The following is a 198,429-nucleotide window of genomic DNA, read 5'->3' on the forward strand; positions in this document are numbered from 1 at the left end:
CCGGGCACGATCAGCGCCGCACCGAGCCCCTCCACCAGCCGGGCCGCAACCAGGAAGGGGGTGCTCGGCGCGAGCGCGCACGCGGCCGAGGACACAGTGAACACCGCCACGCCCGAGCAGAAGACCCGGCGGTTGCCCAGCCGGTCGCCCAGCGCGCCACCGGTCAGCAGGAACCCGGCGAAGACCAGGGTGTACCCATCGGTGATCCACTGGATGCCAGTGAGCGAGGCCGACAGCTCCCGGCCGATCACCGGCACGGCGACGTTGATGACCGTCACATCCAGAATCACCATGAAATACCCGGTGCACACCGCCAGTAGCGGTGCCCAGGACCGTCGCCCGGGCCCCGGGGCCGACGCGGGAGAGGACGTGGACTCACCGCCATCGGCCGACTCCGCGAACGCCACGGCCCCAACTCCCTCCCGTCCGCGAAGGCCCCGCACCAAAAGCTACGATAAGGGATGAATCCGCCACACTGATGGAGCCGGGTCGGCTGCGATGGTGTCCGGGATCGCCAAAGCCGGGCGGTGAGTCGACGCCGAGGTGCCCGGTACGTGTCGGCGATGCCCGGGTTCCAGGGGGTGCGAGGCCCTGGATGACGGAGTACGTCGCTGCGCGGGTTGCGGGCGCCCTGCGGCAGGATTCTGCTCAACGTCCGCATCCCGCCCGCCGCGCACACCGCCCTTGTCGTGGTTGTTCTGAAGCTTCCCCTTGACCACGGACACCTGGAGACTGGGATCTGAGAGGTTCCAGAGGAAGTAGTGCCAGGTGGGAAGCAAGTACACGAAGCGGTACTCGGATGAGTACAAGCGGGACGCGATCGAGCTCGTGCGCTCGTCGGGACGGACGGTGACCGACGTCGCCCGCGAGCTCGGCATCAGCTCCGAGAGCCTGCGCGGCTGGGTCAAGAAGGCCAAGGCCGCCGAGGCCGGCGGGGACACCGCGTCGGCCCGCGGGAGCACGGACGCGCGCGGGCGCGAGGTCTCACCGGCGGAGTCGGGCCTGTTGGGTCCAACGGGCCTAGGGCGTGTTGTGAAAGTGCTGGTCACAGCTACTCGTTGAGGACTGTGACCAGCACGGTCGCCTCTGGGGCGGCAAGTGGCCGGTCAGTGCACCAGCAGGTCGATCACGCCCGTCAGGTCCTCCTCCCCGTTGCCCTCGGCCAGGCGGCGGCGCATCAGCTCGAAGTACGGGCTGAGCAGTTCCGGGCTGACACCCTGCTGCTCGGCGGTGCTCAGGAAGGTCGGCGTGCCTGCCACCTGCATGGCGAGGTCGGAGACGACACCCTTGGTGTAGTCGCCGCTGCGCAGCTGGTCGGCGGTCTGGTGAACCGCCGGGGCCATCGCGACGAGCCAGTCGGCGAGCAGCGGGGCGAGCGCCGCGGGGTCGATGTCCTCCTTGCGGATCAGGGCGAAGGCGTGCGCGGCACCGGCGAACATCCCGTACATGGCGCTGAGCAGGGCCACGTCGTGCAGGGCCGCGAAGCCCGCGTCCTCGCCGACGTAGGTAGTGCCGGCCGGGACGCCCAGGGTCTGCTGGTGCCGCTCGAACAGCTCCCACGAGCCGCTGTAGAAGACGTAGCCGCCGGCTTCTGGGGCGCCGATCATCGGAGGGACGGCCATGATCCCGCCGTCCAGGTAGCGGACGCCGCGCTCGCGGGCCCACTCGGCGCGGGCGCGGGCCTGGGCGGGGGTGCTGGTGGTCAGGTTGACCAGGTCCCGGTCGGCCAGGTCGGTGCCGGCCAGCACCTCGTCGACCGAGGTGTCGTCCAACAGGCAAACGACGACCAGGGTGTTCGCTGCGACCGCCTCAGCGGCGCTGTCCGCGACCCTTGCACCCTCGGCGGCGAGCGCCGCGGCGCGGGCCGGGGTGCGGTTCCAGACGGTGAGCGGGTGGCCGGCGGCAAGCCAGGTACGGGCCAGCGCGGTGCCCATCGCGCCGAGGCCCAGCAGCGTGACGGAAGTCTTCTCAACAGTGTTCTGTGCCATGCCGATTAGGCTGGTCGCAGGCCCGGAGGTGATCAAGTACGCACTTGGTAGTGGGTGGTTACCCCGGGGTGAGCGAGCACGTCGAAAGGGTGGGGCATGACGACGCTGAACCGGCCGGGCGCACCAGACGGACACGTCTGCGGGATCGACACCGCGATGGAGGTGATCGGCGGCAAGTGGAAGGTGCTGATCCTCTGGGCGCTCCATGAGCACCCCTACCGCCGCTTCGGCGAGCTGCGTCGGCTGCTTCCGGGGATCACCGAGAAGGTGCTGGCCTCTCACCTGCGTGAGATGGAGGCGGACGGCGTCGTGCACCGCGTCTCCTACGACGAGGTGCCGCCCCGCGTCGAGTACTCGCTGACCGAGGACGGCATGCGACTCAACGACGCACTCCAGCCGCTGGCCGCCTGGGGACGGCGGTGTCATAGCCTCGAAGCAACAGTGCAGGTGAGAAGGGTTGCTCGTGGCAGTGCGGAGACCGTTGACGCTCGAGGAGCGTGAGGAGATCGCGGTCGGCCGCGCCCAGGACAAAGGGGTGCGGGAGATTGCGCGGCGGATCGGCCGGGACCCGTCGGTGGTCAGCCGGGAGATACGCCGGAACAGTTCGCGGCGCGGTTACCGGTCCTCCCCGAGCTCCACCGGGCAGACCTCTGCCGCGAGCCAGGCGGCCAGCCGCTCCTCATCGGCCCGGGTCGCGGGGCAAAAGCCCAGCGCCTCGCGGATCTGCGTCCGGTGCCCCTTCGCCGAGCGCGAAGTCAGGTCGTACTTCGCCAAGCCGTTGGCCGCACCTTGACCACGTCGGCCACGTAGTCGACCGCGGCCTGCGGGAACTCCTCGATGAGCCGGGGGAAGCGGCCCTCCGACTCGAAGAACTTCAGCATCAGCGCGAAGCCGGGCCGGGCCGGGTCGGACTTGTTCGCGATCAGGTCCCAGTCACTGCCCACCAAGGTCCAGCACGCCACCACGTCCTCGGGCGACCACTCCCTGCGCATGAACGCTTCCACTCCTCCGCCGTCCACTCGCTCGGAGCAGCGAAGCGGCAGGGCGCCAGGCAACGGGGTGCCGATCAGGCACGGGCGCTACTTTGCACCGTGGGTCAGGGATAGGAGACCGGGGCCCTGATGCGGCACTGGTCAGCACCGGTGGCTTCCAGCCAACTTCGGTTGGGCCAGCGGCCGATCGGTGCGCTCGGGTGGCGCCGGCGCCGAAGATTCCCGTCAACCCATTACCAAGCGTTTACTGAGCAGATACCTTTCTCCTTGCCGGTGGCAGGAGCGGGCAGAGCGATCCGGCTATTCCTGCCTGCCCGGAGTACCGCTGCACGTCGTTCGGCCTGTTTTCGGTTTTACGCTCATTCCTCATGGACCGCCGGAAGGAAGCGTTTTGAACGCTCGGAACCGCCGCACCACGGTAGCCGCCGTATCCGTCGCAGGGCTCATAGCGCCGCTGCTGCTGATCGGATCGAGCACCGCCTCCGCCCACAGCGACCCTGCCAAGGAGGCTGCCAAGCTCGCAAAGAAGCTCGTCAAGAAGAGCGACGCCAAGGATGCCTACGAGCATCTGAAGCAGTTCCAGCGGATCGCTGACAAGAACGGGAACACCCGGGTGGCCGGGTCGAAGGGGCACCGGCAGTCGGCCGAGTACGTCGAAGGCCTGCTGCGGAAGGCCGGGTACTCGGTGACCCGGAACGAGTTCGACTTCCCGTTCACCCAGACGCTGGCGCAGAGCCTGCGGGTGGTGTCGCCGCAGCAGCAGGACGTCCCGGTGACCGCCATGACGTACTCCACCAACAGCCCGGTCGGCGGCATCACCGCCCCGGTCGCGGTGGTGCCGGTCGACGACACCACCGGCTGCGAGCCGGAGGACTACGCCCCCGAGACGTTCACCGGCAAGATCGCGCTGATCAAGCGCGGCGGCTGCACCTTCGCGGAGAAGCAGGAGACCGCCGCCGGTGCGGGCGCGGTCGGCGCGATCATCTACAACAACACCGAGGGCGCGCTCAGCGGCACCCTGGGAGACCCGTCCGTCGCCAAGATCCCGGCAGGCGGCGTCACGCAGGCGGACGGCGAGGCGCTCGCGGCCAAGGCCGCCGCCGGCGCAGTGACCGTCAACCTGGAGATCCGCACCTTCTCGGAGACCCGGCGCACCTACAACGTGATCGCCGAGACCAAGGGCGGCGCCGCCGACAACGTGGTGATGTTCGGCGCCCACCTGGACTCGGTGGCGGACGGCCCGGGCATCAACGACAACGGCTCCGGCTCCGCCGGCATCCTCGACGTGGCCCTGAACCTCTCCCACGAGAAGACCAAGAACAAGGTGCGCTTCGCCTGGTGGTCGGCTGAGGAGTTCGGCCTGCTGGGCTCGGAGGCGTACGTCGACAGCCTCTCGGCGGCGGACCGTGCGAAGGTCAAGCTGTACCTGAACTTCGACATGATCGCCTCGCCGAACTACGCCCAGTTCGTCTACGACGGCGACGACTCCGACCAGGTCGGTGCCGGCCCCGGCCCGGAGGGCTCGGCGCAGCTGGAGCGGCAGATCACCGACTACCTGGACAGCCGGCGCACCCCGTACGAGGGCACCGACTTCACCGGCCGGTCGGACTACGGGCCGTTCATCGAGGTGGGCATCCCCTCGGGCGGCACCTTCACCGGCGCCGAGGGCGTCAAGACGGCCGAGCAGGCAAAGGTGTACGGCGGTAAGGCCGGTGTCGCGTACGACGCCTGCTACCACGCCGCTTGCGACAACCTGAAGAACATCAACATGAAGGCGTTCGACGTCAACATCGACGTCATCGCCAACGCGGTGGGCCAGTACGCCTGGGACACCAGCCTTCTGAGCAAGCCGGTGGCGCCGCAGAACACCAAGGGCTCGGCGGGCAGCGGTGGTGGCCTGCACGAAGGCCATGACCACGAGGTCACCGAGTAACTCCCCATACACACAGGGGGGGAGGGCCGGGCTGTCCGGTCCTCCCCCCCTCAATGCTGCGGCGGGAGGCGCAGTCGCCACGGTTCCTTGCGGAAGGAGACCCTGGCGGGTGCCTCCGCCCTGCGGCAGGCGCGCCGCACCCGCCGCCGCAGGGCCTTCGCGCCATCCACCAGGGACTCGACGGTCAGGTCCAAGCCTCCACACATCTCACAGAAGCTGTTGTCTTTCCGGGCGTGATCGCCGCGTTTCCGCTGGTCGGGGAGAGGAGCGGTGCTTCCGTGGGAGTGGTGGCCTGTCGGGTGGTCACTGCTTGGGGAGGTTGCGGACGCCGTCGGTCGTCGGCCTCGGACGGCCAGCCCGGGCGTTCCCCTCCCACCAGCGCCAGGTTCGCGCCGAAACCGTGAACTGACGCTCGTCCAGCAGTTGTTGTCCGTGCGTGGTGAGGCGGGCGGCAGCCTGCTCGACGGTGCGCCGTCCCGCCCTCAGCCTCGCCGCTCGTAAGGCGTCGTTGCGACCCATGCGCCCGGTCTGGACGGTCGTCTGCTTCCTCGCGCTGCCTCTGGCCCTCGTCGGGCTCGTGCGGGCCTGCGTCGAGTACCGGGCATCGGTGCGCGGCCGGACGAGCAGGCCGCACGCCGTCGTCGGCGGCGTGCTGTCCCTGCCGGGAGCGACGGCGGCGATCCTTTACATGGTCTTCCCGGCCACTCGTCCGGATCTCGCCCTCCAGGAGTAGCCGTTCGGCGGGCGCGTCGACCGAGTGCGTCAGTTGCCGCGACTCGCCTCGCGCTGCCGGGTGATGACCAGGGCCGTTCCGCCGAGGACGACCAGGGTGATGGCGGTGCCGACGATCCAGGGGGCGGCGCTGGGGGCGCCGGTGTCGGCGAGGTTGACGTCGGTGGATCCGACCACGACGGGGGCGGGGGTGGGGCCGCTCAGGGTCTGGATGTCGGCGCCGGTTTCGGCGGCCTTGGTCCTGCAGTCGAGCATGCCGGTGAACCGCTTCTCGAAGCCGTCCGCGCCCTGGACCGTGAAGTCGTACGTCCGGTCCTCGGCCACCGGGACCGTCACCGTGCGGGTCTCCCCCGGCTCCACGGTGTACTCGCGCTCCGCGAGTTCGAAGGTGAAGGGCTCGTCGTCCTGGTTGGTGGTGATGACGTCGACGCCGCCTTCGGCGCAGTTCTTCCGGGCGGTCATCGCCGGAATCGCGCCCTGCTCCGCCCACGTCGCACCCGCCGTCGCGGAGACCGTCGAGGTGCTGGAGCCGGCCAGGATCTGCGTCTGGCTGCGGCTCTCCGCGGCGAACGCCCGGCCTACCGGCACCGTGGTCGAGGCCTGTGCGGTCACCTGGACCGTGCCCTCGGGCGCGTCCTCGGGTATCTCGAAGAACACCTCGGTGCCGTCCACCGCGCTGATGACCGGCAGGCCGTCCGCGTCCAGGATCCGCACCCCGCTCGTGGCGGCGTCCGCCGGCGGCGACATCGTCACGCTGCGCGCGTCCGTACGTACCGTCACCGGGCCGAGCAGCTCGCCGGGGCGTCCGGAGACGGCCGGCGGGTCCAGGGTGAGCGACGCCTGCGGCTCCGCCTGGTTGCGCGCGTTCTTCTCCAGGTAGTCGGCGAGCTGCTCCGCCTGGGGGTCGACGGCGTCCACGTCCACGCCGTCGGAGTAGCGCCAGATCGCCACCTGCGTGCCGGCCGCCGCGTCCTGCTCGGTCAGCTCGCCCCGGACGCCCGCCCGGTCGGCGAGCGCCGCGAGGTCGTTCACCTGGGGGTAGGAGTTCCGCAGGATCCAGTGGATCCGGCCGGCGTTCTCGTTGGCGCCCAGCGAGGTCCCGCTCCAGTCGGCCTCGTGGTACGCGGCGTCCGTCTGCGTGGGGGTGTGGATGTCGACGCAGTACGTCTGCAGCATGCCGCCGCCCTCGACGGACATCTCGAACAGCCCCGCCGACACCTGCTGGTCCCCGGCGGCGCCGCGGATCACGGCCTCGCCGTACGTCTTCAGGCCCTCCACGGTCGCGGCCGCTCCGCCCTCACCGCGCGTCGTCCCGTCGTCGGCCACCGCTGTCCCGGCGCCGGCCAGCACACCGGCGGCGATGAATCCGGACACCAGTGTTCCGGCGGCGAGACGTCTCACCGGCCCGACCCCGCGTGCGGACAACGCAGAGAACCCAGAGGACGCAGCAAACACCGATTTCCCTTCCGAGCGGGACCCATTGACGTGGGGGACGGGCCCCACCAGCAGAATTACCGGCCCCGAGAACCCCGGGAGCCATGCCCGGCATCCTAAGTACGCCGCGAACCGCGCCCGCCGGTGATCAGGTCGGAGGCCTGATCCGACGTGGAATCGTTATCGCCGGAGTGGGTACGAGCAGGGCTTGTCGATAAAACAACTCAGGATCGTTCGTCACGCATTAGCTGATAAGCCGCACTTCGGTCGGCTCCGCCGCCGAGGGCCGGACCGGCGACATCACGTCACCATGGCTGGTTCCGGCGACTGTTGGGCGGCGGCGGGCTCGGATGCGGCGGTTGCGGCGGTTGCGGCAGCGGCCACTTCGACCGCTTCGGCGGCTTCAGCCTCCTTGGCTCCCTCGCCCGGCCTGGTTTCCCACGTGGGTTCCGGCCGGTCCGGGGAGGCCTGTTGTGGGTCCGGGCGGCCCGCGCGGCGGAAGGCCGACGTGCCCCGGGCCAGGTCGTGTCCGATCACCACCGCGTCGATGTCCGCCGAGGTACGGCCCTGCTGCCCCTCGCGTGTCTCCGTGCGCACCTTCAACCGCCCCTGCACGATCACGGGTTCGCCCACCGACAGCGAGGCCGTGGCGTTGGTGGCGAGCTGGCGATTGGCCCACACCGTGAAGAAGTTGGTGTGTCCGTCCGCCCACATGGCCTTGTCCCGGTTCCAGTACCGCGACGTGACCGCCAGCCGGAACCTCGCCACCGGTCCGGACGCCGTCTCCCGGAACACCGGCTGCGTCGCCACGTTGCCCACCGCACAGATCATCGTCTCGTTCATCACGCCTGCCTCCCCCGCCCGGACACCGGCACCGGCGGCCGGGCGGATACGCGTACGGGCCCGTCCCGTACGGCTGCGAGTCAGACTGCCGCCGTCGGGCCGGGCCCGCTGACGCCTGTGGACCACCGCCGGTCTGTGGACAACTCCGCCACCCGTACGAGTGGCCGCGCAGGAGTGACCGCTCCGTACGCCTCAGCTCATCCCGGCGCCCACCCCCGCCACCCGTCCGTACTCCTCCCGTACCTCCCGGTAGCGCAGCAGTTCCGAAGCCACCGGGTCCAGGACCCGGGCGCGGCCGCACCCCGCGGCCGCCTCCCGCAGCCGTCTCTCCGCCTCCAGCCCGTGTCGCCGGGCCGGCCCACGGGCCGCCATCCGGCAGCTCCACTCGACGATCGGGCCGCCGACGATGCCGATCACCATCAGCAGCACCGGCACCCCCAGGTTCGGCGACATGAATCCGACGATCTGGCCCACCAGCCACAGCCCGCCGATGAACTGGAGGATCGTCATGGACGCCTGGGCGAGTACGGCCGCCGGCCACCACCCGGGCCGCGGCGGCCGCCCCGGCGGCAGCGCGGCGCGCGCGGCGAGGTCGTCCAGCGCCTCCGGCAGCCCCTGGGAGCCCCGTACGGCCGCCTCGCGCACCGCCTGCGCCCACGGCTCGGGCAGCCCGTCCGAGGCCCGGTCGGACACCGTGCGCACCGCCTGCTCCACCCGCTGCCTGGCCGTGATCTCCTCGTCGGGCTGCGCACACTGCGGAAGCTTCCCGGTGAGCGGCCCGCCCCGGTCCCCGTACCAGCGCCACAGCCGCAGCCACGGGGTGCCGCACGCGCGGTTGGCATGGCGCAGCCACGCGCGTTCGGCGGCCTCGCCCGCCGCGGTGGCGCCCACGGCGTCCGCGAGCCGGTCCGTGAACTCCTCGCGCGCCTCCTCGCTGAGCCCGGCCCACCGGCTGTTGGCGTAGACGGGCCACAGCCGGGCCGCGGCGATGTCCACGTCCGCCGCGATACGGCGGCCGGCCGCTCCCCGCTCGGCCACGAACTGGCCGAGTGCTTCGCGTAGTTCACCGACCCCGTCGCCGGTGAGCGCGGACAGCGCGAGGACTGTCGTACCGGGTTCTCCGTACTCGCCCAGGGCGATGCCGTCCTCGTCGAGCAGGCGCCGCAGATCGTCCAGGACCTGCTCGGCGGCCTCCCCGGGCAGCCGGTCGATCTGGTTGAGGACGACGAACATGACCTCCGCGTGGGCCGCCATGGGCCGCAGATAGCGCTCGTGCAGCATCGCGTCGGCGTACTTCTCCGGGTCGACGACCCAGATGACGGCGTCGACCAGGTCCAGCACCCGGTCGACCTGTTCGCGGTGCTGCACGGCCGCCGAGTCGTGGTCCGGCAGGTCGACGAGAATGAGTCCGCGCAACTGCTCGTCCGCGTCCGCCATCGCCTGCGACGGACGTCGGCGCAACCGGGGCGGGATGCCGAGCCGTTCGATGAGACCCGCGGCGCCGTCGCCCCAACTGCACGCGATGGGCGCGGCAGTGGTCGGCCGTCGTACGCCGGTCTCCGAAATGGCGACCCCGGCGAGGGTGTTGAACAGCTGCGACTTGCCGCTGCCGGTCGCGCCCGCGATGGCGACGACGGTGTGCTGCCCGGAGAGCCTGCGCCGCGCGGCGGCCTCGTCGAGGACCCGGCCCGCCCCGGCCAGCGTCCGGCTGTCGAGCCGGGCCCTGGACAGCCCCACCAGTTCGCGCAACGCCTCCAGCCGGGACGTCAGGGGCGCGTCGTACGCCAGGGGGGTCGCGGGGGTCACCGTCTGCGGCACGGACGCGCGGGTCTCCAGCGCGGCGTACGACCCGGCTCCGAACCCGAAACCGGACCCGGACCCGACCCCTGTTCCGGTCCGGGCCCCGGCCCCGGACCCGGCCCCGGCGGTCTCGCTCACCCGGCGCGCGATCAGCCCGTCGGCCCAGGAGTCCTGCGTGGCCATCCTGTCCTCGGGTGCCCTGCCGCCGTCCTCCTCGTCCTCTTCGCCCTCTTCGTCCTCCTCGTCCTCCTCGTAGGCGTCGTCGTCCCTGTACACGTGGTTCCCGTACTTATCGTCCCCGTACGGGCCCTGCTCGCGCCCGCCCTGCTCCTGCCCGCCCACCACGCGCGCGTCCTCGGGGAGACCGGCCCCCTCGGGCCGCTCAGCCGTCCCGGATGCCTTTGCACCCCCGGAACCCCCTGAGCCCTCAGGGCGCTCGGTGTGGTCCTGGTCCTGGTCCTGGTCCTGGTCAGTGACGGCGGTCACCGGTCACCTCTCCTTCTGCAGTACGGACAACGCGGCGATGAGTTCGGCCTGGGGCTCCGGACGCACCTCGAGCGCGTCGAGCGGCGCGAGCCGGCGTTCGCGTTCGCGGTGCATGACCCGGTCCACGTACTCGAGGAGCAGCCGCCCGCCCCGGTCGCGCAGCCGCACCGCCCCGTGCGCGCCGATTTGCTGGGCGAGCTTCTCCCCCGCGGTCCGCGCCCGGCGCCCGCTCAGCAGCGCCGTGGCGACCAGGGCGGCGACCGTCTCGGGATCGGGTGCGGCACCGCGGTCGAGCTCGCGGACCTCGTCCTCGGCGTACTCCTCCAGCTCGCGCCGCCATCGCCGTACGGCCAGCCCGATCCGGTGCTCGACGCTCTCCGTCACCCCGTCGCCGTCAGTGAAATCCGTTGATTTCGCGGCCGGTTCGCGCCGCCAGGCGGTGTCGACCCGCTCGTCGGCGGCGGCGACGGCGCACAGCAGCAGGGCACCCAGGCCCTCCACGAGGGTGTCGAGGAGCTCGCCGGGCGTGCAGTCGAGCGGGAAGGCGCGCCACCGCTTGAGCGCGTCGCCGGCGAGCACGGTTCCGGCCTGCAGCCGGCCGCGCAGGCGCGCGTGCTCCTTGTCGTACGCCCCCTCGACGGCGGAGGTGAGCCGCAGCGCGGCGGCGTGCTGCGCGGCGGCGGCACCGGCGAGTTCCGGCATGCGGGAGTTGAGGGAGTCGAGGATGCCGTGGGCGGTACGCGCCATGACGTGCGCGCGGGCGGCGGGGTCCTGCGTCTGGTGGACGAGCCAGGTCCGCAGCGACGCCACGGCGGAGGCCGGCAGGAGCCCGCCGCCCCAGGCCGACTCGGGCAGCTCGGGCACGGTGAAGCGCGGTACGTGGCCGAGTCCGGCCTTGGTGAGGAGGGCGCCGTACTGCCGGGACACCTCGGACACGACCTGGTGGGGCACCCGGTCCAGGACGGTCACCAGGGTGACGTCGTACTCCTTGGCGGCGCGCAGCATGTGCCAGGGCACGGCGTCGGCGTAGCGGGCGGCGGTGGTGACCATGACCCAGATGTCCGCGGCGCAGATGAGTTCGGCGGCGAGGACGCGGTTGTCGGCGACGAGGGAGTCGATGTCGGGGGCGTCGAGCAGGGCGAGGCCGGGCGGGATGCTGTCGGCGGTCTCGATGCGCAGGACGCGCGCGGGGTTCTCTCCCGGGAGCAGCAGGTCGTCGGTCTCCCGCCGGGGGCCCCACACGCGCGTGAGGTCGGGCAGTACGCGCATCCCGCTGAACCAGTGGTGGTCCTCGGGGTGGCAGACGAGCACCGGTGTCCGGGTCGTCGGCCGCAGCACGCCCGCCTCGCTGACGCGCCGCCCCACGAGTGAGTTCACCAGGGTGGACTTGCCGGCCCCGGTGGACCCCCCTACGACGGCGAGCAACGGCGCCCGGGGCTCTCTCAGGCGGGGCACCAGGTAGTCGTCGAGCTGCGCGAGCAGTTCGACGCGGTTGGCACGCGCGCGTGAAGCCCCCGCGACAGGCAGCGGGAAGTGTGCGGCGGCGACACGGTCGCGCAGGGCGGAGAGTGCGTCGAGCAGCTGAGGCCGTACGTCCAAGGTCACCACATGTGAAGAATGCCCAATTTCATGGGAATTCTGAAGCATATGACCATGTCTGCGCGCCGATCTAACACAAGCGGACGGAAGGGGCGACTGGGGCGCGCGCACAGCCCAGGCATAACGAGTGCACAACACCCGATGCGCGAGGGGTCAAAATCGGTGCATGATTCGTACCTGCCTGCGATTATCGGGACCGCTTCACCGAACCTCCACATCGAGCCACGGAGGCGAGGCGGCAGGGGCAAGGACGCGGGAGCCCTATCCTTGTCCCCGGCGACGTCAGGGACCGGGGACACCCGGGCACCACGACAGTGGCCACCACACCCGGCCCCCGTAGCTCAGTGGATAGAGCAGGCGCCTTCTAAGCGCTTGGCCGCAGGTTCGAGTCCTGCCGGGGGCGCCTTCACCTCATCCTTTTCGCCTCGGGTTCCGGGGCAGAGGCAGCGCCCTGCCCGTCATGGCACGCCCGCCCGCGGGACCTCGGCCCCGCCTCCCCGGGCTCCGACCGCGGCCGACGGATCCGGAGGCCGACCGCTTGACGTGCCGGCCCCGTCGATGAGTTTCCGGGCCCGGGACAGTCCTTGGTGGTGAGATTGAGGACGGTCACGGAGAGGACTGCTCCATGCCCACTGCAGAGACCCCAGAAGCCCCGGAGAGCGCGGAGACCCCGGAGGGTGCGGACGCCGTGCCGGTCCGCTCGTTGCCGGACACGGAACCGCAGACGGCCGGGAGCAAGGTGCTCCTGCACTTCACCATGTCGCTGGACGGGTTCGTGGCGGGGCCGGAGCACGCGATGGACTGGATGACGGGGATCTCGCACCGCTCCGGACTCGTCGAGGAGTACGTGGAGACGACCGGCGCCGTTCTGGGAGGCCGGGACGGCTGGGACGGCTCCCCCGATGCCGAGGCGATCTACGGGGGTGCTTGGCAGGGACCGGTGTTCGTGCTCACCCGTCACCCGCAGGACGCGCATCCCGCCGGCGGTGTGACGTTCCTGAGCTGCGACGTGGCCGAGGCGGGTCCGGATCGGGCTCGAGGCCGCCGTCTTCCACACCGGGGACGGCGAAGCGGGCTGGCGCATCAACCATGACGACCTGCTGGCGGGGCGTTTCGACGACGTCGTGCAGTCGTACCACTGCTGATCCCGAGCCCGCCTTCCCGGACCACGGGCACGATCCGTGCCGCCGGACGCGGAGCGAACGCGGACAACCAGGACGCCCAGAACCGTTCGGGATGGCCGCAGTGACCAGGAACGGGTCCTGGTCCCATTCCTGGTCACTGCTCAGGAACGGTAACTTGATCGCCCCGGACCACGGACGAGCAGGGGAAGCGGCATGCGGCTGCGGTGTGCGGTGCTGGACGACTTCCAGGGCGTGGCGACCGAGGCCGCCGACTGGGGACCGGTCACGGAGGACGTCGAAGTGGTCTCGTTCGACGGTCACTTCGCCGACGAGGACGCCCTGGCCGGCGCGCTCGCCGACGCCGACATCGTGGTGACGCTGCGGGAGCGGGTGGCCTTTCCCGGGTCGCTGATCGCCAGGCTGCCCCGGCTGAGGCTGATCGTCGCCTCCGGCATGCGCAACTCGGTCATCGACTACGCCGCCGCCCGGGCGCACGGCGTCACCGTGTGCGGTACGGCCAGTTCCTCCACCCCGCCCGTCGAACTGACCTGGGCCCTGCTCCTCGGCCTGGCGCGCGGCCTCGTCTAGGAGAGCAACGGCCTGCGCGCCGGCGGTCCCTGGCAGCGCACCGTGGGCGCCGACCTGCACGGACGGCGCCTGGGACTGCTCGGTCTGGGGAAGATCGGGAGCCGGGTGGCCCAGGTCGGTCTCGCCTTCGGCATGCGGGTCGGGGCCTGGAGCCACCACCTCACCCAGGAACGTGCCGACGAGGTGGGCGTGGAGTTCGCGCCGTCCAAGGAGGACCTGCTGCGCGAGAGCGACTTCGTCTCCGTGCACCTCGCGCTCGGCGAGCGCAGCCGCGGCCTGCTCGGCACCGCCGAACTCGCCCTGCTCAAGCCCACCGCCTACCTGGTCAACACCTCCCGCGCGGCGATCGTCGACCAGGACGCCCTGCTCGCCGTGGTGCGCGAGGGCCGGATCGCCGGTGCGGGCGTCGACGTCTTCGACGTCGAACCGCTGCCCGCCGGCCACCCGATGCGCACCGCCCCGCGTCTCCTCGCCACCCCGCACCTCGGCTATGTCTCCCGCGCCAACTACGCCACGTACTACGGCCAGGCGGTCGAGAACATCCGTGCCTTCCTCGACGGCGCGCCGGTGCGGCGCCTGCCCTGAAAGGGCTGGGGGCCTGAGGGCCTGAGGGCCGGGTCCGGAAGAAGACCCCTACGCCCAGGGTGATCCGTGACTGATCACCGTGACCCGTCGTGCGTCTCCGCGTTGAACGGGGAGCACGGCCGCGCCCCCTGCGGCCGTGCTCATCGAATCAGAAGGAGAACGTGATGTCGCGCATCGCGAAGGCAGCCTGCGTCGCACTCGGCACGGGTGCCGTGGCGCTGAGCGGGGCCGGTGCGGCCCTGGCGGACGCGGGTGCCCAGGGCGTCGCCGCCCACTCCGGGGGAGTCCTGTCGGGCAACCTCGTCCAGGCCCCGGTCCACGTGCCCGTCAACGTGTGCGGGAACACCGTCAACGGCGTCGGTGCGCTGAACCCGGCGTTCGGCAACAAGTGCGTGAACAAGGACGGTCAGGGCCACAAGAAGCACAAGAGCCACAAGAGCGCCTACGGGAACTGATCGCCCGTACGCGTCATCGGCAGAACATCCAGAGCCCCGGCACCTCGAGCGCCGGGGCTCTCGCCGCTCCTGACACCGTCCCTGAGTCCCCGGCCCTCAGGCTCAGCGGTGGATCCGCCGGCGGTTGTCGCCTTGCGGGCCGCGCATGCCCTGTTGCCGGGATCGCCCACAAATGAGTGATTACGAACAAAAGACATGAGTGCTGGTAATCATGGACTGGTTCGACATCATTTCCCCTGTCCCGGAGCCGTCCATGCGCACTGCCCTCACCCCCGCCCAGGTTTCCCTGACCACACAGCGCCACGGGTCCGCTTCTCCACCGCTGGAGCAGGTGGAGGAGCGGACCCTGACGTTCGAGGGCTTCACGTACGGGTGCCGGATCGTCCATCAGAGCGCTCCGCGAACAGCGCCGCTGCTGCTGCTCGGCGGCTCGTCCCAGAACCGGTACTCCTGGCAGGGGCACGAGAAGTGGCTGGCACCGTTGTGCACAGTGATCACCGTGGATCTTCCCGGATACGGCAGTGCGGACTTCCTGCCCGCTCACTACGGGATCGACTTCCTAGCGGCCGCGGTCCAGCACATGCTCATGGAGACCCGGATGCCGCCGGTGAATCTCTTCGGCGGCTGCTTCGGCGAAGTCGTCGGCCTCCGCTTCGCGCAGCTGCATCCCGAGTCCGTCCGTCGCATCGTCTTCTGCGGCGCGGCGAAGCGTCTCCCCGAGATCTACACCGAAGCGGTACCGCGCCTGTCGCAGGCGCTGGAACGGGGCGAGATCGACGCGGCGGCCGGCGGTCTGGTGGAGCTGTTCATGTCGAACCCGGGTGCCGGTCAGGTGCGCAGGCACGCGGCCGTCGCACGCCTTTTGCATCACCAGTTCGTGAACCAGACGCCGGACGAGCTGAAGAAGGCGGTCGAGCACAACACGAGGCTGGTGACGCACGGCTGTTACGAGCCCCTGCCCGTCCCCGACGTGCCGGCCCTGGTGTTCACGGGGGAGTACGACACCCTGTGCACCCCGCAGATGGGCCGTGAGCTCGCCGCGACGATTCCGGCGGCGCGGTTCACGACGGTCACGGAGGCGGACCACCTGGTCACCGTCGAGCGCAGGCAGGAGTCCTCGGACCTGATCGGCCGCTTCTGCACCGACCGTCCCATCGACGACCTGCCGTACTGCACCCCCGTGGAGTCGCCGGCTGCCGGTGCCGTCTACGCGGCGGCATGCCGGTGACGGACATACGACGAGTGGCCGGGACCCGGTATCGGGTTCCGGCCACTCTCCGCTGTACGGGTGGTCCGACGCGGGTGACGTCGATGTGAGGGATGCCGTGGACAACGACCCCGACCGACAAAGATGTCAGGACTTCTTGCCCGGGAGGACAACGCTGTTGGTGCAGGAGACCTCGGCGCTCCCGCCGGAGCAGGTCTGCTTCGACTCGTTGACGAAGTGGATCTTTCCGTACTGGTCGGTCGTGATCTCCTGCTCGCTCGCCTGCACGCAGCGAACGGTGCCGTCCTTGCCCTTGACGCAGTTGTCCGGGCCATCGGCACCGAAGGCCTGAACGGCACCGGCGCCGATCAGCGCGAGCCCTCCGAGGGCCCCTGCCGCAGCCGCCGCGATCTTCTTCGACTTCACCATCTACCTTTTTCCTTGACCGTCGATCCGCCGCTACTGAGCGGCGCAGCCGTTCCGGACATCCGGACCGGCCAATGAGCCGGGCAGGCTCGGGGCTCGAACACCTGGGTTCGAGCCCCGAGACCTGCCCATTTCAGCCGGCAATGATCACTTGCCGTCGATGGTGAAGCTGGAGGCGCAGGACACCGAGTTGGTCTCCGTGTTCTCGGCGTGGGCGAGACCCAGGATGCCGACCGCGAGGTTGATGTCGTCGATGTTGATGAGGCCCTGCTTCGAGTTGTCCTGGACGCAGGTCGTGGTCTGCGAGTTGTTGAGCTCGACCTCCGGCTCGCCACCGGCGTGGCTGACGCCGGCGCCGAGGAAGCCGACACTGCCGAGCATGGCCATGACGACGGCGGCCTTCTGGTACTTGCGCATTACTGCTCCATTCTCGTACTGACACGGTCCGTATCGGACCGGACACTCACAGTCGCTAATGTAGGCGACATTTACGGCAGTTGTTAGACGAAACGCCGCGCCGCGCCTGGGGAAAACGGGATGCCGCCGCCTTGAGCGGCGGAGCCGGTCCGGACACCCGGACCGGCCGGCACGCCGGGCGGGCCCGGGGCTCGAACACCTGGGTTCGAGCCCCGAGACCCACCTGGATCACCTGGCAGTGATCACTTGCCGCCGAGGGCGAGGCTGGAGGCGCAGGACACCGCGTTGGTCTCCTTGTTCTCCGCCTTGCCGAGGCCCAGCAGGGCGCCGACGCCGGCGTTGACGTCGTCGACGTTGACGAGGCCCTTGGCGGAGTTGTCCTGGATGCAGGTGGTGGTCTGCTTGTTGTTCAGCTCGAACTCCGGCTCGCCACCGGCGTGGCTGACGCCGGCGCCGAGGAAGCCGACACTGCCGAGCATGGCCATGACGACGGCGGCCTTCTGGTACTTGCGCATTACTTCTCCGATTTCCCGAGTGGACACAACCCGTTACGGGCTGGTCACTTACAGTGGTAAACATAAGCGATGTTTCCGACTTGGGGTAGCCAAAACGCCCATGCGCGTAATTTTCTCGTGAAGATGCAGGTCGCCGGTCCGACACGGGTGCGTCAGGTGGCCGAACGCGCGTCGGGCGGCCGGGAGCGGAGGCCGCTCGTCCGGTGCGGCGGCTTCCCCAGGGGGTGATCCCGGAAGAAACACCGTGACCGGTGAGAGGTGCTCGCGTTGAGCGGGGCGTGCGGCCGCGCGTCATGCAACCGCGCTCACCCGGTCAGTAAGGGAGAACGCGATGTCTCGCATCGCGAAGGCCGGCGCTGTCGCTCTCGGCACGGGGGCCCTGGTGCTCAGCGGAGCCGGTATGGCCGCGGCGGACGCCGGCGCCGGCGCCGCGGCGTCCCATCGCCGGGTGCCACGTCCGGCAACGTGGTCCAGGTCCCGGTCCACGCGCCGATCAACGCGTGCGGAAACACCGTCGACGTGATCGGCTTCCTCAACCCCGCCGTGGGCAACCGCTGCGTGAACGGCAGCCACCGGAAGCACCAGCAGGGCTACGGCAACCGACGTTCGTCGTGGTGACCCGAGAGCCCCGTCGCCGCGAGCGCCGGGGCTCTCCTCATGAAGCCCGGGACCACGTCCCCTCACGCGTACCGGTAGATCCGGCCGACGTCCTCCAACTCGTCCGGTGTCACGTCCCACGGCGGCAGCTTCTCGTGCCGTGCCACGATCCGGCGGTGCTGCTCGTCGCCCCGGCCCGGCGGTTTCGCGGGGAGGTAGCGGGCCCCGCCGTGCCGGCGCTGCCAGCGGTACCACTGCAGGTCGACGAAGGCATGGTGCAGCCAGAAGACGGGGTCGTTGACGGAAGCGGCACCGAGCATGGCCCCGCCGACCCAGCGGTGCACCCGGTTGTGGTTGCGCCAGGGCGTGCTGCCCCGGCCGGTGCTCCAGCCCTCCAGCTTGTTGCGGAAACCCCGTGCGACCGTCGAGTCCCAGGGACGCACGTCGTAGACGGGGTCCTTCAGCGCCTGCTCCAGGTCGCTCGTGGTGGGCAGGGCGATCGGGTCGCGGCGACGGCCGAGGTCCCGGGTGAGGAACCCCCCGTCGGTCACGCCCACCACGATGGGCCAGTCGCCCTGCCGGTACGCGAAGGGCCCCGTCATCACCTGCCGGTCGGAACGGCGCCCGTTGCCGCCGAGGAGGTCCGCCGTCCACGGTGCGGAGGTGGTCGTGCGGTCACGGGTCCAGTCCCAGTACGGAAGGGTCACCGCCGAGTCCACCCGGCGCAGGGCGGCCTCCAGGTCGAGCAGGAACCGGCGGTGCCAGGGCAGGAAGGAGGGCGCCATGTGCGCGGTGCGCAGTCCACGCTCGCCGTCGGAGGTGAAGTACGTGAGGTGCATCCGCACGAACTCGTCGTACTCGCCACGCCGTTTGACCTCCAGCAGCGCCTTGACGAACCGCCGCCTCTCGGCTGCCGTGAGCGTGCCGGCGTCCTTACGCACGTGCGCCATGCCGGCCCTCCCCGTGCGCGTGTCCCGCGGCCCCCGGGGCCGACGCCGCCTCACGCAGCCGCTCGTCGGGGCCGAGCGCGTCGACGGCCGCGTGGGCGGCCTCGAGCGGCGTCCGGTAGGAGCAGTAGTGGTCGACCGTGCTCAGCCAGCCGCCGTCGGCGCGGCGCATCAGATGCAGGGGACGGCCGTCCACCGTGACGTGCCACCGGCCGTCCTCGGCCGCGGTGCGCCCGGGCGCCCACACCCCTCGGATGCGACGGCCGCGGTAGGCCTGCTCGAAGGCGGTGTCGCCCGGGGCGTCCGTTGCCGCGGGTCCGGGGTGCGGAGACCGGAAGGCGGCAAGCACCGGAGTCAGGGCGCCGGCGAGGACGCCGGCCCGCAGCCCGCGTGCCACGTCCCGCCGTGTTCTGCCCGCCGGTTGGGGCAGCGCCGGGCCCGGTGTTCCGTCCTCGGCACCCATGGGTGCCCCGCCGGTGGTGACGACCATGATCCACTCCTCGTTCGTACGGATGTCGGTTGCCCTAACCGCCGAACCTCCCGCGTGGTCACCGCCGCACGGCGAGGAGAGTGGACATACGAAGTCGGGCCCCGGTCCGGAACCGGGGGCCGACTTCGTAGGGCGTGCCTCAGGCGTGCAGCCCCAGGTCGCCGTGCACCGGCTTGGCCTGGTTCGCCACGGCCGCCGCCTCCTCCGCGGCGCCGAGCACCGAGGTCCGGGCCCCGGAGTCGCTCGACTCGTCCTGCAGCGGCATGAGTTCGAAGGGGACCGCGGTGCGCGTGTTCAGGCCGGTGTCGAGGCCGGTGGACGCCAGGTCGATGTCCTGGGCGTACGCGGGCGCGGCCATGCCGGCGGCGATCAGAGAACCGGCAAGGACGGCGGCAGCCTTCAGGGACTTCATCGTGTTCCTTTCTTCGGCAACGCGGGTCGCCGGAGGGGACTTCGTGTCGCCGTGTCTAACGACCCCTGGCCGGTGCGGAAACCGGGGGACCACGGATTGACGAGTCGTCATATGAGATCAAACGGCCGGCCGTGCCGCAGGTACCGGCGGAACGGTGGTCGCGGACGTCGGGGTTCCCGACCCGAACAAGCGGCGTGGGGGCCTTCGGTGTCCCGTTCTCACCCGTGCGACCCCGTCCTGTCTGATGAGGCGACGGGCCGGGACTGCCTGGGCGCTGCCCGGGGGCGGACCGGCTTCACGATTCCAACACAGTTGTCGGCGTTGGTTGAGTTTCGGCAAATTTGTCCGGCTGATGGTTAGAGTTGCGCCGACGCACCCCCCTAGGCGGACGCATCCCACTCGTCGTGCTGCCTGCTCGTCCCGGCGGTCCTGCTCGTCGTCGCCGTCCTCGGGTGAGGCTCCGACATCGGTGGCACCGCCGACCGCGGACGTCGTCTTCACCCATCCGGTCACCGCCACCCGTTCCGAAAGGCTCCGACGGTCATGCGCCAATCCCCGGGCCAGTTGCTTCGCCCTGCCATGGTGGGTGTCCTCGCTCTTGTCGCGATGTGGGCACCCTGCGGCTCCCCGGCCGCCGCGCCGGCCGCCGCGCCGGCCGCCGCGCCGGCCGCGCCTCCCGCGCCGGAGGCGAGCAGTCTCCCGTTCGACCAGCGGTACTACGCGCTTCAGCACGGCGGCATCGTGCGCGCGGCCAACTCCTCCGCCACCTGCCGCACGAGCCGGGCGTCTTCGTGCGCGGACGTGCAGGCGGGCGCGCAGGCGGTGAACGGCGACTTCGACATGTTCTACGTCGACGTCGACCGCGATGCGAACACCTACAACTCCTCCCGCGCGGAGGTCCGTCTGCCCTCCGGCTCCCGGGTGACGTATGCGCGCCTGTACTGGGGCGGCAACCTGCGCGTGGGCGAACAGAAGCCGCCGCAGGACAACGGGCGGGTACTGATCGCCGAACCCGGCGGAAGTTACAAGGAACTCCTCGCGGACACCGTCGTCGGACACGACGTGGCGGACGGCGCGGACGCGTTCCAGGCCTCGGCGGACGTGACCGGGCTGGTGCGGGACAGCGGGCCGGGCCTCTACACCGTGGCCGATGTCAACGTGGCCGCCGGCCGGTCGGCGGCCGGCGCATGGGGCGGCTGGACCCTGGTGGTGGCGTACGAGAACCCGGCGGAGCCGCTGCGGCACCTCTCGCTCTGGGACGGCTTCGCGCCGCTGCAGTCCCGCACGGGACCCGAGGTCCGGCTCAGCGGTCTGGACCTCGCCGAGGGCGCGGAGGGCCAGGTGGGGCTGGTGGCGTACAACGGCGACCGCGGCACCACGGGCGACTCGCTCACCGTGACCACCGGCACACCCGCTTCCACCGCGACGCTCGCCGACTCCGCCAACCCCGCCGGCGACGTCCTGAACTCCACCATCAGCGGGCCCGCCGGGGCTGCCCCGGCGCGGGTGCCGGCGTATTCCAACACCCTCGGCTACGACTCCGACGTGTTCACCCTCGGACGCGGCCTGCTGCACGCCGGCGACCGGGTGAGTTTCCTGCTCTCGTCCCAACGGGACGCGGCCTGGGCCGGCGTGCTCTTCACCGCCGTCGACGCCCTCCGATGAACACGCCACCCCCCGCCCCGAGCGCCGTCACGAGCGAGGAATCCGTACCCACGGGCCTGCCCCCCTCCGACCGCCGGCCGCGCGTACTGCACCTCACCCAACCGGTGGACGGCGGGGTCGCGCGCGTGGTGACGGACCTGGTCCGGACGCAGGTGGCGGACGGTCTGGACGTCACCGCGGTCTGCCCCGACAGCACACTCGCCCTCCACCTGCGGACGCTCGGCGCGCAGGTACGGAACTGGCCGTCGACGCGGTCGCCCGGCCCGTCACTCGTGCGGGAGGTACGGCACCTCGCGCGGTTGATCGACGAGGTGCGCCCCGACCTGGTGCACGCGCACAGCGCGAAGGCCGGACTCGCCGGGCGGCTCGCGGTGCGCGGGCGGATTCCCACGGTCTTCCAGCCGCACGCCTGGTCGTTCGAGGCGGTGGGCGGGGTCACCGCGGCGCTCGCGCTCGGGTGGGAGCGCTGGGGGGCACGCTGGGCCACCCGGGTGGTGTGCGTGAGCGAGGCGGAACGGACGACCGGCGTGCACGCCGGGATCACCGGACGGTGGACCGTCGTCCCCAACGGCATCGATCCCGAGCGCTTCTGCCCGGCCGGCGCCGACACCGTGCGGGCCGAGCTCGCCCCGCTCGCCGCCCTCCACCCCGCGGCACCGCTCGTGGTCTGTGTGGGGCGGCTCTGCCGGCAGAAGGGGCAGGACGTCCTGCTGCGGGCGTGGGACGCCGTCGTGCGGCGGGTGCCCGCCGCACGCCTCGTCCTGGTCGGCGACGGGCCGGACCACGACCGGCTGCGCGCACAGGCCCCGACGTCCGTGCTGTTCGCGGGAGCCGTCACCGACACCTCGCTCTGGTACCAGGCCGCCGATCTCGTTGTCCTGCCGTCCCGCTGGGAGGGCATGGCCCTTGCCCCGCTGGAGGCGATGGCCTGCGGGCGTCCCGTGGTGGTCACGGACGTCGACGGCGCTCGCGAGAGCCTGCCGCCGTCCTTCGCCCCCCGTTGTCTGGTACCGCCGGAGAACCCGGAGGCTCTGGCCGGGGCCCTGTCCGGGCTGCTGCTCGACCCGCCGCTGCGTACGTCGCTCGGCGACCTGGGCCGTCGGCACGTGCTGTCCGTCCACGACGTACGGCACACCGCCGAGCAGGTCGCCGACGTCTACCGCGACCTGCTCGGCACCTGGCCCTCCCGTGGGAGGGCACGTCCGTCCCGGGCCGTCGAGCGTGGCGAGGCCCGCGACGCCGAACCGGAGCAGCCGCTCGAGACGGGCTGCTGTGCCGAAGCGGCGAACCGGACCGCGCAGCGCGTCGAGCCCACCAAGTACAGGGAGACCATCCGCTCGTGACCGCCGAACACACCGTTCCCTCCCCCGGCGTACCGCCGCGGGACCACGGCTCCTCGCCCGTCTCCGTCATGCCGCCACGCGGCACCCCCAGCGGTCTGCGACGGCCCGTCCCACAGCCTTCGGCTCGGCCCGCTTCGCCCGTACCGCTGCTCCTCGCAGACGCTGCCGCGGCCCTGTTGGGCACGCTGGCGCTGTCCGGCACCCAGCGACACTCCCTGCTCGCCGCCCTGTTGATCGCCGCGTCGCTGCTGCTGCGCCCCCGCGGCGGCCGGCCGCCGGGGCCGGGACCGCTGGAGGAACTGCCCGCCGTGTGCGGCCGTGTCGCGGTGGCCTGGCTGGCGCTCGCGGCGCTCTGGGCGGCGTACCGGCCGGAGCACGCGTTGTCCGCCGGCACCGTGCTGACGGGCCTCGTCCTGCAGTCGGCGGCCGGCGGTGCGCTGCGCGCGGCCGTGCACGGGCGGCGGCACGCCGCACTGCGGAGCCATCCGCACGCGGCGCTCGTCGTCGGCCCGGCGGCGACCGCGCAGCGCGTGGCCGCCGCCCTGCTGCGCCACCCGCGCTGCGGCGTGCGGCCGGTGGGGGTCGTCGCCGAGCAGCCGGACGGCATCGAGGGCCTGCCGGTGCTGCGCACCGGTGAGGAGGTCGAGCGGGCGGTCATCCAGAACGGGGTCCGGACCGTGCTGACCGTTCACCCCTCGGTACACACCGGACAGGGCCCGCTGCTGCGCGCACTGGCCGACTCGGGCTGCGCGGTCTGGGAGGTCGACGCCGATTCCCCGCCGCACCCGGCGAAGGAACGGCTGGCCGGTTTCGCGTGCCGTCGCCTGGACCTGTCACCGGCGCGCCGCGGCAGTGCGGGCAAGCGCATGCTCGACATCCTCGTGTCGGGGACGCTGCTGCTGCTGGCCGGTCCGCTGCTGCTGGTGTGCGCGCTGACGCTGCGGCTCAGCGACGGGCCGGGCGTGGTGTTCCGGCAGGAGCGCATCGGCAGGAACGGAGAGCCGTTCACGCTGTTGAAGTTCCGTACGCACCGGCCGGTCGACGCGCACGAGTCGGCGACCCGGTGGAGCGTCGCCGACGAGAACGAGATGCGCCGGTTCTGCCGCATGCTGCGGCGCACCTCGCTCGACGAACTGCTCCAGCTGTGGAACGTGCTCCGCGGCGACATGAGCCTGGTCGGGCCGCGCCCCGAACGCCCTTACTTCGTCTCTCAGTTCAGTCGGACCTACCCGGGTTACGCGGCCCGCCACCGGATGCGGGCCGGCATCACCGGCCTCGCCCAGGTCCACGGGCTGCGCGGCGACACCTCGATCGAGGACCGCTGCCGGTTCGACAACGCCTACATCGACGACTGGTCGCTGTGGCAGGACATCTGCATCCTGCTGCGCACCGCGGTCACGCTGGTCCGTCCGACGGGGAGCTGACCGACGTGAGCCTCGCTCCCGCACCGCTCCCGCGCCGGGCCGCCGGGCTGGTGCCGATGCTGCCCCTGGTGGCGTTGCCCGCCCTGCTGGCCCTGCCGCTGACGTACGACGGAGCGGGGCCCGCGGACGTGGTCTCCGGGCTGGTGGTGGTGTACTGCGTGATCCGCCTGCTGCGCGAGCGGCGGCGTCCGCTGTCGCCCACCGCGGCCGTGGTGCTGGGCCTGCCGGTCGTGGGGCTCGCGCTCGCCGCGATGGGGGCGTCCTCGCCGGAGGCCGGGTTCACCGGCCTGGGCCGCTATCTGCAGGTCTTCGTGCTCGTCCCGGCGGCCGTGCTGATCCTGGTCCGTGACCGCACCGACTTCCGGGTGCTGGCCTGGTCGCTCGTGGGACTCGCACTGTGGCAGGGAGCCGTCGGCGTGCACCAGTACGTCACCGGGACCGGCGCCTCCTACCAGGGCGAGGGTGTCCGGGCGGTCGGCACCTTCGGCGCCCATGACGTGATGGGCATGGCGACGGCGGTCTCCCTCGGCCTGGTGTGCGCGGTCGGGATCGCGCTGGGCCGGGCAGCCGTGTGGCAGCGGGTGACGGCCACCGGATGCGCCGTGGCCCTGCTGCTGCCGCTCGCCCTCTCCTTCAGCCGGGGTGCCTGGATCGCGACCGCCCTGACGTGCGCCGTGCAGTTGGTCCTGACCGGGCTGCGGCGCACGCTGAAAGTGGCCCTGGCCGTGGCCGCCGCGGGCGTGGTCCTGACCGGCGGGTTCGGCATCGGCACGGCCCAGTTGCAGGAGCGGATCGACAGCATCGCGCAGGTCGGCGACGCTCCCGACCAGTCCGTCGTGGACCGGTACGCCCTGTGGGCGTCCGCCGCCGGCATGTGGCGCGAGCAGCCGCTGACGGGCGTGGGTCTGAAGGGCTTCCCCGAGTACCGCGACGGGCACGCCACCCTGGCCCTGTCCTCGGGCAGTGAGATCGCGGGCGCGGGGACGGAGTACCGGAAGCAGGCGCTGCTCTCGCCGCACAACATGTACCTGCTGGTGCTGAGCGAGCAGGGCCTGATCGGGCTGCTCGCCCTCGCCGGCGGCTGGCTGGCGCTGCTGGTGGGCGGGGCGCGGAGGCTGCTGCGCGCCCGCGGACGCGCACGCGCACGCGGCGACGGACCGGAACCCGACCGTGGACCGGAACCCGGCCGTGGACCGGGACTCGACCGTGGACCGGGACTCGACTGTGGGCTCGTCGCCTGCGGGCTGCTGCTCTGGCTGCTGACCGACTTCATGTACGGCGACATCGGCGGCCCCTCGACGATGCTGATCGCCCTGAGCCTGGGGCTCGCGGCGTGGTGGGCGCTGGCCGGCGGCGAGCGGGAGGACGCCGTGCCGCGGGGCATGGCGTCGGAGCGTGTCGAGGGGGCCGCGGCGCGATGACGGTGGTGCCCTCGCAGAGCCCCGCTCCCGACACTGCCCCCGACACCGACGGGGACATCAGCGGGGCGGCAACCGTGCCCGCGGCGCGTGCCGTCACGCCCGCCGGGCGCGGTACCGGTCCGGCCTCGGCCTCGGCCTCGGCTTCCCGGAAGTTCCTCGCCCGTGCCGCGCTCGTCACGGCGTCGCTGTCCATCGCCGGCTCCCTGCTCGGTCTGGTGCGCGACCAGTCGCTGGCGCGGCTGTTCGGCGCCGGCAGCGACACGGACGCCTTCCTGGTCGCGTGGACCGTGCCGGAGATCGGCGCCACGCTGCTGATCGAGGACGGGCTGGCGATCGCGCTGATCCCGGCGTTCAGCATGGCGCTGGCCCGACGTGCCCGGGGCGAACCGGGCGACCCGGTCCGCGCCCTGGTCGCCGCCACGCTGCCCCGGTTGTGCCTCGCCTTCGCCGCGACGGCCGCCCTGGTCGCCGCCGTGGCCCCTTTCCTGGTCCAGGTCCTCGCACCGGGCCTGCCCGACCCCCGGCCGGCCGTCGACTGCACCCGGCTCACGGCGATCAGCCTGCTGGCCTTCGGGATCGCCGGCTACTGCAGCGCCGCCCTGCGGGCACACCGTTGCTTCGTCGCGTCCGGGGCGATCTACGTCGCGTACAACACCGGCATCATCGCCTCGATGTTCCTGCTCGGCCGCACGTGGGGCGTGCGCGCCGCGGCGGTCGGGGTCGCGGTGGGCGGCTGTCTGATGGTGCTGGTGCAACTGCCTTCGTTGTGGCGGCAGCTGGCGTCCCGCACGCCGGCCGTCGAGGGGACGACGGGCGACGCGCAGGAGCGGCCGGTACGGCTCGCCCTGATCGCCGCCGTACTCCTCTTCGCGCTGTGCCGCCAGTCGCAGGTCCTCGTCGAACGCTTCCTCGCCTCCTCCCTGCCCTCCGGGGCCATCTCCCACCTGAACTACGCGCAGAAGGTCGCCCAGATCCCGATGACCCTGTCGCTGATGGTGTGCACCGTCACCTTCCCCGTGGTGGCGCGGGCGCTGGCGGACGGGGACACCGAACGCGCACGCGACCGCGTGGAGCGGGATCTGGTGCTGTCCTCCTGTGTGGTGCTGACGGGCATGGGCGCGGTGATCGCCTGCGCCCCGCAGATGATCGAACTGCTCTTCCAGCGCGGCGCGTTCACCGCGAGCGACACCGTGGCGACCGCGGACGTCATGCGCGTGTACGCCCTCGGGCTGCTGGGGCAGACCCTGGTGGGGACGCTGGTCCGCTCGTACTTCTCGGCGGGCCGGCCCAGCTGGTATCCCCTCGCGGTGATGGCCGCGGGCATCACCGCCACGTCGGTGATCGGCGCCGTTGCCGTGCGTCCCTGGGGGGTGGCGGGGATCGCCGCCGCCAACGCGTTCGGCATCACCGTCACGGCCGCCCTGCTGCTGACCGGTCTGCGAGCGTCCCGGCGCGGCAGCCCCCACAGCCTCTCCCTCCGAGTCCGGCCGGTACTGGCCGAGCTGAGCAGGCCCGTGCTCGCCACGGTCGTCGCCACCGCCGCCGGGGCGTTCGCCGCGAGCCGGTTCGCGTCCCCGGTGGCGGGTCTCGCGGCCGGCGTTCTGAGCGTGGCCGGCGTCTTCGCCGCGCTCTGTCTGGCCCTGGGCGTCCAGGGCTCCGCATCCGCAGTGCGCTCCGTACGCACCGTCACACGAAGGCTCACTCATGGCCGCTTCCGTTGATTCCTTCGATTCCGTCGATTCCTTCGGCACCGGCAGACTTCCCGCCGCGCCCCCGGGCCCCGTCCCGTGGGTGGCGATGTACCACTCGGTGGGTGACTGCTCGGACGATCCGTACCGCATCACGGTCACGCCCGAGAGGCTCGAGGGGCAGCTGGCCTGGCTGCGCCGGCGGGGGCTGCGGGGCGTGTCCGTGGCCGACCTGCTCGCGGCCCGCGCCCGGGGCGACGGGCGACGCCTGGTCGGACTGACGTTCGACGACGGGTACGCCGACTTCGTCACCCATGCCCTGCCGTTGCTGCGCCGTTGGGACTGCGGCGCCACGCTCTTCGTCCTGCCCGGCCGGCTCGGCGGCGACAACGCCTGGGACCCGCTCGGCCCGCGCAAGCCGCTGCTGACCGCGTCCGGCATCCGGTACGTGGCGGCCGAGGGCGTGGAGATCGGCTCGCACGGGCTGACCCACATCGATCTCACCCGGGCGGACGACCTCGCTCTCAAGACCGAGGTGGCCGAAAGCCGCGAGCGGCTGGCGGAGTTGACCGGCGCCCGGGTCGACGGCTTCTGCTACCCGTACGGCACGGTCGACGCCCGCGCCGTGCGGGCCGTGCGGGAGGCGGGCTACGCCTACGCCTGCGCCATCGACCCCGGCCCGCTGACCGGCCCGCACGCCCTGCCGCGCGTGCACATCGGCCAGAACGACACGGCGTGGCGCCTGCGTCTCAAGTACCGGCTGCACCGGCTGCGCCGGCGCCCGGTGGAGGGCGTGTGAGATGAGGGCTCTGCACATCATCACCGGCCTCGGTGTCGGCGGGGCCGAGCAGCAGTTGCGTCTGCTGCTGCGTCATCTGCCCGTCGACTGCGACGTCGTGACGCTCACCAACCCCGGTGCGGTCGCCGAGGGCCTGGCCGCCGACGGTGTCCGCGTCACTCATCTGGGCATGGGCGGCAACCGTGACGTGACCGCGCTCCCGCGGCTGGTCCGGCTGATCCGCTCGGGCGGTTACGGCCTGGTGCACACACACCTGTACCGGGCCTGCGTCTACGGCCGGCTCGCCGCGCGTCTCGCCGGGGTCCGCGCGGTCGTCGCCACCGAGCACTCCCTGGGCGACTCGCAGATGGAGGGCCGCCCGCTGACGGCGGGGGTGCGCGCGCTGTACGTCTCCAGCGAGCGGCTCGGTGCGGCGACGGTCGCCGTGTCCCCGGCGGTGGCCGACCGCCTGAAGCGCTGGGGCGTGCCCGCTCCCCGTATCGAGGTCGTCCCGAACGGCATCGACCTGGAACGCTTCCGTTTCGAGGCGGAGCGGCGCGCGCACACCCGCCGCCGTCTCGGTCTGCCGGAAGGCGCTTTCGTCGTGGGCGGTGTCGGCCGGCTCGTCCCCGGGAAGCGGTTCGACGTCCTGGTCCGGGCGCTCGCCCGGCTCCCGGACGACCACTGGCTGCTGCTGGTGGGCGGCGGCCCCGAGGAGCACGCCCTGCGCCGCACCGCCCGTGAGGCCGAGGTGGCCGACCGGGTCCTGTTCACCGGCGAGTGTCCCTACGCCGCGGACGGCTCGCCGGGCCCCGACCTGCCGTCGCTCACCTCGGCGATGGACGTGCTGGCGTCCCCGTCCCTGGAGGAGGCCTTCGGCCTGGCGGTCGTGGAGGCGCTGGCGTCGGGCCTGCCCGTGGTCTACGCCTCCTGCCCGGCGATCGAGGACCTGCCGCCGGCCGGGGCCGGCGCCCGGCGTGTGCGGGGCGGCCCCGAGGCGTACGCGCGGGCGATCGCCGAGGTCCGGGCGGCGGGCCCCTTGCCACGCACCGCCCCGGAGGTCGCGCACCGCTACAGCATCACCCGCAGCACCGACCGTCTCATGGACGTGTACACGGCAGCTGTCTCCCGTTCGTCGTCGTCCCTCTCCTCTTCTTTGGGAGCAAGCTCCTCATGACCGACACTCCGACCCGCCGGCTCCGTCTGTTCCTGGCCCGTGCCAGGAGGGTGCCGGCCTGGTCCGTGATCGCGGCCGGCACCCTCGTGGGCTGCCTGTCCGGCGGCGCGTACGGCCTGCTCACCTCCACGACCTACACGGCCACCAGCTACGTCGTCGCCGTGCCGACCGCGAGGTCCACCCCGGAATCCGCCCGCGGTTTCGCGCAGGCGTACGGACGGGTGGCCACGCAGCTCGCGGTACTCGGGGACGCGCAGGTGCGGGCGGGCGTGCCGGTGCGGACCCTGCAGGACAGCGTGCGCACGGCGACCTCGCCGGACGCGCCGATGGTCGCCGTCTCGGCCACCTCCTCACGCCCCGACCTCGCCGTCGACATGGCCAACGCGGTCTCCCGCGCGCTGACGCAGCACGCGGAGGAGGCCGAAAGCAGCACCCAGGTCCGGCTCGTGCAGTTCTCGCGTGCGGTGAAGCCGAGCAAACCGACGTCCGCCTCAACGGCCTTGACCGCTCTGGTGGGGGCGAGCGCGGGCGGACTGCTGGGCGGTCTGGCCCTGCTGGCCCGGCCGCGGCGGACCGGCGGGGACGACGCCCCCGTCCCCGTCGCCTCGGTGCCCGGCCCCGCCACCGCCGCCGACGTACGCGGACGGCGGTGACGACGGTGACCCCGGCCGGGCCGGCGACCGCTACGGCGGGTGCGCGCTCACCAGTCGAAGCGGAGGCAGAACTTCCCGCCGAGCCAGAACTCGACTCTGCTGCCCAGATCCAGCGGCGAGCAGTTCTCCTCGGGCGGCGGCACGGATGGCACGGGTGGCACGGGGGTGAGCATCGGGGGCACCGCGCCGTTGCGGCCGAAGAGGACGGACCGGTAGACCCGGGACGAGGCCGGGTTCCGGTCGCACCGCCACACACCGTGCGGGCAGTAGTCGGTCAGCGTGTTGTACAGCGGCTTGTGCTTGTCCATCCAGGCGAGCATGCGCCGCATGTAATCGGAATTGTCGCTGTTACGGAAAAGCCCCCATTCGGGATAGGAGACGGGTTTGCCGTGGGCTTTCGCGAAATCCACGTGTGCCCGAAGTCCGTAGGGCTCCTCGACCTGTTCGTCGAAGGGCATGCCGGCCGGCTGGTCGTAGGAGTCCATGCCGATGATGTCGACCGTGTCGTCCCCCGGGTAGCACTGCGTCCAGGGAACGGCGTCCCGGCCGCGGCTCGGCGTGAAGTCGAACCGGAACTTCTGACCCGGCACCGCACGCATGGTGGTGACGATCCTGTTCCAGTACGTCTTCCAGGACTCCGGGTCCGGTCCGCACCGATGGGTGTAGGTGACGCCGTTCATCTCCCAGCCGAGCACGAGGATCGCGTCCGGCACCTTCAGCCGGACCAGCCGTTCGGCCAGCGCGCGGAAGTGGTGGTCGAACTCCCCGGCCGCGCCCCGCCGCAACAGCTCCCGGACCTCGTGGTCCGGGACACCCTCCTCGTTGCGTTCGTGCAGGGGCACGTTGAGGACGAGCATCCGGTCGTCCTTCTCGTTGCGCCAGCGCGCCCACGACTCGAGGAAGTGGACGTCGCCCTCGATGTCGCTCCAGTGGTTGCCGGGCAGGTAGGTATGGCCGACCCGGAGTTCGGCGCCGCCCAGCCAGTGGCTGAACTGCTCCAGCCGGGCCATGCCCCGCTCGTCGGAGCCGAGGAAGACACCGAAGGGCGGGCCCTTCGTGCCCGGCACCGGGACGGCCGGGGGCCTGATGACCGGGATAGGCGGGGCGGTGGCCGGCGGCGCCGGGACCGGCGGTACGGGGGCAGGCCGCTGTACGAGGTCCGGGAAAGTGGCCGCGGACGCCGTCGGATCCGGCGCCGGAACGCGAGCATCGCCGGTGCCCCCCACCCCCGCCGCGGAACCGGACAGCAGGGCGGCCGACACGGCCATCGCCACCGCGCCCACGACCAGTCCGCGGACCCGGACACGTTCGTCCTGTGGGGCCATTCCTGCTCCTGTCTTCGCTCTCGTTTCCGGCCTTTTGAACTTCCGAGCTTCTGATCTTCTGCCTCTGGACTCGTTATTGACGAACAGTCATCCGGAATTCAGCCACAGGAATTTCCGTGGCGCCACCGCCACTGCGGCTTTCGAGTGCCATGCTCGCCCGTGCGGGTGAGCGAACTCAAAAAGAAAGAGATAATCCGTGCCGCTGCTCGACACCCGTGTCCCCGCCGTGATTCTGCGGGTCGACCGGAATCCCTTCCACCACGGAACGCTGGGGGCCGTGCGTTCGCTGGGCAGGGCGGGAGTGGAGGTGCATGTCGTCGCCGACGAGTCCCGAAGTCCCGTGCGCAGCTCACGCTATGTGCACCGGCTGCACACCCCGCCGCTGCCCGGAGCGTCCGCGGACGACATCCTCGCCGTGCTGCGCCGTGTCGCCGAGCGGATCGCGCGTCCTGCCGTCCTGGTCCCGATGGACGACGCGAGCGCGATCGCCGCGGGACGTCTGCGGGACGCTCTCGCCCCCTCCTACCTGCTGCCGGCGATGCCGGGCACGCTGCCCGAACGCGTCGCCGACAAGGCGGAACTGGCTGCCGTGTGCGCGTCCGCGGACCTTCCGCACCCGAAGACACTCATCCCCGACAGCCCGGAGCGGGCCGCCGCCGACGCGACGCGGCTCGGGCTGCCGGTGGTGGCGAAGTGGAGCCGGCCCTGGCTGCTGCCGGCCGGCAGCGGGCTGCGCAGCACGCTGCTGGTGCGCTCCGCGCAGCAGGCCCGGGAGCTGTACCTGCGCAGCGAGGAGGCGGGCAGCCCGCTCCTGCTGCAGGCGTATCTGCCGCCGGGCCCGAACCGGGACTGGTTCTTCCACGGCTACGCCGACCACTCGGGTGTCGTGCGCGCCGGCGGACCGGGCGTCAAGCGGCTGGCCTGGCCGCGGGGCGCGGGGCTGACCGCGGTGGGCAGTTGGGTGCCCAACCCGCAGGTGCGGGCCCTGGCCGAACGGCTCACCGGCGAACTGGGCTACCGCGGCGTCTTCGACCTCGACTTCCGCCGCTGCCCCGCGCCGGGCCGTTACCACCTGCTCGACTTCAACCCGCGCCCCGGCGCCCAGTTCCGGCTCTTCGAGGACAGGGCCGGACTGGACGTCGTACGCGCCCTGCACCTGGACCTGACGGGCCGTCCGCTGCCGGACGGGGGCCCGGTGGCAGGGCGGGCTTTCGTGGTGGAGAACTACGCGCCGCTCGCCGTGCTGCGTGCGGCGCCGGGCGGACGCGAACTGGCCTGGTACGCCCCGGACGACCGGGGTCCCGGACGGGCGATGTGGTCCTTGTGGGCCCGACATGTGTCCGGCCGGCTGCGGGAGCGGCTGGGCGGCGGCGTGGCGGCGCCGCCCCCCATGATCCCCCGGGCGGCCTCCCCCTCCCTGACCGACAACGAGAAAGCGAGCAGCTGATGATGTACGACCTCCTGGTGGTCGGCGCCGGTCCGTACGGTCTGTCGATCGCGTCCCACGCCGCGGCCGCCGGGCTGCGCCTGCGCGTGTTCGGCCGGCCCATGGCGTCCTGGCGGGACCACATGCCCGGCGGCATGTTCCTGAAGTCGGAGCCCTGGGCGTCCAACCTCTCGGATCCGGGCGGGCGGTGGAGCCTGGCCGCGTACTGCGAGGAACAGGGGCTGACGGCACGTCACGCCGAGCCGATTCCGGTGGAGGAGTTCGCTTCGTACGGCCTGTGGTTCGCGCGCCACGCCGTGCCGGACGTGGACGAGCGAATGGTGACCCGGGTGTCGTCAGGTCCTGACGGCTTCACGGTGGTGACCTCGGACGGGGAGATGCTGCAGGCGCGGACGGTGGCGCTGGCGGTCGGAGTGATGCCGTTCATCGAGGTCCCGGCGGCCCTGCGCGGGCTGCACCCGTCACTGGTGACGCACAGCAGCCACCACAGCGGCCTCGACCAGTTCCGCGGCAAGGACGTCACGGTGATCGGCGGCGGCCAGGCAGCCCTGGAGACCGCGGCGCTGCTCGCCGAACAGGGCACGCGGGTACGGGTGCTGGCACGGGCGGAGCGGCTGGTGTGGAACGATGTTCCGCCGCCCTGGGAGCGCCCCTGGTGGCAGTCGGTCCGCTCCCCGCACAGCGGTCTCGGCCCCGGCTGGCGGAACTGGTTCTACTCGGAGCGTCCCGGCCTCTTCCGGCGGCTGCCGCAGCCGACCCGGGCCCGCATCGCGGGGACGGCACTGGGTCCGGCGGGGGCGTGGTGGGTGCGGGAGAGGGTGGAGCGCGCGGTGCAACTGATGCCGGGCCACGAGGTCACCGCGGCCTGCGCGGTGCCGGGCGGGGTACGGCTGGACACGGTGAACCGCGAGGGCACCGCGGGCGCCCTGGAGACCGAGCACGTCATCGCGGCCACGGGGTTCCGGGCGCAGCCCGACCGGCTCGGCATGCTCTCCGCCGAACTGCGCGGGGCGCTCGCGGTCCTGCCCGACGGCTCCCCGGCGACCGGGCGCGGCTTCGAGTCGTCCCACCCCGGCCTGTTCCTCGCGGGCCTGGCGACCGCCTCCGGTTTCGGTCCGGCCATGCGCTTCGTCCACGGTGCGACGTTCACGGCGCCCACCCTCGTCCAGGGGGTGCGCCGACGGCTCAGGGCGACTCCGCCGCGCGGGGCGACGGTCCCCGTCCCGTCGGGCAGCAGCCGAACCGAGTCTCCGGCGCCGGTGAGCGGCTGACGCGGCGTCCCGCGGGACCCTTCCGGGCCGCTGACGGCGGACCAGCCGTCAGCGGCCCGTCCCGTTCCCTACCGCGGCCCGTCCCGGACAGCACGGTGCCCCCGGACCGATGCGGGCCACCTCGAAGGGTGGCCCGGATCGGTCCGGGGGCGTGCGCGGCCGACAGGGCCGCAGGAGCCGGACGGGGGGGTCCGGCACCTGGCAACCGCTACCGGCGGGCGGCTGCGCGCCCCCGGCGGTACAGCAGCGCCCCGCCCACGAGCAGGGTCGCACCGGCGCCCGAGGCCAGCAGCATGTTGTCACTGCCGGTCTCGGCCAGGTGGGGCGGCTCTTCGCCGGTGGCCTCGGGCGGCGTGTACGTCACGGGCGTGGGAGGCGGGGTGTGCGTACGGACGGGCGGGGACGACGGGGTCTCGTCCTCGGGCCCGTAGCCGGGCTCGTGCGGCTCGTGCGGCTCGTGCGGCGTGTATCCGTTGCCGCAGTCGTTGCCGTAGGCGGAATTGAGCACCCCGATCACACCGATGGTGTTGCCGCACGCGTTCACCGGGGCGTGGATCGGGAGCTGGATGAGGTTCCCGGACAGCACGCCGGGAGAGTCCTTGGCGACTCCCCCCGCGTACGCGCCACCACCGCCGGAGCGGCCCTGCGAGGTGCCGGACGCGCGGTGCCCGGACCTGTCGTCCTGGTGCGAGCCGTTGACGCACGTGTTGCCGGAGGCTTCGTTGAGCGCCCCGACCACGTCGACGGTGTTGCCGCACGCGTTCACCGGCACGTGGACCGGCGCCTGGACGTTGTTCCCGGACAGCACGCCGGGAGAGTCCTTGGCGACTCCCCCCGCGTACGCGCCACCACCGCCGGAGCGGCCCTGCGAAGGTGTGGACGCGCGCTGCCCGGACCTGTCTTCCTCGTGCGAGTCGTTGACGCACGTGTTGCCGGACGCCTCGTTGAGTACGGAGGCCGCGCCGATGGTGTTGCCGCACACGTTCACCGGCACCTCGATCGGCGCCTGGACGTTGTTCCCGGACAGCACGCCGGGAGAGTTCGTGGCGGCTCCCTCCGCGTACGTGTCAGCGAGGGCGGGGGCGCCGTACAGGGAGAGGATGCCCGTGGCGGCGGCCGCCGCGAACGCTCCCCTGCTCAGGGTCTGTCGCAATGTCGTGGTCTTCCTGCTTGAAGGTGGAAAGCCGGCCCGGGCACGAAAATCGACGTCCGAAGTCGGCCATGGCGGAGCCGAGAGGCCGGTGCGTCGGACGCCACAGCGTGCTATGCGTCGAGAAGAACACCCGGAGGTCCGACGGCGGCAGACTCGGCGTCGGCAGCGGCTCCCGTGTTCGCCCCGACTCACAGGCGGGAATGCCTGCGGGACAAGCCCGTGTACCGCGGACGGAGCAGCACAGTGCGTTCCTTTCTCGTGGCGTCGCATGCCCTACTGCTTCAGTAACCCGACGCACGGGAAACGGTTGCGCAAGTTCACCCGGTTGGCGGCACACCCCGTCAGAGGTGCAGCTTCTCGATCTCCTGTGCGTACGCCGCCTGCGCCGCCTGGCGTTTGACCTCCTGGGCGAAGGCCACCGCCGCGACCGGGTGCCGGCCGCCGTGCCGCTCGCGACGCAGGACGACGTCGTCCGGGGCCCCGGCCGCGTCGGTGCGGGCGCCGTCGACGGTGACCGTGAAGCCGTTGCCGTCCGGGCGTTCGTAGTCCTGCCGGAAGCTGTTGACGAACTCCTCGGGCCGGACCGTCGACGGGTCGGGCAGCCGGCCCTCGGAGAGGGTGCGGCGGGCGTAGCCGTAGGAGGCGGTGTCGACGTCGAGGGTGAAGGCGGACAGGTAGTCGGGGTCCGGCGCGATGTCCCGCCGTCCGTCCTGCTCCCCCTCGCGCTGTCCGTCCTCGCGCTGTCCGTCCGGGCCGCGGGGGCCGTCGGGCGCGGGGGCCGTCGGGCGCGGGGAGCGGGGAGCGGGGAGCGGGGAGCGGGGAGCGGGGAGCGGGGAGCGGGGAGCGGGGAGCGGGGCCGCGTCACCGTTCCCGTCCCCGGCCCCTCCCCCGGGCCCGCCCCCGCCCTCGTACGAGGAGTCGGACGCCTTGCCGCCGTGAGCGCGACCAGCGCGGCGCGGAGCCGTCGCGTCCCGTGCCGTGTCCGTGCGCCCCGCCGGCGCGTGGTGCTGTGCGTGGTGCTGTACGCCGTGCCCCGCACCGTGCCGTGCGGCGTGCGTCGGGTAGTCCGCTTCATCGTCCGTTCCCCCTCGCGCCGTTGGCGTCGCCTTCTGCGACTGTGACGCCGCGGCGGGGCGGGGCGGAACGTGCGCTACGGGGCGTTGCGGATGGGTCTCGAAGCGGGCACGGGACGGGCCCGCCGAGACCGGTGGGTGACCCTCCGGTGACCTACGACACCACGTCCTTGCGGGCGAAGCCGCGGAAGGCCAGTGCGAACAGCACGAGTGCGTACGTCACCGAGACCGCGGTGCCCTGGATCATGCCGGACCACTGCGGGGTCGGCTGGACGGCGTCGGCCCAGGCGAACTGCCAGTGCGCGGGCAGGAAGTGACGCCAGTCCCCGAGGGCGGTCACCGCGTCCAGGACGTTGCCGACGATGGTCAGGCCGACCGCGCCGCCGACCGCGCCCAGCGGGGCGTCGGTGCGGGTCGACAGCCAGAACGCGAGCCCGGCGGTGACCAGTTGGGACACGAAGAGGTACGCCACGACCACCACGAGCCGCTGCGCCGCCGTCGCGGGGTCGAGCGAACCGCCGGTGGGGATCTGCAGCGGGCCCCAGCCGTAGGCGGCCGTGCCGACGAGGAGCGCGACCACCGGCAGCAGCACCATCGCGGCGAGGCTGAGCCCCAGGCCGACGACGAGCTTGGACCACAGCAGCCGCATCCTCGGTACCGGGGCGGCGAGGAGATAGCGCAGCGAGGACCAGCCGGCCTCCGAGGCGACCGTGTCCCCGCAGAACAGGGCGACGGGGATGACGAGGAGGAAACCGGCCGAGACGAACAGGTTCACCGCGGCGAAGTTGGCGCCGGACGCGGTGGCCGTGTCCATCAGGGTCACCCGGCCCTCGCGGCCCTCCGGCTCGCCTCCGATGGCGAAGGCGACGGCCAGCACGAACGGCAGGGCGGCGAGGATCGCGCCCATGACGAGGGTGCGGCGGCGCTTCAGCTGCCGGACCAGTTCGACCCGTAGCGGCAGCGTGCGGCCCGCGCGGTAGCCGTCGGCCACCTCCACCGGTTCCGCCGGGTTCGCCGGCTGTCCGGGGCCGGCGGCCCCGGCGGGCCCGGTCCGTTCGTCGAGCGCGCTCATGCGGAACCTCCGATCATCGTGAGGAAGGCGTCTTCGAGGCGGCGGTGCGGTCCCACCGACGTCACCGGAACTTCCAGCCGGACCAGTTCGGTGACCAGGCGGGCGGCGGTGCCGTCGGCGTCGAGGCGGACCAGCAGCCCGTCGTCGGTGGGGACCGCCGAGGCGACGCCCGGCAGGGCGGCCACCTTCCCGGCGAGCGGCTCGTCCACGGGGGACTCGGTGCCGACGAGCAGGGTGTCGCCGGAGCCGATGATCTCGTGCACCGGACCTGCCTGGACCAGTTGTCCGCGGTCCATGACGACGAGGTGGGTGCAGGACTGCTCGACCTCGGAGAGCAGATGGCTGGAGACGATCACCGTGCGTCCGGCGGCCGCGTACCGGATCATCACCTCGCGCATCTCGCGGATCTGGGGCGGGTCCAGGCCGTTGGTGGGTTCGTCCAGGATGAGCAGGTCCGGCAGGCCGAGCATGGCCTGGGCGATGGCGAGGCGCTGGCGCATGCCCTGGGAGTAGGTGCGCACCGCGCGGGCGAGAGCGTCGCCGAGACCCGCGATCTCCAGGGCCTCCTCCATGCGGGAGTCCTGTGGCGGGCGGCCGGTGGCCTGCCAGTACAGCTCCAGGTTCTCCCGGCCGGACAGGTGCGGGAGGAAGCCCGCGCCCTCGACGAAGGCGCCGACCCGGGACAGCACCGGCGCGCCGGGCCGGATGGCGTGGCCGAAGACGCGGATCTCGCCGCCGTCGGGCTTGATCAGGCCCATCAGCATGCGCAGGGTGGTGGTCTTGCCCGCGCCGTTCGGCCCGAGCAGGCCGAGGACCTGGCCCTTCTCCACGCGGAACGACAGGTTCCGTACGGCGTACCGGTCGGCGGACCGGGCGTAGCGCTTGCTGAGGCCGGTGATCTGCAGCGGTACGCCGGCGAGTTCGGGATCGGGGGGCGTGGCCGTCGTGCGGCGGCGGCCGCTCAGCACCAGGGCGAGGGCGACGACGGCTCCGGCGAGCGGCAGCCACCACACCCAGGAGGGGAGCGGGGCCGCCGCGGTGGCCACCTCGGGCGCGGTGGGCACGGTGAGGTCGCTCTTCAGGGCGACCGTGTACGTCGCCGGGGCGGCCGGGGAGGCGTAGCCGAGGTCGGTGGAGGCGAGGACGAGCCGCAGGCGGTGGCCCTGCCGGACCTCGTGGTCGACGGCCGGGAACGTGACGGTGACGTCCTTGCCCGCCTTGGCGTCCTCGACCCGGATCGGCGCGACCAGCTGGGAGGGCAGTACCTGCTGCCGTCCGTCCGGGCCGACGTCGTACACCTTGCCGAAGAGGACGGCGTCGTCACTGGTCGACTTCACGTGGACGGTGGCGGTCGGCGAGCCGGTGATCCGCAGGTCGCCGGTGACCGGGGCGGACTCGAAGCGGGCGTACTGGCCGGGGAAGTCCAGGGAGACGCCGACGCCGAGGGACGACAGCTGGGAGAGGCCGCCGGCACCGCCGAGGCCGGGCAGGGCGGAGACGGCGGGCGGACTGGCGCCGGCCGGGTTGGCGAAGCTCTGCTCGCGTCCGGTGAGCGGGAAGGACTTCCCGCCACTGGTCAGGCCCGGGTAGCGGTCCGCGCTCGCACCGCTCAGCACGGCCCGTCCGTCGGTGGAGTCGACGCCTCCGGTGCGGGTGACGCGGAAGGCGGGACCGGTGTCGGCGCCCTTGTCGTCCTTCAGGTACCGGTCGAACCAGGCCCGGGTGCGGGCGCGGACGCGGTCCGCCTCCGGTTCACCGCCGTCGTGCCCGCCGGCGATCCAGTCGACGTCGACCGGGGCGCCGTTCGCGCGGATCGCCTGCGCGGCGGCGTCGGCGTGGCCGAGCGGGAACAGCGAGTCGGACTGGCCCTGCATCAGCAGCGTCGGCACGTCGATGCGGTCGGCGACGGCGGACGGGGACCGCTCCTTCAGGAGCGCGACGGCCTGGGCGTCCGGGGCGCCGGACTCGGCGACCCGCTCGTACATCCGGCACAGCGCGGGCTCGAACTTCTCGCAGCCACCGCCGGAGTTGACGAAGATGCCCGCCCACAGCTTCTTGAACACGCCGTTCGGGAACAGCGCTTCGGCGAGGTCGAAGTAGGTGATCGCCGGGGCGATGGCGTCCACCCGGTCGTCGTGCCCGGCGGTGAGCAGCGCGATGGCGCCGCCGTAGGAGGCGCCGGCCATGCCCAGGCGCGGGTCGCCGTCCTTGTCCAGCTCGACCTCGGGCTGCTCGGCGAGCCAGTCGATGAGCCGGGAGACGTCGGCGACCTCGCCGTCCGGGTCGTTCAGCCCGATCTTCCCGGTGGACTTCCCGAAGCTGCGCGCGGACCAGGTGAGCACCGCGTACCCCTCGCGCGCGAGCTCCTCGGCCTGCTGCCGTACGTCGTCCTTGCTGCCACCGAAGCCGTGCCCGAGCAGGACGGCGGGACGGCGGCCGGCCGGACCGGCGGTGAAGTACGAGGTGTCGATGCGCACCTCGTCACTCCCGTCACCGCCGTCGGCCACCGTCATGACGCGGTCGGCCCGGTCCACCGCGGGCGCCGAGTCGTCGGAGGCGACGGCGGTCCAGGTGCCGGCCCCGGCGAGCACGACGACCGCGGCCGCGGCCGCGACGGTCCGCCGGGGCCGCCATGACGTGGGCCACCGCAGTCCGCGCAGTCGAAGATCCATGCGTCCACGGTACGGGGTCGATCCGGCGTCCCGATGCCGCCCGAAGGCCGACCCCGCCACCTCCTCCAGGCGTACGCGTCCCCCACCGCGTACCGCGTCCGTGGTACACGACCGCACCGCGAACTCCCTGGGGCCGCCCATGCCGGGCGGGTGGTACCGGCTTTTCGGGCAGGCACGCGGGGCGGCGCGAGGCGTTCGCCCGTGACCGGTGACGGACGGAGACCTCCGGCGCGGGGCCGTAGCGGACGGGGAGTCGTCGCACGCACTTCGCTCCTGCCAAAGCAAAGTGGCCGCCCGCGCCGGAGGCGTTCGGTGCCGGGGCCGTCAGGGGCGCCCCGGAGCAGGGACGGCGGTCGCGTCACTCGCGCCGCCGCTCGTGTCATCGTTCGTGTCGTCGTTCCTGCCGCCGTGGAGGGCGTCGCCTCGTCGTTGTCGTCCCCACATGGCTCCCCCCGGTTCTAGCCGTGGAGGCGAAGCCCTGTCAATGCTTTGTCCAGACATAAGGACGAGATCTTGACCTTACGTCCCCGGAACAGACGAACCGTCCAGGGGAGACAGCAAGCCGGCGCCCCGCCGGACGGTGTCTTCACAGCCGCCGGCCGGTAGCGCGGCCGCGGCCCACGCGGCGAGCACGCCCGGGCCGGTCCGCGGGCCGAGGGGCAACCCGGGCAGATCGAGGGTCTCGGCGGGGCGGGTCAACCCGGCCCGCCGGTGGCGCGACATACATCTTTGCTTCACTTGTGTCACAAATACCCCGCTCGTGTCACGCATGTCCCATGTGCGCGGGCTTTCCGTCACGTCCGGCGCACAACGCAGCTCCGCCCTCGTACGGCGTCGTTCACCGGGCAGAACGCTTGGTGATCGCCAGCGCAGCACCCGGCTCCCCCTGACGGCCGACCCCTGGCCGCCTCCGTGGTGCTCGCGGGGAGGTACGACGCATGACCGACCGACGTCTGTGGTCCTACAAGGACATCGCGGCGCACATCAAGGTGCAGCCGGACACCGTCCGTTCGTACCGCAAGCACGGCCTCTTGCCCCCGCCCGACCATGTGGAGAGCGGCAAGCCGTACTGGTACGCGGACACCGTACGCCGCTGGGTGGCCTCCCGGCCGGGCAACCGGCCACGCCCCTGACCCCCGTCCCGCACACGGCAACTGCTGTGCCCCACCACGCAGGTGGGGCACAGTAGTTCAGTCGTTCCAGCCGTTCCAGTTACTCAGTTGCCCAGTCACTCAGTCCGGTCACACGGTCGTCCGGGCCGGCTCGGTTTCGGACTGGGACTCGGACTCGGACTCAGCCCCTCCGGTCCCTGCCCCGGCCTCGACGTGCTTCGGTGCCGACTCGCCCTCGCTGAGCCCGAACCGCTCGTGGAACCGGCGCAGCGGGCCCGGGGCCCACCAGGTCGCCCGGCCGGTGAGCCGCATGACCGAGGGGACCAGGAGGCTGCGGACGATCATCGCGTCCATCAGCACGGCCAGTGCGATGCCCAGGCCCAGCATCTTGGTGTTGGTCACGCGCGAGGTGCCGATCGCGACCATGACCACCGCCAGGATGACGGCCGCCGCGGTGATCAGTCCGCCCGTGCGCTGCAGGCCGTGCCGGACGGCCTGTTCATGGTTCCCGTCCCCCACTGCCTTAAGGGCGTGGGAGGTGCCCCCACGGTCGTACTCCTCCTTGATCCGGGAGAGCAGGAACACGCCGTAGTCCATGGAGAGGCCGAAGGCGACGCAGAACATGATGACCGGGAGGGTCGTCTCGACGGAGCCGGGGCTGGTGAAGCCGAGCAGGCCGGAGAGATGGCCGTCCTGGAAGACCCAGACCACGGCGCCGAACATGGCGGTCAGACTGAGGGCGTTGAGCAGCACCGCCTGGACGGGTATCAGCACGCTGCCGGTGAGCAGGAACACCAGGAACAGGGTGACGGTCACGATGAACAGGGCCGCCGCGGGCAAGCGTTCGGCTATGGCGTCCTTGGAGTCGACCAGCACGGCCGCCGCGCCCGTCACGTGGGTGTCGAACGGGGCGTCCACCGCGCGCAGCTCGCCCACCAGGTGCTGGGCGGGGTCGTCGACGGCCTCGCCCTTCGGCTGCACCGTGAAGTACGCCGTATCGCCCTTCACCAGCGGCCCGTCGACCCGTACCACCTCGGGGAGTTCGGCGACGCGCTCCTTGTAGGCCGCGTACTGGGCCTCGGTGGCGCGGCCCTCGGCGAGTACGCCGAGGCTGCCGCCGGGGCTGCCCGGGAAGCCCTCGCGGATGTGGTCCTGGACCACGCGCGACGCGGCGGTGGACGGCAGCTGGCGGTCGTCGGCGGTGCCGAACTTCACGCCCAGGAAGGGCAGTCCGAGCAGGACCAGCACGGCCGTGGTACCCAGGGCGAAGAACGGCGCACGGCGCATCACGAGCGTCGCCATGCGGCCCCAGGCGGCTCCCTCCTCTCCGGCGGCCTTCGCGGGCCGCTTGCGGTGCAGCAGGCGGCGCAGGTCCAGGGCGTCGACGCGGTGGCCGAGGATCATCAGCGCGGCGGGGAGCAGAATGAGCGCCGCCGCCGCGGCCAGCAGCACCACGGCGATGCCGGCATAGGCGAAGGACCGCAGGAAGTGCTGTGGGAAGAGCAGCATCGCCGCCAGGGACACCGCGACCGTGAGGGCGGAGAAGAGCACCGTGCGCCCGGCCGTGCGCAGGGTGGTGCCGACGGCGGTGAGGGGTTCGGCTCCGGCGGACAGTTCCTCGCGGAAGCGGCGGACGATGAAGAGCGCGTAGTCGATGGCCAGGCCGAGGCCGAGCGCGGTGGTGAGGTTCATCGCGAACACCGACACCTCGGTGAACTCGGTGAGCCCGCGCAGGATCGCGTTGGCGCCGAGGATCGCGACGATGCCGATGCCGAGCGGCAGCAGGGCCGCGACGGCGCTGCCGAACACCATCACCAGCAGCACGAGCGTCACGGGCAGGGCGATCAGCTCGGCCCGCAGCAGGTCCTCCTGAATGATGGTCTGCATCTCGTGCCGCACGGCGACCGGGCCGCCGACGCCGACCTCCACCACGCCCTGTTCGCCGCGGAACAGGGGTGTGATGCGGTCCAGGGTCTCGCCCACGGCCGTCTCGTCGCCCGTGATGCGGGCGGCGATCAGTGCCTCGTGCCCGTCCTCGGCGCGCAGGGCGGGTGAGCGGGTCTGCCAGTAGGAGCCGACGCCGGTGATCCCCTCCTCGCCGGCCAGGCGCTCGGCGAGCCGCCCGGCCTCGGCGGCGACGGCCGGATCGTCCACCGAGGCGTCGCCCGCGTCGACGAGCAGCAGGAGGTTGGGCTGGGAGTCGGGGAACTCCCGCTCGATGGCCTCGGCCGCGTAGGTGGATTCCGCGTCCGGGTCCTCCCAGCCGCCGCTGCTCATCCGGTCGGCGGCCCCGCTGCCGGCCAGCACGGCCAGCACGGTGAGCACCAGCGCCGCCAGCAGGGCGAGCCGCGGCCGGGCGGTCACGAACCGGGTCCAGCCTCCGACGCGCGGTGGCTCGTTGACTTCGGTCATCCTGCGGTGTCCCCTTTTCACAGTGAAACCGTGCCCCGGCCCCACCCCGGCAGGCGCTTTGTGCGTGCTGCTCGCGCACCGTGCTGGTCCGGGGCCTCGCGGTCCGCGCGTACGCGGGCAGGCGGCATGGCTGTGCCGTTGCCATAAAATGGCAAACACGAGAGGTCGCTCGTGTTTCACCAGAATGCGAGCACCCGCTCGCGTTTGTCAATCACTGCGGAAAACGCGTACGGAACACCCGCGGAAGACTTCGTACGCACGGCGGCCGCGCACGGAGCCGCACACCGGACGGCACGCGGGGCCGCACCGGAGAAGCAGCACAGAAACGGGGACCACGTGCCCGACAGGACCAGGAGGACCGACATGGAGCAGACGGCCGACGAGCGGCCCCGCCGCAGACAGGCGCGCGGCGAGCGGCGCATCGCCCAGTTGCTCGAGGCGGCCGCCTCCGTCTTCTGCACCACCGGGTACACGGCGGCCAGCACCAATGCCATCGCCCGCGAGGCGGGCGTCTCCCCCGGCACGCTGTACCAGTTCTTCCCGAACAAGGAAGCGATCGCGGTCGAGCTGAGCGACCGGCTGATGCACGAGATGCGGGAGACGTACGGGAAGGCCCTGCGGCCGATCGCCCCCGAGACCCCACTGGAGGAGGTCATCGCGGCGACCGTCGACCGCTTCGTCGACTTCAACTGCCGCCACCCGGTCTTCTTCGCCCTGATGCACGGCCCCGACGTCCCCGGCGCCATGGCGCAGGAGCACGACGCCCTGCACGCCGCCCTGATCGGCCGGGTCGAGGCGCTGCTCACCCCGTTCCTGCCCGACGCCCGCACCGAGGAGATCGCCCGTACGTCCCGGATGTGCGTGGGCATCTACAAGGGCGGCCTGGAGCTGATCCTCGCCCACGAGGGCGCCGAGCGCGAGGCTTATGTCCAGGAACTGAAAAATGTCCTCTTTCGCTATCTCGACCCGCTGCTCATGGATTCATACCCCCTAGGGGTATAGTCTGGAAGTGGAGGCCCCGGCCCCGTGGACCTCCTCGACCCCATCCGCCTCGACGAGGAGCAATGACATGACCGCCCAGACCGACACCCAGGGCTCCGTCACCACCGTCTACAAGGTGAGCGGCATGAGCTGCGGCCACTGCGAAGGCGCCGTCTCCGGCGAGATCTCCGAGATCCCCGGGGTCGACTCGGTGAAGGCCGTCGCCGCCACCGGCGAGGTCACTGTCGTCTCCGCGGCCCCGCTCGAGGAGGAGGCCGTCCGCGCTGCCGTCGACGAGGCCGGTTTCGAGCTCATCGGCCCCGCCTGACGCCACCACGGCTCGGCCCGACGCCAGGACGACACGCCAGGACGACACGCCCGAGCCCACCGGGGACACCTCGACCCCTCCGGAGTCCCGGACCTGCCTGGAGTACGGACATGACCAGCACCACCGCCGCCGGAGCACCGATACCCGCCGACCCTGCGGGTCCAAAGACCCCGACAACCCCCACGACCTCGGAGGCCCCGCCCGCCTCCGAGGTCGAGCTGCTCATCGGCGGGATGACCTGCGCCTCCTGCGCGGCCCGCGTCGAGAAGAAGCTCAACCGCATGGACGGCGTGAGCGCCACGGTGAACTACGCGACGGAGAAGGCCCGGATCGCCTACCCCGCCGGCACCGGGGTCGCCGATCTCATCGCCACCGTGGTGAAGACCGGCTACACCGCCGAGGAACCCGCGCCCCCGCCCTCACCGGCCTCCGCACGGGAGTCCGCACCGGACAGGCCGAACGGGACCGGCGGGACGGACACCGCGCCGGCGGACCCCGGGCTCACCGCCCTGCGCGACCGGCTGACGGTCTCCGCCGTGCTCGCCCTTCCCGTCGTGCTGCTCGCGATGATCCCGCCGCTGCAGTTCGACAACTGGCAGTGGCTCTCGCTCACCCTCGCCGCCCCCGTCGTCGTCTGGGGTGCGCTGCCCTTCCACCGGGCCGCCTGGACCAACCTGCGGCACGGCGCGGCCACCATGGACACCCTGGTCTCCGTCGGCACGCTCGCCGCGTTCGGCTGGTCCCTGTGGGCGCTGTTCCTCGGCGACGCGGGCATGCCCGGCATGCGGCACCCCTTCGAGCTGACCGTCGCCTCCCGCGCCGACGGCGCCTCCATGATCTACCTGGAGGTCGCCGCCGGCGTCACCGTCTTCATCCTCCTCGGCCGCTACCTCGAGGCCCGCTCCAAGCGCCGCGCGGGCGCCGCCCTGCGAGCCCTGATGGAACTGGGCGCCAAGGACGTCGCCGTGCTCCGTGACGAGGGCGGCGGCCGGGTGCGCGAGGTACGCGTCCCGGCGGAGCAACTGGCGGCCGGTGACCGGTTCGTCGTACGTCCCGGGGAGAAGATCGCCACCGACGGGACCGTGGTCGAGGGCTCCTCCGCCGTGGACGCGTCGATGCTGACCGGCGAATCGGTGCCGGTGGACGTCACCGTCGGCGACACCGTCACCGGTGCCACGGTCAACGCGGGCGGCCGGCTCGTCGTCGAGGCCACCCGCGTCGGCGCCGACACCCGGCTCGCGCGGATGGCACGGGCCGTGGAGGACGCGCAGAACGGCAAGGCCGAGGTGCAGCGGCTGGCGGACCGGATCTCCGGGGTCTTCGTTCCCGTGGTGCTGTTCATCGCCGCCGGCACCTTCGGCGGGTGGCTCGGCACCACCGGCGACACCGTCGCCGCCTTCACCGCGGCCGTCGCGGTGCTGATCATCGCCTGCCCGTGCGCCCTCGGCCTCGCCACCCCGACCGCGCTCATGGTGGGCACCGGGCGCGGCGCGCAGCTCGGCATCCTCATCAAGGGCCCCGAGGTCCTGGAGTCCACCCGCCGCGTCGACACCGTCGTCCTCGACAAGACCGGCACGGTCACCACCGGCCGGATGACCCTCCAGCAGGTCCACACCGCCGACGGCACCGACGAGAAGCAGCTGCTGCGGCTCGCCGGCGCCCTGGAACACGCCTCAGAGCACCCGATCGCCCGCGCGATCGCCGCCGGCGCCGAGGAACGGGCGGGGACACTGCCTTCGGCCGAGAGCTTCGAGAACGTCCCGGGGCGGGGCGTACGCGGGCGCGTGGACGGCCATGAGGTGGTCGTGGGGCGGCTGGGCCACGGGCCGGCCGCCGCAGGGGGCCCGGAGGCAGGCTCCGGAGCTGTCTTCGGAGCGGTCTCCTGGCTGCCGCCGGAGCTGGAGCGGGCCCGGGAGGAGGCCGAGAAGGGCGGGCTCACGGCCGTCGTGGTCGGCTGGGACGGAACCGCACGCGGGGTCCTCGCCGTCGCGGACGCGGTCAAGGAGACCAGCGCGGAGGCCGTCCGGGACCTGCGCGCCCTCGGACTCACCCCCGTCCTGCTCACCGGCGACCACCGCACCGTGGCCGAGGCGGTGGGCCGGGCCGTCGGCATCGACCGGGTGATCGCCGAGGTTCTGCCCGAGGACAAGGCCGCCGTCGTCCGGCAACTGCAGGGCGAGGGGCGGTCCGTCGCCATGGTCGGCGACGGCGTCAACGACGCCGCCGCCCTCGCCACCGCCGATCTGGGCCTGGCCATGGGCACCGGCACCGACGCAGCGATCGAGGCCGGCGACCTGACCCTCGTACGCGGTGATCTGCGGGTGGCGGCGGACGCCATCCGGCTGTCCCGCCGCACCCTCGCCACCATCAAGGGCAACCTCGTCTGGGCCTTCGGCTACAACGTCGCCGCGCTGCCGCTGGCCGCGGCCGGGCTGCTCAACCCGATGATCGCGGGGGCCGCCATGGCCTTCTCCTCGGTCTTCGTCGTCACCAACAGCCTGCGGTTGCGCTCGTTTCATTGAGGTCTCAACTGACCTCAACCCCTGGAGTCCGGTACGACATTTCACATAAGCTCTTCACAAGGCTCGCGCATCTTCCTTACCCTTGGGGCGCGTCGGTAATTCAGGACCGTTGCGCACCTAACGGACACATGCAAGAGACGCAGGTCACAGTGATGTGAACGTAACCATCGAAGGGGTTCGAAGGTCTAAGTTGGCGATGTCAGGAAGCGTCTTGGGGGGCGCGACCTGACATCTGGGGATGTCTTGGGGGACTTTCCCGGAGCTGCGTTGCCGGGGCACGTACATCGGAGAGCTTTGAGCGGCCCTCTCGACCGTGCGCGTCCCGGCAGACCGCACGGGCGCGATGAGTTCCGCTCATCGTGCTCAGAGACAGCGATTCAGGCGCTGATCTTCACAGACGCCCGGCCGGATCCCGTGGGGGGAATCCGCACCGGGACATGGGAAGGCGCCCTGACGTCGGCCCGTGGGGGGACCGACGCAGGGCGCCTTCTGTATTTCTTGAGGCCCGGTTCGCCTCCGGGAGCCGTTGGTGAGCTTGCCGTACGAGACCGACAGGGACCGACAGGGACCGACGACGAGACGGCCACCCGTCGTCGGGTGCCACCGCTTGCACGACGAACGGCACGCCCCGAGGGGCGTGCCGTTCGGTGGTCGCGTCGCGTGCCGCGTTCGGTCAGCGCTCCTCGACCGGGATGAAGTCGCGCTCCACCACGCCCGTGTAGATCTGGCGGGGGCGGCCGATGCGGGAGCCCGGCTCCTTGATCATCTCGTGCCACTGGGCAATCCAGCCCGGCAGCCGGCCGAGGGCGAACAGGACCGTGAACATCTCGGTCGGGAAGCCCATGGCCCGGTAGATCAGACCGGTGTAGAAGTCCACGTTCGGGTAGAGGCTGCGCGAGACGAAGTAGTCGTCGGAGAGCGCGTGCTCCTCCAGCTTGAGCGCGATGTCCAGCAGCTCGTCGGACTTGCCGAGGGCGGACAGCACGTCGTGCGCGGCGGCCTTGATGATCTTGGCGCGCGGGTCGAAGTTCTTGTAGACCCGGTGGCCGAAGCCCATCAGGCGGACGCCGTCCTCCTTGTTCTTCACCTTGCGGATGAAGGAGTCGACGTCGCCGCCGTCGGCCTGGATGCCCTCGAGCATCTCCAGCACCGACTGGTTGGCGCCACCGTGCAGCGGGCCCCACAGGGCGGAGATGCCGGCGGAGATCGAGGCGAACATGTTCGCCTGCGAGGAGCCGACCAGGCGCACCGTGGAGGTCGAACAGTTCTGCTCGTGGTCCGCGTGCAGGATGAGCAGCTTGTCCAGGGCCGAGACGACGACCGGGTCGAGCTCGTAGTCCTGGGCCGGGACGGAGAAGGTCATGCGCAGGAAGTTCTCGACGTAGCCGAGGTCGTTGCGCGGGAAGACGAACGGGTGACCGATCGACTTCTTGTACGCGTAGGCCGCGATCGTCGGAAGCTTGGCGAGCAGCCGGATCGTGGAGAGGTGGCGCTGCTTCTCGTCGAACGGGTTGTGGCTGTCCTGGTAGAACGTCGACAGCGCCGAGACGACCGACGACAGCATCGCCATCGGATGGGCGTCGCGCGGGAAGCCCGTGTAGAAGTTCTTGACGTCCTCGTGCAGCAGGGTGTGCTGCGTGATCTCGCCCCGGAACGCGCCGAGCTCGTCGACGGTCGGCAGCTCACCGTGGATCAGCAGGTAGGCGACCTCCAGGAAGGAGGAGCGCTCGGCCAGCTGCTCGATGGGGTACCCGCGGTAACGGAGGATGCCTCCCTCGCCGTCCAGGTACGTGATCGCGGATTTGTATGCGGCGGTGTTGCCGTAACCGCTGTCCAGCGTCACCAGGCCGGTCTGGGAACGGAGCTTCCCGATGTCGAAGCCCTTGTCACCGACCGTACTGCCGATCACCGGGTAGGTGTACTCGCCGTCGCCGTACCGCAGTACTACAGAGTTGTCGCTCACGTCATCCCTCACCGACGTAGTGCCTCACCTTCGAGGTGCCCTGACTGTCTCTACCATCCCCCACTTGGCTCAGGAGAGTGCACTCGGGGTCGACCATCGGGCCTATTCGCGGCACTGAGTGCCGCCAACTTGCTCATCCTGCCTCTTGTGTTCCCCTTCCGGAAGGCCTCTGTGACGTTCCCGACTCATTTGATCGATCATTTTTCTTTCGGGAGGGGGACGAAAGGCAGCAACAACGATGGTTCAGGCGCCCGCGAGCCGGAAGTCGAGCGCCGTACAGCGCCGGCCGGCCGAGACCGTGCGGACCGCCTGTCCGATCGCCCTGCGGGAGCCGACGAGGACGACCAGCCGCTTGGCCCGGGTGACCGCCGTGTAGAGCAGGTTCCGCTGCAGCATCATCCAAGCGCCCGTGGTCACCGGGATGACGACGGCCGGGTACTCGCTGCCCTGGGAACGGTGGATGGTCACCGCGTAGGCGTGGGCCAGCTCGTCCAGTTCGTCGAACTCGTACGGCACCTCCTCGTCCTCGTCCGTCAGCACCGTCAGCCGCTGATCGACCGGGTCGAGCGAGGTGACCACGCCGACGGTGCCGTTGAAGACCCCGTTCGCACCCTTCTCGTAATTGTTACGGATTTGGGTGACCTTGTCGCCGACGCGGAAGACCCGGCCGCCGAACCGCTTCTCGGGCAGATCGGGGCGGCCGGGGGTGACGGCCTGCTGGAGCAGACCGTTCAGCGTGCCGGCGCCGGCCGGGCCCCGGTGCATGGGTGCCAGGACCTGCACGTCCCGGCGCGGGTCGAGTCCGAACTTCGCCGGGATGCGGCGCGCGGCGACATCCACGGTGAGCCGGCCCGCCTCCTCCGTGTCGTCCTCGACGAAGAGGAAGAAGTCCTTCACGCCGTCGGTGAGCGGGTGCTGTCCGGCGTTGATCCGGTGCGCGTTGGTCACCACGCCCGACTGCTGGGCCTGGCGGAAGACGCGGGTGAGGCGGACGGCGGGGACGGGACTGCCGTCGGCCAGCAGGTCCCGGAGCACTTCGCCCGCGCCGACGCTGGGGAGCTGGTCGACGTCGCCGACGAAGAGGAGGTGGGCGCCCGGGGCCACCGCCTTGACCAGCTTGTTGGCCAGCAGCAGGTCGAGCATGGACGCCTCGTCGACCACCACCAGGTCGGCGTCCAGCGGCCGGTCCCGGTCGTAGGCGGCGTCGCCGCCGGGTTTGAGTTCCAGCAGGCGGTGGACGGTGGAGGCCTCGGTGCCGGTCAGCTCCGCGAGCCGTTTGGCGGCGCGCCCGGTCGGAGCGGCGAGCACCACCTTGGCCTTCTTCGCGCGGGCCAGCTCCACGATCGAGCGCACGGTGAAGGACTTGCCGCAGCCGGGGCCGCCGGTGAGGACGGCGACCTTCTCGGTGAGCGCCAGTTTGACGGCGGCCTCCTGCTCGGGGGCGAGATCGGCGCCCGTACGCCCCTTCAGCCAGGCCAGCGCCTTGTCCCAGGCGACGTCCCGGAAGCCGGGCATCCGGTCCTCACCGGTGCGCAGGAGGCGCAGCAGCTGCGCGGAGAGGGCCAGTTCGGCGCGGTGGAAGGGCACCAGGTAGACGGCGGTGACGGGGTCACCGCCCTGCGGGTCGGGGACCTTCTCCCGTACGACTCCGGGGTCCTCGCCCTCCTCCGGCTCGGCGGCCAGCTCGGCGAGGCACTCGATGACGAGCCCGGTGTCCACCTGGAGCAGCTTCACCGCGTCGGCGATCAGCTTCTCCTCGGGGAGATAGCAGTGGCCCTGGTCGGTGGCCTGTGACAGCGCGTACTGCAGACCGGCCTTGACCCTGTCCGGACTGTCGTGCGGGATGCCGACGGACTGGGCGATCTTGTCGGCGGTGAGGAAGCCGATGCCCCAGACGTCGGACGCCAGCCGGTAGGGCTGGTTCTTCACGACGGAGATCGAGGCGTCCCCGTACTTCTTGTAGATCCGCACAGCGATGGAGGTGGACACCTCCACCGTCTGGAGGAAGAGCATGACCTCCTTGATCGCCTTCTGCTCCTCCCAGGCGTCGGCGATCTTCTTCGTCCGCTTGGGCCCGAGGCCGGGGACCTCGATGAGCCGCTTGGGCTCCTCCTCGATGACGGTCAGGGTGTCCAGGCCGAAGTGCTGCGTGATGCGGTCGGCGAAGACCGGCCCGATGCCCTTGACCAGCCCGGAACCGAGATAGCGGCGGATGCCCTGGACGGTGGCCGGGAGCAGCGTCGTGTAGTTCTCGACGTGGAACTGCTTCCCGTACTGCGGGTGCGACCCCCAGCGCCCCTCCATCCGCAGCGACTCGCCCACCTGCGCCCCGAGCAGCGCCCCGACGACCGTGAGCAGGTCGGCGGCACCTCTGCCGGTGTCGACGCGGGCGACCGTGTAGCCGTTCTCCTCGTTGGAGTACGTGATGCGTTCCAGGACACCTTCGAGGGTGGCGAGTCGCCGTTCACCGGGGGCCGCTGCGGACTGGTTGGACATGGTCCGACGGTACCGGTGGGGTGTGACAGGGCGCGCCCTGCCCAAAAGGTCGGAGTCGGTAGGCTCTCGCGAACCCACTCGAGCAGATGGCGAGCCGCGCGTGATGCGAGACCTCCACAACGTCCGGTTGCGTCCCACCGAGGCCGCTGCCGCACCGCTGACCGACGAGGAGGAGCAGCGCTTCCGGGCCGTGCTCTTCAGTGAACTCGGGAACGAGATCGCCGACCACGGCTCTGCGCGTTTCCCGGCGTACACGCCGGAAGACCGCCGCCGGCTGGTCGATGTCGCCCACCGCCTCACCACGTACTGGGGGCAGCAGGTGTTCGTCGAGGCCGAGGACCTCACACGCCTGAGGCTCTACCTCGCCGGACACGAGGCACGTCCGCAGACGCTGCCGACGCCCTCCTGAGCCCCGCCTCGGAAACAGCCGCGTACGCGTCACAACCCCCTCGCTGACTCCTTGAGGACTTCGAGGAAGGGGGCGAAGGCGGTGGTGGGGAAGGTGAGGGTGGCTCGGGTGGGGATCTTCGAGTCGCGTATGGCTATGCGGGTGGGACTGTGCGCGATCTCCACGCACGAGTCGCCGTCGCCCGGACCGGAATAGGACGAATTCCGCCAGTTGCCTGAGGTGTCCATGAAGCGCCTCACAACTCCTTCGCCAGCCTGTGAATGAAGTCGTGCGACCGCTCGGGAGAGAGCGACGCGCCCTCCACCCTATGAAAGAGCGTTCGAAAAGCGACGAGCGCGGAGTTGGTGTCCAACGCCGTGCGGCACATCAAGGGGCCCGCCGCCCTGCGCGTGCGCTGGTCGCCCCCGGGGACGCTGCGGATCGGGGCGTGGGACGCGGACCCCGAACCGCCCGAGCCGCCGGCGCCGTTCGAGCGGGGAGAGGAAGGGGAGTCGGGGCGGGGACTCGCGCTGGTGCGGGCCTGCGCCGATGTGTGGGGCTGGCAGCCGCCGGCCAGGGAGGGCAACCGGGGCAAGTACGTGTGGTGCGAGCTGGCCACCCTCTCCGGAACCGCCTAGGACTCTTCCGAATGTGAAGGAGCGGCGTGCACCGACCGGGCCTCGGTCTTGAGGAGCCCGTTCACCCGCTCCGGGAACCCTTCACGGACTTCATGCCGGTGATCCGATGACGGTCAGGAACCCGCGCATGTACCCGGCCACGGTGTCCAGGTGGCTTTCGAGCAGGAAGTGTCCGCCTCCGGGAACCAGGTGGATCTCCGCGTCCGGCAGGTCCCTCGCGAAGGCGCGTGCTCCGTCCGGGCCGAAGATCTCGTCGCCCGCGCCCCAGACCGCGAGGAGAGGAACCCGGCGTTCCCGGAAGTAGGCGTGTACCTGGGGATAGAGGGGCGGATTGGCGGCGTAGTCGCGGAACAGGGCGAGCTGCACGAGGTCGTTGCCCGGCCGGTTGACCTCGCGGTGGTCGGTGGCCCAGGTGTCGGGATCGACCAGCTCGGGCCGGTCCACTCCGTGCAGGTACTGCCAGCGGATGGCGTCGAGCGAGAGGGCGCTGCGGACGGCGGGTTCGGTCCGGGGGCCCGGGTCCTCGCCGTACGCCCATACGGGCTTCCAGAAGTCCGGTACGAAGCCGTCCTCGTAGGCGTTGCCGTTCTGCGTGATCACCGCGGTGATCGCGTCCGGAGTGCGCAGGGCCAGCCGCCAGCCGATGGGTGCGCCGTAGTCCTGGACGTACACGGCGTAGCGGGTGACGCCGAGCCGGGCCAGAAGGGCTTCGGTGATGTCGGTCAGGGAGTCGAAGGTGTAGGTGAACGCGTCCACGGGCGGGGCGTCGGAGTTGCCGAAGCCGAGGTGGTCGGGGGCGATGACGTGGAATCGGTCGGCCAGCGCCGGAATGAGGTGGCGGAACATGCGTGAGCTGGAGGGGAATCCGTGCAGGAGCACGAGCGTGGGCGCCTCGCGGGGCCCCGCCTCGCGGTAGAAGACGCGATGTCCCCGCACCGTCGCGTACTGGTGGCGGATCTCAACCATGGCTAACCCCTTCAATGGCTTTTGATGGTTATCGCTCGGTGTCCAGTAGACCGCCCTGGGAGTAACCTGTCAAGCGACTTGATGGAGTTAGCCGGGAAGGTGAGGGCCGTGCTGGACGACCAAGCCCTGATGCAGGCACTGAACAGCACCCCTGTCACGGAGGGCCGACGCCAGGACCTGTGGCGTGACGACCAGGAGATGGACGGGTGGGCGCGGGAGCACGGGGGCCTCGGCGGCGAGGAGGAGCGCGGGTGGCTGCGCACCGCCCGGGACGCGCTCCAGGCGGCGGAGTCGGGCACACCGGCGGAGCCCCGTCTGCGCCAAGTCCTCGCAGGCGTTCACAAAGTCCCGCAGCCCAGCGCGTCGGGCGTCGAGTGGCACCTGGAGGTGCCGCCGGAGCGCAGGCTCGCCGTGGAACTCGTGCTCGCGTGGGCGGACGTCAAGGAACGCCTGCCCGGCCGCCTGCGGCCGTGCGAGAACCCCGAATGCCGCCTCTTCCTTCTGGATCGCAGTCGCGCCAACACCGCACGGTGGTGCTCGATGAAGACCTGCGGGAACCGGCTCAAAGCCCGTCGGCACCAGGCTCGGGTACGGGAGACCCCACCCCCCGGGTAGAGCACCGGTGAGTCGGCACTCGCACGCCGGCCGGGCACTCGCCGTGACCGGCGGACCCGCCTAGCCCTCTTCGGAGCGGGTCCGCCTGCGGCGCCGCAGCGGTGCCGTCGCCCACACCGTCAGTCCGACCAGGGAAAGATCACCGCTCCCCCGACGATCGCGGGAATCGCCGCCCCGAGGACGAAGATCAGCAGCAGTTCCGCCCACGTCGGTTCCTCGCCCATCGTGCTCCCGCCCTGCTCCATGAGCATCACGACGCCGGCCGGCGGTGACCGGTTCCGGCCCCTCGCGGGAGGAGGCCGTCGGCGCCTTCCGCGAGGCGCTCGGCGTGTACGGGCTCCCCCTTCCCGACGCCTTCATCGGCCAGGGCGACTTCCAGGCCGACAGCGGCCGCCGGGTCACCGAGGGCTTCCTCGACCTGCCCGAGCCGCCCGAGGTCGTCTTCGCCGCCGACAACCTGATGGCGCTCGGCGCGCTGGACGCCGTCCGCGCGCGTGGGCTGCGGGTTCCCGAGGACATCGGGCTCGCCGCGTTCGACGACATCCCCTGGTTCGTGCACACCGATCCGCCGGTCACCGCGATCGCCCAGCCCACGGGCGACCTCGGGCGGGCCGCCGTGCGCGCGCTGGTCGACCGGATCGAGGGGCGGCCCGGTGAGTCCGTCACCCTCCCCGCCCGGCTCGTCGTCCGCACCGGCGAGGGCCGGCCATACGCGAACGTGCTGCCGCGGTGCGGGGTGTTCCTCTGAGAGCCGACACGCATCAGAGACGAATGGGTACTTGGTCCGGCAGTTCGGGATAGACCTTGGTCCATGCCTTTGTCACGCACTCGACGGCCATCGGTTCGTCCGTGGCGGCTGCGGCGAATTCCGCGACGTTGCGTTCCCGACCGGTCAGCGCGACCCCCTGGTGGCGCAGGCAGTCCGCCACCGCGGGGCGCAGCTTCTTGTCCATCACCTGCCGCTGGGCCTCGACGAAGGTCGGTTCGACCATCGACAGATGAGAGAGATTGCAGCGCTGCACGGCCTCGTTGTAGACCTCTGGCTCGCCACCGGGCTCGATGTCGTACAGCAGGGTCACACCGTCCACCGGGCTGCGTACCGGATCACTCACCGGATAGCCCGCGTCCTGGACGCAGGAGATGAACCGGTCCATCGCCGTGCGGTACTCCGTTGCGGTGACCTCGCCGTCCCCCAGTGCCCACGCCTGTCCGGGCAGGGGATCGTCAGCGGGAATTCCCCGGCCACCTTCACCGGTGGCCGGGGAACAACCTGTCGCCGTCACCAGGAGCAGCCCGATGACGACCACCGTCGCGCGCACGGATCAGGACCGGGTCACGTTGCAGTTGTCGCAGCCCCAGTGCAGACCGGACGCGGCCCTACTGTTGAATCTCGCGGTCGCGTAGGCCGACTGGTTTGTTCCATAGACCCGCGTGGACCAGTAACCGTCATTGCGCTCCAGGGCCGCACTCAGTCGGCCCGCGCATGTACCGCTCTGCTTTGTGGTCTGCGCCCAGCTGTGTCCTTCGGTGGCGGTTCCGTTGTGGCCGCTGGAGACGTAGTTCGTTCCGCAACTGCGGCCCACGGCACGGTTGTTTCCCAACGCGCCGGCGTCGGTCGCGATGAGGAGAGGCGCGAGGGCCACTGCCGCCGCAACCGCGGCCAGCGCGGTGGTCCGGGTACGTCGAACGTGCAGGAAAGTCATTGCTGTCCCCCGAGTCTTGAAAAAACGTCAGGATCGAACGGCCAGAGTCTCCAACTGCACACAACGGGTGCATAGGCGATTTTCAGTCCATCTGAGAGGGCGATGGCTTTCCCCATGCGGTTCTGTGCGCGGCCGAGTCCGCGGGAGTCGACCGCGGCCCACATGGCGGTTGCGGTGAGGTGACCGCGAGGGCGTGGAGGCGGGAGCAGACCCGTGACACCGCCCCCGGCACCTTCACCGGGCTCGCCCAGCACGGCTACCGGGCCGCGTGCGTGGGTGGCGTGACCTGTTTCTCGCGGGAAACGCCGCTCGGGTGGGTGCTGCCCGACATGTTCCGCGAGGACCGCCGGCGGCCCGAGTTCCGTTCCCCGGAGCCCGACTCCACACACCACCAGGCCGACCACGCCTCGACCGTCGCCGAGCAGTACGCCGGCCGGCCCTTGTTCCTGTTCGTCGGCGTCTCCGCCCCCCACGCCCTCACGGCCGTGGCATCGCTCACCCCGCCGTACTCAACGTGCCGTTCGCTGCCTGGCTGTCGGAGCAGGCGGTTACGCTCCCGAGCCATGACCGGCACATCCCAGCGAGGAGCGGTGCGTGACGCCTCCGTCATCGCGGCCCGGGGCGCGGACGGCATGGCCACCGTCCTGACCTCTGGTTTCCCCCAGTGGGGCGGCGCGTACGTGTTCCTGCCCGGAGGGCGCCGGGCAGGTGCCGAAACAACGGCCGCCAAGAGGGCAGTCCGGGAGAGCGGGCCCGCCGCGCGCGGAAAAACTTCGAGAGGGTCCGGCACGTGGCCGGGCCCCCTCGGTCCCCTCCCCCTGTCCCTCCCCTGTTCAGAACCTCTCGGATCCCCCCGGGTCCCCCACAGAAGTTCTGACATCAGGTACGACCCACGATGTACGAAGAGGGTTGCACGGTCTTTTCAAGATCTTTTCCGGCTCTCCGAGGAGAGGGCGGACGGGGCACGCTACGCCGTGTGCTCCACGAACCGTCGTGCCGTCTCGGCGAGGAGTTCGCGGCCGTCCCCGGCCCACAGGACGTCGTTGAAGAGTTCGACCTCGATGGCACCGGTGTAGCCGGCCGCCTCCACGTGGCCCTGCCACTCCCGCAGGTCGATGCTCCCGTCGCCGATCTGGCCGCGGCCGTTGAGGACGCCCTCGGGCAGGGGGGTGGTCCAGTCGGCGAGCTGGAAGGTGTGGATGCGGTCCTGGGCGCCGGCCCGGGCGATCTGCGCGGGCGCCGTGTCGTCCCACCAGACGTGGTACGTGTCGACGGTGACGCCGACCTGCCGGGCCGGGAACCGTTCGGCCAGGTCCAGGGCCTGGGCGAGGGTGGAGACCACGCAGCGGTCGGAGGCGTACATGGGGTGCAGCGGCTCGATGGCCAGGCGCACCCCGTGCTCCTCGGCGTACGGGCCCAGCTCCGCCAGGGCGTCCGCGATGCGTTCGCGGGCGCCGCGCAGGTCCTTCGAGCCGGCCGGGAGGCCGCCGGAGACCAGGACCAGGGTGTCGGTGCCCAGGGTGGCGGCCTCGTCGACGGCGCGGCGGTTGTCGGCCAGGGCCGCGGCCCGCTCGGCGGGGTCGATCGCGGTGAGGAAGCCGCCCCGGCACAGGGTCGTCACCGTCAGGCCGGCGTCCCGGACCAGCTTCGCCGCCGCCTCGACGCCGTAGGCCTGAACGGGTTCGCGCCACAGGCCGACGCCGGGGACGCCCAGGTCGCGGCAGGCGTCGACGAGTTCCGGCAGGGACAGCTGCTTGACCGTCATCTGGTTGATGCTGAAACGCGCGAGAGCGTTGACGGGGTCGGTCACGGGGTCACTCCGTACAGGTGCAGCAGGGTCCGCATGCGGTCCTCGGCGAGCTTCGGGTCGGGGAACAGGCCGAGGCCGTCGGCGAGTTCGTAGGCGCGGGCGAGGTGCGGCAGCGAGCGGGCCGACTGCAGGCCGCCGACCATGGCGAAGTGGTTCTGGTGGCCGGCCAGCCAGGCCAGGAACACCACGCCCGTCTTGTAGAAGCGGGTGGGCGCCTGGAAGAGGTGCCGGCTCAGCTCCACCGTCGGGTCGAGCAGGGCGCGGAAGCCGGCCGTGTCCCCGGTGTCCAGGACGCGGACCGCCTGCGCCGCCAGCGGGCCGAGCGGGTCGAAGATGCCGAGCAGGGCGTGGCTGAAGCCCTGCTCGTCGCCCGCGATCAGCTCGGGGTAGTGGAAGTCGTCGCCGGTGTAGCAGCGCACCCCCTGCGGCAGGCGGCGGCGCAGGGCGACCTCGCGGCCGGCGTCCAGCAGCGAGACCTTGATGCCGTCGACCTTGTCGGGGTGGGCGGCGATGACCTCCAGGAAGGTGTCGGTGGCCGCGTCCAGGTCGGACGAGCCCCAGTAGCCCTCCAGCGCCGGGTCGAACATGGGGCCGAGCCAGTGCAGGATCGCCGGCTCGGCACACTGGCGCAGCAGGTGGCCGTACACCTCCAGGTAGTCCTCGGGCGAGCGGGCGGCGGCGGCCAGCGCGCGGGACGCCATCAGGATGGCCTGCGCGCCCGACTCCTCGACGAGCGCGAGCTGTTCCTCGTAGGCCGCCCGCACCTCGGCGAGCGTGCCGGAGGCGATCTGGTCGGTGCCGACGCCGCAGGCGATGCGGCCGCCGACGGCCTTCGCCTCGGCGGCGGAGCGGCGGATCAGCTCGGCCGCTCCCGCCCAGTCCAGGCCCATGCCGCGCTGGGCGGTGTCCATCGCCTCGGCGACGCCCAGGCCGTGCGACCACAGGTGGCGGCGGAAGGCGAGGGTGGCGTCCCAGTCGACGGCGGCGGGCGAGTCGGGTGTCGTGTCGGCGTACGGGTCGGCGACGACGTGCGCCGCGGAGAAGACCGTGCGGGAGGTGAAGGGGGCTCCGGCGGCGAGCGCGAGGGGCTCGGCACGGGGCTCGTACGTCCGCAACCGGCCCTGCGCGTCGGGCAGTTCGATGGTCACAGCGCGATCTCCGGTACGTCGAGGCGGCGGCCCTCGGCCGACGACCTCAGGCCCAGTTCGGCGAGCTGGACGCCGCGGGCGCCGGCCAGCAGGTCCCAGTGGTAGGGGGCGTCGGCATAGACGTGCTTGAGGAACAGCTCCCACTGGGCCTTGAAGCCGTTGTCGAACTCACCGTTGTCCGGGACCTCCTGCCACTGGTCGCGGAAGACCTCGGTGGCGGGGATGTCCGGGTTCCAGACGGGCTTGGGGGTGGTGGAGCGGTGCTGGACGCGGCAGCCCCGCAGTCCGGCGACGGCGGAGCCCTCGGTGCCGTCGACCTGGAACTCGACGAGTTCGTCGCGGTGGACGCGGACCGCCCAGGAGGAGTTGATCTGGGCGATGGCGCCGCCCTCGAGTTCGAAGACGCCGTAGGCGGCGTCGTCGGCGGTGGCGTCGTAGGGCTTGCCGTTCTCGTCCCAGCGCTGCGGGACGTGGGTGGCGGCCAGTGCCTGGACGGAGCGCACCCGGCCGAACAGCTCGTGCAGCACGTACTCCCAGTGCGGGAACATGTCGACGACGATGCCACCGCCGTCCTCGGCGCGGTAGTTCCAGGACGGGCGCTGCGCGGACTGCCAGTCGCCCTCGAAGACCCAGTAGCCGAACTCACCGCGCACCGACAGGATCCGGCCGAAGAAACCGCCGTCGATGAGCCGCTTCAGCTTGAGCAGGCCCGGCAGAAAGAGCTTGTCCTGCACCACGCCGTGCTTGATCCCGGCGGCGTTCGCCCGCCGGGCCAGCTCCAGGGCGCCGTCGAGGCCGGTGGCGGTCGGCTTCTCGGTGTAGATGTGCTTGCCGGCCGCGATCGCCTTGGTGAGGGCCTCCTCGCGGGCGGAGGTGACCTGGGCGTCGAAGTAGATGTCGACGCTGTCGTCGGCGAGCACGGCGTCCAGGTCGGTGGAGGTGTGCTCCAGGCCGTGCCGGTCGGCCAGCGCGCGCAGCGCGTGCTCGCGGCGGCCGACCAGTATCGGCTCCGGCCACAGCACGGTGCCGTCACCGAGGTCGAGGCCGCCCTGCTCGCGCAGCGCCAGGATGGAGCGGACGAGGTGTTGCCGGTAGCCCATCCGCCCGGTCACACCGTTCATGGCGATACGCACCGTCTTGCGTGTCACGTCGTTCCCTTCGTACGCGGTCCCCGCGCGCCGCGTACGCCTCACCCGTCACGCACCGCGGCCGGCGACTGACGGCCGGTGGCCCGGTGACTGGTGAACGCCACAGCAAGCGCTTTCTATGTATCTAGAAGCTAGCCTCTGAACGGCGGTCCGGACAAGACCATGGAGAACCCGACTTGTTCGAGGGGGCGAACAAGTGGACGCGTGGCCATAGGGTCTGGTCGGGCGGGGCATCGGGTTCTGTGCCCGGACACGCCCGGACAGGCGGCCGGCGTCGGTACGGTGCCGATCGGTACGGCGTCGATCGGCACGGCGCCGTACGACGCCGCTACGACGAGATGCGCGACCGGAGGACTAGAGATGACGGTGACCCTGGCGGACGTGGCGGCCCGCGCGCAGGTCTCCCCCGCGACGGTGTCGCGCGTGCTGAACGGGAACTATCCCGTGGCCACTTCCACCCGCGAGCGGGTACTGAAGGCGGTGGACGAACTCGACTACGTACTCAACGGCCCCGCGAGCGCCCTGGCCGCCGCCACCTCCGACCTGGTGGGCATCCTGGTGAACGACATCGCCGACCCGTTCTTCGGGATCATGGCGAGCGCGATCCAGGGCGAGATCGGGGGTCCGGGCGGGCGGGCCGGTGGGGAGAGACTCGCGGTGGTGTGCAACACGGGCGGCTCCCCGGAACGCGAACTGACGTACCTCACGCTGCTCCAGCGGCAGCGGGCCGCGGCGGTGGTGCTGACCGGCGGCGCCATCGAGGACGCCCCGCACAAGGCGGCGATGGACGCGAAGCTGCGCAAGCTGGCGGACGCCGGGACCCGGGTGGTGCTGTGCGGCCGGCCGCCGGCACCGGACACCGGGGCGATCGCGCTGACCTTCGACAACCGCGGCGGCGGCCGGGAGCTCACCGAGCATCTGATCGGGCTCGGCCACCGCCGCCTCGGCTACGTCGCGGGCCCGCAGGAGCGCACCACCACCCGCCACCGCCTCGAAGGACACCGGGCCGCGCTGGCCGCGCACGGCATCGAGGAGGACCCCCGCTGGACCGTCCACGGCCGCTACGATCGCCGCTCCGGCTACGAGGCCGCCCTCGAACTCCTGCGCAGGGACCCCGCGCTGACCGCCGTGGTCGCCGCGAACGACTCCGTCGCGCTGGGCGCGTGCGCGGCGCTGCGGGAATCCGGCCGGAAGATCCCCGACGACGTGTCGGTCGCCGGTTTCGACGACCTTCCGTTCAGCATCGACGCGGTACCCGCCCTGACGACGGTACGGCTGCCGCTCGCCGAGGCGGGTGCGCGGGCCGGCCGCATCGCGATGGGCCGCGAGGAGCCGCCGCCCGGCGGGATCGCCTCCGTGCGGGGTGAGTTGATGGTGCGGGGGTCCTCGGGGGCGCCGCGGGTGTGAGCGGGCGGCCGGGGCACGTCCCGGCGCCGGAAGCTGTGTCCGTCCTGGCGCCGGTGGCTGTCCCCGTGCCGACGGCTGTGTCCGTCCGGGGGCCGGTGGCTGCCCCTGTGCCGACGGCTGTGTCCGTCCTGGGGCCGGTGGCTGCCTCGCCCGGTCGGAGTACGCGGTTTCGGCGGCGGCGATGAGTTCCGCCGCTACCGTCGGTCTGCACTTGCGTCATCGCCTCAGCGAATACCAGGAGCGGCAGCCATGCGTATCGTGATCACCGAGTTCATCAGCCTCGACGGTGTCGTGCAGGCCCCCGGCGGCCCCCAGGAGGACACCGACGGCGGTTTCGCCCACGGCGGCTGGTCGCACGCCTACTTCGACCCGGAGGTCCTCGGTGGCGCCTTCGACGCGTCGCTGGGCCGGGCCGAGGCGCTGCTGTACGGGCGCCGCACCTGGCAGACCATGGCCCAGGCGTGGCCCCAGCAGGCCGGGGACCCCTTCGCCGACCGGATCAACGGCCTCCCGAAGTACGTCGTCTCCGGCACCCTCGGCGAAGCCGACCTGACCTGGAACAACAGCCGGCTCATCCCCGCCGGGGAGGCAGTCGCCCGGATCCGGGAGCTGCGCGCGGCCGAGGGCGGCGACCTCGCGATGATGGGCAGCACCACGCTCGCCCGCACCCTGCTGAGCGAGGACCTGGTGGACGAGCTCCAGCTCCTCGTCATGCCGGTGGTCCTGGGCGGCGGCAAGTCGATCTTCCCCGCGGACGGCGCGAAGCGCCCGTTCGAGCTGGTCTCGTCGACCGCCGCGAAGTCGGGCGCCCAGGTGTGCGTCTACCGCCGCGCCACGGAGGAACCCGCCGAAGCGTCCTCGGGGACGCCCGCCGAGGCCTGACACCCCCCGCACGGGGGCGCCGCCCGCCTCGGGCGGCCGGCGCCCTCGCCTCTCGCTCCACCCCCTCGCCCCGAACCCGTGCGCGACACCGGAGCGACGAGGAGGAGTCAGCGCCACGGGTCCCGGGTAGGGTCCGTGCTCATGAAGCTGGCGTTCTCCACCCTCGGTGTCCCCGGCCTTCCTATGGCCGACGTACTGCGCCTCGCGACCGCGCACGGCTATCACGGCGTCGAGCTGCGCGCCCACCCCGAGGAACCGGTTCATACAGGCCTCGCCCCCGCCGAACGGACCGAGGTCGCCGCCGAGTTCAAGGAGGCCGGCATCGAGATCCTGGGCGTCGCGGGCTACCCCAAGGTCGCCGCGCCGGGCGAGGACGAGGCCGTCATCGCCGAGATCCGCGCCCTGCTCGCTCTCGCCCGCGACCTCGGCGCCCCCTACATCAGGGTCTTCCCGGGCGGTTCACCCGACCAGACTCCCGAGGAGGCCGACGCGACGGCCGCCCGGCGGCTGGGCACGGCCGCCGAGTACGCGGCCGACCTCGGCGTCCGCATCCTGCTGGAGACCCACGACTCCCACCGCACCGGCGCCGACGCGATGCGGATCCTCGGCCTCGTGGGACACCGCCAGGTGGGCGCCCTCTGGGACGTGATGCACACCTGGCTGGGCGGCGAGCAGCCCGCGGAGAGCTACGCGGCCCTCTCCCCCCACCTCGGCTACGTCCAGGTCAAGGACATCGCCTCCGCCGAGGACACCACCCCGCTCCTCCTCGGTGAGGGCATCCTCCCGCTGGCCGACTGCGTGGAGATCCTCTCCCGCCACAGCTGGGACGGCTGGCTCTGCTGGGAGTACGAGAAGCGCTGGTACGAGAAGGCCGCTCCCCTCCCCGACCTCCTCACCCCCGGCCGCGCCCACCTCTCCCGCCTCCTCAACGACTCGGCGTGACCGGCTGCCGGTGACCGGCCGGCCGGGGCGCTCCCCCGGCGGGGGCATGCTCCCCGGCCGACGGGTCCGCCCATGTCCCCGGCAGGGCCGCCCGTCTCCCCGGCAGGGCCGGGCGCCCTTCCCGGTCAACGGACCGTCCACCCCGCCGGCGGGTCCGCCCACGTCCCCGGCGGGTCAGTTCGCCTTCCCGGCAAGGCCGGGCCGCCTTCCCCGGCCGACGGCCCCGTCCGCCCCGTCGACGGAACCGTCCACGTCCACGGCGGCCCCGCCCGCCTCGTCGGCGGACGGCTTCCCCAGGCCGGCCCGCCGGGTCCGCCCGCCGAACGACGCGAGGGCCACCCCGCCCACCAGCAGCGCCGCCGCGCACCACCGCAGCGGGGACACCGGCTCGCCCAGGAAGAGGGCGGCCGACGACATCCCGAAGACCGGCACCAGCAGGGAGAACGGCGCCACCGTCGACGCGGGGTGACGGCGCAGCAGCCATCCCCAGGCCCCGAAGCCGAACACGGTGGCGCCCCAGGCGACGTACAGCAGCGCTCCCACCCCTCCCATGTCCAGCGCGCCCAGCGCCTCCAGGTCCCGCGACGGGCCCTCCAGGAGCAGCGAGAGCGCCAGCAGCGGCAGTACCGGCACCGTGCTCACCCACACCATGAAGTTCAGGGCGTCGGCGGGCGCGGCCCTGCGGGTCAGCACGTTCGACACGCCCCAGCAGGCGGCCGCGGCGATGACCAGGGCGAACGCTCCCAGGGGGCCCGAGGCACCCTCGTCGACGGCGGCGACGCCGATCCCGGCCAGGGCCACCGCCATGCCCACCAGCCGGATGCGCACGGGCCGTTCGCCGAGGAGCAGGAACGCGAACAGGGCCGTGAACACCGCCTGGATCTGGAGTACCAGGGAGGACAGTCCGGCCGGCATGCCCGCGTCCATGCCGACGAACAGCAGCCCGAACTTGGCCACCCCGAGCGCGAGGCCCACCCCCACGATCCACTTCCACGCCACCTTCGGGCGCCCCACCAGGAAGACCGCGGGGACCGCCGCCACGAGGAAGCGCAGCGCGGAGAACAGCAGCGGCGGGAAGTGGTCGAGGCCGATCTCGATGACGACGAAGTTCACGCCCCAGACGGCGGCGACGAGAACGGCGAGCAGGACGTGGGAAGGACGCATACGTAGAGGATCACCGCCCACGACCCTTCAGCACCAGCGATGATTCCTGCATGGTGGGATGAAGCACCGCTTACCGATCGGGGAGCCGTCATGCTCGACCTCCAGCGACTGCGCGCCCTGCACGCCGTGTCCGTGCACGGCACCGTCGGGGCCGCCGCCGCGGCGCTCGGCTACACCTCCTCCGCCGTCTCCCAGCAGATCGCCAAGCTGGAGCGGGAGACCAGGACCATGCTGCTGGAGCGGGAGGGCCGGGGCGTGCGCCTGACCGACGCGGCGTACCACCTCGTCGCCACCGCGCAGGAGTTGCTGGCGATCGTGGAGCGGGCCGAGACCGAGCTGGAGGAGCGGCGCGGGGTGCCGTCCGGGCGGCTGACCATCGCCGCCTTCGCGTCGGCGGCGCGCGGACTGATGCCGCCCGTACTGGCCGACCTGGCGCGGCGGCATCCCGCGCTCGACACCCGGCTGACCGAGATCGACCCGCACCTGTCCGTGGACCTGGTCGCCAAGGGCGCGGTCGATCTCGTCGTCGCGCACGACTGGGACATCGCGCCGCTGCCCGCCCCGGCGGGCGTGGAGCAGGCGGTCATCGGGGACGACCTGTGCGATCTGCTGGTGCCGCTCGGGCATCCGTTCGCGGAGCGCGGCACGCCGGTACGGCGCGAGGAGTTGGGCGGCGAGCGGTGGATCTGCCAGCCGCCGGGACGGGTCTGCCACGAGTGGCTGGTCCGCACCCTGCGGACCGCCGGGCACGAGCCGGACATCGTGCACCAGGCGGACGAGAACCCGACCCTGGTCGCCCTGGTCGCGGCCGGGCTCGGCATCGCCCTGATCCCGCGGCTCGGGCGCGGTCCGCTGCCCGACGGGGTGGTGGAGGTCCCGCTCGACCCGCTGCCCGTACGGCATCTGTACGCGCTGTGGCGGGGCGGCGCGGCCCGCCGTCCGGCGATCGCGGAGACCGTCCGCACCCTGCGCGCCCACTGGCCCGCCGTCTCGGCGCACCGACCCCCCGTGCCCCAGGCGCCCTAATCACCCCAGTCACCCCAGTCATCCCAGGTCCGAACGTCCGCCCCAATCCGAGATTTCCGCCCGTACCCGGGAACCCCGGCCCGTCCCCTCCCGTCCAATGCACGGACTGCCGGAGAAGTCTCCGCGGTGCGGTGTCGGCCACTCGCCACTGACTGCGATCGCCGACCCACCCTCTCCGCCGCGCCGCGGCCGGCAGCACCGCCGCCATCGGCGCGCCCCCTCCCAAAGCGCCGATGGCGGCGCCGGGGTGGGGAACATCGGCGTCGAAACGGGTGCCGAGCCTTCCGGGGCCCGGTGCCGCGGGACGACGGAGCCGCTTCACGCCTCCCGAGCCGTCCTGAACCGCGGCTCGCGGTGGCCGGCAGTACGGACAACGGGCCGTCGTGGAGCAAGTCGGCATCACGCCCGCCTATCGGTAGGTCGCCGAGGCCGTCGACCTCCTGACGGTCCTCGCGCCCCCTGGCCGACGCCGTCCGCACCGTGTCGACGAAGGCCCGTCTGCTTCTGGACGGCACGCTCCTGCCGAACGTCCGCATCACCTACCGGTACCGCTGGGAGGCCCTTTCCACAGGCCAGGAGGCCGTCAACCGGTCCCACGCGAAGATCCGCGCACTCGTCGAGCAGGCCGTCCCCACCCTGCGTCCGACCGGCTCGGACCGATGACGGAAAAGCCGCATCGCGAGTTCAAGCACGGCTTGGGCTTGCCCGCCTCCGAAACCCGCCCATGAATGACCTCCTCATGTCTCACTCCTGACGTTCGACCGGCGTTCCGGAGATTGCGTCCAGGTAAACGACCGTACCGTCTCCTTCGTCTGCTTGAACACCTTTAGGGAGCAGGTTCACTATCCATACGGGACGCCATTGCTCGTATACCTTCTGCGCTATGAGAAATGTTTCGCCAGCCGTGAAACCGGGGCTCATCTCCTCGGCTCGCCGCTGCGCTTCTTCATGAGCGATTTCAGGATCTTCCAGTGCCGGATCGGGTTCCGGACGGGCGGTCACCGACATGATGCGGCCGGCCGAGGAGACAGTGATGTCCAGGCGCATCGGCATCAGCACTTCATCCCTGTAGCGGCGATAGCTCAGGATGTAGGGGCCTTTACTCGTGCCGTCGCCCAGCTGGTCGAAAGTTGCCTCACTGCCTTTGACTTCTTCCGCGTACCAGCCTCGAGCAAATCCTTCGCCCGCTTTTTTGACGTCGCCCGGAGACAGGCTTCCTTCGTCATCACGATTGTTGTACGAGGAGGCAGAAATCAGCTTCTTCTCAGGCCAGACAAGCGTGAGGCTTCCTTGGTCGGTGCTTACGTCCACCCGGGTGGGGACGTCCGCGAAACCCTCGCGCAGCTGCACTTTCACCACCGTGGCGTCAGGCCCGTACAGGTCGGCCGCCGCTCGACGGCCCCATTCCTCCTGCTCCGCTGTCGGTGCGACGACTCCCGCCCCACCGGCCACACTGGGAACGGCGAAGTGGAAGGTCGCGGTCAGGGCAACCGTGGTCAGTATCAGCAGGCCGCCGCCCATAAGGCCGTCCCGCCGCATGAGCGGCCAACGACCCTGCCGAGCCCGCAGCCACACCGTCCCCAGCACGGTGCCCAGGAAGCCGCCTGCGCAATTCATCAGCAGGTCCTCGTGGCTGCAGGCACGGCCGAGGGGAAGCAGCGCCTGCAGGAGCTCGACCGTTCCGGTCAGCGCGATTCCCCCGGTCAGCACAGCGAGCGGCCGGCGGAAGAGAAGCACGCCGAAAAGGCCCAGGGGAACGAAGAGCAGAATGTTCAGCCGACCGGACGTGGTGGTGACCATGCCCCGAACCGAAGGGCCCGCGTTGCAGGACACCGAAGCGAGCGTGTCTCCGGCGCCGCCGGGCAGCAGAGTGACGACCAGCACCGCCACCAAGGAGGCGGTCCACAGACTGGCCGCCGCCACCGGCCAGTTCCTTGCACGTGCCAGGAGGGCTGCGCACCCTCCAAAGAGGAGCACGGAGACGAGGAGCACCGGAATGAGGCCCGGCAAGGCCGAAATTGACGCTTCGATCATGAGAAGGATTTCCTTTGCCGCACTTTGACATAACACGACGGTGGCGGCACCTCAGAAGTTCCCCCACCATTTCAAGGTGAGCTGTGACTCATCGGTTGGTCAGCACGGGTTCAGGGCGGGGAACTTCGGCGCCAGGGACGGCTGCTGCTGCGACAACAACAGCAATGCCGCCGCAGGATACGGCGCTTCATGCCGGGGCCCTCCTGCGGTGCGGCGGGGGTGGACGGAGTCCCCAGCCCCGTGGCACGAACCCTGAAGCGGTGGCGGCTGTCTCCACGGGCCGAACCCTGGCGGCCGACGGAACCGTGGCACCGCCTCTGACGCCACCTGCCCCACCCCGACGGCTGTGCCCCCTCGTGCACACCCTTGACTGGCAGAAACTTCCCGGATATTGGTGACCCCTTGGAAGTTTCCTTCAGCGGATCCCCCGTGGATCACCTCCCAAAGGAGCGCACGTGCCCGACAGCAGCACGGGAAGCACAGGGAACACAGAGAACGCGGAGACGGCGGAGCACCCGGTGGATCCGGTGAACGCGGTGAACGCGGGAAGCACGGGGAGCGCCGCGCGTCCGTCCAGACGTACGGTCCTCGCCGCGACGACGGCGGTCACCACCGTCCTCGCCGCCGGCGCCGCCACCGGGGCCACCGGGGCCACCGCGCACGCGGCCGGCACCTCCGGCATCCCCTCGACCCCCGCCTCCCCCGACGACCGGAAACTCCGTGCCCTCGTCTCCCGGATGAGCCTGGAGGAGAAGGTCGGCCAGCTTTTCGTGATGCGGGTCTACGGCCACTCCGCCACCGAACCCGACCAGGCGGACATCGACGCCAACCTCAAGGAGATCGGCGTGCGCACCGCCGCCGAACTGCTGGAGAAGTACCGGGTCGGCGGCATCATCTACTTCACCTGGGCGCACAACACCCGCGATCCGCACCAGATCGCGAGCCTCTCCAACGGCATCCAGAAGGCGGCCCTCGGCCTGCCGCGCGGGCTGCCGGTGCTTATCTCCACCGACCAGGAGCACGGCATCGTCGCCCGCGTCGGCGAGCCGGCGACCCTGTTCCCCGGCGCGATGGCCGTCGGCGCGGGCGGTTCCCGCTCCGACGCGCGCGACCTCGGCAGGATCGCGGGGCGCGAGCTGCGCGCCCTGGGAATCCGTCAGGACTACGCCCCGGTGGCCGACGTGAACGTCAACCCGGCCAACCCGGTCATCGGCGTACGGTCCTTCGGGTCCGAACCGGAGGCGGTGGCGCGGCTGGTGGCCGCCGAGGTCGCCGGGTTCCAGCAGTCGGGGGTCGCCGCGACCGCCAAGCACTTCCCCGGGCACGGCGACACCGCCGTCGACAGCCACACCGGCTTCCCGGTGATCACCCACAGCCGGGAGCAGTGGGAGCGGCTGGACGCGCCGCCGTTCCGGGCGGCGATCGCCGCGGGCATCGACTCGATCATGACGGCCCATCTGATGGTCCCGGCACTCGACGACTCCGACGATCCGGCCACCCTCTCGCGCCCGATCCTCACCGGCATCCTCCGCGAGGAGCTGGGCTACGACGGGGTCGTGGTCACCGACTCCCTCGGCATGGAGGGCGTGCGGACGAAGTACGGCGACGACCGGGTGCCGGTGCTGGCTCTGAAGGCGGGCGTGGACCAACTGCTCAACCCGCCCTCCCTGGACGTGGCGTGGAACGCCGTCCTGAAGGCCGTCCGGGACGGCGAGCTGACCGAGGCGCGGCTCGACGAATCGATCCTGCGCGTGCTGCGCCTGAAAGCGAAACTGGGCCTGTTCAAGGACCCGTACGCCTCCCCGGACGGCGTGGACCGCAGGGTCGGTACGCGCGCGCACCGGGCGGCGGCCGACCGGATCGCCGAACGGACCACCACCCTGCTGGTCAACGAGGGCCGCGTGCTGCCCCTGTCCCGGCGTCGCCGGCCGAAGCTGCTGGTCGTGGGCGCCGACCCTGCCTCCCCGTCCGGCACGACGGGACCGCCGACCGAGGTGCTGGCGGACGCGCTGAACGAGCTGGGCTTCACCGCCACCGCCCTGTCCACCGGTACGGCACCGTCCGCGGCAACGATCGACCGGGCCGTGACCGCCGCGCGGGAGGCGGACGCCGTGGTCGTCGGGACGTACAACGTGACGGCGTCCTCCAGCCAGCGGACCCTGGTCGAGCGACTCCTGGCGACCGGCAGGCCGGTGGTCGCGGTGGCGATCCGCAACCCGTATGACGTGGCCCACCTGCCCGCCGTACCGGCGTACCTGGCGACCTACTCCTGGACCGACGTCGAACTGCGGGCGGCGGCCCGGGTGATCGCGGGCCGGGTGGAGCCGCGCGGGACGCTGCCGGTGCCGGTGCAGCGGGCGGACGACCCGGCGGCGGTGCTGTACCCGGTCGGGCACGGGCTGAGGTACTGACCACGGCATCCGGGTTTCCCGCACCCGGGTAGCCGTTGGACGTAGCGCCCGTACGCCACACACCGGACGCATCCTCACCACCATGCGCAAAGCATGACGTATGTCTGGTGTGACCCGCTGTGGCGGGTCACGCTGGACGAGGGTGTTCGGGGGAGGGTGACGCACGTGAGAAGTTTCCTGGGGGCGGTGTGCGCGCTCGCCGTGCTGGCCACGGCCCTGACGACCGGCTGCCAGAGCGCACCCGGCGGCGCCGAGAAGAGCGGCCGCCCGGGCGAGCGGCGGACGGCGTCCGTGTCATCGGCTCCGGCTCCGGAGCCGGAGCCGACCTCGGGCTACGGGGCGGTGTTCCTCGCGATCGACGAGTGCAGTTCGTTCGGCCGGACCAGTTTCACCGAGGTGCCGTGCACCGGCGAACGGGCGGCGGCCCGGGTCGTCGCCCGCCACGACGGAACCGTCCGGGACGGGCCGCGCTGCCCCGCCACCACGGACTTCGTCCTGCACATCAGCGAGCAGCACCCCGCGTCCGACGAGGACGGCGACGGGGCGGTGCCGCGCGGCTACGCCTGCATGCGCAACCTCCAGCCCCCGCACCCGGGCGATCCCGGCGGCGGGGGCGGACCTCGCACCATCGTCGGCGACTGCGTGCGCGGGCTGGACGACGGTCAGGTCCGCGAGACGGCCTGCGACGGCGAGGGGCAGCAGCGGCCGGAGTACAGGGTGACCGAGGCCGTGGACGCCAGGTCCCAGTGCCCGGCGTCCACGACCCTCTATGTCCGGCTCGGCGGCAGCTCACCGGTGGGCTGCGCCAGTCCGGTGTGAGCGGCGGCCGCTCCTGTCATACGTTCGCCACCGCTGCTCCCACCGGTGCAGCACCATTGTTCCTACCGGTGCAGCGCCGGCTCCCGCTGGATGTCCCGCACGTCCAGCTTGCGGTCGAACTTCGCCAGCGGCTTCGCCTCGGCCGGGTTCTCCTTGACCGCGCTCGGCGCGACGCCCGCCCAGTCGAGGATGCGGGCCGTGGCGAGCGCCTTCTCCTTGTCGACCAGCCCGGCCACGTTGGCACCGTGGTTCATGCCGGGGGCGGTCAGCACGTACGCGTCGCGCGCGCCCTTGCCGAGCCGGAAGGGCTCGGCACCCCACGGGTCGTTCTCGCCGTAGACGAACAGCATCTGCCGGGCGTTGTTCCGTACCCAGGTGTCGACGTCCCGCATGGCCCGGGGTTCGAACGACATCGGGATCGAGCGGGGCACGAAGGTGCGCGGCGGCTGGTAGCCGTAGCGGATGTACTTCTTCTCGATGTGCGGGAAGCCGATCGTCGGCGCACCGAGCTGCGTACCGGCCTGGTAGTAGTACGGCGTGTACGGGCTGAGGCCCTGGTCCGTGTAGAACGAGAAGCCGGAGATCGTGTCGATCGAGGTCCATATCTCGTCGTCGGTGGCGTTCTTGGCGTCGGCCGGGATCTGCTCGCAGTCCTGCACCGTGCTGTACTGCCAGAAGCCCCACACGTAGTCGAGGACGACGGCCTCGTACGCCCGGTCCGCGCTGCCGACGGTGTCGAAGGTGTAGCCGTTCGCGGCGGCGTACGCCTCGTACTTCTTCTCCAGCGGCGCCCGGCGGACCAGCGCCTCGCGCTGCACCGCGTTCAGCCGGTTGCGGCACTCCTTGGTGCCGACCTTCGCGAAGAAGCGGTCGTAGGCGGAGTCCTCTTTGTTCACCACGTCGTTGGGGGCGACGTAGGCGACGACGCCGTCCATGTCACGCGGGTAGAAGCGCTCGTAGTACGTGGCGGTCATGCCGCCCTTGGAGCCGCCGGTGGAGATCCAGTTCTCCGAGTAGATCCCCTTCAGCGCCTTGTGGATACGGTGCTGGTCGCTCGCGGCCTGCCAGATGTCCAGTGTGGACCAGTCGGCCGGGTCCGGGCGGGACGGGGTGAAGAAGCGGTACTCCATGGAGACCTGGTTGCCGTCCACGATCTGGGTCGGCTCGCTGCGGCGGGGCGTCGTCGAGACGTTGTAGCCGCCGGTGAAGAAGACGGTCGGCCGCGCGACGTCCTTGTGCAGCACGGTGATCCGCTGCTGGAAGGTGCCCTTGGAGGGCCTGCGGTGATCGACCGGCTGGGTGTAGTTGAGGACGAAGAAGCGGTACCCGGTGTAGGGCTTCTCCTCGACCAGGCTCATGCCCGGGACGGAGAGCAGTCTCTCCTTGATGTCGGTGCCGGCGGTGACGTCGGTCTCGGCGGCGGTGGCGGCGGTGGCCGCGCTCGCCGCACTCACCGTGCCGATCAGCATCGTGAGCGTCAGCAGCCATCTGAGCGCCTTGCGCATGCACACTCCCCTGTCAAACAGATGTGGCCGGGAAACTAGCCGACCAACTCGCCCCAGCACTAGGGGACATGGGGATACCCCTCGGTACAGAGAGGGGCAAAGGCCTTACGTGGGACGGAAATTCCGACTCGGTCCCGGGCGCGCGCTCAGCACAGGATCCAGCCGGAGCTGACCGACCCGCCGGCCGCCCTGCCCCTCACCCACACGCAGCGGCGTCCGGCGTGCACGGTCACCGGGCCGGCGTGGTACTTGTAGTGGCCCTCGTCGACCACCGGCCGGCCGCCGCGCGCCCGGATGCTCACCGACATCTTCCGCTTGGTGCCGGGCTTCTTGGTGAGGGTGACGGCGCAGAGGTAGCCGCCGCGCTTGTAGACGACGACCGAGCCGGTGGAGAACGGCAGGGTGCGCATCTTGCGTCCGGGGCAGTGCGCCGAGGCCTGTGCGTCGCCCGGCGCGGCGACCACCAGCAGCCCCGCCGTGGTCAGCACCGCCAGGCCGAGCGCGAGTCGCCGGTGTATCGCTCCACTTCCCACTGCCGTTCCTCCCCGTACCGGATCACGTCGCATCGAAGCCCGCGCCGCATCGAAGCCCGCACCGCCCGCACCGCACCTGCCGCGACCGACGGCGTACAGGTGTACGGACGCACGGCGTACGCCGGATGGTTGCCCACCCGCCTTCCCGCCCCCTGCGCACGCCCCACGTACGCCCCGCGCCCGTGCCCCGATCCGGCGGGCACGTGCCGCGTCACGCCCTCGGGCTCACCTCACCGCCCCGCGCCGACCGGCTCCTCCGGTTCGGCCTCTCCGACGAAGGTCCGCCACAGCGCGGCGTACCGCCCTTCCTGGGCCAGCAGCTCGTCGTGCGTGCCGTCCTCGGCGACCCGGCCGTGGTCCATGACGACCACCCGGTCGGCGCGGGCGGCGGTGGTCAGCCGGTGCGCGACCACCAGCGTCGTACGCCGTCCCGCCAGCCGGTCGGTCGCCTGGTTGACCTGGGCCTCGGTGGCCAGGTCGAGCGCGGCCGTGGCCTCGTCGAGCAGCAGGATGTCGGGGTCGACGAGTTCGGCGCGGGCCAGCGCGATCAGCTGGCGCTGTCCGGCGGAGAGGTTCCGGCCGCGCTCGGCGACCTCGTGCAGGTAGCCGCCCTCCAGCGTGGCGATCATCTCGTGGGCCCCGACCGCGCGGGCCGCCGCCTCGACCTCGGCGTCGGTGGCGTCCGGGCGGCCGTAGGCGATGGCGTCGCGGACCGTGCCGGGGAAGAGGTAGGCCTCCTGCGGGACCACGCCGAGCCGGTGCCGGTAGGCGGTGATGTCGAGGTCCCTGAGGTCGGTGCCGTCGACGGTGACCCTGCCCCCGGTCGGGTCGTAGAACCGGGCCACCAGCTTGACCAGGGTGGACTTCCCGGCACCGGTCTCGCCGACGAACGCGACGGTCTGCCCGGCGGGGATGCGCAGGTCGATGCCGCTGAGCGCCTCCTCCTCGTCCCCGTAGGCGAAGCACACGTCCTCGAAGACGACCTGGCCGTGCAGGGAAGGCACGTCGAGCGGTGTCGCGGCGTCTTCGGTGGACGCCGGTTCCCGGAGCAGTTCCTGGATACGGCCCAGGGAGACGGACGCCTGCTGGTAGCCGTCGAAGACCTGGGAGAGCTGCTGCACCGGGGCGAAGAACAGGTCGATGTAGAGCAGGTACGCGACCAGCGCGCCCGCCGTCAGCGTCCCGTTGTCCACCCTGTTCCCGCCCACGACGAGGACCGCCGCCGCTGCCGACGACGCCAGGAACTGCACGAACGGGAAGTACACCGAGATCAGCCACTGGCCCCGGATACGGGCGGCCCGGTAGCTGTCGCTGCGCTCGGCGAACCGCCGGTTGCCCAGCAGCTCGCGCCCGAAGGCCTGCACGATCCGCAGCCCGGACATCGACTCCTGGAGGTCGGCGTTGACCGCCGACACCCGCTCCCGGGCCAGTTCGTACGCCTTCACACTGGCCCGGCGGAAGAAGTACGTGGCGATGATCAGCGGGGGCAGTGTGGTGAAGACGATCAGGGCGAGCTGCACGTCGATCACCAGCAGGGCGACCATGATGCCGAAGAAGGTGACCACCGAGACGAACGCGGTGACCAGGCCCGTCTGCAGGAACGTCGACAGCGCGTCCACGTCGGTGGTCATCCGGGTCATGATCCGGCCGGTCAGCTCGCGCTCGTAGTAGTCGAGGCCGAGCCGCTGGAGCTGGGCGAAGATCTTCAGCCGCAGCGAGTACAGCACGCGTTCGCCGGTGCGTCCGGTCATCCGGATCTCACCGGTCTGCGCCGCCCACTGGACGACCACCGCGAGCAGGGCGAGGAGGGCCGACGCCCAGACCGCGCCGAGGACGGCCCGGGTGACACCGGCGTCGATGCCGTGCCGGATCAGCACCGGCAGCATCAGGCCCGCTCCGGCGTCCACGGCGACGAGCGCGAGGCTGAGGAGAAGGGGCCGGCGGAAGCCGCGCAGAAGGCGGCGCAGCCCGTAGGACTCCTCCGGCCGCACGGCCCGGCGCTCGTCGATGTCGGGGACGTCGACCGCCGGGGGCAGCGCCGCGACCTGGGCGAGCAGTTCGGGGGTGGCCGGGCTGCCGGCCAGGGCGGTGTCCTTGGGCTCGCGGTCGCCGGTCCACAGGCGGGGGGTGACCTCGCGTTCGGCGTCGAACTCGGCGTCCAGCTCCGCACGGACCGTGGTGTCGGCGGTGTCGTCCTGGTGGAGGACGGCGGGCGGGGTGTGGCCCGGGGAGACGCCGCCCAGCTCGTCGGGGTCGGTGAGCAGCCGGCGGTAGAGGGCGGAGCGCCGCTGGAGCTCCTCGTGGGTGCCTAGGTCGGCGAGCCGGCCGCCGTCGAGGACGGCGATGCGGTCGGCGAGGTTGAGGGTGGAGCGACGGTGCGCGATCAGCAGCGTGGTGCGACCGCGCATGACCTCGGCCAGTGCCTCGTGGATCTCGTGCTCGACGCGGGCGTCCACGGCGGAGGTGGCATCGTCGAGCACCAGCAGGCGCGGGTCGGTGAGGAGGGCGCGGGCGAGCGCGACGCGCTGGCGCTGGCCGCCGGAGAGGGTCAGTCCGTGCTCGCCGACGGTGGTGTCGTAGCCGTCGGGCAGCTCGGTGATGAACCGGTCGGCCTGGGCCGCGCGGGCGGCGGCCACGACCTGTTCCTCGGTCGCGTCCGGGCGGCCGTACGCGATGTTGGCGCGCACCGTGTCGGAGAAGAGGAAGGAGTCCTCCGGTACCAGCCCGATCGCGGCCCGCAGCGACTCGGTGGTCAGCTCGCGCACGTCGTGCCCGCCGACGAGGACGGCGCCGCCGGTGACGTCGTAGAAGCGCGGCAGGAGCAGCGAGACGGTGGACTTGCCGGAGCCGGAGGCGCCGACGACGGCGAGGGTCTCGCCGGCCCCGATCTCGAAGGAGAGGCCGTTCAGGACGGGGCGCTCAGGGTCGTAGCCGAAGGAGACGTCGTCGAACTCGACGGTCGCGGGGGCGTCGGCGGGAAGCTCCTTGGTGCCGTCGGCGATGGACGGCTCGGTGTCGATCAGTTCCAGGACCCGCTCGGTGCCCGCCCGTGCCTGCTGGCCGACGGTCAGCACGACGGCGAGCATCCTGACCGGGCCGACGAGCTGGGCGAGGTAGGTGGAGAACGCGACGAACGTGCCCAGCGTGATGTGGCCCTGCACGGCGAGCCAGCCGCCGAGCGCGAGCATCGCCACCTGGCCGAGGGCGGGGACGGCCTGGAGGGCCGGGGTGTACCGGGAGTTCAGCCGGATGGTGCGCAGCCGCCCGGCGAACAGCCGCCGGCCGACCTCGCGCAGCTTCCCCGTCTCCTGCTCCTCCTGCCCGAAGCCCTTCACCACGCGCACCCCGCTGACGGCACCGTCGACCACGCCGGCGACGGCGGCCGCCTGGGCCTGCGCGTACCAGGTGGACGGGTGCAGCCGGGTGCGGCTGCGCCTGGCGATCCACCACAGGGCGGGGGCGACGGCGAGGGCGACGGCCGTGAGCGGCAGCGACAGCGACGCCATGATCACGAGGGAGAGCAGGAACAGCAGGATGTTGCCGATGGTCATCGGCAGCATGAAGAGCAGGCCCTGGATCAGCTGGAGGTCGCTGGTGGCCCGCCCGACGACCTGCCCGGTGGACAGCTCGTCCTGACGGCGGCCGTCGAGCCGGGTGATCGTCCCGTACATCTCCGTCCGCAGGTCGTACTGGACGTGCAGGGCGAGCCGGCCGCCGTAGTAGCGGCGGACGTAGGTGAGGGCGTAGACCACGGCCGCGGCACCGATCAGAGCACCCGCCCAGGGGGCCATGGCGCGACTGTGGTCGCCGATCACGTCGTCGATGATCACCTTGGTGACCAGCGGGACCAGCGCCATCACGGCCATGCCGCCGAGGGAGGAGCCCAGGGCCAGGACGACGTCCTTGGGGTGCCGCCACGCGTACGCGGCCAGTCGCCGTGCCCATCCCTGTTGCGGTGTCACGCGGGTGCCCTCCGGTCGTCCTGATCCGGTCCTGATCTGGTCCTGATCTACCGGAAGGCATCAACGCGCATCGAAGCGGATTTCATCCCTCCGCAACATTCGGGGCGGCCGACGCCGGGGAGGGGTGCCCCTCCCCAAGGACGTCACGCGATCGACACGTCATGTACATTCCTGCAACCTCATGCACATGTCACGATGCGAAGACCCTCGTTCAACTCGCGTAGATCGGACACCCCCCATGCTCGCGATACGCATGCGCACCGGACGCCGGAAGGCACTGGCCTTCGCCACTGCCGCCGCCCTCACCGCCCTCGCCGTTCCCGCCCTGACCGCGACCCCCGCCACGGCCACAAGCACGGGCGCAACCACGGCGACGGCCACGACCGCGGACTACGACTCGACGTACTACAAGAACGCGGTCGGCAAGACGGGGACAGCCCTCAAGTCCTCACTGCACACGATCATCAGCAGCCAGACGAAGCTCTCCTACTCGGCGGTCTGGGACGCGCTGAAGGCCACCGACCAGGACCCGAACAACAGCGGCAACGTGATCCTGCTGTACTCGGGGGTCTCCCGCAGCAAGTCCCTCAACGGCGGGAACACCGGCAACTGGAACCGCGAGCATGTCTGGGCCAAGTCCCACGGCGACTTCGGCACCGCCACGGGCCCCGGCACCGACATCCACCACCTGCGCCCGACGGACGTCCAGGTCAACAGCGTCCGCGGCAACAAGGACTTCGACAACGGGGGCAGCGCGGTCGCGAACGGCGGCGGCAGCCTCACCGACTCCGACTCCTTCGAGCCCCGCAACGCCGTCAAGGGCGACGTGGCCCGCATGATCCTCTACATGGCGGTCCGCTACGAGGGCGGCGACGGCTGGGCCGACCTGGAGCCCAACAACAGCGTCAACAACGGCAGCAACCCGTACATGGGCAAGCTCTCCGTGCTGAAGGCGTGGAACGAGCAGGACCCGCCGGACGCCTTCGAGCAGCGCCGCAACCAGGTCATCCACGACTCCTACCAGCACAACCGCAACCCGTTCATCGACCACCCGGAGTGGGTCGAGGCGATCTGGTAGGCCGGTGACCCCCGTGGTGCTCGGCGCCGCCGCCCCGGGCTCCACGGGCACGCCGCGTCCGGCGCCGGCCCGGTCCAGTAGTGCGCGGCGGCTTCCGCCCTTGCTCGACTGCCACGAGTGGCTGTGACCAGGGCACCACCCTCAAATTGCCGCCGCATAGCACCGGACGGCCACCTTCTGCTCCGGGCTCCACTGCTGTTCGACCGTGGCCAGGAACTGCCAGCCGAGCCGCTCGTACAAAGCTGCCGCCGCGGTGTCGGAAGCCACCACGTCGAGCACAGGATGCAAGTCGCGATCCTTCGCTTCTGCGACAGCCTGCGCCATCAGCAGCGCGCCGATCCCGTGACCGCGGGCCCACGGGGCGACGAACAGGCGGTTGACCACGGCGGTGGCGTCGGTGCCCGTCCCCGTACGAGCGCTCCACAGCCCGGGGGCCGCGTCTCCCGCGGCACTCCGGGACAGGACGACATGCCCGGCGACCCGGCCGTGCAGTTCCGCCACCCACGAGGCGACGAGCGAGGGCGGCGTCAGCCATGCCGCCGGGAGGCCGGGCCAGTTCACCGGATAGCCGTCGTGCTCGTGAACCTCCCTCAGCACCCGTGCGCAGTCACCGAGGTCGCGGTCGGTCCGCTGCCGGGTGGTCGGGGGCCGGGTGGCCGGGGACTTGTCCGCGCCGGACGCGCTCTCGCTCTTCACCGCTGCAGGGGAACACGGCCCGAACGCCCGCGCCCAGCGGTTTCCCCGGCGGGCAGCTTCCCCACCGGGCTCCGGCCGGGTCCCGCCCGGCGTCCGTTCACCCCGTCTCAGACCTTCGGCTGGGTGAAGCGGATGCGGTTGCCGAAGGGGTCGCGCAGGCCGCAGTCGATTCCGTACGGGCGCTCGGTGGGTTCCTGGGTGAACTCCACGCCCTTCTCCAGCAGCTCCTCGTAGGTCTTGCGGCAGTCGTCCGTGGTGAGGATGAACCAACCGCCCATGGCGCCCTTGGTCACCAGCTCGCGCACCTGCTCCGCCGTCTCCTCCGACATCGCCGGAGCACCTGGCCTCTCCAGGAGGATCTGCCGCTCGGGGTGGCCGGGGACGCCGACGGTCAGCCAGCGCATGAAGCCCATGTCGATGTCGGCGGTGATCTCCAGACCGAGCTTGCCGACGTAGAAGTCGAGGGCCTCGTCCTGGTCGAGGACGTACATCTGTGAGTGCGTGATGGCGTTGAACATGACGCTCACGCTAACGAGTCGGGGGGACGAAAACTTATCCGAAACTGCTCGGTTGCCGGACGCCTGCCGCCTGCCGCCTGCCGCCTGCCGGAAGGTCAGGTACTCGGCCGGGTCCAAGCCATCGTGAAGCAGGTCGGCACGCTCACGGCCGTCGTCTCCTTGCGGTACGTACGCGGTGACCGGCCGACGATGTCGCGGAACGTGCGGCTGAAGGTCCCCGGGCTGCCGAAGCCGACCTCGAAGCCGATGCTCGTCACACTGTGGTCGGTGTCCCGCAGCAGGAACATCGCCCGTTCCACCCGGCGGCGCTGGAGGTAGCGGTGCGGTGTCTCACCGAACGTGGTCCGGAAGGTCCGCGTGAAGTGCGCCGACGACACATGCGCGATGCGTGCCAGGGCGGGGACGTCCATCGGCTGCGCGTAGTCGCGGTCCATCGCGTCCCGCGCCCGGAGCATACGGCGGTTGGTCTCTTCGGTGGCACGGCTCACGGTGCCATCCCATCACGGTCCACCGGCGACCCACCACGCGCGGACCGGCCCTACTCGATCACCGCCTCGGCCCGGGTCGACCGGGCGCGGGCCACGAAGGGCCGGGAGAGGACGGTGACGGTGATGGAGAGGGCGGCCAGGGCGGTGATCGTGGGGCCGGGGCCGAGGTACAGGGCGACGCCGCCGGCGAGCGCGGCTCCGATGCCCTGCCAGGTCATCCGGCCGGCGGACTCCACTCCCTGGACCTGGCCGTGGACCGGGTCCAGGGTCAGCGCGAGAAGCTGTTCCTGGAGCGGCAGGGTGGCGGCGAACCCGGCACCGGCCACGAACACCGCGACCGCCGCCACCCAAGTGGGCGGGCTCGCGGCGAACAGCAGGTACGGCACGGCGAGCAGCAGCCGCAGGGCGAACGCGCAGCGGCGTCGCCGGTCGGCGGTGAGCAGTCGCCCGACGGTCAGGTCTCCGAGGAGCATGCCGGCCGAGCCGGCGGCCAGGAGGACGCCGGCGTGCTCCGGGTCGTAGGAGAGGAACAGCGCCTCGCAGCCGACGATCAGGCCGTTGGGAACCCACAGGTTCAGCAGCAGCGCACGCCTGCCGGGGTGGGAGAAGAGTTCGATGTTGGTCGCCCAGGTCCGGCGCAGTCCGGAGCGCGGGCCGGGGCGGGCGTCGGAGCGGGCGCCGGGGCGGCCCGGATCGGCCGGACGGGTCGAGTACTCCCGGACGGTCGTCGCCACGGCTACCAGCCCGAGTCCGGTCAGGATGGCGGCGACGACGAAGACCTCGTGCGGGCTCAGATACCGCAGCAGCAGGGCGCCGACGGCGAAGCCGAGGACGGCCGTGCCGCCCGAGGTGATGTTCATCAGCGACCGGGCGAGCGCGTACGCGGGGGCCGGCACGACTTCGGCGAGCAGCCCCATCCGCGCTCCGGTGCCGAGGGACTGGAAGAACCCCAGTACCAGGAGGAGCCCGAACCGGGCGGCCAGGGGCAGTCCCGGAATCGCCTGCGCGGCCACGCCCGCCAGGGAGGCGCACTGGAGCGTGACCAGGGTGCGGCGAGGACGCTTCCCGTCCGCGACCGACATCAGTGTCAGTGCGCCGAGCACCGTCGCGAACGTGGCGCCGTACATGCTCACGGCCGTCAGGAACGGGGACCCGGTCCGGTCGTTGACCAGCGTGCCGAGCGCGAAGCCCGACAGGGTGCCCGCGGCGACCGTCAGCGTGAAGCCGACGTACAGGCCGGCGAACTCACGGTTGCGGAGCAGAGCGCGGTAGCCGGTGGCGGGAGGCGCGGCGGGTGGAGAAGCGGACTCGGAAGCGGACGCGGAAGCGGACGCGGAAGGGGACTCGGAAGGGGACTCGGAAGGGGACTCGGAAGCGTCGTCGGAAGGCATGAAAAAAGCCTCCGGATGCACCCGCTGGGCGCCGGAGGCCAACTCGCACAGTTTAACAGCGGGTTCGGCCGGCAGGCGCTCAGTTCAGGTGGGTCGGTGCGAACATCCGCAGGACCGCCGGGAGTACGACCACGGAGGGGCCCGGTGTGGCCAGGGCCGCCGCCAGGTCGCGTTCCAGCGTCTCGGGGGTGGTGCGCACCCCGGGGGCGCCGAAGGACTCGGCCAGGGCCACGTAGTCCGGGCGGGTCAGCTCGGTCGCCGTGGCCTCGCCGTAGGCGTCGGTCATGTACGCGCGCAGGATGCCGTAGCCGCCGTCGTCGACGATCAGCCAGGTGACGTCGAGGTCGTACTGGCGGGCCGTGGCCAGCTCGGCGACGGAGTACAGGGCGCCGCCGTCCCCGGAGACCGCGAGGACCGGGCGGGTGGGGTCGGCGACCGCCGCGCCGAGGGCGGCCGGGAGACCGTACCCGAGGCCGCCGGCGCCCTGGGCGGAGTGCAGGTGGTTGGGGCCCTTGGCGTCGAAGGCGGACCAGGCCCAGTAGGCCAGGATCGTCATGTCCCAGAAGGACGGCGAGTCGGCGGGCAGGGCGCGACGGACGGACGCCAGCACCTCCTGTTCCAGGGTGAGTTCCTGGGACGCGATGCGTTCGGCGACCTTCGACAGGAGCGTGCGGACGCGTTCCGGCGCTGTCGCGTCCTCGCGCGGCTCCACCGTCTCCAGCAGGGCCTGGAGTGCGAGGCGCGCGTCCGCGTGGATGCCGAGCGCCGGGTGGTTGGACTCCAGTTTGCCGAGGTCTGCCTCGATCTGGACGATCCGGCCGCGCGGCGTGAACGTGTGGTAGTTCGAGGAGAGTTCACCGAGACCGGAGCCGACGACCAGCAGGACGTCCGCGTCCTGAAGGAAGTCCGTCGTGTGGCGGTCCTCCAGCCAGGACTGCAACGACAGCGGATGCGTCCAGGGGAAGGCCCCCTTGCCGCCGGGCGTGGTGACGACCGGCGCCCGGAGGCGTTCGGCGAGCTTGCGGAGCTTGCCCGAGGCGTCGGAACGGATCACTCCCCCGCCCGCGATGATCGCGGGGCGCTCCGCGTGCGTCAGCCAGTGGGCGGCGAGGGCGGTCAGTTCGGGGCGCGGGGGCAGTTCGTCGGGGGTGGCGTCCATGGCCGTCACCACCGGCAGGGCAGTCGGGGCGTCCAGCACGTCCTGCGGGATCTCCACCCACACGGGGCCGTGCGGCACCGTGAGCGCCGACTTCCAGGCCGCCGTGAGCGCCGACGGGATCTGGGACGCGGTGCGCACGGTGTGGACGGACTTGACCACGCCCCGGAACGAGGCCGCCTGGTCGGGCAGTTCGTGCAGGTAACCGTGCCGGCCGCCGCCCAGCCCCGCCGTCGGCACCTGGCTGCCGATCGCCAGCACGGGGGCGGACGCGGCGGCGGCCTCCTGGAGCGCGGGCAGCGAGGTCAGCGCGCCCGGCCCGGTCGACAGCAGCAGCGGGGCCGCCTCACCGGTGACGCGGCCGTACGCGTCCGCCGCGAACCCTGCGTTGTTCTCCACCCGCAGGCCGACGTACCTGAGGTCCGAGCGGCGCAGGGCGTCGAACATGCCGAGCGCGTGCTGGCCGGGCAGCCCGAAGACGGTGGTCGCGCCGAGGCCGGCCAGGGTTTCCACGACCAGGTCTCCGCCGGTGCGGCCGGAGGGAGCGTTCAGCGCGGCCTCCGTCTGTGCGGCGGTCGGGCGGAGCACCAGGTCGTGGTCGTGGGTCATTTGCCCTCGTTCTCCTTGCGTGCCTCCGCGATCTGGCGGGACATGATCGTGGTCAGTTCGTACGCCGTGTGGGAGGCGGCGACCGAGGTGATCTCCGCGTGATCGTACGCGGGGGCCACCTCGACGAGGTCCGCCGAGACCAGGTTGCAGGAGGCCAGCCCGCGCAGGATCTCGAGGAGTTCGCGGGAGGTCAGGCCGCCGGCCTCGGGGGTTCCGGTGCCGGGGGCGTGCGCCGGGTCCAGGCAGTCGATGTCGATGGAGATGTACAGCGGGCGGTCGCCGATGCGCTGCCTCAGCTGGTCGGCGACCTCGTCGGCGCCCCGGCGGTAGACGTCCGCCGAGGTGACGATGCCGAAGCCCAGCTTCTCGTCGTCGGTGAGGTCCTGCCTGCCGTAGAGCGGGCCGCGGATGCCGACGTGGGAGAGGGCGGAGGTATCGAGGATGCCTTCCTCCACGGCCCGGCGGAACGGGGTGCCGTGCGTGTACTCGGCGCCGAAGTAGGTGTCCCAGGTGTCCAGGTGGGCGTCGAAGTGGAGCAGCGCGACCGGGCCGTGCTTCTTGGCGACCGAGCGGAGCAGCGGCAGGGCGATGGTGTGGTCGCCGCCGAGGGTCATCAGGCGGGCGCCGGTGCCGAGCAGGTCGTCGGCGGCGGCCTCGACGGTCTCGACGGCCTCGTTGATGTTGAACGGGTTGACGGCGATGTCGCCGCCGTCCGCGACCTGGGCGAGGGCGAAGGGGGAGGCGTCCTGCGCGGGGTTGTAGGGGCGCAGCAGCCGGGACGCCTCACGGATGGCGTTGCCGCCGAAGCGGGCGCCCGGCCGGTAGGAGACGCCCGAGTCGAACGGCACTCCCACCACGGCGATGTCGGTGCGGCCGACCTCGTCGAGCCGGGGCAGCCGGGCGAAGGTCGCGGGGCCCGCGTACCGGGGGACGCGGGACGAGTCGACGGGCCCGCGGGGCGTCTGGTCGCTGCTCATGGGTACTGCCTTCTTTCCTACGCTTCGTCGCGTATGCACTGCCTGCCGCATGACTTTACTGGCGCCGGGGACCTGGCCCGGCCGTACTGTCGGCGACGTTAGGTGGCCGGAAAGCGGCTGCAAAGTGTACGTTTCATCCACTTCGAACAATGGACATGGAGGAAACGTCCACCATGCCGGACCCCACGGTTCCCCCCACGCCTCCGGTGCCCCTGGACGCGCTCCTGGCACGGGAGGATCTGGGCCTGCGCCGGGTCGCCGGGCCCTCGGACCCCGGCATCGTCGTGCGCTGGGCGCACACCTCGGAGATGGCCGACCCGTACCCGTATCTGCTCGGCGGTGAGCTGCTGCTGTCGGCGGGCGTGCACATCCCGGACGGGGCGGGCCCGGGGTACTTCGACGCCTATGTGTCCCGGATCGTGGCGGCGGGCGGCGCGGCGCTCGGTTTCGGCCTGGCTCCGGTGCACGACACCCTGCCTCAGGCGCTGGTCGCGGCCTGTGAGCTCCAGGGGCTGCCGCTCCTGGAGGTGCCGCCGCGGACCACGTTCTCCGGGGTGGCACGCGCGGTGTGGCAGCTGATGGCGCAGGCCCGGCTGGCGGAGCTGCGCCGCGTGACGGAGGCCCACCGCAGTCTCGCCTCCGCCGCCGCCCGCCCGAACCCGGTCCCCTCGGTCCTGCACCGCCTCTCCCGGCACCTGGACGGCCGGGCGGTCCTCTTCGGCCCGGAGGGCACGGAGATCGCCGCCGCGGGCCGCACCCGGGGCGAGGAGACCGACACGGCCCTGGCGAAACTGGCCGAGGTGGTACGCCCGACGGGCCCGGACGAGCACCGGCCGGCCCCGACGAACGGAACGGGGCCCGGGACAGTACCCGGGGCCGGTGGTCCGGCGTCCCCGGCCGGGCGGACGCGGCCCCGTCCCTCGCCCGCCTCCGCCACGGACACGGTCGCCGGGGTCCGGCTGGCCGCCTACGCGCTCGGGGCCGGGCACGGGTTCGTGCTGGGCGTCGCGGCCCCGCCGAGGGACTCCGGGGACCACACCATCGCGTCCGTGGCCGCGGTGCTGCTCGCCCTGCTGACCGGTGAGCAGCAGAGCGGTACCGGCGCGGCCCGCTCCGCCGCGCTCGTACGGCTGCTGCTGGGGAGCGAGCCCCAGGACGTGGCGCCGTTGCTCGGCGGTGAACGGTGGCGGGTCGTGCACGCGCGCCGGGCCGTACGGCCTTCCGAGGTACAGCCCCCGGACGCCCTGGCGGCCTCCGCGCTCGGTGCCGCGCTCGGGTCGGCGCTGGTGGATCCGGCGGGCGGGATCGTACGGGTGCTCGTCCCGGCCGGCCGGGAACCGGAGGCGCAGCCCGGCTGGACCCTGGGGGTCAGCGCCGCCGTCGCCCCGTACGACTGGCCGGCGGCCGACACCCAGGCGGCCCGCGCGCTGGCCCGCGCCCGTGCCACCCGGGCCCCGCTCGTCGTGCACGGCGCCCGCCCCGCGCTGGACGACCTGGTCCCCCCGGCGGATGCGCAGGCCCACGCCCGCATGCTGCTCGCCCCGATCGCCGGCACGCCCGCGCTCACCGACACCCTGCGCACCTGGCTGTCCCTGCACGGTAGTTGGGACCGCACCGCGGTGGCCCTGTCCGTGCACCGCAACACCGTGCGGCAGCGGATCGCGCGGTGCGCGGCCCTGCTGGACGCCGACCTGGACGACCCGGACGTCCGCATGAACCTGTGGTTCGCCCTGCGCCGCACCTGACCTCCGGACCACGGCCACTCCGGGTACGCGTACGGAGGCCGTCCGAGTACGTGACGCACGTCCCAGGGGGTGATACCCAGGGACGCCCGCTCCGGCCTGCTCCACAATGGGGGGCATGCCGATATCCGGGACGCCCAGCCGCGCCGAACTCCTCGCCCACCTCGCCGACACGCGCATCGCGGGTGATGTCGCCACCCCGCGCGAGAACAATCTCTCCCACTACCGCAAGCTGGCGAACGGCGATCGCCACTACTGGCTCGGCCTGGAGCTCGGCGACCGCTGGAGCGACGAGCAGGACGTGCTCGCGGTGATGGCGGAGCGGGCCGGGGTCAGCGACGACGCCGAGCACCGGTACGGCCAGGACACCATCGATCCCGAGCTGACCGTGGCCGCCCTGGAGCGGATGGCGGGGCGACTGCGGAAGGCGGCGGACGGGCAGCAGCGGGTGCTGCTGGCCACCGGTCATCCCGGCGGCCTGCTCGACGTGCACCGTGCCACGGCCGCCGCGCTGCGCGCCGCCGGCTGCGAGATCGTGGTCATCCCGGACGGGCTGGCCACGGACGAGGGCTACGTGATGCAGTTCGCGGACGTGGCGGTGCTGGAGCACGGTGCCACGCTGTGGCACACCCACTCCGGTGAGCCGATGAAGGCCATTCTCACCGCCCTGGAGCGCGAGGGCCGCCCGCTGCCCGACCTGGTGGTCGCCGACCACGGCTGGGCGGGCTGCGCGGGGCAGCACGGCGTCGACTCCGTCGGCTACGCGGACTGCAACGACCCGGCGCTGTTCCTGGCCGAGGCGGAGGGCACCGTCCAGGTGACGGTCCCCCTCGACGACCATGTGGTCAGCCCCCGCCACTACGACCCGATGACGGCGTACCTGCTGGCGGAGGCGGGGCTGGTCCAGTCGACCCAGCCGGTCGGGTAGTCAGTCCCGCGGGACGCGGACCAGGCCCTCCTGGATGACCGAGACCGCGAGGCGGCCGTCCTGGGTGTAGATGCGGGCCTGGCCGAGGCCCCGGCCGCCGTGCGTGGACGGGGACTGCTGGTCGTACAGCAGCCATGCGTCGGCACGGAACGGGCGGTGGAACCACATGGCGTGGTCGAGGGAGGCCCCGACCACGTCCCCCACCGCCCAGCCGCCGCGGCCGTGGGCGAGCAGCACCGAGTCCAGCAGCGTCATGTCGGAGACGTAGGTGGCGAGGACGACGTGCAGCAGCGGGTCGTCAGCGAGTTCGCCGTTGGTGCGGAACCACACCTGGGAGTGGGGTTCGCGAGGCTTGCCGAAGCGGCCGTAGGGCGGCTCGTCGACGTAGCGCAGGTCCACGGCCCCGCGGGCCTCCAGGAAGCGCTCGACGACGTCGGGGGCGAGATGCCCGTAGTCGCGCAGCCGTGCCTGGGAGGTGGGCAGCGTGTCCGGGTCGGGCGCGGACGGCATCGGTTCCTGGTGCTCCAGGCCCTCCTCGTACCTCTGGAAGGACGCCGAGAGGTGGAAGATCGGCTTGCCGTGCTGGACCGCGACGACCCGGCGGGTGGTGAAGGAGCGGCCGTCACGGATCCGGTCGACGGTGTAGACGATGGGCGCGCCGGCGTCACCGGGGCGCAGGAAGTACGCGTGCAGGGAGTGGGCGGGCCGGTCCGCGGGGACGGTCCGCCCGGCGGCGACCAGCGCCTGCGCGGCGACCTGCCCGCCGAAGACACGGGGGACGACGGCGAAGCGGGACTGGCCGCGGAAGATGTTCTCCTCGATCTGCTCGAGGTCGAGCAGATCGAGGAGTTCCTGTAGTGCCTGGCTCATGGGGTCAGTTGTACCGGTACTTGTAGAGGCCAGGGATGTCGGCGGCCTTACAGGCCCATGTCCTTGGCGATGATCGACTTCATGATCTCGCTGGTGCCGCCGTAGATGCGGTTGACCCGGTTGTCCGCGTACAGGCGGGCGATCGGGTACTCGTTCATGTAGCCGTAGCCGCCGTGCAGCTGGAGGCAGCGGTCGATGACGCGGTGCGCGACCTCGGTGCAGAACAGCTTGGCGGAGGCGGCTTCGGCGGGGGTGAGTTCGCCCGCGTCCAGGGCCTCCGTGGCGCGGTCGGCGACGGCCTCGGCGGCGTCCACCTCGGCCTGGCAGGCGGCCAGCTCGAACTTGGTGTTCTGGAAGTGGGCGACCGGCTTGCCGAAGACGGTGCGCTCCTGCACGTACTGCTTGGCGAACCGGACGGCGGCCTTGGCCTGCGCGTAGGCGCCGAAGGCGATGCCCCAGCGCTCGGAGGCCAGGTTGTGGCCGAGGTAGGAGAAGCCCTTGTTCTCCTCGCCGAGGAGGTCCTCGACGGGGACCTTGACGTCGACGAACGCCAGCTCGGCGGTGTCGGAGGTCTTCAGGCCGAGCTTGTCGAGCTTGCGGCCGACGGAGTAGCCCTCGGACGTGGTGTCGACGGCGAACAGGGAGATGCCGTGGCGGCGGTCCTCCGCGGTCGGGGCGGCGGTACGGGCGCAGACGATCACCTTGTCGGCGTGGACGCCGCCGGTGATGAAGGTCTTGGCGCCGTTGAGGACGTAGTGGGTGCCGTCCTCGCTGAGCTTGGCGGTGGTCTTCATGCCCGCGAGGTCGGAGCCGGTGCCCGGCTCGGTCATCGCGATGGCCCACATCTCCTCGCCGGTGGCGAACTTGGGCAGGTAGCGCTTCTTCTGCTCGTCGGTGGCGAGCATCTTGAGGTACGGCAGGGCGAGCAGCACGTGCACGCCGGAGCCGCCGAACTGCACGCCGGCGCGAGCGGTCTCCTCGTAGAGGACGGCCTCGAACTTGTGGGTGTCCATGCCCGCGCCGCCGAACTCCTCGGGCACGCTGATCCCGAAGATGCCCAGCTCACCGAGCTTGTAGTAGAAGTCGCGGGGCGCCTGGCCCGCCGCGAACCACTCGTCGTAGACCGGGACGACCTCGGCCTCGATGAAGTCGCGGATGGTCTCCCGGAAAGCCTCGTGGTCCTCGTTGAACACCGTACGGCGCACGCCGCCGCCCTCCTTCGCGCCTGGTCCGGCGCCGCTGTCGCGTTCCTGGTTGCCCGACGTCGGGGTGCCCCACAACCTGGCCGCCCCACGCGCCTAAGCGCTTGCTCAGTACCTCGACCCTACCGGCGAGTAGCCAGAGCCGTCCAGACCACGGCCCCCGTAACGCTCGTCACGTGTGCCGGCGCGCCGGCCTCGAGAAGGACCCGGAACGGCGAGCCCGAGGCCAGGCCGAGCCCGGCCCGACCGGGCTCCGAGTCAGCCCGAGCCCCAGGTCGGACCGGACCCCGGGCCAGCCCGAGCCCCGGGCCGGCCCGACCCCGGGTCAGGCCGGGCCCGCCGCGGCGAAGGCGCCGCGGGCCATCCGGTGCAGGAGTGCCGCCGTCGTGGCGCGGCCGGGCAGGGAGCCGGGCCGGGCGAGGTGCGGGGTGGAGTTGAGCAGCCCGAACACGGAGTGCACGGCCGAGCGGGCGGCGGGTTCGGCCAGGTCCGGGTACAGCGCGCACACCACCCCGACCCACAGTTCGACGTACTGCCGCTGCAACTGCCGCACCAGCTTGCGGTCGGTGTCCCGGAGGCGGTCCAGCTCACGGTCGTGCAGGGTGATGAGGGGCCGGTCGTCGAGCGCGAAGTCGATGTGGCCCTCGATCAGCGAGTCCAGGACCACCTCGGGAGCCGCCCCGCCGACCTCCTTCAGGCGCTGTTTCGCGCCGGTGAGCAGCTGGCCGCTGATCCCCACCAGCAGCTCCGAGAGCATCGCGTCCTTGCCCGCGAAGTGCCGGTACAGGCCGGGTCCGCTGATACCGACCGCGGCGCCTATCTCGTCGACCCCGACTCCATGGAAACCGCGCTCGGCGAACAGCCGCGCGGCCTCCTTGAGGATCTGCTCGCGGCGGGTCGGGGCGTCGGTTCTGGTGGTCATGGGAACGATTCTAGACAGCGGGGTTAGCGGTCGTTAACCTGAGGGAAATCCGTTAACGGTCATTAACCAGGCGAGGGGACCGGCAGATGGACGAGGCACCGGAACTTCACAGCGCGGCCGATCCCGCGTCGGATTCCTTTCGGGCCAACGAGGAGGCGCACCGCGCGCTCGTCGAGGGGCTGCGCGCCAAGCTGGCGGCGGCCGCGCTCGGTGGCGGCGAGCGGGCGCGGGCCCGGCACACCGCGCGGGGGAAGCTGCTGCCGCGCGAGCGCGTGGACACCCTCCTCGACCCCGGTTCGCCCTTCCTGGAGCTGGCCCCGCTGGCGGCCGACGGGATGTACGAGGGGCAGGCCCCGGCGGCCGGGGTGATCGCCGGGATCGGGCGGGTCTCCGGGCGCGCGTGCGTGGTGGTCGCCAACGACGCGACCGTCAAGGGCGGCACGTACTACCCGATGACGGTGAAGAAGCACCTGCGCGCACAGGAGGTGGCCCTGGACAACCGGCTGCCCTGTGTCTACCTGGTGGACTCCGGCGGGGCCTTCCTGCCGATGCAGGACGAGGTGTTCCCGGACCGGGACCACTTCGGGAGGATCTTCTACAACCAGGCCCGGATGTCCGGCGCCGGCATCCCGCAGATCGCGGCCGTGCTGGGTTCGTGCACGGCGGGCGGGGCGTACGTCCCGGCGATGAGCGACGAGGCGGTGATCGTCCGCGGCCAGGGCACGATCTTCCTCGGCGGCCCGCCCCTGGTGAAGGCGGCCACCGGCGAGGTCGTCACGGCGGAGGAGCTGGGCGGCGGAGAGGTCCACTCGCGGGTCTCCGGGGTCACCGACCATCTCGCGGAGGACGACGCGCACGCGCTGAGGATCGTGCGCACCATCGTCTCGACCCTCCCGGCGCGCGGTCCGCTCCCCTGGGGAGTCGAGCAGGCCGTCGAGCCCAAGGTCGACCCGCTGTCGCTGTACGGCGTGGTCCCGGTCGACTCCCGTACGCCGTACGACGTGCGGGAGGTCATCGCGCGCGTGGTGGACGGGTCGCGTTTCGCCGAGTTCAAGGCGGAGTTCGGGCAGACCCTGGTGACCGGCTTCGCCCGGATCCACGGCCATCCGGTGGGGATCGTCGCCAACAACGGCATCCTGTTCTCCGAGTCGGCCCAGAAGGGCGCCCACTTCATCGAGCTGTGCGACCAGCGCGGGATCCCGCTGGTGTTCCTGCAGAACATCTCCGGCTTCATGGTCGGCAAGGACTACGAGGCCGGCGGCATCGCCAAGCACGGCGCCAAGATGGTGACGGCGGTGGCGTGCACGCGGGTGCCGAAGCTGACGGTGGTGGTCGGCGGTTCGTACGGCGCGGGCAACTACTCGATGTGCGGCAGGGCGTACTCGCCCCGCTTCCTGTGGATGTGGCCGGGCGCCAAGATCTCCGTCATGGGCGGCGAGCAGGCCGCCTCGGTGCTGGCGACGGTCAAGCGGGACCAACTGGAGTCGCGCGGGGAGAGCTGGCCGGCCGAGGACGAGGACGCCTTCAAGACGCCGATCCGTGACCGGTACGAGCGGCAGGGCAACGCCTACTACGCGACGGCCCGCCTGTGGGACGACGGAGTGATCGACCCGCTGGAGACCCGGCAGGTCCTGGGCCTGGCCCTGACCGCGTGCGCCAACGCGCCACTGAGTGACCCTCAGTTCGGCGTCTTCCGGATGTGAGGGACGGACGACTGTGACAGATCGAACGATGTTCGAAACAGTTTTGGTGGCCAACCGGGGCGAGATCGCCGTCCGGGTCATCCGCACCCTGCGGTCGATGGGCGTGCGCTCGGTGGCCGTCTTCTCCGACGCGGACGCCGACGCCCGGCACGTCCGCGAGGCCGACACGGCGGTACGGATCGGGCCGGCGCCGGCCGCGGAGAGCTATCTGTCGGTGGAGCGGCTGCTCGAGGCCGCCGTCCGCACCGGCGCCCAGGCGGTGCACCCCGGGTACGGGTTCCTCGCCGAGAACGCGGGGTTCGCGCGGGCGTGCGCCGAGGCGGGGCTGGTGTTCGTCGGGCCGGCGGCGGACGCGATCGCGCTGATGGGCGACAAGATCCGCGCGAAGGAGACGGTACGGGCGGCCGGGGTCCCGGTCGTGCCCGGCTCCAGCGGCAGCGGCCTGACGGACGGGCAGCTCGCCGACGCCGCTCGTGAGATCGGCATGCCGGTGCTGCTGAAGCCGTCCGCGGGCGGCGGCGGCAAGGGCATGCGCCTGGTGCGGGAAGCGGACCGGCTGGCCGAGGAGATCGCCGCCGCCCGCCGCGAGGCCCGCGCCTCCTTCGGTGACGACACGCTGCTCGTCGAGCGGTGGATCGACCGCCCCCGGCACATCGAGATCCAGGTGCTGGCCGACGGCCACGGGGGCGTCGTCCACCTCGGCGAGCGCGAGTGCTCCCTCCAGCGCCGCCACCAGAAGATCATCGAGGAGGCACCCAGCGTCCTGCTGGACGAGGCGACCCGGGCCACGATGGGCGAGGCGGCGGTCCAGGCGGCCCGCTCGTGCGGCTACCGGGGCGCGGGCACGGTGGAGTTCATCGTGCCGGGCGGCGATCCCTCGTCGTACTACTTCATGGAGATGAACACCCGCCTCCAGGTGGAGCACCCGGTCACCGAACTCGTCACGGGGCTGGACCTGGTGGAGTGGCAGCTGCGGGTGGCGGCGGGCGAACCGCTCGCCTTCGCGCAGGACGACATCCGGCTGACCGGCCACGCCGTCGAGGCCCGGATCTGCGCCGAAGACCCCTCACGCGGCTTCCTCCCCTCCGGCGGCACGGTGCTGAAGCTGCGCGAGCCGCAGGGCTGGGGGTCCCCCCTGCTCGAAGAGCTCGGGGGAGGCATCCGCACCGACTCCGGGCTCAGCGAGGGCACGGAGGTCGGCAGCCTGTACGACCCGATGCTGTCCAAGGTGATCGCGTACGGCCCCGACCGCGCGAGTGCGCTGCGCAGGCTCCGGGCGGCGCTCGCGGAGACGGTCACGCTGGGCGTGCCGACCAACGCCGGGTTCCTGCGGCGGCTGCTCGCGCACCCGGCGGTGGTCGCCGGCGACCTGGACACGGGGCTGGTGGAGCGCGAGGCGGAGAGCCTGGTCCCCGCGGACGTACCGGAAGAGGTGTACGAGGCGGCGGCCGCGGTACGGCTGGACGCGCTGCGTCCGCGCGGCGACGGCTGGACGGACCCGTTCTCGGTGCCGAGCGGCTGGCGCCTGGGGGGTACGCCGAGGCCGGTCGCGTTCCACCTGCGGGTCACCGACCCGGTGGAGCACACCCCGCGCGGCTCCCACACGGTCACCGAGGACCGGGTGTCGGTGACGCTGGACGGTGTCCGGCACACCTTCCACCGTGCCGCCGACTGGCTCGGCCGCGACGGCGACGCCTGGCATGTGCGCGACCACGACCCGGTCGCCGCGTCCCTGACCGGCGCGGGCCGGGCGGACGCCGACTCGCTGACCGCGCCGATGCCCGGCACGGTGACGGTGGTGAAGGCCGCCGTCGGCGACGAGGTGGCAGCCGGCCAGAGCCTGCTGGTGGTGGAGGCGATGAAGATGGAGCACGTCATCTCCGCCCCGCACGCCGGCACGGTCACCGAACTGGACGTGGCCCCGGGCACGACGGTCGCCATGGATCAGGTACTGGCCGTCATCGCACCCGCGGCCACGGAGGAGGAGACGGCATGAACGCCGCCGGACTGGGCCTGCCCATGGCCGTACCGGACGAGAAGCTGCCCGCGCGCGTGCGGATCCACGAGGTGGGGGCGCGCGACGGCCTGCAGAACGAGAAGGCCGTCGTCCCGGTGGAGGTGAAGGCGGAGTTCATCCGCCGCCTCGCCGGGGCGGGCCTGACCACGATCGAGGCGACGAGCTTCGTCCACCCCGACTGGGTTCCCCAACTGGCGGACGCGGAGCAGCTGTTCCCGCGGGTCGGCGGCCTGCCGGTCGCCCTGCCGGTACTGGTGCCGAACCTGCGGGGCCTGGACCGCGCACTGGCCCTCGGCGCCCGCCGGGTCGCGGTGTTCGCCAGCGCCACGGAGTCCTTCGCCAAGGCCAACCTCAACCGCACGGTGGACGAGGCACTGGCGATGTTCGAGCCGGTGGTGGCCCGCGCGAAGGCCGAGGACGTCCATGTCCGGGGCTATCTCTCGATGTGCTTCGGCGACCCGTGGGAGGGCGCGGTCCCCCTCGCCCAGGTGGTCGGCGTGTGCCGGGCCCTGCTGGACATGGGCTGCGACGAGCTGAGCCTGGGCGACACGATCGGGGTGGCCACACCGGGCCATGTGAGCGCCCTGATCACCGCGCTGGCGGACGCCGGCGTACCGGTGTCCGCCCTGGGCGTGCACTTCCACGACACCTACGGCCAGGCCCTGTCCAACACGCTGACCGCGCTCCGGCACGGTGTCACCACGGTCGACGCGTCCGCCGGCGGCCTGGGCGGCTGCCCGTACGCGAAGTCCGCCACCGGCAACCTCGCCACCGAGGACCTCGTGTGGATGCTGCGCGGACTCGGCATCGACACCGGAGTCGACCTCGGCCGTCTCGTCGCCACAAGCGTCTGGATGGCCGCCCACCTGGGCCGACCCAGCCCGTCCCGCACCGTCCGAGCCCTCTCCCACCAGGAGCAGTGAACGACCATGGACCACAGGCTCTCCCCCGAACTGGAAGAACTCCGCCGTACTGTCGAGGAGTTCGCGCACGATGTCGTGGCGCCGAAGATCGGCGACTTCTACGAGCGGCACGAGTTCCCGTACGAGATCGTCCGGGAGATGGGCCGCATGGGCCTGTTCGGCCTGCCGTTCCCGGAGGAGTACGGCGGGATGGGCGGCGACTACTTCGCGCTGGGCGTGGCCCTGGAGGAACTGGCCCGGGTGGACTCGTCGGTGGCGATCACCCTGGAGGCCGGGGTCTCGCTGGGCGCGATGCCGGTCCATCTCTTCGGCACGGAGGAGCAGAAGCGCGAGTGGCTGCCCCGGCTGTGCGCGGGCGAGATCCTGGGCGCGTTCGGGCTGACCGAGCCGGACGGCGGCAGTGACGCGGGCGCGACCCGCACCACGGCCCGGCTGGACGAGTCGACCGGCGAGTGGGTGATCAACGGCACGAAGTGCTTCATCACCAACTCGGGCACGGACATCACGGGCCTGGTCACGGTGACGGCGGTCACCGGACGGAAGCCCGACGGCAAGCCGCTGATCTCGTCGATCATCGTCCCGTCGGGCACCCCGGGGTTCACGGTGGCGGCCCCGTACTCGAAGGTCGGCTGGAACGCGTCGGACACGCGGGAGCTGTCCTTCGCGGACGTGCGGGTGCCGGCGGCGAACCTGCTGGGTGAACAGGGCCGGGGCTACGCCCAGTTCCTGCGCATCCTCGACGAGGGACGCGTCGCCATCGCGGCACTGGGCACGGGCCTGGCGCAGGGCTGTGTGGACGAGTCGGTGAAGTACGCCAAGGAACGGCATGCCTTCGGGCGGCCGATCGGCGCCAACCAGGCCATCCAGTTCAAGATCGCGGACATGGAGATGAAGGCCCACACCTCGCGCCTGGCGTGGCGGGACGCGGCCAGTCGGCTGGTGGCCGGGGAGCCGTTCAAGAAGGAGGCGGCGCTGGCCAAGCTGTACTCGTCCACGGTCGCGGTGGACAACGCCCGTGACGCCACCCAGATCCACGGCGGCTACGGCTTCATGAACGAGTATCCGGTGGCCCGCATGTGGCGCGACTCCAAGATCCTGGAGATCGGCGAGGGCACGAGCGAGGTCCAGCGGATGCTGATCGCCCGGGAGTTGGGTCTGCCGGACTGAACGAAGAGGGCGGGCCCGCGCCGACGCAAGCGCGGGCCGGCACCCCCTCGAAGACGACACCGCCTCTACGTTCGGTCACCCCGCGATCGGCCGCATGCGGCGCCCCGATGCCGTCGTCGTCCCCGAGTCCGTCCTCGACGAGGAGGGTCTCGCCATCGACGCGACACAAGTCCTGGCAGTCATCGAGGTCGTCTCTCCGTCCAACCCGAACAACGACTACGGCGAGAAGCTCGCCGAGTACCCCGCGATGGGCATCCCGCACTCCCTGATCGTCGACCCCCGCACCGGCACGATCGAGGCGCACTCCGCCCCGTGCGGCAACCGCTACAGCGACAAGGACCCGTACATCTTCGGAGACACGGTCCCGCTCGGGCCCTGGACGGTGGACACCTCCGCACTCCGCCGCTATGGCAGGGACGGGGACGAGACCTCTCGGGCATAGTTCGGGACACCCCCTGGACAGGGTGCAAGGTTAGGCTAACCTAAGCCTGTTCAGTCGAGGCCGGCTCCGTACGCACGAAAGCAGACCCACCCATGTCGAACGCCAGAACCGCCCGCTTCTCCCGTCGCGGCATCCTCGCCGCCGGTGGCGCCCTCGGACTCGGTGCCGTGCTCGCGGCCTGCGGGGACGGCGACGCCAAGAACGGCGGCTCGGACTCGTCGGCGGCTGCCGAGGAGTCGTCCGGCCCCTGGTCCTTCAAGGACGACCGCGGCACGACGGTGAAGCTGGACAAGGTCCCCGCGAACATCGTCGCGTTCACCGGGGTCGCCGCCGCGCTCCACGACTACGGCGTCCAGGTCAAGGGTGTCTTCGGTCCGACGAAGACCAAGGGCGGCGAGGCCGACGTCCAGGCCGGCGACATGGACATCAGCAAGGTGACCATCCTCGGCAACGTCTGGGACCAGTTCAACGTCGAGAAGTACGCGACCCTCGCCCCCGAGATCCTCATCTCCACCACGTTCGACGACGCCGGCACCCTCTGGTACGTCCCCGAGACGTCCAAGGACAAGATCGCCAAGCTCGCGCCGAGCGTCGCCGTCTCCGTCTACGACCGCCAGTTGACCGCGTCGCTGGAGCGCATGTGGGAGCTGGCCGAGTCGCTGGGCGGCGACATGAAGGCCGCCAAGGCCACCGACGCGAAGAAGCGCTTCGAGGAGGCCTCCGAGCGGCTGCGCCAGGCCGCGAAGGCCAACCCCGACATCAAGGTGATGGCCGGTTCCGCGAGCGCGGAGCTGTTCTACGTCTCCGGCACCAACCTCTCGGTCGACCTGGAGTACTTCAAGGCCCTCGGGGTGAACTTCGTCGAGCCGACCGAGAAGGCCAAGGAGCCCACCGGTGGCTGGTTCGAGAGCCTGAGCTGGGAGAACGTCGACCAGCACAAGGCCGACATCATCATCATGGACGACCGCACCTCGGCCATGCAGCCCGCCGACATCACCGAGGCGACCTGGAAGAAGCTGCCCGCGGTCAAGGCCGGTCAGGTCATCGGGCGTTCCGCCGAGCCGATCCTGTCCTACGACAAGTGCGTGCCGCAGATCGAGGCCCTCGCCGAGGCCATCGAGAAGGCCAAGAAGGTCAGCTGACCCTCTCCGCCCCCCGTCACCGGAGCCGTCCGTGACCACTGCCGCAGCCGTCCCGTTCCGCCCCCTCTCCCTCCAGGTCGCCGGAACGAGGCGGCTCGGCCCTTCCCCGGCCCGGGTCACCTTCAGCGGGGCCGCCCTGCGCGGATTCCGGCCCGACGGGCTGGACCAGTCCCTGACGCTGGTCGACATCGACATCGACATCGACATCGCGACTTCGCCGACGAGTGCGGTCTCGAACGCCGCCGCGTCACCTGCGTGGGGTACTGGCGCCGCGGCCTGACGGAGGAGCAGCTGCGCCAACAGCGGTGGCAGCGAACCCACTTGAGCCCGCCTCACACCTCGCGAGGGAGTGAGGACGGTCACTGCGACAACGGGAATGAAACGCAGTTGATTAGGTTAGGCTCACCTAAGTAAAAATGGGCCGCACCGCGGCGTGCCCGCTCCCTCCCCGCACCGGACCGTCCCCACCGGAGGCCCCCACATGCGCTCGCACCTGCTCAACGACACCACCGCGGAGCACTATCGCCGCTCCGTGACCGAAGGAGTCGAGCGGGTGGCAGCCAAACTCGCCACCACAGCACGTCCGTTCACCGGCATCACGGTCGACGCCCTCGCCCCCGCCATCGAGCGCATCGATCTCGACCGGCCGCTGCACGACACCACCGCGGCACTGGACGAACTGGAGGACGTCTACCTCCGGGACGCGATCTACTTCCACCACCCCCGCTACCTCGCCCACCTCAACTGCCCGGTCGTCATCCCGGCCGTGCTCGGCGAGGCCGTGCTCTCCGCCGTCAACTCCTCCCTGGACACCTGGGACCAGTCGGCCGGCGGCACCCTCATCGAGCGCAAACTGATCGACTGGACCGCCGCCCGGATCGGTCTCGGCGATGCCGCCGACGGGGTGTTCACCTCCGGCGGTACCCAGTCCAACCTCCAGGCGCTGCTGCTGGCCCGCGAGGAGGCGAAGACCCGCGATCTCGCGACCCTGCGCGTCCTCACCTCCGAGGTCAGCCACTTCAGCGTGCAGAAGTCCGCGAAACTGCTCGGCCTCGGACCGGACGCCGTGGTGTCGATCCCCGTCGACCACGACAAGCGGATGCAGACCGTGGCCCTCGCCCGCGAACTGGCGCGCTGCGCCGAGGACGGCCAGGTCCCCATGGCCGTCGTCGCCACCGCCGGCAGCACCGACTTCGGCTCCATCGACCCGCTGCCCGAGATCGCCGAACTGTGCGCGCAGTACGGCGTCTGGATGCACGTGGACGCCGCCTACGGCTGCGGACTCCTCGCCTCGCTGAAGCACCGGGACCGCATCGACGGCATCGAGCACGCGGACTCGGTCACCGTCGACTACCACAAGTCCTTCTTCCAGCCGGTGAGTTCGTCCGCCGTGCTGGTCCGGGACGCGGCCACGCTGCGGCACGCCACCTACCACGCGGAGTACCTCAACCCGCGCCGCATGGTGACCGAGCGCATCCCCAACCAGGTGGACAAGTCCCTGCAGACCACCCGCCGTTTCGACGCGCTGAAGCTGTGGATGACACTGCGCGTGATGGGCGCCGACGGCATCGGCCGGCTCTTCGACGAGGTCTGCGACCTGGCCCAAGGCGGCTGGCAACTGCTCGCCGCCGACCCGCGCTTCGACGTGGTCGTCGAGCCGTCGCTGTCCACGCTCGTCTTCCGGTACGTCCCGGCCGCGGTCACCGACCCCGCGAGCATCGACCGCGCCAACCTCTACGCCCGCAAGGCCCTGTTCGCCTCCGGTGACGCGGTCGTCGCGGGCACCAAGGTCGCCGGGCGCCACTACCTGAAGTTCACCCTGCTGAACCCCGAAACCACGACGGCCGACATCACCGCCGTCCTCGACCTGATCGCCGGCCACGCCGAGCAGTACCTGGGAGAGTCCCTTGAGCGCGCATCCTGAAGCCCCGGACACCACCTACGACTTCGTCGGTATCGGGCTGGGCCCCTTCAACCTCGGCCTCGCCTGCCTCACCGAGCCCATCGGTGAACTCAGCGGCGTCTTCCTGGAGTCCAAGCCGGACTTCGAGTGGCACGCCGGGATGTTCCTCGACGGCGCCCACCTCCAGACGCCGTTCATGTCGGACCTGGTCACCCTCGCCGACCCGACGTCCCCGTACTCCTTCCTCAACTACCTGAAGGAGAAGGGCCGGCTGTACCCGTTCTACATCCGCGAGAACTTCTACCCGCTGCGCGTCGAGTACGACGACTACTGCCGCTGGGCCGCCGCGCGGCTGGGCAGCATCCGCTTCTCCACCACCGTCACCGAGGTGACGTACGACGAGGCGGAGGAACTGTACGCCGTACGGACGCGAGAGGGCGGCACCTACCGCGCCCGGCGGCTGGTGCTCGGCACCGGGACCGTGCCGTTCGTGCCCGAGGTGTGCCGGGGCCTGGACGGCGGCCTGTTCCACACCTCGCAGTACATGCACCGCAAGGCGGAGCTGCAGGAGAAGAAGTCGATCACGATCGTCGGCAGCGGGCAGAGCGCCGCCGAGATCTACTACGAACTGCTCGGTGAGATCGACGCCCACGGCTACCAGCTCAACTGGGTCACGCGCTCCACCCGGTTCTTCCCGCTGGAGTACACCAAGCTGACCCTGGAGATGACGTCCCCGGACTACATCGACTACTTCCGCGCGCTGCCCGAGGAGACCCGCTACCGGCTGGAGAAGCAGCAGAAGGGTCTGTTCAAGGGCATCAACTCGGAGCTGATCGACGCGATCTTCGACCTGCTGTACCAGAAGAACGTCAGCGGCGGCGGTCGTCCCGTCCCCACCCGGCTGATCGGCAACTCCACGCTGACCGGGGCGCGTCACGAGGGCGGCGCGTACACGCTCGGCTTCCACCAGGACGAGCAGGACAAGGACTACGAGATCCGCACCGAGGGCCTGGTGCTGGCCACCGGCTACCACTACGAGCCGCCGGCCTTCCTCGACCCGGTCCGGGGCCGCATCCGCTTCGACGGCCACGGCCGGTTCGACGTGGCCCGCAACTACGCCGTCGACGTGACCGGCCGGGGTGTGTTCCTGCAGAACGCGGGCGTCCACACGCACAGCGTCACCAGCCCCGACCTGGGCATGGGCCCGTACCGCAACAGCTGCATCATCCGCGAGCTGCTCGGCACCGAGTACTACCCCGTCGAGAAGTCCATCGCCTTCCAGGAGTTCACGGTATGAGCACCACCAACGCCGGCCTGCGGACCGCGCTGGGCACCTTCGGTGTCCGCCCGCTCGATCCGCTGAAGGACGCCGGACTGCTGCACTCCTGGGTCACCCACCCCAAGGCGGCCTTCTGGATGATGCAGGACGCGACACCGGAGGACGTCGAGCGCGCGTACCTGCGGATCGCGGCCGACGAGCACCACCACGCCCTGCTGGGCCTGCACGACGGCGTACCCGCCTTCCTGATGGAGACGTACGACCCCGCCCACCGCGAGCTGACCGGTCTGTACGAGCCGGAGCCCGGGGACGTCGGCATGCACTTCCTGGTCGCGCCGGCCGGCACCCCGCTGCACGGCTTCACCCGGGCCGTGATCACCACCGTCCTCGCGCACATCTTCGACGACCCGATGGCCGTGCGGGTCGTCGTCGAACCGGACGTGTCCAACAAGGCGGTCCAGACCCTGAACGAGGCCGTGGGCTTCGTCCCCGTACGCGAGATCGACAAGCCGGAGAAGAAGGCATTGCTGAGCTTCTGCACCCGTGAACAGTTCGCCGCGGCCACGGGGGTGAGCGTATGAGCCCCGCCGACGCGAGCCTCGCCGACGCCGTGGACCATCTGACCCCCGAACGCTGGGAGACGGCCAACCGCCTGCTGATCCGCAAGGCGCTCGCCGAGTTCGCCCACGAGCGGCTGATCGCACCGGAGCCCGCCCCGGAGCGCGAGAGGGAGGAAGGCGCGGGCGCGTACGTCGTGCGCAGCGACGACGGACTGACCGAGTACCGCTTCACCGCCGTCCGCCGTGCCCTGGACCACTGGCAGGTCGCCGCCGAATCCGTCACCCGGCACCGCGACGGCAACGAACTCCCGCTCGCCGCAATGGACTTCCTCGTCGAGCTGCGGAAGTCGCTGGGGCTGAGCGACGAGGTCCTGCCGGTGTACCTGGAGGAGATCTCCTCCACCCTCTCCGGCACCTGCTACAAACTGGCCAAGCCCGCCGTCACCTCGGCCGAGCTGGTGGACGCCGGTTTCCAGGCCGTCGAGACCGGCATGACCGAGGGCCACCCCTGCTTCGTCGCCAACAACGGGCGCCTCGGCTTCGGCATCCACGAGTACCGGGCCTACGCGCCGGAGACGGCGAGCCCGGTGCGGCTGGTGTGGCTGGCCGCGCACCGCTCACGGGCGGCGTTCACCGCCGGCGTCGGCATCGAGTACGAGTCGTTCCTGCGGCAGGAGCTGGGCGAGGACACCGTCGAGCGCTTCCACCGGACGCTCACGGAGCTGGGGCTCGACCCGGCCGACTACCTGTTCATCCCCGTCCATCCCTGGCAGTGGTGGAACAAGCTCGCCGTCACCTTCGCCGCCGAGGTCGCCCGCCGCCACCTGGTGTGCCTGGGCGAGGGCGACGACGAGTACCTGGCCCAGCAGTCCATCCGCACCTTCTTCAACCGGTCGAATCCGCGGAAGCACTATGTGAAGACGGCCCTGTCCGTCCTCAACATGGGCTTCATGCGCGGCCTTTCGGCCGCGTACATGGAGGCCACCCCGGCGATCAACGACTGGCTGGCCCAGTTGATCGAGAACGACCCGGTGCTGCGGTCGACCGGGCTGACGATCATCCGGGAGCGGGCCGCGGTCGGCTACCGGCACCTGGAGTACGAGAAGGCCACCGACCGCTACTCGCCGTACCGCAAGATGCTGGCCGCGCTGTGGCGGGAGAGCCCGGTGCCGTCGCTGCGGGAGGGCGAGTCCCTCGTCACGATGGCCTCCCTGCTCCATGTGGACCACGAGGGGACGTCCTTCGCGGGCGCGCTGATCGAGCGGTCCGGCCTGACGCCGGTTCAGTGGCTGCGGCACTACCTGCGCGCCTACTACACGCCGCTGCTGCACAGTTTCTACGCCTACGACCTGGTGTACATGCCGCACGGCGAGAACGTGATCCTCGTCCTCGAGGACGGGGTGGTGCGGCGCGCGGTCTACAAGGACATCGCCGAGGAGATCGCGGTGATGGACCCGGACGCGGTGCTGCCGCCGGAGGTCTCCCGCATCCGCGTGGAGGTGCCGGAGGACCAGAAGCTGCTGTCGATCCTCACGGACGTCTTCGACTGCTTCTTCCGCTTCCTGGCCGCCGACCTCGCCACCGAGGGCATCCTCACCGAGGACGATTTCTGGCGGACGGTCGCGGAGATCACCCGTGAGTACCAGGCGTCGGTGCCCGAACTCGGCGACAAGTTCGCCCAGTACGACATGTTCGCGCCCGAGTTCGCGCTGTCCTGCCTCAACCGGCTCCAGATGCGCGACAACCGGCAGATGGTCGACCTCGCGGACCCGTCCGCCGCGCTCCAGCTGGTCGGCACCCTGAAGAACCCCCTCGCCGGGTTCTGATCCACGAACCGGCGGGCACCCCACAGTACGGTCCTGCGGGGTGCCCGCCGCTCATCCGGTCAGCGGATCCGGTGAAACGATCACCCCATGGCGGAAATCATCCAGAAGGACGGCACCTGGGTCTTCGACGGGGACACCCTGCGGCTGACACCCGGCCGGGACAAGAACGTCGGGCTGCTCCGCCGGCCCCTGGGCGAGCTGACGGTGCCCCTCGGGGCAGTCGCGGGCATCTCCTTCGAGCAGGGCCGCAAGGCGGGGCGGCTCAGGCTCCAGCTGCGCGAGCTGGGGGAGCTGCACCGCGCCGGGCTCCTCACGGACGAGGAGTTCGCCCAGGCCAAGCAGGCGGTCCTGCGGCGCATGTGAGCCGCTCGCGCACGCCCCCTGTTCACCTTCACCCCCTCACACCCTCGCCATCCTGCCCGAAATCGGGCAGGATTCTTGCGTGAGCCCCTCTCTTACCCCAGGATCATCGAGTGCACGACGAACTTGTTGATCATCTGACGCGGTCCTCGCCCCTCAGCCGGGGCGAGGCGCTGCGTGTGATCCAGGACGTGCTCGCCTACTTCGACGAGACGACCGAGGACTTCGTCCGTCGCCGCCACCGCGAACTCCAGACCCAGGGCCTGGTGAACGCGACGATCTTCGAACAGATCGAGGCGGACCTCAGATACCGCACCGTGGCCCCGCCCGAGCTCTCGCTCCGGCAACTGCGGCGCATCGTCTACGGCTAGGAAAACACCACATATGTGCGGAATCGTCGGATACATCGGCAGGCGTGAGGTAGCCCCTCTGCTGCTCGAGGGCCTGCAGCGCCTGGAGTACCGGGGCTACGACTCGGCGGGCATCGCCGTCACGTCCCCGAAGGCGGCCGGCCTGAAGACGGTCAAGGCCAAGGGCCGGGTGCGCGACCTGGAGGCGAAGGTCCCGGCACGCTTCAAGGGCACCACGGGCATCGCCCACACCCGCTGGGCCACCCACGGCGCCCCGTCCGACGTGAACGCGCACCCGCACCTGGACGCCGAGGGCAAGGTCGCCGTCGTCCACAACGGCATCATCGACAACGCCGGTGAGCTGCGCCGCAAGCTGGAGGCGGAGGGCGTCGAGTTCCTCTCCGAGACCGACACCGAGGTCCTCACCCACCTGATCGCCCGCTCGCAGGCCGAGAAGCTGGAGGACAAGGTCCGCGAGACGGTGCGGATCATCGAGGGCACCTACGGCATCGCCGTGCTGCACGCCGACTTCCCGGACCGCATCGTGGTGGCCCGCAACGGCTCGCCCGTGGTGCTCGGTATCGGTGAGAAAGAGATGTTCGTCGCCTCGGACATAGCCGCCCTGGTCGCCCACACCCGGCAGATCGTCACCCTCGACGACGGCGAGATGGCCACCCTCAAGGCCGACGACTTCCGTACGTACACCACCGAGGGCACCCGTACGACGGCCGAGCCGACCACCGTGGAGTGGGAGGCCGCCTCGTACGACATGGGCGGCCACGACACGTACATGCACAAGGAGATCCACGAGCAGGCCGAGGCCGTGGACCGGGTGCTGCGGGGCCGGATCGACGACCGGTTCTCCACCGTGCGCCTCGGCGGCCTGAACCTGGACGCGCGGGAGGCCCGCCAGATCCGCCGGGTGAAGATCCTCGGCTGCGGCACCTCGTACCACGCGGGGATGATCGGCGCCCAGATGATCGAGGAGCTGGCCCGCATCCCGGCCGACGCCGAGCCGGCCTCCGAGTTCCGCTACCGCAACGCGGTCGTCGACCCCGACACGCTGTACGTCGCGGTGTCCCAGTCCGGTGAGACGTACGACGTGCTGGCGGCGGTGCAGGAACTGAAGCGCAAGGGCGCGCGGGTGCTGGGCGTGGTGAACGTCGTCGGTTCGGCGATCGCCCGCGAGGCGGACGGCGGCATGTACGTGCACGCCGGACCCGAGGTGTGCGTGGTGTCCACCAAGTGCTTCACCAACACCACGGTCGCCTTCGCCCTCCTCGCCCTGCACCTGGGCCGCACCCGCGACCTGTCCGTGAGCGACGGCAAGCGGATCATCGAGGGGCTGCGCAGGCTTCCGGGGCAGATCGCCGAGATCCTGGAGCAGGAGGAGGAGATCAGGAAGCTGGCCCTGCAGTACGCCGAGGCCCGCTCGATGCTCTTCATCGGCCGCGTCCGGGGCTACCCGGTGGCCCGTGAGGCGTCGCTGAAGCTGAAGGAGGTCTCCTACATCCACGCGGAGGCCTACCCGGCGTCCGAGCTCAAGCACGGCCCGCTGGCCCTGATCGAGCCCGCGCTGCCCACGGTCGCGATCGTCCCCGACGACGACCTGCTGGAGAAGAACCGTGCGGCGCTGGAGGAGATCAAGGCCCGCAGTGGCCCGATCATGGCCGTCGCCCACCGGGAGCAGGAGAAGGCCGACCACACCGTCGTCGTCCCGAAGAACGAGAACGAGCTGGACCCCATCCTCATGGGTATCCCGCTCCAACTCCTCGCCTACCACACGGCGTTGGCCCTGGGCCGGGACATCGACAAACCCCGCAACCTCGCCAAGTCGGTCACCGTCGAGTAGACGGGCACTTGCCCCTGAAGGCATCCGGGCACCCGCGTGGGCGGGGCAAGGCAGGCACCCTGCCCTTGCCCCGCCCACGCGCCGTTCACGCCGACCCCCGTCGGCCGCCGCCCGGTTGCCGACCGGTCGACGCGTCAGGGAATGACCACGACCGGGCGCTGGGCCCGCTTGGCGAGCCGGCCCGCGACGGAGCCGAAGAGCCGGCCGACGAGGCCGTGGGTGGAGCCGACGACGATCGCGTCGGCCTCGTACTCCCGGCCGACCTCCTCGAGTTCGTGGCAGATGTCGCCACCGCGCTCGACCAGGATCCAGGGCACCTCGGTGAGGTAGTCCGCGCAGGCCAGTTCGAGACCGAGGACCTCGGTGCGATGGTCCGGGACGTCGACGAAGACCGGGGGCTCGCAGCCCGCCCACACCGTGGTCGGGAGCCGGTTGGCGACGTGGACGATGATCAGCGCGGAACCGAAGCGCCGGGCCATGCCGATCGCGTACGCGAGGGCGCGCTCGCTGGAGGTGGAGCCGTCGAAGCCGACGACGACGCCGTGCCGGAACGCCGGATCGCACGGCCGGCGCGACTGAGCCGCGCCCAGGGGCTCGGCCCCCACCGGCTCGGCGGCCGTGGGGTCGGCAAGGGGTCGCTTGCGGTCCGCGGGTTCGAAGAATTCGTGACCGGCCATGGCTGTCTCGGCGTTGTGATCCTTGTTATGAGGGACGACAGGCTGCGTCGGAGCTGTGTCCGGGAATCATCTTCCCAACCCCATACCCCCAAGGGTACGGCGGCACGCCTCCTTCGCGCAGATCCCGTCCACGCTGGCCGACGGGTATCCCGGAGCATGCCCGAGGGGACACCCGTCACGCAATGGTCGCTGCGTTGTACAGGCGGTTTGCACAGTGCGGGCCCAGCCGCGAGAGTGGGGCGTGCCGGAGTGCCGGCCCCGAAGACGCGGTGACCGACGCCCCGCCCGCGCGTTGAACCCCTCGTGCGCCGCACCGCACGAAGCGCCTACCGCCTCCGGAGCGGACCCGCCGCGCCGACCGCCCTGCCCCTCCCCGCCCGGCCCGGCCCGGAACGGACCTTGCGACGGACTCGTCGGACCGGTCCGCGACCTGGCGGAGAGACACCGGTCGCCTGACCGGTTTCCGCGCACGCGGACGCATGTTTTCAGCCAACTTCCGTAACCTGTGCATCGACCGGTGCGACCACCCCCCAACCCCCGTTTGACCTGCACGGAAAGGGCCTGGGGGACCCCGCGCACCCTACGGGGATTGGCCACCGCGACAAGGCGCACTTCCCTGCCCGCCCCACGAGTGCAACCCTTCGTGATCGAATGCTTCACGCCAAGTTGCCAAGTCGACAATCTACCGGGGGCCGAACTGGCCACCCGGGCACGACGGGACACAGTAGATTCGATCTTGACTGTCTTACGGCGGGGGACTCGTGCAGGACCGAGGGGAAACGTACAGGTGCGACACAACCGAGGAGCCGCGACCACCGAGGGGGGCTTAGCAGTATGAGCCACGACTCCACTGCCGCGCCGGAGATCGCGGCCCGGAAACTCGCCGGGCGACGCCGCAAGGAGATCGTCGCGGTGCTGCTGTTCAGCGGCGGCCCCATCTTCGAGAGTTCCATACCGTTGTCGGTGTTCGGCATCGACCGCCAGGACGCCGGCGTACCGCGCTACCGCCTGCTGGTGAGTGCCGGTGAGGAGGGCCCGCTGCGGACCACGGGGGGTCTCGAACTCACCGCGCCGCACGGCCTGGAGGCGATTGCGCGGGCGGGCACCGTTGTCGTGCCCGCCTGGCGTTCGATCACCTCGCCACCGCCCCAGGACGCGCTCGATGCGCTGCGCCGGGCCCATGAGGAGGGCGCCCGCATCGTCGGGCTGTGCACCGGCGCCTTCGTGCTCGCGGCGGCCGGCCTGCTGGACGGCCGTCCGGCGACGACCCACTGGATGTACGCGCCGACGCTGGCGAAACGCTATCCGTCGGTGCACGTCGATCCGCGGGAACTCTTCGTGGACGACGGTGACGTGCTGACCTCCGCCGGTACGGCGGCCGGAATCGATCTGTGCCTGCACATCGTGCGCACGGACCACGGCAACGAGGCGGCGGGGGCACTCGCCCGGCGTCTCGTCGTCCCACCGCGCCGGACGGGTGGTCAGGAACGCTATCTGGACAGGTCTTTACCCGAGGAGATCGGCGCCGACCCGCTCGCCGAGGTCGTCGCCTGGGCGCTGGAGCACCTCCACGAACAGTTCGACGTGGAGACGCTGGCGGCACGCGCCTACATGAGCCGTCGTACGTTCGACCGCCGCTTCCGTTCGCTGACCGGCAGCGCGCCGCTGCAGTGGCTGATCACGCAGCGGGTGCTGCAGGCACAGCGCCTGCTGGAGACGGCGGACTACTCGGTGGACGAGGTCGCGGGCCGCTGCGGCTTCCGCTCACCGGTCGCGCTGCGGGGCCACTTCCGGCGCCAGCTGGGTTCGTCCCCGGCCGCCTACCGGGCCGCGTACCGCGCACGGCGCCCCCAGGCGGAGCGGCACCAGGGCTCCGACGGCCTCCCGAACACCCCGGGAGGCGTCCCGTCCGGGCCGGCGCACCAGCACGGGCACCCGGGCCACCCCGGCCAGGCGTCCGCCGCGCTGCATCCGGACAGCCCGGTGCCGCACCAGTCCCGGCGCACGGCGGCCGCGAGCGCCCTGGGCGGTCCGCCGCTGGCGGCGTCGGCGTCCCCGGCCGAGGCAGGCCGTGAGGCCCGCGAGGCCTACCTCCAGGCCCGGGCGAGCGTGCCGGGCCAGCGCAGCGCGCCGTGAGGCGGACCTGAGACGGGCGTGAGGCTCGGGCGGGCCCGAGCAGGGCCCGCGACAGGCGGCAGTCGGCGCTACGGGCCGGAGGCGGAAGTCTCCGGCCCGTAGCGCCGCCCCGCGCCGCCCCTGCCGTCTCTCCCGCCCTCTCTCCCCGCCTTCTCTCCCCGTCTGCGCCACCCACCCTGTCCCCCGCCTGGTCCCCTACGCTCCCGCGCGCCGTATGGTTAGGCATATGAACGATCGCATGGTGTGGATCGACTGCGAGATGACCGGCCTCTCGCTGTCCGACGACGCGCTCATCGAGGTGGCCGCCCTCGTCACCGACTCCGAGCTGAACGTGCTCGGCGACGGTGTCGACATCGTCATCCGCCCGCCGGACGGGGCACTGGAGACGATGCCGGAGGTGGTGCGTCAGATGCACACCGCGTCCGGACTGCTCGACGAGCTGGCGGACGGCACGACGCTCGAGGACGCCGAGCAGCGCGTCCTCGCGTATGTGAAGGAGCACGTCAAGGAGCCCGGCAAGGCCCCCCTGTGCGGCAACTCCGTCGGCACGGACCGCGGGTTCCTGCTGCGGGACATGCCGACACTCGAGGACTACCTGCACTACCGCATCGTCGACGTGTCCAGCGTCAAGGAGCTGTCGCGCCGCTGGTACCCGAGGGCGTACTTCAACAGCCCCGAGAAAAACGGCAACCACCGCGCGCTGGCCGACATCCGCGAATCCATCGCGGAGTTGCGCTACTACCGCGAGGCCGTCTTCGTCCCGCAGCCGGGCCCCGACTCGGACACCGCGAAGAAGATCGCCGCGAAGCACGTTCTGCCTGCCCAGTAGGCACGCGTCGGGCGGCACGGCGGGGGCGCTCGAGGGCCGTCCGGGGGGCGCCGCGAAACCCTGGCGCGAGCACCCCTTCGGACCCTGTACACTTTTTCTCGGCCGGTCGGAAAGGGAACAGTCCGAACCGATGGCGGCCATGGTGGGTGTAGCTCAGCTGGTAGAGCACCTGGTTGTGGTCCAGGATGCCGCGGGTTCAAGTCCCGTCACTCACCCTGAATGAAAGAGGCCCCCTCGGGGGCCTCTTTCGCGTTGTGGACCGGCCGCTCACCCGGCCGCCGGCGCCGCGTACGTACGGCACCGGCCCAAAGCCGCCGGGCGCTACGACGACGCGCGCTCCACCAGCTCCGTGGCCAGGACCACCTGGCGCCGGTCCAGTTCCCGGGAGGCGGGCGGGCGGCGGTCGGCGACCTCGGCGAGGAGGAGGTCTATCATCCTGCGGCCCATCTCCTCGATGGGCTGGCGCACGCTGGTCAGCGGCGGGTCCATGTGGCGGGCGATGGCGGAGTCGTCGTAGCCGACCAGGGCCACGTCGTCGGGGATGCGGCGGCCCGCCTCCCGCAGCGCGTGCCGGGCACCGGCGGCGGTCACGTCGGAGGCGGCGAAGACCGCGTCCAGGTCCGGGCGGCGCTCCAGCAGCGCCGCCATCGCGCGCCGGCCGCCCTCCTCGGAGAAGTCGCCCGCCTCGATCATCAGGTCGTCCTCGGGGTGGCCCGCGTCGCGCAGGGCGTCGCGGTAGCCGTCGACGCGCCGCTGCGCGCCGTACACGTCGAGGCGGCCGGTGATGTGGGCGATGCGGCGCCGGCCCCGGCCAATGAGGTGCTCGACGGCCTGCCGGGCGCCGCCGTAGTTGTCGGAGTCGACCGAGGTCAGCGTCTCCGCGGCCGACCGGGGGCCGCTGATCACCGCCGGGATCTCCAGCTGGGCGAGCATGTCGGGCAGCGGGTCGTCGGCGTGCACGGAGACCAGCAGCACACCGTCCACCCGGTGCGCGGCCAGGTAGTCGGCGAGGCGCTGCCGCTCCCGGTCGCTGCCCGCGAAGATCAGCAGCAGCTGCATCTCGGTGTCGGAGAGCGCCGCCCCCACACCGCGCAGCATGTCCGAGAAGTACGGCTCGGCGAAGAACCGGGTCTCCGGCTCGGGCACGACCAGCGCGATCGCGTCGGTGCGGTTGGCGGCCAGCGCGCGGGCCGCCGTGTTCGGGACGTAACCGAGCTCCGCGACGGCGGCCTCCACGGCGGCGCGGGTGGCGTCGCTCACCCGGGGCGAACCGTTGATCACCCGGGAGACCGTGCCCCGGCCGACACCGGCGCGCGCCGCCACCTCTTCGAGGGTGGGGCGGCCGCCGCCGCGGCCCCGCGCTCCGTGGCTTGCCATGTACGCCCCACCTTCCGTCGTATGTCCCGCCGGCCTGGAATCTAACAGCCCTGCAAGCGGCGGCGACCTCCGGCAGGAGTACCGTCCGGGGCCGGGTACATCCATCGGCAACGTTCGGACGTCCAGTTAACAGCCCGATAACTGAACGCAGTTCTCCGCGTCTGCTCCCTTGACACCCCCGCCCGGACCCGCAACCCTTCAACACATCACTTGTGGGAGCGCTCCCACAGTACCTGACACATACACAACCCGCACGTTCCCCGCCCGAGCCGCAGCATGCAACAAACGGGCCCGACAACGCCGTTGGCCGGGGGGTCGGCACGTCAGGGCAACAGGAGGACTCCATGCGAGCACGTACCCTCCCCCTCTCCCGGCAGCGCACGAACGGGGGGAAGCTCTTCACCCGCAAGGCACTGGCCATCGCGGCCGTGGTGTCGCTGGGCACAGGGCTGCTGGCCGGCTGTGCCGACGACGGTGGAGACGGCGGCTCCGATTCCTCGTCGGGCGGCAAGGGCAAGACGACGGTCACGCTGGGCCTGTTCGGCACCATGGGCTTCAAGGAAGCCGGCCTCTACGCCGAGTACGAGAAGCTGAACCCGAACATCAAGATCGCCGAGAACGTCATCGAGCGCAACGAGAACTACTACCCGGCGCTGCTCAACCACCTCACCACCAACAGCGGCCTGCAGGACGTCCAGGCCGTCGAGGTCGGCAACATCGCCGAGATCGTGGGCACCCAGGCGGACAGGTTCGTGGACATGTCCAAGGTCGAGGGCGTGAAGCCGGAGAACTGGCTGGACTGGAAGTGGAAGCAGGCCACCACCAAGGACGGCCAGACGATCGGCCTGGGCACCGACATCGGCCCGATGGCCATCTGCTACCGCAAGGACCTCTTCGAGAAGGCCGGTCTGCCCACCGACCGCGAGGAAGTCAGCAAGCTGTGGGCGGGCGACTGGAAGAAGTTCGTCGAGGTCGGTGAGAAGTACAAGAAGAATGCCGACAAGAGCACCTTCTTCATGGACTCCCCCGGTGGCCTGATCAACGCCATCCTCAGCAGTGAGAAGGAGAAGTTCTACGATTCCTCCGGCGAGGTCATCTACAAGAGCAACCCCGCTGTCAAGGCCGCCTTCGACCTGACCTCGGAGGCCGCCGTGAAGGGGCTGGTCCAGTCGCAGACGCAGTTCCAGCCGGCCTGGGACACGACGATCGCCAAGAGCAAGTTCGCCACCGTCGCCTGCCCGCCGTGGATGCTCGGCACCATCAAGGGCAAGTCCCAGCCGGACGCCGCCGGCAAGTGGGACGTGGCCGTCGCGCCCAGGTCCGGCAACTGGGGCGGCTCCTTCCTCGGCGTGCCCAAGAACGGCAAGAACGTGAAGGAAGCGCAGAAGCTGGTGGCCTGGCTGACCGCGCCGGAGCAGCAGGCCAAGCTGTTCGCCGTGCAGGGCAGCATCCCGAGCGCCCCGGCCGCGTACAAGCTGCCCGAGGTGCTGGACGGGAAGAACGAGATGACCGGTGACGCGCCGGTCGGCACGATCTTCTCCGAGGCCGCCCAGCAGATCCCGGACCAGGTGATCGGCCCGAAGGACCAGATCATCCAGCAGGGTCTGACGGACAACGGCGTCATCCTGGTGACCAAGGGCAAGTCGCCGGAAGAGGCATGGGAGACGGCCACCAAGACCATCGACAACAACCTGGACAAGTGACCCGCATGGCCACCCGCCACCACACCGCCGCGCCCCCCGTGAAGGGGGGCGCGGCCCCGGGCCGTCCGCCCGGGAGCTCCGGATCCTCGGACCCTGAGACCGAGGAACAGCGGCGCCGGGCCAAGCTGTCCCGCCGCTGGCAGCGCGACATGCGCTGGAGCCCGTACGCGTTCGTCTCGCCGTTCTTCCTGCTGTTCCTCGCCTTCGGCCTGTTCCCGCTGATCTACACCGGCTGGGCCTCGCTGCACCAGGTGGAGCTGACCGCCCCGACCGACATGAGCTGGGTGGGGCTGCGCAACTACACGCGGATCTTCGACGACGAGTTCTTCTGGAACGCGGCGCGGAACACCTTGACCATCGGCATCATCTCGACCGTTCCGCAGCTGCTGATGGCGATGGGCATCGCCCACATCCTCAACTACAAGCTGCGCGCCTCGACGTTCTACCGAGTCGCGATGCTCGCGCCGTACGCCACCTCGATCGCCGCTGCCGCCCTGGTGTTCGTGCTGCTCTTCGGGCGTGACTACGGCATGATCAACTGGGCGCTGGACTTCGTCGGGATCGACCCGATCGACTGGCAGGGCGAGAAGTGGCCCTCGCAGTTCGCCGTCTCGTCGATCATCATCTGGCGCTGGACCGGTTACAACGCGCTGATCTACCTGGCCGCGATGCAGGCGATCCCGCAGGACCTGTACGAGTCGGCGGCGCTGGACGGCGCCAACCGCTGGCAGCAGTTCATCCACGTGACGCTGCCCTCGCTGCGCCCGACGATCCTGTTCACGGTGGTGGTCTCCACGATCGGCGCCAGTCAGGTCTTCGGTGAGCCGCTGCTGTTCGACGCCAACAAGGGCGCGTCCGGCGGCGCGGAGCACCAGTTCCAGACGCTCGGCCTGTACCTGTACGAGCAGGGCTGGGTGAACCAGCACCTCGGCCGTGCCTCGGCGATCGCCTGGACGATGTTCGCGATCCTGATCGTCATCGGCATCATCAACCACGTCATCTCGCGCCGGCTGCGCGCCAGCAGTTAAGGAGTTGTGGCCGTGACGACGACTGTGACGCCCCCCGAGACCACGCCCGCCGAGGAGCCCAAGCGCCCGCGCCTGCCGAAGTCGGCGCGGGCCGGTGGAACGCTGCACGGCGGTCCGATCGCGTACGCGATCCTGATCGTGTTCACGATCGTCTCGCTGTTCCCGCTGGTGTGGACCGCGATCGCCGCATCCCGGGACAACCAGCGCCTGGCGGATACCCCGCCGCCGTTCTGGTTCGGCTCGAACCTGTTCAAGAACCTGGAGATAGCCTGGACCGACGCCAACCTCGGGGAGGCCTTCCTCAACACCACGATCGTGGCGGGCATCTCGGCGGTCACCGTCGTCGTCCTGTCGACGATCGCCGGATTCGCCTTCGCCAAACTGCGCTTCAGGGGCCGCAACGCGGCGATGCTGATCGTCATCGGCACGATGATGATTCCGCCGCAGCTCAGCATCATCCCGCTGTACATGATGGTCGCCAAGCTGGACTGGACCGACCAGCTGCAGGCGGTCATCTTCCCGTCGCTGGTGAGCGCCTTCGGTGTGTTCTTCATGCGGCAGTACCTGCTCCAGGCGCTGCCGGACGAGGTCATCGAGGCCGCCCGGGTGGACGGCGCGAGCAGCTGGCGCGTGGTGTGGCACGTGGTTTTCCCGGCCGCGCGGCCGGCGATGTCCGTGCTCGGCATGCTGATGTTCGTGCAGACCTGGAACGACTTCCTGTGGCCGTTCCTGGTGCTGACCCAGACCGGCAACCCGACCGTGCAGGTCGCGGTCGCGGGACTCGGCCGCGGTTACACCCCGGACCAGTCGCTGATCATGGCGGGTGCGCTGCTGGGCACGCTGCCGCTGCTGCTGGTCTTCGCGATCTTCGGCAAGCAGATCGTGGGCGGCATCATGCAGGGCGCGGTCAAGGGCTGACGCGCGAGCCCCCCTTCGCGTACGTCTCTTCCGGGGGGCCGGGTCCCCGACGCCCCGGCCCCTGCTCGCCCCCCTCTCCTCCCTTCCCCACTTCTTTCCACCCTCTTCCCCGTTACTTCTTCCCCCTGCTCACTCCGACTCGCAGGTCCTCCACGACCGCCTATGGGAGCGCTTCCATGTCTGACTCCGCAACGCCGGTGACCCCGGCGGCCTTTCCCCCCGCCTTCCTCTGGGGCTCCGCGACCTCCGCTTACCAGATCGAGGGCGCGGTGCGGGAGGACGGACGTACCCCGTCCATCTGGGACACCTTCAGCCACACGCCGGGAAAGACCGCCGGCGGCGAGACCGGTGACATCGCGGTCGACCACTACCACCGCTACCGCGACGACGTGGCGATGATGGCGGACCTGGGCCTGGGCGCCTACCGCTTCTCCGTCTCCTGGCCCCGGGTGCAGCCGACCGGCCGCGGCCCGGCCGTGCAGCGCGGCCTGGACTTCTACCGCAAGCTGGTCGACGAGCTGCTGGAGCACGGCATCAAGCCGGCCGTCACCCTCTACCACTGGGACCTGCCGCAGGAGCTGGAGGACGCGGGCGGCTGGCCGGAGCGCGACACCGCCCACCGTTTCGCCGAGTACGCGCAGATCGTCGGCGAGGCGCTCGGCGACCGGGTGGAGCAGTGGATCACGCTCAACGAGCCGTGGTGCAGCGCCTTCCTGGGCTACGCGTCCGGTGTGCACGCGCCCGGCCGTACCGACCCGGCGGCCTCGCTGCGGGCCGCCCACCACCTGAACCTGGCACACGGGCTGGGCACCAAGGCGCTGCGCTCGGTGATGCCGGCCCGCAACTCCGTCGCGATCAGCCTCAACTCCTCGGTGGTCCGGCCGCTTTCGCCCGGCGACCCGGCGGACCTCGCGGCGGTGCGCACCATCGACGACCTGGCCAACGGGATCTTCCACGGCCCGATCCTGAAGGGCGCCTACCCCGAGACGCTGCTGGAGGCGACCTCGTCCCTGACCGACTGGTCGTACGTCCAAGGCGGCGACCTGGAGCTGATCCACCAGCCGCTGGACGCGCTGGGCCTCAACTACTACACGCCCTCCCTGGTGTCGGCGGCCGACCCCGACGCGAAGGGGCCGCGGGCGGACGGTCACGGGGAGAGCGCGCACTCGCCGTGGCCCGCAGCGGACCACGTGGCCTTCCACCAGGCGCCGGGCGAGCGCACCGAGATGGGCTGGGCCGTCGACCCGACGGGGCTGCACGACCTGATCATGCGGTACACCCGTGAGGCGCCCGGCCTGCCGCTCTACATCACCGAGAACGGCGCGGCCTACGACGACAAGCCCGGCGCCGACGGCGCGGTGCACGACCCGGAGCGTGTCGCTTACCTGCACGGCCACCTGTCGGCGGTCCGCCGGGCCATCACCGACGGCGCGGACGTGCGCGGCTACTACCTGTGGTCCCTGATGGACAACTTCGAGTGGGCGTACGGCTACGAGAAGCGGTTCGGCGCGGTCCACGTCGACTACGCGACCCAGGTACGGACCCCGAAGGCCAGCGCCCTCTGGTACGGCCGGGCGGCCCGGTCGGGAGCCCTGCCGGAGCCGGACGGCATCTGACCATCCCGGGACACGGGGGAACGGGGCGGGGGAACGGGGCGCGGCGTCTCAGGGGAGCGCCGCGCCCCGCGCGACTGCCAGGGGGGCACGCGCGACCTCCGGCAAGGTCAAGGGCATACGACACCGTCGGCGGCCGGGCGGTCTTCGACCTCGGCGAGACATCCGCGTCATGGGTGTCAGCGACGCCCGGGGCGGGCTGGTCGATGCAGGTGTGAAAGACGGAGTCGTGGATCCGGGTGGAGTTCACGGCGGGCGCGGAGCGGATGCCGGTCTTCTGCACCTGGCACGGCGGCCCGCCGCGCGTGGAGATCGGCACGTACTGAGGGGGTCAGCGGAACACCGATGCCGGTGGCGCCGGCGAGGCGACCGCCGCCAGGTCGGTGACCGGGGTGGCTCCGCCGGTGAAGTCCCTGAGCTCCGGGCCGTGCTGGACACGGCCGGGGTGCGGGTCGGAGGCGGCGCGGCGGGTCAGTTCGGCGACCGGGAGGGGCGTGTCGGAGGCGACCAGCACGGCGTTGCCGAAGCGCTTGCCGCGCAGGACCGCCGGGTCGGCGATCAGCGCGAGTTCGGCGAACCGGGCGGCGGCGGTGGCGATCTGGCCGCGCAGATGGGCCAGCGGCGGCCCGTCGGCGAGGTTGGCGGCGTAGACCCCGCCGGGGGCGAGGGCCCTGCGGACGTCGTCCAGGAATTCGGTCGAGGTCAGGTGGGCGGGGGTGCGGGCGCCGCTGAACACGTCGGCGACGACGAGGCCGGCCCATCCGTCCGGTACCTTCGCGAGCCCTTCCCTGGCGTCCACCGAGCGCACCCTGATCCGTGACCTGGGGTCCACCGGCAGCTCCCGGCGGACCAGTTGCACCAGCTTCGCGTCCCGCTCGACGACCTGCTGGGTGGACCGGGGCCGGGTGGCGGCGACGTACCGGGCGAGGGTGAACGCACCGCCGCCGAGATGCACGGCCTGCAGGGGCCGGCCGGCCGGTGCGACGGTGTCGACGACGTGTCCGAGCCGCCGCTGGTACTCGAACGAGAGGTACGCCGGGTCGTCCAGGTCGACGTGCGACTGCGGGGCGTCGTCGATCAGCAGCGTCCATGCCCTCGGCCGCTCCCGGTCGGGGACGAGCCGGGCGAGCCCCCCGTCGACGCTCTCGACGACGGTGTCGGCGGCGGCCTGCCCGCGCCCGGAGTTCCTGGTCCTACCCATGGGGCCATTGTCACCCGACGCCCGCCCGCTCACCGGCCTCCCGCTCACCGGCCTCCCGCAGCAGCCCTCACCGGCAACTGTCCGCCACGTCGATCAGGCGCTGCGCCTCGCCCAGCGCCTCCCGCAGGGCCGCGGGGTCGGTGGCGAGGTCGGCGTCCTCGGGCGGCAGCAGCCAGTCCGAGCCCTCCACCGGCGGCTCGGGGGTGGACGCCTCGGCGGTGGGGGCCAGGTGCGGTCCACGGCCGCCGGCCTCCCTGCAGGTGCTGCCCGGCACGTCCCACCCCGCGGCCGTCCCCGGCGGCACCAGGAACCCGAGCGTGCACCCGCCGTCGTGCAGGACGGGGCCCACCGCGTCGCCCGCCTCACCGCGCCGGAGGATGTCGACCGCCTCCAGACCCTGGCGGGCCGGAACCGTCACCACGTCGCAGCAGTCCGGCGGACCGCCGCGCGGCGGTCGGGGTTCACTGCTTCGGCTGTTCGTCATCCCGGCCTCCACATTCCGGCCTTCGCATTTTTGGCCTCCGCATTTTTGACCTCCACCCCACGCACTCCCGTGGCCCCGTCCGGACGGGCGGGGCCGGGGACCGGAAGCCGAGTGCGCTCCCGGTTCGTCTCCCGGTCCACCGGGTTCAACGCGGCGAACCGTCAACGGCTACGGCGGAACCCAATAGCACAGAATGGCAGTTCATGGCGGATCACGGATGAGATATCCGGTTTGTTGCCAAACTTTGCGTAGTGACTCCGTCACAGCAGGTACGTTCTTGCCCGCCGGTACCAGAGCAGCGCCGCGCGGTACATGGACACACCATGATGAACCGCAAGGAACCGCCCTGGTGTCCGGCATGGTTCGACGGTTCGCAGAGAGGACCCGGCCATGGCGTCGTCAACGGTGCCCTCGTCACAGCCCGACCGGCCCCCGCGGCCGAATCTCGTCTTCCGGCAACTGCGCGGACCGCGCTCGCCGGCCGAGTTCGCCGCGTCGGTCCGCCGGGCCGCTCGCGAGATCGGCGAGCGGGTCAGCTGTGACGCGCGGTACGTGCACCGGGTGGAGGCGGGCGAGATCCGCTGCCCCAACTACGCCTATGAACGGGTGTTCCTGCACATGTTCCCCGGCCGCACGCTGACCGACCTGGGCTTCGCACCCCGCTCGTCGGTCCGCGGGCGCCGGACGCGGGACGACGGGGACACTCCCCCGGCGCCCGTCGGGGCCCCGGCGCTCGTCACGAGTGAGAGCAGCGGAACCCCTGAGCCGTACGACACGCAGAACCCGTGCCACACGCACCACGACTACAAGGAGAGCGACGTGCTGCGTCGCGCATTCATGACCGGCGGGGGCGCCACGGTGGCCGCCGCCTCACTGGGCCCGCTCGCGCTCGCCCCGGACGCCTCGGCGGCACAACGCGCCGTACACCGCCCCGGTGCGAGCGACGCCGGAGCCCTGGAAGAAGCCGTCCGCCGTATCCGGCTGCTCGACGACCGGTACGGGGCCGACGGCCTCTACCGGCGGTCCGCCGCACCGCTGCGCGCCGCCTACGCCCTGCTCGACGCCGGCGCGACCCGGCAGCGGACGGCGGACCGGCTGTACGCGGGCGCCGGTGAACTGGCCATCTCCGTGGGCTGGCTGGCGCACGACTCGGGCCGCTTCGACGACGCCCGCTCGCACTACGCGGAGGCGCTGGCGACCGCGCGGGTGACGGGGGACCCGGGGCTCGAGGCGCACGCCTTCTGCAACACGGCGTTCCTCGCCCGTGACACGGGCCGGCCGCGGGAGGCGGTGCGGGCGGCCCAGGCCGCGCAGCGGGCCGCGCGCCCGCTCGGCTCGCCCCGGCTGATGTCGCTGCTGGCGCTGCGCGAGGCGGGCGGCTGGGCGGGGCTCGCCGACCGGGCGGGCTGCGAGCAGGCGCTGGCCCGCGCGCAGGCCTACTTCGACCGCGGCACCGCGCCGGCCGACCCGGAGTGGATGACCTTCTACGGGGAGGCCGAACTGGAGGGCCTGGAGGCGCAGTGCTGGTCCGCCCTGGGCGACTGGCCGCGGGCGGCCCGGCACGCGCGGCGGGCGGCGGAGCTCCAGAACCCGCACTTCACCCGCAACATCGCGCTGTACACGGCGGAGCTGGCGGACGACCTGGCGCGCGGTGGACGTCCGGACGAGGCGGCCGCGGCGGGGATGCGGGTCCTGGACCTGCTGCCGGAGGTCCAGTCGTCCCGGGTCCGGACGATACTGGCGGGCACCGCCCGCGTCCTGCTCCCGCACCGCGACGCCTCGGGCGTCTCGGCCTTCCTGGACCGCCACGCCTCACTCCCCCGCGCGGTGTGAACGGCCCCCGCGCGGTGTGAGCGGCCCCCGCGCGGGTGACCGGCAAGGACGGCGGTCCGAGGCGTTCAGCCCGCCAGGTGCCCCAGGTCGTTCCAGCTCTCGACGGCCGGTTCCCCGTACGCCCAGCCCAGGACCGACAGGGAGGTCGGGTTGAGGCGGATGCGGGCCGCGAAGTCGAGCGGCAGCCCCAGCCAGCGGGCACCGATGGAGCGCAGGATGTGCCCGTGGGCGAAGACCAGGACATCACGGTCGGCGGAGCGCGCCCAGGCCACCACCTCGTCCGCGCGGGCGGTCACCTCGGCGAGGGTCTCCCCCTCGGGGACACCGTCCCGCCAGATCAGCCAGCCGGGGCGGTCCGCCCGTATCTCTGCGGGGGTCAGGCCCTCGTAGGCGCCGTAATGCCACTCCATGAGGGTGTCCCAGGGCTGCGCGCGCTCGCCGAACCCGGCGAGTTCGCAGCTCTCCCGCGCGCGGGAGAGCGGGCTGGTGCGCACCTCGACACCCGGCATCCCGTCGTACGGCGGCCGGTGCAGGCGCTCACCGAGCAGTTTGGCGCCCTGCCGGCCCTCGTCCAGGAGCGGCACGTCGGTCCTGCCGGTGTGCTTGCCGGACAGCGACCACGCGGTCTGTCCGTGCCGGGCCAGCAGCATGCGCGGTGCCATGGGAGACCTTCCGGAGAAAACACAGGCGGAACCCCTCCATCATCGCGCACCCTGGATGCGGGCAACCCGGTGGACGATCGCAGCGTCTATCAGGGCCGAGGCGCCTGCGTGGGGGCGCGTCCACGCCGTAGAGTGGCCGATCGCCATGGGGGCGTCGCGTGGGAACGAGGGGGAGGGCGATCGGATGCCGCACACCGAGACACCGGGTACCGAAGGGGCCCCGGCGACCCGGCTGCGCTGGTGGACCGAGTTGCCGCTGATCCTTCTCGTGTACGCCTGCTACTCCGCGGGGCGGCTGCTCGTCCGGGGCGATGTCACCGACGCCGTGAACCACGGTCTGGCGATCCTGCGCATCGAGCAGGCGCTGTACCTCAACGCCGAGCACCCGCTGAACCGTCTCCTCACGCGCGAGCCGTGGCTGGGGATACCGGCCGACTTCTGGTACGCGTCGCTGCACTACCTGGTGACGCCCGCGCTCCTGATCTGGCTGTTCCGCTCCCGCGCGGTGCACTTCCGCGCCGCCCGCACCTGGCTGATGACGTCGACGTTCATCGGGCTGATCGGCTTCACCCTGCTGCCCACCTGCCCGCCCCGGCTGCTCGACGCGAGCCACGGCTTCGTCGACACCATGGCCCAGTACAGTTCGTACGGCTGGTGGGCCGGTGAGGCCAGCGCCCCCAGGGGCCTGGGCGGCCTGACCAACCAGTACGCGGCGATGCCGAGCCTGCACGTGGGCTGGGCCCTGTGGTGCGGCGTGATCCTGTGGCGGCACGGCGGTACACGCCTGGCGAAGACGGCCGGCATCGGATATCCGCTGGTGACGGTCGTCGTGGTGATGGGCACCGCCAACCACTACTTCCTCGACGCGGTCGCGGGTGCCGCCGTGATGGGCGCCGGACTGCTGCTCGCGCCGGTCGTGTCTCGGAACACGGACCGGTTGAAGGCCCGCGTGCTGCCGCGCTTCGTACCGGTCCCGGTGGCCTCTCCCGCCTCGGGTTCCCCGATTGTCAGTGACGGATGCCAGACTTCCGCGGGTGAGCAATTTCCAGGGCAGCGACAGCTCGAGCCACGGTTCGCCTCCGGAACCGAGCCGGGTGACTCCCCTCCAGCCCGGGGGGAAGACGCCGAGACAGCTGCGGCACCGGCTCGCTGAGCTGCGCGGTCCGGGCGTACGGGCCAAGGCGCTGGACGCGCGCGCCCTGGCCGCCCTGGCCGCCAACCCGGGCTGCGAGCGGCGCGCGATCCTCGACGGCGCGGGGGTGGACAAGACCACGCTCGCGGGCGCGTTGGGCTCCCCGTCGGCCTTCGGCCAGTCCCAGTTCGCGTTCGTCCGGGGCAACGCGTTCGAGGCCAAGGTCAAGGCCGACGGCGGTACGGAACTGCTGCGGCTGGTCCACGAGAAGCTGGACCGCTCGGCCGAACCACCCACCGCCACGCGCGTGCCCGACCTGTCCGCGGCGGGCCACGAGGGGCGTGCGGCGCGTACGGAACTGGCGCTGGGCGAGGCCGTCCTGGCGCCGGGCGAGTGGACGCTGCTCGACCATCCGCTGCTCGCGCTGGACGTCGCCGGCTCCCCGGCCTTCCTGGAGCCGGACGCGGTGGTGGTGCACCCGGACGGCAGTTGGACGATCGTGGAGATCAAGTCCTTCCCCCTGCTGGACGGGTCCGCCGATCCGGCGAAGGTCGGCGCGGCCGCCCGGCAGGCGGCGGTGTACGTACTCGCGCTGGAGGAGGTCGCCGCCCGCCTCGCCACCGCCCCGGGCGCCCCGGGCTCCCCTGGCGCCCCTGGCGGGGCTCCCCGGGTGCGGCACCGGATCCTGCTGGTGTGCCCCAAGGACTTCTCCAACCTGCCGACCGCGTCCGCCGTGGACGTGCGCAAGCAGCGCGCGGTGACCGCCCGTCAGCTGGCCCGGCTCACCCGCATCGAGAACATCGCGGACACCCTCCCCGAAGGCACCTGCTTCGCCCCCGAACTGCCCCGCGAGCAGCTGACGGCGTCCGTGGAGTCCGTCCCGGCGAGCTACGCGCCGGAGTGCCTGTCCGCGTGCGAGCTGGCCTTCCACTGCCGGGACCGTTCCCGCGCGCAGGACGCGGTGACCACCCTGGGCCGCCCGGTCCGTGCCGAACTGGGCGGCCTGACGACGGTCGAGGACGTACTGGCGGCGGCCCGCGGCGAACTCGGTGACCCCGACGATCCGACGGTCGCCGCCCTGCGCAGGGCGGCGGCACTGCGCACGGAGGCACTCGCCGGAGCGGAAGCGTTCACCGGCACGCAGGCCCTCGCCGGCGTGGCGGGAACCGCCCCCGCGGAGGTGGCCCCTTGTCTCTGATCGCCACCCTCGCCCGCCTCGAGGCCGTCAGCACCGGCCGCGCCCAGCCCGCCGCCACCGTCCGGCACCGGTATCTGTCCGAGCGGCCCCTGGTGTTCGTGCCGCTGACCACCGCCGGTGAGGCGGGCGCCCCGCTCGGCGCGCTGGTGGGCACCGACCGGGACGCGCCCCGGCTGCTGGCCGTACCGCAGCCGCGCGACCGCGACCTCAGGTTCGCGTTCCTGGCCGAACTGGCCGACGTGGTCCTGCCCTACATCGACAGCTGCGCCGAGGCCGTGGAGGCCGCGGAGCGCAGCGAGACCGACCCGGAGACCGGCAAGCGGGTCAAGGTCGAGGTCGAACTGTGCGCGGACGCACCGCAGTTGATCGTGCCGAGCCGGGCCGGTGTCGACCTCGTACGGCTCCTCGGCCGTTCCACACGGTTCAGGCGCACGGCGGAGCAGGACCCGGAGGCGCCCTTCCCTGCGCCGCCCCGGGTGCCGTTGCTCGGGCGGTGGCTGACGCACTTCGGGGAGCGGGCCCGGGTGCCCGGGTCGTCGCTGCTGCCGGCCATGACCGATCTGCTGGGCCGGCACTGGGCGACCGGGCAGTCCACCCTGGAGGACCAGCACCTGGGAGCACTGCTCGCGTGGATCGACCCGCCCGTGGGCCGCTCGGGCGCCGAGGCCGCGCAGGAGGCGGAGCTGGCGCGGGGCGCCGACGGGCAGTTGCGGTGCCCGCCCGCGGGCCCGGCGACCGACCCCGCGTTCGACAACAAGCTGCTCGCCCCGGCGATCGAACGGTACGACCGCGCCCGTACCGCGCTCGCCGCCGCACAGGACGGCCTGGAGGCCGACGAGCGGCTCGGCGCGCTGACAGCGGCGGAGCGGGAGATCCGCGCCCTGGTGGAGAGTCGTACGCGGCCCACCTGGGACGCGGTGTGGCGGGGCCTGGACCTGCTGCGCGCGCTGCCAAAGGGCGCGCGGGTCGAGGAGCGGTGGACGCGCGACCGCTGGTCGTTCACCGGCCACCGGGACCGGGTGCTGGCCGGAGAGCCGCCGCAGCCGCGCCGCGACGACGCGGTGACCGCGGCCAACAAGCTCGCCACGCGCGAGCGGGAGCAGGCCCGGCTGGAAGCGCAGGAGGCCTTGGACGATCCGCTGGTGATGGCGGGCCGGCGACTGTCCGGGGAGGCGTTCGCGGGCGAGGTCACCGACGTCGTCATGGCGTACAGCGAGAGCAAGCGGCCGAGCCCCCGCCCGCTGGTCACCGTCCGCACGGACGACCGTCCGCACCTCGGCGTGCGGACCCGGGTGTACCGCTCGCTGGGCGGGAAGCCGCAGACGGCCGAGTTCGTCGCCGTGGAGGCCCTGGAAGCAGACGGGTCCCTGCTCGTCCTGCGGATCCTGGACAGAATGGGCCGCGGCAAGGAGCCCGAGGCGGGGTCGGTGCCGGAGAAGGGCGACCGGCTCTGCTTCACGCTGTTCGAACACGAGCCGCGCGGCGGGGCGAAGCTCCCCGACCCGGAGGAGACCCCGTGGACCCACGGCGGCCCGCCCGGTGCCGCGGCCGCCACACCGGAGGCCGCCGACCCGGTGACCGAGGAGGACGTCCTTTGAACCCTCCCCCTCGCGAACGAGGAGGATTCCTGGCTCACGCTGCCCCGTCGCTCAGCGAACGACCAGGTCTTACGCGATCGGCACCAGCCGGGTTGGCACCAGCTCGGTTTCCCCAGAGATTGGAGGTTGCTGTGCCGGCTTGGCTCTCGCTCAGCACGCCGCGATACCACCATCCGTCGATGGGCTGGAACTCTCGGTGATCCCCCCTGCCCAAGAGGCCGTACTCGACGCCGGCGCGGCCGCCACCCGTGCCACCGACGCGATCCTGCGCGACACCCTGCACGGCACCGCCCGCGGTGTGGTCGTCGACTCCCCGCCCGGCGCCGGCAAGTCCACCCTCGTGGTCCGCGCGGCACTGGAGCTGGCCGACGCGGGCCGCCCCTTGATGGTGGTGGCGCAGACCAATGCCCAGGTCGACGACCTGGTGCTGCGGCTCGCCGAGAAGAACCCCGGGCTGCCGGTCGGCCGGCTGCACAGCAGCGACACCGACCCGTACGACAGGGCGCTCGACGGGCTGGACAACGTCCGCAAGTCGGCGAAGGCGGCCGATCTCGCCGGGCTCGACGTGGTCGTCTCGACGGCCGCCAAGTGGGCGCACGTCAAGGGCGTCGAGCCGTGGGCGCACGCGATCGTCGACGAGGCGTACCAGATGCGTTCGGACGCGCTGCTCGCCGTGGCCGGGCTGTTCGAGCGGGCACTGTTCGTGGGAGATCCGGGACAGTTGGACCCGTTCTCGATCGTAGGCGGCGAGCAGTGGGCGGGGCTGTCGTACGACCCGTCCGCGTCCGCCGTGACCACGCTGCTCGCGCACAATCCCGAGCTGCCGCAGCACCGCCTGCCGGTGTCGTGGCGGCTGCCCGCCTCGGCGGCGCCCCTGGTGTCGGACGCGTTCTACCCGTACACGCCGTTCCGCAGCGGCACCGGGCACGGCGACCGGCGGCTCGTGCTCGGGGTCCCCTCGGACGGTTCGGGGCCCGACCGGGTGATCGACGAGGCCGCCGAGTCCGGCTGGGGCCTGCTGGAGCTGCCCGCCCGGCACACCCCGCGCACCGACCCGGAGGCGGTGCGGGCGGTGGCGCTGGTGGTCCGCCGGCTGCTGGACCGGGAGGGCGCGTCGGTCTCGGAGCGGTCCCCGAAGGCCGTGCCGCTCACCGCCGACCGGATCGCCGTCGGCACCGCGCACCGCGACCAGGCGGCGGCGGTACGGGCGGCGCTGGCCGAGCTGGGGGCGGCGGACGTCACCGTCGACACGGCGAACCGGCTCCAGGGGCGGGAGTTCGACGTCACGGTGGTGCTGCACCCGCTGTCCGGCCGCCCCGACGCCACCGCCTTCCACCTGGAGACGGGCCGACTGTGCGTGCTCGCCTCCCGGCACCGGCACGCCTGCATCGTGGTGTGCCGGGCGGGCGTCGGCGAGCTGCTGGACGCGTACCCGTCGACGGAACCGGTCCAGCTGGGCACCCTCGTGAAGTTCCCGGACGGCTGGGAGGCCAACCACACGGTCCTGGCACACCTCGCACAGCACCGGGTCACCTGGCAGCCCTGACCGCCACTCCGGCACCTGCCCACCAGACGATCAGCACGACGCCGCCCAATCCGCCGGACGGAGTCCGGCACGCCGCCGGAGACGGCCGATGATCACAGCCCCGGACGGGCGGGGAAGCCAATCACACGGCCCCGCCCACCTCACCCGGCACCGGGTCGCCCGGCAGCCCTGACCGCCACTCCGGCACCTGCCCACCAGACGATCAGCACGACGCCGCCCAATCCGCCGGACGGAGCCCGGCACGCCGCCGGAGACGGCCGATGATCACAGCCCCGGACGGGCGGGGAAGCCAATCACACGGCCCCGCCCACCTCACCCGGCACCGGGTCGCCCGGCAGCCCTGACCTCACCGGCCCCGAGGCCCTCTTGCGGGGCGCGGGAGAATGGAAGGTGGCCCGCTCCTCCCAGTGGGTCGAAGCGCACGCACGAGCAAGAACGAAGGAGAAGACATGGCGGAGCCCACGCCGCGTCGGGACGAACCGCGGCTACGCCCCGCGCCCCTGCTGTTCGAGCCCACGGCAGCAGCCGCCGATCCGGAGCATTTCTTCGACCTGGAGTCGATCGACGACCCGGGCGCGCTGCTGGAGCGGGCGACGGAACTGACGCTCGCGTTCCGTGCGGCGGCGGACCGGGCGATGGAGTTCCAGGCGATGGCGGCGGCCCAACTGGCCGACCCCCGGCGCTTCGACCGGCTGACGACCGCCGACATCGCCGAGCGGGCCGAGTGGACCGAGGACTACGCGAAGAAGATGGCCGAGTTCGGCCGGGATCTGCTGCGCGGGGGCGAGGGCCGGGGCCCCATAGACCCTGTGTGAGGCACGACGCTCCCCGTACGGCACCCCCACCGGGCCCCGGGTCCGCCCGGTCGAACAGGTGTGACATATGCCAGGTGGGCACGATACCCCCTCCCCTCCCTCGCGTCCCCGATTCCCGCAACCCTGGGAAACCGTTCCCTCACTGCCGGTAGACAGACGGCATGAGCAGTACACGCAACGCCTCCGATGTCAGCCGTGGCACCGGAGGCACCGGTGACCCCGGTGCCTCCGGTGCCACCGGGGTCACCCCGGACGGTGCCGCCTGGCTCGCCTCCGCAGGAACGTATCCGCGCAGCACGCTCTCCCTCTGGGAGGAGCGGCCGGGCGCGCCGATCGTGCTGCCCTGCGGCTCCGTCTTCGACGTGGTGAGCGCGCCCTCCACCTTCGGGCGCCGGATGCTGGACCGGATGTGGGACGAGGGGCCGGGCTCGGGTCCGGTGGCCGGGTTCCGCGGCCGGATGCTGCTGTTCGCGGCGCCCGGCACCGCCCAGCGGCTGCCCGCGCTGCTGGGATGGGAGGAGTGGGACGCCCGCGGCAGGGACACCGGGGAAGCCGGCCGTACGGGCGCGGTTCCGCCGCTGCTGTGCCACGGCACCGGAGACGCGGTGACCGTTCCGGCCCCGGCTCCCGGCTCCCGCGCGGACCGTTCCGGCTCGCGCTGGCTGGTGGCCCCGGACACGCGTCACCCCTGGCTGCCGGGCCCGGAGGTGCTGCTCTGGGCGGCCGTACGGGCGGCCCGCGCGGCCGTGCGGATATCGATTTTTCCTCACGCCGATCAGGGTGCTAATGTCTACGACGTCAGCAGGCGCCGCTAGCTCAGTTGGTTAGAGCAGCTGACTCTTAATCAGCGGGTCCGGGGTTCGAGTCCCTGGCGGCGCACGACACGGAAAGGCCTCTTGCCACAGCAAGGGGCCTTTTACGCGTCTCCCCCACCCCCACCCCCACCCGCGCTCCCGCCCCCGCCCCTGTCCCGGCCCCGCTCGGCGCTGATCTGCACCGTCCAGGCGCCCGAGGCCGTACGCTCCTCCACCTCCACCCGTACGCCCTCCCCCGGCACCGTGAAGCTCTCGCCGAGGGCGACCGGGGCGTCCGCGAGGGGCGGGTAGACCGAGTCACCCCAGCAGGCCTCCGTGTGCGGGTGGGCGTCGATCACCTGGACCGGGCCGCCACCGGACCGGGTGGTGACACGCACCCGGTAGACCAGCACCCCCGACCGGCAGGCGCCCGCGTCGTCGCTGACCGGGCCCCGCGCCTCGAAGGCGAGCACGGTGTCCGGGCCGGTGCGCACCACCGCGAGCTTGATGCCCCGGCCCAGCCCGAAGGACGGCGCCCCGGCGGCACCCGTCACCGGCACTCCGGGCCCCGCCCCCAGCGGTTCCAGCGTCAGCCGTACCGGCTCCGAGCCCTGCACGCACCGCACCTGCCGGGGCTCCAGCCAGCCCAGCTTCCACTTGTGCCAGCCGAACAGGTCGGGCGCGAGACCGAACTGGCTGCCCATCAGGTCCCAGTCGCCGACATGGGTGTCCCAGTCGCCCTTGCCGTCCACGGGCCGGTGGTAGAGGTCGGGGAGGTCGAAGACATGGCCGGTCTCGTGGGCGAGGACCAGCCGGTCCGGGGGATGGTCCTCGAACACGGTGACGACCCGGCGGATGTCGGTGCCGTCCGCCCGCAGCGGGGTGTCCAGGTTGACGACCTTCGTGGCGTCGGAGTCCACACCGGGCGCGTCCGGGTCGGCGACGAAGTACACGACGTCGTACTGCGAGAAGTCGACCCGCGGATCCGCCGCGGCGAGCGCGTCGCGCAGATAGGCGGTCCGGTGCCGCATGGTCCAGTCACGCCGTATGGCGTACGCGGTGGACGGGCGTGGCATCCGGATCCAGTCGCGCAGGGCGTGCGGGTGCAGGGAGAACCTGCCGTAGGAGGCCCGGTGGAAGAAGTCGCTGGTGGCGGGGAAGTGGTCGGCGGCCAGCTCCTCGGGGGTGGTCAGCGGGTGCGAGTCCGGGAAGGACAGGAACACCATGACCGCGTGCAGCCGGCCGGCCGGGCGGGGGTAGGCGGCGTTCCAGGTGTCCAGGCCCTCGGAGTGGTGCGCGTCGGTGCGGATCAGGGCGCACGGCGCCGCGGAGAACGGCTCGACCCCGGCGGGGGCGGTCACCATGGAGGTCGCCGCGAGCGCCGACATGGTGGTGCACACGGCCGTGGTACCGCGCAGCCGGGGGCGCGCCGGCGGACCGCCGAATCCCAGCCGGTCCGACCTCGGGAGCCCCGCCCTCGGCCGCCCCGTCACCCCCGGACGGCCCAACCCCCTCGGAGTCTCACGGCCGAGTCCTCTCAGGGGGAGCTGACGCGGCACGGAGACCTCCGGGAGACGGTTCACGGGACACCGCACCCAGGTTGTGACGGTTTGCAGTAGTACGCCCTGTTTATCTACACCGGACGGGTGAGGGGCCGCGAAGTCCGGTCACGGATGACACCCCGAACCACTCACGGAACGTCACAACTGGTCGGAGGCCTGAAGAAGTCGCCCACCTCCGAGCAGAAACGATCTGGCAGAGATGCGGGACCGTCCTGGACACTGGACAGTGACTGGAACGGCTTCAGGGAGGCCTCTATGATCGGCACACTTTCCTGAGACATTCCTGAGGCTTTCCGGCACGGACGGCGATCGAGTGCACGGCGGGAGCGAGCGGTGAGCGGAACGTCCCAAGGGCCGACGCCCGCAACAGATCCCAACCGGCCGACCGTCACGGAGGGTGAGTCCACTGCCCCGCCCCGTACCGGGCGTGCCGACCGCCCCCCGCCTCCGTCCTACCGCTCGGTCTTCGCGGCCGCTCCGCTCGCCATGGCCGTGGTCGGCCGTGACGGCAGGGTGATCAGCGCCAACGGCACGCTCGCCGCCCTGCTGGGCCGCGCCCCGGACACCCTGACCGGTGCGATCGCCGCCGACCTGGTGGACCTCTCCTCCGACGCCCGCGCCTGGCACGCCTACCGCGACCTGCTGAGCGGCCGGCAGGGCCGGCTGCGCTGCACGCGCCGGCTCAAGCACCCCGAGGGGCACTCCCTGTGGGTGCAGGTGTCGGTCACCCCGCTCCCCCCGGACGACGGTGCCGCCCACGGCGAGCCCAACGAACACGGCGAACACGACGCGCACGACGCGCACGGCGTGCTGCTCTCGGTCGCCGACGTCAGCTCCCGTCATGAACTCCAGGCCCGGCTGCGGCACTTGCAGATGCACGACCCGGTGACCCGGCTGCCCAACCGCACCCTGTTCTTCGAACGACTGACGGCCGCCCTGGAGGCGGAGTCCTACGAGCAGAGCGGCACCGGCCGGATCGGGCTCTGCTCCCTGGACCTCGACGGCTTCAAGGCCATCAACGACGCCCTGGGCCACCGCGTCGGCGACCGACTGCTGGCCGCCGTCGCCGAACGGCTGACGCTGTGTGCCGAGGAGGCGGGCCGGGCCAGGGCCGGCACCCCACTGGTGGCCCGGCTCGGCGGGGACGAGTTCGCGCTGCTGGTCGAGGACTCCACGGGCACCGAACAGCTCGCCGACCTCGCCGAGTCGGTGCTCGCCGCGATCCAGGACCCCTTCGACGTGGCCGGCCAGCGGCTGTCGGTGTCGGCGTCCATCGGTGTGGTCGAACGGCACGCGGCCGGGACCACGCCCACCGCGCTGATGCAGGCCGCCGACACGACCCTCTACTGGGCGAAGGCCGACGGCAAGTCCCGCTGGACGCTGTTCGACCCGGAGCGCAACGCGCACCGCATGACCCGCCAGGCCCTCGCCTCCACGCTCCGTCCCGCCGTCGAACGGGGCGAGTTCGCGCTGGAGTACCAGCCGCTGGTCGGCATGGAGGACGACCGGGTGCACGGGGTGGAGGCCCTGGTCCGCTGGAACCATCCGCAGTTCGGCACGCTGACGCCGAATCGGTTCATCTCCATCGCCGAGGAGGACGGCTCGATCGTCAAGCTCGGCCGCTGGGTGCTGCGCACCGCCTGCCGGCAGGCCCGCAGCTGGCAGGTCGAGCATCCCGAGGAGCCGCCGATCTTCGTCAGCGTGAATGTGGCGGTCCGTCAGGTGTGGGACTCCGACCTGGTGGCGGATGTCGCCGAGACCCTGAAGGAGACGGGCCTGGCGCCGCAGCTGCTCCAGCTGGAGCTGACCGAGTCCGCGGTGATGGGCTCCTCGGGCCGGCCGCTCCAGGCGCTGACCGCGCTCAGCGACATGGGCGTACGCATCGCCATCGACGACTTCGGCACCGGCTACTCGAACCTGGCCTACCTCAGCCGGCTCCCGGTGTCGGTGCTGAAACTGGACGGTGCGTTCGTCCGCGGCTTCCAGTACGAGGACCGGGCCGCGGCGCCCAGCCCGGCGGACGAGGCCATCGTCGAGGCGATGGTGCAGCTCGCCCACCGGCTGGGGCTGACGGTCACCGCGGAGTGCGTGGAGACCTCGGCGCAGGCCACCCGGCTGCGCCGGATCGGGTGCGACACCGGTCAGGGCTGGCTGTACTCCCGTCCGGTACCGCCGGATCGCATCTCCGAACTGCTGGGCACCCCAGGGGTTCAGGCGGACGTCGTCGGCAACCCGTAGGCGTCCGCGATGAGTTCGTAGGACCGCAGGCGTACGTCACTGCTGTGCGCGTTGGCCGTGATCATCAGCTCGTCGGCGCCGGTGCGCTTCTGCAGGTCGTCCAGACCGGCGCGGACCTCGTCCGGCGTGCCGTGCACGACGTTGGCGTTCCACGAGTCGACGAAGTCCTGCTCCATCGGCGAGAACGGATGCGCCTGGGCCTCCTCGGGCGTGGGAACCAGGCCGGGGCGGCCGGAGCGCAGCCGGACCATGTTGAGCGCGGCGGCCAGGACCTGGCGCCGGGCCTCCTTCTCGTCCTCGGTCGCGAGCGCGGAGACGCCTATCAGGGCGTAGGGCTCGTCGAGGATGTCGCTCGGGCTGAACGACTCGCGGTAGAGGTCCAGCGCGGGAATCGTGTTCTGCGCCGAGAAGTGGTGGGCGAAGGCGAAGGGCAGACCGAGCATGCCGGCCAGCCGGGCGCTGAACCCGGAGGAACCGAGCAGCCAGACCGGCGGGCGGTGCGGCGACTGCACCCCGCCCGGCGAGGTCGCCTGGACCGGGCCGGGGACGGCGTGGATCCGGCGGTAGCGGTGACCGTCGGGGAAGTCGTCGTCCAGGAAGCGGATCAGCTCGGCGAGCTGCTGGGGGAAGTCGTCGGCGCCCTCGTTCAGCCTGTCACTGCGGCGCAGCGCGGCGGCGGTGGCGCCGTCGGTGCCGGGGGCGCGGCCGAGGCCCAGGTCGATCCGGCCGGGTGCCATGGCCTCCAGCGTGCCGAACTGCTCGGCGATGACGAGCGGGGCGTGGTTGGGCAGCATCACCCCGCCCGAACCGAGCCGGATGCGCTCGGTGTACGCGGCGAGGTGGGCGAGGATCACGGCCGGGGACGAGGACGCCACACCCGGCATGGAGTGGTGCTCGGCGACCCAGTGGCGGTGGAAGCCGCGCGCCTCGGCGAGCCGGGCGAGATCGACACTGGTGCGCAGCGCGTCGGAGGCGGTCTGACCGGCGCCGACCGTGACCAGGTCCAGCACGGACAGCGGAACGGGCGCCGAGCCGTGCCTCACGCCTCGAATCTCGTCGGCTCCTCGGCCCTCGGCGCCTGCGGTGTCGTCTGCGGCCACGGTGGGGTGCCTCCTGTTTCAAGTGACGCTTCTCGCCAATCCCTCAACAGGAGGTGGCCCCCGCTTGTTCCCGGCAGGGGCTCGGCCCACCGCCCGACAGGGACGCGGCCGGTGCCGGGAGGCCCCGCCCGCTGCCCCGCCCCTACACCTGCACGATCGGTTCCCGCGTGAACAGGGCGCCCAGGCTCGGCGCGTTCACCCGGCGGTCGGCCAGGCGCAGCCCCTCCCAGACGGTGACCTGGTTGGCGGTGAGGACCGGTTTGCCGAGCTCCTTCTCGAGGGCCGGGATGTGGGCGGCCGTGTGCAGGGCCGTGTCGGGGAGCAGCAGGGCCTGGGCGTCCGGGCGGTCGGCCGCGCGGGCGAGGGCGAACAGCTCGACCTCGCCCCAGCTGCCGACCTCCGCCGCCGTGACGATCCCCGCGGCGGTGACCCCGGTCACCTCCATCCCGTCGGCCGCCAGGAACTCCACGAAGAGCGCGGCCACATCGTCCGGGTAGGTCGCGCCGACGGCGACCCGCCGGGCCCCGATCTCCCGCGCCGCGTGCACGAAGCCGAAGGAGGTGGAGGACGCGGGCATGCCCGCCGTACGGGCGAGCGTGCGCACCTGTTCGTGGGCGCCGTCCCAGCCGCGGACGAAGCCGCCGCTGGTGCAGGCCCACACGACGGCGTCGGCGCCCGTGAGCCGCAGTGCCTGGACACCGGTCGCGAGCCGGTCGACCGAGCCCATCGCGAACAGGGCGTCGGCCCGGTGCGCGTCCTCACCGATGTCGGTGTGCACCAGGTCCATCCGGATGTCGCTGCCCAGCAGTTGCTCGATGCGCGGATAGTCGTCCTCGGCGGAGTGTCCGGGGTAGAGGAATCCCAGTGCGGTCATGTCCAGCCTTCCTGCTGCTTCTCGTCCGGCACACCGGACACGCCCTGCGCGCCCGGCACACCCTGTGCGCCAGACACGCCGTGCACGCCCCGCACCTCCGGTGGCTCCTGCCCTTCCGGCAGTGCGGAGCCGGTCGGCACCACCGGCCCGGCGGCCGGCACTACGGAGCCGGCCGCCGGGCCCGGCAGTGCGCTCTCGTTACCGGTGCTGGTGCCGGTGCGCGCCGACGTGTCGATCAGCGCCTGATACGGTCCCACCGCCCGGGTACCCAGTCGGCGCAACGCCGCCCACATGGTCACCTGGTTGGCCGAGATCACCGGTATGCGCAGTTCCGCCTCCAGCTGCGGGATCACGTCGTAGGTCGGCAGATTGGTGCAGGACAGGAACAGCGCGTCCGCCGCGCCGAGCCGGCCGCGCACCGCCGCCCGCCGGGCCATGTCGACCACCTCGCGGTAGGTGACCTTCCAGATCTGCCGGGTCAGGCCCATGTACGCGCAGCCGGTGACCGTGGCTCCGGCCTGCGCCACGTACTCCTCCAGCGCCCGGGTCACCGACACGGTGTAGGGCGTCACCAGCGCCAGCCGCCGTACGTCCAGCTCCACCAGTGCCTCCAGCAGCGCGCCCGAGGTGGTGATCGCGGGGACCGAACCGGCCCTGCTCATCGCCTCGCACATGGCGTGCTCGCCCATGACCCCGCCGACGAAGCTGCCCGACGTACAGGCGTACGCGACGACCTCGGGGGTGACCTCGGCGAGGGTGCTCACGGCGTTGCCGAGGGTCTCGTGTTCGCTGATCACGCGGGCGAGGTCCAGGCTCACCTCGACCGGCACGTACGGCGTTCGGGTGACATGCAGGGACACGTCGTCGGGCGTCCACCGCCACAGCTCGCGGTCCAGCGCGAAGTCGAAGGGGGCGACCACACCGACACCGCGCTGCGGGCCTGGTCCGCCGAGAAAGGAGACGTCCATGTCAGCACCGGCCTCACGGTGAGAGACGAGCACGCAACGGTTCGTGGAAACGCCCGTGTTGACGACGGTAGGTTCGGGGTGCCAGCGTGGTCAATCCGTACATCTCAGACTTCCGGTCCTCCCGGGGAAAAGGCGGCCATGACCTCCCCCCTGAAGACCCCCTCGACCGGCCCCGGGCCCCTCCCCACGCTGCTCGTCCTGGACGCCGATCCGCCGCCCCGGTTGGGCCGGCTGACCGGCAGGGTCCGGATCGAGCACGCGGACGCCTCGACGCTCACCGAGCGGCTTCCGGCCGCCGACGTGCTGCTGGTCTGGGACTTCACCTCGCACGCGGTGCGCGCCGCCTGGCCGGGCGAGGGCCCCAGGCCGCGCTGGGTGCACACGGCGAGCGCGGGCGTGGACCATCTGATGTGTCCGGAACTCGCCGCCTCCGACACGGTGGTCACCAACGCGCGCGGTGTCTTCGACCGGCCGATCGCCGAGTACGTCGCCGCGCTCGTGCTGGCGATGGCGAAGGATCTGCCGCGGACGCTGGCGTTCCAGCGGGAACGGACCTGGCTCCACCGTGCGTCGCGCAGGGTCGCCGGGACCCGTGCCTGCGTCGTCGGGTCGGGGCCGATCGGCCGGGCGGTCGCCGGCACGCTCGAGGCACTCGGCGTCACCACCGCGCTGGTCGGCCGTACCGCGCGCGCGGGGTCGGACGGCACCGCGGCCGTGCACGGCACCGAGGATCTGGACCGGCTGATCGCCCGCGCCGACTGGGTGGTCGCCGCCGCGCCGCTCACCGAGCCGACCCGGGGCATGTTCGACGCCCGCCGCTTCGGACTGATGCAGCCGTCCGCCCACTTCGTCAACGTCGGCCGCGGACCGCTGGTCGTCGAGGAGGCGCTCGCCGAGGCGCTGGAGCAGCACCGGATCGCGGGCGCCGCCCTGGACGTCTTCGCGTCCGAGCCGCTCACCCCGGACAGCCCGCTGTGGGACGTGCCGGGACTGATCGTGTCACCGCACATGAGCGGGGACACCCTGGGGTGGCGGGACGAACTCGGCGCCCAGTTCGTGGAGTTGTACGAGCTCTGGGCCGCCGGCAAGCCACTGGTGAACGTGGTCGACAAGCAGCTTGGGTATGTACCCGGACACTGACCGACCCGGCACCCGCCGGCCCGCCCGGCACCCCTGACCAACCCGGCACCCCTGACCTCCCGGGAGCGTGGATGACCCAAGGCACCGACCGCACCGCCCTCACGTCCCTCACCGCCGTGCAGCTCCTCGACGGCTACCGCACCGGCGCGTTCGGTCCCGTGGCAGTGGCCCGCGCGACGCTGGAGCGGGCACAGGAGATCCAGCCGGAGGTGAACGCGTTCGTCCGGCTCTTCCCCGATCAGGCGCTGGAACAGGCCGCCGCGTCCGAGGAGCGGTGGCGGCGCGGCGAGCCGCACGGACTGCTCGACGGGGTGCCGGTCACGGTGAAGGACATCCTGCTGCTGCGCGGCGCCCCGACCCTGCGCGGCTCGCGCGCCGTCGACCCGGCGGGCCGCTGGGACGAGGACGCGCCGTCGGTGGCGCGGCTGCGGGAGCACGGCGCCGTCTTCCTCGGCAAGACGACGACCCCCGAGTTCGGCTGGAAGGCCGTGACGGACTCCCCGCTCAGCGGCATCACCCGCAACCCGTACGACCCGGCGCGCACCGCGGGCGGCTCCAGCGGGGGCGCGGCGGCGTCCGTGGCGCTGGGCGCGGGGCCGCTGGCCCTGGGGACGGACGGCGGGGGCAGTGTCCGTATCCCGGCGGCGTTCTGCGGGATCTTCGCGCTGAAGCCGACGTACGGGAGGGTGCCGCTGTATCCGGCGAGCGCGTTCGGCACGCTGGCGCACGTCGGCCCGATGACACGGGACGCGGCGGACGCGGCGCTGCTGATGGATGTGATCAGCGGGCCGGACTCCCGCGACTGGTCGGCGCTGGCACCGGCGCCCGGCTCGTTCAGGGAGGGGCTGGACGGCGGGGTGCGGGGGCTGCGGGTGGCGTACTCGCCGTCGCTGGGCGGACAGGTGGCGGTGGCTCCGGAGGTCGCGGCGGCGGTACGGCGGGCGGTGGAGCGGCTGGCCGCGCTCGGCGCGTACGTGGAGGAGACCGACCCGGACTTCTCGGACCCGGCGGACGCCTTCCACACCCTGTGGTTCGCGGGGGCCGCGCGGGTGGTGCAGCACCTCACCCGTGAGCAGCGCGGGCTGCTGGATCCCGGACTGCTCGAGATCTGCGCCACCGGGGCGCGCCGGTCGGCGCTGGACTACCTGGCGGCGGTCGACGTCCGGATGGATCTGGGCCGGCGCATGGGCCGCTTCCACGACACCTACGACCTGCTGGTCACCCCGACCGTGCCCCGCACCGCGTTCGAGGCGGGCGTGGAGGTGCCGAAGGGGTCCGGCCACCGGCGGTGGACGGGCTGGACCCCGTTCACCTACCCGTTCAACCTGACTCAGCAGCCCGCGGCGACCGTCCCCGTCGGCACCGACACGGCCGGGCTGCCGATCGGCGTCCAGCTCGTGGCCGCCCGCCATGCCGACGCGCTGGTGCTGCGGGCGGCCCACGCGCTGTACGAGTCCGGGGCGGCCCAGGGTCTTTCGTGTGGATCAGGCCGGGGCCCGCGAGCCCGGCATGATCCACACGAGAGGCCCTGAGGGCCCGGGGTCACGCCCGCCGGAAGCTGAGGGTCTCCCCCGCCGCGCCCGTGCGCCACAGGTCGTTGCACCCGTCGGCCATCTCCGCCAGGCCCTTGACGACCTGACCCCAGACGATGCCGGGCACCCAGCCCACGTCGCCGTTCAGCAGCAGGTTGTTGCGCTCGTAGAACAGGGCCAGGTCCACGACCGTGACGCCAGGGCCGACCTCGCGGTCGTAGCCGTAGGCCTTGGTGCCCAGTTCCGCGCCCGCGAAGGAGAAATAGCAGAGATCTCCCGGAATGGGGGTGACCGTCGGATTCTCCAGCGGTGGCTCGGATTGCGCGAAGGGCGGGAAAAGGGCATAGATCTCATTACGGGCGTATTTGGCGTGATAGACGTCGCCGGACAGCGGCAGGGAGTCCCAGACGGCCGCGCAGGTGACCGGCGCGCGATCGTCGAGCAATCGGGCCGTACAGGTGATTCCACGTTTGACCAGTGAGACCTCGACATATCGGTGAATCATGTGTCCCATCGTCCCGCACCGGTCAAGACCGCCCGACCGCCGAACGGGGCCGAAACCGGCGGGAATACCCGGCATCGATTCGGGTAGCCGCGCCGCCATGGCTCCACCACTGGGAAAACCACTGAGACGACGCGGGGAAGCTCCCCCATCTGTCGGGCCCTCCCGCCGGTCGCTGCTCGCGGGGGTCGCGGCGCTCGGCGCGCTGGGCGCGGCAGGTTGCTCGCGCGTCCCCAACGAGGCGGGCACGAACGGCGGTGACCTGCTCGAACGGCTCAAGGCGGCAGGTGTGGTCCGCCTGGGCATCGCCGGCGAGATCCCCTTCGGCTACATCGACAAGAACGGCAACCTGACCGGCGAGGCACCGGAACTCGCGAAGGTCATCTTCAAGCGGCTCGGCGTGGACCGGGTGCAGCCCGTACCCACCGAGTTCGGCTCGCTGATCCCGGGGCTGAACTCGCAGCAGTTCGATGTCGTGGCCGCCGGGATGTATGTCAATCCCGAGCGCTGCGCGCAGGTCATATTCTCCGACCCCGATTACCAGATGCTCGATTCGTTCATCGTGCGCAAGGGCAATCCGAAAGGGCTGACCAGCTATAAGGACGTTGTCGAGAAGAAGGCGAAATTCGCCACCGGTACCGGGTACGCGGAGATCGCGTACGCGGTCGAGGCCGGATATCCGGAGGGCGACATCCTGATCGTCCCCGACCAGGTCGCCGGGCTGAACGCGGTGGAGGCCGGGCGGGTCGACGTCTTCGCCGGTACCGCGCTCACCACCCGTGAGGTGGTGAAGAAGTCCGCCAAGGCGGAGGTCACGGAGCCGTTCCGGCCGATCGTCGACGGTGAGCCGCACACGGACGGCGGCGCCTTCGCCTTCCGTCCCACCGAGACGCATCTGCGGGACGCCTTCAACGTCGAGCTGGCCAAGCTGAAGGAGAGCGGCGAGCTGCTGCGGATCCTGAGGCCGTTCGGGTTCACGGAGGACGAGATGACGGATCTGACCGCGAAGGAGCTGTGCGGCGGATGACCTCAGGACTCTGGGAACTCGTACTCAAGGGCGTCTGGGTCACGATCCAGCTGCTGGTGCTCAGCGCGCTGCTCGCGACCGCGGTCTCCTTCGTGGTCGGCATCGCGCGCACCCACCGGCTGAAGTTCGTCCGCTTCCTCGCGGGCTTCTACACCGAGGTGTTCCGCGGCACTTCGGCACTGGTGATGATCTTCTGGGTGTTCTTCGTGCTGCCCCCGGCCTTCGGCTGGCAGCTGGTGCCGCTGTGGGCGGGCACGCTGGCGCTCGGCCTGACCTACGGCGCCTACGGCGCGGAGATCGTGCGCGGCGCGCTGGCCGCCGTCGACCCGGCCCAGCGCGAGGGCGGTATCGCGCTCAGCTTCACGCCCGCGCAGCGGATGCGGCTGATCCTGCTGCCGCAGGCGGTGCCGGAGATGATCCCGCCGTTCTCCAACCTGCTGATCGAGCTGCTCAAGGGCACCGCCCTGGTGTCGATCATGGGCATGGGCGATCTGGCGTTCAGCGGCAACCTGGTGCGCCTGGCGCTCCAGGAGAGCGCTGAGATCTACACGTACATCCTGATCATCTACTTCGTGATCGCCTTCCTGCTCACCCGGATCATGCGCGGTCTGGAGAAGAAGCTGAAGGCCGGCGTCGGAAAGAAGCCCGTGCCCGAACCGGATCTGGAACTGAAGCGGGCCGAGACGACTGGTGTCGGCGGGGGAGGTGCCTGATGAAGTGGGACTGGAGCGCTGTCTCCGATTTCATGCCGTACTTCTGGGACGGTCTGCTGGTCACCCTGCAGATCCTGGTCCTCGGCTCACTGATCTCGTTCGTCCTCGGCCTGGTGTGGGCCCTGCTGATGCGGGTGCCCTCCCGCTGGGTGACCTGGCCGGTCGGCGCGGTGACGGAGTTCGTCCGCAACACCCCGTTGCTGGTGCAGCTGTTCTTCCTGTTCTACGTGCTGCCCGAGTGGGGAGTGACCTTCTCGGCGCTGACCACGGGGGTCTTCGCCATCGGTCTGCACTACTCGACGTACACGATGCAGGTCTACCGCGCGGGCATCGAGGCCGTGCCGGTGGGCCAGTGGGAGGCGGCGACGGCACTGAACCTGCCGCTGCGCCGGACGTGGACCGCGGTGATCCTGCCGCAGGCCGTGCGCAGGGTGGTGCCCGCGCTCGGCAACTACGTCATCTCGATGCTGAAGGACACGCCCCTGCTGATGGCGATCACCGTGCTGGAGATGCTCGGTGAGGCCCGCCTGTTCTCCCAGCAGCACTTCCAGTTCACCGAGCCCCTGACGGTGATCGGTCTCGCCTTCATCGTCATCTCCTACCTGGCCTCCCTTGCCCTCCGAGCCCTGGAGCGACGCCTTGTCCACTGACAGCACCCGGCCCAGCACCCAGCCCAGCCCCAAGACCGCCCCCGACACCGCCCGCGCCGCCGGCAGCGAGCTGATCCGGCTGGAGAGCGTCACCAAGCGGTTCGGGGACCACACGGTCCTCGACAACCTGGACTTCTCCGTGGACGCCGGCAAGCACGTCACCCTGATCGGTCCCTCCGGATCGGGCAAGACGACGATCCTGCGGCTGCTGATGACGCTGCTGAAGCCCGACGAGGGCACGGTCACCGTCGACGGGGACCAGCTGTTCCCCGCGCCGGAGAAGCAGGTCCGCGAGATCCGCAAGAAGATCGGGATGGTCTTCCAGCACTTCAACCTGTTCCCGAACATGACCGTGCTGCGGAACATCACCGAAGCTCCGGTCACCGTGCTCGGCCTGTCCAAGGACGAGGCCGAGGAGCGGGCGCGGGAGCTGCTCGAGATGGTCGGGCTGACCGAGCACATCGACAAGCACCCCGCGCAGCTGTCCGGCGGTCAGCAGCAGCGGGTGGCGATCGCGCGGGCACTGGCGATGCGGCCGCAGGTCCTGCTCCTCGACGAGGTGACCTCGGCGCTCGACCCGGAACTCGTCGCGGGCGTCCTGGACGTGCTGCGGGACATCGCCCGCTCCACCGACATCACCATGCTCTGCGTCACCCATGAGATGGGCTTCGCCCGGGACATCTCCGACCGCGTCCTGATGTTCGACTCGGGCCGGATCATCGAGTCGGCCCCGCCGGAGAAACTCTTCAGCGAGCCCGAGCACGACCGGACCCGGGAGTTCCTCAGCGCGGTCCTGTGACGGCGGGGCGATGTCCGAGGGCGGGCGGTGTCGGGGGCAACGCCCGAGGTCCACGCGCCGGGACATCCCTTTGGCATACGCCCCTGGACCGGCGCCGCAGTGGGGAGGGCCGCCATTCGGGCCGGCGCGCGGTCGGAAGCACCCCTCGGGAGCGGGTAGTATTTTCCGCGTCGCCGACCGCGAGAGCGGACGGCGGGAGTCATGCGCCGCTAGCTCAGTTGGTTAGAGCAGCTGACTCTTAATCAGCGGGTCCGGGGTTCGAGTCCCTGGCGGCGCACAGTGAAGGGCCTCTCGTGGAAGCGAGAGGCCCTTCGGCGTGCCCGGCGCAGGTGCGGGTCACACCCGGCCGGGGTGCGGCGCCGGACGGATGACGTCGGAAAGCGGCGTCAGAAGGTGACGTCCGAGCAGGCGTAGAACGCGTTGGTCGTGTCGGCGACCGACCACACCGCGAGGATGACGTGGTGCCCGCTCAGCCCGGACGGGAGCGTGCCGCTGTGCGAGAGCGTCTGCGGCGGGCGCTGCCCGTTGTAGGGCACCTTCAGGAACGGAGTGAGGTTGAGGTCCGACCGGGCGAGGTTGTGGTTCTGGTTCCAGCCCGGCTTGGTGATGTAGTACGAGAAGTCGCTGGTGGCGTGCATGGCCGTGAACTGCCACCGGAAGGTGTAGTTCTGGCCGCCCGACACCCTGGTGGTCGGCCAGGCCCCGCCCGAGGGCGTCTTCGGGCTGTCGAGCTGGGCGAACCGCGTGTTGTTGGCCGAACAGAGCCGGCCGTCGGCGGCGCCGGAGCCGGGGAAGCCCTTCGGCCCCTCGACGCTCTGCGGCTCCCACTGGATGTCGCCGCAGTTGGTCACGCCGCCGTTCTGGCAGAGCTTCTGCCTGCTGATGGGCAGATCGGTGTAGCCGTGGCCGCTGGCACCGCCGGAGGAGAGCACGAGCGCTCCGGTCGTGGCCAGCCCCACCGCGGCTGCGTACAGCTTGGTCTGTGTGCGCATGCTGCCGCTCCTGGGGAACGTGGGGGGGTCAGTGAGCTGATACAGGTAGGTCTAGACCAAGCTTCAGATTAGAGCCGCCGATTGAGCATGTCCATACCAATAACACAACCCGTTCGACGCTTTTCCGCACCCGGCTCGCCCCGGCCACGGCAGGCCCCAGGGTCTGTCCGACAGGCCCTACGCCCCCGTCTCCCCCCGCCCCGCGCAGAACGCCACCGTCAGGTCCTTCACCAGCACCTTGCGCTCGTAGTCGTCCAGGTCCACCAGGCCTCGCAGGGTCAGCCGGGTCACCGTGTCCTCCACCGAGTCCACGACCGAGGTGAGCGCGCTCGCCCGGTGCCGGGCGTCCAGCGCGGCGATCCGGCGCCGGTGTATGGCGGCGGCCACCTCGGGGGCGTACTCCACCCGGACCGGCCGCACCGCGAACACCTCGATCCCCACCGGGCCGGCGTCCGCCGCGACCAGCCGGGTCAGCGCGGCCTGCGCCGTGCCCGCCGCACCGCCCGGCTCGCCCGGCGCCTCCACCGAGACCCGGAGCAGCGCCGCCTCGACGCACTCGCGCACATACCTTTCGTGGTCCTCGACGCCCAGCGTGGCCCGCGCGGTGTCCCGCACCCGCCACACGACCAGGACGACCACCCGCAGCGCCACCCCGCCGCGGTCGGCCGCCTGCATCGGCTCACTGCGCCAGTGGCGCAGCCGTACGTCGACCCGGCGGCGCAGCAGCAGCGGATTCACCCACAGCAGGCCGGTACGCCGGGCGGTCCCGCGGTAGCGGCCGAACAGACCGAGCACCCAGGCCCGCCCGGTCCGGCCGCGCGCCAGTCCGCCGAACCCGAACAGGCCGAGAGCCCCGGCGGCCGCGTACGCCGCCCCCTGCGCGGGCCCGAGTCCGGCGGCTCCCGCGGCCCCCGCGTGCGCCGGAAGCCCGAACCCGACGGTCACCGCCGACGGCAGAACGCCCGCCCACCACGACGTGGCCACGCACCCGGCCGCCCCGCACATCCCGGCGAGCACCCCCGCGCCCCCGGGCAGCACCCGGGCGGGCCGCTCCACCAGTCCGGGGTCGACCTGCGACACGGGCGGCCGGGACGGTTCGGCGGCCGGGCGGCGGAGCCGCGGCTGCTCCCCCGTGCCCTGCCTGCGCCCGACGACCGTGGGACGCAGCCGCACGGGCACCGGGTCGGGGCCGTCGCGGAACAGCAGATGGACGGGGATCTCGGTGGTGGCCTCGTTGCGGATCACCCGCCCGGACCGCCCGGCCGCCGAGCGCACGATCTCGGCCGGACGCCCGGCTTCGAGGGGGCGGGAATCAAGGGTGGGAGGGTCAGGGGTGGGAAGGTCAGGGGTGTGAGGGGTGTCAGGAGTGGTCAGGGCCATGCATGCCTCCGCGCCGGGCTTCACTTCCGCGCCCGCTTCCGTGTCTGCTTCCGGGTTTGCTTCCGGGTCTGTCTCGGTGCCTGTTCCGGTGCTGCTTCCGGTGCTGCTTCCGTAGGAGCCTCCGCGTCTACGGGAAGAGCCGCCGCCAGGCCTCCGGCCCCGGGTGGCCGTCCGCCGCGCCGCCGGCCGTCAGCAGCTCCCAGGTCAGCGCTCCCGGCAGCCCGTCCACGGCGGTCCCCCCGCCTCTGGCGGAACCGGTCACGCCCAGGTACCGGTACGGGACATAGCTCGCGGAGTTGTTCCAGTAGGCGTACGGGGTGGACCGCCGGAGCGCGTTCGGGCGGACCTGCTCGTAGGCGACGTAGGTGGTGCGTGTGCTGTCCGTCCAGCCGCCGAAGAGGACGACGTGGGAGCCGTTCTGCGGGTCGGCCGCGTTGTGGAACAGCAGCATGTCCCCCGGCTGGAGTTCCGCCTTCGTGATCTTCTGCGCGTACTGTCCGAGGCTTCCGGTCCATTCGTTCGCGGGCAGGTTCCATGCCATCGAGACGAAGCCCGAGCAGTCCTGCCGGTAACCGTCGGACCAGTACGCGGACACGCTGTACGGGACCTTCGCGGCGACCCATCTCTCGGCCCGTTCGACGATGTCCGCGCGAGTGATCACGCGGACCGTCGACGGGGGCGAGGGGTCCGCGGGATCCGCGGGATCGGTCGTCCGGCCGTCGGGGCCGTACAGCGGCCCCCTCGGCCCCTGCGGGGTGGCGGGCTCCTCGTCCGCGGGGGCGCCCAGGACTCCGGGGAGGCCGGACCGGCCGACGGTGTGCGGGGCGGCCGTGGCGGGGACCGCGTACGCGCCGATCACCGTCGATGCCGCGGCGGCGGCCACGATGAGGGGACGGAACACAGCCGGCCGGCCGGCTGTACGGACGGCCGGCGAGCGGGGAAGGGCGCGCGCACATCGCCCTTGAACACAGCCGGGGCAGTCGCAGTCGCTCGCGGGATCGAATTCCTCGAACACCGGAGACTCCATGCGATCCCCGCACATCCCGCCATCCGAGCGGTCCGAGCCATCCGAGCGGTCCATGCGGTCCATGCGACTCTCCTCACAGTTCCGGCCACATGTCCGATCACACGCCCGGCGAAATACGTCACGTCTGTGCACAAACATCAGCTTCTCAACTGTCCACGGAGCACGCACTTTGACGGTCCGAATGATGTAAGCGCGCCGGCGCGGGCACCGCCGGCGGGGCGGAATCCGGGAGCCCTCCCCCACGGGTGGTCGGGAGTACCCCGCGGGGTCCGGTACAGTTGCGGGGTCAGCGAGCGCCGCTAGCTCAGTTGGTTAGAGCAGCTGACTCTTAATCAGCGGGTCCGGGGTTCGAGTCCCTGGCGGCGCACCGACAGTGACGGGCTCCTCGCGATCGAGGGGCCCGTCGCTTTTTGGCCGGAAATCCTCTCGCACCCGTTGAACTTCTCCCCTTCACCGCACGTATGGAACACGAGTCCCACGTGACCCCCTCAACAGTCACAATGGGACCATATGACCGGTGAACACCGAATTTCACACCTTGCGATCATGATGAAACCCGTCCAACCTGGTTCCTTCACGATGCTGCGGGTTCGCGGCTGTTGGGGGGCGGAAGACCGATTGCGGACGGTGCGGGGCAAGGAGTCCCGCCCTCCGGGTGATGCCGCGGGGGACGCGTCATGCAACCGTACGGAGCGCTGTGCCGTGTCTATATGGTGTGGGTGACGTGGTGACAGCGGTCCACCATTGACACGCCCGGGAAGGTCGAGGGGGACCGGCCACGGGCGGAAAGAAGCGACGAAACACGCGGCGAGGCCGCGTGTGGGGGGATGACACTCATGACGTCGACGCCGTCGGGCGCCCAGAGGGACGACGACCCGTCCCAGACCACCCAGCTCAGGGTGCCTGCGCACCGCACCGGAAACACGGGCGCTTTCCGCCGGATCAAGAAGACGCTGCCGAGATACGACTACGAGCATTACAGCCGGCTCGCGGGTCCCCTCACCCAGCCCGATCCGAACAAGCCGTACACGGTGCAGTACCGCTCGCTGATCTCGCAGGAGCCGCACCGCATCCGCATCGCGCTGATGCTGGCCGCGGCCCCGCTGCTGTCGGTGGTGCTGCTGGTGTGGCTGCTCCAGCCCGCGCACTGGACGGACCGCGACTACCCGGCGTTCGACTGGCTGCCCGCACTCGACGTCGTGATGCTCGTCTCGATCGGTCTGATCGAGCTCTTCCGCTGCCTGAACGTGCTGTCCAACGCGCACGCCACGCTGGTCGCCCGCGACCCGGTCCCGGTGGTGCCCGAGACCGGCACCCGGGTCGCCTTCCTCACCTCCTTCGTGCCCGGCAAGGAGCCGTTGGAGATGGTGACGAAAACCCTGGAGGCGGCGGTCAAGATCCGCCACCGGGGCACCATGCACGTCTGGCTGCTCGACGAGGGTGACGACCCCGAGGTGAAGGAAGTCTGCGCGCGCCTCGGTGTGCACCACTTCTCCCGCAAGGGCGTCGCGAAGTGGAACCAGGCCAAGGGCCCGCACCGCGCCAAGACCAAGCACGGCAACTACAACGCCTGGCTCGACGCGCACGGCGACGACTACGAGTTCTTCGCCTCGGTGGACACCGACCACATTCCGATGGCGAACTACCTGGAGCGGATGCTCGGCTTCTTCCGCGACCCGAACGTCGGCTTCGTCATCGGCCCGCAGGTCTACGGGAACTACGACAACTTCGTCACCAAGGCCGCCGAGTCGCAGCAGTTCCTCTTCCACGCGCTCATCCAGCGGGCCGGCAACCGCTACGGCTCCCCCATGTTCGTCGGCACGTCCAACGCCGTGCGCATCAAGGCGCTCCAGCAGATCGGCGGTCTGTACGACTCGATCACCGAGGACATGGCGACCGGCTTCGAGATGCACCGCGCCAAGAACCCGGCGACGGGCAAGAAGTGGCGCTCGGTCTACACCCCGGACGTGCTCGCGGTCGGCGAGGGCCCCAACGCCTGGACGGACTTCTTCACCCAGCAGATGCGCTGGTCCCGGGGGACGTACGAGACGATCCTCAAGCAGTACTGGAAGGGCTGGTACTCGCTGCCGCCGAGCAAGCTCTTCAACTACACCATGATGATCATCTTCTACCCGATGTCGGCCCTCAACTGGATCCTGGCCGCACTGAGCTGTGCGCTGTTCCTGGGCCTGGGCGCCTCGGGTGTGAACATCGACCCCGCGGTCTGGCTGATGCTCTACGGCAACGCCTCCGCGCTCCAGATCGGCCTCTACATCTGGAACCGCCGCCACAACGTCTCCCCGCACGAGCCGGAGGGCTCCGGCGGTGTGGCCGGTATGGTCATGTCCGCGCTGTCGGCGCCGCTCTACGCGAAGGCGCTGATCGACTCCGTCCTGCGCCGCAAGAGCAAGTTCGTGGTCACGCCGAAGGGCGACTCGGCCAGTCCGGACACCTGGTTCGGCACCTTCCGGTACCACTGGTACTTCATCCTGATCTTCGGTGGTTCTCTCACCGCCGGCTTCGTCTACGGACACGCGCACCCGGCGATGATCATCTGGGCGATGTTCGCCCTGCTGATCACGGCCGCACCCATGTTCGCCTGGCGGCACGGTATGCGCCAGGACAGGAAGAAGCCGCCCGGCGCCCATGCGTCGGGCCGGCTCCCGGCCGACCGGCCGGCGGCGGATCCACCGAAGGACTTCGCCCACGAGCCCGCGACCCAGCAGCTGCAGACGCTCCCGCGGGTGCGGCAGCAGGCACAGACCCCTGATCAGTATCAGGGGCAGCAGTACCCGGCTCAGGCTCAGCAGTACGGGCAGCAGTACGCCCAGCAGCCGCACGCCGCGCACGGCCGACAGGACCGGCCCAGCTGGGCCGCCTCCCACGGCGGACCGGCGGGGCAGGAAGAGCCGGAAGGCCCGGCGGGACCGGGTGGAGCGACAGGTGCCGGGAACAGCTCCGGCAATGACCAGACGATGCAGATCGCCCTGGGTGGACTTGGGGGACGTAAGGAATGAACGACCGTGCAGGCCGCCGTCGCGCCCGTCGGATCGCGATAGGCACCGCGGTGGTACTCGCGCTGGCCGGCATGAATGGGCCGTGGCTGTACCGCTTCGGGTCCGAAAAATACCACCAGTACAAGATCAACAAGCCGGAGTACAAGGCGGAGAACGGCCGCTGGGAGATCGTCGAGTTCCCGGAGGAGTACCGCCAGAACACCATTCACGCGGCGCTGCTGCACACCGGCAAGGTGCTGCTCGTCGCGGGTTCCGGCAACAACAAGGACAACTTCGACGCCAAGCAGTACGACACCCGTATCTGGGACCCGGTCAAGAAGACCATCAAGAAGGTGCCGACGCCGACCGACCTGTTCTGCACCGGCCACACCCAGCTCGCCAACGGCAATCTCCTGATCGCCGGCGGCACCAAGCGGTACGAGAAGCTCAAGGGTGACGTGACGAAGGCGGGCGGCCTGATGGTCGTCCACAACGAGAACCCGGACAAGCCGATCACCCTGCCGGCGGGCACCAGGTTCGCCGGCAAGGAGAACGGCAAGACCTTCGTCTCGAAGGATCCGGTGCTCGTCCCGCGCGCCACGAAGAACTTCGACAAGGAGACCGGCGCGTTCCTGGGCAACACCCCGGGCTACGGCCGTACCTACGTCGAGGCGCAGAAGGAAGGCGCCAAGTACCAGACCGGCACGCAGGACAACTACACCGTGCAGGGTCTCAGCGGCGAGGACGCGCAGAACACGTACGGCATCGCCGAGAAGCTCGCCCTGGACAAGAAGGACTTCCAGGGCATCGACGACGCCTTCGAGTTCGACCCGGTGGCGGAGAAGTACATCAAGGTCGACCCGATGAAGGAGGCCCGCTGGTATCCGACGCTCACCACCCTGAGCGACGGCAAGATCCTCAGCGTCTCCGGCCTCGACGACATCGGCCAGCTCGTCCCGGGCAAGAACGAGGTCTACGACCCCGAGACCAAGAAGTGGACCTACACGGACAAGGTCCGTCAGTTCCCGACCTACCCGGCGCTGTTCCTCATGGAGAACAGCAAGGTCTTCTACTCGGGCGCGAACGCCGGCTACGGCCCCGCCGACGTGGGCCGCGACCCGGGCATCTGGGACGTGGAGACCAACAAGTTCACCAAGATCCCCGGCATGAGCGACGCCAACATGCTGGAGACGGCCAACACCGTGCTGCTGCCCCCGGCGCAGGACGAGAAGTACATGGTGATCGGCGGCGGTGGGGTCGGCGAGTCCCCGCTGGCCAGTGAGAAGACCCGGATCGTCGACCTCAAGGCCGACAGCCCGCGCTTCGAGGACGGCCCCTCGACGGACAAGGGCACCCGCTATCCGCAGGCCTCGGTCCTGCCCGACGACAGCGTGCTGATCTCGGGCGGCTCGGAGGACTACCGGGGGCGCGGCGACTCCAACATCCTCGAGGCGCGGATGTACGACACGGCGAAGAACGAACTCAAGCGCGTCGCCGATCCGCTGGTGGGCCGCAACTACCACTCCGGCTCGATCCTGCTGCCCGACGGCCGCGTGATGTTCTTCGGCTCGGACTCCCTCTACGGCGACAAGGCCAACACCAAACCGGGCACGTTCGAGCAGCGCATCGAGATCTACACGCCGCCGTATCTCTACGGCGAGAACGAGCAGCCCGACCTGGCGGGCGGCCCGCAGACCATCGAGCGCGGCGAGTCCGGCACCTTCACCTCGAAGGACGCCGCGTCGATCAAGAAGGTCCGGCTGATCCGGCCGAGTGCCTCGACCCACGTCACCGACGTGGACCAGCGCTCCGTCGCCCTCGACTTCGAGGCCGACGGCGACAAGCTGACGGTGACCGTGCCGGAGAGCCGGAACCTGGTCCATGCGGGCTGGTACATGATGTTCGCCACCACCGCGGACGGGACACCGAGCAAGGCGCAGTGGGTGCAGGTGCCGTAACCGGCAGCCCGCGCCCGGCACGTACGGGCACGCGCGTAGGGGGCGTCCTCCGCCATGGAGGGCGCCCCCTACGCGCGTATGCGGTGTGCGGTGTGGGTTATGCGGTGTGTGGCGTGTGGTGTGTGAGGTCAGTCGCTGGCCTTGGCGAGCTTCACCGCGTAGTCCTCCCACCACTGGCCGGCCTTCGGGCCGCCCTTGCACTCGCCGTCCGACTCGCCGGGCCGCTTCACCCACAGATACGCGTCCACCAGCGGGTCCGCGGTCTTGATCGTCGGCGTCTCGCCGAGGGCACGGCCGGGCGGGTTGCACCAGCGCTCGGCCGCGTCGCCCCCGGTGTACGGGCCGTTGCCGTTGCGGCTGGTGTCCACGACGAAGGGCTTGTCGCCGACCTTGGCGGAGAGCTTCTTGCCGTAGGCGATGGACTCTTCGGTGGAGTAGAAGTTGGAGACGTTCACCGAGAAGCCGTCGGCCCGGTCGATGCCCGCCCACGTGAGCGGCTCGAAGATCTGGTCGGGGTCGCCCCAGCCCGCGTTGCCCGCGTCCAGGTACACCGTGGTGTTCTTCAGGCTCTTGAGCTTGGCGACGGCACCGCTGAGGACGTCGTAGCGCTCCTCGTGGAACTTCTCCGGCGTGCAGCCGTCGACCAGGTGGAGCACCGCGTCGGGCTCCAGGATCACGGTCGCCGCCCGGTCCCCGATGCCCTTGGCCACACTGTCGATGAAGGCGCGGTAGGCGTTGCCGTCGGCGGCACCGCCCTGCGAGTACTGGCCGCAGTCGCGGTGCGGGATGTTGTAGAGGACGAGCAGCGCGGTGCGGCCCGCCTTGTCGGCCGCCTCGGTGAAACCGCGGGTCTGCTCCTCCGGGTTCTCCGGGCTGATCCACTCGGCGGCGGGCTGCTCCGCTATCTTGCGGATCTGCCCGGCCTCCGCCTTCTTCCCGTCCGCCCCCAGATCGGCCATCTGCTGCGCGGCCGTGCCCTCCGGGTTGACCCAGAAGGGGTTGGCGTCCTTGGGCTGCTGCGTGATCTCCGCGCCGGCCGCCTTGTCCGGGCCGTCCCCCTCGTCGCCACCACCGGAGGAACACGCTGTCATCAGCAGCGCCGCCCCCAGAATCGCTGCCGACGTCCGCCTCCCGACGAACGCCCCGACCCCCCTGCTGCCGTACATCCAACCCCCCTTGGGTGCACGTGTTCCGTGCATGCGTGCCGAGCCCCAATCCTGACATACGACCCGTGACAGCCACGAGGTCGGTCCATTCTTGTCCGCGAGCTGTTACAGCCGTCGTACGGTGGTGGGTCACCTGGGGCGATCACGGAACGCGACCGGAAACGGACGAGGCGTCGACCGGCCCGGAGCCACGTCCGGGCCGGGTGAACGGGGTGCTCGGGGCGGGGGCACGGTGGCCGCTCAGGCGGTGGTGCCGGTCAGGTACGCGGAGACGACCACGTTCGCCGTGTAGCGGTTGCGTGCCGCGTCGAAGGTGCCGCCGCAGGTGACGATGCGCAGTTCGGCCCGGCCCGAGCGGCGGGGCCCGTAGGCCTGCTGGGCGTCGAACCCGTCGCGGGCCAGGACCTGGATGTCCTCGATCGTGAACTCGGCGACCTTGTCGTCCTCGCGGACCACCCGGATCTTCTGGCCGGGCTTCAGCGTGCTCACCTTGTAGAACACGGCGGGCCGGGTCTCGGTGTCGACGTGCCCCACCACCAGCGCGGTGCCGGACGCTCCGGGCGCCACCCCGCCCGCATACCAGCCGACCACGTCCGGCTGGTCGAACGGCGGCGGATCGAGGGCGCCCCGTTCGTCCAGGCCGCGGGAGACCACCGGGGCCCGGACGCCCAGGCCGGGTATGTCGAGGCGCCGCGGCAGCGCCTCGCCCAGCGGGCGGTGGGCGGGCGGAAGTTCCCCCTGGGCCGGCCGGCCGGCGGCCGCCATGTCACCGGTGGAGGGCCCCGTTCCGCCGGGCCGCAGGTCGGTCGCCTCCCGGCCCCACAGCCAGAGCACGAGCAGCAGCGCCACCCAGGCCATGCCGGTGAGCAGCCACCCCGGGCATACCGGCTGCCCCGGCTGTCCCGGTCGCATCTCGCCGTGATCGGACACCGTCGGCCGCCTCAGCCGGTCGTTCCGCGGCTCCGCCGGACGCGGCTGCGTACGACGGCTCCCGCCGCTGCTGCCACGAGGAACAGTCCGGTCACCGCCTGTACGGCGCCCGGCCCGCCTTCGTCGGCGCCGGAGTCGGCGCCCGTGCCGGTGCCTGCTGCGGCCAGCGGGGCGCTGCCGCCACCGCCCGCGTCGACGGGGGCGACGGGCGAGGCGAATGCGGCGGGTGCGGCCGGCTCGGCGGCCTTCGGCTTCGACGGTTCGTCCGTCACGGCGGGCCGGTTGCGGGCGGGGGCGACTTTGATCGTGCCCTGGCGGGCCCGCTCGCCGCAGTCGACCAGCACGGGGTACGTGCCCGCGGTGAGCGTGGAACGGACCCGGCTCTCGCCGACGAGTACGCCGTCGGCGACGGTGAGCCGGACCTCGGAGACGAACGCCGAGGACACGGCGATCGCCGTCCGCTCGGCACACTCCTCCACCCTGAGGGTGACGTCGGTGCCGGGGGCGGGGGTCGCCGGTGTCACCGAGACGCCCGTGTCGTCCACCGCGTACGCCGGCGGGGTGAGCGCGGCGACGGCCAGGATTCCGGTACAGAGAGCGAGTCGCAATGAACCCATCGTGAACCTCCAGACACCGGGAGCGTGCCCCGTCGGGCGGGGTACCGCATCCTCAGGGTGCGGTGGTTGCTCCGTACGGGTGACAAGGGATGGCAGCCGGCCTCACCGCAGCGCCAACGCGAACCGGCACCGCAGCGGCCCGCAGCGTCCGGGAAGGGGAGACGCACACCGTGAAGATGAAGCGGCGGGAGCTGACACGGATCATCGAGGCCATGGTGATCAGGCCTGCAGGCAAGGGTGGAGCTCAACGCGGCGCCTTCCGGGCCGACTTGCTCGGGACCATCTGGAAGTGACGGTACGCATCTTCCGTCGGGGCAGTCCCGGCGCGGAAGTGTCTGCATAGCATGAGGTCGTCCCCTGGCCCCCGTACGGTAGGAGTCCACCCCCCATGACAGAGCGCAAGCCCATCGAATCGTGGCTCACCGACATGGACGGGGTCCTGATGCACGAAGGGGTGCCGGTCCCCGGTGCGGATGCCTTCATCAAGAAGCTGCGCGACCTGGGGCGGCCGTTCCTCGTCCTCACCAACAACTCGATCTACACGGCCCGAGACCTGCACGCACGCCTGAACCGGATCGGGCTCGATGTGCCGGTCGAGAACATCTGGACCTCCGCCCTGGCCACAGCGACGTTCCTGGACACTCAGCACCCCGGAGGTACGGCCTACGTCATCGGCGAGGCCGGCCTGACGACGGCCCTGCACGACGCGGGCTACGTCATGACCGATGCCGACCCCGATTTCGTGATCCTGGGTGAGACTCGTACGTACTCGTTCGAGGCTCTGACGAAGGCCATCCGTCTGATCGACAACGGAGCCCGGTTCATCGCCACCAACCCGGACAACACCGGACCGTCTCCCCAGGGCGCGCTGCCCGCGACGGGTTCCGTGGCCGCGCTGATCACCAAGGCCACCGGGAAGGAGCCGTACTTCGTCGGTAAGCCGAATCCTCTGATGATGCGAACCGGCCTCAACGTCATCGGAGCGCACTCCGAGACCAGCGCCATGATCGGTGACCGGATGGACACGGATGTGCTGGCCGGGCTCGAAGCCGGAATGGAGACCTTCCTCGTCCTCACGGGCCTGACGACGAAGGACGACATCAGCCAGTACCCGTACCGGCCGACCAGGATCGTGGAGTCGATCGCGGATTTGGTGGACCTCGTCTGAGACGGCGTCAGCGGCGCCGCCGTCCCCGCAGTACGACCACGCTCCCGGCAGCCAACAGCAGCGCGGTTGCCGCCAGGGCCGCGCCCAACCCTCCGAGCCCGGTGCCGGGGAGTTCGTGGGCAAAGGGGAGGCGGCTGTCACCGGGGGCGGAAGAGGTGGGGCCGGTGCCGTCGGGGTCGGCTTCGTGGGCTTCCGGTTCGGGTTCTGTTTCGGCGCGTGTTTCGATGCGGAACCGGTACTCGTCCGACTGGCCGACCCAGTCCCCGTCGTCCTCGTACCGCTGGACGACCGCCGCCGTGGCGACGACCTCGCCCGCCACGGCGTCGGACGTGAGGGCGAGCCGTACCTTCACGGTGAGGGTCCGGCCGGCCTCGACGGTGAACCCCTCGAAGCCCGCGTCGTCGTCGGCGAGGGCTCCGACGAGTTCGTCCTCGTCGGTGGTCTCGAAGTGGACGGCGTGCGGCAGTTCCCGGTCCGCCGTGTAGAACTCCAGCACCGACTGCGAGGCCCGCAGCGCCCGCTTGTCGTCGTAGAGCACGACGACCGGGTGGATGCCGCCGCAGGAACGGTCGGTGGTGTTGGTGAGTTCGAGGTACCAGGTGCCGAAGCCGCCCCCGGCCCGGTAGGTCTCGGGGCCGTCGTGGATACGGGTGGTCAGCGGGAAGTCGGGCTCGTCCGCTGTGGCGCAGGCAGGCGGCGGCGCTTCCGCTCGGGCCGGGGCCGCGGTGGGAAGAATCGCGGCCACCGCCGCCATGAACAGGGACGCGGGCGTGCAGAGTCGCATGCCATATGGCCTTGCCTTCCGGCGGGCCGACACCACGGGGGCACCCCGATCACCCCCCGCACGGCGGTACGATTTCCCCCGCTCGGCGGAACCCGCCGCCCCACCCCTCCCGGCCGCGCCCTCGGTCTCCGTGCCTCGCCGTCGCCACTATCCGTCCCCCCGTCCGAACACCGGGGCCAGTACCGACTGGGCCGCCCCCTCGGCGACCCGCTGCCCACTCCCCCGGCGTCCCCCCTGCCCGGCGCCCGAGGCGATCCGTACCGGGACGGGGGTGTCCCCGGTGCGTCGGGCGCGGGCCTCCAGGACCTCGCGCACACCTCGTACGAACGTCTCCGGGGCCGCCTCGACGATCCGGCCGCCGAGCAGGACGCGGTCGATGTCCAGCAGCCCGACCAGGTTCGCCGCGCCGGTGCCCAGCACCCGTGCCGCCTCGTCCGTGTCGCCCCTGGCCACCGCGCCCAGGCACAGGGCCTCGACGCAGCCCCGGTCACCGCAGCCGCAGCGCGGCCCGTCCAGTTGGAGAACCTGGTGGCCGAACTCCCCCGCCCCGGTCCGTGGCCCCCGGTGCACGCTGCCGCCGATCACCAGCCCCGCCCCGAGCCCCGTACCGAGATGCAGATAGGCGAAGGAACCGCCCTCACCGCCCACGGCCAGGCCCAGCGCCGCCGCGTTGGTGTCCTTGTCGACGACGACCGGCACCCCCAGCCGCCGCGACAGCGCGTCCCGCAGCGGGAACCCGTCCCACTCGGGGAACCCGGTCACCCGGTGCAGCACGCCCCGGGCATGGTCCAGCGGTCCGGGCAGCGCGATGCCGGCGCCGAGCAGGGAGAGGCGATGGCGGCGTCCGCGTACGGCTGCCCCGCCCCCCGGCTCCCCCGGCTCCCCCGGTGTCGCCGGTGCCTCTCGTGGTTCCTCGTCCCGCTCGCCCCACAGCTCCTCGACGACTCCTGCCACCCGGGTCAGTACCGCCTCCGCGCCCGCGCCCAGGTCCAGGGGGGTGTTCCGCTCCCCCACGACCGTCCCGTCGAGGTCGACCAGGACGGCCCGTAGTTCGTCCCGGTCCAGGTGCACGCCCACCGCGTGCCCGGCCTCCGGCACCAGGCGCAGTACCGTCCGGGGCTTGCCTCCGGTGGACGCCCGGCGTCCCGCGTCCGCCGCGAGGCCGTCCGCCCGCAGCCGGGCCGTGATCTTGCTGACCGCCTGCGGGGTGAGCCCGGTCCGCTCGGCGAGTTCGAGCCTGCTGATGCCCTCCGCTCCCGCGGTCCGCAGCAGGTCGAGCACGAGGGCGGTGTTGTGGCTGCGCAGGCTGAACAGGTTGACCCCGCCTGTCGCACCCGTCCTGCCTGTCGCACCCGTCCCGCCTGTCCCGACCGTCGTGCCCCTGCCATCCGGTCCGCCGTTCGTCCTGTTCACCCGCCCATTCTCTCCCGTGCTTGCACTTTGGCAACAGCGTTGCGAAAGTAGGGGCATGACTGGTACTCCTCTTCGCGTCGGCCTCATCGGCTACGGCCTCGCGGGCTCCGTGTTCCACGCTCCGCTGATCGCCGCGACCGAGGGCCTCGCCCTCGACACGGTGGTCACCTCGAACCCCGAGCGGCAGCAGCAGGCCCGCGCCGAGTTCCCGGACGTCCGCGTCGCGGCCACTCCGGACGAGCTCTTCGAGCGCGCCGGCGAGCTGGACCTGATCGTGATCGCGTCGCCGAACAGGACGCACGTCCCGCTCGCCACCGCAGCCCTGAAGGCCGGCCTGCCGGTCGTCGTCGACAAGCCCCTCGCCGGTACGGCGGCCGAGGCCCGCGAGCTGGCGGCGCTCGCCGAGGAGCGCGGCCTGCTCCTCTCCGTCTTCCAGAACCGCCGCTGGGACAACGACTTCCTCACCCTGCGCAAGCTGGTGTCCGAGGGCACACTCGGTGACGTGTACCGGTTCGAGTCCCGCTTCGAGCGCTGGCGGCCGGAGCTCAAGGGCGGCTGGCGGGAGTCCGGCGACCCCGCGGAGATCGGCGGTCTGCTCTACGACCTCGGCAGCCATGTCGTCGACCAGGCGCTCGTCCTCTTCGGCCCGGTGACCTCCGTGTACGCCGAGGCGGTCGTCCGCCGCGAGGGTGCGCGGACGGACGACGACACCTTCATCGCGCTCACGCACGCGAACGGCGTCCGCTCCCACCTCCACGTCTCCGCGACCACGGCCCAGCTCGGCCCGCGCTTCCGCGTCCTGGGCTCCGAGGCGGGGTACGTCAAGCACGGCCTCGACCCCCAGGAGGCCGCCCTGCGCGACGGCCTGCGCCCCGGTACCGGAGCAGGCGCCGACTGGGGCACCGAGCCCGAGGAGCTGTGGGGCCGCGTCGGTTCCGGGGAGTCCCCGCTGACCGACGGCGGACGCCCCGAGCCGACCCTGCCCGGCGACTACCCCGCGTACTACACGGCCGTGGCGAAGGCACTCCTGGAGGGGGGCCCCAACCCGGTGACCGCACAGGAGGCCGCCGCCGCCCTGGACGTGCTGGAGGCGGCCCGCCGTTCCGCCGACGAGAAGGTGACGGTGACGCTGTGACACAGCCCGCATCCATCCCCACCGTCGAGGAGCTGGAGGCGCAGGAACGCCGTCTGGTGTTCCGCCGGTTCACCCACGAGGACGCCTGGGCGCTGGGTTCCCTGCTGGTGGAGATGGCCCGGGAGCGGCAGGCCCCCGTCGCCGTCGACATCCACCGCGCCGGCCAGCAGCTCTTCCACGCGGCGCTGCCCGGCTCGGCCCCCGACAACGACGCCTGGATCGCCCGCAAGCGCCGGGTCGTCGAGCGGTACGGTTCCGCGTCGTACCTGGTGGGTGCCCGGCACCGGGCCAAGGGCACGACGTTCGAGGAGTCCTCCCGCCTCGCCCCCGACACCTATGCGGCCCACGGTGGTTCGTTCCCGATCACCGTCGAGGGCGCGGGCGTGATCGGCGCGGTGACGGTCTCCGGCCTTCCCCAGCTCGAGGACCACCGGATGGTGGTGGAGGCCCTGACCCGCTTCCTGGACGCCGGCACCGTCTGACCCGTCCCCACGGGAACGCGGGGTGCGTGCGGTGAGGTCACCGCACGCACCCCGGGTTCATGTATCGGACCCGTCGGAGCAGTCCCGGGGCGTCACCGGTGGAGCACCGCCCGTTCCACCACGCCCCACGCCATGCTGGTGACCACGTACAGCGCGGCGGCGAGCGGGACCACGGCCACGGTGACGAGCGTGAAGAACGACAGGAACGGCATCACCTTGGCCACGGCCCCCATCCCGGGCACCGCGACGGGTTCCGCGGCACCCCTGCCACCGCCACTGCCACCACGGCTACCGGCGCCGGCACCCGAACCCGCACTGGTCAATGCCGCGTTCGCCGCCATCAACTGCTTGGTCAGCCGGTAACTGAAGGCGGCGACCGCCACGACGACCGCGAACAGCCCGACATACACGAGCCCCGCCCCGCCGAGCGGCCCCCCGTCTCCCAGCGCGTCGGCCCAACGGCCGCCCAGCGGAGCGGTGAACAGCTCATGGCCGAGCAGCTCGTTGGGCCGCCCGCCGATCGTGGTGTTCGAGAACAGGTAGAACAGCAGGAAGAAGGCGGGCAGCTGGAAGAGGCTGGGCAGGATTCCGGCCAGCGGCGACACCTTCTCCCGGGTGTGCAGGTCGAGGAGGGCCCGCTGAAGCTTCTCGGGGTTGCGGCCGTACCGGCGCCGCAACTCGGAGATCCTCGGCTGGAGTCGGGCCCTCGCCTTCTGCCCGCGCGCTGCGGCCCGGGACAGGGGGTGGACGAGGAGGCGTACGAGCGCGGTGAACAGGACGATCGCGGCGGCGGCCGCGGAGAGGCCGAACAACGGCTGCAGCAGGTCGGCCAGTTGCTCGACCAGGCTGGCGAAGACGGACATGGGTGAGCCCTCCGGGGGTCTCGTCGTGCCGAACGGATGAACGGAATGACGGCATGACGACCCGTGCGCGGGCAGGCGTGTGGGGGGACGTGCTGAAAGCGCTGAAGGACGGGAGGAAACGAGCAGGACGAGAAGTGTCCTACTGCCCTACGGACGGAAGCCGAGCCCTACAGCTGACCTGTGTGACGCATGTGCCCTACGCGACGGTCGCCGGAAGGGCCTGTCCGGGAGCTCTGGGCCGGGTGCGGCCCCTGGCGTCGGGGTCGCGCTGCGGCAGGAAGGCGGTACGCCGGTCACGGTCGCGAAGGGCCGTACGCACCCGGGTGGGCGGCACGACGGGCGCGCAGCGCGCGAGGACGACGGCGCACACGGTGAGCGTGGCGGCGGCCGCGGTGGTCGCGGCGAGCGCGACGGTGCCGGAGAGCCCGGAGAGGCCGCCGGTGACCGGCAGCAGGAGCAGGACGACCTGAAGCAGCGGGAGCAGCACGGCGACCGCGGCGAAGGCGGCGCGCACGTCGCTCCGGCTGCGGATCACACCACGGATCGCGGTACCGATCACTGACGCCTCCTCCCCTTCGCTTCGCGCCCGGCCAAGTCCGGCCCGCCCTTTCCTGCCCTGTCCACCGTCTCAACGCGCAGGACCCGCACAACAGTTCCGCAGGCGTGACATTTGCCTCGGCCGTGCGTGGGTGACGTAGTCCCATCCCCCTCGTACCGCCATATCCGCCCCGGCATGACCATCCTCGACACGGGGTGAGCTACGCGGTGGCCGCCCTGGACCGCTCGGCCCGCCGCCTGGTGATCGTCGCGGCGAACACGTCCACGTCCGCCCTCGCGGTCCCGCCGACCCTCGCGGTCCGCCCCCGGCCCCCACGATCGGGACCGGAAGGGCGGGCCGCGCCGCTGTCACACGGTGAACCGGTGGTTTCCCGATCCCACCTTGAAGACGGCGAAGCCGTTCTCCGCACGCACGAAGGTTCCGTGGGTGTGCGTGACGCGCTTGGGGTGGTCCGTCGGGATCCACACCTCGGCGGTGGTGTTCGCCGGCACGCCGCACGACAGCCGGAATCGGCCGGACCGTTGCTCCCAGGCGGTGGACACCGGGCCGTAGAGGGAGGTGAAGGTGGCCCGGGCGGAGGTGACCTCGCCGCCCGGACGCGGGCGGATGACGATCTGCCGGTAGCCCGCCCGGCCCGGGGCGATGCCGGCGATGTTGGCGTACATCCACTCCCCCACGGAGCCGTAGGCGTAGTGGTTGAAGGAGTTCATGCCCGGGGACTGGAACTCGCCGTCCGGCTGGAGGGAGTCCCAGCGCTCCCACATGGTGGTCGCGCCCTTGTCCATCTGGAAACCCCAGCTCGGGAAGGTGCGCTGGTGCAGCAGCCGGTAGGCGACCTCGGTGTGGCCGGTGTCGGTGAGGACGGGCAGCAGGCGCGGGGTGCCGAGGAATCCGGTCGACAGGTGCCAGTCCCGCGCCTCGATCAGGGCGACGAGGCGGTCGGCCGCGGCCTTGCGCAGGGCGTCCGGGACCAGGTTCATGGACAGGGCCAGGACGTAGGCGGTCTGGGTGTCTCCCTTCACCCTGCCGTCGGCCGTCACGTACGCCTTCTCGAACGCGGTGCGTACGCGTGCGTGGAGGTCGGCGTAGGGTGCGGGGTCCTTCCCCAGTTCCTTCGCGATCCGTACCGCGAGGTCGGCGCTGTGCGCGAAGTAGGCGGTGGCGATGACGTCCTTGGGTGTCTCGTCGGACACGTTCAGCCAGTCGCCGTATCCCGCGGCCGGGCGCAGCAGGCCGGTGCTGTTCTTCTCCAGGTGACGCAGCCAGGCCTGGACGGACGGCCAGGCGTCTTCGAGGACCTGTCGGTCGCCGTATGTCCCGTACAGGGCCCACGGGACCGTGACCCCCGCGTCTCCCCAGCCCGCGACGCCCTTGCCGATGTCGCCGACCTGCGGGGCCACGTCCGTGAACGCGCCGTCGGACGCCTGTGCGTCGCGGAGGTCGACGAGCCACTTGGTGAGGAAGCGGGCGGACTCCATCGTGTAGGTGGCCGTGGGTGCGAAGACGTTGATGTCGCCGGTCCATCCCAGCCGTTCGTCACGGGCCGGCGTGTCCGTCGGGATGGAGAGGAAGTTGCCGCGCTGCCCCCAGGTGATGTTGCTGTGCAGCTGGTTGAGCATCGGCACGTCGGTCTCGAAGGTGAGCGTGAAGGGTGCGGAGGTGTGCATGACCCGCCCGGTCACGGCCGACGCCGGCGGCGTGCCGGGGAATCCGGTCACCTCGACGTAGCGGAAGCCGTGGAAGGTGAAGCGCGGTTCGTAGACCTCCTTGCCGGTCCCCTTCAGGATGTAGGTGTCCGTCGCGGCGGCCGACCGCAGGTTGGCGGTGTAGAGGGTGCCGTCGGGGTTGAGGACCTCGCCGTGCCGCAGCCGTACCGCGGTGCCCACCTTGCCCGACACGCGCAGCCGCACCGAGCCGACCATGTTCTGGCCGAGGTCGAAGATGAAGACGCCGGGCTTGGGTTCGGTGACCTTCTGGGTGCGGAGTTCCTTCTCGATGCGTACGGGGCCGTCCACCTGCGCGACGATCCGCGGTGGGGCGGCGGCGTCGGCGTTTCGTACCGGACGCCAGGCTCCGTCGTCGAATCCGGGCGAGGTCCACCCGGCCGTCTCCTTGCGGGCGTCGTAGGTCTCGCCCGCCAGCAGGTCGGCGGAGACGATCGGTCCCGGGGCGGCACGCCAGTCGGGCCCGGTGACGATGCGCTCGCTCGTCCCGTCGGCGTACTCGACCTCCAACTGCGCCAGCAGCCCCGGGTGTTCCCCGTACTGGTGCGGTCCGAACCAGCAGAGGTTGCCCGCGTACCAGCCATGGGCCAGGTGGGCGCCGAGGGCGTTGGCTCCCGGGCGGAGCGCGTCGGTGACGTCGTAGGTCTGGTACTGCACCCGCTTGTTGTAGTCGGTCCAGCCGGGGGCCAGTTGGTCGCGCCCCACGCGCTTGCCGTTGAGGTGGGGCTCGTACACGCCGAGGGCCGTGGCGTACAGACGGGCGCGTCGGACCTTCTTGCGCGGCAGTCTGAACTCGTGGCGGAGCTGGTGGGCGGCGAACAGCACCGGCACGACCTTGCCCCACGGCCCGGCGCCCCAGGGTGCGGCCACCCTGGCGGCCCGCCACCCGGTGTCGTCGAAGTCCTGCTCGCGCCAGTCGCCGGCCGGCTCGCGGTCGGTGGACTTCCACGCGCCGTCGGTGACGATCCTGCGCTCGCCGGAGGCCGTGGTCAGGGCGAGCACGCCGACGAGGCCGGCGGGGCCGACCGTGCGGTTGGTCGCGGAGACGGCCAGGATGTTCGCGCCGGAGCGTACGTGAGCGAGTACGTCGATGACGTCCGGGTGGCGCCATCTCTCGCCGTCCTGGTCCATGGCGGTGCTCGCCACTTCGGTGCCGTTGACTGAGGCGACGTAGGCGTCGTCCGCGCTGAGCACCAGCGTGGCCGCGGTGATGGCGTCCGGGAGGTCGACGGAGAGACGGAACCACCGGGTGTCCGCCGGAACGCTCTGCGTCGGTTCGCCCTCGGGGAACCAGATCCACGAACTGCCGTCCAGGGAGGGAGGCTCCGTGAGGGAGGCGGGAGCGGATATCCACCGCGCGGACCACTCGGCCTCGTCCATCAGGCCGGTCTCCCACCAGGACGGTGCGCTCCACGGCGAGACGGCTCCGCCGGCGTCCCAGACGCGCACCGACCAGTGGTAGCGCGTACGCGGCTCGAGCCGAGGTCCGTCGTAGGAGACGAGAACGGACTCGGCCGAGGCGACCTTGCCGCTGTCCCACACGTCCGGGCGGGACAGGCGGGCATCGCTCGACGCGATGCGCACCTGGTAGGCGCTCTGCCGTTGTCCGGGTGCGGTCGCGGTCAACGGCCAGCTCAGACGCGGTCGGGCCACGTCCAGACCCAGAGGCTCGCGCACGTACTCGACCGTCGGAGAGGTCACCCGTAAGGCGCTCCCTCCCTTGCGCGCGGCGGAGGGCGCGGCGGAGGGCGCGGCCACCGCCGGCGCCGCTCCTGCGGCCACGGCGCCCACCGTGGCCGCGGCGCCCGCGAGGATGTTCCTTCTACTGATCACAGCGGCTCCATCAGAGAGGGGGTGAGTCGTAGAGGGTGGCAATCGAAGATGAATCGATTCAGGCGAACGTAAATGGAACGCGAGACACCGTCAATAAGCGTGCGCAGACTTTCGTAAGACCCGCCGGGTAAACGATGGAAGCGATGAGGACGACCCAATTCAGCCAAGTCCAGGAAATTGAACCCTTTCAAAATGATCAAGAATGGCGGTACCGGCGGCGAAAACGGGGGCCCGCATGTCCCCTCCCCACCGACCTCCTCGACGGGTACGGGCACCGGCTCCAGCACATCGGCACTGTCTCTTCTCTGTCACCGGTCGGCAGTACGGTGTCCCCCATGCGCCCCGACACGCCCGCCGAAAACGTCGACCACACCGCCGAAGCGGCACGCCTGGAGCGGACCGCCGGTCTCTATCCCGAGGACGCCGAAGCCCTGCTGCTCCGGGCCGCCGCCCACCTCGAACTCTCCGGCGACCGCCCCGCCGCGGCCGCCCTCTACGACCGCCTGCTGGCCTCCGAAGCGGGGCTGGAGAACCCGTACCTGGTCCGCGCCCTGAAGGCCTCGAACCTCTGGGAGTACGACCACGAGGCGGAGGCCCGCGCCATCATCGACGGCATCCGCACCGCGGCCCCGCGCGACCCGGCCCCCTGGGTGGTCGTCGCGGAGTCCCTGGAGGCCCACGACGAGCTGGAGCAGGCGCACGAGACGCTCACGGAGGCGGTACGCCTGCTGCTCACCGACGTACCGGAGCCCCCGGCCACCACCCACCCGCTCCTCTTCGGCCGCCACCGCGTACGCAGGATGCTGGGCGCGGCGCACGACGAGTGGGACGCCCTGGCGGACTCCGTCCACGCCCTGCCGATCACCCTGGACGAACTCCACGACCCGAAGCGCGTCTGGTCGCTGGGCTCGGAGAACCCGGCGGAGCTGGAGGCGGAGATCACCCGTCTCCGCGCGGAACTGGGCGCGTACCGCATGGCCCTGTCCCGCCCCTTCCCGGTGGCGGTCCTCCACTGGCCGGCGGACGAACTGACCGAGCTCCTGGAGGCGTACCCCTCCCTCGCCACCGAGTACCCGTCGCACGAGGAGCACCTGGCCACGATGGAGACGGCCCTGCGTGAACTGGCCTCCTCGGGCACCCTCAACCTGGGCATCGTCACCGGCACCGTCCCCTCCTACGAGGCTTTCGCCGCCTCCGAGGGCACCACCCCCGACGACGCCGCCCTCCTCCCCCAGTACGCCACCACCCTGGCGGCCCGGGGCCGGGCCATCCCCTGGCCCCCGCAGCGCTCGGCCCCCTGCTGGTGCGGCTCGGGCCGCCCGTACGGGGAGTGCCACGGGGCGTGAGCGGCGGGGCAGCCAAGGCGGCAGCCCCGCCTCGACCGGCAAAGAACCCGACGACCGTCGTGAGGGATCGGGCCCGGGGCTGCCCCGTCAGTCTCGGTGGACTCAGCCACGGTGGACCGGCGCGCGGCGTCGGATGCGGTGGTTCATCGCAAGGCGCAGGAGCGTCCGCGTACCGGATGTACGCGGACGCTCCGACCGCGCTCCGACCGCGCTCCGACCGCGCGGCGAGGTGCCGTGGCCGGCGTCGCGCGCCCGCCGGGGGTGGGGAGCTGTTGGGTGACGGGGCAGCCCTCAGTGCTGAAGCTTTGAGGTGAGTTTCGCCTGCATCTTCTGTGTCGCCAGGCGCAGGGCTTGGGTGAGTGCCGTCTCGGACGGGGTGCCGGGGTCGTCGCGTGTGAAGCACAGACGTGCTTGCGGTCCTGAGATGGTGATGGCGATGGGTGGGTACCCCTGCGGGGTGGGGAGAGTCTGCGCGAGTGCCGCGATGCCGGGTTGGGTCTCCTCGATGTTGCGCGCGTAGCCGCGCTGCCGGACGTTCTCCAGCTCCGTTTCGAGGGCCGTGCGGGTCGGGGTGACGGTGTTCGCCCCGTGCGGGAGGGATTCGTTCGGGTAGATCCGGCGGAGCTGGTCGGTCGTGAGAGTGGCGAGGAGCGCTCGTCCGCAGGCCGCGATGTGCGCGGGAAGGACCGTTCCCGCTCTGGCCTCGATGCGCATGTGGTGCTGTGAGGCGATGCCGTAGATGTAGCGCACCGCCTGCCCTTCGAGGACCGCGAACTCCACGGTCTCGCCGGTTGCCGCCTGCAGCTCGAGCAGGTCGTCCTGGACGAGGTGGGTGAAGTCCGTGTCGGCGTGGGCGGGGCGGGCGCTGGTCATGGCCGGGCCGAGGCGGTAGCCGGGGCCGTCGAGCGAGCGGCGCACGAAGCCGTGGGCCTCGAGGGTGGCCAGGAGCCGATGGGCGACGGAGGTACCCACGCCCAGTTCGTCGGCGGCACGGGCGAGGGTGACGACCGGCTCCCGCTGGGCCAGTACGAGCAGACGAAGTGCCCTGTCCACGGTCTGGAGAGTATTCACGAGCGAATGTTCCCACATACAGGGAATGATTGACTAGTCAATCCCTCATAGTGAATGCTCACGTCGTTCGCAGATGAACGCACACCGAACGGGTGCCGTGCATGGTGCGGACTACCGGGCGCGAGAACACCCCTCTGTGCGCCCGTGGCGTAAGTGGCCGTAGAGGCGTGAACCGCCCGTGAGTTCGAGTGACGTGCCGCGCAATGAGGACACCAAGGAGGGTGAAGCGATGAGAGCCAGTGAACTCGACGAGCAGGCCGAAACAGGCCAGCCGGTTGCGGCATCGGGTGGTGCGGAGGCCGGGAGCGGGACACCCGCCGCCCGGCGGGCGGTCGTCAGCGGCGCGCTGGGTTCCGCGCTGGAGTGGTTCGACTTCTCCGTGTACGGCGCGTTGTCGGCCACGGTGTTCCCGCAGCTGTTCTTCCCCGACCTTGCGCCGGGTACCGCGCTGCTGGCCTCGTTCGCGACCTTCGGCGTCGGCCTGGTGGCACGGCCCCTGGGCGGCCTCCTGTTCGGCATGCTGGGCGACAGACTCGGTCGCCGGAACGTCCTCATGGCCACGCTGCTGCTCATGGGCGCGGCGTCGGTGCTGATCGGCCTGCTTCCGACCTACGCCAGTGTGGGCATCCTGGCTCCGGCCGCGCTGGTGGCTCTGCGTTTCCTGCAGGGCTTCGCCCTGGGGGGCGAACTGACCGGGTCGCAGCTCATGGTGATGGAGCACTCGCCGGACCGGCGTCGCGGTATCGCGGGTGCCCTGATGTCGGTGGGATCACCGATCAGTCAGGTGCTCGCCACCCTCTCGCTGACCGGACTCGCCGCGTGGCTCACCGAGGATCAGTTCACCAGCTGGGGCTGGCGGATTCCCTTCCTGATGAGTGTGGCGATCATCGCCGTCGGCTACTACATCCGGCACCGCGTCGAGGAGACCCCGACCTTCCTCGCCAGCGAGGGCAAGAGCGAGCAGCCGGCCCGCGGAATGCTGAAGCAGCACCGGAAGACGGTCACGCTGCTGGTGCTCGCCTGGGCCGCGCCGGGGGCGCTCTACTACATCATGGTCACCTTCGCCACCAGCTACCTCACGGGCGAGCTCGGATTCGACAAGAGCTCCACGTTCGGGCTGATGGTCGTCGCGAACTCGATCTCCATCGGGGCGAGCCTGCTCGGCGGCTGGACCAGCGACCGGATCGGCCGCAAGCGCGTCCTGTTCACCGGCCTCGCCATCCTGCTGGCCTTCCTCATCCCCTTCTTCCTGATCCTGAACACGGGCAACTGGTGGATGGCCGCGCTCGCCATCACGGGCGCCCTGTGCGGTGTGCAGTTCATGACGGGCTGCCAGGGAGCCTTCTACGCCGAGGCACTGCCGACCCCGATCCGGTACACCGGCTCGGCCCTCGGCCTCACCTGCGGAAACATGATCTTCGCCGCGCCGGCCCCGTTCCTCGCGACCTGGCTGATGCAGATCTCGGACAGCGGAACGGCACTGGTCACCGGCTACGGGCTCCTCACGATCCTGGTGTCCGCCGTCGCCATCCGCCTGCTCCCGGACCGTACCGGCCGCCGGCTCGAGGCGTGACGGGGTCCGCACCCCGCCGCCGTACCCGCTCCTCCGTTCCCCCCGTTCCCCTACGTGCCCGAATCCCCCACCCGAGAGAGAGAAGCAATGACTGACGATGCGGCTCGCGCCGACAGCGTGGTGACCGAGGAGGACCTTCGCTTCCTCCGGGAACTGAAGGTCAAGGACCGGCTGCACGACCTCGAGGTCGCCTACTGCCGCGGGATCGACCGGCGTGACCCCGAGCTGCTGAAATCGATCTACTTCGAGGACGCCTTCGTCCGCCTGGGCAACATGAAGGAAGGCGGGGTGGACGAATGGGTGAACTGGATCATCGATGAGTTCAAGCCCCGGTTCGAGAACACCACCCACTACTTGCTGAACGAGTGGTACAAGGTGGACGGAAAGTACGCCGAGGGGGAGACGCACCGCCTCTCGTACCACCGGTTCGGGGATCCGACACGCGAACTGATCGCCGCCAGCCGCACCTTCAACCGGTACGAGGAGCGGGACGGCGTCTGGAAGATCACCTTCCGCGAGGTGATCCGGGACTGGATCCATGAACGCCCCGTGGACCGGGAGCTGTTCACCGGCGGGTTCGCGATGGAGATGAGCGAGCCCGGCCCCGCGGACAAGAGCTACGAGGTGCTCTCGATGTTCGGCCGCGGTCCGTTGCGGTCCGAGTGACTCCCTGTTCCGTACCCGGCCACGGACCCGCGGCCGGGTACGGACCCGCCGCCGGCCGCGGGACGAACCCCGCGCCCGCGGAGCGACCCGCAACGCCATGAGCACCGATGACCTCGCCCTTTTCCCCCGGGGGCGGGGTCATCGGCTTTCCGGCCGCCGGAGCAGGGGGCGCGGTGCTGGTGCGGTTCGGGCCCCGTACGGGGAGTGCCCGGAACCGACGCGTGACGGCTTTCGTCTCCATGACAGCCGGCGTCGGCTCCGGGGGAGGCCTCAGTGGTCCGTCAGCCGATGGCCGCGCTGTACATACGGCCCATCCGGCGGATCTCCTCCAGCGGGTACGGGGTCTCCCTGCTCTCGCGCTCGAACGTGCGAAAAAAGTCCGCCATCACTGCGGTGAGCGGCGCGTGTCGGGCGAGGATCGCCGCGGCCTCCGCTGGAATTTCCGTGGGACGTTCGCCTTGCGCATACGCGCGCACCTGCGCCTCACGGTCGTCTCTCCGGTATCCGTACAGGGCGGTGACCAGCCAGTTCACCAGGTAGCTGACCGAGTAGCAGCGGTCGTAGGTCCGATGCCGGTCGAAGAAGCCGGCCTCCTGCGGCGACAGTTCGAATCGGGAGGAGACCGCAAGCCCGTAGTCCGCGAAGAACAGGCGTCGGCCGTCGGTCAGGATGTTCTCGAAGTGGACGTCGAAGTGCAGGAGGCCGCGGCTGTTCATGAACGAGGTTCCAGCTTCGAGCTCCCTCTCCACCATGGCGCAGGCCCGGTCGGCGGCCTCCCCGCCGGCGTCCATCCGCTCGCCCAGCCACTGGTGCAGGTTCTGTGGGATGTACTCCAGGAACAGCGCGACGCTCGCCGATGACTGCTGGAGCGCCTCGATCCGACGGCGCACCTGCGATCCACCGCCCCAGTAGGCAACAGCCCGTTCGACGTCGGCCAGTTCCTCGTGCAGGGGCGTGGAATCCGGCAGCACCCGCCAGTGGTACATCAGAGGGAAGCCCTCGTATTCCCCCGCGAGCACCCAGTTCGTCGTCATGGTGTGCACGGCGAGCTCCCTCCAGACCCCGAAGCCCGGCGCGCCGATGGTGCCGATGCCGTACTGGCAGAAAGCCGGCAGCTCGAACAGGTTCGCCGTGGACCGGACGCTGTCCGGTTGCCTCTCCAGGTCGGTGAGGGGCACCCGCTTCACGAAGACCGGTGTTCCGGCGACCTCCAGCAGGGCCGACTTGCCGCCGATGCCGGAACCGATCGGCGTGGCGACGTCCACGAGCTCGCGCAGGGCGCGATCACTGCACAGGGCCAGGGTGGTGGAGACGGCACCATGGACGGTGCGACGCGCATCAGGCGACATGTCAGGGCACTTCAGGGCTGCCTCCCCTGGTCGCCGGCCTCGACCCTTCACTGGCTACGCGCTCCTGCCGTGCGCGACCGCAGCTCTGTGGTGTGGCCTCCGGAGCGGGTGAAGGGCGTCCAGGGTCCGTGTGTGATGACAGACCTGAACACCCACCCTCTTGCCGGCACTGTACGGGAAGAGCGACGCCACGATCAGGGGAACGCGATGCCCTTGCAGGCCGCCTCCGCTCAGCGACTCCGAGCTCGTCTGCCTGGCCGTCGTGGCCCAGGCACTTCTCGGCCACCACACGGAGTCCCGCCGGCTGCGTGACGCGAACAAGCAGCTGTGCGGCACGCTCCCGTACCCGCCTCGGCGCGCGCCTCTGAAGCCCCTGTTCGGCATGGACGAGGTCGGGCGTTCGTTCTCCCGTGGCCGGTGGCAGCAGTGGCCTCCCCACATGCGCGCGACGGTGTGGGAGTTCCTGCGTGCCTGGTGGGCCCACACCCTCACCGACCCGGATCCCGCCGTCCCCGCACACGACGTCCTCGCGCTGTGCGCCGAGGCGTCCGCCACACTCAGCCCGTGGCTCGACACCTGGGAGACACTCGATCACCGCGTTGCCGACCGGCACCCGGCCGAGGCCGCCGCCCACTGGAAGTACGACCTGCTGGGAGACCGACTTCCATGGGAGGCACGGGACACCGCGGACACCCTGCGCACCGAACTCGCGACGTGGCTGGTCCGTCACGCCCCGCACGGCTGCGGGCCCAGGACGTCCCCGAGGAACTCCTGGACCGGATAAGAGGTCGCGCAGATAGGGCGGCGTTGAGGGCGTGTACTCCAGTTAGGCTCAGAAGATCACTGTTTGCAGACCGCTACGAGGGAACCATGGCCGTCACATACTTGATGCTCGCGCGGCTACCTGAAGGGGGCTTGGGCGCCTTCGACGCTTACGAAAGCGCTGTCCTGCCGCTCCTTGCCGAGCATGGAGGGCGTCTTGAGCGCCGACTGCGCACTCTGGACGACCATGTCGAGGTCCACCTCATAACCTTTCCCAACAGCGAGGATCTCGCTGCCTACCGGGCGGATCCCCGGCGTTCTGCCGCTGCACCACTGCTGGAGTCGTCTGGGGCAGCGGTCGAACTGCTCGCGGTGCGCGACGTTTAGAAGTGGCGCGGCGGTCATGGTCGGCGGTTCGGGCGTTTGTCCCAGCGGTGAGTCGTCCACGCCCGCCGGATCAGACTGCGCACGGTGATGATCGTGTCGGCGAGGTCGAAGAATGCGTCGATGACGGTGGCGCGCCGCTCGTAGCAGCGGGCGAGCCGACAGAAGGCGTTCTGCCAGGCGTGGGTGCGTTCGACGTGCCAACGCCGACTGGCCTGGATCGGAGCCTTCTCGCCTTTGTGCGCGATGCGGCCGTGCAGGCCGCGTTCGCTGAGCAGAGCTCGGGTCTTGTCCGAGTCGTAGTCGGCGTCCAGGTGCACCATGATGTCGTCGGGCAGCGGCCCCAGGTCGTCCAGACGGTCCGGGGTCGGGGCGAGCAGCGGGGGAGTCGTGGCGGTTGGCTCCGGCCAGGACACGACCGAGTGGAATGCCGTATCCGTCGGTCGTACCCGAGCGTTTCAGACCCTGCTTGCCGCGGTCGACCGGGGAACGCCCGGCCACCTCGCCGCCTCCGGGAGCCTTGGTGATGGAGCCGTCCACAGCGATCTGGTCGAGGACGAGGCCGACGATCCGGTCGTAGGAGTCCAGCGCGATCTGCTTGAGCTGGGCGAAGACGCCGAGTCGTATCCACTCGTCGCGACGGCTGCGGATCGTGGTGGCCGAGCGGATCGTGTCGGCGATCGCCTCGTAAGAACAGCCGAAGCGCAGCAGTTGCAGGAGCTTGTCGAAGATGATCCGGTCGCTGATGCGTCGGCGGTGGCAGCCGAGTGGATGGTCCGGGTGGAACTCGGGACGCTCGGAAAGCAGTGCCACGAATTGGTTCCAGAGCGGTTCGGTGAGCCATGATGGCAGCGCGGGCACAGGTCTCCCTCGTGATCACAGAGCGTCGCAACTCCATGATCACCGGGACCTGTGCCTGTTCTATTGCCGGGCTCCCAACCACACCTATCCGCGCGACCTCTAAGACTGATAGGGCTCACTGGCCCCGCCCGCCGGGAGGACCCGCACTGGCCCCACCGCAGCTACTGAGCCGACTTCACCACGCCGCCCGCCCGAAGCGCTGATTGCGAGCACGAGAGCTGCTGTTAACGTCCGGCCACGTGAATGACGGCGTGTACGTGGGCAACGCGGGCAAGGATGCGGCACTGGACCGGGGATGGCTCCTGGGCCACTTCAAGGACGTCGGCGATCCGCGCCACAGCGAGACTGTGGAGATCAAGTGGGGTGTCCACCCCCGTGGGAACGAGCGATCTCAGTGGGTGGAGGGGGAGGAACGCACAGCTCTCCTGGTACTCATCAGTGGTCGCTTCCGCGTTGAACTCCCCGGCCGCAGCATTCTCCTGGAACAGCAGGGTGATTACGTCGTGTGGGGGCGCGGAGTCGACCACTCGTGGTTCGCGGAGGAAGAGTCGGTGGTGCTGACCGTTCGGTGGCCGTCCATGCCCGGATATGCAGTGACGGAGAAGAGCCAGGCATGACGGCAAACCTGACCACGAAGGGGTGAGGGGACAGACCCAAGGGACATAAGCCCCTTGATGCATGCAGACCACCCAATCTTTCGGACGGCCCCCGCAAGGGCACCCGGCCTGGCCACCGGCGCTTCACCGTCGGTGGACGGGCGGGGTATTGGTGTAGGTGTGTCCTGTGGGCGCGGTCCAGGTAGTGACCCCGGAGTGCGGATCTCGCGTGACCCTCCACCCGGGATGATGGGTCTTCAGCCGATGATGCCGACGGCACAACGGCTGAAGGTTCTCCGGCACCGTCTGTCCGCCCCGCTCCGGATGCCGGTGGTCGAACGGTCTGACGTGGTCGAGGTCGCACCGATGAGCGGGCATCCGACAGCTGGGGAAGGCGCAGTGCTGATCCCGGGCGATCACGTGCCGCTCGGTCTCGGCCGTCGGCCGATAGGCCGTCGGGTCGGTCTTGACGAGCAGCCCGGTCTTCGGGTGCGTCAGCAGCCGCCGCCAGACGGTGCCCGGCGCGAAGGCGATCTCGCGGGCCTGGCCGGCCGTGATCGGCCCATGGCCCTTCAGCTCCGCCGGACCGTCCTCCGCGCCGAGCAGGATGTCGAACGGCACGGTCACCTGCACCACGGCCGCCGCCCGCCCGACGCCACCACCCTCGACCCCGGGCTGGTTGACGACGAGGTCGAACAGGGCATCCGCCCGCTTCTGGTCGAGCGTCCGCCCGTCGTCCCCGTAGCCGGCCGCACGCACGTCGACCGCCTGCTCCATGAGCGCGGCCTGCTGCGCGGGTACCACGGCACCGAACAGCGCCATGCCGTCATCCTGCGCATACCGCACGATGTGCCGTGCCTTCACCCGCTCCTGGTGGCGATGCTCCGCGCCCTCCGGATCGGCGCGAAGGATCTCCCTGCGCAGGGCGGCCCTGGTCCGCCCGATCGCCTGCTCCGGCATCTTCGCCGCCAGAGCCAGCTCGACCCGGCGAGCCACGTCGTCGTCGAGGCAGTCCAGTTGCTCGGCGACGGCCTGCGCCTGCAGGTAGGAAATCCGCCCGTCGGCCAGCAGCCCTGTGGTCACCTCGTGCCGGGCCGCCAGCAGCGTGGCCGCCCTCAGACGCTGGCCGGCCGTGAGATGGGACAGCCGCAAAGCACACGCCACCTCCTCCACGGCCCCGTCCCAGGTGGCGACAAAGACGTCATCGAGCTTTCCACCCGCCTCGATGACGACAGCCTCGGGAACATCGGTGTGCTCGGCGATCGCCGCCAGCACCTCGACCTGCTTGGCCTGCAACCACGACAGATGCTGCTCCAGCACCACGAGCGCATCGATCCGCCCACGCGCCGACAGCCGGGCGACCTCGAGCCCACCGAGCCGCCCCGCGTCCTCGGCCGTGGGCCCCCGCTCCCGCAGCTCGGCCACCCAGGCGTCCAGCGGGCCGTGGAGCATCACCGCTCCCGAAGGAGCCCCGGCCTCTCCCGCCGGATCATTCATAGGCACACCACTCACCCCCACCGCTGCATGAAGCGAGACAGACCACACGAACAAAAGGACCGGACGTCCGCCTTTCCCGGACGGGCCCACCCACTCAATTTTTACTCACCCAGAGTGATGCCGCCAGGTCAAAGGCCATGCTCGAAAGAGTGAATCTTCGCTGCGACAGCTGCGAGGCCGCACCCACCGGGCCCTCCTCGCCGCCTTACCGGGTGCTCCAGCCAGACAGAAATCCCACCCCGCCTCCAAGAAAGGGAACACGCCGGCAAAATACTCATGTGGCACAAGCACCCCCCTCCTCTCCCGCCGTATCCGCCCGCATGAGCCGCCAGGGCTCCCGCGACACGGCACCGGAGGTGGCGGTCCGAAAACTGCTGCACGCCGAGGGCCTGCGCTACCGCGTGAACGCTCCAGTGTTTGGAATGCCCCGCCGCACCATCGACATCGTCTTCCCCAAGGCCAAGATCGCGATCTTCCTCGACGGCTGCTTCTGGCACGGATGCCCCCAACACGCGACCCAGCCGAAGTCGAACGCCGAATGGTGGCGGGCAAAGCTCGACAGGAACATGGCGCGGGATCAGGAGACATCCGAGCACCTACGGGCGGCCGGGTGGACCGTGCTGAGGTTCTGGGAGCACATACCGGCGGAAGAGATCGCGGCGACGGTACGTGCGGCGGTGGACCGGGAGAAGCAGGATCGCGGCCGGCTGAAGCGGGGGGCGCGAGAGCAGGGCCGTCGGATGGGCCGAGGGGGAACGGATGGCTGATCAATTGAGTTTCGTGGACGTCTGTTCCGGTGCGGGCGGGTTGGCGTCGGGGCTGGAGAGTGCGGGTTTCTCGCCGATGCTCCTGCTCGACAACAAGTACCAGGCGTGCGAGACGCTCCTGGCCAACCGGCCGCACTGGAACGTGGTCTGCGAGGACCTGGTCGAATTCCTTCCGGACGAGCATCCGGAGAGCTTCGACGTCGATCTCCTGTCGGCCGGCCTGCCGCGAGTGAAGTCCTCGGCTGCGGTGGGGCGCTCGGACAGCGACCAGGAGCTGCGACTTCTCACCGCCACGATCTATCTGATCCACTCGGTCCAACCGCGGGCCCTGTTGTTGGAGAACCTGCCCGCTCTCGCCGAGTCACCGACGTATGCCGGCATCCGCGACTTCATCCAGGCCGAACTGGCTCATCTCGGTTACCGGTTCCGTTGGTTCGTGCTGAACGCGGCGGACTTCGGTGTGCCGCAGGAACGCCGGCAGGGCATTCTCGTGGCTCTCAAGGAGCCGTGGTTCCACGCATTCGCCCCACCCGCGCCGACGGTGGACGAACATGTCCCGGTCGGTCGGGCCTTGCGCCGTTCGATGCGCGCCCGGGGCTGGCACGACGCCGACGTCTGGGCGGCGCAGGCTCTGGCTGTGGCACCCACACTGGTCGGGGGCTCGGACAATCGCGGCGGCGCGGATCTCGGCCCGTCCGGAACGAAACGGGCCTGGGCACGGATGGGGGTGAACGCGGGCGCGCTGGCCGACGAGGTTCCAGGTGCGGACTACGCATGGCCACGCTCGGACGACCCGGCGCAGATGCTGAAGATCACTGTGGAGCAGGCGGCCCTCCTGCAGTCGTTCCCACCGGAGTGGCACATCACGGGACGGAAGACGGCTCGGTACCGACAGATCGGTCACGCCACTCCCCCGCCGGTGGCCAGGGAGCTCGGTGCCGCCATCGCGACCGCTCTGCGTTCCTCACCTCACGCATAGGGGAGACGCGCCATTAGCACCTCGCAGCGCCGGCTACACTTCACGCCCATGAGCCACATCGACATGGAAGACTCCCCACCTGCGGGTTTCCGCATCCTGGACCTGTTTGCGGGTCCGGGTGGGTTGGATGTGGCAGCTGATGTTCTGGGGCACCAAGTCACCGGTATCGAATGGGACACAGGAGCGTGCGCCACCCGCCGGAAGGCAGGGATGAGCACCTTCCAAGGCGATGTCCGACGGTATCGCGCCGCTTTCTTCCCTTATGCCCAGGTATTGACCGGTGGTCCTCCGTGCCAGACATTCACCGTCGCCGGGCACGGGGCGGGCCGCAGGTCGCTGGACCTGGTGGTGGGGTACATCAGGCGCCTGCACAAGGCCGTGCGCGCCGGGGACCAGGAGTGGAAGGAAATCTTCCGTACCTGGCGCGGCATCTCCGAGGAACTTCGCCGGAAAGAGCTCAAGGCCCAGGACGTCAAGGCCCGCAAGCGCAAGGTCGAGGAGCTCAGGGCTCTGAAGCGCAAAGCGGTGAAGCTCAGGCTGGAACGACTGGGGAACTCCGCCGACGAGGTCAAACGCCTCATGAAGAGCTTCGAGGACGTTCCGCGGAATCTCGACTTCCCGGACGACGAGCTCGATGGTCTGCTCAAGGAGTTCAGCGATCTGAACAACGAGCATGCCGTGTTGAAGAGCCGGCTCGAGGAACTGGGCGACGAACGGACGGGCTTGGTCCTGCAGCCCTTGTGGTGGGTGATCGAGCGGAGCAGGCGCCCCGGCTCGGAGCCCTACGAGGCCGTCGTCCTCGAACAGGTTCCCGCCGTGCTCCCGGTGTGGGAGGAGTACGCGAAGGTACTTGCCTCGCTCGGCTACCGGACGGGGACGCAACTGATGCACACCGAAGCCTTCGGCGTACCGCAGACGCGCCGGCGTGCGGTGCTGATGGCCCGACTCGATCGGGCCGCACTCATCGACGACGTCCGGCTCCGCCCCGGCGACCTCCCGATCGTCTCCGAGACGCACGAGCGCTACCAACCGAAGGGGCGTCCTGCCTCCCGGTCGAAGGCACCTTTTACGGAACCTCTCCCCATGGAGCCGCCGAAGGCATCCTTGGAGAGCCCGAAGGCTCCATGGGTCCCCATGGAGACGGCCCTCAGGAGGGCGCGGGAGATCAAGCCGGAGCTGCCCGAACGTCCTGCTTTCACCGTCATCTCGAACTACGGAACCGGCGGCGTCTCCGAGGCACGCGGCCGACGCGATCACGACGTCCCCTCCGCCACGATCACCGGGAAGGTGTCACGGAACCGCGTGGTCCTGAAGGGCACCGACGAGGACCTCGAACGCTTCTCCCCTGCCGAGGCCGGGGTGCTGCAGACGTTCCCCGTCGCCTACCCCTGGGACGGCAACGACGTCTCACAGCAGATCGGCAACGCCGTACCGCCCCGGCTTGCCCTGCACGTACTACGGCACGTGCTCGAGCCCGAGTTGAGCGGCGAGGAGGCCAGGACCAGGCTGAAGCAGGCCACCGCGGACCTGGAGGCCTGGGAGCCCGGCAAGCCGGTGGACGGCCGCAAACACGGCGATTGGAAGGGCCACCCGCTCACGGGCAGGTGACCCTTCCCGCTCAGTCCTGAGGTTTCCGGCCCCTGACCGGGGCCGTCTCGAAGAGATCGGCGAAGTAGTCGGTGAGTGCGACCACCGACTTCTCCGGAACGGGCTCCTCGTCGGGCCCGTCCGGCAGGGAGTGCCGGGGCACCGGGGGTGCAGACCCGGCCTCGGCGACCCACTGGCGCAGCACCTCGGGATCACGCGGCTCGTCGGGGGCGAGCGCGTCGTAGACCAAGGTCGCGCCGGCGGCATTTATCGCCGTCATGAGTCCCTCGACGTCACGACCGGTGGTGGCGATACCTCGTCCCAGCACGGCTACCAGGGCCTGGGCTGTGGGACGGTGGTCGATCAGATCCCGTCGCAGCGCGGAGTGGATCAGGTCCTGGTTGGCGCAGGCCGCCACAACCGGAGAGTAGTCCTTGCCGTTGCGGAACATCTCGGCCGCCCACCACAGGCGCGAGAAGCACTGCCGATCGAGCGCGCCCTTGAAACGCGCCGGGTTGATGCGCGACTCGCTCCGACCCGACGCAGGCGTCGAGCGATGCCGCCACGCCACGTAGTCCGGAGTGACGGCCAGCGCGAAATGGGTCCAGAGCCTACGGTCCGCCGCCTCCCGTCGGGTGATGCGGAGCGCTGCGTGCAGTCGGGGCGCCAGCCAGCCGTCCGCACGAGTCCGGCTCTCCCGGAACTCGTGCATCGCGTCCTCCACCAGTTCCCTGAGCGGTTCGACCTCCCACCGGGGGTCCTCGTCCGGCAATGGTTCGACGACCTTGGCGAGATCGACGCCTCCATGGCCCTGGATCCCTTTGAGAAGGTCCTCGGTGAGGAAAGGGTCGGCCGCAGCCGCCGAGAGCAGGCCGAGCCGCTGGGGAAGGTGGTGCGGCTTCTCGATCATGCTTTGTCCCCTCGGTTGTTCTGCTGCATTCCACGCAGGGCGTTGGCGAGTGCCTTGCTCGCCCCGGCGCGACGCACGGCCGCGTAGTGGATGCGGGTCTGGAGCTCCACCCACCCCGCCTCGCCGGTGCGTCGTCGGTGGACCCGACGGAGCGCCTCCTCCACATGGACGCCCGGGAGCACGTCGGGGAGCATCTCCCGCAGCACTTCGCCCTGCCAGTCGGTGGGGAAGATCGGAGAGCCGTCGGGCTCGACCTCCAGGTCGCCCACAGAACTGTGGAACACCGCGGTCCACACATCGGTGGCCATCTGGGAGACGAGCAGCTCGTGGATCTTGCTCTCGAGGCCTCCGCTCTCTCCGCCGAGAAGGTCGGAGAACAATTCGATGTCGGTGTTGACCTGCACCGTGGGCAGGCGGCCCGAGGCGTCCACGATCCAGGGCGCGTCGGAGTAGGCGCGCAACCACTCCCGTGCGCTCTTGGAGAAGCTCGTCTGCTTCACGTCGAGGCGCAGACCTCCGAGCGGCTCCTCCGCCGTCACGTCGACGGTCCAGTCGTCGTCGGTCTCGGCGATCGCACGGCCGGGCACGTCGCCGACCGTAGCGACGGCGTAGGCGGTGAGAGCGGCACGGCCCACGTGGTCGTCGCGGGACACCTCTATGTGGCCGGACCACTCTTTGCTTCCCTCGGCGTCCTGTCGAAGGTCGATGGTGGTGCGCACATTGGTCTCACCGTCGGTGAGCACCGCAAGGACACGCAGGTCGCTCCACGGGGCATCGGGTGCTGTCGCGCCGGGGGGCAGAGTGGCGGAAAGGCCGATCCTCGCCGACACCCAGTCCTCGTGCTGTGCCACTCCCAGAGCCACGGTCCGTTGCTGGATGGAGTAGGCCGAGGTGTCGAGCTGGTCCCGGGAGCCGTCGGGCAGCTTGAGGGAGGCAGAGGTCACCCGAAGCGCGATCGGGCGGTTGAGCCGCTTGTACGGGTAGAACTTCATGCCTCATTCCCCCTTGCCGGCGCGGAGTTCGAGAACGAGCCGCGTGAGCGCGGTCCGAACCGGATGGCCGGTGACATCGGTGGCGCCCTGGAAGGTGGCTCGCCGGGCGCGGGGTGTGAAGCGCAGGACGCCGTCCTCGACCTCGCAGCCGTCCACGGCGACGAGCTCCGCCCAGTCGAGCCTGGGGCGGCTGCCCGACCGTACATCGAGCAGGACCACCGGTGTCATGGTGGGCAGTTCGTCGGCACGGGGCAGCTTCACCTCGGCGGTGATCCGCCACTCCCCGGCCTCGCCGATCTCCGCGTCGAGCCCGTCCAGCTCCGGGAGGGCCGTCCCACCGCCACGCCTGGGCGCGGCGGCGGTCTTGCGCGGCACGGTGAGCGCCTTCCGCAGCTTCGCGCCTCCCTGGCCGGCGGAACGCTTCGGGCGAACGACCAGTTCCTTCACTGCGGTGTTGACCTCGGTGGTCAAGCGGGAGATGCGATGGTGCGCGGTGTGCGACCAGCGGAGCGTCAACTCCTCGGTCTGGCCCCAGCGGTCGTGCTCGGGGGGCTCGGCGGCACGAAGGAACTCCTCGGCCTCCTCGGCGAAGGGGACCGACTCCCCGGCCGCGTGTCCCGCCAGGAGTACGGCCTGGAAGGCGTTGACGCCCAGCGGCAACGCGGCGACACCGGACTTCTTGATGGTCATCCGGTTGCCGCGCAGTGAGTGAACCTGGTTCGAGACGCCGTCCGCGTCCTCGGCTTCCGTGACCAGGAGCACCGCCGGATGCGTGCCGAGCGTGCCCCTCCGCCCACCGGAGAGAGGCAAGCGGAGAGGAACCGTGCGAAGAGCGACCTGTCCGGCCTCGGTGAGCCGGTCCACGGTGGTCCCGTCGTAGAAGGCGCGCAACGCCCGGGTTCGAGAGGGTTGGGCAACGGTGGGGTCGACCTTCTCCTCCTCCACGACGACCTCGCCGTTGCGCAGGGTACGGACCGAGGTCTCCAGGAGAGGGAGTCGGCTTCCGCCACCGGTCATCGCCGCCCAGAAGTTCCGCCCGAGCGCGTCGACCAGCCGTCGGTGCATGGCTCGGATATCGCGGGTCCCGTCCTCGTCGCTGCCGTTCTCGTCGTCGACATCGTGGTCGGGCGTGCTCTGGTCGAGGCTTGCCACGTCATGGGCACCGACGATGAGGAAGGAGGTTCCCGGCTCATCGCTGTCGCGGGTGAGGTGAAGACTCTCGACCGTCTCCTCGTCGGCCCACCAGGAACGAACCACCTCCGCGCGCGGGGTGTCCGGGTCCGGCCGCCCCAGCCAGGCGGGACCCGCGTACGGGTTGCCGTCGACGGAACGCCACGGCAGCTCCAGTCGTCCGATGACCCGGCGTTCGGTTCGACCCTCGTGAGGGACGGAGAGCGTGGAGTTGATCAGAACCATGCCGAGCGCACTGGTCGCCCACAGCGTCGCCTTGCCCAGACCGTAGGAACCGCCTGCTCCTCGACCCGACTTGAGGCTCTCCAGTTGACGTCGGACGACGGCGGCGAACTTGCCGTCGTCGTAGTCGTCGCCGGTGAGACCGGAGGCGTTGTAGTCGTCGATCCGCAGGAGAACCAGACGCCCCTTCTCGAACATGTCGCGGACGCCGGCATCCACGACCCGTCCGACCTTTTGGTGGGAGGCGGCCTGCGAAACCGCCGCATAGTGGGGATGGAGCTCGTCCCAGAGAATGGCCTTGCGAAAGGCGTCCAGCGCCTCGCCGGTGAGCTCGTGGAGGGTGTAACGCACGCGGACCGGGCGTCCGTTCTCCGCGAGCCGCTCGTCGAGACTGTTCTGGCAGGTCTCCCGAGCGAGTACCTGGACGTCCGCGTCAAAGGCGAAGGCCGCGGCGTTGCCGCCGTCACGTCCGCCGTCGGAGTAGCCGGGCCGGTGATACCAAGTGAGGGGCAGGCCGACCTGAGTGTCGGTGGTGCGCGTGTGCACCGTACCGACGTCCGTGCCGAGCGCCTCGGCGATCTCCCCCATGACGGTGGGGCGAGGCACCGAGCGCCCGGTGATCCACGCGGAGACCGCGGCCCGGGTCAGATTCAGCTCCTCGGCGAGCTCCGCCTGTGTCTTCCCCGTGAGCTTGAGCTGGCGGGCCAGCCAGGGCCCGAAATCCTCGCCTGTCTCCACGCGATCACCCATTCCTCCACTGCACCTACGGACACAGGCAGGCTAATTTGACATGCGAGAGTACGTCAACTTTCACTTGACGAAACCCCACCCCAACCACCTCAGCCTCACCTTGACCGATACATCCAATATGTCGATCTGGACAACTCTTGTCCGCATTCGCTTCCCTTTCGGGCACACCTGAGTCGACTCCCGGAATTCAAGATTCCGGTTGTGGAGATTCGCGAAGGCAGTGGTGCGACCGAAGAAGCTTCCCCTACAGTCATATTGTCGGAACAGCCGTCCCGCCTGGAACACCCACACCACGGGCTACCAACGCGGCCGGGGAGAAGCCATACCCTTTTCCATTTCCCTCGACGGGAACTTACAAGGTTTCGCGAATTGGGTGGTGCGACCGAGGGACACCCCTCTACAGTCGTTCTTGAAACAGCCGTCCCGCCTGGAACACCCGTACCACGGGCTACCCACACGGGGCTTGAGGGAACCTTTAATCTTTTTCCCTTCGCCGAGACAATCCGGCGTTGGACCGATAAAGAACGGCGGACTCAGCACTCATGGAAGAGACTTCGGGGGATGACGTGGAGTCATGCCACTACACCCATTACTCAACGCCTTCTTCACAGCGGGAGCTGATCTCCCTTCACCTGGAATGTTCATTAGCGCGCACCGGCGCCGAAAAGAAGGACATCCTTAACGGGGCCGGGATGACGCCCGAAGAGCTCGGCGAGCACTTCGGCATGGGCAGTTCCGGAATTTCCGACCACGACAGCTGACGCTTAGCAGCCTCGAGCTGCCGAATCAGTAAAAATCCCACAGGCCCGAATTCTCGTTGCTGCGCTGCCGGCTCGCCACACCCTCTTCGCCTCGCCATCGACTTCAGGAGTCTCAGGAAAAGTGTCGCCATCCACCACCTTTCCCGTCATTCGTACCGTTCTCGAACAGTCCGCTCGCGTATTGCAGACTTACGAGGTCGACCCCGGCCTCATTCCTGAGCACGCCAATAGTGAACGACGGATCACCCAGGGCGGATACGGCGACCGCCAACTCTTCGAGCTCGTACAGAACGCCGCCGACGAAATCGCCGGAGAGCCCGGGGGAACCGTCCACGTCGTCCTCACCGAGACGCACCTCTACTGCGCCAACGAGGGTGCCCCGGTGACTCCGGAAGGCGCGGAAACAATTCTCCGAATGAGTATGTCACGCAAACGCGGCGGTCAGATTGGGCGCTTCGGCGTGGGCGTGAAATCGGTTCTTGTCGTCACCAACGCTCCACAGTTCTTCAGCCGCACCGGCTCCTTCGGCTTCGATCGCGACTGGGCGCACGAAAGGATCCGGTCGGTGCCCGGCGTGGAGGAGCGCCTGGGAACCAGGTTCGAGGCACCGGTATTGCGTATGGCGCGCCCTCTCGACATGGCCGTGGAACGGGCTCAGGATCCCGTTCTCAACGAGTTGCTCGGTTGGGCCACCACCGTCGTCCGGCTGCCGCTGCTCGACGGCGCCGCCGACAGGCTGGCCCAGGACATGCACGGCGGGCGGGCAAGCGCCAGCTCCCCCCGCGAGGAGTTTCCGCTCGGCTTCCAACTCCTCTCCCCCCACGTGGCCAAGGTCGTCCTCGAGGACCGACAGCATCGGCCGATCGCCCGCCGAGTGTTGACCACCGAGCGGACGAGCGACCTGCACACCATGATCGAGGAGCGGACGGGCAGGCCCACCGCGACCAGCCGATGGCGCGTCTTCTCCGTGACCCACGAACCTGGGCCGACGGCACGGGCCGATGCCGGTGAACTGCACGACCGTCTCACCCTCGACCTCGCCTGGGCCGTCCCCGCGCTGGAGAAGGACACGGAGAACGGACTGTACGTGAGCCCGAGGTCCCGTGGCCGGGGGCGCTTCTGGTCCTTCTTCCCAACCAAGTACGAAATGTCACTGAGCGGGATCCTCAACGGTGCCTGGAAGACCAACGAGGACCGGCAGAACCTGCTCGACTCCTCGCCCTTCAACGAAGAGATGATCAAGGTGTCGGCCGCGCTGGTGATCAACTCTCTTCCCGGACTGGCCCCCGCCGCCGATCCCGCCGCCTACCTTCCCCTGCTCCCTGGCCGCGTGAAGGAAGCCATCAGTTGGGCGGACGAGTTCCTGACCCGGGAGATCTGGACACAGGCCGCGGTCCGTCCGTCACTGCCCGACCAGGAGGGGGTGCTGCGCGTGCCGACCGAGCTCCGTGTCCACCCTCGTCTCGACAAGGAGCAGAAGCGCCTCACTGGTTGGCTGCGGATGTGGCACGAGTGCCCCGGCCGCCCCGCGAACTGGCTGCACCCCAGCGTCGAGGCCGACTCCCTGCGCTCCGGCAAGGTCGAGCACATCCTGGGCGCGGCCGGACACGGGCGGACCGATGTCCGCGAGTGGTTGGAGGCACTCGTCGAGTGCGGCACCGCCGAGGCGTCGGCAGCCTCGATCCGCATTCTCGCGGACATGGTCGAGACGCGCTCCCCGCACGCCGAGGAGGCCCGCAGGGCTCGGATCGTACTCACGGAGGAGCATGGCTTCGTCGCCCCTGTGCACGGCAGGGTGTTCCGTCGCGCCGACGAGGGTGGGCTGCGCGAGTCCCTGGTGTATGTGGTCGGCGAGATCGCACAGGACCCGTCCCTTGCCCACGCGTTGAACGTCCTCGGAATCCGGGAGGCGGATGTCGAGGGTCGGTTCGTCAGCGTTCTCGATCAAGGCTTCGAGGGTTACCGGGCCGCCGAGTGGGAGCGGTTCTGGGAACTGTTCCGTCAGGCCGGCGGGCGTCGACTGTCGCACAAGGTGCTGGAGCGGGTGCCTGCTCCGCGCGAGACACTGCACGTCAGGACCGCCGACGGGAGGTTCCGGCCGGTACGTGACTGCATGCTGCCGGGCATGGTGGTCGACGAGCGGCGTGACCCGAGCATCGCCGTCGACAAGCGATTCCACTCCGACGACCTATCCTTCTTCCCCGAGATCGGTCTGCGGGAGCGGCCCTCGGCGGCTACACAGCCGAAGGACGAGGCCTGGTTCGAGGAGTACCGCGAAGCGGTCCACTCCGCATATTTGCGGAGTCTGGACGAGCGTGCCCCCCGCCCGTCCCTCGCCCGGATGAGGGTGGAGGGCTCCGCGATCGGTGGCCCGCTGCACCTCTTCCGGGCGCTGTCGAAGGAGTCCCGCACGGCCTTCCTGAAGGCACTGCCGGACGACGCGGTGGTGGACAACTGGACGCGTCAGATCGGTGCGCAGGCGAGCACCCGGCAGGCCGTGATCTCGCCGATCCGGTGGATGCTCAGGAAGTACGGAAGTGTCGCGACCTCCCAGGGAATCAAGCCTCTGATGGATGCCGTCGGACCACAGCTGTCCGCTTACCGTGACGTGTTGCCGGTTGCCGACATCTCCCCGGAGAAGGCCCGCAAGCTGCGTCTGCCGACCACCATCGACGAGGTCCCGTCGGACCGTTGGGACACCCTTCTCGCCGAGGTGTCCCGGAGTGAGGACGACACCTTCGTCGGCGCCACCTACGTGATGCTGACCCGGTTCGGTGCGGACTTCCCCGAGGACTCGCTGACCCGTTGCCGGATCGGTGACACCTGGGGGACCCGTCCCGACGGCGAGATCACCGTCGCGGTCGGTGCCGCCGAGTACCGGGTCCTGCGTGCCGAACAGCTTCCCACGCTGCTCGTGGCGACTCCGCAGGACGCCGAGTTGATGGCCGACAAGTGGGGCATGCTCCGCTACTCGGACGTGATCAGCCTGGAGACCCGCGAGGTCCCCGACGGCGACCCTGTGCCCCTGGTGGAGTTGTACCCCGCGCTGCGCCAGCGGCTGACCAGCACCGATCGGAACAGCATGGTGCAGCGGTGCACCGAGCTCGACGAGGTGACCCGCACCCCGTCCGGCGCTCGGTCCACCCCTCTGGACGCCGTGCGTCAGGGCAGCACGATCAAGGTCCGTGTCCCTCTCGGTGCCGAGTCGATGCTGCGTCTGATCGACCGTGAACTGGAACTCGGGCTAGGAGCGGCCGGCTGCCGGGCTGTGCTGGAACACCAGGAGCGCATGGCACGGGACAGCGCGACGAAGGCCGCCCTGAAGGCCGTGCGCAACGCCGAGGACGTGGTCTCCAAGATCGAGCTGCTGATCGGTGCGGAGGCACTTCGGGCCGGACTGCCCGATGGACTCATGGACGCCGAGCTGCAGGAGACCGACGGCGCCGAGCCGTCCGGGCACCGGATCGCGCAGATGGCGTTCAACGCGCACGGGGACGGAGTCCTCCAGCAGCATGTCCGTGACATCCAGGCCCGGTTCCCCAACGCACCTGTCGGTTACCGCGGTTCGTCCAACGCGGTCGCCTTTGTGAGCGAGCTTCGACTCCCGATGAGCTTCGCCGGAGCCAGCACACCGGCCCCGCCCGCGTTCGAGACCGTCGACGGCCCTCGGGACTTCCCTCGTCTCCACGACTACCAGGAGGAGTTGGTCCGCAACATTTCCGCCCTGCTCGACCGACTGGCCCCGCAGCGCGGCATGTTGTCACTCCCGACCGGCGCGGGCAAGACCCGGGTCGCCTCCGAGGCCGTCATCCGCTGGGTCAAGCGGGTCGGTGACCTGAAGGGGCCGATCCTGTGGATCGCGCAGACCGAGGAGTTGTGCGAGCAGGCGGTGCAGAGCTGGAAGTTCGTCTGGAACAAGGTCGGCGCCGAACGCCCGCTCACCATCAGTCGGTTGTGGAGCACCAACGAGGTGGGGGAAGTTGTCGGTCAACCGCACCTGGTGGTGGCGACCGACGCCAAGCTGGAACGGTGCCTCGACACCGAGCAGTACGCCTGGCTGCGTCAGGCCGCGCTGGTGATCGTGGACGAGGCACACTTCGCCGTCCCCAAGCGATACACCTGGATTCTGGAGCAGTTGGGGCTGACCCAGTACCGGACGGAGCGTCATCTGATCGGCCTCACCGCCACTCCGTACCGCAACAGCAATGAGGAGGAGACGCGACGTCTGGCCAACCGTTTCGGGAACCGCCGACTCGACGAGGGAGTCTTTCCGTCCGGTGAGCCGTATCGGGATCTTCAGACGTGGGGCATGCTCGCGCAGGTCGAGCACCGCCAGCTGGAAGGTGGTCGCATCGAGCTGACCCGGGACGAGAAGGCGCATGCCGACCGCATGGCGACGCTCTCCCGCTCGGCCGAGCAACGACTCGCCGACGACCACGCGCGCAGCCGGCGCATCGTCGACGAGATCACCTCGCTCCCCGAGAACTGGCCGACCCTGGTCTTCGCCACATCCGTGGACCACGCCAAGTACCTGGCGGCCCTGCTCAACGACCGCGGTGTCCGAGCCGCCGCCGTGGACGCGACGACCAGCGCGACGGACCGGCGCCGACGGATCGAAGAATTCCGTACGGGACGGCTCCGCGTCCTCACCAACTACGGCGTCCTCACCCAGGGGTTCGACGCCCCCGCCACCCGCGCCGTGGTCGTGGCGCGGCCCGTGTACAGCACCAACGTCTACCAGCAGATGATCGGTCGTGGTCTGCGTGGTCCGCGCAACGGTGGCAAGGACACCTGCCTGATCCTCAACGTCAGCGACAACATCGCGAACTTCGACACCCGGCTGGCCTTCACCCAGTTCGAGCACCTCTGGAGCCGTAAGTGACCGACGCCTACCTCGACAGCCCTCCGCTCACCGACGAGCAGCGGGCCGTGGTCGAGCAGCCCTGGGACGCCCGTGTCCTGGTCACCGCCGGAGCGGGAGCGGGCAAGACGCACACCCTGGTGCGTCGGCTCGACGCGCTGTGCGGGCACGAGAACCCCGAGGAGGCACTGGAGGCCGCTGAGATCCTGGTACTGACCTATTCACGGGCCGCCGCCCGCGAGTTGCGCGAGCGGATCTCCCGGCACGGGGAGCGGGCCCGCAGGGTCCGGGCACAGACCTTCGACGCGTGGGCCTACAGCGTGCTGGTCCAGGCGTATCCGGACCACGACTGGGCGGCGACCGGCTTCGACGATCGGATCCGGGCCGCCGAGGACGCGGTCGCCAAGGGTGCCCTGGAGTCCGGCGACGCAGTTCCTCCCGCCCATGTGGTGATCGACGAGGTGCAGGACCTGGTGGGCGACCGCCGTCGCCTGGTGGAAACGCTGCTCGACCGCTACCAGGAGAGCTGCGGCTTCACCGTGGTCGGCGACGCCGCGCAGTTCGTCTACGGCTTCCAGATCGAGGATCCGGCCGAGCGTGCCCACGAGACGAACCAGTTCTTCGACTGGCTCCGTGTCTCGTTCTCCGACGACCTGGTGGAGCTTCACCTCACGGAGAACTTCCGCGCCACCACCCCGGAGGCCTCGGTCGCGCTCCCCCACGGTCCGCTTCTCCAGCAGGTCACCGACGCCGACGAGGCGTCGACGCTCTACGACGAGTTGCGCGATCTGCTTCTCGAACCGGTCAACGGCATGGGCGCCCTGGACGAGCCGTTCGTCCTGGACGGACTGCGCACGTCACTCGACACATGCGCGATCCTCACCCGTGACAACCGGCAGGCCCTGGTCGTCTCCCGGCTCCTGCACGAGCATGGGGTCGACCACCACCTGCGCCGACCACTGGAGGAGCGTCCGGTTCCGTACTGGGTGGCCGAGGTGCTGCGCCGGACCGAGGCCACCACTCTCACCGAGGAACGCTTCCGGTCCCTCCTCGCCTCCGTCCCGCTGCCGTACGAAGCGGACCCCGGAGTCCTGTGGCCCGTGCTGCGCCGGGCCGCACGCGGCCCGGGTCGTACCGTCGTCGATCTGGACAGGCTCCGGCGCCTGGTCGCCGACGGCCGTTTCCCGGACGAGCTGGCCGATCCGGAGACGGCCCGCGTCGTGGTGTCCACCGTGCATCGGGCGAAGGGCCTCGAGTTCGACCGGGTGATCGTCCTGACCCCGCCCACCGTGGGCGAACTACGCAAGCAGTACAAGGACGATCTGGACCTGCCGGCAGAGGCCCGTGCCCTGTACGTGGCGATGACCCGCGCCCGACAGGACCTGTACCACGCGCCGAGTCCGGATCTGCCGATCCTCAAGCGGGCGGTCGGCCGGAAGAACGGTCGCCGGTACGTCGGCGGGTGGAGGTCGTACGACAGGTACGGAATCGTGGCCGAGGTGGGCGACGTCTGCCGGAACGATCCACCCGGCCACGGCACCGACGCCGTGGCGACCCAGGCGTACCTCCTGGAGCAGGTAGGGCCCGGGCAGGAGGTGGTGCTGCGCAGGCGCCACGACCTGCCGATGGGCGATTACCAGAGCCCACCGTACGCATTGGTGCACAACGGTCGGGAGATCGGCGAGGCGTCGGAGCGGTTCCGCGAGGGACTGTTCCAGGTGCAGAAGGTGAACCGGACCTGGGTTCCCTGGTGGCCCGACGAAATCCACGAGCTGCGGGTCGACACCCTGGAGACCGTGACGGGAAGCGTCGCCGCCGGCTCCAACGCCGGGCTGGGTGACCGGGGCATGTGGATCGCGCCGCGCATCACCGGCATCGGGAAGTACCGCAGGGCCGACAAGAGCGCCGACAAGGACGAGGAGCAGCGCGCATGACGCACGTGGCAGGCCGGCACGCCGAGCACTATCGGGTCCGGGACGAGGAGCTTCTCGTGGGGCTACGCCGTGAACTCTTCGGCCCCGCCGAGGACGCCGTGCCGGACGACCGGAACGAGGTCCTTGCTCAGGATGCGCCGATCGACCGCTATCTGGCCGGCGTGCTGTACCCGCGTGCCTCGAAGGAGCGGAAGGAGGAGACCGTGGCCGAACAGAACGGCCTGGACGTCGCACCCCTGCTTCCCAAAGAAGACTCCGAGGAGTCCGGCATCGCGCAGGAGGTCGGCGCCTCCGGGGACAGGCGTCCCTCGTCCATGGGACTGACCTTCGCGGTCGACCCGGCCATAAACGACACGATCGTGGTCTCGGCCAGTGCGGCGCTCTACGAGCCCACCGACGCCGAGGGCAACCTCGTCCCGGCCCGCCGTGCCGAGGCCCGCACCACCGCAGAACAGCGGGAACAGTGGCGGCGCAGGGAACTGCGGCTCCCGGACCAGCCCATCGACGTAACCGCACCTGCCCCGGCCGAGCCGATCGAACTCGTCCCCGGCAAGGTCGCGTTGCACGTCATCGTCCGACGCCCCGACCGGACCACCGGCACGGTCACGATCACCGTCACGCTGATCAACACCCAGAAGGTCGGCGAACGGGACCTCCAGGACGCCTTCTCCCTGTTCCAGTGCGGCCTGACGGTCCGGTCCGCCGACGGATCCACCACGTTCGTCGAGCGGCCCGCCCCGGCCGCCGCCCACGACCCGGAGATCACCACGAGTCGGCTGCTGCACCGTCACGCCCCGACCTTCGCCATCGGGCACGGCTGTGCCGCCTCGTGGGACTGGGCTCCGCCGCCGATCGGCATGACCGACACTGTCCGAGCCGCCGTCGCTGAGGTGCGCAGCGAGTTCGTGCCCAGCGTGGAAGTACTGCTCACCGACTCCAACCCGGAGATCGACAGTTCGACGCTGTCCATGCTGGGGCTGGCCGAAAAGCCCGACGCCGAGGTCCTGGCCGCCCTGGAAGGACTCGCCACCGGTTACGAACGCTGGATCGATCGAAAATCGGCAGAGGCGAACGCCCTGACGGGCGGCACTCACGAGAACCCCGCGCGGGATCAGGTGAAGGCCTGTCGCGAGGCACTCGACCGGATCCGCGAAGGCATCGGGTTGCTGCGGACCAAGCCTGATCTGATGAAGGCGTTTCGGTTGGCCAACCGCGCCATGGCGGACCAGCGAGCCCGCAGCGTCTGGGTGAAGAGCGGACGCGTCGGAGCCCCTGAGCCGGCCTCCGGCCACTGGCGTCCCTTCCAGATCGCGTTCGTGCTGCTGTGTCTGGCGGGCATCGACGACCGCAAGCACCCCGACCGGCAGGTGTCCGACCTTCTGTGGTTCCCCACCGGTGGTGGCAAGACGGAGGCCTACCTCGGGCTGATCGCCCTCACGTCCTTCCTGCGCCGCATCCGCAAGGGCACGGACGGCGGCGGTGTCACCGTCCTCATGCGCTACACGCTGCGGCTGCTCACCCTTCAGCAGTTCGAGCGTGCGGCGATCCTGCTCTGTGCCATGGAGCATATGCGGCGCCACACTCCCGAGCTGGGCCATGAGGCGTTCTCGGTCGGCATGTGGGTGGGGCGCTCCGCCACCCCCAACACGCTGGCCAAGGCCGGCGACAAGCTCGAGGAACTGCGCGCGAACCTCGACAAGCGGCTCGCCACCGAGAACCCCGTCCAGTTGCACGCCTGCCCCTGGTGCGGGACCCGTCTCGACGCCCGGAACTACGAGGTCGACGAGGACGCCAAACGGATGCACGTTCGCTGCCCGGGCTCGGACTGCGACTTCGCCAACGGTCTCCCCGTCCACCTGATCGACGAGGCGGTGTACGACGCGCGACCGACGCTGGTGATCGCCACCGTCGACAAGTTCGCCTCCATGCCATGGCGTCCGGCGACCTCGGCACTCTTCAATCTCGACGACCCGGACGACGGCACCCCTCCCCCGGAACTGATCGTCCAGGACGAGCTCCATCTGATCTCGGGTCCGTTGGGAACCCTCACCGGCCTCTACGAGACCGCCGTGGACGCGCTGGCCGACCGTCCCAAAGTGATCGCCTCCACGGCGACCATCCGTCGTGCCACCGATCAGGGCCGCCACCTCTTCGCCCGCGAAGTACGGCAGTTCCCACCCGCCGGTCTGGACTCCCGCGACTCGTGGTTCGCCGTGGAGACACCCCGCGAGGAGAAGGCGAGCCGCCGCTACGTCGGTCTGCTGGCCCCCGGCACCAGCCAGTCCACCCTGCTCATCCGCACGTACGCCACGTTGCTGCACCGGGCCAAGCAGGCGAAGACCAAGGACGAGGTACGTGACGCGTACTGGAGTCTCGTCGGCTATTTCAACAGTCTGCGCCTCCTCTCCGCGGCCGAACTCCAGGTGCACGACGACGTGGTGGCCTACCTGGAACTGCTCGCCGAGCGTGAGGGCGTGGCAGTGCGCTCGGTCGCCAACTACTCGGAACTGACGAGCCGGATCGACGCCAGTGAGATCCCCACTCGTCTGAAGGGCATTGAGAAGAGACTCCCCGACGAGGACACCGTGGACGTCCTGCTCGCCACCAACATGATCGCCGTGGGCGTGGACGTGGACCGGCTCGGGCTGATGGCCGTGATGGGCCAGCCCCAGACGACCGCCGAGTACATCCAGGCGACGAGCCGGGTCGGCCGCGCGCACCCTGGCCTGGTCGCGGTCATGCTCAACTCGTCGCGTGCCCGGGATCGATCCCATTACGAGAGCTTCCAGCACTTCCACTCAGCTCTCTACCGTGAGGTCGAATCCACCTCCGTGACACCATTCTCGGCCCGCGCCCGCGAACGTGGTCTGCACGCGGTGATCGTCGCCCTCGCCCGCATCATGATCCCGGCCGCGCGACCCAACGAGGCTGCCGGCAGGGTCGAGTCCTACGAGGACATCCTCCGGGACCACATCAAGCCCTTGCTGCTGGCTCGCGTCCGCGCAGTCGCCCCCGAGGAGACCGACGCCGTGTCCCACGGCTTCGATGGGTTCGTCGAGTGGTGGTGCAAGGAGGCCAGCAACCACAGTGGCCTGCTCTTCGAGCCGAAACGGGGCAATCGCGCCCCTTCGCTCCTGAAGGCGTACGACGACGAATCCGAGGCCGAGGCGTGGTCCACGCTGTGGAGCCTGCGCGACGTCGACGCCGAGTCCGCCCTGTTCATGGAGGGAACCCGATGACCCCGCCCCCTGCCCGCCGCCGTCGGACCGGAGCGAAAGGCACCACGCCCGCCCACAACCTTCCACGACGCGGTGCGGTCCGCCGTGCCCAGGCGATCACCACGTACGGCGTCGGGTCGCTCATCGCCGTCGACCACGAGTCCTTCATCGTCTCGGGTCTCGACGAGGCCGACCAGAGCTGGAACGCCGACGAGTCCCCGCGGATCTACGAACGGCGTCTGGCCCGACTGCTCGATGTCGACTACTTCCGGCTGCCGCCGGCATCCGACGACACCAGCAAGGACGGCCTCCGGGTCCGCCGCTTCCCCCTGATGCACTCGTGTCCCGAGTGCACCGAACTGCAGCACCATCGCCACTTCAACCCGCCCGCCGGTCGAAGTGTCTGCGGCACGTGCGAGGTGGACCTCGTCCCCTCCCGTTTCGTTGTCGCGTGCGAGGCCGGACACCTCGGCGAGTTCCCCTACTGGCAGTGGGTGCATCGCTCTCCCGACCGCGGTGCCACGACGGCTGGACGGTGCGGGGGGAAGCTCACACTGCGCTCGTCCGGTCGTACGTCCTCGCTCCGTTCGATTCTCGTCTCCTGTACCTGTGGGCAGGCGCCCGAGGTCTCCATGGAAGGTTCTTTCCGCAGGAACGCGCTCAAGGATCTGGGCCTCAAGTGCCGAGGCCCTCGTCCGTGGCTGGGCACGTCCGCTCCCACCCAGGAGTGCGGAATCCCCCTGCGCACGCTCCAGCGCGGTTCTTCGTCGGTGTGGCAGCCGGTGCTGAAATCGGCGCTCTCCATCCCACCCTGGAGTAACGGCCGCGCGGATCCTCTCGCGGGCCACTGGGAGAAACTCAGGAAGTACGACGACCGCGCGGCCGTCGCTGTCTACCTCGATGCCATTTTCGACGAGGCGTGGCCCATCTCCCTGGATGAGGTGATGACGCTCCTCGACGCGGAACGCGAGGAAGACCCCGATGGCGGGGCAACCCCCACTTTCGACCACCGCTACCGCGCCCTGCGCAACAAGGAGTACGAACGCCTCCGCTCCGGCAACGACGAGAGCGAGCACTCCCGCGACGAGCAGTTCGTCTGTGAGACCCCGCTGGGCGACCAAAGCGTGCTCGGACCGCTCGGTGTCACCGGCCCGATGCTGGTCAAGAAACTCCGCGAGGTGCGCGCCCTGAAGGCGTTCACCCGACTCGTCGACGCAGAATCCACAACCGATACGAAGGAGATGCCGCTCTCCAACAGCCCTCTGCGCTGGCTTCCTGCCATGGAAGTCCGTGGAGAGGGAGTCTTCCTCCGCCTGGACGAGGACCGGCTGGGCGCATGGGAGAAGGCAACGGCGGTGGCAGCCCGTGTCGAGCGGATACGCATCGCTCACCAGCGAGTTCTGGAGGAACGGGCCGACGACCCGAGCCAGGCCGTACCCTCCCCTGCCACCCCTCGCATGGTGCTGCTGCACACCCTGGCCCACGTCCTCATCAACGAGTGGAGCCTGGAGGCCGGCTACCCCGCCGCTTCCCTTCGCGAGCGCCTGTACGCCGCCGACGACATGGCGGGGGTGCTCGTCTACACGGCGACGAGCGACTCGGCGGGCAGCCTCGGCGGTCTCGTCGCACAGGGCGAACCGGAGCACCTCGACCGCACGGTGCGTTCGGCCGTCCGCCGCGCAGAGTGGTGCTCCTCCGACCCACTCTGCGTGGAGACCGAGGCCTCGGGCACCGGCGGGACGAACCTCGCCGCCTGCCATGCCTGCGTGATGCTCCCCGAGACGAGCTGCGAGCACAACAACATCCTGCTCGACCGTGCACTGCTCGTCGGTACCCCGGACGATCCTCGGCTGGGCTTCTTCGCGGACGTACTGGCCGACTGAGGTCTGGGGACGGGCGGCAGCCCTGCGCGGCCCCGTGGAGTGGTGGTCGGCACGGAGCTGCTTGTTTCCGTGTCGACCGGCTCCACTGCGGGACTCTGCTGCACAATTCGCCGGCCCCGCGGGAACAGCCGCTCGGAGCGCCGGGCATGGCCGCGTCGCCGCAGGTCGCGGAGTGCGGTCCTGCGGTCCTGCGGTCCTGCGGTCCTGCGGTCCCGAGGAATTGTGCAGCAGAGTCCTGCGGAGGTCCAAAGCACTCCTCCTCGATCACAACATCGCGTCGCGTCGATGCGGTGGTGCGAGCAGTGGCTTGTCGCCCTGATGCATGACCGCCCCTCCCAGGGCAGGGGTACCGGGTGGCCGTGCACGATGCACTTCTGCTCGCCGCACTCGCCAGCGCGGACGCGGACAGGGATGTCTCAGAGTTCCCGCATCAGGCGCTCGACGCCCGGGACCAGCCGCCGCCGACACCGTCCGGTTCGGCGTCGTAACGGGTCTGGGCCCGGTCCAAGGCCTCCTCCACGTCGCAACCGTGCGCACGAAACCACCGAAGGAAGTCCGTGATGGCGTCGATCGCGGACTCCTCCGCCACCATCCGGCCCACTCTCCCGGGCCCGGATTCGTAGGAGCACTTCGGAGGCCGCAAGGTCGCGTACAGGTCCAACAGCGCCTCGGCGCGGGTCACCGACGGATGACCCGTGGAGTCGCCGGGTGGCGCAGCCCCCGTGGCCAACTCGCACCACGTCACCTTGTGGTGCTCGTGGAGCTGAACGCCCCAGCGGTCCGCGAGGGCATCGACCAGCGTCATGCCGCGGCCGCCTTCGGCATCGGCGTCCGCGAGGACTACGGCGGGCAGGGCTCGTGTGTCCGGGTCGTGGACCTCGATGCGCAGATCCGCACCGTTCACGGAGACCACGAGCAAGCCGGGGGTACCGATGCCGACGTGCGTGAGGACATTGGACACGAGTTCGCTGACACAGAGTCGGGCCGTGTCGACGAGCTCGGGCAGGCCCCAGGCCGCCAGGCGGAGTGCCACGACGCGGCGCAGCATGGCCACCTCCTCGGGGTGGGAGGTGAACTCCACGTCCCACTGTTTTCGCGTCGCACGGGTTTCCTGGATCACGAGGCTCTCTCCCATCGGAGTTCTTCCTGCTCGTCGCGATGTGCCGTCGGAGCGTCACGACCACTCACTCTTCGTGTCGCTTCGTTGCCCAGAATGACGCCGGCACATCCCTTTATGCAATGTGCACAGTGGGATTCCCACTTCCGAGTGATTGGCAAGCAGCCCTCTTGGCACGAGACTGAACACTCGTTACGCACCACGTGGTTGAGGAGAACGGGATGGCCGGTTCACCGACGGCACGCCGTCGGCGTCTGTCGATCGAGCTGAAGAAGCTCCGGGAGAAGAGCACGCTGACCTGTGCCCAGGTCGGGCAGGCGCTCGACTGGAGCGGCTCCAAGGTCAACCGTATGGAGACGGGCAGCGGCAGGGTCCAGCCCTCGGACATCGACGCGCTGTGCCGGTTCTACGACACGAGCGAAGAGCTGCGCGAGTTCCTCAAGTCGCTGGCGCGTGAGGCGAAGACGCGCGGTTGGTGGCAGGTGCACGGTGCCGGTGTGCCCGAGTGGTTCAACATCTACATCGGCCTGGAGCAGGACGCCTCCGCACTTCGCCAGTACCAGTGCGAGTTGCTCCCCGGCCTGACGCAGACCGCCGCGTATGCCCGTGAGTTGCACGCCACGGGCGCGCACCTCTCGCCGGAGGACATCGATCGGGCCGTTCGAGTACGGCTGGAGCGCCAGGAGATGCTGACCCGCCCCGACGCTCCCGACGCCTGGTTCGTCGTGAACGAGGGCGCGGTGCGCAACGTCATCGGCGACCGCGCCTTGATGCGGGAGCAGCTCGAACGAGTCCTTGATTCAGCCGCGTTGCCGAACGTTACCCTGCAGGTGCTTCCCTTCGACGCGGGCACGTACCCGGCCACCGGTTCCTTCACCATGCTCGGCTTCCCCGCTCCGGAGGACCCGGACCTGGTATACCGAGACGGCATCACGGACGCTGTCTATCTGGAGGGCGAGCATCACGTCCGCGAGTACACCAAGGCTTTCGACGGCCTGCGCGCCGCGGCCCTGAGCCCTCAGCGCTCCGCCCAGCTCATCAAGTCGGTCGTGAAGGAGTACTCGAAGTGAGCAGCGCAGATCCGACAGGTCCCGCTTCGGCATGGTTCAGATCGTCGTACAGCAACGGCGCCGGCGGGGAGTGCGTGGAGTGCGCGCGGGTCGAGGACGGCATGCTGGTGCGTGACTCGAAGTGCCGGGGCGGGGAGGTGCTGGCCATCACGAGCAGTGCTTGGCAGGTGTGGGTCGACTCGTGGGAAAGTCGTGCACCCGGGCAGCGGTCGAGGAACTGACTGGCTGCGGACCGGCCTTCCCCGGGCATTGCGTGGGCCCTGAGTGGACGAGTCTCTATGGAAGTTCGTGCAAGTCACCGGTTGACTGTGCGTGGGTGTCACCGGACCGGCTCCTCCTCTCCAACGGCCTGAGCAGGTGTTTTTCAACTCTGGCCGTGAGGTGCGCGCGGTTGGACGATCTGGGTTGTGAGGGCTGACGGAACGGCCCGGCGGTACTGCCGGGAGTGCGGTGATCCGCTGCCGCCGACGATGGCGGCGGAGGCTGTGTTCTGCTCCGGGACTCGTTTGGGCAAGCGCGATGCCCCGGTCAACTGTGCTGCATCCAGATGTTGGGCTCCCGATACACGCCCTCATCGGCAGATCGGTCGATCCTCAGCAGGCTCAGTCCCCCCGGAATTACATAGTCACCCGACTCGGGGAAGGCCATGCCGGTCCAGCGCTCCCACTCGGCAACCGTGCCGGTCATCGTCTGCGAAGCGGGGGCTGCTGACAGAACCTTGGCACCAAGGCGCTGATGGGTCCGGATCCAAGGGTCAAGCGCCATCCCGTCCTCCCGGCGCCACCTCATGAACTTCTCGATCGGTGTCAACGGGTATTGGGCCTTCGTCGTCGGACGGACCGGCGCAATGACCTGCGACCAGCCGACGTCCCTCGCGGTCTGACGTAGGGCTTTGAGGGTTTCCCCCGCAAGCCCGTGTCCCTTGAGCGCCGGGGTGACAATCGCTCCGCAGATCACCAAGGTGTTGGGCTCTACCCCCTGTTCGCGACCCTCGACGGCTCGAACAAGGGCCTGCGTATACCCGGTGGGGAGTGTCTCGGGCAGACCGTCCCAGTGGATCGGCACACCCCAACCTGATGCGACCGGCACGTCGTGCTCATTGATCAGCATGAGATTCAGATCGGCGAACCACTCGCCGACCCTGCCTATGTAGTCCTTCACCAGCCGGTCAGCCGTGATGAACTCTGGAAAGCCCTCACTGAAGAGTTCCTTCAGATGTTCATCCCGCCATGTTCGTGCGTCGGTCCGCTCGATCTTCAATGCCATGCCTGTTCATAGCACACAAGCCAAGCGTGGCCAGCAATGCAGCCGACCTGGTCGCCGTCCGCCTGCTCCAACCGACTCCAGGCTTCAAAAACACCTACTGAGCAGGCACAGGCACAGCTGCAACCACCGTCCGGAAGCGGAGGGCCATCAGGACCGCCACCAGGACCAGGAGGGCGCTGGTCCACAGGGGACCCTGGGGGCCCGCCGGGGTCGTGAAGGTGGTGGCGGCCAGGAGGGGGCCGGTGGTGGCGCCGGTGTTGAGGGCGGATGTGGCGTACAAGCCGGCCATGGTGGGGGCGTCGGCGGCCTCGTAGAGGACCCGGGTGATCAGGGTGCTGCCCAGCGCGAACGACAGGGCGCCCTGGAGGAACACGAGGGCGAGCAGCGCGGCCGGTTCGTGGGCCAGCAGGGCCAGGGCCGGCCAGCCGGTGAGCAGCAGCGGGCCGCCGGCCGCGACGACCAGGCCGGGGCGCCGGTCGGACAGGCGTCCGGCGACCGTCACCCCGACGAAGGAGCCGGCGCCGAAGAGCGCCAGGGCGACGGAGATCCACAGTGTGTCCAGTCCGGCCGTGTCCGTCACGACCGGGGCGAGGAAGGTGAAGGCGCCGAAGGTGGCGGCGTTCACCAGGGCGCCGAGCAGCATGATGAGGAGCAGGCGGGGGCTCTTGAGCTGTGCCAGCTCGGAGCGGAGGTGCGGGCGGGGTCCCGGGGCGTCTGCCGTATGCCTCTCCACCGCCTGCGCGGGGACCCCCTCGAGGATGCCGAGCGCCGCGGGGAGGCACAGAGCGGCGACGGCCCAGAAGGTGGCGCGCCAGTCGAGGAGTGTGCCGAGGACCACTCCTGCCGGGACACCCGCGATCGTGGCGAGCGTCGTGCCCGACAGCAGGACCGTCAGCGCGCGGCCCTTGCGGTCGGGGGCGACGAGCGTGGCGGCCGTCGTCAGGGCGACGGCGAGGAATCCGGCGTTCGCGAGCGCTGCGACGAGCCGGGTCGTGAACAGGACCGGGAAGCTGGTGGTGGTCGCCCCGACGGCGTGGGCCGCGGCGAAGACGAGGACGGAAGCCGAGGAGGGATGTGCGCCTCGGCCAGGTGCGGGCCAGTCCGGCCATGAGCGGGGCGCCGACGACCATGCCGACCGCGAAGGCCGAGGTCAGAGTGGATGCCGCCCCGATGGTCACGCCGAGGTCGGCGGCGATGTCCGGGAGCAGGCCGGCGAGCATGAATTCGGAGGTGCCCATGGCGAAGACCGCCACGGAGAGCAGGTACAGCGGGACGGGCAGGGGGACTTGCGTCGGGGCAGTCATCGGGGCAGGCATCGAGTGGCTCCGGGGTGAGGAGAGGCAGGAGAGAACGGCTCATCTCGTCACCGCGGTCAGCGCCCACGGGCACACCGGCACTCGTCCGGCCGCGGGAGGCGGCGGGAGGCGGCGGGACGGCAGGAAAGCCGGGTCAGGGGTGCAGGGGGCTGACGGCGTGACCGAAAGCCCCCACCTCGTCCGACTCGGGGCTCGACATGGCCCGCACGCTACCTGACGGACGTGCCTTCGGTCCGGTGGGTTTCGGGTGCTGAGCAACAGAACAGCCTATGGCCCCAGTTGGCCGGGGGTATGTCGCTTTCCGTGGGCTCTGGTCCACATCGTGCGGAGCGGTTGCTCTCCGTCGCAGTGTTGCCTCGGACAGGCGCTCAGTCGGTGGCCTCACCGGTTTCGCGCCGTGGTCGACGAGGCGCAGGAGCAATGGGCCTGGCATGTCAGAAGCGGCCAGTAGCCTCGGGCGCCATGGGAATTCAGATCAATGTAGTGGCGGCTTACCCGATCAACGATGAGATGGAGAGGGTGCTCGGGCTGGCCGAGGCGGTCGGCGAGCCCGTCACTGTCACGTTCATGTGGGAGGGGCGTGAAGAGGCGGAGCGCGCCGTGCTGGTGCCCGCGGCCACGCTGGCGCTCTGGGAGCATTGGGCCCCCACCGCCTACCCGACGCGCGATGCCGGGGACGAGAACCGGGCTGAAACGGAAAAGCCGGAACTGGCCCACCCGGCGGAATTCGGCGCGTTCACGCTCTTTCGTCGTCGTGTGGGAGGGCGCACGGCGGTCGCTCGCGGAGGCGTGGTGGTCGCCGAGCTCCTGGGTCCCGACGAGGCGCACTGGCTCCAAGAGCAGGCTCGCGATGTCCGCCAAGGCTTCATGGATCCGAAGCAGAAGGCGGCGTTCGAGGAGTTTCTCGCCCGACAGCCATCCCTCGGTGAGCAGTGACGCGCCGACTCGTGCCTCGACCGCGGCTTCTGACAGTGGATCACCAGGAGTCATCCGGCTGCGCGGGCCTCCTCGTAGCGGCGCAGCGGCGCAGCGGCCCCATGGCACCGGCCGCGATGATCTGGGCGTGCTCCCAGCGCTGGGGCGGGGTGTCGCGTACGGCCGGGCGCTCGGCGACACCCGAGGCCTGCTGCGGCCTCGGGTATGACCTCGCCGTCGGCGATCGCATACAGGTGCTCGACGCGGGCCTTCTTGGCGGCGTAGTCGGGGTCGCGGGAGGTCTTCCAGGTCTTTATGCGTTGAAAGGACACGCCCTCCTCGCGGAGCAGGAGGCGCAGGCCCTCCTGGCTGATGTCGTCGACCACCCCCTCGGCGACCAGGAAGTCGGCCGGCTTGGCCAGGCTCCAGGTCGAGAACGGCAGGCCGTGCTCGGCCGGCCTGGACTTGGCGATCTTCTTGATCTCGCGCCGCTCGGGCAGCGTGAAGGTCCTCGGGCGTCCGCCCTTGCACTTCGGGTAGAGCGCCGCGAAGCCATCGACGTTGAAGTCGTGGATCACATCGCGGACCCGGTCGTCGCTGGTGAACGTCACCTCGGCGATCTTCGCCACGGGCATGCCCCGCGCGGACAGCAGCACCATCTGCGCCCGCCGCCAGGTCACCACCGAGCCGGTGCCCCTGCGGATGATCCGCAGCAGCCGCTGCCCCTCATGGCTGTCGATCTCGCGTACCCGTACTGGCTCTGCCACCGGCCCGGTCTCTCGGGAAGAGGAGGCGTCCGGGTTCGGAACGGGCGAGGTGCCTGCCGGCGGGTGTCAGGCCAACACCTCCCGGAGCCAGGACCTTTCGGCGCGGCTGGTGGCTCGGGCGATGGTGAGCATGCCGCGCCGGTAGGGGTCGTCGGTGTCTTCGGCGCCCAATAGGCGGTCACCGTCGTGGAAGAAGCTCGCGGGCTGTTCCAGGAATTCCAGCCGCCGGCGCAGTACCGCGTGCTGATCAGCGGTGTCGGGCAGGTGGGAGAGGAAGGCCAGGATCGTGAAATACCGGGTGCTGTCGCTGATGTCCAGGCCGTTGGCCTCCCGCAGTCGGCGCAGCAGCTCGCAGTGGCCGGCGTCGGTCAGGCTCAGGGTGTGCCGCTGAGCGGCCGAGGCGCCCGGTTCGGTCCGCCGGTCGAGCAGCCCGGCGCTGACCAGCCGGTTGATCGCCGGGTAGAGGCTGCCGTCGCTGACCGGCCGGGCATGGCCGGACAAGTGCGCTATCCGATGCCGCAGTTGATAGCCGTGCAGCGGCCCGTCGGCCAGGAATCCCAGGATCGCGAGTTCGAGCATGCTGCTACTCTCGCACATCGAATCGAGGTACCTCGAACCGATGCAGGAGGCGAGAGATGACATACACCGAGGAATGGGTCACCGAGCGGGCACGCAGCGCCTACGAGCGCGGCCGGGCATCGTTCGACGTACGGCCCGAACGAGCGGCGCTGCTGGTCATCGACATGCAAGACGAATTTGTCCGGCCCTGCTGGAGTCCCTACTGGGTGCCCGCGGCCACCCGGATGGCGCCTCGGCTGCACCAACTGGTCGAAGAATGCCGGTTCGCCTCCATCCCGGTGATCTGGACCATCTTCGACGACACCCATCTCGGACTGGACCGGCCGCACGCCTTACGGTTCCTCCCGCATGCCGACACCGACTGGCGCCGACCGGGCCCTGCCGAGGTGTGGGCCTCGATGGGCCGCCGCCCCGACGAAGCCGTGATCCGCAAGCCCTCCTACGGGGCGTTCTACGACACCCCGCTCGACACGATGCTGCGTAACCTCGGCCGCGACACGGTCATCGTCACGGGAACGCTCACCAACTACTGCTGTGGCACCACGGCCCGGCAGGCATACGAACGCGGCTACAAGGTTGTCTTCGGATCCGACGTCACGGCCACCGACGACGAGTCCCGGCAAGAGCCCGAACTCGCCGTCCTACGCAAGGGCTTTGCCCTCGTGCTGACCGCAGAAGAGATCACTGACCGACTGACCGCAGCCACCTCGGCGTCGGAGGACGAGGAGCGGGCGAACGTTGTCCGATGCGGCACTAGTACTCCAGCAGTACTTCGTGGCTTGACGTGGGGAAACGTCGAGCGGTGGGAGTGTAGC

At 70.9% G+C, this 198,429-nt stretch carries 162 protein-coding genes, 5 tRNA genes and 11 pseudogenes; 99 read left to right on the forward strand and 79 right to left on the reverse strand.

Annotated elements, in window-relative coordinates:
- On the reverse strand, nucleotides 1-293 hold a 293-nt coding region (locus ACFPZI_RS28985), incomplete at its 3' end, for an MFS transporter (RefSeq protein WP_381369057.1).
- Nucleotides 294-768: 475 nt separating this feature from the next.
- Between ACFPZI_RS28985 and ACFPZI_RS28990 the strand changes: the two genes are divergently transcribed.
- On the forward strand, nucleotides 769-1,062 hold the full coding sequence (locus tag ACFPZI_RS28990; protein WP_381369060.1) for a transposase: 294 nt from the start codon (nucleotides 769-771) through the stop codon (nucleotides 1,060-1,062).
- Nucleotides 1,063-1,106: 44 nt separating this feature from the next.
- Here ACFPZI_RS28990 and ACFPZI_RS28995 read toward each other — a convergent pair whose 3' ends face one another.
- Nucleotides 1,107-1,988, reverse strand: a complete 882-nt coding sequence (locus tag ACFPZI_RS28995; protein ID WP_381369063.1) for an NAD(P)-dependent oxidoreductase — start codon at nucleotides 1,986-1,988, stop codon at nucleotides 1,107-1,109.
- A 96-nt stretch (nucleotides 1,989-2,084) separates the two neighbouring features.
- Here ACFPZI_RS28995 and ACFPZI_RS29000 point away from each other — a divergent pair, with 96 nt between their 5' ends.
- On the forward strand, nucleotides 2,085-2,489 hold the full coding sequence (locus ACFPZI_RS29000) for a winged helix-turn-helix transcriptional regulator (protein WP_381369066.1): 405 nt from the start codon (nucleotides 2,085-2,087) through the stop codon (nucleotides 2,487-2,489).
- 114 nt (nucleotides 2,490-2,603) lie between these two features.
- Here the strand turns inward: ACFPZI_RS29000 and ACFPZI_RS29005 are convergent, their stop codons facing one another.
- Both ACFPZI_RS29005 and ACFPZI_RS29010 read right to left on the reverse strand, forming a co-directional pair.
- Entirely contained in the window at nucleotides 2,604-2,762 is a 159-nt protein-coding gene (locus tag ACFPZI_RS29005; protein ID WP_381369517.1) for a hypothetical protein, read from the reverse strand.
- A complete protein-coding gene (locus ACFPZI_RS29010) occupies nucleotides 2,744-2,980 on the reverse strand; it encodes a DUF4158 domain-containing protein (RefSeq protein ID WP_381369069.1) in 237 nt (78 codons plus the stop codon). Before ACFPZI_RS29010 ends, ACFPZI_RS29005 begins: the two co-directional genes overlap by 19 nt.
- Before the next feature lie 391 nt (nucleotides 2,981-3,371).
- Between ACFPZI_RS29010 and ACFPZI_RS29015 the strand changes: the two genes are divergently transcribed.
- The gene (locus ACFPZI_RS29015) at nucleotides 3,372-4,913 is read left to right on the forward strand and encodes a M28 family metallopeptidase (protein ID WP_381369072.1); all 1,542 of its coding nucleotides are present in this window, start codon (nucleotides 3,372-3,374) and stop codon (nucleotides 4,911-4,913) included.
- 50 nt (nucleotides 4,914-4,963) lie between these two features.
- Here the strand turns inward: ACFPZI_RS29015 and ACFPZI_RS29020 are convergent, their stop codons facing one another.
- Entirely contained in the window at nucleotides 4,964-5,107 is a 144-nt protein-coding gene (locus tag ACFPZI_RS29020; protein ID WP_381369075.1) for a hypothetical protein, read from the reverse strand.
- 109 nt (nucleotides 5,108-5,216) lie between these two features.
- The gene (locus ACFPZI_RS29025; RefSeq protein WP_381369078.1) at nucleotides 5,217-5,432 is read right to left on the reverse strand and encodes a hypothetical protein; all 216 of its coding nucleotides are present in this window, start codon (nucleotides 5,430-5,432) and stop codon (nucleotides 5,217-5,219) included.
- Here ACFPZI_RS29025 and ACFPZI_RS29030 point away from each other — a divergent pair.
- A complete protein-coding gene (locus ACFPZI_RS29030; RefSeq protein ID WP_381369081.1) occupies nucleotides 5,431-5,646 on the forward strand; it encodes a hypothetical protein in 216 nt (71 codons plus the stop codon). The two genes, ACFPZI_RS29025 and ACFPZI_RS29030, sit on opposite strands and share 2 nt — an antisense overlap.
- 29 nt (nucleotides 5,647-5,675) lie before the next feature.
- On the opposite strand, the gene ACFPZI_RS29035 is transcribed toward ACFPZI_RS29030, so the two are convergent.
- From ACFPZI_RS29035 to ACFPZI_RS29050, 4 genes are all read right to left on the reverse strand, one after another.
- Nucleotides 5,676-7,046: a Cys-Gln thioester bond-forming surface protein gene (locus ACFPZI_RS29035; RefSeq protein ID WP_381369083.1), complete on the reverse strand. Its 1,371-nt coding sequence runs from the start codon at nucleotides 7,044-7,046 to the stop codon at nucleotides 5,676-5,678.
- 333 nt (nucleotides 7,047-7,379) lie between these two features.
- Nucleotides 7,380-7,922: a single-stranded DNA-binding protein gene (locus ACFPZI_RS29040; RefSeq protein WP_381369086.1), complete on the reverse strand. Its 543-nt coding sequence runs from the start codon at nucleotides 7,920-7,922 to the stop codon at nucleotides 7,380-7,382.
- Nucleotides 7,923-8,114: 192 nt separating this feature from the next.
- Complete coding sequence (locus ACFPZI_RS29045; RefSeq protein ID WP_381369087.1) at nucleotides 8,115-10,208, reverse strand: YfjP family GTPase; 2,094 nt, start codon at nucleotides 10,206-10,208, stop codon at nucleotides 8,115-8,117.
- 3 nt (nucleotides 10,209-10,211) lie between these two features.
- The gene (locus tag ACFPZI_RS29050) at nucleotides 10,212-11,816 is read right to left on the reverse strand and encodes a dynamin family protein (protein WP_381369090.1); all 1,605 of its coding nucleotides are present in this window, start codon (nucleotides 11,814-11,816) and stop codon (nucleotides 10,212-10,214) included.
- Nucleotides 11,817-12,137: 321 nt separating this feature from the next.
- Between ACFPZI_RS29050 and ACFPZI_RS29055 the strand changes: the two genes are divergently transcribed.
- The 5 genes and pseudogenes from ACFPZI_RS29055 to ACFPZI_RS29075 all read left to right on the forward strand — a co-directional run bounded on the left by ACFPZI_RS29055 (nucleotide 12,138) and on the right by ACFPZI_RS29075 (nucleotide 15,787).
- Nucleotides 12,138-12,210: transfer RNA gene (locus ACFPZI_RS29055), tRNA-Arg, on the forward strand.
- 222 nt (nucleotides 12,211-12,432) lie between these two features.
- Complete coding sequence (locus ACFPZI_RS29060) at nucleotides 12,433-12,900, forward strand: dihydrofolate reductase family protein (RefSeq protein WP_381369093.1); 468 nt, start codon at nucleotides 12,433-12,435, stop codon at nucleotides 12,898-12,900.
- Nucleotides 12,901-13,144: 244 nt separating this feature from the next.
- A pseudogene (locus ACFPZI_RS29065) lies at nucleotides 13,145-14,104 on the forward strand (D-2-hydroxyacid dehydrogenase family protein).
- A gap of 164 nt (nucleotides 14,105-14,268) precedes the next feature.
- The gene (locus ACFPZI_RS29070; protein ID WP_381369096.1) at nucleotides 14,269-14,559 is read left to right on the forward strand and encodes a chaplin; all 291 of its coding nucleotides are present in this window, start codon (nucleotides 14,269-14,271) and stop codon (nucleotides 14,557-14,559) included.
- A gap of 253 nt (nucleotides 14,560-14,812) precedes the next feature.
- Entirely contained in the window at nucleotides 14,813-15,787 is a 975-nt protein-coding gene (locus tag ACFPZI_RS29075) for an alpha/beta fold hydrolase (RefSeq protein ID WP_381369099.1), read from the forward strand.
- Between the two features lie 126 nt (nucleotides 15,788-15,913).
- On the opposite strand, the gene ACFPZI_RS29080 is transcribed toward ACFPZI_RS29075, so the two are convergent.
- The 3 genes from ACFPZI_RS29080 to ACFPZI_RS29090 all read right to left on the reverse strand — a co-directional run bounded on the left by ACFPZI_RS29080 (nucleotide 15,914) and on the right by ACFPZI_RS29090 (nucleotide 17,124).
- Nucleotides 15,914-16,195, reverse strand: coding sequence for a hypothetical protein (locus ACFPZI_RS29080; RefSeq protein WP_381369102.1), 282 nt, complete (start codon nucleotides 16,193-16,195; stop codon nucleotides 15,914-15,916).
- A gap of 144 nt (nucleotides 16,196-16,339) precedes the next feature.
- On the reverse strand, nucleotides 16,340-16,609 hold the full coding sequence (locus tag ACFPZI_RS29085; RefSeq protein WP_381369105.1) for a hypothetical protein: 270 nt from the start codon (nucleotides 16,607-16,609) through the stop codon (nucleotides 16,340-16,342).
- 242 nt (nucleotides 16,610-16,851) lie between these two features.
- Nucleotides 16,852-17,124, reverse strand: a complete 273-nt coding sequence (locus ACFPZI_RS29090; RefSeq protein WP_381369107.1) for a hypothetical protein — start codon at nucleotides 17,122-17,124, stop codon at nucleotides 16,852-16,854.
- A 331-nt stretch (nucleotides 17,125-17,455) separates the two neighbouring features.
- On the opposite strand from ACFPZI_RS29090, the pseudogene ACFPZI_RS29095 reads away from it, so the two are divergent.
- Nucleotides 17,456-17,742 (forward strand): annotated as a pseudogene (locus ACFPZI_RS29095) (chaplin).
- A 62-nt stretch (nucleotides 17,743-17,804) separates the two neighbouring features.
- Here the strand turns inward: ACFPZI_RS29095 and ACFPZI_RS29100 are convergent.
- The 3 genes from ACFPZI_RS29100 to ACFPZI_RS29110 form a co-directional block, all read right to left on the reverse strand.
- The gene (locus ACFPZI_RS29100) at nucleotides 17,805-18,671 is read right to left on the reverse strand and encodes a tyrosinase family protein (protein ID WP_381369110.1); all 867 of its coding nucleotides are present in this window, start codon (nucleotides 18,669-18,671) and stop codon (nucleotides 17,805-17,807) included.
- Nucleotides 18,655-19,158: a tyrosinase family oxidase copper chaperone gene (locus ACFPZI_RS29105; RefSeq protein WP_381369113.1), complete on the reverse strand. Its 504-nt coding sequence runs from the start codon at nucleotides 19,156-19,158 to the stop codon at nucleotides 18,655-18,657. The genes ACFPZI_RS29100 and ACFPZI_RS29105 overlap by 17 nt, the downstream gene beginning before the upstream one ends.
- A gap of 139 nt (nucleotides 19,159-19,297) precedes the next feature.
- Nucleotides 19,298-19,570 (reverse strand): hypothetical protein, encoded by a 273-nt coding sequence (locus tag ACFPZI_RS29110; RefSeq protein WP_381369116.1) that lies wholly within the window; start codon nucleotides 19,568-19,570, stop codon nucleotides 19,298-19,300.
- A 543-nt stretch (nucleotides 19,571-20,113) separates the two neighbouring features.
- On the opposite strand from ACFPZI_RS29110, the gene ACFPZI_RS29115 reads away from it, so the two are divergent.
- The 8 genes from ACFPZI_RS29115 to ACFPZI_RS29150 are packed head-to-tail and all read left to right on the forward strand — an operon-like array spanning nucleotide 20,114 to nucleotide 29,719.
- Complete coding sequence (locus ACFPZI_RS29115) at nucleotides 20,114-21,235, forward strand: DUF3344 domain-containing protein (RefSeq protein WP_381369119.1); 1,122 nt, start codon at nucleotides 20,114-20,116, stop codon at nucleotides 21,233-21,235.
- Nucleotides 21,232-22,578: a glycosyltransferase gene (locus tag ACFPZI_RS29120; protein WP_381369122.1), complete on the forward strand. Its 1,347-nt coding sequence runs from the start codon at nucleotides 21,232-21,234 to the stop codon at nucleotides 22,576-22,578. Before ACFPZI_RS29115 ends, ACFPZI_RS29120 begins: the two co-directional genes overlap by 4 nt.
- On the forward strand, nucleotides 22,575-24,002 hold the full coding sequence (locus tag ACFPZI_RS29125) for an exopolysaccharide biosynthesis polyprenyl glycosylphosphotransferase (RefSeq protein ID WP_381369125.1): 1,428 nt from the start codon (nucleotides 22,575-22,577) through the stop codon (nucleotides 24,000-24,002). Before ACFPZI_RS29120 ends, ACFPZI_RS29125 begins: the two co-directional genes overlap by 4 nt.
- A 5-nt stretch (nucleotides 24,003-24,007) precedes the next feature.
- Nucleotides 24,008-25,423, forward strand: coding sequence for an O-antigen ligase family protein (locus ACFPZI_RS29130; RefSeq protein WP_381369128.1), 1,416 nt, complete (start codon nucleotides 24,008-24,010; stop codon nucleotides 25,421-25,423).
- A complete protein-coding gene (murJ, locus tag ACFPZI_RS29135) occupies nucleotides 25,420-27,144 on the forward strand; it encodes a murein biosynthesis integral membrane protein MurJ (RefSeq protein ID WP_381369131.1) in 1,725 nt (574 codons plus the stop codon). Before ACFPZI_RS29130 ends, murJ begins: the two co-directional genes overlap by 4 nt.
- Entirely contained in the window at nucleotides 27,128-27,910 is a 783-nt protein-coding gene (locus ACFPZI_RS29140) for a polysaccharide deacetylase family protein (protein WP_381369134.1), read from the forward strand. Before murJ ends, ACFPZI_RS29140 begins: the two co-directional genes overlap by 17 nt.
- A 1-nt stretch (nucleotide 27,911) precedes the next feature.
- Nucleotides 27,912-29,066 (forward strand): glycosyltransferase, encoded by a 1,155-nt coding sequence (locus tag ACFPZI_RS29145; RefSeq protein ID WP_381369137.1) that lies wholly within the window; start codon nucleotides 27,912-27,914, stop codon nucleotides 29,064-29,066.
- Nucleotides 29,063-29,719 (forward strand): YveK family protein, encoded by a 657-nt coding sequence (locus ACFPZI_RS29150; RefSeq protein ID WP_381369140.1) that lies wholly within the window; start codon nucleotides 29,063-29,065, stop codon nucleotides 29,717-29,719. The genes ACFPZI_RS29145 and ACFPZI_RS29150 overlap by 4 nt, the downstream gene beginning before the upstream one ends.
- A gap of 47 nt (nucleotides 29,720-29,766) precedes the next feature.
- Here the strand turns inward: ACFPZI_RS29150 and ACFPZI_RS29155 are convergent, their stop codons facing one another.
- Entirely contained in the window at nucleotides 29,767-31,044 is a 1,278-nt protein-coding gene (locus ACFPZI_RS29155; RefSeq protein WP_381369143.1) for a glycoside hydrolase family 26 protein, read from the reverse strand.
- Nucleotides 31,045-31,240: 196 nt separating this feature from the next.
- Between ACFPZI_RS29155 and ACFPZI_RS29160 the strand changes: the two genes are divergently transcribed.
- Together ACFPZI_RS29160 and ACFPZI_RS29165 are read left to right on the forward strand one after the other, a co-directional pair.
- Entirely contained in the window at nucleotides 31,241-32,491 is a 1,251-nt protein-coding gene (locus tag ACFPZI_RS29160) for a carboxylate--amine ligase (RefSeq protein ID WP_381369146.1), read from the forward strand.
- A 2-nt stretch (nucleotides 32,492-32,493) separates the two neighbouring features.
- A complete protein-coding gene (locus tag ACFPZI_RS29165) occupies nucleotides 32,494-33,762 on the forward strand; it encodes an NAD(P)-binding domain-containing protein (RefSeq protein ID WP_381369488.1) in 1,269 nt (422 codons plus the stop codon).
- Nucleotides 33,763-33,970: 208 nt separating this feature from the next.
- Here ACFPZI_RS29165 and ACFPZI_RS29170 read toward each other — a convergent pair whose 3' ends face one another.
- The 5 genes and pseudogenes from ACFPZI_RS29170 to ACFPZI_RS29190 all read right to left on the reverse strand — a co-directional run.
- Nucleotides 33,971-34,915: a chaplin gene (locus ACFPZI_RS29170; RefSeq protein ID WP_381369149.1), complete on the reverse strand. Its 945-nt coding sequence runs from the start codon at nucleotides 34,913-34,915 to the stop codon at nucleotides 33,971-33,973.
- A gap of 488 nt (nucleotides 34,916-35,403) precedes the next feature.
- Nucleotides 35,404-35,802 (reverse strand): annotated as a pseudogene (locus tag ACFPZI_RS37280) (VWA domain-containing protein); the annotation flags it as partial.
- A gap of 340 nt (nucleotides 35,803-36,142) precedes the next feature.
- Entirely contained in the window at nucleotides 36,143-37,060 is a 918-nt protein-coding gene (locus tag ACFPZI_RS29180; RefSeq protein WP_381369152.1) for an ABC transporter permease, read from the reverse strand.
- The gene (locus ACFPZI_RS29185) at nucleotides 37,057-39,732 is read right to left on the reverse strand and encodes an alpha/beta fold hydrolase (RefSeq protein ID WP_381369155.1); all 2,676 of its coding nucleotides are present in this window, start codon (nucleotides 39,730-39,732) and stop codon (nucleotides 37,057-37,059) included. The genes ACFPZI_RS29180 and ACFPZI_RS29185 overlap by 4 nt, the downstream gene beginning before the upstream one ends.
- A gap of 181 nt (nucleotides 39,733-39,913) precedes the next feature.
- A pseudogene (locus ACFPZI_RS29190) lies at nucleotides 39,914-40,063 on the reverse strand (5-deoxy-glucuronate isomerase); the annotation flags it as partial.
- A gap of 607 nt (nucleotides 40,064-40,670) precedes the next feature.
- On the opposite strand from ACFPZI_RS29190, the gene ACFPZI_RS29195 reads away from it, so the two are divergent.
- Entirely contained in the window at nucleotides 40,671-40,865 is a 195-nt protein-coding gene (locus tag ACFPZI_RS29195) for a helix-turn-helix transcriptional regulator (RefSeq protein ID WP_381369158.1), read from the forward strand.
- A 108-nt stretch (nucleotides 40,866-40,973) separates the two neighbouring features.
- Here ACFPZI_RS29195 and ACFPZI_RS29200 read toward each other — a convergent pair whose 3' ends face one another.
- Nucleotides 40,974-43,256, reverse strand: a complete 2,283-nt coding sequence (locus tag ACFPZI_RS29200; protein ID WP_381369161.1) for an MMPL family transporter — start codon at nucleotides 43,254-43,256, stop codon at nucleotides 40,974-40,976.
- Between the two features lie 363 nt (nucleotides 43,257-43,619).
- Between ACFPZI_RS29200 and ACFPZI_RS29205 the strand changes: the two genes are divergently transcribed.
- The 3 genes from ACFPZI_RS29205 (at nucleotide 43,620) to ACFPZI_RS29215 (ending at nucleotide 47,087) form a co-directional block, all read left to right on the forward strand.
- Nucleotides 43,620-44,258 (forward strand): TetR/AcrR family transcriptional regulator, encoded by a 639-nt coding sequence (locus ACFPZI_RS29205; RefSeq protein WP_381369164.1) that lies wholly within the window; start codon nucleotides 43,620-43,622, stop codon nucleotides 44,256-44,258.
- 67 nt (nucleotides 44,259-44,325) lie between these two features.
- Nucleotides 44,326-44,565: a heavy-metal-associated domain-containing protein gene (locus tag ACFPZI_RS29210; protein WP_381369166.1), complete on the forward strand. Its 240-nt coding sequence runs from the start codon at nucleotides 44,326-44,328 to the stop codon at nucleotides 44,563-44,565.
- A 110-nt stretch (nucleotides 44,566-44,675) separates the two neighbouring features.
- The gene (locus ACFPZI_RS29215) at nucleotides 44,676-47,087 is read left to right on the forward strand and encodes a heavy metal translocating P-type ATPase (RefSeq protein ID WP_381369169.1); all 2,412 of its coding nucleotides are present in this window, start codon (nucleotides 44,676-44,678) and stop codon (nucleotides 47,085-47,087) included.
- Between the two features lie 673 nt (nucleotides 47,088-47,760).
- Here the strand turns inward: ACFPZI_RS29215 and ACFPZI_RS29220 are convergent.
- Together ACFPZI_RS29220 and recD2 are read right to left on the reverse strand one after the other, a co-directional pair.
- Nucleotides 47,761-49,050, reverse strand: coding sequence for a citrate synthase (locus tag ACFPZI_RS29220; protein WP_381369172.1), 1,290 nt, complete (start codon nucleotides 49,048-49,050; stop codon nucleotides 47,761-47,763).
- A 243-nt stretch (nucleotides 49,051-49,293) separates the two neighbouring features.
- The gene (recD2, locus tag ACFPZI_RS29225; RefSeq protein ID WP_381369175.1) at nucleotides 49,294-51,546 is read right to left on the reverse strand and encodes an SF1B family DNA helicase RecD2; all 2,253 of its coding nucleotides are present in this window, start codon (nucleotides 51,544-51,546) and stop codon (nucleotides 49,294-49,296) included.
- A 103-nt stretch (nucleotides 51,547-51,649) separates the two neighbouring features.
- On the opposite strand from recD2, the gene ACFPZI_RS29230 reads away from it, so the two are divergent.
- On the forward strand, nucleotides 51,650-51,955 hold the full coding sequence (locus ACFPZI_RS29230) for a hypothetical protein (RefSeq protein ID WP_381369493.1): 306 nt from the start codon (nucleotides 51,650-51,652) through the stop codon (nucleotides 51,953-51,955).
- 29 nt (nucleotides 51,956-51,984) lie between these two features.
- Here the strand turns inward: ACFPZI_RS29230 and ACFPZI_RS29235 are convergent, their stop codons facing one another.
- The gene (locus ACFPZI_RS29235; RefSeq protein ID WP_381369178.1) at nucleotides 51,985-52,182 is read right to left on the reverse strand and encodes a DUF397 domain-containing protein; all 198 of its coding nucleotides are present in this window, start codon (nucleotides 52,180-52,182) and stop codon (nucleotides 51,985-51,987) included.
- A gap of 105 nt (nucleotides 52,183-52,287) precedes the next feature.
- Between ACFPZI_RS29235 and ACFPZI_RS29240 the strand changes: the two are divergent.
- A pseudogene (locus ACFPZI_RS29240) lies at nucleotides 52,288-52,572 on the forward strand (ATP-binding protein); the annotation flags it as partial.
- Nucleotides 52,573-52,662: 90 nt separating this feature from the next.
- On the opposite strand, the gene ACFPZI_RS29245 reads toward ACFPZI_RS29240, so the two are convergent.
- Complete coding sequence (locus ACFPZI_RS29245; RefSeq protein ID WP_381369181.1) at nucleotides 52,663-53,538, reverse strand: alpha/beta fold hydrolase; 876 nt, start codon at nucleotides 53,536-53,538, stop codon at nucleotides 52,663-52,665.
- Nucleotides 53,539-53,646: 108 nt separating this feature from the next.
- Here ACFPZI_RS29245 and ACFPZI_RS29250 point away from each other — a divergent pair, with 108 nt between their 5' ends.
- Entirely contained in the window at nucleotides 53,647-54,153 is a 507-nt protein-coding gene (locus ACFPZI_RS29250; RefSeq protein ID WP_381369184.1) for a CGNR zinc finger domain-containing protein, read from the forward strand.
- A 119-nt stretch (nucleotides 54,154-54,272) separates the two neighbouring features.
- On the opposite strand, the gene ACFPZI_RS29255 is transcribed toward ACFPZI_RS29250, so the two are convergent.
- Nucleotides 54,273-54,398: a hypothetical protein gene (locus ACFPZI_RS29255; protein WP_381369187.1), complete on the reverse strand. Its 126-nt coding sequence runs from the start codon at nucleotides 54,396-54,398 to the stop codon at nucleotides 54,273-54,275.
- Between the two features lie 50 nt (nucleotides 54,399-54,448).
- Here ACFPZI_RS29255 and ACFPZI_RS29260 point away from each other — a divergent pair.
- Nucleotides 54,449-54,901, forward strand: a pseudogene (locus tag ACFPZI_RS29260) (substrate-binding domain-containing protein); the annotation flags it as partial.
- Nucleotides 54,902-54,914: 13 nt separating this feature from the next.
- On the opposite strand, the gene ACFPZI_RS29265 reads toward ACFPZI_RS29260, so the two are convergent.
- From ACFPZI_RS29265 to ACFPZI_RS29280, 4 genes are all read right to left on the reverse strand, one after another.
- Nucleotides 54,915-55,472, reverse strand: coding sequence for a hypothetical protein (locus ACFPZI_RS29265; protein ID WP_381369190.1), 558 nt, complete (start codon nucleotides 55,470-55,472; stop codon nucleotides 54,915-54,917).
- 1,351 nt (nucleotides 55,473-56,823) lie between these two features.
- Nucleotides 56,824-57,621, reverse strand: a complete 798-nt coding sequence (locus tag ACFPZI_RS29270; protein ID WP_381369496.1) for a sugar phosphate isomerase/epimerase family protein — start codon at nucleotides 57,619-57,621, stop codon at nucleotides 56,824-56,826.
- 41 nt (nucleotides 57,622-57,662) lie between these two features.
- Nucleotides 57,663-58,814 (reverse strand): dihydrodipicolinate synthase family protein, encoded by a 1,152-nt coding sequence (locus ACFPZI_RS29275; RefSeq protein WP_381369193.1) that lies wholly within the window; start codon nucleotides 58,812-58,814, stop codon nucleotides 57,663-57,665.
- Nucleotides 58,811-59,962, reverse strand: a complete 1,152-nt coding sequence (locus ACFPZI_RS29280) for a Gfo/Idh/MocA family protein (RefSeq protein ID WP_381369196.1) — start codon at nucleotides 59,960-59,962, stop codon at nucleotides 58,811-58,813. The genes ACFPZI_RS29275 and ACFPZI_RS29280 overlap by 4 nt, the downstream gene beginning before the upstream one ends.
- A 360-nt stretch (nucleotides 59,963-60,322) precedes the next feature.
- Here ACFPZI_RS29280 and ACFPZI_RS29285 point away from each other — a divergent pair, with 360 nt between their 5' ends.
- From ACFPZI_RS29285 to ACFPZI_RS29295, 3 genes are all read left to right on the forward strand, one after another.
- Nucleotides 60,323-61,369 (forward strand): LacI family DNA-binding transcriptional regulator, encoded by a 1,047-nt coding sequence (locus ACFPZI_RS29285; RefSeq protein ID WP_381369199.1) that lies wholly within the window; start codon nucleotides 60,323-60,325, stop codon nucleotides 61,367-61,369.
- Nucleotides 61,370-61,618: 249 nt separating this feature from the next.
- Nucleotides 61,619-62,251, forward strand: coding sequence for a dihydrofolate reductase family protein (locus tag ACFPZI_RS29290; protein WP_381369202.1), 633 nt, complete (start codon nucleotides 61,619-61,621; stop codon nucleotides 62,249-62,251).
- 141 nt (nucleotides 62,252-62,392) lie between these two features.
- The gene (locus ACFPZI_RS29295) at nucleotides 62,393-63,193 is read left to right on the forward strand and encodes a sugar phosphate isomerase/epimerase family protein (RefSeq protein ID WP_381369205.1); all 801 of its coding nucleotides are present in this window, start codon (nucleotides 62,393-62,395) and stop codon (nucleotides 63,191-63,193) included.
- A gap of 174 nt (nucleotides 63,194-63,367) precedes the next feature.
- Here ACFPZI_RS29295 and ACFPZI_RS29300 read toward each other — a convergent pair whose 3' ends face one another.
- Nucleotides 63,368-64,357, reverse strand: coding sequence for an EamA family transporter (locus tag ACFPZI_RS29300; protein WP_381369208.1), 990 nt, complete (start codon nucleotides 64,355-64,357; stop codon nucleotides 63,368-63,370).
- Nucleotides 64,358-64,447: 90 nt separating this feature from the next.
- Between ACFPZI_RS29300 and ACFPZI_RS29305 the strand changes: the two genes are divergently transcribed.
- Both ACFPZI_RS29305 and ACFPZI_RS29310 read left to right on the forward strand, forming a co-directional pair.
- Entirely contained in the window at nucleotides 64,448-65,383 is a 936-nt protein-coding gene (locus ACFPZI_RS29305; protein ID WP_381369211.1) for a LysR family transcriptional regulator, read from the forward strand.
- Nucleotides 65,384-65,733: 350 nt separating this feature from the next.
- Nucleotides 65,734-66,025: pseudogene (locus tag ACFPZI_RS29310) on the forward strand (hypothetical protein); the annotation flags it as partial.
- A gap of 102 nt (nucleotides 66,026-66,127) precedes the next feature.
- Here ACFPZI_RS29310 and ACFPZI_RS29315 read toward each other — a convergent pair.
- Nucleotides 66,128-67,417, reverse strand: a complete 1,290-nt coding sequence (locus ACFPZI_RS29315; RefSeq protein ID WP_381369214.1) for a VanZ family protein — start codon at nucleotides 67,415-67,417, stop codon at nucleotides 66,128-66,130.
- Between the two features lie 455 nt (nucleotides 67,418-67,872).
- On the opposite strand from ACFPZI_RS29315, the gene ACFPZI_RS29320 reads away from it, so the two are divergent.
- Together ACFPZI_RS29320 and ACFPZI_RS29325 are read left to right on the forward strand one after the other, a co-directional pair.
- The gene (locus ACFPZI_RS29320; protein WP_381369217.1) at nucleotides 67,873-69,828 is read left to right on the forward strand and encodes a glycoside hydrolase family 3 protein; all 1,956 of its coding nucleotides are present in this window, start codon (nucleotides 67,873-67,875) and stop codon (nucleotides 69,826-69,828) included.
- A gap of 165 nt (nucleotides 69,829-69,993) precedes the next feature.
- Entirely contained in the window at nucleotides 69,994-70,647 is a 654-nt protein-coding gene (locus ACFPZI_RS29325) for a hypothetical protein (protein ID WP_381369220.1), read from the forward strand.
- Between the two features lie 62 nt (nucleotides 70,648-70,709).
- On the opposite strand, the gene ACFPZI_RS29330 is transcribed toward ACFPZI_RS29325, so the two are convergent.
- The 3 genes from ACFPZI_RS29330 to ACFPZI_RS29340 all read right to left on the reverse strand — a co-directional run bounded on the left by ACFPZI_RS29330 (nucleotide 70,710) and on the right by ACFPZI_RS29340 (nucleotide 76,647).
- Nucleotides 70,710-72,152 carry a S28 family serine protease gene (locus tag ACFPZI_RS29330; RefSeq protein WP_381369223.1) on the reverse strand — a complete coding sequence of 481 codons (1,443 nt, stop codon included), beginning with the start codon at nucleotides 72,150-72,152 and terminating at the stop codon, nucleotides 70,710-70,712.
- 146 nt (nucleotides 72,153-72,298) lie between these two features.
- Complete coding sequence (locus ACFPZI_RS29335; protein WP_381369226.1) at nucleotides 72,299-72,685, reverse strand: hypothetical protein; 387 nt, start codon at nucleotides 72,683-72,685, stop codon at nucleotides 72,299-72,301.
- Nucleotides 72,686-72,915: 230 nt separating this feature from the next.
- Complete coding sequence (locus tag ACFPZI_RS29340; protein WP_381369229.1) at nucleotides 72,916-76,647, reverse strand: ABC transporter ATP-binding protein; 3,732 nt, start codon at nucleotides 76,645-76,647, stop codon at nucleotides 72,916-72,918.
- Nucleotides 76,648-76,885: 238 nt separating this feature from the next.
- Between ACFPZI_RS29340 and ACFPZI_RS29345 the strand changes: the two genes are divergently transcribed.
- Complete coding sequence (locus ACFPZI_RS29345) at nucleotides 76,886-77,725, forward strand: endonuclease I family protein (RefSeq protein ID WP_381369232.1); 840 nt, start codon at nucleotides 76,886-76,888, stop codon at nucleotides 77,723-77,725.
- 141 nt (nucleotides 77,726-77,866) lie between these two features.
- Here ACFPZI_RS29345 and ACFPZI_RS29350 read toward each other — a convergent pair whose 3' ends face one another.
- The 6 genes from ACFPZI_RS29350 to speB all read right to left on the reverse strand — a co-directional run bounded on the left by ACFPZI_RS29350 (nucleotide 77,867) and on the right by speB (nucleotide 83,560).
- Nucleotides 77,867-78,421: a GNAT family N-acetyltransferase gene (locus tag ACFPZI_RS29350; RefSeq protein WP_381369234.1), complete on the reverse strand. Its 555-nt coding sequence runs from the start codon at nucleotides 78,419-78,421 to the stop codon at nucleotides 77,867-77,869.
- A gap of 107 nt (nucleotides 78,422-78,528) precedes the next feature.
- Nucleotides 78,529-78,939, reverse strand: a complete 411-nt coding sequence (locus tag ACFPZI_RS29355; RefSeq protein WP_381369237.1) for a VOC family protein — start codon at nucleotides 78,937-78,939, stop codon at nucleotides 78,529-78,531.
- Nucleotides 78,940-79,034: 95 nt separating this feature from the next.
- A complete protein-coding gene (locus ACFPZI_RS29360; protein ID WP_381369240.1) occupies nucleotides 79,035-79,427 on the reverse strand; it encodes a helix-turn-helix domain-containing protein in 393 nt (130 codons plus the stop codon).
- A gap of 50 nt (nucleotides 79,428-79,477) precedes the next feature.
- On the reverse strand, nucleotides 79,478-80,818 hold the full coding sequence (locus ACFPZI_RS29365; RefSeq protein WP_381369243.1) for an MFS transporter: 1,341 nt from the start codon (nucleotides 80,816-80,818) through the stop codon (nucleotides 79,478-79,480).
- 79 nt (nucleotides 80,819-80,897) lie between these two features.
- Nucleotides 80,898-82,583: a thiamine pyrophosphate-binding protein gene (locus tag ACFPZI_RS29370; protein WP_381369246.1), complete on the reverse strand. Its 1,686-nt coding sequence runs from the start codon at nucleotides 82,581-82,583 to the stop codon at nucleotides 80,898-80,900.
- Complete coding sequence (gene speB, locus ACFPZI_RS29375) at nucleotides 82,580-83,560, reverse strand: agmatinase (RefSeq protein WP_381369249.1); 981 nt, start codon at nucleotides 83,558-83,560, stop codon at nucleotides 82,580-82,582. Before speB ends, ACFPZI_RS29370 begins: the two co-directional genes overlap by 4 nt.
- A 173-nt stretch (nucleotides 83,561-83,733) precedes the next feature.
- On the opposite strand from speB, the gene ACFPZI_RS29380 reads away from it, so the two are divergent.
- Together ACFPZI_RS29380 and ACFPZI_RS29385 are read left to right on the forward strand one after the other, a co-directional pair.
- Nucleotides 83,734-85,305 carry a PucR family transcriptional regulator ligand-binding domain-containing protein gene (locus tag ACFPZI_RS29380; RefSeq protein WP_381369252.1) on the forward strand — a complete coding sequence of 524 codons (1,572 nt, stop codon included), beginning with the start codon at nucleotides 83,734-83,736 and terminating at the stop codon, nucleotides 85,303-85,305.
- Between the two features lie 115 nt (nucleotides 85,306-85,420).
- On the forward strand, nucleotides 85,421-86,230 hold the full coding sequence (locus tag ACFPZI_RS29385) for a phosphatase (protein ID WP_381369255.1): 810 nt from the start codon (nucleotides 85,421-85,423) through the stop codon (nucleotides 86,228-86,230).
- Here ACFPZI_RS29385 and ACFPZI_RS29390 read toward each other — a convergent pair whose 3' ends face one another.
- From ACFPZI_RS29390 to ACFPZI_RS29400, 3 genes are all read right to left on the reverse strand, one after another.
- Nucleotides 86,231-87,100 carry an acyl-CoA thioesterase gene (locus ACFPZI_RS29390; protein WP_381369258.1) on the reverse strand — a complete coding sequence of 290 codons (870 nt, stop codon included), beginning with the start codon at nucleotides 87,098-87,100 and terminating at the stop codon, nucleotides 86,231-86,233.
- A 47-nt stretch (nucleotides 87,101-87,147) separates the two neighbouring features.
- Nucleotides 87,148-88,305 carry an acyl-CoA dehydrogenase family protein gene (locus ACFPZI_RS29395; RefSeq protein ID WP_381369261.1) on the reverse strand — a complete coding sequence of 386 codons (1,158 nt, stop codon included), beginning with the start codon at nucleotides 88,303-88,305 and terminating at the stop codon, nucleotides 87,148-87,150.
- 322 nt (nucleotides 88,306-88,627) lie between these two features.
- Entirely contained in the window at nucleotides 88,628-89,224 is a 597-nt protein-coding gene (locus ACFPZI_RS29400) for an SACE_7040 family transcriptional regulator (RefSeq protein WP_381369264.1), read from the reverse strand.
- A gap of 86 nt (nucleotides 89,225-89,310) precedes the next feature.
- Here ACFPZI_RS29400 and ACFPZI_RS29405 point away from each other — a divergent pair, with 86 nt between their 5' ends.
- From ACFPZI_RS29405 to glmS, 14 genes are all read left to right on the forward strand, one after another.
- Entirely contained in the window at nucleotides 89,311-90,927 is a 1,617-nt protein-coding gene (locus ACFPZI_RS29405) for a carboxyl transferase domain-containing protein (RefSeq protein WP_381369266.1), read from the forward strand.
- A gap of 28 nt (nucleotides 90,928-90,955) precedes the next feature.
- A complete protein-coding gene (locus tag ACFPZI_RS29410; RefSeq protein WP_381369269.1) occupies nucleotides 90,956-92,923 on the forward strand; it encodes an acetyl/propionyl/methylcrotonyl-CoA carboxylase subunit alpha in 1,968 nt (655 codons plus the stop codon).
- Nucleotides 92,920-93,867, forward strand: a complete 948-nt coding sequence (locus tag ACFPZI_RS29415) for a hydroxymethylglutaryl-CoA lyase (RefSeq protein WP_381369271.1) — start codon at nucleotides 92,920-92,922, stop codon at nucleotides 93,865-93,867. The genes ACFPZI_RS29410 and ACFPZI_RS29415 overlap by 4 nt, the downstream gene beginning before the upstream one ends.
- Nucleotides 93,868-93,873: 6 nt before the next feature.
- Entirely contained in the window at nucleotides 93,874-95,034 is a 1,161-nt protein-coding gene (locus tag ACFPZI_RS29420; protein WP_381369274.1) for an acyl-CoA dehydrogenase family protein, read from the forward strand.
- A gap of 94 nt (nucleotides 95,035-95,128) precedes the next feature.
- A complete protein-coding gene (locus tag ACFPZI_RS29425) occupies nucleotides 95,129-95,476 on the forward strand; it encodes a Uma2 family endonuclease (protein ID WP_381369277.1) in 348 nt (115 codons plus the stop codon).
- Nucleotides 95,477-95,568: 92 nt separating this feature from the next.
- The gene (locus tag ACFPZI_RS29430) at nucleotides 95,569-96,618 is read left to right on the forward strand and encodes an ABC transporter substrate-binding protein (protein ID WP_381369280.1); all 1,050 of its coding nucleotides are present in this window, start codon (nucleotides 95,569-95,571) and stop codon (nucleotides 96,616-96,618) included.
- A gap of 31 nt (nucleotides 96,619-96,649) precedes the next feature.
- On the forward strand, nucleotides 96,650-96,898 hold the full coding sequence (locus tag ACFPZI_RS29435) for a ferredoxin reductase domain-containing protein (RefSeq protein ID WP_381369283.1): 249 nt from the start codon (nucleotides 96,650-96,652) through the stop codon (nucleotides 96,896-96,898).
- Between the two features lie 201 nt (nucleotides 96,899-97,099).
- The gene (gene desA, locus ACFPZI_RS29440; RefSeq protein WP_381369286.1) at nucleotides 97,100-98,542 is read left to right on the forward strand and encodes a lysine decarboxylase DesA; all 1,443 of its coding nucleotides are present in this window, start codon (nucleotides 97,100-97,102) and stop codon (nucleotides 98,540-98,542) included.
- Complete coding sequence (locus ACFPZI_RS29445) at nucleotides 98,526-99,818, forward strand: lysine N(6)-hydroxylase/L-ornithine N(5)-oxygenase family protein (RefSeq protein WP_381369289.1); 1,293 nt, start codon at nucleotides 98,526-98,528, stop codon at nucleotides 99,816-99,818. Before desA ends, ACFPZI_RS29445 begins: the two co-directional genes overlap by 17 nt.
- A complete protein-coding gene (locus tag ACFPZI_RS29450; protein ID WP_381369292.1) occupies nucleotides 99,815-100,381 on the forward strand; it encodes a GNAT family N-acetyltransferase in 567 nt (188 codons plus the stop codon). Before ACFPZI_RS29445 ends, ACFPZI_RS29450 begins: the two co-directional genes overlap by 4 nt.
- Nucleotides 100,378-102,186: an IucA/IucC family protein gene (locus ACFPZI_RS29455; protein WP_381369295.1), complete on the forward strand. Its 1,809-nt coding sequence runs from the start codon at nucleotides 100,378-100,380 to the stop codon at nucleotides 102,184-102,186. Before ACFPZI_RS29450 ends, ACFPZI_RS29455 begins: the two co-directional genes overlap by 4 nt.
- Before the next feature lie 87 nt (nucleotides 102,187-102,273).
- A complete protein-coding gene (locus ACFPZI_RS29460; RefSeq protein ID WP_381369297.1) occupies nucleotides 102,274-102,549 on the forward strand; it encodes a DUF4429 domain-containing protein in 276 nt (91 codons plus the stop codon).
- A 110-nt stretch (nucleotides 102,550-102,659) separates the two neighbouring features.
- Nucleotides 102,660-102,917 carry a hypothetical protein gene (locus tag ACFPZI_RS29465; protein WP_381369300.1) on the forward strand — a complete coding sequence of 86 codons (258 nt, stop codon included), beginning with the start codon at nucleotides 102,660-102,662 and terminating at the stop codon, nucleotides 102,915-102,917.
- Between the two features lie 13 nt (nucleotides 102,918-102,930).
- A complete protein-coding gene (gene glmS / locus ACFPZI_RS29470) occupies nucleotides 102,931-104,748 on the forward strand; it encodes a glutamine--fructose-6-phosphate transaminase (isomerizing) (protein WP_381369303.1) in 1,818 nt (605 codons plus the stop codon).
- Nucleotides 104,749-104,882: 134 nt separating this feature from the next.
- Here the strand turns inward: glmS and ACFPZI_RS29475 are convergent, their stop codons facing one another.
- Complete coding sequence (locus ACFPZI_RS29475) at nucleotides 104,883-105,425, reverse strand: universal stress protein (protein WP_381369306.1); 543 nt, start codon at nucleotides 105,423-105,425, stop codon at nucleotides 104,883-104,885.
- 834 nt (nucleotides 105,426-106,259) lie between these two features.
- Between ACFPZI_RS29475 and ACFPZI_RS29480 the strand changes: the two genes are divergently transcribed.
- The 3 genes from ACFPZI_RS29480 to ACFPZI_RS29490 all read left to right on the forward strand — a co-directional run bounded on the left by ACFPZI_RS29480 (nucleotide 106,260) and on the right by ACFPZI_RS29490 (nucleotide 108,605).
- On the forward strand, nucleotides 106,260-107,561 hold the full coding sequence (locus tag ACFPZI_RS29480) for a helix-turn-helix domain-containing protein (RefSeq protein WP_381369309.1): 1,302 nt from the start codon (nucleotides 106,260-106,262) through the stop codon (nucleotides 107,559-107,561).
- A 226-nt stretch (nucleotides 107,562-107,787) separates the two neighbouring features.
- Nucleotides 107,788-108,390, forward strand: coding sequence for an oligoribonuclease (gene orn / locus ACFPZI_RS29485; RefSeq protein ID WP_381369312.1), 603 nt, complete (start codon nucleotides 107,788-107,790; stop codon nucleotides 108,388-108,390).
- Nucleotides 108,391-108,532: 142 nt separating this feature from the next.
- Nucleotides 108,533-108,605 (forward strand) — tRNA-His (locus ACFPZI_RS29490).
- 106 nt (nucleotides 108,606-108,711) lie between these two features.
- Here the strand turns inward: ACFPZI_RS29490 and ACFPZI_RS29495 are convergent.
- Nucleotides 108,712-109,767, reverse strand: coding sequence for a LacI family DNA-binding transcriptional regulator (locus ACFPZI_RS29495; RefSeq protein WP_381369315.1), 1,056 nt, complete (start codon nucleotides 109,765-109,767; stop codon nucleotides 108,712-108,714).
- Nucleotides 109,768-110,111: 344 nt separating this feature from the next.
- Here ACFPZI_RS29495 and ACFPZI_RS29500 point away from each other — a divergent pair, with 344 nt between their 5' ends.
- The 5 genes and pseudogenes from ACFPZI_RS29500 to ACFPZI_RS29520 form a co-directional block, all read left to right on the forward strand.
- Nucleotides 110,112-111,470, forward strand: a complete 1,359-nt coding sequence (locus ACFPZI_RS29500; protein ID WP_381369318.1) for an ABC transporter substrate-binding protein — start codon at nucleotides 110,112-110,114, stop codon at nucleotides 111,468-111,470.
- 5 nt (nucleotides 111,471-111,475) lie between these two features.
- Nucleotides 111,476-112,498: a carbohydrate ABC transporter permease gene (locus ACFPZI_RS29505; RefSeq protein WP_381369499.1), complete on the forward strand. Its 1,023-nt coding sequence runs from the start codon at nucleotides 111,476-111,478 to the stop codon at nucleotides 112,496-112,498.
- Between the two features lie 12 nt (nucleotides 112,499-112,510).
- Complete coding sequence (locus ACFPZI_RS29510) at nucleotides 112,511-113,416, forward strand: carbohydrate ABC transporter permease (protein WP_381369320.1); 906 nt, start codon at nucleotides 112,511-112,513, stop codon at nucleotides 113,414-113,416.
- 176 nt (nucleotides 113,417-113,592) lie between these two features.
- On the forward strand, nucleotides 113,593-115,032 hold the full coding sequence (locus tag ACFPZI_RS29515) for a GH1 family beta-glucosidase (protein ID WP_381369323.1): 1,440 nt from the start codon (nucleotides 113,593-113,595) through the stop codon (nucleotides 115,030-115,032).
- Nucleotides 115,033-115,126: 94 nt separating this feature from the next.
- A pseudogene (locus ACFPZI_RS29520) lies at nucleotides 115,127-115,355 on the forward strand (hypothetical protein); the annotation flags it as partial.
- A 5-nt stretch (nucleotides 115,356-115,360) separates the two neighbouring features.
- Here the strand turns inward: ACFPZI_RS29520 and ACFPZI_RS29525 are convergent.
- Complete coding sequence (locus ACFPZI_RS29525) at nucleotides 115,361-116,230, reverse strand: spermidine synthase (protein ID WP_381369326.1); 870 nt, start codon at nucleotides 116,228-116,230, stop codon at nucleotides 115,361-115,363.
- A 67-nt stretch (nucleotides 116,231-116,297) separates the two neighbouring features.
- Nucleotides 116,298-116,714 carry a hypothetical protein gene (locus tag ACFPZI_RS29530; RefSeq protein WP_381369329.1) on the reverse strand — a complete coding sequence of 139 codons (417 nt, stop codon included), beginning with the start codon at nucleotides 116,712-116,714 and terminating at the stop codon, nucleotides 116,298-116,300.
- A gap of 390 nt (nucleotides 116,715-117,104) precedes the next feature.
- On the opposite strand from ACFPZI_RS29530, the gene ACFPZI_RS29535 reads away from it, so the two are divergent.
- Nucleotides 117,105-118,547, forward strand: coding sequence for a hypothetical protein (locus ACFPZI_RS29535; RefSeq protein WP_381369332.1), 1,443 nt, complete (start codon nucleotides 117,105-117,107; stop codon nucleotides 118,545-118,547).
- 65 nt (nucleotides 118,548-118,612) lie between these two features.
- On the opposite strand, the gene ACFPZI_RS29540 is transcribed toward ACFPZI_RS29535, so the two are convergent.
- Nucleotides 118,613-119,209: a histidine phosphatase family protein gene (locus ACFPZI_RS29540; protein WP_381369335.1), complete on the reverse strand. Its 597-nt coding sequence runs from the start codon at nucleotides 119,207-119,209 to the stop codon at nucleotides 118,613-118,615.
- A 184-nt stretch (nucleotides 119,210-119,393) separates the two neighbouring features.
- Between ACFPZI_RS29540 and ACFPZI_RS29545 the strand changes: the two genes are divergently transcribed.
- The 7 genes from ACFPZI_RS29545 (at nucleotide 119,394) to ACFPZI_RS29575 (ending at nucleotide 126,377) form a co-directional block, all read left to right on the forward strand.
- On the forward strand, nucleotides 119,394-120,362 hold the full coding sequence (locus tag ACFPZI_RS29545; protein ID WP_381369338.1) for a phosphatase PAP2 family protein: 969 nt from the start codon (nucleotides 119,394-119,396) through the stop codon (nucleotides 120,360-120,362).
- Nucleotides 120,304-121,539: a hypothetical protein gene (locus ACFPZI_RS29550; RefSeq protein WP_381369341.1), complete on the forward strand. Its 1,236-nt coding sequence runs from the start codon at nucleotides 120,304-120,306 to the stop codon at nucleotides 121,537-121,539. The genes ACFPZI_RS29545 and ACFPZI_RS29550 overlap by 59 nt, the downstream gene beginning before the upstream one ends.
- A complete protein-coding gene (locus ACFPZI_RS29555; RefSeq protein ID WP_381369344.1) occupies nucleotides 121,530-123,137 on the forward strand; it encodes a hypothetical protein in 1,608 nt (535 codons plus the stop codon). The genes ACFPZI_RS29550 and ACFPZI_RS29555 overlap by 10 nt, the downstream gene beginning before the upstream one ends.
- Nucleotides 123,138-123,333: 196 nt before the next feature.
- The gene (locus ACFPZI_RS29560) at nucleotides 123,334-124,683 is read left to right on the forward strand and encodes an AAA domain-containing protein (protein WP_381369347.1); all 1,350 of its coding nucleotides are present in this window, start codon (nucleotides 123,334-123,336) and stop codon (nucleotides 124,681-124,683) included.
- Between the two features lie 449 nt (nucleotides 124,684-125,132).
- A complete protein-coding gene (locus tag ACFPZI_RS29565) occupies nucleotides 125,133-125,498 on the forward strand; it encodes a hypothetical protein (RefSeq protein ID WP_381369350.1) in 366 nt (121 codons plus the stop codon).
- Nucleotides 125,499-125,659: 161 nt separating this feature from the next.
- A complete protein-coding gene (locus ACFPZI_RS29570) occupies nucleotides 125,660-126,313 on the forward strand; it encodes a bifunctional DNA primase/polymerase (RefSeq protein ID WP_381369352.1) in 654 nt (217 codons plus the stop codon).
- A tRNA-Lys gene (locus ACFPZI_RS29575) sits at nucleotides 126,304-126,377 on the forward strand. Before ACFPZI_RS29570 ends, ACFPZI_RS29575 begins: the two co-directional genes overlap by 10 nt.
- A 37-nt stretch (nucleotides 126,378-126,414) precedes the next feature.
- Here ACFPZI_RS29575 and ACFPZI_RS29580 read toward each other — a convergent pair.
- Nucleotides 126,415-127,851, reverse strand: a complete 1,437-nt coding sequence (locus ACFPZI_RS29580; RefSeq protein ID WP_381369502.1) for a M6 family metalloprotease domain-containing protein — start codon at nucleotides 127,849-127,851, stop codon at nucleotides 126,415-126,417.
- 336 nt (nucleotides 127,852-128,187) lie between these two features.
- On the opposite strand from ACFPZI_RS29580, the gene ACFPZI_RS29585 reads away from it, so the two are divergent.
- Nucleotides 128,188-130,092: a putative bifunctional diguanylate cyclase/phosphodiesterase gene (locus ACFPZI_RS29585; protein WP_381369355.1), complete on the forward strand. Its 1,905-nt coding sequence runs from the start codon at nucleotides 128,188-128,190 to the stop codon at nucleotides 130,090-130,092.
- Here the strand turns inward: ACFPZI_RS29585 and ACFPZI_RS29590 are convergent.
- The 3 genes from ACFPZI_RS29590 to ACFPZI_RS29600 all read right to left on the reverse strand — a co-directional run bounded on the left by ACFPZI_RS29590 (nucleotide 130,065) and on the right by ACFPZI_RS29600 (nucleotide 133,034).
- A complete protein-coding gene (locus ACFPZI_RS29590) occupies nucleotides 130,065-131,192 on the reverse strand; it encodes an LLM class flavin-dependent oxidoreductase (RefSeq protein ID WP_381369358.1) in 1,128 nt (375 codons plus the stop codon). The two genes, ACFPZI_RS29585 and ACFPZI_RS29590, sit on opposite strands and share 28 nt — an antisense overlap.
- A 142-nt stretch (nucleotides 131,193-131,334) precedes the next feature.
- Nucleotides 131,335-132,066: a maleate cis-trans isomerase family protein gene (locus ACFPZI_RS29595; RefSeq protein WP_381369361.1), complete on the reverse strand. Its 732-nt coding sequence runs from the start codon at nucleotides 132,064-132,066 to the stop codon at nucleotides 131,335-131,337.
- Nucleotides 132,063-133,034, reverse strand: coding sequence for a maleate cis-trans isomerase family protein (locus tag ACFPZI_RS29600; protein ID WP_381369364.1), 972 nt, complete (start codon nucleotides 133,032-133,034; stop codon nucleotides 132,063-132,065). The genes ACFPZI_RS29595 and ACFPZI_RS29600 overlap by 4 nt, the downstream gene beginning before the upstream one ends.
- Nucleotides 133,035-133,172: 138 nt before the next feature.
- Between ACFPZI_RS29600 and ACFPZI_RS29605 the strand changes: the two genes are divergently transcribed.
- Together ACFPZI_RS29605 and ACFPZI_RS29610 are read left to right on the forward strand one after the other, a co-directional pair.
- On the forward strand, nucleotides 133,173-134,174 hold the full coding sequence (locus ACFPZI_RS29605) for a D-2-hydroxyacid dehydrogenase (RefSeq protein WP_381369367.1): 1,002 nt from the start codon (nucleotides 133,173-133,175) through the stop codon (nucleotides 134,172-134,174).
- A gap of 71 nt (nucleotides 134,175-134,245) precedes the next feature.
- On the forward strand, nucleotides 134,246-135,706 hold the full coding sequence (locus ACFPZI_RS29610; protein WP_381369370.1) for an amidase: 1,461 nt from the start codon (nucleotides 134,246-134,248) through the stop codon (nucleotides 135,704-135,706).
- Nucleotides 135,707-135,716: 10 nt separating this feature from the next.
- Here ACFPZI_RS29610 and ACFPZI_RS29615 read toward each other — a convergent pair whose 3' ends face one another.
- The gene (locus tag ACFPZI_RS29615) at nucleotides 135,717-136,211 is read right to left on the reverse strand and encodes a DUF3830 family protein (protein ID WP_381369373.1); all 495 of its coding nucleotides are present in this window, start codon (nucleotides 136,209-136,211) and stop codon (nucleotides 135,717-135,719) included.
- 97 nt (nucleotides 136,212-136,308) lie between these two features.
- Here ACFPZI_RS29615 and ehuB point away from each other — a divergent pair, with 97 nt between their 5' ends.
- From ehuB to ACFPZI_RS29640, 5 genes are all read left to right on the forward strand, one after another.
- The gene (gene ehuB, locus ACFPZI_RS29620) at nucleotides 136,309-137,235 is read left to right on the forward strand and encodes an ectoine/hydroxyectoine ABC transporter substrate-binding protein EhuB (RefSeq protein ID WP_381369376.1); all 927 of its coding nucleotides are present in this window, start codon (nucleotides 136,309-136,311) and stop codon (nucleotides 137,233-137,235) included.
- Nucleotides 137,232-137,948 (forward strand): ectoine/hydroxyectoine ABC transporter permease subunit EhuC, encoded by a 717-nt coding sequence (ehuC, locus tag ACFPZI_RS29625; protein WP_381369379.1) that lies wholly within the window; start codon nucleotides 137,232-137,234, stop codon nucleotides 137,946-137,948. Before ehuB ends, ehuC begins: the two co-directional genes overlap by 4 nt.
- Nucleotides 137,948-138,598, forward strand: a complete 651-nt coding sequence (gene ehuD, locus ACFPZI_RS29630; RefSeq protein WP_381369382.1) for an ectoine/hydroxyectoine ABC transporter permease subunit EhuD — start codon at nucleotides 137,948-137,950, stop codon at nucleotides 138,596-138,598. The genes ehuC and ehuD overlap by 1 nt, the downstream gene beginning before the upstream one ends.
- The gene (gene ehuA / locus ACFPZI_RS29635) at nucleotides 138,588-139,397 is read left to right on the forward strand and encodes an ectoine/hydroxyectoine ABC transporter ATP-binding protein EhuA (RefSeq protein WP_381369385.1); all 810 of its coding nucleotides are present in this window, start codon (nucleotides 138,588-138,590) and stop codon (nucleotides 139,395-139,397) included. Before ehuD ends, ehuA begins: the two co-directional genes overlap by 11 nt.
- 203 nt (nucleotides 139,398-139,600) lie before the next feature.
- Nucleotides 139,601-139,674, forward strand: a tRNA-Lys gene (locus ACFPZI_RS29640).
- Between the two features lie 109 nt (nucleotides 139,675-139,783).
- Here ACFPZI_RS29640 and ACFPZI_RS29645 read toward each other — a convergent pair.
- The 3 genes from ACFPZI_RS29645 to ACFPZI_RS29655 form a co-directional block, all read right to left on the reverse strand.
- Nucleotides 139,784-140,389: a lytic polysaccharide monooxygenase auxiliary activity family 9 protein gene (locus ACFPZI_RS29645; RefSeq protein ID WP_381369388.1), complete on the reverse strand. Its 606-nt coding sequence runs from the start codon at nucleotides 140,387-140,389 to the stop codon at nucleotides 139,784-139,786.
- 177 nt (nucleotides 140,390-140,566) lie between these two features.
- Nucleotides 140,567-141,769, reverse strand: a complete 1,203-nt coding sequence (locus ACFPZI_RS29650; RefSeq protein ID WP_381369391.1) for an SPFH domain-containing protein — start codon at nucleotides 141,767-141,769, stop codon at nucleotides 140,567-140,569.
- A gap of 127 nt (nucleotides 141,770-141,896) precedes the next feature.
- Entirely contained in the window at nucleotides 141,897-142,670 is a 774-nt protein-coding gene (locus tag ACFPZI_RS29655) for an NlpC/P60 family protein (protein ID WP_381369394.1), read from the reverse strand.
- A 419-nt stretch (nucleotides 142,671-143,089) separates the two neighbouring features.
- Between ACFPZI_RS29655 and ACFPZI_RS29660 the strand changes: the two genes are divergently transcribed.
- The 3 genes from ACFPZI_RS29660 (at nucleotide 143,090) to glxA (ending at nucleotide 147,750) form a co-directional block, all read left to right on the forward strand.
- Nucleotides 143,090-143,163 (forward strand) — tRNA-Lys (locus tag ACFPZI_RS29660).
- Nucleotides 143,164-143,632: 469 nt separating this feature from the next.
- A complete protein-coding gene (locus ACFPZI_RS29665; RefSeq protein WP_381369397.1) occupies nucleotides 143,633-145,813 on the forward strand; it encodes a glycosyltransferase family 2 protein in 2,181 nt (726 codons plus the stop codon).
- Nucleotides 145,810-147,750 carry a radical copper oxidase GlxA gene (glxA, locus tag ACFPZI_RS29670; RefSeq protein ID WP_381369399.1) on the forward strand — a complete coding sequence of 647 codons (1,941 nt, stop codon included), beginning with the start codon at nucleotides 145,810-145,812 and terminating at the stop codon, nucleotides 147,748-147,750. Before ACFPZI_RS29665 ends, glxA begins: the two co-directional genes overlap by 4 nt.
- A gap of 128 nt (nucleotides 147,751-147,878) precedes the next feature.
- Here the strand turns inward: glxA and ACFPZI_RS29675 are convergent, their stop codons facing one another.
- From ACFPZI_RS29675 to ACFPZI_RS29685, 3 genes are all read right to left on the reverse strand, one after another.
- Nucleotides 147,879-148,916, reverse strand: a complete 1,038-nt coding sequence (locus ACFPZI_RS29675; RefSeq protein ID WP_381369401.1) for a glycoside hydrolase family 6 protein — start codon at nucleotides 148,914-148,916, stop codon at nucleotides 147,879-147,881.
- Nucleotides 148,917-149,156: 240 nt separating this feature from the next.
- Nucleotides 149,157-149,828 carry a class F sortase gene (locus tag ACFPZI_RS29680; protein ID WP_381369505.1) on the reverse strand — a complete coding sequence of 224 codons (672 nt, stop codon included), beginning with the start codon at nucleotides 149,826-149,828 and terminating at the stop codon, nucleotides 149,157-149,159.
- A gap of 29 nt (nucleotides 149,829-149,857) precedes the next feature.
- A complete protein-coding gene (locus tag ACFPZI_RS29685; RefSeq protein ID WP_381369403.1) occupies nucleotides 149,858-150,463 on the reverse strand; it encodes a hypothetical protein in 606 nt (201 codons plus the stop codon).
- A gap of 388 nt (nucleotides 150,464-150,851) precedes the next feature.
- On the opposite strand from ACFPZI_RS29685, the gene ACFPZI_RS29690 reads away from it, so the two are divergent.
- Entirely contained in the window at nucleotides 150,852-151,631 is a 780-nt protein-coding gene (locus ACFPZI_RS29690; RefSeq protein WP_381369405.1) for an HAD-IIA family hydrolase, read from the forward strand.
- A 7-nt stretch (nucleotides 151,632-151,638) separates the two neighbouring features.
- Here ACFPZI_RS29690 and ACFPZI_RS29695 read toward each other — a convergent pair whose 3' ends face one another.
- Together ACFPZI_RS29695 and ACFPZI_RS29700 are read right to left on the reverse strand one after the other, a co-directional pair.
- Nucleotides 151,639-152,415: a hypothetical protein gene (locus ACFPZI_RS29695; RefSeq protein WP_381369406.1), complete on the reverse strand. Its 777-nt coding sequence runs from the start codon at nucleotides 152,413-152,415 to the stop codon at nucleotides 151,639-151,641.
- A gap of 147 nt (nucleotides 152,416-152,562) precedes the next feature.
- Nucleotides 152,563-153,915, reverse strand: coding sequence for an ROK family transcriptional regulator (locus ACFPZI_RS29700; RefSeq protein WP_381369407.1), 1,353 nt, complete (start codon nucleotides 153,913-153,915; stop codon nucleotides 152,563-152,565).
- Between ACFPZI_RS29700 and ACFPZI_RS29705 the strand changes: the two genes are divergently transcribed.
- Both ACFPZI_RS29705 and ACFPZI_RS29710 read left to right on the forward strand, forming a co-directional pair.
- Entirely contained in the window at nucleotides 153,884-154,963 is a 1,080-nt protein-coding gene (locus ACFPZI_RS29705) for a Gfo/Idh/MocA family oxidoreductase (RefSeq protein ID WP_381369409.1), read from the forward strand. The two genes, ACFPZI_RS29700 and ACFPZI_RS29705, sit on opposite strands and share 32 nt — an antisense overlap.
- Entirely contained in the window at nucleotides 154,960-155,445 is a 486-nt protein-coding gene (locus ACFPZI_RS29710; protein WP_381369411.1) for a heme-degrading domain-containing protein, read from the forward strand. The genes ACFPZI_RS29705 and ACFPZI_RS29710 overlap by 4 nt, the downstream gene beginning before the upstream one ends.
- Before the next feature lie 92 nt (nucleotides 155,446-155,537).
- Here the strand turns inward: ACFPZI_RS29710 and ACFPZI_RS29715 are convergent, their stop codons facing one another.
- From ACFPZI_RS29715 to ACFPZI_RS29725, 3 genes are all read right to left on the reverse strand, one after another.
- A complete protein-coding gene (locus tag ACFPZI_RS29715) occupies nucleotides 155,538-156,308 on the reverse strand; it encodes a YidC/Oxa1 family membrane protein insertase (protein ID WP_381369413.1) in 771 nt (256 codons plus the stop codon).
- A 196-nt stretch (nucleotides 156,309-156,504) separates the two neighbouring features.
- Nucleotides 156,505-156,843 (reverse strand): DUF6412 domain-containing protein, encoded by a 339-nt coding sequence (locus tag ACFPZI_RS29720; protein ID WP_381369508.1) that lies wholly within the window; start codon nucleotides 156,841-156,843, stop codon nucleotides 156,505-156,507.
- Nucleotides 156,844-157,214: 371 nt separating this feature from the next.
- Nucleotides 157,215-160,424, reverse strand: a complete 3,210-nt coding sequence (locus ACFPZI_RS29725; RefSeq protein ID WP_381369416.1) for an alpha-L-rhamnosidase — start codon at nucleotides 160,422-160,424, stop codon at nucleotides 157,215-157,217.
- Between the two features lie 335 nt (nucleotides 160,425-160,759).
- On the opposite strand from ACFPZI_RS29725, the gene ACFPZI_RS29730 reads away from it, so the two are divergent.
- Complete coding sequence (locus tag ACFPZI_RS29730; RefSeq protein WP_381369419.1) at nucleotides 160,760-161,770, forward strand: SEC-C metal-binding domain-containing protein; 1,011 nt, start codon at nucleotides 160,760-160,762, stop codon at nucleotides 161,768-161,770.
- 291 nt (nucleotides 161,771-162,061) lie between these two features.
- Here ACFPZI_RS29730 and ACFPZI_RS29735 read toward each other — a convergent pair whose 3' ends face one another.
- A complete protein-coding gene (locus ACFPZI_RS29735) occupies nucleotides 162,062-162,823 on the reverse strand; it encodes an IclR family transcriptional regulator (protein ID WP_381369422.1) in 762 nt (253 codons plus the stop codon).
- A 247-nt stretch (nucleotides 162,824-163,070) separates the two neighbouring features.
- On the opposite strand from ACFPZI_RS29735, the gene ACFPZI_RS29740 reads away from it, so the two are divergent.
- On the forward strand, nucleotides 163,071-164,414 hold the full coding sequence (locus ACFPZI_RS29740) for an MFS transporter (RefSeq protein ID WP_381369425.1): 1,344 nt from the start codon (nucleotides 163,071-163,073) through the stop codon (nucleotides 164,412-164,414).
- Nucleotides 164,415-164,501: 87 nt separating this feature from the next.
- Nucleotides 164,502-165,080: a nuclear transport factor 2 family protein gene (locus ACFPZI_RS29745; protein WP_381369428.1), complete on the forward strand. Its 579-nt coding sequence runs from the start codon at nucleotides 164,502-164,504 to the stop codon at nucleotides 165,078-165,080.
- Between the two features lie 281 nt (nucleotides 165,081-165,361).
- Here ACFPZI_RS29745 and ACFPZI_RS29750 read toward each other — a convergent pair whose 3' ends face one another.
- Entirely contained in the window at nucleotides 165,362-166,429 is a 1,068-nt protein-coding gene (locus ACFPZI_RS29750; RefSeq protein ID WP_381369430.1) for a protein kinase family protein, read from the reverse strand.
- Between the two features lie 262 nt (nucleotides 166,430-166,691).
- Here ACFPZI_RS29750 and ACFPZI_RS29755 point away from each other — a divergent pair, with 262 nt between their 5' ends.
- Nucleotides 166,692-167,213 carry a hypothetical protein gene (locus tag ACFPZI_RS29755; protein ID WP_381369433.1) on the forward strand — a complete coding sequence of 174 codons (522 nt, stop codon included), beginning with the start codon at nucleotides 166,692-166,694 and terminating at the stop codon, nucleotides 167,211-167,213.
- A gap of 379 nt (nucleotides 167,214-167,592) precedes the next feature.
- Here the strand turns inward: ACFPZI_RS29755 and ACFPZI_RS29760 are convergent.
- A pseudogene (locus ACFPZI_RS29760) lies at nucleotides 167,593-168,436 on the reverse strand (IS5 family transposase).
- 239 nt (nucleotides 168,437-168,675) lie between these two features.
- On the opposite strand from ACFPZI_RS29760, the gene ACFPZI_RS29765 reads away from it, so the two are divergent.
- On the forward strand, nucleotides 168,676-169,053 hold the full coding sequence (locus ACFPZI_RS29765; protein WP_381369436.1) for a cupin domain-containing protein: 378 nt from the start codon (nucleotides 168,676-168,678) through the stop codon (nucleotides 169,051-169,053).
- A gap of 123 nt (nucleotides 169,054-169,176) precedes the next feature.
- Here the strand turns inward: ACFPZI_RS29765 and ACFPZI_RS29770 are convergent, their stop codons facing one another.
- Nucleotides 169,177-170,484, reverse strand: a complete 1,308-nt coding sequence (locus ACFPZI_RS29770) for an HNH endonuclease signature motif containing protein (RefSeq protein WP_381369439.1) — start codon at nucleotides 170,482-170,484, stop codon at nucleotides 169,177-169,179.
- Nucleotides 170,485-170,849: 365 nt separating this feature from the next.
- Between ACFPZI_RS29770 and ACFPZI_RS29775 the strand changes: the two genes are divergently transcribed.
- From ACFPZI_RS29775 to ACFPZI_RS29785, 3 genes are all read left to right on the forward strand, one after another.
- Nucleotides 170,850-171,296, forward strand: a complete 447-nt coding sequence (locus ACFPZI_RS29775; protein ID WP_381369511.1) for a very short patch repair endonuclease — start codon at nucleotides 170,850-170,852, stop codon at nucleotides 171,294-171,296.
- Nucleotides 171,289-172,275 (forward strand): DNA cytosine methyltransferase, encoded by a 987-nt coding sequence (locus tag ACFPZI_RS29780; protein WP_381369442.1) that lies wholly within the window; start codon nucleotides 171,289-171,291, stop codon nucleotides 172,273-172,275. The genes ACFPZI_RS29775 and ACFPZI_RS29780 overlap by 8 nt, the downstream gene beginning before the upstream one ends.
- Before the next feature lie 63 nt (nucleotides 172,276-172,338).
- Nucleotides 172,339-173,883 (forward strand): DNA cytosine methyltransferase, encoded by a 1,545-nt coding sequence (locus ACFPZI_RS29785; RefSeq protein ID WP_381369514.1) that lies wholly within the window; start codon nucleotides 172,339-172,341, stop codon nucleotides 173,881-173,883.
- Between the two features lie 10 nt (nucleotides 173,884-173,893).
- Here the strand turns inward: ACFPZI_RS29785 and ACFPZI_RS29790 are convergent, their stop codons facing one another.
- The 3 genes from ACFPZI_RS29790 to ACFPZI_RS29800 are packed head-to-tail and all read right to left on the reverse strand — an operon-like array spanning nucleotide 173,894 to nucleotide 177,927.
- Nucleotides 173,894-174,772 (reverse strand): DUF6339 family protein, encoded by an 879-nt coding sequence (locus ACFPZI_RS29790; RefSeq protein ID WP_381369445.1) that lies wholly within the window; start codon nucleotides 174,770-174,772, stop codon nucleotides 173,894-173,896.
- A complete protein-coding gene (locus ACFPZI_RS29795; RefSeq protein WP_381369447.1) occupies nucleotides 174,769-175,764 on the reverse strand; it encodes a hypothetical protein in 996 nt (331 codons plus the stop codon). The genes ACFPZI_RS29790 and ACFPZI_RS29795 overlap by 4 nt, the downstream gene beginning before the upstream one ends.
- Nucleotides 175,765-175,767: 3 nt before the next feature.
- Entirely contained in the window at nucleotides 175,768-177,927 is a 2,160-nt protein-coding gene (locus ACFPZI_RS29800) for a helix-turn-helix domain-containing protein (protein WP_381369450.1), read from the reverse strand.
- Between the two features lie 542 nt (nucleotides 177,928-178,469).
- Between ACFPZI_RS29800 and ACFPZI_RS29805 the strand changes: the two genes are divergently transcribed.
- From ACFPZI_RS29805 to drmB, 5 genes are all read left to right on the forward strand, one after another.
- Nucleotides 178,470-178,688, forward strand: a complete 219-nt coding sequence (locus ACFPZI_RS29805) for a hypothetical protein (protein ID WP_381369453.1) — start codon at nucleotides 178,470-178,472, stop codon at nucleotides 178,686-178,688.
- A 181-nt stretch (nucleotides 178,689-178,869) separates the two neighbouring features.
- A complete protein-coding gene (locus tag ACFPZI_RS29810; RefSeq protein WP_381369456.1) occupies nucleotides 178,870-183,570 on the forward strand; it encodes a DEAD/DEAH box helicase in 4,701 nt (1,566 codons plus the stop codon).
- Nucleotides 183,567-185,483, forward strand: a complete 1,917-nt coding sequence (locus tag ACFPZI_RS29815; RefSeq protein ID WP_381369459.1) for a UvrD-helicase domain-containing protein — start codon at nucleotides 183,567-183,569, stop codon at nucleotides 185,481-185,483. The genes ACFPZI_RS29810 and ACFPZI_RS29815 overlap by 4 nt, the downstream gene beginning before the upstream one ends.
- Nucleotides 185,480-188,722: a helicase-related protein gene (locus ACFPZI_RS29820; protein ID WP_381369462.1), complete on the forward strand. Its 3,243-nt coding sequence runs from the start codon at nucleotides 185,480-185,482 to the stop codon at nucleotides 188,720-188,722. The genes ACFPZI_RS29815 and ACFPZI_RS29820 overlap by 4 nt, the downstream gene beginning before the upstream one ends.
- Complete coding sequence (gene drmB, locus ACFPZI_RS29825) at nucleotides 188,719-190,584, forward strand: DrmB family protein (RefSeq protein ID WP_381369465.1); 1,866 nt, start codon at nucleotides 188,719-188,721, stop codon at nucleotides 190,582-190,584. Before ACFPZI_RS29820 ends, drmB begins: the two co-directional genes overlap by 4 nt.
- A gap of 430 nt (nucleotides 190,585-191,014) precedes the next feature.
- Here the strand turns inward: drmB and ACFPZI_RS29830 are convergent, their stop codons facing one another.
- On the reverse strand, nucleotides 191,015-191,719 hold the full coding sequence (locus ACFPZI_RS29830) for an ATP-binding protein (protein WP_381369468.1): 705 nt from the start codon (nucleotides 191,717-191,719) through the stop codon (nucleotides 191,015-191,017).
- 203 nt (nucleotides 191,720-191,922) lie between these two features.
- Between ACFPZI_RS29830 and ACFPZI_RS29835 the strand changes: the two genes are divergently transcribed.
- Nucleotides 191,923-192,771, forward strand: a complete 849-nt coding sequence (locus tag ACFPZI_RS29835) for a helix-turn-helix domain-containing protein (protein ID WP_381369471.1) — start codon at nucleotides 191,923-191,925, stop codon at nucleotides 192,769-192,771.
- Nucleotides 192,768-192,992, forward strand: coding sequence for a DUF397 domain-containing protein (locus ACFPZI_RS29840; RefSeq protein WP_381369474.1), 225 nt, complete (start codon nucleotides 192,768-192,770; stop codon nucleotides 192,990-192,992). The genes ACFPZI_RS29835 and ACFPZI_RS29840 overlap by 4 nt, the downstream gene beginning before the upstream one ends.
- Before the next feature lie 307 nt (nucleotides 192,993-193,299).
- Here the strand turns inward: ACFPZI_RS29840 and ACFPZI_RS29845 are convergent, their stop codons facing one another.
- Both ACFPZI_RS29845 and ACFPZI_RS29850 read right to left on the reverse strand, forming a co-directional pair.
- Nucleotides 193,300-194,037 carry a hypothetical protein gene (locus tag ACFPZI_RS29845; protein ID WP_381369476.1) on the reverse strand — a complete coding sequence of 246 codons (738 nt, stop codon included), beginning with the start codon at nucleotides 194,035-194,037 and terminating at the stop codon, nucleotides 193,300-193,302.
- 94 nt (nucleotides 194,038-194,131) lie between these two features.
- Nucleotides 194,132-195,317, reverse strand: a pseudogene (locus ACFPZI_RS29850) (Cmx/CmrA family chloramphenicol efflux MFS transporter).
- 498 nt (nucleotides 195,318-195,815) lie between these two features.
- Here ACFPZI_RS29850 and ACFPZI_RS29855 point away from each other — a divergent pair.
- On the forward strand, nucleotides 195,816-196,289 hold the full coding sequence (locus ACFPZI_RS29855; RefSeq protein WP_381369479.1) for a hypothetical protein: 474 nt from the start codon (nucleotides 195,816-195,818) through the stop codon (nucleotides 196,287-196,289).
- Nucleotides 196,290-196,486: 197 nt separating this feature from the next.
- Here ACFPZI_RS29855 and ACFPZI_RS29860 read toward each other — a convergent pair.
- A pseudogene (locus tag ACFPZI_RS29860) lies at nucleotides 196,487-197,035 on the reverse strand (helix-turn-helix domain-containing protein); the annotation flags it as partial.
- 66 nt (nucleotides 197,036-197,101) lie between these two features.
- Entirely contained in the window at nucleotides 197,102-197,614 is a 513-nt protein-coding gene (locus tag ACFPZI_RS29865; RefSeq protein ID WP_381369482.1) for a PadR family transcriptional regulator, read from the reverse strand.
- Nucleotides 197,615-197,670: 56 nt separating this feature from the next.
- Here ACFPZI_RS29865 and ACFPZI_RS29870 point away from each other — a divergent pair.
- The coding region (locus tag ACFPZI_RS29870) for a cysteine hydrolase family protein (RefSeq protein ID WP_381369485.1) at nucleotides 197,671-198,429 on the forward strand (759 nt) is incomplete at its 3' end.

The organism is Streptomyces chlorus (assembly GCF_042655885.1).
Taxonomy (GTDB): domain Bacteria; phylum Actinomycetota; class Actinomycetes; order Streptomycetales; family Streptomycetaceae; genus Streptomyces; species Streptomyces chlorus.

Coding starts and splice junctions, on each gene's coding strand:
- ACFPZI_RS29110 (WP_381369116.1), bottom strand. CDS start 19,570: ATGAAGTCCCTGAAGGCTGCCGCCGTCCTTGCCGGTTCTCTGATCGCC.
- ACFPZI_RS29455 (WP_381369295.1), top strand. CDS start 100,378: ATGAGCCCCGCCGACGCGAGCCTCGCCGACGCCGTGGACCATCTGACC.
- ACFPZI_RS29530 (WP_381369329.1), bottom strand. CDS start 116,714: ATGACGAACAGCCGAAGCAGTGAACCCCGACCGCCGCGCGGCGGTCCG.
- ACFPZI_RS29460 (WP_381369297.1), top strand. CDS start 102,274: ATGGCGGAAATCATCCAGAAGGACGGCACCTGGGTCTTCGACGGGGAC.
- ACFPZI_RS29480 (WP_381369309.1), top strand. CDS start 106,260: ATGAGCCACGACTCCACTGCCGCGCCGGAGATCGCGGCCCGGAAACTC.
- ACFPZI_RS29770 (WP_381369439.1), bottom strand. CDS start 170,484: ATGCTCCACGGCCCGCTGGACGCCTGGGTGGCCGAGCTGCGGGAGCGG.
- ACFPZI_RS29195 (WP_381369158.1), top strand. CDS start 40,671: ATGACCGACCGACGTCTGTGGTCCTACAAGGACATCGCGGCGCACATC.
- ACFPZI_RS29780 (WP_381369442.1), top strand. CDS start 171,289: ATGGCTGATCAATTGAGTTTCGTGGACGTCTGTTCCGGTGCGGGCGGG.
- ACFPZI_RS29565 (WP_381369350.1), top strand. CDS start 125,133: ATGGCGGAGCCCACGCCGCGTCGGGACGAACCGCGGCTACGCCCCGCG.
- ACFPZI_RS29385 (WP_381369255.1), top strand. CDS start 85,421: ATGCCGATATCCGGGACGCCCAGCCGCGCCGAACTCCTCGCCCACCTC.
- glmS (WP_381369303.1), top strand. CDS start 102,931: ATGTGCGGAATCGTCGGATACATCGGCAGGCGTGAGGTAGCCCCTCTG.
- ehuB (WP_381369376.1), top strand. CDS start 136,309: ATGGCTCCACCACTGGGAAAACCACTGAGACGACGCGGGGAAGCTCCC.
- ACFPZI_RS29800 (WP_381369450.1), bottom strand. CDS start 177,927: ATGGGTGATCGCGTGGAGACAGGCGAGGATTTCGGGCCCTGGCTGGCC.
- ACFPZI_RS29100 (WP_381369110.1), bottom strand. CDS start 18,671: ATGGCGCACGTGCGTAAGGACGCCGGCACGCTCACGGCAGCCGAGAGG.
- ACFPZI_RS29070 (WP_381369096.1), top strand. CDS start 14,269: ATGTCGCGCATCGCGAAGGCAGCCTGCGTCGCACTCGGCACGGGTGCC.
- ACFPZI_RS29545 (WP_381369338.1), top strand. CDS start 119,394: ATGCCGCACACCGAGACACCGGGTACCGAAGGGGCCCCGGCGACCCGG.
- speB (WP_381369249.1), bottom strand. CDS start 83,560: ATGAGCAGCGACCAGACGCCCCGCGGGCCCGTCGACTCGTCCCGCGTC.
- ACFPZI_RS29835 (WP_381369471.1), top strand. CDS start 191,923: ATGGCCGGTTCACCGACGGCACGCCGTCGGCGTCTGTCGATCGAGCTG.
- ACFPZI_RS29600 (WP_381369364.1), bottom strand. CDS start 133,034: ATGGACGTCTCCTTTCTCGGCGGACCAGGCCCGCAGCGCGGTGTCGGT.
- ACFPZI_RS29785 (WP_381369514.1), top strand. CDS start 172,339: ATGGAAGACTCCCCACCTGCGGGTTTCCGCATCCTGGACCTGTTTGCG.
- ACFPZI_RS29185 (WP_381369155.1), bottom strand. CDS start 39,732: ATGGATCTTCGACTGCGCGGACTGCGGTGGCCCACGTCATGGCGGCCC.
- ACFPZI_RS29010 (WP_381369069.1), bottom strand. CDS start 2,980: ATGCGCAGGGAGTGGTCGCCCGAGGACGTGGTGGCGTGCTGGACCTTG.
- ACFPZI_RS29745 (WP_381369428.1), top strand. CDS start 164,502: ATGACTGACGATGCGGCTCGCGCCGACAGCGTGGTGACCGAGGAGGAC.
- ACFPZI_RS29475 (WP_381369306.1), bottom strand. CDS start 105,425: ATGGCCGGTCACGAATTCTTCGAACCCGCGGACCGCAAGCGACCCCTT.
- ACFPZI_RS29540 (WP_381369335.1), bottom strand. CDS start 119,209: ATGGCACCGCGCATGCTGCTGGCCCGGCACGGACAGACCGCGTGGTCG.
- ACFPZI_RS28995 (WP_381369063.1), bottom strand. CDS start 1,988: ATGGCACAGAACACTGTTGAGAAGACTTCCGTCACGCTGCTGGGCCTC.
- ACFPZI_RS29380 (WP_381369252.1), top strand. CDS start 83,734: ATGCCGGACCCCACGGTTCCCCCCACGCCTCCGGTGCCCCTGGACGCG.
- ACFPZI_RS29430 (WP_381369280.1), top strand. CDS start 95,569: ATGTCGAACGCCAGAACCGCCCGCTTCTCCCGTCGCGGCATCCTCGCC.
- ACFPZI_RS29255 (WP_381369187.1), bottom strand. CDS start 54,398: ATGGAGCAGGGCGGGAGCACGATGGGCGAGGAACCGACGTGGGCGGAA.
- ACFPZI_RS29685 (WP_381369403.1), bottom strand. CDS start 150,463: ATGGGTTCATTGCGACTCGCTCTCTGTACCGGAATCCTGGCCGTCGCC.
- ACFPZI_RS29060 (WP_381369093.1), top strand. CDS start 12,433: ATGCCCACTGCAGAGACCCCAGAAGCCCCGGAGAGCGCGGAGACCCCG.
- ACFPZI_RS29750 (WP_381369430.1), bottom strand. CDS start 166,429: ATGTCGCCTGATGCGCGTCGCACCGTCCATGGTGCCGTCTCCACCACC.
- ACFPZI_RS29085 (WP_381369105.1), bottom strand. CDS start 16,609: ATGCGCAAGTACCAGAAGGCCGCCGTCGTCATGGCCATGCTCGGCAGT.
- ACFPZI_RS29120 (WP_381369122.1), top strand. CDS start 21,232: ATGAACACGCCACCCCCCGCCCCGAGCGCCGTCACGAGCGAGGAATCC.
- ACFPZI_RS29150 (WP_381369140.1), top strand. CDS start 29,063: ATGACCGACACTCCGACCCGCCGGCTCCGTCTGTTCCTGGCCCGTGCC.
- desA (WP_381369286.1), top strand. CDS start 97,100: ATGCGCTCGCACCTGCTCAACGACACCACCGCGGAGCACTATCGCCGC.
- ACFPZI_RS29345 (WP_381369232.1), top strand. CDS start 76,886: ATGCTCGCGATACGCATGCGCACCGGACGCCGGAAGGCACTGGCCTTC.
- ACFPZI_RS29495 (WP_381369315.1), bottom strand. CDS start 109,767: ATGGCAAGCCACGGAGCGCGGGGCCGCGGCGGCGGCCGCCCCACCCTC.
- ACFPZI_RS29650 (WP_381369391.1), bottom strand. CDS start 141,769: ATGGCCCTGACCACTCCTGACACCCCTCACACCCCTGACCTTCCCACC.
- ehuD (WP_381369382.1), top strand. CDS start 137,948: ATGAAGTGGGACTGGAGCGCTGTCTCCGATTTCATGCCGTACTTCTGG.
- glxA (WP_381369399.1), top strand. CDS start 145,810: ATGAACGACCGTGCAGGCCGCCGTCGCGCCCGTCGGATCGCGATAGGC.
- ACFPZI_RS29330 (WP_381369223.1), bottom strand. CDS start 72,152: ATGCGCAAGGCGCTCAGATGGCTGCTGACGCTCACGATGCTGATCGGC.
- ACFPZI_RS29180 (WP_381369152.1), bottom strand. CDS start 37,060: ATGAGCGCGCTCGACGAACGGACCGGGCCCGCCGGGGCCGCCGGCCCC.
- ACFPZI_RS29405 (WP_381369266.1), top strand. CDS start 89,311: ATGGACGAGGCACCGGAACTTCACAGCGCGGCCGATCCCGCGTCGGAT.
- ACFPZI_RS29115 (WP_381369119.1), top strand. CDS start 20,114: ATGCGCCAATCCCCGGGCCAGTTGCTTCGCCCTGCCATGGTGGGTGTC.
- ACFPZI_RS29680 (WP_381369505.1), bottom strand. CDS start 149,828: ATGCGACCGGGACAGCCGGGGCAGCCGGTATGCCCGGGGTGGCTGCTC.
- murJ (WP_381369131.1), top strand. CDS start 25,420: ATGACGGTGGTGCCCTCGCAGAGCCCCGCTCCCGACACTGCCCCCGAC.
- ACFPZI_RS29290 (WP_381369202.1), top strand. CDS start 61,619: ATGCGTATCGTGATCACCGAGTTCATCAGCCTCGACGGTGTCGTGCAG.
- ACFPZI_RS29610 (WP_381369370.1), top strand. CDS start 134,246: ATGACCCAAGGCACCGACCGCACCGCCCTCACGTCCCTCACCGCCGTG.
- ACFPZI_RS29410 (WP_381369269.1), top strand. CDS start 90,956: ATGTTCGAAACAGTTTTGGTGGCCAACCGGGGCGAGATCGCCGTCCGG.
- ACFPZI_RS29355 (WP_381369237.1), bottom strand. CDS start 78,939: ATGTTCAACGCCATCACGCACTCACAGATGTACGTCCTCGACCAGGAC.
- ACFPZI_RS29450 (WP_381369292.1), top strand. CDS start 99,815: ATGAGCACCACCAACGCCGGCCTGCGGACCGCGCTGGGCACCTTCGGT.
- ACFPZI_RS29705 (WP_381369409.1), top strand. CDS start 153,884: ATGACTGGTACTCCTCTTCGCGTCGGCCTCATCGGCTACGGCCTCGCG.
- ACFPZI_RS29665 (WP_381369397.1), top strand. CDS start 143,633: ATGACGTCGACGCCGTCGGGCGCCCAGAGGGACGACGACCCGTCCCAG.
- ACFPZI_RS29595 (WP_381369361.1), bottom strand. CDS start 132,066: ATGACCGCACTGGGATTCCTCTACCCCGGACACTCCGCCGAGGACGAC.
- ACFPZI_RS29155 (WP_381369143.1), bottom strand. CDS start 31,044: ATGGCCCCACAGGACGAACGTGTCCGGGTCCGCGGACTGGTCGTGGGC.
- ACFPZI_RS29695 (WP_381369406.1), bottom strand. CDS start 152,415: ATGCGACTCTGCACGCCCGCGTCCCTGTTCATGGCGGCGGTGGCCGCG.
- ACFPZI_RS29615 (WP_381369373.1), bottom strand. CDS start 136,211: ATGATTCACCGATATGTCGAGGTCTCACTGGTCAAACGTGGAATCACC.
- orn (WP_381369312.1), top strand. CDS start 107,788: ATGAACGATCGCATGGTGTGGATCGACTGCGAGATGACCGGCCTCTCG.
- ACFPZI_RS29390 (WP_381369258.1), bottom strand. CDS start 87,100: ATGAGCCAGGCACTACAGGAACTCCTCGATCTGCTCGACCTCGAGCAG.
- ACFPZI_RS29145 (WP_381369137.1), top strand. CDS start 27,912: ATGAGGGCTCTGCACATCATCACCGGCCTCGGTGTCGGCGGGGCCGAG.
- ACFPZI_RS29830 (WP_381369468.1), bottom strand. CDS start 191,719: ATGGGAGAGAGCCTCGTGATCCAGGAAACCCGTGCGACGCGAAAACAG.
- ACFPZI_RS29300 (WP_381369208.1), bottom strand. CDS start 64,357: ATGCGTCCTTCCCACGTCCTGCTCGCCGTTCTCGTCGCCGCCGTCTGG.
- ACFPZI_RS29790 (WP_381369445.1), bottom strand. CDS start 174,772: ATGATCGAGAAGCCGCACCACCTTCCCCAGCGGCTCGGCCTGCTCTCG.
- ACFPZI_RS29205 (WP_381369164.1), top strand. CDS start 43,620: ATGGAGCAGACGGCCGACGAGCGGCCCCGCCGCAGACAGGCGCGCGGC.
- ACFPZI_RS29605 (WP_381369367.1), top strand. CDS start 133,173: ATGACCTCCCCCCTGAAGACCCCCTCGACCGGCCCCGGGCCCCTCCCC.
- ACFPZI_RS29235 (WP_381369178.1), bottom strand. CDS start 52,182: ATGGACACCTCAGGCAACTGGCGGAATTCGTCCTATTCCGGTCCGGGC.
- ACFPZI_RS29775 (WP_381369511.1), top strand. CDS start 170,850: ATGAGCCGCCAGGGCTCCCGCGACACGGCACCGGAGGTGGCGGTCCGA.
- ACFPZI_RS29740 (WP_381369425.1), top strand. CDS start 163,071: ATGAGAGCCAGTGAACTCGACGAGCAGGCCGAAACAGGCCAGCCGGTT.
- ACFPZI_RS29140 (WP_381369134.1), top strand. CDS start 27,128: ATGGCCGCTTCCGTTGATTCCTTCGATTCCGTCGATTCCTTCGGCACC.
- ACFPZI_RS29505 (WP_381369499.1), top strand. CDS start 111,476: ATGGCCACCCGCCACCACACCGCCGCGCCCCCCGTGAAGGGGGGCGCG.
- ACFPZI_RS29420 (WP_381369274.1), top strand. CDS start 93,874: ATGGACCACAGGCTCTCCCCCGAACTGGAAGAACTCCGCCGTACTGTC.
- drmB (WP_381369465.1), top strand. CDS start 188,719: ATGACCCCGCCCCCTGCCCGCCGCCGTCGGACCGGAGCGAAAGGCACC.
- ACFPZI_RS29570 (WP_381369352.1), top strand. CDS start 125,660: ATGAGCAGTACACGCAACGCCTCCGATGTCAGCCGTGGCACCGGAGGC.
- ACFPZI_RS29025 (WP_381369078.1), bottom strand. CDS start 5,432: ATGGGTCGCAACGACGCCTTACGAGCGGCGAGGCTGAGGGCGGGACGG.
- ACFPZI_RS29030 (WP_381369081.1), top strand. CDS start 5,431: ATGCGCCCGGTCTGGACGGTCGTCTGCTTCCTCGCGCTGCCTCTGGCC.
- ACFPZI_RS29820 (WP_381369462.1), top strand. CDS start 185,480: ATGACGCACGTGGCAGGCCGGCACGCCGAGCACTATCGGGTCCGGGAC.
- ACFPZI_RS29105 (WP_381369113.1), bottom strand. CDS start 19,158: ATGGTCGTCACCACCGGCGGGGCACCCATGGGTGCCGAGGACGGAACA.
- ACFPZI_RS29795 (WP_381369447.1), bottom strand. CDS start 175,764: ATGAAGTTCTACCCGTACAAGCGGCTCAACCGCCCGATCGCGCTTCGG.
- ACFPZI_RS29200 (WP_381369161.1), bottom strand. CDS start 43,256: ATGACCGAAGTCAACGAGCCACCGCGCGTCGGAGGCTGGACCCGGTTC.
- ACFPZI_RS29210 (WP_381369166.1), top strand. CDS start 44,326: ATGACCGCCCAGACCGACACCCAGGGCTCCGTCACCACCGTCTACAAG.
- ACFPZI_RS29690 (WP_381369405.1), top strand. CDS start 150,852: ATGACAGAGCGCAAGCCCATCGAATCGTGGCTCACCGACATGGACGGG.
- ACFPZI_RS29245 (WP_381369181.1), bottom strand. CDS start 53,538: ATGGTTGAGATCCGCCACCAGTACGCGACGGTGCGGGGACATCGCGTC.
- ACFPZI_RS29400 (WP_381369264.1), bottom strand. CDS start 89,224: ATGACCACCAGAACCGACGCCCCGACCCGCCGCGAGCAGATCCTCAAG.
- ACFPZI_RS29075 (WP_381369099.1), top strand. CDS start 14,813: ATGCGCACTGCCCTCACCCCCGCCCAGGTTTCCCTGACCACACAGCGC.
- ACFPZI_RS29090 (WP_381369107.1), bottom strand. CDS start 17,124: ATGCGCAAGTACCAGAAGGCCGCCGTCGTCATGGCCATGCTCGGCAGT.
- ACFPZI_RS29700 (WP_381369407.1), bottom strand. CDS start 153,915: ATGAGGCCGACGCGAAGAGGAGTACCAGTCATGCCCCTACTTTCGCAA.
- ACFPZI_RS29370 (WP_381369246.1), bottom strand. CDS start 82,583: ATGACCCACGACCACGACCTGGTGCTCCGCCCGACCGCCGCACAGACG.
- ACFPZI_RS29805 (WP_381369453.1), top strand. CDS start 178,470: ATGGAAGAGACTTCGGGGGATGACGTGGAGTCATGCCACTACACCCAT.
- ACFPZI_RS29080 (WP_381369102.1), bottom strand. CDS start 16,195: ATGGTGAAGTCGAAGAAGATCGCGGCGGCTGCGGCAGGGGCCCTCGGA.
- ACFPZI_RS29230 (WP_381369493.1), top strand. CDS start 51,650: ATGCGAGACCTCCACAACGTCCGGTTGCGTCCCACCGAGGCCGCTGCC.
- ACFPZI_RS29865 (WP_381369482.1), bottom strand. CDS start 197,614: ATGCTCGAACTCGCGATCCTGGGATTCCTGGCCGACGGGCCGCTGCAC.
- ACFPZI_RS29215 (WP_381369169.1), top strand. CDS start 44,676: ATGACCAGCACCACCGCCGCCGGAGCACCGATACCCGCCGACCCTGCG.
- ACFPZI_RS29415 (WP_381369271.1), top strand. CDS start 92,920: ATGAACGCCGCCGGACTGGGCCTGCCCATGGCCGTACCGGACGAGAAG.
- ACFPZI_RS29315 (WP_381369214.1), bottom strand. CDS start 67,417: ATGATCGAAGCGTCAATTTCGGCCTTGCCGGGCCTCATTCCGGTGCTC.
- ACFPZI_RS29365 (WP_381369243.1), bottom strand. CDS start 80,818: ATGCCTTCCGACGACGCTTCCGAGTCCCCTTCCGAGTCCCCTTCCGAG.
- ACFPZI_RS29500 (WP_381369318.1), top strand. CDS start 110,112: ATGCGAGCACGTACCCTCCCCCTCTCCCGGCAGCGCACGAACGGGGGG.
- ehuC (WP_381369379.1), top strand. CDS start 137,232: ATGACCTCAGGACTCTGGGAACTCGTACTCAAGGGCGTCTGGGTCACG.
- ACFPZI_RS29000 (WP_381369066.1), top strand. CDS start 2,085: ATGACGACGCTGAACCGGCCGGGCGCACCAGACGGACACGTCTGCGGG.
- ACFPZI_RS29730 (WP_381369419.1), top strand. CDS start 160,760: ATGCGCCCCGACACGCCCGCCGAAAACGTCGACCACACCGCCGAAGCG.
- ACFPZI_RS29305 (WP_381369211.1), top strand. CDS start 64,448: ATGCTCGACCTCCAGCGACTGCGCGCCCTGCACGCCGTGTCCGTGCAC.
- ACFPZI_RS29715 (WP_381369413.1), bottom strand. CDS start 156,308: ATGTCCGTCTTCGCCAGCCTGGTCGAGCAACTGGCCGACCTGCTGCAG.
- ACFPZI_RS29515 (WP_381369323.1), top strand. CDS start 113,593: ATGTCTGACTCCGCAACGCCGGTGACCCCGGCGGCCTTTCCCCCCGCC.
- ACFPZI_RS29270 (WP_381369496.1), bottom strand. CDS start 57,621: ATGACGGTCAAGCAGCTGTCCCTGCCGGAACTCGTCGACGCCTGCCGC.
- ACFPZI_RS29525 (WP_381369326.1), bottom strand. CDS start 116,230: ATGGGTAGGACCAGGAACTCCGGGCGCGGGCAGGCCGCCGCCGACACC.
- ACFPZI_RS29535 (WP_381369332.1), top strand. CDS start 117,105: ATGGCGTCGTCAACGGTGCCCTCGTCACAGCCCGACCGGCCCCCGCGG.
- ACFPZI_RS29845 (WP_381369476.1), bottom strand. CDS start 194,037: ATGGCATTGAAGATCGAGCGGACCGACGCACGAACATGGCGGGATGAA.
- ACFPZI_RS29855 (WP_381369479.1), top strand. CDS start 195,816: ATGGGAATTCAGATCAATGTAGTGGCGGCTTACCCGATCAACGATGAG.
- ACFPZI_RS29425 (WP_381369277.1), top strand. CDS start 95,129: ATGCGGCGCCCCGATGCCGTCGTCGTCCCCGAGTCCGTCCTCGACGAG.
- ACFPZI_RS29675 (WP_381369401.1), bottom strand. CDS start 148,916: ATGTACGGCAGCAGGGGGGTCGGGGCGTTCGTCGGGAGGCGGACGTCG.
- ACFPZI_RS29040 (WP_381369086.1), bottom strand. CDS start 7,922: ATGAACGAGACGATGATCTGTGCGGTGGGCAACGTGGCGACGCAGCCG.
- recD2 (WP_381369175.1), bottom strand. CDS start 51,546: ATGTCCAACCAGTCCGCAGCGGCCCCCGGTGAACGGCGACTCGCCACC.
- ACFPZI_RS29645 (WP_381369388.1), bottom strand. CDS start 140,389: ATGCGCACACAGACCAAGCTGTACGCAGCCGCGGTGGGGCTGGCCACG.
- ACFPZI_RS29285 (WP_381369199.1), top strand. CDS start 60,323: ATGACGGTGACCCTGGCGGACGTGGCGGCCCGCGCGCAGGTCTCCCCC.
- ACFPZI_RS29165 (WP_381369488.1), top strand. CDS start 32,494: ATGTACGACCTCCTGGTGGTCGGCGCCGGTCCGTACGGTCTGTCGATC.
- ACFPZI_RS29295 (WP_381369205.1), top strand. CDS start 62,393: ATGAAGCTGGCGTTCTCCACCCTCGGTGTCCCCGGCCTTCCTATGGCC.